205 protein-coding genes, 2 tRNA genes, 2 pseudogenes and 1 riboswitch (2 of these 210 only partly in view) are annotated in these 226,883 nt (G+C 62.7%); of the genes and pseudogenes, 122 read left to right on the top strand and 87 right to left on the bottom strand.

Annotation, left to right across the window (positions count from 1 at the left end):
• Both AB4Z53_RS02220 and AB4Z53_RS02215 read right to left on the bottom strand, forming a co-directional pair.
• Positions 1-280, bottom strand: partial view of an NAD(P)/FAD-dependent oxidoreductase gene (locus AB4Z53_RS02220; RefSeq protein WP_113536390.1) — the start only. It extends 1,007 nt beyond the left edge of the window; the window shows 280 of its 1,287 coding nt (coding positions 1-280); it begins with the start codon at positions 278-280; its stop codon lies beyond the left edge, outside the window.
• Between the two features lie 15 nt (positions 281-295).
• Positions 296-1,732: a glutamine synthetase family protein gene (locus AB4Z53_RS02215; protein WP_113536389.1), complete on the bottom strand. Its 1,437-nt coding sequence runs from the start codon at positions 1,730-1,732 to the stop codon at positions 296-298.
• A 124-nt stretch (positions 1,733-1,856) separates the two neighbouring features.
• Between AB4Z53_RS02215 and AB4Z53_RS02210 the strand changes: the two genes are divergently transcribed.
• From AB4Z53_RS02210 to AB4Z53_RS02200, 3 genes are all read left to right on the top strand, one after another.
• Complete coding sequence (locus tag AB4Z53_RS02210) at positions 1,857-3,041, top strand: NAD(P)/FAD-dependent oxidoreductase (RefSeq protein ID WP_441594444.1); 1,185 nt, start codon at positions 1,857-1,859, stop codon at positions 3,039-3,041.
• 235 nt (positions 3,042-3,276) lie between these two features.
• Positions 3,277-3,423 (top strand): hypothetical protein, encoded by a 147-nt coding sequence (locus tag AB4Z53_RS02205; RefSeq protein ID WP_441594442.1) that lies wholly within the window; start codon positions 3,277-3,279, stop codon positions 3,421-3,423.
• A 354-nt stretch (positions 3,424-3,777) separates the two neighbouring features.
• Entirely contained in the window at positions 3,778-6,300 is a 2,523-nt protein-coding gene (locus AB4Z53_RS02200) for a methyl-accepting chemotaxis protein (RefSeq protein WP_441594440.1), read from the top strand.
• 96 nt (positions 6,301-6,396) lie between these two features.
• Here the strand turns inward: AB4Z53_RS02200 and AB4Z53_RS02195 are convergent, their stop codons facing one another.
• On the bottom strand, positions 6,397-6,663 hold the full coding sequence (locus AB4Z53_RS02195; RefSeq protein ID WP_441594439.1) for a hypothetical protein: 267 nt from the start codon (positions 6,661-6,663) through the stop codon (positions 6,397-6,399).
• Between the two features lie 26 nt (positions 6,664-6,689).
• On the opposite strand from AB4Z53_RS02195, the gene AB4Z53_RS02190 reads away from it, so the two are divergent.
• Complete coding sequence (locus AB4Z53_RS02190; protein WP_441594437.1) at positions 6,690-7,559, top strand: LysR family transcriptional regulator; 870 nt, start codon at positions 6,690-6,692, stop codon at positions 7,557-7,559.
• A gap of 60 nt (positions 7,560-7,619) precedes the next feature.
• On the opposite strand, the gene AB4Z53_RS02185 is transcribed toward AB4Z53_RS02190, so the two are convergent.
• The 3 genes from AB4Z53_RS02185 to aceA all read right to left on the bottom strand — a co-directional run bounded on the left by AB4Z53_RS02185 (position 7,620) and on the right by aceA (position 10,660).
• Entirely contained in the window at positions 7,620-8,729 is a 1,110-nt protein-coding gene (locus tag AB4Z53_RS02185; protein ID WP_441594435.1) for a helix-turn-helix transcriptional regulator, read from the bottom strand.
• 281 nt (positions 8,730-9,010) lie between these two features.
• On the bottom strand, positions 9,011-9,250 hold the full coding sequence (locus AB4Z53_RS02180; protein WP_034800815.1) for an SMc00767 family acetate metabolism repressor: 240 nt from the start codon (positions 9,248-9,250) through the stop codon (positions 9,011-9,013).
• A gap of 120 nt (positions 9,251-9,370) precedes the next feature.
• The gene (gene aceA / locus AB4Z53_RS02175) at positions 9,371-10,660 is read right to left on the bottom strand and encodes an isocitrate lyase (RefSeq protein WP_113536383.1); all 1,290 of its coding nucleotides are present in this window, start codon (positions 10,658-10,660) and stop codon (positions 9,371-9,373) included.
• Positions 10,661-10,888: 228 nt separating this feature from the next.
• Between aceA and AB4Z53_RS02170 the strand changes: the two genes are divergently transcribed.
• Positions 10,889-12,298, top strand: a complete 1,410-nt coding sequence (locus tag AB4Z53_RS02170; protein WP_441594433.1) for a helix-turn-helix domain-containing protein — start codon at positions 10,889-10,891, stop codon at positions 12,296-12,298.
• Here AB4Z53_RS02170 and AB4Z53_RS02165 read toward each other — a convergent pair.
• Together AB4Z53_RS02165 and AB4Z53_RS02160 are read right to left on the bottom strand one after the other, a co-directional pair.
• The gene (locus tag AB4Z53_RS02165; RefSeq protein WP_441594431.1) at positions 12,292-13,275 is read right to left on the bottom strand and encodes a fatty acid desaturase family protein; all 984 of its coding nucleotides are present in this window, start codon (positions 13,273-13,275) and stop codon (positions 12,292-12,294) included. The two genes, AB4Z53_RS02170 and AB4Z53_RS02165, sit on opposite strands and share 7 nt — an antisense overlap.
• Positions 13,276-13,330: 55 nt before the next feature.
• Positions 13,331-13,525 (bottom strand): hypothetical protein, encoded by a 195-nt coding sequence (locus tag AB4Z53_RS02160; protein WP_441594429.1) that lies wholly within the window; start codon positions 13,523-13,525, stop codon positions 13,331-13,333.
• Between the two features lie 82 nt (positions 13,526-13,607).
• Here AB4Z53_RS02160 and AB4Z53_RS02155 point away from each other — a divergent pair, with 82 nt between their 5' ends.
• The 4 genes from AB4Z53_RS02155 (at position 13,608) to AB4Z53_RS02140 (ending at position 17,687) form a co-directional block, all read left to right on the top strand.
• Positions 13,608-14,702, top strand: coding sequence for a polyamine ABC transporter substrate-binding protein (locus AB4Z53_RS02155; RefSeq protein WP_113536380.1), 1,095 nt, complete (start codon positions 13,608-13,610; stop codon positions 14,700-14,702).
• A 104-nt stretch (positions 14,703-14,806) separates the two neighbouring features.
• Positions 14,807-15,949, top strand: coding sequence for an ABC transporter ATP-binding protein (locus AB4Z53_RS02150; RefSeq protein WP_441595219.1), 1,143 nt, complete (start codon positions 14,807-14,809; stop codon positions 15,947-15,949).
• 4 nt (positions 15,950-15,953) lie between these two features.
• A complete protein-coding gene (locus AB4Z53_RS02145; protein WP_441594427.1) occupies positions 15,954-16,865 on the top strand; it encodes an ABC transporter permease subunit in 912 nt (303 codons plus the stop codon).
• Positions 16,866-16,868: 3 nt separating this feature from the next.
• Entirely contained in the window at positions 16,869-17,687 is an 819-nt protein-coding gene (locus tag AB4Z53_RS02140; RefSeq protein WP_291149263.1) for an ABC transporter permease subunit, read from the top strand.
• Between the two features lie 88 nt (positions 17,688-17,775).
• On the opposite strand, the gene AB4Z53_RS02135 is transcribed toward AB4Z53_RS02140, so the two are convergent.
• Positions 17,776-19,599: an AsmA family protein gene (locus AB4Z53_RS02135; protein ID WP_441595218.1), complete on the bottom strand. Its 1,824-nt coding sequence runs from the start codon at positions 19,597-19,599 to the stop codon at positions 17,776-17,778.
• Positions 19,600-19,784: 185 nt separating this feature from the next.
• On the opposite strand from AB4Z53_RS02135, the gene AB4Z53_RS02130 reads away from it, so the two are divergent.
• On the top strand, positions 19,785-21,737 hold the full coding sequence (locus AB4Z53_RS02130) for an acetoacetate--CoA ligase (RefSeq protein ID WP_441594425.1): 1,953 nt from the start codon (positions 19,785-19,787) through the stop codon (positions 21,735-21,737).
• A 299-nt stretch (positions 21,738-22,036) separates the two neighbouring features.
• Here AB4Z53_RS02130 and AB4Z53_RS02125 read toward each other — a convergent pair whose 3' ends face one another.
• On the bottom strand, positions 22,037-23,791 hold the full coding sequence (locus tag AB4Z53_RS02125; protein ID WP_113536375.1) for an ABC transporter permease: 1,755 nt from the start codon (positions 23,789-23,791) through the stop codon (positions 22,037-22,039).
• Positions 23,792-23,810: 19 nt separating this feature from the next.
• The gene (locus AB4Z53_RS02120) at positions 23,811-27,572 is read right to left on the bottom strand and encodes a PAS domain S-box protein (RefSeq protein ID WP_441594422.1); all 3,762 of its coding nucleotides are present in this window, start codon (positions 27,570-27,572) and stop codon (positions 23,811-23,813) included.
• Between the two features lie 230 nt (positions 27,573-27,802).
• Between AB4Z53_RS02120 and AB4Z53_RS02115 the strand changes: the two genes are divergently transcribed.
• Both AB4Z53_RS02115 and AB4Z53_RS02110 read left to right on the top strand, forming a co-directional pair.
• Positions 27,803-28,252 (top strand): phasin, encoded by a 450-nt coding sequence (locus AB4Z53_RS02115; RefSeq protein ID WP_113536373.1) that lies wholly within the window; start codon positions 27,803-27,805, stop codon positions 28,250-28,252.
• 193 nt (positions 28,253-28,445) lie between these two features.
• Positions 28,446-28,522, top strand: a tRNA-His gene (locus AB4Z53_RS02110).
• 65 nt (positions 28,523-28,587) lie between these two features.
• Here the strand turns inward: AB4Z53_RS02110 and AB4Z53_RS02105 are convergent.
• Complete coding sequence (locus AB4Z53_RS02105) at positions 28,588-28,788, bottom strand: hypothetical protein (protein ID WP_441594420.1); 201 nt, start codon at positions 28,786-28,788, stop codon at positions 28,588-28,590.
• A gap of 347 nt (positions 28,789-29,135) precedes the next feature.
• Between AB4Z53_RS02105 and AB4Z53_RS02100 the strand changes: the two genes are divergently transcribed.
• Positions 29,136-30,899 carry an adenylate/guanylate cyclase domain-containing protein gene (locus AB4Z53_RS02100; protein WP_113536371.1) on the top strand — a complete coding sequence of 588 codons (1,764 nt, stop codon included), beginning with the start codon at positions 29,136-29,138 and terminating at the stop codon, positions 30,897-30,899.
• A gap of 24 nt (positions 30,900-30,923) precedes the next feature.
• Here the strand turns inward: AB4Z53_RS02100 and AB4Z53_RS02095 are convergent, their stop codons facing one another.
• Positions 30,924-31,805, bottom strand: a complete 882-nt coding sequence (locus tag AB4Z53_RS02095; protein WP_113536370.1) for a LysR family transcriptional regulator — start codon at positions 31,803-31,805, stop codon at positions 30,924-30,926.
• Positions 31,806-31,933: 128 nt separating this feature from the next.
• Between AB4Z53_RS02095 and AB4Z53_RS02090 the strand changes: the two genes are divergently transcribed.
• The 3 genes and pseudogenes from AB4Z53_RS02090 (at position 31,934) to AB4Z53_RS02080 (ending at position 35,815) form a co-directional block, all read left to right on the top strand.
• Positions 31,934-33,430, top strand: coding sequence for a CoA-acylating methylmalonate-semialdehyde dehydrogenase (locus tag AB4Z53_RS02090; protein ID WP_113536369.1), 1,497 nt, complete (start codon positions 31,934-31,936; stop codon positions 33,428-33,430).
• Between the two features lie 233 nt (positions 33,431-33,663).
• A pseudogene (locus tag AB4Z53_RS02085) lies at positions 33,664-34,770 on the top strand (YjgN family protein).
• Positions 34,760-35,815 carry a M48 family metallopeptidase gene (locus tag AB4Z53_RS02080; protein ID WP_441594418.1) on the top strand — a complete coding sequence of 352 codons (1,056 nt, stop codon included), beginning with the start codon at positions 34,760-34,762 and terminating at the stop codon, positions 35,813-35,815. The pseudogene AB4Z53_RS02085 and the gene AB4Z53_RS02080 overlap by 11 nt, the downstream one beginning before the upstream one ends.
• Positions 35,816-35,903: 88 nt before the next feature.
• Here AB4Z53_RS02080 and AB4Z53_RS02075 read toward each other — a convergent pair whose 3' ends face one another.
• Complete coding sequence (locus AB4Z53_RS02075; RefSeq protein WP_441595217.1) at positions 35,904-36,923, bottom strand: Fe(3+) ABC transporter substrate-binding protein; 1,020 nt, start codon at positions 36,921-36,923, stop codon at positions 35,904-35,906.
• A 213-nt stretch (positions 36,924-37,136) separates the two neighbouring features.
• Here AB4Z53_RS02075 and rirA point away from each other — a divergent pair, with 213 nt between their 5' ends.
• Positions 37,137-37,601 (top strand): iron-responsive transcriptional regulator RirA, encoded by a 465-nt coding sequence (rirA, locus tag AB4Z53_RS02070; RefSeq protein ID WP_113536750.1) that lies wholly within the window; start codon positions 37,137-37,139, stop codon positions 37,599-37,601.
• Between the two features lie 134 nt (positions 37,602-37,735).
• On the opposite strand, the gene AB4Z53_RS02065 is transcribed toward rirA, so the two are convergent.
• Positions 37,736-38,125, bottom strand: a complete 390-nt coding sequence (locus AB4Z53_RS02065) for a response regulator (protein WP_113536365.1) — start codon at positions 38,123-38,125, stop codon at positions 37,736-37,738.
• A gap of 73 nt (positions 38,126-38,198) precedes the next feature.
• Positions 38,199-38,912 carry a helix-turn-helix transcriptional regulator gene (locus tag AB4Z53_RS02060; protein WP_441594415.1) on the bottom strand — a complete coding sequence of 238 codons (714 nt, stop codon included), beginning with the start codon at positions 38,910-38,912 and terminating at the stop codon, positions 38,199-38,201.
• A gap of 650 nt (positions 38,913-39,562) precedes the next feature.
• Between AB4Z53_RS02060 and AB4Z53_RS02055 the strand changes: the two genes are divergently transcribed.
• The 8 genes from AB4Z53_RS02055 (at position 39,563) to AB4Z53_RS02020 (ending at position 47,087) form a co-directional block, all read left to right on the top strand.
• Positions 39,563-41,158, top strand: a complete 1,596-nt coding sequence (locus AB4Z53_RS02055) for an ABC transporter substrate-binding protein (protein WP_441594414.1) — start codon at positions 39,563-39,565, stop codon at positions 41,156-41,158.
• 203 nt (positions 41,159-41,361) lie between these two features.
• Positions 41,362-42,366, top strand: coding sequence for an ABC transporter permease subunit (locus tag AB4Z53_RS02050; protein ID WP_077962292.1), 1,005 nt, complete (start codon positions 41,362-41,364; stop codon positions 42,364-42,366).
• 10 nt (positions 42,367-42,376) lie between these two features.
• Positions 42,377-43,285 (top strand): ABC transporter permease subunit, encoded by a 909-nt coding sequence (locus AB4Z53_RS02045; protein ID WP_113536362.1) that lies wholly within the window; start codon positions 42,377-42,379, stop codon positions 43,283-43,285.
• Positions 43,286-43,287: 2 nt separating this feature from the next.
• A complete protein-coding gene (locus tag AB4Z53_RS02040; protein ID WP_113536361.1) occupies positions 43,288-44,130 on the top strand; it encodes an ABC transporter ATP-binding protein in 843 nt (280 codons plus the stop codon).
• Positions 44,127-44,954, top strand: a complete 828-nt coding sequence (locus AB4Z53_RS02035) for an ABC transporter ATP-binding protein (protein ID WP_113536360.1) — start codon at positions 44,127-44,129, stop codon at positions 44,952-44,954. Before AB4Z53_RS02040 ends, AB4Z53_RS02035 begins: the two co-directional genes overlap by 4 nt.
• Before the next feature lie 172 nt (positions 44,955-45,126).
• Entirely contained in the window at positions 45,127-45,474 is a 348-nt protein-coding gene (locus AB4Z53_RS02030) for a RidA family protein (protein ID WP_060516475.1), read from the top strand.
• 177 nt (positions 45,475-45,651) lie between these two features.
• The gene (locus AB4Z53_RS02025) at positions 45,652-45,822 is read left to right on the top strand and encodes a hypothetical protein (protein WP_223726471.1); all 171 of its coding nucleotides are present in this window, start codon (positions 45,652-45,654) and stop codon (positions 45,820-45,822) included.
• Positions 45,823-45,947: 125 nt separating this feature from the next.
• Positions 45,948-47,087, top strand: a complete 1,140-nt coding sequence (locus AB4Z53_RS02020; RefSeq protein WP_441595216.1) for an AI-2E family transporter — start codon at positions 45,948-45,950, stop codon at positions 47,085-47,087.
• A 17-nt stretch (positions 47,088-47,104) separates the two neighbouring features.
• On the opposite strand, the gene AB4Z53_RS02015 is transcribed toward AB4Z53_RS02020, so the two are convergent.
• The gene (locus tag AB4Z53_RS02015) at positions 47,105-47,902 is read right to left on the bottom strand and encodes a response regulator (protein WP_441594411.1); all 798 of its coding nucleotides are present in this window, start codon (positions 47,900-47,902) and stop codon (positions 47,105-47,107) included.
• 184 nt (positions 47,903-48,086) lie between these two features.
• Here AB4Z53_RS02015 and AB4Z53_RS02010 point away from each other — a divergent pair, with 184 nt between their 5' ends.
• Entirely contained in the window at positions 48,087-48,290 is a 204-nt protein-coding gene (locus tag AB4Z53_RS02010; protein WP_441594409.1) for a NepR family anti-sigma factor, read from the top strand.
• 60 nt (positions 48,291-48,350) lie between these two features.
• On the opposite strand, the gene AB4Z53_RS02005 is transcribed toward AB4Z53_RS02010, so the two are convergent.
• Positions 48,351-48,599: a glycine zipper domain-containing protein gene (locus tag AB4Z53_RS02005; RefSeq protein ID WP_113536355.1), complete on the bottom strand. Its 249-nt coding sequence runs from the start codon at positions 48,597-48,599 to the stop codon at positions 48,351-48,353.
• Positions 48,600-49,097: 498 nt separating this feature from the next.
• Between AB4Z53_RS02005 and AB4Z53_RS02000 the strand changes: the two genes are divergently transcribed.
• Positions 49,098-49,421, top strand: a complete 324-nt coding sequence (locus tag AB4Z53_RS02000; RefSeq protein WP_291149305.1) for a hypothetical protein — start codon at positions 49,098-49,100, stop codon at positions 49,419-49,421.
• A 50-nt stretch (positions 49,422-49,471) separates the two neighbouring features.
• Positions 49,472-49,669: a CsbD family protein gene (locus AB4Z53_RS01995; protein ID WP_057250941.1), complete on the top strand. Its 198-nt coding sequence runs from the start codon at positions 49,472-49,474 to the stop codon at positions 49,667-49,669.
• 132 nt (positions 49,670-49,801) lie between these two features.
• Here the strand turns inward: AB4Z53_RS01995 and AB4Z53_RS01990 are convergent, their stop codons facing one another.
• Positions 49,802-49,993: a hypothetical protein gene (locus tag AB4Z53_RS01990; protein ID WP_291149310.1), complete on the bottom strand. Its 192-nt coding sequence runs from the start codon at positions 49,991-49,993 to the stop codon at positions 49,802-49,804.
• Between the two features lie 233 nt (positions 49,994-50,226).
• Here AB4Z53_RS01990 and AB4Z53_RS01985 point away from each other — a divergent pair, with 233 nt between their 5' ends.
• From AB4Z53_RS01985 to AB4Z53_RS01975, 3 genes are all read left to right on the top strand, one after another.
• Entirely contained in the window at positions 50,227-50,391 is a 165-nt protein-coding gene (locus AB4Z53_RS01985) for a DUF1328 domain-containing protein (RefSeq protein WP_113536352.1), read from the top strand.
• A gap of 152 nt (positions 50,392-50,543) precedes the next feature.
• Positions 50,544-51,047: a TIGR00645 family protein gene (locus tag AB4Z53_RS01980; RefSeq protein WP_113536351.1), complete on the top strand. Its 504-nt coding sequence runs from the start codon at positions 50,544-50,546 to the stop codon at positions 51,045-51,047.
• 64 nt (positions 51,048-51,111) lie between these two features.
• On the top strand, positions 51,112-52,365 hold the full coding sequence (locus AB4Z53_RS01975) for an NAD(P)/FAD-dependent oxidoreductase (RefSeq protein WP_441594405.1): 1,254 nt from the start codon (positions 51,112-51,114) through the stop codon (positions 52,363-52,365).
• Between the two features lie 82 nt (positions 52,366-52,447).
• Here AB4Z53_RS01975 and AB4Z53_RS01970 read toward each other — a convergent pair whose 3' ends face one another.
• Positions 52,448-53,200: an SDR family NAD(P)-dependent oxidoreductase gene (locus tag AB4Z53_RS01970; RefSeq protein ID WP_441594403.1), complete on the bottom strand. Its 753-nt coding sequence runs from the start codon at positions 53,198-53,200 to the stop codon at positions 52,448-52,450.
• A 93-nt stretch (positions 53,201-53,293) separates the two neighbouring features.
• Between AB4Z53_RS01970 and AB4Z53_RS01965 the strand changes: the two genes are divergently transcribed.
• A complete protein-coding gene (locus AB4Z53_RS01965; RefSeq protein WP_113536348.1) occupies positions 53,294-53,911 on the top strand; it encodes a TetR/AcrR family transcriptional regulator in 618 nt (205 codons plus the stop codon).
• A 62-nt stretch (positions 53,912-53,973) separates the two neighbouring features.
• Here the strand turns inward: AB4Z53_RS01965 and AB4Z53_RS01960 are convergent, their stop codons facing one another.
• The gene (locus tag AB4Z53_RS01960) at positions 53,974-54,432 is read right to left on the bottom strand and encodes a hypothetical protein (protein WP_441594401.1); all 459 of its coding nucleotides are present in this window, start codon (positions 54,430-54,432) and stop codon (positions 53,974-53,976) included.
• Between the two features lie 256 nt (positions 54,433-54,688).
• On the opposite strand from AB4Z53_RS01960, the gene AB4Z53_RS01955 reads away from it, so the two are divergent.
• Complete coding sequence (locus tag AB4Z53_RS01955) at positions 54,689-55,828, top strand: fumarylacetoacetate hydrolase family protein (protein ID WP_441594399.1); 1,140 nt, start codon at positions 54,689-54,691, stop codon at positions 55,826-55,828.
• A gap of 16 nt (positions 55,829-55,844) precedes the next feature.
• On the opposite strand, the gene AB4Z53_RS01950 is transcribed toward AB4Z53_RS01955, so the two are convergent.
• Positions 55,845-56,387, bottom strand: coding sequence for a hypothetical protein (locus AB4Z53_RS01950; RefSeq protein WP_441594397.1), 543 nt, complete (start codon positions 56,385-56,387; stop codon positions 55,845-55,847).
• Between AB4Z53_RS01950 and AB4Z53_RS01945 the strand changes: the two genes are divergently transcribed.
• Positions 56,377-56,583 carry a hypothetical protein gene (locus AB4Z53_RS01945; RefSeq protein ID WP_113536345.1) on the top strand — a complete coding sequence of 69 codons (207 nt, stop codon included), beginning with the start codon at positions 56,377-56,379 and terminating at the stop codon, positions 56,581-56,583. The genes AB4Z53_RS01950 and AB4Z53_RS01945 overlap by 11 nt on opposite strands.
• Positions 56,584-56,606: 23 nt before the next feature.
• Here AB4Z53_RS01945 and AB4Z53_RS01940 read toward each other — a convergent pair whose 3' ends face one another.
• Positions 56,607-56,873 carry a hypothetical protein gene (locus AB4Z53_RS01940; protein WP_291149327.1) on the bottom strand — a complete coding sequence of 89 codons (267 nt, stop codon included), beginning with the start codon at positions 56,871-56,873 and terminating at the stop codon, positions 56,607-56,609.
• A 598-nt stretch (positions 56,874-57,471) separates the two neighbouring features.
• Positions 57,472-57,545, bottom strand: a tRNA-Gln gene (locus AB4Z53_RS01935).
• A gap of 370 nt (positions 57,546-57,915) precedes the next feature.
• On the opposite strand from AB4Z53_RS01935, the gene AB4Z53_RS01930 reads away from it, so the two are divergent.
• From AB4Z53_RS01930 to AB4Z53_RS01920, 3 genes are read left to right on the top strand one after another with little or no spacing between them, the layout of a single operon-like run.
• On the top strand, positions 57,916-59,508 hold the full coding sequence (locus tag AB4Z53_RS01930; protein WP_441594394.1) for a Ppx/GppA phosphatase family protein: 1,593 nt from the start codon (positions 57,916-57,918) through the stop codon (positions 59,506-59,508).
• Positions 59,505-60,242, top strand: coding sequence for an RlmE family RNA methyltransferase (locus AB4Z53_RS01925; RefSeq protein ID WP_441594392.1), 738 nt, complete (start codon positions 59,505-59,507; stop codon positions 60,240-60,242). Before AB4Z53_RS01930 ends, AB4Z53_RS01925 begins: the two co-directional genes overlap by 4 nt.
• Before the next feature lies 1 nt (position 60,243).
• Positions 60,244-60,624 (top strand): VOC family protein, encoded by a 381-nt coding sequence (locus AB4Z53_RS01920; RefSeq protein ID WP_291149334.1) that lies wholly within the window; start codon positions 60,244-60,246, stop codon positions 60,622-60,624.
• A 52-nt stretch (positions 60,625-60,676) separates the two neighbouring features.
• Here AB4Z53_RS01920 and AB4Z53_RS01915 read toward each other — a convergent pair whose 3' ends face one another.
• The gene (locus AB4Z53_RS01915; RefSeq protein WP_113536335.1) at positions 60,677-62,086 is read right to left on the bottom strand and encodes a DHA2 family efflux MFS transporter permease subunit; all 1,410 of its coding nucleotides are present in this window, start codon (positions 62,084-62,086) and stop codon (positions 60,677-60,679) included.
• Positions 62,087-62,277: 191 nt separating this feature from the next.
• On the opposite strand from AB4Z53_RS01915, the pseudogene AB4Z53_RS01910 reads away from it, so the two are divergent.
• The 5 genes and pseudogenes from AB4Z53_RS01910 to AB4Z53_RS01890 all read left to right on the top strand — a co-directional run bounded on the left by AB4Z53_RS01910 (position 62,278) and on the right by AB4Z53_RS01890 (position 67,774).
• Positions 62,278-63,269 (top strand): annotated as a pseudogene (locus tag AB4Z53_RS01910) (MBL fold metallo-hydrolase).
• 215 nt (positions 63,270-63,484) lie between these two features.
• Positions 63,485-64,987 (top strand): IMP dehydrogenase, encoded by a 1,503-nt coding sequence (gene guaB, locus AB4Z53_RS01905; RefSeq protein WP_113536334.1) that lies wholly within the window; start codon positions 63,485-63,487, stop codon positions 64,985-64,987.
• Positions 64,988-65,136: 149 nt separating this feature from the next.
• A complete protein-coding gene (locus tag AB4Z53_RS01900; RefSeq protein WP_441594389.1) occupies positions 65,137-65,553 on the top strand; it encodes an MAPEG family protein in 417 nt (138 codons plus the stop codon).
• A gap of 202 nt (positions 65,554-65,755) precedes the next feature.
• Positions 65,756-66,784: an alcohol dehydrogenase AdhP gene (gene adhP / locus AB4Z53_RS01895; protein WP_441594387.1), complete on the top strand. Its 1,029-nt coding sequence runs from the start codon at positions 65,756-65,758 to the stop codon at positions 66,782-66,784.
• A 114-nt stretch (positions 66,785-66,898) separates the two neighbouring features.
• Positions 66,899-67,774: a dienelactone hydrolase family protein gene (locus AB4Z53_RS01890; protein WP_441594385.1), complete on the top strand. Its 876-nt coding sequence runs from the start codon at positions 66,899-66,901 to the stop codon at positions 67,772-67,774.
• A 12-nt stretch (positions 67,775-67,786) separates the two neighbouring features.
• Here the strand turns inward: AB4Z53_RS01890 and AB4Z53_RS01885 are convergent, their stop codons facing one another.
• Positions 67,787-68,698 (bottom strand): hydrogen peroxide-inducible genes activator, encoded by a 912-nt coding sequence (locus AB4Z53_RS01885; protein ID WP_223726540.1) that lies wholly within the window; start codon positions 68,696-68,698, stop codon positions 67,787-67,789.
• A gap of 196 nt (positions 68,699-68,894) precedes the next feature.
• Here AB4Z53_RS01885 and katA point away from each other — a divergent pair, with 196 nt between their 5' ends.
• Positions 68,895-70,379 carry a catalase KatA gene (katA, locus tag AB4Z53_RS01880; RefSeq protein ID WP_441594383.1) on the top strand — a complete coding sequence of 495 codons (1,485 nt, stop codon included), beginning with the start codon at positions 68,895-68,897 and terminating at the stop codon, positions 70,377-70,379.
• An 82-nt stretch (positions 70,380-70,461) separates the two neighbouring features.
• On the opposite strand, the gene AB4Z53_RS01875 is transcribed toward katA, so the two are convergent.
• On the bottom strand, positions 70,462-71,412 hold the full coding sequence (locus AB4Z53_RS01875) for a LysR substrate-binding domain-containing protein (protein WP_043618309.1): 951 nt from the start codon (positions 71,410-71,412) through the stop codon (positions 70,462-70,464).
• Between the two features lie 207 nt (positions 71,413-71,619).
• Here AB4Z53_RS01875 and AB4Z53_RS01870 point away from each other — a divergent pair, with 207 nt between their 5' ends.
• Positions 71,620-71,916 carry a DUF1127 domain-containing protein gene (locus AB4Z53_RS01870; protein WP_113536745.1) on the top strand — a complete coding sequence of 99 codons (297 nt, stop codon included), beginning with the start codon at positions 71,620-71,622 and terminating at the stop codon, positions 71,914-71,916.
• 310 nt (positions 71,917-72,226) lie between these two features.
• On the opposite strand, the gene AB4Z53_RS01865 is transcribed toward AB4Z53_RS01870, so the two are convergent.
• The 6 genes from AB4Z53_RS01865 to AB4Z53_RS01840 all read right to left on the bottom strand — a co-directional run bounded on the left by AB4Z53_RS01865 (position 72,227) and on the right by AB4Z53_RS01840 (position 78,681).
• Positions 72,227-73,057, bottom strand: coding sequence for a DUF937 domain-containing protein (locus AB4Z53_RS01865; RefSeq protein WP_441594380.1), 831 nt, complete (start codon positions 73,055-73,057; stop codon positions 72,227-72,229).
• 112 nt (positions 73,058-73,169) lie between these two features.
• Positions 73,170-74,543 carry a glutamate--cysteine ligase gene (locus AB4Z53_RS01860; protein WP_441594378.1) on the bottom strand — a complete coding sequence of 458 codons (1,374 nt, stop codon included), beginning with the start codon at positions 74,541-74,543 and terminating at the stop codon, positions 73,170-73,172.
• A gap of 245 nt (positions 74,544-74,788) precedes the next feature.
• Entirely contained in the window at positions 74,789-75,526 is a 738-nt protein-coding gene (locus tag AB4Z53_RS01855) for a 16S rRNA (uracil(1498)-N(3))-methyltransferase (protein ID WP_441594376.1), read from the bottom strand.
• An 11-nt stretch (positions 75,527-75,537) separates the two neighbouring features.
• Complete coding sequence (locus AB4Z53_RS01850) at positions 75,538-77,043, bottom strand: inorganic phosphate transporter (protein WP_113536744.1); 1,506 nt, start codon at positions 77,041-77,043, stop codon at positions 75,538-75,540.
• A gap of 136 nt (positions 77,044-77,179) precedes the next feature.
• Complete coding sequence (locus tag AB4Z53_RS01845; protein WP_441594374.1) at positions 77,180-77,686, bottom strand: NUDIX hydrolase; 507 nt, start codon at positions 77,684-77,686, stop codon at positions 77,180-77,182.
• A 206-nt stretch (positions 77,687-77,892) separates the two neighbouring features.
• A complete protein-coding gene (locus AB4Z53_RS01840) occupies positions 77,893-78,681 on the bottom strand; it encodes a FadR/GntR family transcriptional regulator (RefSeq protein WP_113536324.1) in 789 nt (262 codons plus the stop codon).
• Positions 78,682-78,954: 273 nt separating this feature from the next.
• Between AB4Z53_RS01840 and AB4Z53_RS01835 the strand changes: the two genes are divergently transcribed.
• Positions 78,955-80,229: a DUF3422 family protein gene (locus tag AB4Z53_RS01835; protein ID WP_113536323.1), complete on the top strand. Its 1,275-nt coding sequence runs from the start codon at positions 78,955-78,957 to the stop codon at positions 80,227-80,229.
• Positions 80,230-80,368: 139 nt separating this feature from the next.
• Here the strand turns inward: AB4Z53_RS01835 and AB4Z53_RS01830 are convergent, their stop codons facing one another.
• Positions 80,369-81,265 (bottom strand): LysR family transcriptional regulator, encoded by an 897-nt coding sequence (locus AB4Z53_RS01830; protein WP_223726550.1) that lies wholly within the window; start codon positions 81,263-81,265, stop codon positions 80,369-80,371.
• Between the two features lie 105 nt (positions 81,266-81,370).
• Here AB4Z53_RS01830 and AB4Z53_RS01825 point away from each other — a divergent pair, with 105 nt between their 5' ends.
• The 4 genes from AB4Z53_RS01825 (at position 81,371) to glcF (ending at position 85,842) form a co-directional block, all read left to right on the top strand.
• A complete protein-coding gene (locus AB4Z53_RS01825) occupies positions 81,371-82,810 on the top strand; it encodes an FAD-binding oxidoreductase (RefSeq protein ID WP_441594371.1) in 1,440 nt (479 codons plus the stop codon).
• Positions 82,807-84,018: a glycolate oxidase subunit GlcE gene (gene glcE, locus AB4Z53_RS01820; protein WP_441594369.1), complete on the top strand. Its 1,212-nt coding sequence runs from the start codon at positions 82,807-82,809 to the stop codon at positions 84,016-84,018. Before AB4Z53_RS01825 ends, glcE begins: the two co-directional genes overlap by 4 nt.
• 30 nt (positions 84,019-84,048) lie before the next feature.
• Positions 84,049-84,429 (top strand): DUF4870 family protein, encoded by a 381-nt coding sequence (locus AB4Z53_RS01815; protein WP_113536319.1) that lies wholly within the window; start codon positions 84,049-84,051, stop codon positions 84,427-84,429.
• A gap of 117 nt (positions 84,430-84,546) precedes the next feature.
• Positions 84,547-85,842, top strand: coding sequence for a glycolate oxidase subunit GlcF (gene glcF / locus AB4Z53_RS01810; RefSeq protein ID WP_441594367.1), 1,296 nt, complete (start codon positions 84,547-84,549; stop codon positions 85,840-85,842).
• 63 nt (positions 85,843-85,905) lie between these two features.
• Here glcF and AB4Z53_RS01805 read toward each other — a convergent pair whose 3' ends face one another.
• Together AB4Z53_RS01805 and AB4Z53_RS01800 are read right to left on the bottom strand one after the other, a co-directional pair.
• On the bottom strand, positions 85,906-86,601 hold the full coding sequence (locus AB4Z53_RS01805) for a L,D-transpeptidase (protein WP_441594365.1): 696 nt from the start codon (positions 86,599-86,601) through the stop codon (positions 85,906-85,908).
• A gap of 181 nt (positions 86,602-86,782) precedes the next feature.
• On the bottom strand, positions 86,783-87,568 hold the full coding sequence (locus AB4Z53_RS01800; RefSeq protein WP_291149371.1) for a L,D-transpeptidase: 786 nt from the start codon (positions 87,566-87,568) through the stop codon (positions 86,783-86,785).
• A 252-nt stretch (positions 87,569-87,820) separates the two neighbouring features.
• Here AB4Z53_RS01800 and AB4Z53_RS01795 point away from each other — a divergent pair, with 252 nt between their 5' ends.
• A complete protein-coding gene (locus tag AB4Z53_RS01795) occupies positions 87,821-88,465 on the top strand; it encodes a DNA-3-methyladenine glycosylase I (RefSeq protein ID WP_441594363.1) in 645 nt (214 codons plus the stop codon).
• 57 nt (positions 88,466-88,522) lie between these two features.
• Here the strand turns inward: AB4Z53_RS01795 and copM are convergent, their stop codons facing one another.
• Positions 88,523-88,909 carry a CopM family metallochaperone gene (gene copM, locus AB4Z53_RS01790; protein ID WP_441594361.1) on the bottom strand — a complete coding sequence of 129 codons (387 nt, stop codon included), beginning with the start codon at positions 88,907-88,909 and terminating at the stop codon, positions 88,523-88,525.
• 109 nt (positions 88,910-89,018) lie between these two features.
• Entirely contained in the window at positions 89,019-89,447 is a 429-nt protein-coding gene (locus AB4Z53_RS01785; RefSeq protein WP_441595214.1) for a hypothetical protein, read from the bottom strand.
• A 426-nt stretch (positions 89,448-89,873) separates the two neighbouring features.
• Between AB4Z53_RS01785 and hisS the strand changes: the two genes are divergently transcribed.
• The 6 genes from hisS to AB4Z53_RS01755 all read left to right on the top strand — a co-directional run bounded on the left by hisS (position 89,874) and on the right by AB4Z53_RS01755 (position 98,416).
• Positions 89,874-91,385 (top strand): histidine--tRNA ligase, encoded by a 1,512-nt coding sequence (gene hisS / locus AB4Z53_RS01780; protein WP_441594359.1) that lies wholly within the window; start codon positions 89,874-89,876, stop codon positions 91,383-91,385.
• 5 nt (positions 91,386-91,390) lie between these two features.
• The gene (locus tag AB4Z53_RS01775; protein WP_441594357.1) at positions 91,391-92,533 is read left to right on the top strand and encodes an ATP phosphoribosyltransferase regulatory subunit; all 1,143 of its coding nucleotides are present in this window, start codon (positions 91,391-91,393) and stop codon (positions 92,531-92,533) included.
• Positions 92,530-93,225: an ATP phosphoribosyltransferase gene (gene hisG, locus AB4Z53_RS01770; RefSeq protein WP_441594355.1), complete on the top strand. Its 696-nt coding sequence runs from the start codon at positions 92,530-92,532 to the stop codon at positions 93,223-93,225. Before AB4Z53_RS01775 ends, hisG begins: the two co-directional genes overlap by 4 nt.
• Before the next feature lie 156 nt (positions 93,226-93,381).
• Positions 93,382-94,089, top strand: a complete 708-nt coding sequence (locus AB4Z53_RS01765; protein WP_223726561.1) for a glutathione binding-like protein — start codon at positions 93,382-93,384, stop codon at positions 94,087-94,089.
• An 89-nt stretch (positions 94,090-94,178) separates the two neighbouring features.
• Complete coding sequence (locus tag AB4Z53_RS01760; RefSeq protein ID WP_441594353.1) at positions 94,179-95,402, top strand: NAD(P)/FAD-dependent oxidoreductase; 1,224 nt, start codon at positions 94,179-94,181, stop codon at positions 95,400-95,402.
• A gap of 215 nt (positions 95,403-95,617) precedes the next feature.
• Entirely contained in the window at positions 95,618-98,416 is a 2,799-nt protein-coding gene (locus AB4Z53_RS01755; protein ID WP_291162920.1) for a bifunctional diguanylate cyclase/phosphodiesterase, read from the top strand.
• Between the two features lie 107 nt (positions 98,417-98,523).
• Here AB4Z53_RS01755 and AB4Z53_RS01750 read toward each other — a convergent pair whose 3' ends face one another.
• The gene (locus AB4Z53_RS01750; RefSeq protein WP_113536307.1) at positions 98,524-98,973 is read right to left on the bottom strand and encodes a hypothetical protein; all 450 of its coding nucleotides are present in this window, start codon (positions 98,971-98,973) and stop codon (positions 98,524-98,526) included.
• A 58-nt stretch (positions 98,974-99,031) separates the two neighbouring features.
• Here AB4Z53_RS01750 and AB4Z53_RS01745 point away from each other — a divergent pair, with 58 nt between their 5' ends.
• Positions 99,032-99,346, top strand: coding sequence for a hypothetical protein (locus tag AB4Z53_RS01745; RefSeq protein ID WP_441594350.1), 315 nt, complete (start codon positions 99,032-99,034; stop codon positions 99,344-99,346).
• Between the two features lie 152 nt (positions 99,347-99,498).
• Here the strand turns inward: AB4Z53_RS01745 and groL are convergent, their stop codons facing one another.
• Positions 99,499-101,136: a chaperonin GroEL gene (groL, locus tag AB4Z53_RS01740; RefSeq protein WP_113536306.1), complete on the bottom strand. Its 1,638-nt coding sequence runs from the start codon at positions 101,134-101,136 to the stop codon at positions 99,499-99,501.
• Positions 101,137-101,198: 62 nt separating this feature from the next.
• The gene (gene groES, locus AB4Z53_RS01735; protein ID WP_004675403.1) at positions 101,199-101,495 is read right to left on the bottom strand and encodes a co-chaperone GroES; all 297 of its coding nucleotides are present in this window, start codon (positions 101,493-101,495) and stop codon (positions 101,199-101,201) included.
• Positions 101,496-101,928: 433 nt separating this feature from the next.
• Here groES and AB4Z53_RS01730 point away from each other — a divergent pair, with 433 nt between their 5' ends.
• The 5 genes from AB4Z53_RS01730 to AB4Z53_RS01710 all read left to right on the top strand — a co-directional run bounded on the left by AB4Z53_RS01730 (position 101,929) and on the right by AB4Z53_RS01710 (position 108,173).
• On the top strand, positions 101,929-102,777 hold the full coding sequence (locus AB4Z53_RS01730; protein WP_441594348.1) for a TIGR01459 family HAD-type hydrolase: 849 nt from the start codon (positions 101,929-101,931) through the stop codon (positions 102,775-102,777).
• Positions 102,778-102,790: 13 nt separating this feature from the next.
• Complete coding sequence (locus AB4Z53_RS01725; protein ID WP_291163022.1) at positions 102,791-103,777, top strand: bifunctional riboflavin kinase/FAD synthetase; 987 nt, start codon at positions 102,791-102,793, stop codon at positions 103,775-103,777.
• 244 nt (positions 103,778-104,021) lie between these two features.
• The gene (gene ileS / locus AB4Z53_RS01720) at positions 104,022-106,931 is read left to right on the top strand and encodes an isoleucine--tRNA ligase (protein WP_113536742.1); all 2,910 of its coding nucleotides are present in this window, start codon (positions 104,022-104,024) and stop codon (positions 106,929-106,931) included.
• 127 nt (positions 106,932-107,058) lie between these two features.
• Positions 107,059-107,679, top strand: coding sequence for a hypothetical protein (locus AB4Z53_RS01715; protein ID WP_291164630.1), 621 nt, complete (start codon positions 107,059-107,061; stop codon positions 107,677-107,679).
• 14 nt (positions 107,680-107,693) lie between these two features.
• Entirely contained in the window at positions 107,694-108,173 is a 480-nt protein-coding gene (locus AB4Z53_RS01710; RefSeq protein ID WP_113536302.1) for a GNAT family N-acetyltransferase, read from the top strand.
• Positions 108,174-108,224: 51 nt separating this feature from the next.
• Here AB4Z53_RS01710 and AB4Z53_RS01705 read toward each other — a convergent pair whose 3' ends face one another.
• Positions 108,225-108,674, bottom strand: coding sequence for a nucleoside deaminase (locus AB4Z53_RS01705; protein ID WP_441594345.1), 450 nt, complete (start codon positions 108,672-108,674; stop codon positions 108,225-108,227).
• A gap of 73 nt (positions 108,675-108,747) precedes the next feature.
• Between AB4Z53_RS01705 and AB4Z53_RS01700 the strand changes: the two genes are divergently transcribed.
• The 3 genes from AB4Z53_RS01700 to AB4Z53_RS01690 all read left to right on the top strand — a co-directional run bounded on the left by AB4Z53_RS01700 (position 108,748) and on the right by AB4Z53_RS01690 (position 112,389).
• Positions 108,748-110,793, top strand: coding sequence for a pseudouridine synthase (locus AB4Z53_RS01700; protein ID WP_441594343.1), 2,046 nt, complete (start codon positions 108,748-108,750; stop codon positions 110,791-110,793).
• A gap of 6 nt (positions 110,794-110,799) precedes the next feature.
• The gene (gene rsmD / locus AB4Z53_RS01695; RefSeq protein ID WP_113536299.1) at positions 110,800-111,360 is read left to right on the top strand and encodes a 16S rRNA (guanine(966)-N(2))-methyltransferase RsmD; all 561 of its coding nucleotides are present in this window, start codon (positions 110,800-110,802) and stop codon (positions 111,358-111,360) included.
• A gap of 147 nt (positions 111,361-111,507) precedes the next feature.
• A complete protein-coding gene (locus AB4Z53_RS01690; protein ID WP_113536298.1) occupies positions 111,508-112,389 on the top strand; it encodes a patatin-like phospholipase family protein in 882 nt (293 codons plus the stop codon).
• A 42-nt stretch (positions 112,390-112,431) separates the two neighbouring features.
• Here AB4Z53_RS01690 and AB4Z53_RS01685 read toward each other — a convergent pair whose 3' ends face one another.
• On the bottom strand, positions 112,432-114,267 hold the full coding sequence (locus tag AB4Z53_RS01685; RefSeq protein WP_441594341.1) for a monovalent cation:proton antiporter-2 (CPA2) family protein: 1,836 nt from the start codon (positions 114,265-114,267) through the stop codon (positions 112,432-112,434).
• A gap of 148 nt (positions 114,268-114,415) precedes the next feature.
• On the opposite strand from AB4Z53_RS01685, the gene AB4Z53_RS01680 reads away from it, so the two are divergent.
• The 6 genes from AB4Z53_RS01680 to lpxK all read left to right on the top strand — a co-directional run bounded on the left by AB4Z53_RS01680 (position 114,416) and on the right by lpxK (position 120,402).
• Complete coding sequence (locus AB4Z53_RS01680) at positions 114,416-115,762, top strand: TldD/PmbA family protein (protein ID WP_291162914.1); 1,347 nt, start codon at positions 114,416-114,418, stop codon at positions 115,760-115,762.
• A gap of 151 nt (positions 115,763-115,913) precedes the next feature.
• On the top strand, positions 115,914-116,729 hold the full coding sequence (locus tag AB4Z53_RS01675) for a 3'(2'),5'-bisphosphate nucleotidase CysQ (RefSeq protein WP_291162908.1): 816 nt from the start codon (positions 115,914-115,916) through the stop codon (positions 116,727-116,729).
• 59 nt (positions 116,730-116,788) lie between these two features.
• Positions 116,789-117,025, top strand: a complete 237-nt coding sequence (locus tag AB4Z53_RS01670) for a DUF4170 domain-containing protein (RefSeq protein ID WP_113536295.1) — start codon at positions 116,789-116,791, stop codon at positions 117,023-117,025.
• A 91-nt stretch (positions 117,026-117,116) separates the two neighbouring features.
• Positions 117,117-118,430, top strand: coding sequence for a lipid IV(A) 3-deoxy-D-manno-octulosonic acid transferase (gene waaA, locus AB4Z53_RS01665; RefSeq protein ID WP_113536294.1), 1,314 nt, complete (start codon positions 117,117-117,119; stop codon positions 118,428-118,430).
• A gap of 25 nt (positions 118,431-118,455) precedes the next feature.
• Positions 118,456-119,160, top strand: a complete 705-nt coding sequence (locus AB4Z53_RS01660; protein WP_291162901.1) for an HAD family hydrolase — start codon at positions 118,456-118,458, stop codon at positions 119,158-119,160.
• 201 nt (positions 119,161-119,361) lie between these two features.
• Positions 119,362-120,402 (top strand): tetraacyldisaccharide 4'-kinase, encoded by a 1,041-nt coding sequence (gene lpxK, locus AB4Z53_RS01655; protein WP_113536292.1) that lies wholly within the window; start codon positions 119,362-119,364, stop codon positions 120,400-120,402.
• Between the two features lie 39 nt (positions 120,403-120,441).
• Here lpxK and AB4Z53_RS01650 read toward each other — a convergent pair whose 3' ends face one another.
• Both AB4Z53_RS01650 and mutL read right to left on the bottom strand, forming a co-directional pair.
• On the bottom strand, positions 120,442-120,675 hold the full coding sequence (locus AB4Z53_RS01650; protein ID WP_113536291.1) for a DUF2093 domain-containing protein: 234 nt from the start codon (positions 120,673-120,675) through the stop codon (positions 120,442-120,444).
• A gap of 89 nt (positions 120,676-120,764) precedes the next feature.
• Positions 120,765-122,573, bottom strand: a complete 1,809-nt coding sequence (mutL, locus tag AB4Z53_RS01645) for a DNA mismatch repair endonuclease MutL (protein WP_441594337.1) — start codon at positions 122,571-122,573, stop codon at positions 120,765-120,767.
• Between the two features lie 379 nt (positions 122,574-122,952).
• On the opposite strand from mutL, the gene AB4Z53_RS01640 reads away from it, so the two are divergent.
• Positions 122,953-124,677 carry a response regulator gene (locus tag AB4Z53_RS01640; RefSeq protein WP_441594335.1) on the top strand — a complete coding sequence of 575 codons (1,725 nt, stop codon included), beginning with the start codon at positions 122,953-122,955 and terminating at the stop codon, positions 124,675-124,677.
• 308 nt (positions 124,678-124,985) lie between these two features.
• The gene (locus tag AB4Z53_RS01635) at positions 124,986-126,293 is read left to right on the top strand and encodes a putative bifunctional diguanylate cyclase/phosphodiesterase (RefSeq protein WP_223727879.1); all 1,308 of its coding nucleotides are present in this window, start codon (positions 124,986-124,988) and stop codon (positions 126,291-126,293) included.
• 6 nt (positions 126,294-126,299) lie between these two features.
• Here AB4Z53_RS01635 and AB4Z53_RS01630 read toward each other — a convergent pair whose 3' ends face one another.
• The gene (locus AB4Z53_RS01630; RefSeq protein ID WP_113538065.1) at positions 126,300-127,238 is read right to left on the bottom strand and encodes a LysR substrate-binding domain-containing protein; all 939 of its coding nucleotides are present in this window, start codon (positions 127,236-127,238) and stop codon (positions 126,300-126,302) included.
• A gap of 92 nt (positions 127,239-127,330) precedes the next feature.
• Between AB4Z53_RS01630 and AB4Z53_RS01625 the strand changes: the two genes are divergently transcribed.
• A complete protein-coding gene (locus AB4Z53_RS01625) occupies positions 127,331-128,881 on the top strand; it encodes a trimethylamine methyltransferase family protein (protein WP_441594333.1) in 1,551 nt (516 codons plus the stop codon).
• A 172-nt stretch (positions 128,882-129,053) separates the two neighbouring features.
• Here AB4Z53_RS01625 and AB4Z53_RS01620 read toward each other — a convergent pair whose 3' ends face one another.
• Positions 129,054-129,671 (bottom strand): PRC-barrel domain-containing protein, encoded by a 618-nt coding sequence (locus tag AB4Z53_RS01620; RefSeq protein ID WP_291161216.1) that lies wholly within the window; start codon positions 129,669-129,671, stop codon positions 129,054-129,056.
• A 304-nt stretch (positions 129,672-129,975) separates the two neighbouring features.
• On the opposite strand from AB4Z53_RS01620, the gene AB4Z53_RS01615 reads away from it, so the two are divergent.
• On the top strand, positions 129,976-131,139 hold the full coding sequence (locus AB4Z53_RS01615) for a hypothetical protein (RefSeq protein WP_441594331.1): 1,164 nt from the start codon (positions 129,976-129,978) through the stop codon (positions 131,137-131,139).
• A 63-nt stretch (positions 131,140-131,202) separates the two neighbouring features.
• Here the strand turns inward: AB4Z53_RS01615 and AB4Z53_RS01610 are convergent, their stop codons facing one another.
• The 5 genes from AB4Z53_RS01610 to AB4Z53_RS01590 form a co-directional block, all read right to left on the bottom strand.
• A complete protein-coding gene (locus tag AB4Z53_RS01610; RefSeq protein ID WP_034801023.1) occupies positions 131,203-132,927 on the bottom strand; it encodes an IlvD/Edd family dehydratase in 1,725 nt (574 codons plus the stop codon).
• A gap of 82 nt (positions 132,928-133,009) precedes the next feature.
• Positions 133,010-133,894, bottom strand: a complete 885-nt coding sequence (locus tag AB4Z53_RS01605) for an SMP-30/gluconolactonase/LRE family protein (RefSeq protein WP_441594329.1) — start codon at positions 133,892-133,894, stop codon at positions 133,010-133,012.
• Positions 133,894-134,529, bottom strand: coding sequence for a 2-dehydro-3-deoxy-6-phosphogalactonate aldolase (locus tag AB4Z53_RS01600; RefSeq protein ID WP_441594327.1), 636 nt, complete (start codon positions 134,527-134,529; stop codon positions 133,894-133,896). The genes AB4Z53_RS01605 and AB4Z53_RS01600 overlap by 1 nt, the downstream gene beginning before the upstream one ends.
• Before the next feature lie 15 nt (positions 134,530-134,544).
• Positions 134,545-135,465, bottom strand: coding sequence for a 2-dehydro-3-deoxygalactonokinase (locus AB4Z53_RS01595; protein WP_441594326.1), 921 nt, complete (start codon positions 135,463-135,465; stop codon positions 134,545-134,547).
• Entirely contained in the window at positions 135,462-136,232 is a 771-nt protein-coding gene (locus tag AB4Z53_RS01590; protein WP_223726589.1) for an SDR family NAD(P)-dependent oxidoreductase, read from the bottom strand. Before AB4Z53_RS01590 ends, AB4Z53_RS01595 begins: the two co-directional genes overlap by 4 nt.
• A gap of 151 nt (positions 136,233-136,383) precedes the next feature.
• Here AB4Z53_RS01590 and AB4Z53_RS01585 point away from each other — a divergent pair, with 151 nt between their 5' ends.
• The 12 genes from AB4Z53_RS01585 to AB4Z53_RS01530 all read left to right on the top strand — a co-directional run bounded on the left by AB4Z53_RS01585 (position 136,384) and on the right by AB4Z53_RS01530 (position 148,545).
• Positions 136,384-137,199 carry an IclR family transcriptional regulator gene (locus tag AB4Z53_RS01585; protein WP_441594324.1) on the top strand — a complete coding sequence of 272 codons (816 nt, stop codon included), beginning with the start codon at positions 136,384-136,386 and terminating at the stop codon, positions 137,197-137,199.
• Between the two features lie 195 nt (positions 137,200-137,394).
• Entirely contained in the window at positions 137,395-138,135 is a 741-nt protein-coding gene (locus tag AB4Z53_RS01580; protein WP_113538057.1) for a LuxR family transcriptional regulator, read from the top strand.
• 143 nt (positions 138,136-138,278) lie between these two features.
• The gene (locus tag AB4Z53_RS01575) at positions 138,279-139,052 is read left to right on the top strand and encodes a LuxR family transcriptional regulator (RefSeq protein WP_113538056.1); all 774 of its coding nucleotides are present in this window, start codon (positions 138,279-138,281) and stop codon (positions 139,050-139,052) included.
• A gap of 471 nt (positions 139,053-139,523) precedes the next feature.
• Entirely contained in the window at positions 139,524-140,687 is a 1,164-nt protein-coding gene (locus AB4Z53_RS01570; RefSeq protein WP_113538055.1) for an Mrp/NBP35 family ATP-binding protein, read from the top strand.
• Positions 140,688-141,200: 513 nt separating this feature from the next.
• A complete protein-coding gene (locus AB4Z53_RS01565) occupies positions 141,201-142,178 on the top strand; it encodes a magnesium transporter CorA family protein (RefSeq protein WP_291161241.1) in 978 nt (325 codons plus the stop codon).
• A gap of 16 nt (positions 142,179-142,194) precedes the next feature.
• Entirely contained in the window at positions 142,195-144,096 is a 1,902-nt protein-coding gene (locus tag AB4Z53_RS01560) for a potassium transporter Kup (RefSeq protein WP_113538053.1), read from the top strand.
• A gap of 297 nt (positions 144,097-144,393) precedes the next feature.
• Positions 144,394-145,569 carry a cell wall hydrolase gene (locus tag AB4Z53_RS01555; RefSeq protein WP_113538052.1) on the top strand — a complete coding sequence of 392 codons (1,176 nt, stop codon included), beginning with the start codon at positions 144,394-144,396 and terminating at the stop codon, positions 145,567-145,569.
• A gap of 301 nt (positions 145,570-145,870) precedes the next feature.
• Positions 145,871-146,230: an AtpZ/AtpI family protein gene (locus tag AB4Z53_RS01550; protein WP_113538051.1), complete on the top strand. Its 360-nt coding sequence runs from the start codon at positions 145,871-145,873 to the stop codon at positions 146,228-146,230.
• 60 nt (positions 146,231-146,290) lie between these two features.
• Positions 146,291-147,043, top strand: a complete 753-nt coding sequence (locus AB4Z53_RS01545; protein WP_113538050.1) for a F0F1 ATP synthase subunit A — start codon at positions 146,291-146,293, stop codon at positions 147,041-147,043.
• 81 nt (positions 147,044-147,124) lie between these two features.
• Positions 147,125-147,352: a F0F1 ATP synthase subunit C gene (locus tag AB4Z53_RS01540; protein WP_025426100.1), complete on the top strand. Its 228-nt coding sequence runs from the start codon at positions 147,125-147,127 to the stop codon at positions 147,350-147,352.
• 76 nt (positions 147,353-147,428) lie between these two features.
• Positions 147,429-148,046 (top strand): F0F1 ATP synthase subunit B, encoded by a 618-nt coding sequence (locus AB4Z53_RS01535; RefSeq protein WP_113538049.1) that lies wholly within the window; start codon positions 147,429-147,431, stop codon positions 148,044-148,046.
• Between the two features lie 13 nt (positions 148,047-148,059).
• Positions 148,060-148,545: a F0F1 ATP synthase subunit B gene (locus AB4Z53_RS01530; protein WP_113538048.1), complete on the top strand. Its 486-nt coding sequence runs from the start codon at positions 148,060-148,062 to the stop codon at positions 148,543-148,545.
• Between the two features lie 310 nt (positions 148,546-148,855).
• Here the strand turns inward: AB4Z53_RS01530 and AB4Z53_RS01525 are convergent, their stop codons facing one another.
• Both AB4Z53_RS01525 and AB4Z53_RS01520 read right to left on the bottom strand, forming a co-directional pair.
• On the bottom strand, positions 148,856-149,506 hold the full coding sequence (locus tag AB4Z53_RS01525; protein WP_441594318.1) for a ribonuclease HII: 651 nt from the start codon (positions 149,504-149,506) through the stop codon (positions 148,856-148,858).
• A 239-nt stretch (positions 149,507-149,745) separates the two neighbouring features.
• Positions 149,746-150,903: a PA0069 family radical SAM protein gene (locus tag AB4Z53_RS01520; RefSeq protein WP_441594317.1), complete on the bottom strand. Its 1,158-nt coding sequence runs from the start codon at positions 150,901-150,903 to the stop codon at positions 149,746-149,748.
• A 186-nt stretch (positions 150,904-151,089) separates the two neighbouring features.
• Here AB4Z53_RS01520 and AB4Z53_RS01515 point away from each other — a divergent pair, with 186 nt between their 5' ends.
• Positions 151,090-151,620, top strand: a complete 531-nt coding sequence (locus AB4Z53_RS01515) for a glycosyl transferase (RefSeq protein ID WP_441594315.1) — start codon at positions 151,090-151,092, stop codon at positions 151,618-151,620.
• A gap of 291 nt (positions 151,621-151,911) precedes the next feature.
• Here the strand turns inward: AB4Z53_RS01515 and moaB are convergent, their stop codons facing one another.
• From moaB to AB4Z53_RS01495, 4 genes are all read right to left on the bottom strand, one after another.
• The gene (gene moaB / locus AB4Z53_RS01510) at positions 151,912-152,454 is read right to left on the bottom strand and encodes a molybdenum cofactor biosynthesis protein B (protein WP_441594314.1); all 543 of its coding nucleotides are present in this window, start codon (positions 152,452-152,454) and stop codon (positions 151,912-151,914) included.
• A 1-nt stretch (position 152,455) separates the two neighbouring features.
• Positions 152,456-153,370, bottom strand: a complete 915-nt coding sequence (locus AB4Z53_RS01505; protein WP_441594312.1) for a 4-(cytidine 5'-diphospho)-2-C-methyl-D-erythritol kinase — start codon at positions 153,368-153,370, stop codon at positions 152,456-152,458.
• A 7-nt stretch (positions 153,371-153,377) separates the two neighbouring features.
• Positions 153,378-155,213 (bottom strand): tetratricopeptide repeat protein, encoded by a 1,836-nt coding sequence (locus AB4Z53_RS01500; protein ID WP_113538042.1) that lies wholly within the window; start codon positions 155,211-155,213, stop codon positions 153,378-153,380.
• Positions 155,214-155,375: 162 nt separating this feature from the next.
• Complete coding sequence (locus tag AB4Z53_RS01495) at positions 155,376-156,392, bottom strand: polyprenyl synthetase family protein (protein WP_113538041.1); 1,017 nt, start codon at positions 156,390-156,392, stop codon at positions 155,376-155,378.
• Between the two features lie 107 nt (positions 156,393-156,499).
• Here AB4Z53_RS01495 and AB4Z53_RS01490 point away from each other — a divergent pair, with 107 nt between their 5' ends.
• The 6 genes from AB4Z53_RS01490 (at position 156,500) to AB4Z53_RS01465 (ending at position 160,421) form a co-directional block, all read left to right on the top strand.
• Positions 156,500-156,721 (top strand): putative signal transducing protein, encoded by a 222-nt coding sequence (locus AB4Z53_RS01490; RefSeq protein ID WP_113538040.1) that lies wholly within the window; start codon positions 156,500-156,502, stop codon positions 156,719-156,721.
• Positions 156,722-156,761: 40 nt separating this feature from the next.
• A complete protein-coding gene (locus AB4Z53_RS01485) occupies positions 156,762-157,535 on the top strand; it encodes a tRNA1(Val) (adenine(37)-N6)-methyltransferase (protein ID WP_441594309.1) in 774 nt (257 codons plus the stop codon).
• A gap of 150 nt (positions 157,536-157,685) precedes the next feature.
• A complete protein-coding gene (locus AB4Z53_RS01480) occupies positions 157,686-158,552 on the top strand; it encodes a S49 family peptidase (RefSeq protein WP_441594308.1) in 867 nt (288 codons plus the stop codon).
• Between the two features lie 34 nt (positions 158,553-158,586).
• Positions 158,587-158,778 (top strand): hypothetical protein, encoded by a 192-nt coding sequence (locus AB4Z53_RS01475; RefSeq protein WP_057250790.1) that lies wholly within the window; start codon positions 158,587-158,589, stop codon positions 158,776-158,778.
• A 126-nt stretch (positions 158,779-158,904) separates the two neighbouring features.
• Positions 158,905-159,861 (top strand): glycine--tRNA ligase subunit alpha, encoded by a 957-nt coding sequence (locus tag AB4Z53_RS01470; RefSeq protein WP_113538037.1) that lies wholly within the window; start codon positions 158,905-158,907, stop codon positions 159,859-159,861.
• Positions 159,858-160,421, top strand: coding sequence for an AAA family ATPase (locus tag AB4Z53_RS01465; RefSeq protein WP_291148327.1), 564 nt, complete (start codon positions 159,858-159,860; stop codon positions 160,419-160,421). The genes AB4Z53_RS01470 and AB4Z53_RS01465 overlap by 4 nt, the downstream gene beginning before the upstream one ends.
• Here the strand turns inward: AB4Z53_RS01465 and AB4Z53_RS01460 are convergent.
• Entirely contained in the window at positions 160,414-160,611 is a 198-nt protein-coding gene (locus AB4Z53_RS01460; RefSeq protein WP_113538035.1) for a hypothetical protein, read from the bottom strand. The genes AB4Z53_RS01465 and AB4Z53_RS01460 overlap by 8 nt on opposite strands.
• A 247-nt stretch (positions 160,612-160,858) precedes the next feature.
• Here AB4Z53_RS01460 and AB4Z53_RS01455 point away from each other — a divergent pair, with 247 nt between their 5' ends.
• The 6 genes from AB4Z53_RS01455 to AB4Z53_RS01430 all read left to right on the top strand — a co-directional run bounded on the left by AB4Z53_RS01455 (position 160,859) and on the right by AB4Z53_RS01430 (position 168,078).
• Positions 160,859-161,407, top strand: coding sequence for a LemA family protein (locus AB4Z53_RS01455; RefSeq protein WP_441594307.1), 549 nt, complete (start codon positions 160,859-160,861; stop codon positions 161,405-161,407).
• A gap of 79 nt (positions 161,408-161,486) precedes the next feature.
• Positions 161,487-162,758, top strand: a complete 1,272-nt coding sequence (locus AB4Z53_RS01450) for a 3-phosphoshikimate 1-carboxyvinyltransferase (protein ID WP_441594306.1) — start codon at positions 161,487-161,489, stop codon at positions 162,756-162,758.
• Between the two features lie 48 nt (positions 162,759-162,806).
• The gene (locus AB4Z53_RS01445; RefSeq protein ID WP_113538033.1) at positions 162,807-164,747 is read left to right on the top strand and encodes a DUF2207 domain-containing protein; all 1,941 of its coding nucleotides are present in this window, start codon (positions 162,807-162,809) and stop codon (positions 164,745-164,747) included.
• Positions 164,748-164,858: 111 nt separating this feature from the next.
• Positions 164,859-167,024, top strand: a complete 2,166-nt coding sequence (glyS, locus tag AB4Z53_RS01440; protein WP_441594305.1) for a glycine--tRNA ligase subunit beta — start codon at positions 164,859-164,861, stop codon at positions 167,022-167,024.
• A gap of 107 nt (positions 167,025-167,131) precedes the next feature.
• The gene (locus tag AB4Z53_RS01435; protein ID WP_441594304.1) at positions 167,132-167,512 is read left to right on the top strand and encodes a cupin domain-containing protein; all 381 of its coding nucleotides are present in this window, start codon (positions 167,132-167,134) and stop codon (positions 167,510-167,512) included.
• Between the two features lie 65 nt (positions 167,513-167,577).
• Positions 167,578-168,078, top strand: coding sequence for a DUF523 domain-containing protein (locus tag AB4Z53_RS01430; RefSeq protein ID WP_441594303.1), 501 nt, complete (start codon positions 167,578-167,580; stop codon positions 168,076-168,078).
• A gap of 119 nt (positions 168,079-168,197) precedes the next feature.
• Here AB4Z53_RS01430 and AB4Z53_RS01425 read toward each other — a convergent pair whose 3' ends face one another.
• The 5 genes from AB4Z53_RS01425 to AB4Z53_RS01405 form a co-directional block, all read right to left on the bottom strand.
• On the bottom strand, positions 168,198-168,731 hold the full coding sequence (locus AB4Z53_RS01425; RefSeq protein WP_441594302.1) for a plant virulence effector HPE1-like domain-containing protein: 534 nt from the start codon (positions 168,729-168,731) through the stop codon (positions 168,198-168,200).
• Positions 168,732-168,838: 107 nt separating this feature from the next.
• A complete protein-coding gene (purD, locus tag AB4Z53_RS01420; protein WP_441594301.1) occupies positions 168,839-170,110 on the bottom strand; it encodes a phosphoribosylamine--glycine ligase in 1,272 nt (423 codons plus the stop codon).
• A gap of 106 nt (positions 170,111-170,216) precedes the next feature.
• Positions 170,217-172,586 (bottom strand): putative bifunctional diguanylate cyclase/phosphodiesterase, encoded by a 2,370-nt coding sequence (locus AB4Z53_RS01415; protein WP_441594300.1) that lies wholly within the window; start codon positions 172,584-172,586, stop codon positions 170,217-170,219.
• Positions 172,583-173,623 carry an ABC transporter substrate-binding protein gene (locus AB4Z53_RS01410; RefSeq protein ID WP_441594299.1) on the bottom strand — a complete coding sequence of 347 codons (1,041 nt, stop codon included), beginning with the start codon at positions 173,621-173,623 and terminating at the stop codon, positions 172,583-172,585. The genes AB4Z53_RS01415 and AB4Z53_RS01410 overlap by 4 nt, the downstream gene beginning before the upstream one ends.
• Before the next feature lie 187 nt (positions 173,624-173,810).
• Entirely contained in the window at positions 173,811-175,007 is a 1,197-nt protein-coding gene (locus AB4Z53_RS01405) for an MFS transporter (RefSeq protein ID WP_113538025.1), read from the bottom strand.
• A 109-nt stretch (positions 175,008-175,116) separates the two neighbouring features.
• On the opposite strand from AB4Z53_RS01405, the gene AB4Z53_RS01400 reads away from it, so the two are divergent.
• From AB4Z53_RS01400 to ubiA, 3 genes are all read left to right on the top strand, one after another.
• Complete coding sequence (locus tag AB4Z53_RS01400) at positions 175,117-175,932, top strand: AraC family transcriptional regulator (protein WP_441594298.1); 816 nt, start codon at positions 175,117-175,119, stop codon at positions 175,930-175,932.
• A 171-nt stretch (positions 175,933-176,103) separates the two neighbouring features.
• On the top strand, positions 176,104-176,910 hold the full coding sequence (locus AB4Z53_RS01395; RefSeq protein WP_441594297.1) for a MipA/OmpV family protein: 807 nt from the start codon (positions 176,104-176,106) through the stop codon (positions 176,908-176,910).
• Positions 176,911-176,983: 73 nt separating this feature from the next.
• On the top strand, positions 176,984-177,943 hold the full coding sequence (gene ubiA, locus AB4Z53_RS01390) for a 4-hydroxybenzoate octaprenyltransferase (RefSeq protein ID WP_441594296.1): 960 nt from the start codon (positions 176,984-176,986) through the stop codon (positions 177,941-177,943).
• Between the two features lie 399 nt (positions 177,944-178,342).
• On the opposite strand, the gene AB4Z53_RS01385 is transcribed toward ubiA, so the two are convergent.
• Both AB4Z53_RS01385 and AB4Z53_RS01380 read right to left on the bottom strand, forming a co-directional pair.
• Entirely contained in the window at positions 178,343-178,909 is a 567-nt protein-coding gene (locus AB4Z53_RS01385; RefSeq protein ID WP_441594295.1) for a DUF6101 family protein, read from the bottom strand.
• Position 178,910: 1 nt separating this feature from the next.
• A complete protein-coding gene (locus tag AB4Z53_RS01380; RefSeq protein WP_441594294.1) occupies positions 178,911-179,135 on the bottom strand; it encodes a hypothetical protein in 225 nt (74 codons plus the stop codon).
• Positions 179,136-179,245: 110 nt separating this feature from the next.
• Here AB4Z53_RS01380 and AB4Z53_RS01375 point away from each other — a divergent pair, with 110 nt between their 5' ends.
• Complete coding sequence (locus AB4Z53_RS01375) at positions 179,246-181,720, top strand: DUF1217 domain-containing protein (RefSeq protein ID WP_441594293.1); 2,475 nt, start codon at positions 179,246-179,248, stop codon at positions 181,718-181,720.
• Positions 181,721-181,788: 68 nt separating this feature from the next.
• On the opposite strand, the gene AB4Z53_RS01370 is transcribed toward AB4Z53_RS01375, so the two are convergent.
• From AB4Z53_RS01370 to AB4Z53_RS01360, 3 genes are all read right to left on the bottom strand, one after another.
• Positions 181,789-183,222, bottom strand: coding sequence for an FAD-binding oxidoreductase (locus AB4Z53_RS01370; protein WP_441594292.1), 1,434 nt, complete (start codon positions 183,220-183,222; stop codon positions 181,789-181,791).
• A 143-nt stretch (positions 183,223-183,365) separates the two neighbouring features.
• Positions 183,366-184,340 (bottom strand): L-threonylcarbamoyladenylate synthase, encoded by a 975-nt coding sequence (locus AB4Z53_RS01365; RefSeq protein WP_441594291.1) that lies wholly within the window; start codon positions 184,338-184,340, stop codon positions 183,366-183,368.
• Between the two features lie 80 nt (positions 184,341-184,420).
• Positions 184,421-185,020: a DUF6656 family protein gene (locus AB4Z53_RS01360; RefSeq protein WP_441594290.1), complete on the bottom strand. Its 600-nt coding sequence runs from the start codon at positions 185,018-185,020 to the stop codon at positions 184,421-184,423.
• 313 nt (positions 185,021-185,333) lie between these two features.
• Positions 185,334-185,536: riboswitch (cobalamin riboswitch) on the top strand.
• A gap of 104 nt (positions 185,537-185,640) precedes the next feature.
• On the opposite strand from AB4Z53_RS01360, the gene AB4Z53_RS01355 reads away from it, so the two are divergent.
• Complete coding sequence (locus tag AB4Z53_RS01355) at positions 185,641-186,885, top strand: aromatic ring-hydroxylating oxygenase subunit alpha (RefSeq protein ID WP_441594289.1); 1,245 nt, start codon at positions 185,641-185,643, stop codon at positions 186,883-186,885.
• Position 186,886: 1 nt separating this feature from the next.
• Positions 186,887-187,981 carry a hybrid-cluster NAD(P)-dependent oxidoreductase gene (locus tag AB4Z53_RS01350; RefSeq protein ID WP_291148270.1) on the top strand — a complete coding sequence of 365 codons (1,095 nt, stop codon included), beginning with the start codon at positions 186,887-186,889 and terminating at the stop codon, positions 187,979-187,981.
• Between the two features lie 4 nt (positions 187,982-187,985).
• Here AB4Z53_RS01350 and AB4Z53_RS01345 read toward each other — a convergent pair whose 3' ends face one another.
• Positions 187,986-189,137 carry a glycoside hydrolase family 25 protein gene (locus AB4Z53_RS01345; protein ID WP_441594288.1) on the bottom strand — a complete coding sequence of 384 codons (1,152 nt, stop codon included), beginning with the start codon at positions 189,135-189,137 and terminating at the stop codon, positions 187,986-187,988.
• A 409-nt stretch (positions 189,138-189,546) separates the two neighbouring features.
• Here AB4Z53_RS01345 and AB4Z53_RS01340 point away from each other — a divergent pair, with 409 nt between their 5' ends.
• On the top strand, positions 189,547-189,999 hold the full coding sequence (locus tag AB4Z53_RS01340; RefSeq protein ID WP_113538089.1) for a BA14K family protein: 453 nt from the start codon (positions 189,547-189,549) through the stop codon (positions 189,997-189,999).
• Between the two features lie 48 nt (positions 190,000-190,047).
• Here the strand turns inward: AB4Z53_RS01340 and AB4Z53_RS01335 are convergent, their stop codons facing one another.
• The gene (locus tag AB4Z53_RS01335; RefSeq protein ID WP_441594287.1) at positions 190,048-191,037 is read right to left on the bottom strand and encodes a transporter; all 990 of its coding nucleotides are present in this window, start codon (positions 191,035-191,037) and stop codon (positions 190,048-190,050) included.
• A gap of 283 nt (positions 191,038-191,320) precedes the next feature.
• On the opposite strand from AB4Z53_RS01335, the gene AB4Z53_RS01330 reads away from it, so the two are divergent.
• The 3 genes from AB4Z53_RS01330 (at position 191,321) to mcpU (ending at position 196,319) form a co-directional block, all read left to right on the top strand.
• On the top strand, positions 191,321-193,102 hold the full coding sequence (locus tag AB4Z53_RS01330) for an acyl-CoA dehydrogenase (RefSeq protein WP_441594286.1): 1,782 nt from the start codon (positions 191,321-191,323) through the stop codon (positions 193,100-193,102).
• Positions 193,103-193,113: 11 nt separating this feature from the next.
• Positions 193,114-193,866 carry a crotonase/enoyl-CoA hydratase family protein gene (locus tag AB4Z53_RS01325; protein WP_441594285.1) on the top strand — a complete coding sequence of 251 codons (753 nt, stop codon included), beginning with the start codon at positions 193,114-193,116 and terminating at the stop codon, positions 193,864-193,866.
• 365 nt (positions 193,867-194,231) lie between these two features.
• Positions 194,232-196,319, top strand: coding sequence for a methyl-accepting chemotaxis protein McpU (gene mcpU / locus AB4Z53_RS01320; RefSeq protein WP_113538012.1), 2,088 nt, complete (start codon positions 194,232-194,234; stop codon positions 196,317-196,319).
• A 115-nt stretch (positions 196,320-196,434) separates the two neighbouring features.
• Here the strand turns inward: mcpU and AB4Z53_RS01315 are convergent, their stop codons facing one another.
• Together AB4Z53_RS01315 and AB4Z53_RS01310 are read right to left on the bottom strand one after the other, a co-directional pair.
• Positions 196,435-197,685 (bottom strand): class I SAM-dependent RNA methyltransferase, encoded by a 1,251-nt coding sequence (locus AB4Z53_RS01315; protein ID WP_441594284.1) that lies wholly within the window; start codon positions 197,683-197,685, stop codon positions 196,435-196,437.
• On the bottom strand, positions 197,682-198,452 hold the full coding sequence (locus AB4Z53_RS01310) for a TlyA family RNA methyltransferase (protein ID WP_291148248.1): 771 nt from the start codon (positions 198,450-198,452) through the stop codon (positions 197,682-197,684). The genes AB4Z53_RS01315 and AB4Z53_RS01310 overlap by 4 nt, the downstream gene beginning before the upstream one ends.
• Positions 198,453-198,695: 243 nt before the next feature.
• Here AB4Z53_RS01310 and AB4Z53_RS01305 point away from each other — a divergent pair, with 243 nt between their 5' ends.
• The gene (locus AB4Z53_RS01305; RefSeq protein ID WP_441594283.1) at positions 198,696-200,909 is read left to right on the top strand and encodes a methyl-accepting chemotaxis protein; all 2,214 of its coding nucleotides are present in this window, start codon (positions 198,696-198,698) and stop codon (positions 200,907-200,909) included.
• 70 nt (positions 200,910-200,979) lie between these two features.
• On the opposite strand, the gene dxs is transcribed toward AB4Z53_RS01305, so the two are convergent.
• The 5 genes from dxs to AB4Z53_RS01280 form a co-directional block, all read right to left on the bottom strand.
• On the bottom strand, positions 200,980-202,893 hold the full coding sequence (gene dxs, locus AB4Z53_RS01300) for a 1-deoxy-D-xylulose-5-phosphate synthase (protein WP_441595211.1): 1,914 nt from the start codon (positions 202,891-202,893) through the stop codon (positions 200,980-200,982).
• Positions 202,894-203,137: 244 nt separating this feature from the next.
• Positions 203,138-204,061 carry a pirin family protein gene (locus AB4Z53_RS01295; RefSeq protein ID WP_113538008.1) on the bottom strand — a complete coding sequence of 308 codons (924 nt, stop codon included), beginning with the start codon at positions 204,059-204,061 and terminating at the stop codon, positions 203,138-203,140.
• A 164-nt stretch (positions 204,062-204,225) separates the two neighbouring features.
• The gene (locus AB4Z53_RS01290) at positions 204,226-204,477 is read right to left on the bottom strand and encodes an exodeoxyribonuclease VII small subunit (RefSeq protein WP_043619815.1); all 252 of its coding nucleotides are present in this window, start codon (positions 204,475-204,477) and stop codon (positions 204,226-204,228) included.
• Positions 204,478-204,479: 2 nt separating this feature from the next.
• Complete coding sequence (locus tag AB4Z53_RS01285; RefSeq protein ID WP_441594282.1) at positions 204,480-205,409, bottom strand: histone deacetylase family protein; 930 nt, start codon at positions 205,407-205,409, stop codon at positions 204,480-204,482.
• A gap of 62 nt (positions 205,410-205,471) precedes the next feature.
• Positions 205,472-206,443 carry a zinc-dependent alcohol dehydrogenase family protein gene (locus tag AB4Z53_RS01280; RefSeq protein ID WP_441594281.1) on the bottom strand — a complete coding sequence of 324 codons (972 nt, stop codon included), beginning with the start codon at positions 206,441-206,443 and terminating at the stop codon, positions 205,472-205,474.
• A gap of 16 nt (positions 206,444-206,459) precedes the next feature.
• Between AB4Z53_RS01280 and AB4Z53_RS01275 the strand changes: the two genes are divergently transcribed.
• Positions 206,460-206,861: a thioesterase family protein gene (locus AB4Z53_RS01275; RefSeq protein WP_113538005.1), complete on the top strand. Its 402-nt coding sequence runs from the start codon at positions 206,460-206,462 to the stop codon at positions 206,859-206,861.
• A gap of 108 nt (positions 206,862-206,969) precedes the next feature.
• Here the strand turns inward: AB4Z53_RS01275 and AB4Z53_RS01270 are convergent, their stop codons facing one another.
• The 5 genes from AB4Z53_RS01270 to AB4Z53_RS01250 are packed head-to-tail and all read right to left on the bottom strand — an operon-like array spanning position 206,970 to position 211,516.
• Positions 206,970-208,151, bottom strand: coding sequence for a thiolase family protein (locus AB4Z53_RS01270; protein WP_441595209.1), 1,182 nt, complete (start codon positions 208,149-208,151; stop codon positions 206,970-206,972).
• The gene (locus tag AB4Z53_RS01265; RefSeq protein WP_441594280.1) at positions 208,129-209,631 is read right to left on the bottom strand and encodes an AMP-binding protein; all 1,503 of its coding nucleotides are present in this window, start codon (positions 209,629-209,631) and stop codon (positions 208,129-208,131) included. Before AB4Z53_RS01265 ends, AB4Z53_RS01270 begins: the two co-directional genes overlap by 23 nt.
• Positions 209,632-209,635: 4 nt before the next feature.
• Positions 209,636-210,199, bottom strand: a complete 564-nt coding sequence (locus tag AB4Z53_RS01260; protein WP_441594279.1) for a biotin transporter BioY — start codon at positions 210,197-210,199, stop codon at positions 209,636-209,638.
• Between the two features lie 37 nt (positions 210,200-210,236).
• Positions 210,237-210,842, bottom strand: a complete 606-nt coding sequence (locus tag AB4Z53_RS01255; protein WP_441594278.1) for a CbiQ family ECF transporter T component — start codon at positions 210,840-210,842, stop codon at positions 210,237-210,239.
• A complete protein-coding gene (locus AB4Z53_RS01250; protein WP_113538000.1) occupies positions 210,836-211,516 on the bottom strand; it encodes an ABC transporter ATP-binding protein in 681 nt (226 codons plus the stop codon). The genes AB4Z53_RS01255 and AB4Z53_RS01250 overlap by 7 nt, the downstream gene beginning before the upstream one ends.
• A 133-nt stretch (positions 211,517-211,649) precedes the next feature.
• Here AB4Z53_RS01250 and AB4Z53_RS01245 point away from each other — a divergent pair, with 133 nt between their 5' ends.
• Both AB4Z53_RS01245 and tldD read left to right on the top strand, forming a co-directional pair.
• Entirely contained in the window at positions 211,650-212,849 is a 1,200-nt protein-coding gene (locus AB4Z53_RS01245) for a winged helix-turn-helix domain-containing protein (RefSeq protein WP_441594277.1), read from the top strand.
• Positions 212,850-212,921: 72 nt separating this feature from the next.
• Entirely contained in the window at positions 212,922-214,337 is a 1,416-nt protein-coding gene (tldD, locus tag AB4Z53_RS01240; RefSeq protein ID WP_441594276.1) for a metalloprotease TldD, read from the top strand.
• Positions 214,338-214,407: 70 nt separating this feature from the next.
• On the opposite strand, the gene AB4Z53_RS01235 is transcribed toward tldD, so the two are convergent.
• Entirely contained in the window at positions 214,408-215,685 is a 1,278-nt protein-coding gene (locus AB4Z53_RS01235) for a serine hydrolase (RefSeq protein ID WP_441594275.1), read from the bottom strand.
• A gap of 246 nt (positions 215,686-215,931) precedes the next feature.
• Between AB4Z53_RS01235 and AB4Z53_RS01230 the strand changes: the two genes are divergently transcribed.
• A complete protein-coding gene (locus AB4Z53_RS01230) occupies positions 215,932-216,963 on the top strand; it encodes a polysaccharide deacetylase family protein (protein WP_441594274.1) in 1,032 nt (343 codons plus the stop codon).
• 33 nt (positions 216,964-216,996) lie between these two features.
• On the opposite strand, the gene AB4Z53_RS01225 is transcribed toward AB4Z53_RS01230, so the two are convergent.
• Positions 216,997-217,488 (bottom strand): GNAT family N-acetyltransferase, encoded by a 492-nt coding sequence (locus AB4Z53_RS01225; RefSeq protein WP_441594273.1) that lies wholly within the window; start codon positions 217,486-217,488, stop codon positions 216,997-216,999.
• 120 nt (positions 217,489-217,608) lie between these two features.
• Positions 217,609-218,229, bottom strand: coding sequence for a pyridoxamine 5'-phosphate oxidase (pdxH, locus tag AB4Z53_RS01220; RefSeq protein WP_113537994.1), 621 nt, complete (start codon positions 218,227-218,229; stop codon positions 217,609-217,611).
• A 140-nt stretch (positions 218,230-218,369) separates the two neighbouring features.
• Here pdxH and AB4Z53_RS01215 point away from each other — a divergent pair, with 140 nt between their 5' ends.
• The 4 genes from AB4Z53_RS01215 to AB4Z53_RS01200 all read left to right on the top strand — a co-directional run bounded on the left by AB4Z53_RS01215 (position 218,370) and on the right by AB4Z53_RS01200 (position 221,797).
• Positions 218,370-218,822, top strand: coding sequence for an RT0821/Lpp0805 family surface protein (locus tag AB4Z53_RS01215; protein ID WP_113537993.1), 453 nt, complete (start codon positions 218,370-218,372; stop codon positions 218,820-218,822).
• Between the two features lie 208 nt (positions 218,823-219,030).
• On the top strand, positions 219,031-220,137 hold the full coding sequence (locus AB4Z53_RS01210) for a DnaJ C-terminal domain-containing protein (RefSeq protein WP_441594272.1): 1,107 nt from the start codon (positions 219,031-219,033) through the stop codon (positions 220,135-220,137).
• A gap of 209 nt (positions 220,138-220,346) precedes the next feature.
• Positions 220,347-221,165 carry an enoyl-ACP reductase FabI gene (fabI, locus tag AB4Z53_RS01205; protein ID WP_113537991.1) on the top strand — a complete coding sequence of 273 codons (819 nt, stop codon included), beginning with the start codon at positions 220,347-220,349 and terminating at the stop codon, positions 221,163-221,165.
• A gap of 47 nt (positions 221,166-221,212) precedes the next feature.
• The gene (locus tag AB4Z53_RS01200) at positions 221,213-221,797 is read left to right on the top strand and encodes a histidine phosphatase family protein (RefSeq protein WP_113537990.1); all 585 of its coding nucleotides are present in this window, start codon (positions 221,213-221,215) and stop codon (positions 221,795-221,797) included.
• A 95-nt stretch (positions 221,798-221,892) separates the two neighbouring features.
• On the opposite strand, the gene AB4Z53_RS01195 is transcribed toward AB4Z53_RS01200, so the two are convergent.
• The gene (locus AB4Z53_RS01195) at positions 221,893-222,153 is read right to left on the bottom strand and encodes a DUF1344 domain-containing protein (protein WP_113538088.1); all 261 of its coding nucleotides are present in this window, start codon (positions 222,151-222,153) and stop codon (positions 221,893-221,895) included.
• 295 nt (positions 222,154-222,448) lie between these two features.
• Between AB4Z53_RS01195 and AB4Z53_RS01190 the strand changes: the two genes are divergently transcribed.
• The 3 genes from AB4Z53_RS01190 to ribB form a co-directional block, all read left to right on the top strand.
• Entirely contained in the window at positions 222,449-225,622 is a 3,174-nt protein-coding gene (locus AB4Z53_RS01190; protein WP_441594271.1) for a bifunctional diguanylate cyclase/phosphodiesterase, read from the top strand.
• Positions 225,623-225,734: 112 nt separating this feature from the next.
• The gene (aroC, locus tag AB4Z53_RS01185; RefSeq protein ID WP_113537988.1) at positions 225,735-226,832 is read left to right on the top strand and encodes a chorismate synthase; all 1,098 of its coding nucleotides are present in this window, start codon (positions 225,735-225,737) and stop codon (positions 226,830-226,832) included.
• Between the two features lie 45 nt (positions 226,833-226,877).
• Positions 226,878-226,883, top strand: partial view of a 3,4-dihydroxy-2-butanone-4-phosphate synthase gene (gene ribB / locus AB4Z53_RS01180; RefSeq protein ID WP_113537987.1) — the 5' portion only. 1,095 nt of this gene lie beyond the right edge of the window; the window shows 6 of its 1,101 coding nt (coding positions 1-6); the start codon lies at positions 226,878-226,880; the stop codon falls past the right edge of the window.

Genomic DNA, 226,883 nt, shown 5'->3' with positions numbered 1-226,883 from the left:
CGAGGCTTTCTTCCGTCTCGTCCGCCCAGGCGCGTTGCCCGGTGCCGAACTGGCCGCCATTGCGGCCAGAGGCACCGTCGCCGAAGCGGCAGGCGTCGATCAAGGTAACGTCGACGCCCTGCCGTGCCAGGTTCCAGGCAGCCTGTAGCCCCGTATAGCCGCCGCCGATGATCGCGACATTGGCTTTCCGCGATCCCGGCATGGCGGGATATTCCGGCCGATCCGGAACCGTTGCCTCATACCAGGAGTAACCGGGCGAGATCGGGCTTTGCCAGGGCATGGGAAACCTCTGAGGTCAGACGTTGAGAAGCAGGAATTCGCGTTCCCAGGGACTGATGACCTGCATGAAGGTCTCGAACTCGCCACGTTTGACGCCGGCATAGATGGCGATGAACTCCGGGCTCAGCACTTCGGCGAGCGACGGCGCCGATTCCAGGAGCGATACGGCCTCGAGCAGGCCACGGGGCAGGAGGATCTCGCCCTCGTTCGCCGTATCCTCGGTCGGTGCCGTCGGCTCCCGCTGCTCGATGATGCCGAGATAGCCGCAGGCAAGTGAGGCCGCGAGCGCCAGATAGGGGTTTGCGTCCGAGCTCGGCAGCCGGTTCTCGATACGCCGGGCGATCGGCTCCGATACCGGAATGCGGAACGCCGTGGTGCGGTTATCGTAGCCCCAGGCGGTATTCACCGGCGCCGACATGTCGGGCGTGAGCCGGCGATAGGAGTTCACATAGGGGGCCATCATCACGAGCGTGCGCGGCACGTAGTGCTGCATCCCGCCGATGAAGTGGAAGAACTCCTTCGATGCCGAGCCGTCAGGGTTCGAGAACAGGTTGCGGCCTGTGTTGATCTCGACCACCGACTGGTGGATGTGCATCGCCGAACCCGGCTGGCCCTGCATCGGCTTTGCCATGAAGGTGGCATAGATGCCGTGTTTCAGCGCCGCTTCGCGGATCGTCCGCTTGAACAGGAAGACCTGGTCGGCAAGCTCGATCGGGTCGCCGTGGCGAAGGTTGATCTCAAGCTGGGCCGGACCCTCCTCGTGGATCAGCGTGTCGATCTCCAGCCCCTGCTTCTCGGAGAAGTGGTAGATGTCGTCGATCAGTTCGTCGAACTCGTTGATGCCGGCGATCGAATAGCCCTGACCGCCAAGGATGGAGCGGCCGGAACGGCCCTTCGGCGGGTGCAGCGGGTAGTCCGGGTCGTCGTTCTGGGCGACGAGATAGAACTCGATTTCCGGTGCCACCACCGGCTTCCAGCCCTTCTGGCGATAAAGCTCGACCACGCGTTTCAAAACGTTGCGCGGAGTGTAGCTGATCTGTTCGCCCTGCGAACCGACGATGTCGCAGATCACCTGCGCCGTCGGGTCGGTTTCCCAGGGCACGACCGAAAGGGTCGAGAGGTCGGGCACGAGCTTGATGTCGCTGTCACGGGAATCGTAGCGGAACTGCCCGGTTTCATCAGGGTATTCGCCCGAAATCGTGTGGCGGTAGACGGCCGAAGGCAGAGCTAGCGACGTGTTGGACGTGAATTTCGAGGTCGGCATCATCTTGCCGCGCGGAACGCCGGCAAGGTCTGGCGTGATGCATTCGATGTCTTCGATGCCGCGGATCTTGAGCCAGTCCGTGGCTTCCTTCCAGGTGCTCACGCCGCGGAGGGAATGCAGGGCGGGGGGGATTTTCGAGGATTTGCTGGTTTTCGTTGTTTGTTGGGCGGCACTTCTCTTCGAGGGCATAAATCACCGGTTTTGGCTTCGGATGACGCATCATAACCGTAGATTGGCAATTGGCTAGATGGGCTTCGTCATTGACTTTCGTCTCCGCCACCGGGAAGGAAGGACAAAAGAGCTGGGGTGTTTCGTGGCTGACAAGAAGGATGTGGTCATCATCGGCGCCGGTGCCGCGGGCATGATGTGCGCCATTGAGGCGGGTAAGCGTGGGCGCCGTGTGGCTGTGCTCGATCATGCCAAGGCGCCGGGCGAGAAGATCCGCATTTCCGGCGGCGGCCGCTGCAACTTCACCAATATCCATGCGGGGCCGAAGAACTTCCTGTCGGCCAACCCGCATTTCTGCAAGTCGGCGCTGGCGCGTTACACCCCGCGCGATTTTCTCGCACTGATCGAAAAGCACGGCATCGCCTGGCACGAAAAGACGCTTGGCCAGCTCTTCTGCGACCATTCGGCCAAGGACATCATCAAGATGCTGCTTTCTGAAATGCGCGAGGTCCATGCCGAACTGCGGCTGGAAACCTCGATCGAGAGCGTCGAGCGTCACGGTGCGGGCTTCCGGATCATGACCGATGAGGGGCCGATCGATGCGCAGTCGCTCGTCATCGCCAGCGGCGGCAAGTCGATCCCGAAGATGGGTGCGACCGGGCTCGCCTACCGGATCGCCGAGCAGTTCGGTCTGGCCACGGTCGAAACGCGGCCGGGCCTTGTGCCGTTGACGCTTGATCCGGCGCAACTCGAAACGATCGGGGGACTGGCGGGCGTCGCAGCTGATGCCGAAGCCCGGTTCGGCAAGACGGCGTTTCGCGAAGCGGTGCTGATTACCCACCGAGGTCTAAGCGGCCCGGCGATCCTTCAGATCTCCTCCTATTGGCGCGAAGGACAGGAGATCGAGTTGCGGCTGATGCCGGACGTCGACATCGCCGCGATCCTGAAAGAGATCCGTCGCACCCACGGCAAGCAGGCGGCGCAGACGGCGCTTGGTGACATCCTGCCACGCCGGCTCGCACAGTTCTTCGCCGATGGCACGAAGCTCACCGGCCGTCAGCTGGCCGACCTCTCGGACAAGACGCTCAATCAGCTTGCGGCCTCGATCCAGGCCTGGACGATCAAGCCAGCCGGATCGGAGGGCTATCGCACGGCCGAAGTCACGCTCGGCGGCGTCGACACCAATGGGCTCGATTCCAAGACGATGCAGGCGAAGGCGGTGCCGGGCCTCTACTTCATCGGCGAATGCGTCGATGTGACCGGGTGGCTTGGCGGCTACAATTTCCAATGGGCCTGGGCATCGGGCTTTGCTGCCGGGCTGGACGCCTGATCTCCCTGCTTTTGGTGGGTCGCGCTTCAGCAATTGTTAACGGATCTGATCAAACCTTTATTTTCGTCGGCACAGCCGGCGGTTGGTGAGATCGGATTGTCACATAAACGGAAATAACACTGTTTCCTATTTTTTGACTTTCCTCCGCCACGGCATGGCTGCAATATGTGTGTGACTGGCAAGCCGGTTCATCCGGGCCGATGGTTGCTGGTCGATGTGACAAGGACAGGATGCCATGAACGAACCACGCCGCCGTTCCCGCGCCATCGCGATTGCCCGCACCGACGAAAGCCGTCAGCAGAAGGCCGCTGTCACGCGCCTCGCACTGATCGCCTTCTTCGCCGTAGCCGCGCTCGCAACCATTCCGGCCCTTTGGTTCTGATCACCGGCGACCGGCCCTAGCGGCCGGTTCCATGGGGCGCAGCGTAAGCCGCCCCCGCGCCCCTTCGGATTTTCCGCCGCAGGCGATTGCGCTTATATAATTTTTAATCGTTCAAATTGAATAGTACGACGATGTGAGTTTCGTCAGGTTCGCGCTGCCTGGAGGGGTGGCGCGGATCCGCAATGATTGCCGACGGACTTGCGGCGTGCGCCGTATGATTTTCCGAAAAACATCAGCCTGTTTGCGCATCGGGTGGCTCTCGATCGTTCGCGCCTTCACGCCCTGTCGTGGAACGCGCAGACGTCTCGAGCCGTCGGGGGAGGCGAATGCGAGCTGCGAGCCAAGGTGTTTTCAATGTTCATTGATAGAATTCTTGCCCGTTTCAAGATCCAGACGAAGGTGCTCTTTTTCATCCTGCCTTTCGTCGTCAGCATCTGTGCCGTCGGTATCACCGGCCTCTATGCATCCGGCCTGCTTCAGGGCCGCATGGAGATTTCCAACAGCGTGCTGCAGACATTGAGCGGCTTCAAGGATGTCTATGCGGGCATGAACGCCTTCCTGCATTCGACGACCGAGGAAACCAGGCAAGCGGTCCAGTCGAAGATTTCGGCCCAGAAGGATGTGCTTGCCGCGACGGCCGCGCAGGTCGCCGGCCAGAGCGGCCAGGACGAGCTGACGGCCGCAATCGCCGCGACAAACGACATCGAGGCGCGTATTGACGGCCTCTGGAAGCTGCATGTCGGTGAACAGGAGCTGCGCGCCGCGATGGCTGCGAATCTCGACGCACTGCTGATCGAGCGCTCCAAGATCAACGAGGAATCGAACCGGCTGCAATACGCCGTGCGGAAGAACGAAAACGCCGCCAAGACCATGCTGCGCGAAGCCGAGAAGCTGATGCGCGCCAGCCGCTTCTTCAGTGAATTCGGCACCGAAGTCAGCAAGGCGATCACCGTCGACGACAAGCTGAAGGCCGTCAAGGAACGTTTCCCGATGATCGGCCGCACCGAGCGCGACATCTTCCGCCTTTTGCCGAAGGACGAGAAGTCGCTCACCGAAACGATCACCTCGGCCTCGAGCGAGATCGGCTCGCTGCTAAAGGCGCCGGCCGGTCCGGAAACGCTTGCCGGTATCTCCAAGTACGTCGACCGTTTCCGCACCGCGAGCTTCCGCCTGGAGGCAGCATCGGTCGGCAAGATGCGTGATGCGACGCGCATTTTCGCCGAGCTCGACGAGCAGATCGTCACGACGGAATCGGTGTTGACCGCAACCCGCCGGCTCGCCGCGTCGATCACGGACATCCAGATCTCCGCTGCGACCTTCATGGGGCAGACGAACGAAGAGAACCGCCAGAAGCTGCTCGACAAGTCACTTGCCGTTCAGCAGAACATGGCGACGCTGCGTGGCGTTGCCAGCGATGGCGCTTCCTTCGACAAGATTGCCGATACGCTGATGCCGATCCTGACGGCGATGAAGAAGGATGCCGCAGCACTCGTCGAAATCACCGTTAAGCGCACCTCGGACTTCGACGCCGCCGGCCAGTCGATCGACCAGATCTGGGGCGATCTCACCGGCTTTGCCGAGCAGCAGAAGGTGGCTGCGGGAACGGAGCGCCAGGAAGCAAATCAGATCTCGGTCGCTGCAACCGTCGCCGGCGTCGTCATCGCGCTGCTGGCCGGCATTGCGCTGACGCTGACGCTGAAGAAGCCGATCGGCCAGATCACCGCTGCCATGCGTCGCCTCGCAGATGGTCGCCTCGACACCGCAATCGACGGCGATGCCCGTCGCGACGAAATCGGCGACATGGCGCGTGCGCTCGGCGTGTTCAAGGAGAACGCGCTTTCCAAGGTGCGCATCGAGGCCGAGAGCGAAGAGCAGCGGACACGCGCCGATATGGAGCGCAGCCGCAACGACCAGGAAAAGCGCGAACTCGATCGCCAGATCGATCTGGCCGTCAGCGAGCTTGCGGCCGGCCTCGGTCGCCTGGCGCAGGGCGACCTCTCGCGCCAGATCGAGGTTCCCTTCCACGGACGTCTCGAACAGTTGCGCGAAGACTTCAACGGCTCGCTGATCCGCCTGCAGGATACGCTCTCGCAGATCCGTGCCAATGCGCAGGCGATCCAGGAAAGCGGCTCCAGCATGCACCATGCCGCGGACTCGCTGTCGAAGCGGACCGAAGCGCAAGCCGCATCGCTCGAAGAAACCGCCGCCGCCGTCGACCAGATCACCGTGACCGTTCGCTCGTCGGCCGAACGCGCCGGAGAAGCCAACCATGCTGTGATCCAGACGAAGCGCAGCGCCGACAGTTCGGCCACCGTCGTCACCAACGCAATCGCCGCCATGGGACGCATCGAGGACGCCTCGCGCCAGATCGAGCAGATCATCGAGGTGATCGACGACATCGCCTTCCAGACGAACCTCCTGGCGCTGAACGCCGGCATCGAGGCGGCGCGTGCGGGTGAAGCGGGTAAGGGTTTTGCCGTTGTCGCCCAGGAAGTGCGTGAACTGGCACAGCGTTCGGCAGAGGCCGCGCGCGAAATCAAGGGCCTCATCAATAAGTCGACGACCGAGGTCAATGCGGGTTCGCACCTGGTCAAGGAAACGGGCGAAGTGCTGGCATCGATCAGCGCGCAGATCGTCACCGTCAGCCAGCACGTCGAGATGATCGCGACGGCAAGCCGCGATCAGGCCGTGGCCTTGAACGAGGTCAACGGCTCGGTCAACCAGATGGACCAGATGACACAGCAGAACGCATCCATGGTCGAGGAAGCGACGGCGACGAGCCGGTCGCTCGCGCACCAGGCGGACACGCTGATGATGCTTGTCGAGCAGTTCCGCCTGGAGCCGGAAGCAGACGAATACAACTACCGGGCCGCCTGAGGCGACCGGCTATCGAATTCGCTGACGGCGGACGTTCCGTCTTCCGGCGAAGGCACGGCAAACCGGAATCGCCGTGCGACATAACAACGGCAGGGGCTAACATTGCACCGCGTGGCCGCAGGGCTCCGCGGTGCTCTTTTTTTCAGCGCCGACGCGCCTCATGCGTCGCTCTGCGATCCTGGCGGTCAAGGCGTTGAACAGGCGCCGAAAATATCCCGGCGGCTTCGGATCGAAGTCTTCGTCCCAACGCCTGTTTTTCAGGGCCATGTCGGCGATATAGACCATTGCCATCATTTCCATCGTGATGCTCCTCATGTGGTGGGCATCACCTCTTTTATGCATCAAAAGCAGTTTTACATACACCGGATAACGGCCTATGTTTTTCAGCCATGAAAAACCTGGATTGGGATATCTACCGCTGTTTCATGAGCGTGGCGCGCACGGGCGGCTTGACCGGAGCGGCGCAGACGCTCGGCTCGAGCCCGGCCACTGTCGGGCGGCGGATGCTGGAACTCGAGGAGCGGACGGGTCGTGCGCTGTTCCTGCGCAGCCAGACCGGCTACCAGCTCACGGGCGATGGCGAGCTTCTTTTCGAGCAGCTCCAGGAGATGGAAGCCGCCGCGCGCCGGGTCGAGAGCTGGCGGCGCGAGGGTGAAGGCGCGACCGTCCGCATCACCGTCGGTACCTGGATCGCCTGGCTGCTTGCCGAGAACTTCCCGGCGCTCTGCACCGAGAGGGACGGCTTCAGCCTCGCGATAACCGTCGGCGAGACGCGCGCCAGCCTTGCCTATCGCGAGACCGACATCGGCATCCGCGCATTCGAGCCCGAGGAGACCTATCTGGCGGCGAGCCCGGTCGGCGACGTCGCCTATGCCGCCTACCGCCAGAAGAACGCGCCGTCGGCTGTCAGCTCCCGGTGGGTGGCCGTGGGCGAAGAGGAAGCGATTTCGTCCTATCTTCGCTGGCCGCACCAGCAGGCGGATGGCCGGATCGTCGCGACGATCACGCGGCCGCGCTCGCTTTTGGATCTCGCCCGCGCCGGCGCCGGTTGCGCCGTGCTGCCCTGTTTCGTCGGTGATCTCGACCCGATGCTGGAACGGGCCGGTGAGGAGATCCCGGCGCTACGGCACCGGCAATGGATCGTGATGAACAACGAAGACCGGCACCGAAGGGAAATCCGCACGGTGGTCGACCGCATGACGAAGCTGTTGCGCAGCCATGCCGACGTCTTTGCCGGAAAACGACCGCGTCGCGGCTGAACAGGTGTGCAGTCGGCCGGCATCCAGGCCGCGTGATTAGCATTGGATCTGCGCGTTTGCTCAACGCATCAGGAGTTTGACGAGGGCCGCCTGGGAATTGACCCGGGTCTTGGCATAGATGCTTTTCAGCTGGGTGCGGATCGTCTCGTAGCTGACGCCGTTGGCATGCGACATTTCCTTCAGCGTCAGGCCGGCGGCGACGCCGGAGGCGATGCGGATTTCGGCCGGCGTGAGGCCGTAGCTGTCCTTCAGATGGTCGAGGCGTTGGTCGCAAACGAGCGACGTCGCCGGCTCGATCAGCACCGCGACCGTGGGGCCATCCAGAAGTTCGGTAAAGATGTTGGCGCTTCGCCGGACCAGGGTGATCCGGAAAGCGCCATCCTCCGCGGTCGTGACGATGCGAACCTGCGGCTGCGCCGGGGCGCCGACCGGTGAGGCTAGCAGCTCTAGCGCCGCATTGGTTTCCGGTTCGTCCATGAACAGGCGCCCGCTGAGCGTGACGCGAAACGGAGAGCCCTTGGCCGCCATCTGTTCGGCGTTGTCGTTCATCGAACGGATGCGGAGATTGTCGCCGACATAGATGACGCCGACGCCGATCGTATCGAGCAGCGTCCGGCCCTCATGCTGTTCGGCCATCATCAGGTCGCGCCGCCGCAGGAAGTCGAAGGCGCGCTTCAGATGGGGAGCAAGCAGGGTGTATTGATCGGCTGCCTGCTGGTTGACCTGTTCGTCCGTCGACGACGTACAGGTCGATACCAGCAATGTGCGGGTCGGGCTGCGCACGATCGTCACGCCCACGGTGGTCTCGCAGCCGGTCTGGCTCTTCAGCCAATCATTGTAGAACTCGGATTTGATGAGGTCCGTGCGTGAGACGATGTGTTCGCCGGAAAGGCCCCGCCCCACTGGTACGAGCACCGACTTCGGAATCCACGGGTTGATCGCCGCGAAGTGGTTGTTGAACTGGTCGATGGCATCAGGGGTAAAGCCGGAGACGTAGGGCACGCAGGCGGCTGGCGATGTCAGATCGTGGTAGTGCAGCGCCGAGCGCCCGTCTGGCATGGTCGTCGTCAGCCGGTCGAGAAAGTCCTGCCAGCTGCAGTCGCCAAAGGCGGCGCCGTAGATCAGCTCCGTCAGTTCGGCCGTATCGGCAGCTTTCGTCGATCGATACATGCTTGCCCCTAGCTAACATAGGCTAGGCTAATGTAACCCGCTGCAAGCCGACCGATCAACTTGAAATGGCAGTTCAAAGGCAAGCGTTGAATCACGATTCAGTGTTACAACCATGAATGGCCGGCATTCTCGCCGGCCATTCCGATCTCGTGCAACGTCATATCGTCGCTTTGATAGACGTAAAAATCAACCTGAAATTGCTTTCGTCGCTCTCATTGCGGCCAGCGGCTGAAATGAAATTGACGAAAGCAGGGCCATCGCAAGCATCATCGCGATCAGCATCACGGCCGGCCCTGAGTAACGATGACGGGGATCAGAAGATCGCCCCAGTTGCCTTCGCCGCCGTGATGGCGAGCCGAGCGAACGAGCTCGACCGATACGCCGGCGTCGACGGCTTTCATGACGGACTGGTTGAGGCGGTGCAGGTCGTTGGCGACCATGCGGATCGCAGCCTGCTGGTCCGGGGTCATTGCCGAAGACTGCTCCTCGGCCCGTTCCTTGACGCGTGTCTGGACTGTCATTGGACTTCTCCTTGAGGTTCGAGGCTGGAATGGGATGCGGGTTCCGTCCGCATCCCGCCCCAATTTCTGGGGATCGGCAGGAGCGCAGCGGGCAGGGATTGCCGCGCTCCCGCCGGGCTTTCACTCTGCGGCCGGGCGGAACTGATCGTGCTCGGTCGATTCTTTCATGGCGGTCGTCGAGGATTGGCCGCCGGTGATCGCCATCGAAACGGCGTCGAAGTAGCCGGTGCCCACCTCACGCTGGTGCTTGGTGGCGGTGTAGCCGTTGGCCTCGGCTGCGAACTCCGCCTCCTGCAGCTCCGAATAGGCGGCCATCTGCCGCGCCTTGTAGTCGCGCGCCAGCTCGAACATGCCGAAGTTCAGCTGATGGAAGCCGGCAAGCGTGATGAACTGGAACTTGTAGCCCATCGCGCCCAGCTCCCGCTGGAACTTGGCGATCGTTGCGTCGTCGAGGTTCTTCTTCCAATTGAACGACGGCGAGCAGTTGTAGGCGAGCAGCTTGCCCGGATGCACCTTGTGCACGCCCTCGGCAAACTTGCGGGCCTGCACTAGGTCCGGCTTCGATGTTTCGCACCAGATCAGGTCGCAATGGGGCGCATAGGCCACCGCGCGGGCGATGCAGGGCTCGAGCCCGTTCTTCACCTGGTAGAAGCCTTCGACCGTGCGGCCGGCATCGTAATCAACGAAGGGACGGTCGCGCTCATCGATGTCGGAGGTCAAGAGCTTGGCCGCTTCCGCGTCGGTTCGGGCGATGACCAGCGTCGGTGTGCCCATAACGTCGGCAGCGAGCCGCGCCGCATTCAGGTTGCGGATATGGGCCGCCGTCGGGATCAGAACCTTGCCGCCGAGGTGACCGCACTTCTTTTCCGATGCGAGCTGGTCCTCGTAATGGACACCCGCGGCACCCGCTTCGATGAAAGCCTTCATGATCTCGAAGGCATTGAGCGGACCGCCGAAGCCGGCTTCGGCATCGGCGACGATCGGCGCGAACCAAGTGTCGACCGAAAGGCCGTTGCCTTCGGAGGTCTCGATCTGGTCGGCGCGCTGCAGCGTGCGGTTGATGCGCTTGGCAAGCTCGGGTGCGGCATTGGCCGGATAGAGCGACTGGTCCGGATACATGGCCGAAGCGGTGTTGGCGTCGGCAGCAACCTGCCAGCCGGATAGATAGATCGCCTTCAGGCCGGCGCGGACCATCTGCATGGCTTGGTTGCCCGAGAGCGCGCCGAGAGCGTTGACGAAGTCATCCTCGTGAATGAGCTTCCACAAGCGGTTCGCGCCCATTTCGGCCAGCGAATGGCGGATCTCGACCGACCCGCGCAGCCGCTTCACGGCCTCTGCACCATAGGGGCGTTCGATGCCATCGAAGCGGCCATGCGGCGCGCTCGGAACAAGCTTGTAAAAATCAGTCATTACATTCTCCCGTCAAAACCGGGCATCCATTCGACTTTTGTCGTTCGGTGCTTTTCGTTTCGAGTTCATGTGACAGTTTTTACATTGCGCTGCGACATTCGGCTAATGGAAACAGAGAAATGGTGAGACCAAAAGGGTTATCTTGTCTTGCCTTTGACAGAAGTGCGAAGTAAATTTGTAAAAAGTGTAAATCATGCTGTGCGGCAGAGATTGTAAAGGTAATTACAAATGGCCGAAAACAAGATCTTTGCCGGGCCGCGGGTCAGGCGTATCCGCAATGGCCTGTCGCTGACACAGACGGCCATGGCCGATGCGCTCGGGATCTCGCCGTCCTACCTCAATCTGATCGAGCGCAATCAGCGGCCCTTGACGGTGCAGCTGCTTTTGAAACTCGCCTCGGTCTACAAGGTCGATCTCGACGAGTTGCAGGGGGAAACCGGCGGCAGCCTCGCGCAGTTGCGCGAGGTTTTCGCCGATCCGCTTCTCTCGGCGGAGCTGCCGGGAGAGCAGGAACTGATCGAGGTGGCGGAAGCCGCCCCCAATGCCGCCGGCGGTGTCGTCAAGCTCTACCGCGCCTATCGCGAGCAGGCGGCTCGCCTCAAGGACCTCGCCGATCTCCTGGCGGGGCAGGGGCACATGGAGGCGCTTTCGGGCACGCGGCTGCCGATGGACGAGGTGCGCGAGACATTCGAAACCCGGCCCAATCATTTTGCTGCAATCGAGGCGGCAGCAGAAGCCTTCCATGAGGCGCTGTCGCCTGGCGATGACCTTGTGGGCGCTCTGAAGACTTGGTTGAAGAAGGAGCATGGCCTGGTGGTGCGCAGCCTGCCGGTGCATGCGATGCCCAACCTGCGCCGGCGCTTTGACCGCCATTCCATGCGCCTTTTCATCTCCGAACGGCTGTCGCCCTATGACCAGTTGCGCGAGATCGCCATGGAGGCGGTATCGATCGCCTGCCACGACGCGATCATCGCGGAACTCGAGCCCTTGCGTTTCTCGACTGCGGAGGCGCGCCGTATCGCTCGCTTCGAGCTTGCGCGCTATGGCGCGCATGCGCTGATGATGCCCTATGCCGCCTTCCTCGCCGCGGCGCAGCGCGCGAAATATGATGTCGATATGTTGCGCGCCCGCTTTCAGGTCTCCTTCGAGCAGGCCGCCAACCGGCTGACCATGCTGCAGCGCCCCGGAGCGCAGGGCGTGCCGTTCTTCCTGATGGAGATCGACAATGCCGGCCACCGCCTGCGGCGGGCCGGTGCATCAGGCTTCCCGCAGGCGAAATTCGGCGGCGGCTGTCCGAAGCTCAATATCCATGCCGCATTCTCGGTGCCCGGGCAGGTTCTGGTCGATCGTGTCGAAATGCCCGATGGCGCTGCGTTTCTGACGGTGGCACGCACGTTGGACGGCCCACAGGCGGCATTCCAGGAGCGGGTCCGGCGCACGGCCCTGCTTCTCGGTTGCGAAGCATCCTTCGCCGACGAGGTCGTCTACGGTTCGGCGCTGCCGCCTGCGGTCGCAATTGGTGCTGCCTGTCGGCTCTGCGAGCGGCAGGGCTGCCTCGCGCGTGCCGAGCCGCCGGTCACGCGGCCGCTCGGGCTCGATGAGATGGCGACCGGCCTCAGTGTCTTTGATTTTCAGTAGCTGACGGGATGCTGGTTCGGCAGTAACGGTGCGTTCGGCGCGAAGCATTCCGCTGGCAGTCCGGTCGTGTAGCCCCGGGTAATGTGCGCCTTGTCCGCATAGGCCCTGTCGCGCATCAGGATCGCGTGCAATTCGGGCAGATTGTAGAAGGGCACACCGGGATAGAGATGGTGCTCGAGGTGGTAGTTGATGTTGTGGGGGGCAAAGAACAGCTTCTCCCAGGCATGCGGATAGACCGTGCGTGAGCTCGTCAATTCGTCGCTGTAGTCCATGTTGCCGAAGTGTTCGGCGACGCTGCGTATATAGAGAAACAGGCAGAAGAACGTAAGGAACGGCACCACCCAGTAGAGCGCCACTTCCCGCCAGATACCGAGCAGCGTGAAGATCGCCGCCGCGGCCACATAGAAGCCGATGCGCAGCACCTTGTATTGAAGCGTCGAGCGGTCGTTCTTTCCCATGCGCTTGGCCATATGCAGCATGTCGCGCAGCGAGTTGACCGCGACGAGATAGCCAAGCAACTGGGCGACGCCGCGCACAAGCTTCTGCGGGAAGGTGAATTGCGGCATGCCGAGCTTTGCCGTCCAGTCCGGATCCGCGTCGGTATTGGCGTGTTGATGATGGGCGAGATGGTTCTGGCGATAGCCGTCGACGGTCGCAAGCACCGGCCAGGCGAGCAGGAGATCGCTCATCCAGTCGCTGAGTTTACGGTTGCGGATGATGCGATAATGCGCCGCCTCGTGGATCATGCAGCCGAGCGCGTGCATGCGTCCGGCTATCAGCACCACGGCGATCAGGTAGACAAGCGGATTGCCGGCATATTCGCTGACGGCGATTGCCGTTGCAATCATCGCCCAATTGAAAGCGATTGCGCTCAGCGCCTTTCGCGGTTCGAGCACGGAAAGGCGTTTCAATTCCTTGGGGTCGATCCTGCGGCGCCGCCCGCCCATGGCCTTTTCGCCAATGATCTTCTCGCCCATCGCTATATCCGTACCTTGATGCACAACCGGAGCGAAAATCGCACGGCGGTTATGGTTAATCAATTGTAAACGTCGGTCCGTACATGTCGAGCATGGACATGGTTAACTGCGGTGGACGCTGCCGCCCGGTTTGATGAGGGGTGCGGCGCTTCGCCATAAGTACCCGATTTTCCTTGACTTGTGAAAATCGTTGGCCGATGCGACGGCGCCTTTTATTGGCACGAAAGCGCTTGAGGTTATCGAGAAACATGCCTAACCTCGCGGCCTGAGCGAAGCGGATAGACGGTGCCCGGCATGCCGGGCCCGATATGAAAAATCAAAAGGGGAGTTGTATGTCCAAGCTCATCGTCACAACCCTGGCGGCAGCCGTCCTGGCCGGTTCGACCATGCTGGCCTCGGCGCAGGAGCGCGTGGTCAACGTCTACAACTGGTCGGATTACATCGACAGCAGTATTCTGGAAGACTTCACCAAGGAGACGGGCATCAAGGTCGTCTACGACGTCTTCGATTCCAACGAGATCCTGGAGACGAAGCTGCTCGCGGGCGGTTCGGGCTACGACGTCGTCGTGCCGACGGCGACCTTCCTGCAGCGGCAGATCGCTGCCGGCGTGTTCCAGAAGCTCGACAAGTCGAAGCTGCCGAACCTTTCCAATATGTGGGATGTGATCATGGATCGTACGGCCAAGTACGATCCGGGCAACGACTATGCCATCGACTACATGTGGGGCACCACCGGCATCGGCTACAATGTCGACAAGATGAAGGCGATCCTCGGCACCGACGAGAAGCCCAACTGGGACGTCATCTTCAAGCCGGAACTGGCGGCGAAGTTCAAGGATTGCGGCATCCACATCCTCGATTCCCCGACCGACGTCATGCCTTCGGCGCTCGCTTATCTCGGCCTCAACCCGGATAGCCACGAGGCTGCCGATTTGGAAAAGGCGGCTGAGCTGCTGGCGAGCATCCGTCCCTATGTGCGCAAGTTCCATTCCTCGGAATACATCAACGCGCTCGCCAACGGCGACATCTGCCTCGCAATCGGCTTCTCCGGCGACGTCTTCCAGGCCCGCGACCGTGCGGCCGAAGCAAAGGCCGGTGTGACCGTCGACTACGCGATCCCCTCGCAGGGCGCGCAGATGTGGTTCGACATGCTTGCGATCCCTGCTGACGCACCGCACGTCGAGGAAGCCCATGCGTTCCTCAACTACATGATGAAGCCCGAAGTCGTGGCCAAGGCATCGAACTATGTCTTCTATGCTAACGGCAACAAGGCCTCGCAGCAGTTCCTCGACAAGGCCGTTCTGGAAGACAGCGCCATTTATCCGTCGGACGAGGTGATGCAGAAACTGTTCACGGTGACGCCCTTCGAGGCGAAAGAACAGAGGGTATTGACCCGACTCTGGACAAAGGTCGTAACCGGCCAGTAAGAGCGGAAAACGAATTGCCCGGACCTCAAAATCCGGGCAATTTTCTTAAGGGGGCACCGGGGAAAACGAGAGTGCCCATCGGCTGTATCATTCGGGGATAGATGATGAAGTCTCTCGGCAGTATCCGGCGGTCCTTTGCCCCTTGGGCGGATCCCGCTTCCAAGCCATTCATTTCCTTCAAGAACGTGACGAAGCGGTTCGGCGACTTTACCGCCGTCGACGACCTTTCGCTGGACATCTACACGCGCGAGTTCTTTGCGCTTCTCGGCGCCTCGGGCTGCGGAAAATCGACGCTTCTGCGCATGCTCGCCGGCTTCGAGCAGCCAACGTCGGGCGAGATCATTCTCGACGGCCAGAGCCTGGCCGGCATCCCGCCCTACCGGCGGCCCGTCAACATGATGTTCCAGTCCTACGCGCTCTTTCCGCACATGACGGTGGAGAACAACATCGCCTTCGGACTGAAGCAGGACGGTATGCCGAAGGCGGACATCGCAGCGCGTGTGGCGCAGATGCTGAAGCTGGTGAAGCTCGAGAAGTTTGCCCAGCGCAAGCCGCACCAGCTTTCCGGTGGCCAGCGCCAGCGCGTGGCACTCGCCCGCTCGCTTGCCAAGCGGCCGAAGGTGCTGCTCCTCGACGAGCCGCTCGGTGCGCTCGACAAGAAACTGCGCGAGGAAACCCAGTTCGAACTGATGGACCTGCAGCAGGAACTCGGCCTTACCTTCGTGGTCGTCACCCACGACCAGGAGGAGGCGATGACCATGGCCGACCGCATCGCGGTCATGAGCCACGGCAAGGTCATCCAGGTTGCGACCCCGGCCGAGATCTATGAGGCGCCGAATTCCCGTTTCGTTGCGGACTTCATCGGCGACGTCAACATTTTCGAGGGAGCGGTCGCTGGAGCCGAGGGCGGCTATGTCCGCCTTGAAGGCACCAATGGTTTCCCCATCCGCATGGCCTCCCCCGAAACGCCGGCCACAGGCGGCAAGTCGGCCGTTGCTGTCCGTCCGGAAAAAATCCGCGTGGGCCGGCAGCCACCGGCCCACGCGCCCGTGAACACTGTCCAGGGCGAGATCTGGGATATCGGCTATCTCGGCGACATGACGGTCTTCCATGTGCGCCTGAAGGATGGACGCGTGATCAAGGCATCGTCGCTGAATGCGGTGCGCGCGGTTGAGGATCCGCTTGGTTACGACCAGGAAGTGTGGGTTTCCTTCGGCGAAGACGCCGGCGTCGTTCTGAAGGATTGAGACCATGACACGCGTCGCTTCCGCTGTCTTCAGCCGCCTCGTCATCATCATCCCCTATGCCTGGCTGCTGTTTTTCTTCCTCATCCCCTTCTTCATCGTCTTCCGTATATCACTGTCGCAGACGGCAGTGGCGATGCCGCCCTATACGCCGGTCTTCGATCTCTTTGGCGGCCTGTCCGGCATCGTTGAAAAGGCGAGAGAATTCTCGTTCGACAACTATGTCTGGCTGACGGAGGATGTCCTCTACTTCAATGCCTATGTGTCGAGCGTCGTCATTGCGGCGGTTTCGACCGTGCTGACGCTGCTGATCGCCTATCCGGTCGCCTACGGCATGGCGAAGGCGCCGAAGACCATTCGGCCGACGCTCTTGATGCTGGTGATCCTGCCGTTCTGGACGAGCTTCCTGATCCGCGTCTACGCCTGGATTGCGATCCTCAAGCCCGAGGGTCTGCTCAACCAGTTCCTGATGAGCATCAACGTCATCGACCAGCCGCTGATCATCCTCAACACCAATTGGGCGATCTATATCGGCATCGTCTATTCATACCTGCCCTTCATGGTGCTGCCGATCTACTCCTCACTGGAGAAGATGGACCACTCGCTGACCGAAGCGGCGCTCGATCTCGGCTGCACGCCGTTCACCGCCTTCTGGCGGGTCACGTTCCCATTGTCGCTGGCGGGCGTGGTCGCCGGCTGCCTGCTTGTCTTCATTCCTGCGGTCGGCGAGTTCGTCATCCCCGATCTGCTCGGCGGTTCGGAGACGCTGATGATCGGCAAGACGCTTTGGAACGAGTTCAACGCCAACCGCGACTGGCCGGTTTCCTCGGCCGTGGCGACGATCCTGTTGCTGATCCTGGTGCTGCCGATCGTCTATTTCCAGAACGCGCAGGCGAAAGCCGATGGCGAGGGGAGGTAGGTCATGGGCACCTGGTCACGTTTCAACATCGCCTCGATCGTTCTCGGCTTCGGGTTCCTGTACCTGCCGATCGTGCTTCTGATTATCTTCTCCTTCAACGAATCGAAGCTCGTCACGGTCTGGGCCGGCTTTTCGACCAAGTGGTACACGCAACTCTGGCACAATCAGGCGCTGCTCGATGCTGCCTGGGTGACGATCCGCGTCGCGTTGATCTCGGCGACCTGTGCAACCGTGCTTGGAACGCTTGCAGCGATCGCGCTCGTTCGCTACACGCGCTTTCGCGGTCGCATGCTGTTCTCCGGCATGGTCTATGCGCCACTCGTCATGCCCGAGGTGATCACCGGCCTGTCGCTGCTGCTGCTGTTCGTGGCCATCGGTCTCGACCGCGGCTTCTGGACGATCACGCTGGCGCACATCACTTTCACCATGTGCTTCGTTGCCGTGGTCGTGCAGTCGCGGCTCCTGAGCTTCGACCGGTCGATCGAAGAGGCAGCACTCGATCTTGGGGCGACCCCGGTTGCGACCTTCTTCGCGATCACCTTGCCGGTCATTGCGCCGGCGGTGTTTTCCGGCTGGGTGCTGGCCTTCACCTTGTCGCTGGATGATCTCGTGATCTCGAGCTTCACGACCGGACCGGGTGCAACCACGCTGCCTATGAAGATCTACAGTCAGGTGCGGCTTGGCGTGACGCCGGAAATCAACGCGATCTGCACGATCCTGATCGGTGTCGTCGCGATCGGGGTGGTCGTCGCCTCCATCGTCACCAAGCAGCGCGAGGTACAGCGCGAGCGTGACGAACGGGCCGCCTTTGCCCAATCCTGAACCGATGCGGCTCTGCGCCTGGCGGAAGATTGCTTTGCGTTCGTCCTGATTTTCAAGCCAACGGCCGGTGTCCCTGACGCCGGCCGTTTCAGTTGGGTTCGCCGAGCACCGACAGGGGCGAGATCACAGCATTCGGCCAGGAGCCGCCGACGAAGAAGCGCAGCCTCTGTCCGGCATTGAGCGTGTCGATGAAGGTTCCGGCGAGCGCGAGGCTGCCGCTGCGATAGGGAATGACGCCGTTGACCGAAAGGCTGCCGGTCTGGCCGGTGAAGAGCGCCTGGTTCAGGCGCGCCGACCCCTGGCCGAAGCTGGCTTCGATGTCTGCCGTCTGGAAAGAGAAGCTACCATCGCTCGCCTGAGCCAGCGAGAAGAACTCGCCCGCCCTCACCAGGTCCGCGAAGGCGTTTGCGTCAAAGCCGGTGAGGCTGCCGTTGGCAAGCGAAAGCCTGATGCGGCCTGAAGCCTCGGCGGCCTGCTCGGTCCAGAACGGACGATCAGTCACCAGATCGAAATTGACGTTGCCTCGGCCGGTTGGAATCGGTCCGGTAAATCCGAAATCCGCAAGCGCTGCCGCGAGGTCGGCATTCTTCAGCACAAGCTCCAGTTTGCCGCCTTTCGCCAATCCCGCTTCCGAAACGGCGATCCGGCCGCTGAGCCGGCCATTGGCATAGGTGCTGTCGGCAATGTCGATGGAGGCGCGCCCATGGTCGATGATGATGCCGGCGGCCAGATCCACCAGCCGCAACGGACCGACCAGGGCTTCCTGCGCCGACAGGCGGACATCGGCACGCCAGGTCCGCACGAAAACGTCGCGAAGCTGCTTTGCAATGTCGTCGGGTTCCGACGGCAACTGGTCGATGATGGGTTGCAAGCCGTTGAGTGCAATGTGGTCGAAGGCGAGCGTGCCTTCGATCCGAGGCGTGTCGTTCGCAGGCGTCGAGATGTCGAGAACACCGGTCGCGTTGGCGCCGCCCAGGGCCACCTGCAGCTCATCGAATTTCAGCGAGTGGTCACTGGCCGTGACGCTGGCACTGAGGTTGAGGCTGCTGTCCGGCAGGGCAGGGTCGGACTTCCCCTGATACCACGCGACAAGCGTTTGCAAGGACGCGGTCGAAAGCTGGAGCCGGCCCGAATTGATCGGCTTCTGCGACAGGCTGCCAATGCCTTCGAATGAAAGGTTCAGCGGAATAGAGGCAAGCGATGTCCTGAGTGTCGTATCGCGGCCGGCAAGCAGCGCCAGCGGTTCGTTGCAGTCGATCGTCCAGCTCACCAGCTGACCGCCAAGGCTGCCCGAGAGCTGCGCGCTCAGGCGTTCGGAGAAGGACGGCCACTTGACCGTACCGGATATGCCGGAAAATTCATGCGTCCGATTGGTGATGAGGTCGATGACCTGCAGGCGTCCGCTTTCGACCGTGACGTCACCGAAGGGGGTATCGTCGCCGGAGGTCGGCTTCTCCGTTTTATCCAGCCAGCGTGGGCGTTGCCAGTTGAGCGTGCCATCCGTCCGTCTTTCCAGCGTCACGACCGGCTCGATCAGGCGGATGTCCTCGAGCTCCGGGTCGCCATCGATGGCGGAAAGCAGGCTGAAGGAGGCAGTGATGCTGCCGATATGCGCGAGCTTGCGCGCAGTGCCGTCCGCGGTCTCGATCGTCGCCGAACGCAGGGTGAGGGTCGGGTGTGGCCAGAAGCGGATCTCGGGCTTGCCTTCGATGCGAGTTTTCCCGCCGGACCAGGCGTCGAGCATGCGCTCCATCGTCGGACGCACATCGGTGGTCGAAATCAGCAGGGGCAGGGCGGCATTGTAGCCCACGGCAAGCCCGACGCCGAGCGCGGCGGGCCAAAGGAAATGACGGCGCCTCAGCCGCGACCACAGGCGTGCGTCGCGCATCGTATGCAGGAAATTCCGTATCATGTCTGCCTGGTCGCCGTCGCTTGGATCACGCATGTTGGATAGGCCTTCGGTCCTCAGAAATCAAATGCGACAGACAGGAAACAGACAGGTAAATGTCGCCAGCGCGATGCCGATGCGACCGCGGGTGCTGTTTATTTTGCGATGCAGCATGGTATAGAGGGCGTGGAGCAGGAGTGGAGGAAAGCATGCAAGCAGAGCAGCCGTTGTGGGTTCCGAGTCCCGAAATCCGTGAACACAGCCCCATGGCCGAATTCATCGCCTGGTGCAGCGAACGCTTCGGCCTGACCTTTGCGGATTATGACGCGTTGCATGCCTGGTCGGTGGCCGAGCGCGGCGATTTCTGGACTGCTGTCTGGGACCATTGCGGCGTCATCGGCGAACGCGGCGTGACGGCCCTCGTCAACGGCGACCGGATGCTCGACGCGCGCTTCTTCCCCGAAGCAAAACTGAACTTCGCCGAAAACCTGCTTCGCGAAACCGGTAGCGGCGACGCGCTCGTCTTCCGTGGCGAGGACAAGGTCAGCTACCGTTGGTCCTGGGATGACTTGCGCGCCCTGGTCTCGCGCCTGCAGCAGGCGCTGAAGGCGCTGGATATCGGTCCCGGCGACCGTGTCGCGGCAATGATGCCGAACATGCCGGAAACCATCGCGCTGATGCTGGCGACAGCCTCGATCGGAGCGATCTGGTCCTCCTGCTCTCCCGATTTCGGCGAACAGGGGGTTCTCGACCGGTTCGGCCAGATCGCGCCAAAACTCTTCATTGCCTGCGACGGCTACTGGTACAACGGCAAGCGTCAGGACGTCGATGCGAAGGTGGGCGCCGTTTCCAGGGCCCTGTCGGTGCCGGCGCTGATCGTCCCCTATGCCGGCGACAGCGCCGCACTCGCCGCCTCGGTTGAGAACGGCCGGACCCTTGAGGCTTTCATAGCGCCCTTCGCGGCCAAGGCCCTGACCTTCGAACGGCTGCCTTTCAGCCATCCGCTCTACGTGCTGTTTTCATCGGGCACGACGGGCGTTCCCAAGTGTATCGTTCATTCGGCCGGCGGCACCCTGCTGCAGCACCTGAAGGAACACCGTTTCCATTGCGGTCTTCGCCGTGGCGAAAAGCTCTTCTACTTCACCACCTGCGGCTGGATGATGTGGAACTGGCTGGTCTCGGGCCTCGCGGTCGGCGCCACGCTCTGCCTCTTTGACGGCTCGCCTTTCTATCCCGACGGCAACGTGCTCTTCGACTACGCTGCTGCCGAGAAGTTTGCCGTGTTTGGCACGTCGGCCAAGTATATCGATGCGGTCCGCAAGGGTGGCTTCGTGCCGGCGAAAACGCATGACCTCTCGACCCTGCGGCTGCTCACCTCCACCGGTTCGCCCTTGTCGCCGGAAGGTTTCTCCTTCGTCTATGAAGGCATCAAGTCGGACGTCCAGCTCGCTTCGATCTCCGGCGGCACGGATATCGTCTCCTGTTTCGTGCTCGGCAATCCCCTGAAGCCGGTATGGCGCGGCGAGATCCAGGGACCCGGCCTCGGATTGGCGGTCGACGTCTGGAATGATGAGGGGCAGTCCGTGCGCGGTCAAAAGGGCGAGCTCGTCTGCACCAAGGCGTTTCCGTCGATGCCGGTGATGTTCTGGAACGACCCGGACGGCGCCAAGTATCGCGCCGCCTATTTCGAGCGCTTCGACAACGTCTGGTGCCATGGCGACTTTGCCGAATGGACTGAACATGGCGGCATTGTCATTCACGGTCGGTCCGACGCGACGTTGAACCCGGGTGGCGTGCGCATCGGCACCGCCGAGATCTACAATCAGGTCGAGCAGATGGAAGAGGTCGCAGAAGCCCTCTGCATCGGGCAGGATTGGGAAGACGATGTGCGCGTCGTTCTGTTCGTCCGCCTCGCATCGGGCGTCGCACTCACCGATGATCTGACGAAGGCGATCAAGAACCGCATCCGCATCGGCGCGTCGCCGCGCCACGTGCCAGCGAAGGTGATCGCGGTCACCGATATTCCCCGCACCAAGTCGGGCAAGATCGTCGAGCTCGCCGTTCGTGATGTCGTGCACGGCCGTCCGGTGAAGAACAAGGAGGCGCTCGCCAACCCCGAAGCGCTCGACCTTTTTGCCGGGCTCGAGGCCCTTAAGAATTGAGGGCGCGTTAACTTCTTGGCGCTCCCGGAATTAACCAAGCCTTCAGACTTGCTGAAAAATCACTAAAATTGCGGAGTCGCCTGGTAAGGTCTTGTTAAGAATTGGGGGCGCATGGTCATGTCAACTTGAGGCTGGTCGATGTAGTTCGGCGCTTGGCAGCGATGCCGCCGCTGACATGATGTCATCCCTTCTCGAGCACTTGTTGGTTTAGCATTCGACTATCGAGGTGGCCTCCCAGCCACCTTTTTTTTGTGCCGTTGCTGCCGTCGGAAGAGAGCGGAGCAGGCCTCGCCAGTCGATCAGGATCGCCCTTCGAGGGACCGCGAAACGGCGATGACCGGGATCATGCCGGCGATGACGATGATCATCGCGGCAACCGAGGCATCCTCGACCTTCGCCCGCGACGCGTCCTCGTAGACGAGGGTGGCGAGCGTGTTGAAGTTGAAGGGGCGCAGCATGATTGTCGCCGAAAGCTCCTTCATCGTTTCGATGAAGACGAGCAACGCCGCCGTCAGAACGGCGGGACGCATCATTGGCAGGAGCACGGTGCGCAAGGTCTGTCCGCCCGTGCGCCCGAGCGCGCGCGCGGCCATGTCGAGATGCGGAGAGAGCTTCTGGAAGCCGGCTTCGAGCGAGCCTTCCGCCATGGTGAGGAAGCGCACGCTGCAGGCGTAGATGATGGCAAAGCCCGTACCCGTCATCATCAGGCCGGTCGAAATGCCGAAGGTCTCCCGCATGCCGGCGTCGATCGCATTGTCGAGGGCGGCGAGCGGAAAGAGCACGCCGATCGCCAGCACCGTGCCGGGCACACCGTAGCCGAAGGAGGCGAGCCGCCCGGCCGTGTCGGATACCCTGGAATGCCCGGTGCGGGCCGCATAGGCCAGCACGAAGCCGAGCAGCACCGTGACCATCGCCGTCGCACCCGAAACCAGGATGCTGTGGAAGAGCGCGTTCAGAAGACGAGGCTCCAGGAACTGGTCGATTCGCTTCAGGGCAAAGTTCCCGAGGATGAAGAACGGCACCGCAAAACCGGAGAGGACGGGCAGGAGGCAGGCGAACATTGCCGCCCATTTCTTCCACCCGGTGAGCGACAGCCGGACGGCGTCATGCACGGCCGAGGTCGTCTTCTGGCTCGAAAAGCGCTGGCGGCGGCGTGCGGCCCGCTCGATCATCATCAGGCCGATGACGAAGACAAGCATGATGCAGGCGATCTGTGCAGCGCCCGCGAGACTGCCGCGATTGAGCCAGGTATCGAATATCGAGAAGGTCAGCGTCTGCACGCCGAGGAACTCGACGGCGCCGATGTCGTTGAGGGTCTCCATCGCCACCAGCGTCAGACCGATCATGATCGCCGGACGGGCCATCGGAATCTGGATGCGGAAGAACACTTTGAGCGGCCCGGCGCCGAGCGTGCGCGCGACATCTGCAGCCGCCCGTCCCTGCATCAGGAACATCGAGCGGCAGGCGAGGTAGATGTAAGGGTAGAGCACTGAGCTCAGCACCAACACCGCGCCGCCGAGCGAGCGGATATCCGGAAACCAGTAGTCGCGGCTCGTCTTGAAGCCGAAGATGACGCGGATCAGGCTTTGCACCGGTCCGGTAAATGTGAAGAGTTCACCGAAGGCATAGGCCGCAAGATAGGCGGGGATGGCGAGCGGCAGCACCAGCGCAGCGGACAAGAAACGGCGCAGCGGAAACTCGCAACTCGCCACCAGCCAGGCGGTCAGGATGCCGATGATTGCCGTGACGGTACCGGTGAGCGAAACCAGCAGCAGCGTTCGCCCGGTCGCCCGCGGAATGACGTTCTCCATGAGATGCGGCCAGTTGCCGCCCCCGCCTGATACGGCGAGCCACGCGATCGCGATGATCGGCATCAGCACGATTACCGACGTCAGACCGGCCCAGGTCGCCAGGAGTGGATGGGAAAGACCGGTCCCTGCACGTGCAAGACGCCGCTTTGTTCTCTGAGTGGTGGACTGCAATCGATCGATTCCGAAGCGAGACGGCAGGAAAGCCAACCGGCGGCCAGCAAACTGGCCGCCGCAAGTCAACATTTCCTTATAACATCCGGTCTCAGTTCGCCAAGACGCGTTGTGACGGGAAGGAGATTTCCACCAGCGTACCTTCGTTCGGCGCGGAGGTGATCGAGAAGTGCGTCCGGTTCGCTTCCGCCATCGCCTTGGTCAGCGGCAGACCGAGCCCGGTGCCGTCGCCGCGCTTGCGCGCGCCCGTCGTCACCTGCCGGAAAGGCTTCATCGCCTGGTCCAGCTCGCTGCGCGTCATGCCGACGCCGGTGTCGCGGATCCTCAGGATCACGCTGCCGTTCGCCTCGTAGGAGGTCGAGACGACGATTTGCCCGCCCGAGGGCGTGAAGCGGATGGCGTTGGCGAGGATGTTGAGCGCGATCTGCTTGATCGACCGACCATCGGCGACGACGTTCGGCACGGCTGCCGAAAGCGAGGTGCGGATGATGACGCGCTGACTGTTGGCCTGCGGCTGGACGAGGGACACTGCCTCGGAAACCGCATCGTTGATCTCGACTGCGCCGAAATCCAGCTCCATCTCGCCGGCTTCAATCTTCGAGATATCCAGGAGATCGTTGACGATATCAAGCACGTGGCGACCGGAGCGACCGATATCGCCGGCGTATTCGATGTAGCGTGGGTGACCGACCGGACCGAAATGCTCGCTCGCCATCATGTCGGAAAAGCCGATGATGGCGTTCAGCGGCGTGCGAATCTCGTGGCTGACGCGCGCGAGGAACTCGGTCTTGTGGGCGTTTGCCGTCTCCGCTGCGCGCTTGGCGTTGCGGAGTTCTTCCTCCGTCCGCTTCCACTGGGTGATGTCGCGGATCACGGCGCAGAAGCCGTTCGATGCGGAAAGCCTGCCGATGGTCATGAAGAGCGGAATGAAGCCGCCATTGGCTTCTCGCCCGATCACTTCGCGACCGTCGTTCAACACGCTAGCGACGCCGTGGCCGGAAAGGCCGTGCAGGTAGTCGATGACAGCCTTCTGGCTCTCATGGGCAAAGAGCGCCGCAAACGGCTTGCCGCGGATCTCACCCTCGTCATAGTTGAAAAGCGCGCTCGCCGAACGGTTCACCGAGCGGATATCGCCGTCATGGCCGAGAACGACCACGCCATCGGTGGCCGTTTCCAAAATGGACTTGAGTTCGTCGATTTCCGTCTTCAGGCGGTCGACCTGTTCGCCGGCCGCGAGCGCTTCGTCATCCTTGGCCGGTTGGGCGTTTGGTGTGCTTGCCGCGGTCAGTGCCAGCATCAGCGCGCTCTTGCCGTCCCAGCGGATCGAATGCAGGCGGGCGGTGACCGGTCGCAACTGGCCGTCCTTGCGGATCAGCGTCAGCGTGCCGTCGGGCTCGCCGTCGATTGCTTCCTCGCCGTTGGCAAAAAGCGCATCTATACCGCCTTCGTCGGCGAACGCGTCGAGATCGCCATAGGCCGTAAGCCGCAGGAACTCCGGATTGGCGTGCAGCAATTGGTCGCCGCGATGGACGAGCATGCCGATCGGCAGGCTGTCGAGGATCTCGCCGCTGAGACCGATATCGGCCGTTTGCTGCTGGACGTCCCTCTCGCTGGCGTCGCCGGCGTGTGCGTGTGTCTCCGCGTCAGGCTCGGTTTCGCCTTCGCTTGCCTCGACAGGCGCTGCGTCCTCGATCTCCGGCTCACCCAACGGGGGCTGCTGCGAAGCGGTGCCGTCGCTCTCGTTCGGGGGGAGGTGCTCGGCCGTTGTCGCGTTGACTGTTACGGCGCTATCCGGCGCGGCTTCTTCCTCTTCAGCCGGTTTGCCGAAATCGCCAAGTTGCCGGGCGATCTCGCGAAAAGCCGCCTGTTCGCCACGCGTCAGCCCGCTCGATGCGCGGTGCTGCTCCAGTTCGATGACCTTGTCGGAGGTTCTCCTGCCCGGCGTCTCGATGACGCGCAGGGCCGGACGTTCGCCCTGGAAGGAATCCGTGGTGGAGGCGGGCTCTTCGGCAACGCCTTCTTCCGCCGGAAGGTCGGCGGTGGCTTCCGGCACGGATGAGAACAGCGGCAGGTCTTCGGGTTCGGCCGCGTTGCCTTCACCCGCGACAGGCTCCGCCGCGGCTGCCGGCGGCGCTTCTTCCTGCACCTGCGGTTCGTCCGCAACCCGGCTTTCGCCCTCTACCTCCTCGGTCGGACCTTCGCTCTCACCCCGTTGCGGCAATGGGGCGTCCACGGCGTCGTTCGCGAGCGAGTTTGCCGCGGCGCGGGGGCCGAGCGTCAGGCCGTTGGCATTTTCGTCCTCGACGGCATCGGCAAGGCGCACGATGCCGAAACCGCGGAAGCCATCGAATTCGCGCGAGCGGGAATAAGTGGGTAAAGCCGCAAGGTCAACTGGAACCTTGAGGCTAGTGCCTTCAACCGGCCAGAAGATCGTCTTGCCGGACCAGGTGTCGCGACGCTGCAGCAGCGTGCCGATCTTGTGGTCGCGGTCGAGATCGTAGCGCGCCGCAACATCGGTGAAGCTCGCGCCGATCACATCAGCCGCGCGCGGGCCGACCGCGGTCGCGAATTCCTCGGAGATTTCGCTGAAGCGCCCCTCGGCATCGATCTTCCAGACGAAACGCACTGCACGACCGCCGGGCGTGAAGACGAAGTCTGTCTGCTCCGCGAGAGCCGTGTCCTCTTCGCCGATTTCGCTCGTCTCGCCTTCTGCCTGGACCTCCCCTAGGGCCAGGACCTCCGCTGGGGCTTGGGCCTCCTCGTGGACAGCGGCTTGGGCGGCGGTCCCTGTGGTCTCGCCGTTCAGGTTTTCGCCGTCGGCCTTGTCCTCGGACGGCGCAATTATCGCGTCAGCGGTGGTGCTGGACGGCTCGGGCTTGACGACGACGGCCTCTGCAATGCCCGCTTCGTCGGCGACCTCGGCGACCTCGGCGACCTCGGCGACCTCGGCGACCTCGGCGACCTCGGCGACCTCGGCCTGTGGCTCAACGGCCGATGCCTCCGGTTCGTCTGCCGTTTCGTATGGCTCGTCGGGCGCAAGGCTTGCTGCCGGTTCGTCGCCCATCTCGTCAGTTGCCAGTTCGGTGTCGGCCGCGACCTCGCTTTCGTCCGGATGCTGATCCTCGACGGGCGGCAGTACCGGAACCTGCTCGGCAGCAGGAGAATCCTCCTCGGGATCGAGGGTGCCGAGAATGGTCTCGACGGCAAAGAGCAGATGCAGCGACGGGTCATCGGCAATCTTGCCGACGGCTGCCGGCAGATGCCCCTTGCGGGTGGCAACCGGGCGCTTGATCAGCCAGTCGTGATCGCGCGAGACGGCGACGATGAGTTGCTTGCGGGTCTCGTCCGACATGCCAAGGTCGGGGAAGCCCGGTGAATGCGCGACGATGGCGCCTTCGCCATCGAGCACCGCCATGTGAGTGTCGGGACCGTCAAGCCCGGCAATCATGCGCGCGGCCCGATCCTCAATCGAAAGCGGTGCGCCGGCATGCGGCGCGGTAAAGAGCACGGCGTCCTCGTCCGGCCGAACGCGGATCATCTCGACGGCGACATTGAGCGGTGTTCCGCGGAAGCCTGAGTACTTGCGGATCGAAAGCTGGCGGCGATCGCCGACGCGCGCGAGCTGTGCGGCCGCAGCGCGTAGCTGGCGCAGCGAAATATCGTTCTGTTCCGGCCCTGCATCGATGAAGTCATAGATCGACGCGGCGCCGAAGAAAGCGGCGCCCTGATCGTTGGCCCAGAGAATACGTGCGAAATCCCGCGAAAACAGGATCGCCGCATCGCCGCGCGCGAAATGCTCTCGCACCCGTGCATGCACGGCGATATCGATGAAGGGATACTGTCTCGCGGGCATGGACTGGCCTATTGACGGATCACTTACGGGTTAACACTCTATTAATACCCGGCGGACCCGCGAGGGTCCAGCGACGCCCGAAGCTTCGTCACGGCTTTCACCGCGCAAGGTTAATGCTCGGGATTTTTGTGCGCTGCACAATTTTATTGCAATGCACAAGGAACTCGACTATATAGGGCGCATCAAGCAACGGCGCCTCAAAAGAGGGCCTGACACCAAGGAGCGCTTTCATGGCTACCAAGAAGACCGACGACGTATTTTCCCTTTCCTCGTTCGACCCGGCGAAGTTCACCGACAGCTTCCGCGATTTCGCGGAAAAGGGTGCCGTCCAGTCGAAGGAAGCCTATGCCAAGATGAAGACCGCCGCCGAAGAGGCGACGAAGACCGTCGAAGCCACGCTTGAAAGCGCTCAGACCGGCACCGTCGAACTCGGCCTCAAGGCGATCGATGCACTGCGCACCAATGCTGAAAACTCGCTCTCGCACATGGAAGCGCTGCTTGGCGTGAAGTCGCTTTCCGAACTCGTCGAACTGCAGACCGGCTTCATCCGCAAGCAGGCCGAGCTCGCTGTCGAGCAGGCCAAGACGATGCAGGAAGCCACCAAGAAGGTTGCCGAGAACGTCGCAAAGCCGGGCAAGGAAGCTGCCGAAAAGGCAATGTCGTCCTTCAAGAAGGTCTAACTCGACCGATCGCGCCCGCAGGCTGGCGGCGACAGATCGCTGTTGCCCCTGGGACCGACGGGTGCATAGAAATTCAAAAAGACCGGATGGGTTGCCATCCGGTCTTTTTGCGGGATAATCTCAAGTTAAGGCTTGCAAAGCGACGGAAGTCTCCGTATGTGAGCCGCCAAGCGACACACAAGTCGCGAGCAGTGCGGTTGTAGCTCAGTTGGTTAGAGCGCAGGTTTGTGGCACCTGAGGTCGTAGGTTCGATTCCCACCAACCGTACCATTTCTTCCCTATCTCATTGATGTCAGGGCATTTTGCCAAACGTTCGGCGCGAACCACGCGCGCTCTCAAAACAGCTTGGCCATCGCCCTCAACGCCACCGCGTCCTCTACGCCGTTCTGGTAGAGCTCGATCAGCCGCACTGCCAGCGCCGTCGCCTCAGATGAGCGGCGCGGGAGATTTCTCTCGCGTATCGCATCCTTGAAGACGTCTTCGATCTTGATGAATTCACCCGGCAGGATTGGCCGGTCCGTAACAGCGACAAGCATCGTTCCATCCTCCTTCCTCGAATCCGAGTGCGAAGCGTCTGCGGGGCGGGCCATCTGTTGGTTGCGGCCGTCCGCAGTCAACGCACGGGGTTCTCCCATCGAGCAGAAACGCCGAGACACTGCGCTCTGTTCCTGCAGCGCCGATACCCATATCGGGTTATTCGGCTCGGCTGGCAGCCGGACGAGAGCCAGTCCGGTTGCGCGAACTCTCTAAGGTGCGCCGGGGAGGGAACCGCCCATTCTCCTCGGGTGTGAAGACTGCTGCCGGCTGCCTTCAGTCTGAATAGACATCAGGGCCATCCATCGGTAAAATTTCGAGAAGGGATTCTCGGAAGGCGCCGCAATCCATGGCCAACGAATCCATCATGCGCAGGCTCGCCGCCATCCTGGCTGCTGACGTCGTCGGCTACAGCCGGCTGATGGAGCGTGACGAGAAGAATACCTACAGACAGCTTATGGCACGCTGGAAAGAGGTGCTGGAGCCGCTTGTCGCCACCCATCGGGGGCGGGTCTTCAAAACGACGGGCGACGGCGTGCTCGTCGAGTTTTCCAGCGCCGTCAATGCCGTCGAATGTGCCGCAGCACTCCAGCGGGCCATGACGGCTGCAAACAGGGACGTTCCGGCGGAACAGGCGATCGTGCTGCGCGTCGGGGTCAACATGGGCGACATCATGGTCGCCGACAGCGACCTTTATGGCGATGGCGTCAACGTCGCGGCGCGGATCGAAGCGCTCGCCAGACCCGGCGGCGTGGCGATTTCGGACGGGGTGCACGAATATGTGCAGGGCCGCATCGACCTCGATTTCATCGATAGCGGCCACCATGAAGTCAAGAACATCGAACGCCCGGTGCACATCTGGAGCTGGTCGCCGGACGAATATGCAGATGTGCCCGTGAGGGTTGTTCCCGAGGCGCCGCCGCAGATCCCGAGTCGGCCCTCCATCGCCGTGCTGCCGTTCGACAACATGTCCGGCGATCCGGAACAGGGCTACTTTGCCGACGGCATCACCGAGGACATCATCACAGACCTTTCGAAAGTCTCCGGTCTCTTCGTCATCGCCCGCAATTCCTCCTTCGCCTACAAGGGCAAGTCGCCGGATATCCGTCAGGTGAGCCGCGATCTCGGCGTTCGTTACGTGCTTGAAGGCAGCGTGCGCCGCGCCGCCAACCGCATCCGCATCAACGCCCAGATGATTGACGGCACGACGGGCGGCCATCTCTGGGCCGAGCGCTACGACCGCGGCATCGAAGACATCTTCGAAGTTCAGGACGAAGTGACCCGCACCATCGTCACCGCGCTGAAAGTGAAGCTGACGGCCGGCGAGGAAGAGCGACGCGAGAGCCGCAACAAGGTCGATCCGCAAGCCTATGACATGCTCGTGCGGTCGCGACAGGCCATTCTGCGGTTCGAGGCTGCCTCATCTGCCGACGCACGCAACATGCTGCAGCGTGCCATCGCCATCGACCCGGGTTTGGCCGCAGCCTACGCCTCCCTCTCGATCATTGCACTTACGGATTACATCAATCGGTGGAACGGCGGCACCGTCGACAACGTCGCGCGGGCCTTGGAGCTGGCACAGAAGGCCGTCGATATCGATGACAACGAGCCACATGGCTATCACGCGCTCTCGCTCGCGCTCTGCTGGCAGAGGAGTTTCGATGAAGCCGAGCGGGCAGCGCAGCGGGTGATCGAACTCGACCCCAATTCCGCAAGCGGGCACACCGCGCTCGGTACGATCAGGGATTTCCAGGGGCAGTTCGAAGCCGCGCTGCCGTTCTACACCCGGGCCCATAGGCTTGACCCGCAGTTCGACCTTTCGCTGCATTTTCTGGGGCGGACGCTGCTCAATCTCGGCCGGTTCGATGAGGCGGAGATTGCTTTCAAGCGGCGTCTGACGCTGGCGCCGCGATCGGACATGACGCGGTTTTATCTCGCCTGTCTCTATGGTCGAACCGGGCGGCATGAGGATGCGCGACGCTACTGGCACGAGGTATTCGAGGTTAACCCGGATTTCTCGATCGAGCACCTCAAGCGGGCCATGCCCTATCGTGATCCCGGCGTGCTCGGCCGGCTCGCCGATGGTTTGCGGGACGCCGGCATCTCCCTCTAGCCACCAGCTTTCGAAACCTGTCTGTCAGACGAAAATCTGGTGTTCTGCCGTCACCAGTTCCTGCAGGAAGGCAACCACGGTGCGCACGCGAACGAGGTCGCGGGCGCTTTCGTGATAGGTCGTCCAGTAGGCGCGGCGGATGGTCGTCTCCGGGAGGATGCGCTGGAGTTCCGGTGTGTGGCGGGCGATGTAGTTGTGCAGGATGCCGATGCCGGCGCTGGAACGCACCGCTTCCGTCTGCCCGGTGGCGCTGGAGATCTCGAAGGAGGCATCCCAGCTTCGCATGATCTCCGCGGAAAAATTCAGCGACGGGGTGAAGATAAGGTCTTCGACATAGCCGATGCGGCGATGCTCCCTGAGATCGTCGATCGTTTGCGGCGTGCCATGTTTCTCAAGATAGGCCGACGAGGCATAAAGGCCGAGGGTGTAATCGGTAAGCTTCGAGGAGACGAGGCGTCCCTGTTCCGGGCGCTCGATGGTGATCGCGATGTCGGCCTCGCGCTGCGACAGCGAGAAGGAGCGCGGCACCGGCACCAGCTGCAGTTTTAGTTCCGGATAGCGGGCCGTCAGCCGCCCAAGGCGTGGCGCCAGGAAGGAAACACCAAAACCGTCGGGCGCGCCGATGCGGACGGTGCCGGCGATCGCCGTGTCGATCCGGCCGATCTGCGACTGCGCCGCCAGCATCTCGGTCTCCATCCGTTCGGCTGCCGCCAGGAAGATCTCTCCTTCAGCCGTCAATTCGCAGCCGTTCGGCCGGCGCACGAGAAGCCGCGTTTTCAGTGTTTCCTCAAGCGCCGTCACCCGGCGGCTGAGGGTGGCATGGTTGACGCCAAGCCGTTTTGACGCCGCAAGGATCTGTCCGGTGCGCGCCACGGCTAGAAACATTCTGACATCGTCCCAGTTCATAGTGTCGAGACCTCGGTCTGCAGCCGTGGACTTTGATTTTTGCACAACGGTTGCTGAATATCGGAAATTGATTTGTTGAAATCGTAGTGCGATCATGCCGCCACAATCAAGGTCTGGAGGAACCAACCATGTACGAAATCGGTCATTTCATCGATGGCAAGCGCGTTGCCGGCACCAGCGGCCGCGTCAGCAACATCTTCAATCCGGCAACCGGCGAAGTGCAGGGCACGGTAGCGCTCGCCAGCGACGCGGAGCTGGCGGCAGCGGTCGCAAGCGCCAAGGCGGCGCAGCCGAAGTGGGCTGCCACCAACCCGCAGCGCCGCGCTCGCGTCTTCATGAAGTTCGTCGAACTCCTGAACACGCACATGAACGAGCTTGCCGAGATCCTCTCGCGCGAACACGGCAAGACTGTCGAAGACGCCAAGGGTGACCTCGTCCGCGGCCTGGAAGTCTGCGAATTCGTCATCGGCATTCCGCATCTGCAGAAGAGCGAATTCACCGAAGGTGCCGGCCCGGGCATCGACATGTACTCAATCCGCCAGGCCGTCGGCGTCGGCGCGGGCATTACGCCGTTCAACTTCCCGGCGATGATCCCGATGTGGATGTTTGCTCCGGCGATCGCCTGCGGCAACGCCTTCATCCTGAAGCCGTCCGAGCGTGACCCGTCGGTTCCGATCCGCCTCGCTGAACTGATGATCGAAGCCGGCCTGCCGGCCGGCATCCTCAACGTCGTCAACGGCGACAAGGGCGCGGTCGACGCCATCCTCACCCACCCGGATATTGCCGCCGTTTCCTTCGTCGGCTCGACGCCGATCGCCCGCTACGTCTATGGCACGGCGGCGATGAACGGCAAGCGCGCCCAGTGCTTCGGCGGCGCCAAGAACCACATGATCATCATGCCCGACGCCGATCTCGACCAGGCCGCCAACGCGCTGATGGGCGCCGGCTACGGTTCGGCCGGCGAGCGCTGCATGGCGATCTCGGTTGCCGTACCGGTCGGTGAAGAAACGGCCAACCGCCTGATCCAGAAGCTGACCCCGATGGTCGAAAGCCTGCGCATCGGCCCCTACACCGACGAAAAGGCCGACATGGGCCCGGTTGTCACCAAGGAAGCCGAACAGCGCATCCGGAGCCTGATCGACAGTGGTGTCGAGCAGGGCGCGAAACTCGTGGTCGACGGCCGCGATTTCAAGCTCCAGGGCTATGAAAACGGCCACTTCATCGGCGGCTGCCTGTTCGACCATGTCACGCCCGACATGGACATCTACAAGACGGAAATCTTCGGACCGGTTCTCTCGGTCGTTCGCGCCAAGAACTACGAGGAAGCCCTCGACCTGCCGATGAAGCACGAATACGGCAACGGCGTTGCGATCTACACCCGCGACGGCGACGCTGCCCGCGACTTCGCATCGCGCATCAACATCGGCATGGTCGGCGTCAACGTTCCGATCCCGGTTCCGCTCGCCTACCATTCCTTCGGCGGCTGGAAGTCCTCGTCCTTCGGCGATCTCAACCAGCACGGCACGGACTCGATCAAGTTCTGGACCCGTACGAAGACCATCACCGAGCGCTGGCCCTCGGGCATCAAGGACGGTGCCGAGTTCGTCATGCCGACGATGAAGTAACGGGACACGATATCCTCCCGCCTCGGGGCCTCCTTCGGGAGGCCCTTTTTTGTTGCATTCGGCGATACGGCACAACTAATTTGCGAGTCGTGGGCAAGGGTCGTGAATTGACCGCTGCTCCAACGGCAGCTTGGTGGGCGGGGGCGCACCAGACGAATTGTGTTGGATCATGTGCAGCCGGAGTGCCGTTGCGGCGCGGCCGGTGTACGAAGAGTGGTCAGAGGGGGACCATCATGGTCGTGTCTGAAACGACGGCGCTTGAAGCAGCGCCGACGCGCGACGTGTCGATCGACTTTCACCGTTTCTCGTTCATGGGGAGCGGCAAGGAATATTTCGGCATCTGGATCGTCAACGTGTTTTTGACGATCGTCACGGTTGGCATTTATTCCGCCTGGGCGAAGGTTCGGCGCAATAGGTATTTTTACGGAAATACGGTTCTGCTCGGTCGAGCCTTTGAATACCATGCCAAAGGCAAGCAGATCCTGATCGGGCGGGTGATCGTTTTCGGCTATCTGATCCTTTACAATCTCCTGCTGACATTCGTTCCGATCGTCGGCATCGTCCTCTTCGTGCTTTCGCTCTTCTTCGTACCCTGGCTGGCCGCACGCGGATTGCGCTTCAGCGCGCGGGTGACGAGCTAACGCAATGTCCGCTTCGACTTTGTCGGCACGACCGGAGGTGCCTTCAAGGCGTTTATCCTGGGCGGGTTCCTTTCGATTGTCACCTTGGGCTTGCTGACGCCGCTCGCGAGCCGATGGGTCGGGCGGTACGTCGGAACGAACTTGCGCTTTGGCGGCAGGGCCTTTGAGACCAATCCCCCTTTTGGCCCGCTCTATCGCGGCATGTTCCTGGGCGTTGGGCTTGCGCTGGCGCTTGGCCTCCTTGTCATGGCGATTGTGACGGGTACCTTTCGCGCGGCACCGCACCTGTTTGCTTCAGTCTTGGCAGACTCCGGTGACATCCGAATGTGGCAATGGGTAATCGTGGGCGCGGGCTATGTGGGGACGATGTCTTTCTATGCGATCGTCGCATTGTTCTACAGTGCAGCCGTGCACAACGCCGTCTGGGGATCGACGATTTTTGACGGGAAACATCGATTCCTCAGCGGCCTTTCCCGGGGCCGCTACACGTGGATCGCCATTTCGAATTTCGTCGTCACCATCCCGACGCTGGGCCTGCTGCGGCCTTGGGCGGTTGTCCGCATGGCGCGCTACAAATGGACCCTGACGGGCGTGACCGTCTTTGGCGCCGTCGGAACTTTGATGAGCGATATCGAGGCGCAGGCGTCGGCGGTTGGCGCGGAGTTCATGGATTTCGAAGGGTTCGATTTTGGCTTCTAGCAGCATCGAGATCGCCCGTGGCGAGTGGCATCCGGCCGGTTCGAGCCAGTCGGTGCCCTCGCGGCTCTTGGAAGAGGGCGGCAGCCTTAGGGCTGTGGACGACGCGAGCACCGAACTTGCAAGTGGCGCCTTTGCTGCCGTCGATATTTCCGACCGTGTCGGAGCGATTCCACGCCGCGTCGCGTTTGCGGACGGTTCGTTGTTCGAAACGCCGGACAATGAAGCGATCGACAGCTTTCTGAAGCTGAGAGGCAGGGTCGACCACATCCATGAATGGGAACGCTTCCGTCCGCGTCTCATTGCCGTCGTCGCCGCCACCGTGCTTTGCGGCATCGTCATCTACCGCTACGCGGTGCCTGCGCTCGTCGAAGTCGCCGCCCTCGTGACCCCTCCGATCGTGCCGGAGATCATGTCGAAGGGCACGATGGAAACGATGGATCGGACGCTGTTCGACAAGACGCAGCTGGCAATCGAGCGGCAGGACAGGATCCGCGACGGCTTCAGGGCGATTGCCATGCAGTCAAGTCGCGGCGAAGCCGGATATACGCTCAATTTCCGCAAGGGCGGCGTGGTCGGGCCAAATGCGTTCGCGCTTCCGGATGGCACGCTGGTCGTCACCGACGAACTCATCGAGCTTGCCGGCGACGACACCGAGATGATCGTCGGCGTGCTGGCGCACGAGATCGGCCATGTCGAACTCGAGCATAGTCTGCGCCAGATCTATCGGGCGGCCGGCGTTGCCGGTCTCATCATGATGATCGGCGGCGATATCGGTTCGGGTGTCGAGGATGTCCTGGTACAGGGCGCCGGTCTGCTTTCGCTATCCTATTCGCGCGGTGCTGAAAGTGCCGCAGACAGGCACTCGGTCGAGCTGATGCAGACGGCAGGGCGAGACCCGACGGCCGTTGCGCGCTTTTTCGACCTGCTCGAAGACAAGCTCGGCGATCGCGGCAGCACCAACATCCTGTCGACCCATCCCGGTACGCCGGAACGACGCCAGGCGATCCTCGATTACGCTGCGGAGTTGCGCGCCAAGGCGCAGTAACCTCTGGCGCTTGCCGCGCACGCGGCATCTCGAAACGAAAACAGCGGGCCTTGGCCCGCTGTTCCTGTCTTGTGATCCGGCTTGTTGATCAGTCCTGCGGACCGTCGTTGTAGCCGACCTTGTCGACCAGTTCCGAAGCCTTCTTGCGGTTCGCCGCGATATCGGCGAGCGGCAGTTCGTCCGGCTTGATCGTGCCGAAGGACTTCACGACATCGGACGGTTCGGCGCCCGGCAGGACCGGATACTCGAATACCTGCTCGGCGTAGATCTTCTGGGCTTCGCCTTCCGACAGATATTCCATCAGCTTCAGCGCGTTGTCCTTGTTCGGAGCATTCTTGGCGAGCGCCATGCCCGAGATGTTGACGTGCGTGCCGCGATCCTTCGCATTGGGGAAGAGCACCTTGATGGCGGCCGCCCATTCCTTCTGTTCGGGCTCCTTCTCGTTGGTCATCATCAGACCGACATAGTAGGTGTTGCCGAGTGCCAGATCGCATTCGCCGGCGAGGATCGCCTTGGCCTGGTCGCGGTCGCCGCCATCCGGCTTCTTCGCGAGATTGTTCTTGAGGCCCGTCAGCCACTTCTCGGTCTCGGCTTCGCCGTGGTGGGCGATCATCGAGGCGAAGAGGCCGATATTGTAGGAGTGCTGGCCGTCACGCGTGCAGATCTTGCCCTTCCACTTCGGATCGGCAAGTTCCTCATAGGTGATGTCGTCCTGGGCAACGCGCTCCTTGGAAGCATAGACGACGCGACCGCGGGTGGTGAGGCCGAACCAGTTGCCCTCAGGATCGCGGAAATGCGCCGGGATGTCCTTGTTGATCGTCTCGTTGACGACCGGCTGGGTGACGCCCGCATCCTTGGCTTCGGTCAGGCGGCTGATGTCGACGGTCAGGATCACGTCGGCCGGGGAGTTTGCGCCTTCGGCCTGGATGCGTTCCACGAGGCCCTTGTCGAGGAAGAGCACGTTGGTGGTGATGCCGGTTTCCTTGGTGAAGGCGTCGAGCAACGGTTTGATCAGATCGGGCTGCCGATAGGAGTAGATATTGACTTCACCATCTGCCCAGGCGGCGCTCGTCGTAAGCAGGGTTGCCGTCAGGGACAAAACGCCCATCGCTGCTCTTGAAACGGACATCGCTTCCTCCATTTTCTTGTTTGCGTTAAGTTAACAAAATCGCTCATCTTTCTGACCGCAGCGCCGTAAACAGTCAATCGGGAAACGGTTAATGCTCAAGAAGAAGTGATTTTTCGAGCTTTTTGGAATTGTTCCAAACTACGATCCGTCCTATATGATGAACTCGTGAACCTCTCGATGCCGGAGTGAATGATGCGTCTGACGAAGCAAACGAACTACGCGGTTCGCATGTTGATGTACTGCGCCGCCAACGGAGAAAAGCTCAGCCGCATTCCCGAAATCGCCAGGGCCTACGGCGTTTCGGAGTTGTTTCTCTTCAAGATTTTGCAGCCGCTGACCAAGGCTGGCCTGGTCGAAACGGTTCGTGGCCGCAACGGTGGCGTACGTCTCCCGAAGCCGGCATCGGCCATCACGCTGTTTGATGTCGTCAGGGTCACGGAAGACAGCTTCGCGATGGCTGAGTGCTTTGAGGCGGGTGAAATCGATTGTCCGCTCGTCGACAGCTGCGGCTTGAACGCGGCGCTCCGCAAGGCGCTCAACGCCTTCTTCGAAGTGCTTCAAGGCTACACGATCGACGACCTCGTCAAGGCGCGTCCGCAGATCAACTTCCTCCTCGGCCTCGAAGAGACCAAGCGTCCGCAGACGACTGCCGCCTGACAATCCCGGAACGACTGCATGTCCCCTTAAAGCGACCTCGATTTAAGGACAAAGGCATGCCGCAAATCAAAGTGCTACAGCGACTTTTGCGTGTCTGATAAGTCGCGCGGCGCTGTAGCGGAGATCGCTGGGTCTCACGCCTGCGGCAGATATTCCCGCAATATGAAATCGATCGCGGTCGGGTCGATTTCCGCCTTGTCGATACGGAAATCGGCGCCGTATTCCTCCAGATTCTGAAAATAGGGATCGGCCAGCGACCCTGAAATCACCCCGATCGGTCCGATGTAGCCCTGATGCCGGAGCGCCGGTACCGTCTCGCGGAAATCGAGTTGCGGCTGAAGGCGGTTGTCCAGCAGGATCATCGACACCGGCTTGCCCGAGCGCAAGAACGCAAGCGCGCCTTCCATCGTCTGGCAATAGTGCAGCTCGATCTCGACGTTGCTCACCTTGCGGATCAGCGCACGCAGGATCAGGTTCTCCGTCGGATCGTCGTCAACGAGCAGGATGTGAGCTTTTCGCGTCATGACCGATACCCTTGCTGATTTGCAGGCGTCCTGTTCATTGGGCGTGGCATCATGGGATGCCACGCATCGGCTGTCACTGGATGATCTGTTCCCGGATCGCTTTCGCCACCATCTGCGTGCGATTGACGACGTCGAGTTTCTTCAGGATCGTCGCGGTGTGAGAATTCACTGTGTGCTCCGACACGGAAACGATGAGGGCGATCTCGCTTGCCGTCTTGCCGTGCGAGATCCATTTGAGGATTTCGGTCTCGCGCGGCGTCAGGCCCATTCCGGCCTTGTTTGCCAGCGCGATGCGGTGGAAATAGTCGAAGGCTGAGACCGCGTCGTAGGCAACTTCGACATGTTCGGCGCGGCCAATGTCGTCGCCATCGCCGAGAAAGAGCACGGCGTAGCGCGCGCCGGTCGCGGCTGCGTGCACGGGCACGCTGAGAAGCAGATCGAAGCCAAGTTGCACGAGCAAATTCTGGCCGTTGCCGAACCCAGGGTCGTCCGTCCGCCAGACGGAGGAAATCGCCGACCTGTGCAGCGCCTTGTAGAAAAGCGAGTCACCGAAGCGGTGGCGCTTGTCGTATTCCTCGGCAAGCCCCGACGGGAGGTCATGCAGCACCAGACGGGTGGAAAGCATGCAGGCGTCGTTCTCGTTGCCGAGCTGCAGAATGCCGAAATGGCTGAAGCCGAACCGGAGCGCCATGGTGTGGAAGATGCGAAAGAAGTCGACGCGGTTCAGCGCTTTCTCGAGCTCGTCGCGAAGATCGTACCGCCTGTGATTTTCCAGCAAAGCCGCCACGGAATGGCTATCCCCCTGTCGTCGCGCGGCAGTCTATCCGACACACCGGAGCGATCAACCGGCCAAGATCGGCGCCGGCATTGCTGGCAGCAAAGGTCATACCCGTCCCTCGGCGCACCAGCCGGAAGACGGCGAATTGCGAAAGGCGGCTGCCGGTCCCTCCCAAGGACGTCTGGGCACGTCGATTGTCTCCCCCGAATTTTGTATACACTTTATTGCACAATCCCGATGGTGATTTCTACCATAGTATCTTGGGATTGACGGAAACCTGTCGGGGCCGAATCGCGGGGCCCGTGCGGTCAATGTTCACATATTTCTCCAGCCGGTCATTCGCGCTAGAATGTGAACGGGCATCCGGGGCGATCGAAGCCCCGCTGGAGGCACTGACAGGGCGCGTGACAAACCTAGCGGAAGCAGCCGGGAAGGCTTCGTTCGAACCTGTTACGGCGCATTGATTCGTCAGGCAATTCTAAAACAGTGGACAGATATCCCGGCTCTACTTGCGGGTGAATTTTTCGCATAGACAAATTTATGCGGCGACTTATTGCAATGCGACGCCAAATGTCGTTCCATCCGGCCTTGACCGGGGGGCAACGGCATTCCGCGTCAGGAAAACACGAGAACAAAAACAAATCTGGGAAGCAAAGCTCATGAAAAAGCTCACTACTCTCTTTGCAGCGACGGCGCTTGCCACGCTGATGGCCGGCTCTGCTTGGTCGAAGACGTTCGTCTATTGCTCGGAAGGTTCGCCTGAGGGTTTTGACCCGGGCCTGTACACCGCCGGCACGACGTTCGACGCGGCTGCGCACACGGTCTACAACCGCCTGCTCGAGTTCAAGAAGGGCACGACCGAAGTCGAGCCGGGCCTCGCCGAGAGCTGGACCATCTCCGACGACGGTCTTGTGTACACTTTCAAGCTGCGTCCGGGCGTCAAGTTCCAGACGACCGAGTTCTTCACGCCGACCCGCGAGCTCACCGCCGATGACGTGGTGTTCTCTTATGAGCGCCAGCTGAAGGCTGATAACCCGTGGAACAAGTACATCACCGGCACTTCGTGGGAATATGCCGCCGGCATGGGCTTCCCGGAAGTCATCAAGTCGGTCGAGAAGGTTGACGACCTGACGGTCAAGTTCACCCTGACGCGCAAGGAAGCTCCGTTCCTCGCCAACATCGCGATGCCGTTCGCTTCGATCCTGTCGAAGGAATACGCCGACAAGCTGCAGGCCGACGGCAAGATGGAACAGATGAACCAGATGCCGCTCGGCACCGGTCCGTTTGCTTTTGTCGCCTACCAGCAGGACGCGGTCATCCGCTACAAGGCAAACCCGGATTACTGGGGTGGCAAGCAGAAGATCGACGACCTCGTCTTCGCAATCACCACCGACGCTTCGGTCCGCTACCAGAAGCTGCAGGCCGGCGAATGCCACCTGATGCCGTTCCCGAACGCTGCCGACGTCTCGAAGATGAAGGCTGACCCGAACCTGAAGGTCATGGAACAGGCTGGCCTCAACGTCTCCTACCTCGCCTACAACACGACCCAGGCTCCGTTCGACAAGCCGGAAGTGCGCAAGGCGCTGAACAAGGCGATCAACAAGCAGGCAATCGTCGATGCCGTCTTCCAGGGCGCAGCCCAGCCGGCCGTCAATCCGATCCCGCCGACGATGTGGTCCTACAACGACAAGATCGAAGACGACACCTACGAGCCTGAAGTCGCCAAGAAGATGCTTGAAGACGCAGGCGTCAAGGACCTGTCGATGAAGCTCTGGGCAATGCCGGTATCGCGTCCGTACATGCTGAACGCTCGCCGTGCAGCTGAACTGATGCAGTCGGACTTCGCCAAGATCGGCGTCAAGGTCGAGATCGTCTCCTACGAATGGGCCGAATACCTCGACAAGTCCAAGGCCAAGGATCGTGACGGTGCCGTCATCCTCGGCTGGACCGGCGACAACGGCGACCCGGACAACTTCCTCGACACGCTTCTCGGCTGCAACGCTGTCGGCGGCAACAACCGTGCACAGTGGTGCAACCCGGAATTCGACGCTCTCGTGAAGAAGGCGAAGGAAACCTCTGACCCCGCAGAGCGCACCAAGCTCTACGAAGAGGCGCAGGTCGTCTTCAAGCGCGAAGCGCCGTGGGCGACGATCGACCACTCGCTCTCGGTCGTACCGATGCGCAAGAACGTCGAGGGCTTCGTTCAGAGCCCGCTTGGTGATTTTGCCTTCGACGGCGTGGACATCACCGAGTAATTTAGTTAACTGATCCTTAAGGGGGCGTTTGCCGAAGGCAAGCGCCCCTCTTTGCATCCACTATAGCGACCCGAGCTCCATCTGGAGCGCAAAAGGTCGCTGTGGCATTTCGACTTGCTGCACGCTTCGCCGTTGAGTGGGAAAGCATGCAGTGGTGCCAGCGGCGGGATACAATGCCGCGGCAACATGGCGCGGGGTTTAAAATGTTCCGATTTCTCTTGGGGCGACTGGCTGTCCTGATTCCGACTTTCGTCGGGGTCTCCATCATCGCCTTCTCCTTCATTCGCCTTCTTCCGGGCGATCCGGTCGCGCTGCTTTCGGGCGAGCGCGTCATGTCGCCGGAGCGACATGCGGAAATCTCACACGCACTCGGCTTCGACCGGCCGATCGTGGTGCAATACCTCGATTACCTCTGGGGCGTGCTCCATGGTGATTTCGGCACCTCGATCGTGACCAAGAAGCCGGTCATCGACCAGTTCTTCGATCTGTTCCCGGCGACCGTCGAGCTTTCGCTCTGCGCGATCCTGTTTGCGGTCATCCTCGGCATTCCTGCCGGCGTCATCGCTGCGATCAAGCGCGGTTCGGCCGTCGACCAGGCGATGATGGGAACCGCTCTCGTCGGCTTCTCCATGCCGATCTTCTGGTGGGGCCTGCTGCTGATCATGCTGGTTTCCGGCATGCTGCAGTGGACGCCGGTCTCGGGTCGCATCTCGCTGATGTACTTCTTCCCGCCGGTCACGGGCTTCATGCTGGTGGACTCGCTGTTGTCGGGTCAGGCGGGCGCGTTCAAGTCGGCGGTCAGTCACCTGATCCTTCCGACGATCGTTCTCGGCACCATTCCGCTTGCGGTCATCGCGCGCCAGACACGCTCGGCGATGCTGGAAGTCCTCTCCGAAGATTACGTGCGCACGGCACGTGCCAAGGGGCTTTCGACCTTCCGGGTCGTCGGCGTCCATGCGCTGCGCAATGCGATGATCCCGGTGGTCACGACCATCGGCCTGCAGGTGGGTGTCATGCTCGCCGGTGCGATCCTGACCGAAACGATCTTCTCCTGGCCGGGCATCGGCAAGTGGATGGTGGATTCGGTGTCGCGTCGCGACTACGCCGTTATCCAGGGTGGCCTCCTGGTCATCGCCGCGGTGATCATGCTGGTCAACCTGATCGTTGACCTGCTCTACGGTCTCATCAATCCGCGCATCCGGCACTAAGGAGGGCGTCATGTCTCAAGCTGCTGCAACAAGCACCGTTTCGACCGATCCGTCCCGCCGGGCGCGTTTGGCCGAATTCTGGTATTATTTCTCCGAGAACCGCGGCGCCGTCATCGGCCTCGTGTTCTTCCTGCTCCTCGTCCTGCTGGCGATCTTTGCGCCGTGGGTCGCACCCCATGATCCGGTGGCGCAGTACCGTGATGCGGTTCTGGTCCCGCCGATCTGGCAGGAGGGCGGCCGCGCCGGCTTCCTTCTCGGCACCGACGCCGTCGGCCGTGACATGCTGTCCCGCCTGATCTACGGCACGCGCTTCTCGCTGTTCGTCGGTGTCATCGTCACGACCCTGTCGCTCGTCGGCGGCATCGCGCTCGGCGTCATCGCCGGCTACTTCCGTGGCTGGGTCGACACCGTCATCATGCGCGTGATGGACATCATCCTCGCCTTCCCGTCGCTGCTGCTCGCCCTGGTGCTGGTGGCGGTTCTCGGCCCGGGCCTGGTCAACGCCATGATCGCGATCGCGCTCGTCTTCCAGCCGCACTTCGTGCGCCTGACCCGCGCTGCCGTCATGAGCGAAAAGACCCGTGACTACGTCGTCGCCGCCAAGGTTGCCGGTGCCGGCCACGGCCGCCTGATGTTCAAGACGATCCTGCCGAACTGCATGGCGCCGCTGATCGTCCAGGCGACGCTTTCCTTCTCGAGCGCGATCCTCGACGCTGCAGCCCTCGGCTTCCTCGGCATGGGTGCTCAGCCGCCGACACCGGAATGGGGCACGATGCTCGCCGAAGCCCGCGAGTTCATCAGCAGCCATTGGTGGGTGGTCACGCTTCCGGGTATCGCGATCCTGATCACGGTGCTGGCGATCAACCTGATGGGTGATGGCCTGCGCGATGCGCTCGATCCCAAGCTGAAGAGGTCCTGATCATGGCGCTTCTCGAAATCGAAAACCTGGTCGTCGAATTCCAGACGGCCTCCGGTCCCTTCCGTGCCGTCAACGGCGTCTCGATGAAGGTTCACGAAGGCGAGGTTCTGGCAATCGTCGGCGAGAGCGGCTCGGGCAAGTCCGTGTCGATGCTGGCCGCCATGGGCCTTTTGCCCTGGACGGCAAAGGTCACCGCCGACAAGCTCACCTTCAACGGTCGCGACCTGCTTGGCATGTCGGCCAATGAGCGGCGCAAGATCGTCGGCAAGGACATTGCCATGATCTTCCAGGAGCCGATTGCCAGCCTTAACCCGTGTTTCACCGTCGGCTTCCAGATCGAGGAAGTGCTGCGCATCCATATGGGTCTCGACAAGGCCGGTCGCCGCAAGCGCGCGATCGAACTCTTCGAAGCGGTCGGCATCCCGGATCCGGCCGAGCGGCTCAGCCATTTCCCGCACCAGATGTCGGGCGGCCAGTGCCAGCGCGTGATGATCGCGATCGCGATCGCCTGCAATCCGAAGCTTCTCATCGCCGACGAGCCGACCACCGCGCTCGACGTGACGATCCAGAAGCAGATCCTCGACCTGCTGATGAAGCTGCAGGCCGAGCACAAGATGGGCCTGATCATGATCACGCACAACATGGGCGTGGTTGCGGAAACCGCCGACCGGGTGGTCGTGCAGTACAAGGGCCGCAAGATGGAAGAGGCCGACGTGCTGACGCTCTTCGAAAACCCGAAGAGCAACTACACGCGCGCACTTCTGGCGGCCTTGCCTGACAATGCGACCGGCGATCGTCTACCGACGATCTCGGAACTCTTCGTGGACGAAGGAGCGGCCCAATGAGCGTGATCCTCGAAGCGCGCAATCTGGTGCGCGACTACCATATCCCCGGCGGCCTCATGAAGAAGGCGAAGACGGTTCACGCGCTGAAGGGCGTGAGCTTCAGCGTCGAACAGGGCAAGACGCTGGCGATCGTCGGCGAGAGCGGCTGCGGCAAGTCAACCCTTGGCCGTATTCTCACCCTGATCGATCCGGCGACGTCGGGCGATCTTTTGATCGAAGGCAAGAAGATCGACATCGCCAAGGGCGACATGACCTCGGAGATGCGCCGCAAGGTGCAGATCGTCTTCCAGAACCCCTACGGTTCGCTCAATCCGCGCCAGAAGATCGGCGACATCCTGATGGAGCCGTTGGTGATCAACACCAACACGCCGGCCGACGAGCGTCGGGAGCGGGCAATGGCGATGCTGAAGAAGGTCGGTCTCACCGAACTGCACTTCAACCGCTATCCGCACATGTTCTCCGGCGGCCAGCGCCAGCGTATCGCCATTGCGCGCGCGCTGATGCTGAACCCGAAGCTGCTGGTGCTGGACGAGCCGGTATCGGCACTCGACCTGTCGGTTCAGGCACAGGTCTTGAACCTGCTCGCCGACCTGCAGGACGAGTTCAAGCTGACCTACGTCTTCATCAGCCACGACCTCTCGGTCGTGCGCTACATCGCCGACGACGTCATGGTGATGTATTTCGGCGAAGCCGTCGAATATGGCAGCCGCGACGAGGTCTTTGCGGATCCGAAGCACAGCTATACCAAGACGCTGTTTGCGGCGACGCCGCGTGCGGACGTGGAGAGCATCAAGGCCCGCCTCGCCAAGAAGCAGGCGGCCTGATCCCTTCGTCTCTCAAATGAAAAAATGGAAGCCGGGCAGCCACTGCCCGGCTTCTTTGACTTGCGGGCGCGATAGTGTAGAGGTGTCGCGCCGCCTTCACTTCTCGCCTCTGGGCGGCGGGCAGCCGCTTTTTCGGCCGACGACCGTTCGGCCCAACCTCAGGAACACGATCATGGAAATCAAGCGTTTCGAAACCGGCCCCCGTATGAGCCAGGCCGTGGTCTACAACAACACCGTCTACCTCGCCGGCCAGGTCGGCAATGCCGGTGACGATGTCGTGACGCAGACCAAGCAGGCGCTTGCCGAAGTCGACCGTCTGCTGGCGCTCGCAGGCACCGACAAGACCCGCATCCTCTCGGCCACCATCTGGCTCGCCGACATGGCCGACTTCCCGAAGATGAACTCGGTCTGGGACGCCTGGGCACCGCAGGGCCACACCCCGGCCCGCGCCACCGGCGAAGCCAAGCTCGCGACCCCGGAATACCTCGTCGAAGTCATCGTCGTTGCCGCTGCCGCCTAAGGCCTGCGGTACGGGTTTACCCGTCGCTTTCTTTCTGCGCCGCCGGCTCCTGTCCGGCGGCGTTTTTCGTTGTGCTGCAGGAGCGCGCGCGGGAACCAATCGACCAGCCCGCACGTTAATTGTCCGATCCAAGAAACCGGCCGAAAAATCGGGCCAACTCAATTGGGAGGACTGTCTATGCTCTATTGGCTGCCAAGGGTCTGTGTCCTTCTTTTCGCAGTCGTCCTGATCGGCTTCGGTCTCGTTCCGTACACGGCCGCGGGGGTCGCTCATACCTTGCTCGTGATCATACTGGGGCTCGGCCTGCTGTCGCTCACGCTGCACGTCTTTCCGCCCGAACGACATTGATCGAGCATGATCCAAGCGGTGTATCGCATTCGCAACCGGAGCAACCGCCCCGGCGCCCCAATCTCTCGTCCGGAAACGCGGATGCATTTCGAGCTGGCCTGACCGAAGGAAAGCGAGGAGTGATCGTGGACACATTGCGGCGAACCGGTGCCTCCTATGAGAGAAAACGTGCCAGGCGCGTCGTCGAAGAGGAGGCGGCGGTCGCGACCGCGGCGCCGTCGACGGAACCGCGTCGCGACGGTATCGACCTCATGGTCGCCTGGAGCATTATCGGCCTCTTCGTGATAGCGGCGTGCGCCGCGGTCTACGCCATGGAGACGATCCTGCTGCCGATCACGCTCGCGATCGTTGTCGGCATCGTTCTCGGGCGAACGGCCGACGGACTGGCGCGTTACGGCCTTCCTCCGATTTTCGGTGGCCTTCTTCTGGCGATGATTTTTGTCACCGGTCTGTCCTGGCTCGTGGATGCGCTGCTCGGCCCCTTGACGGCGCTTGCCTCCGAGGCTCCGAAGCTTGCCGAAAGCGTCGTTGCACGCGTCATGCCGTTTATCGAGCGGTATGAATGGTTGCGGCTGGCAGTGGCGCGCGGCGTCGGCAACGATGCGATTGCCGAAACCGTCATGAAGAATGCCGGCCCCATGCTCGCCACCACCGCAGCGGGGCTAACGCCGGCCCTCGTGCAGACCCTGATTTTCCTGGCGGCGCTCGGTTTGTTTCTGCTCGGCCGACTGCAACTACGCAAGGCCGTGATTCTCGCTTTCGCCAGTCGTGAGCGGCGGCTGAGCGCCATCCGCATCATGAACGGCATAGAGGATGCGCTCGCGCGTTACTTCTCCATCGCCAGCCTGATCTATCTGGCGCTCGGAACGGTGACCATGATCATTGCGCTCGTGGGCGGTCTTGCCATGCCGCCGCTCTGGGGCCTGTTTGCCTTCGTATCGAGCTTCATTCCCTATCTCGGCGTGACGGTCATGACGCTCAGCCTACTCGTGGCAGGGCTGATGACACATGAGGTCCTGTGGCTGGCATTGGCACCGGCCCTAGCCTTCTTCGTCGTTCACCTTGCGATGGAGAACCTCGCGATTCCAGCCGTCCTCGGCAACGAGCTCGAGGTGAACCCGTTCCTCGTGTTCATTGCCATTGTCTTCTGGACCTGGATGTGGGGCGCGGTCGGCGCCATGCTGGCACTACCGCTCTCGCTCATCGTGCTGGCGATCGTCGAAGAGATCGGCGAGCAGCCACCGGAACGCCAGCTCCCCGGATAGGCAGGTCTAAGGAGAAATCAGCGCCGGGCCGACCGTGCGTGCTCGTCGAAGAACAGGGCCTGGCTGATCAGAGCTTTCACCATGTCGGGATTGAACGGCTTGGTGACGAGAAAGGCTGGTTCCGGCCGCTTGCCGGTGAGCAGCCGTTCAGGGAAGGCGGTGATGAAGATTACCGGCACCGCCGCCTGGGTGAGGATCTCGTTGACGGCATCGATGCCCGAGCTGCCATCGGCAAGCTGGATATCGGCGAGCACCATCTTCGGCGATGTCTTGCGATAGAGATCCAGCGCCTCCGTATGGGTGCGGGCGATACCGGTGACCCGGTGGCCGAGGCTTATCACCATGTCTTCGATGTCGAGCGCGATCAGCGGCTCGTCCTCGATGATCAGAACGTCGGTTGCAACCTGGCGCGAGATATCTTCGGACGCGATCGTCAGCAGCTTCGAGAACTCGCCCTGGCTCAGCCCCATGATCTCCGCTGCATCGGCGATCGAGAAGCCTTCGACGGAAACGAGCAGGAAAGCCTGGCGCGGGGCAGGGGCGATCAGCGAGAGGTTGGCAGCCGCCTGTTGTTCCCAGGCGAAAGGCGAGGCGTTTTCGGTTCGATCGATCGAAATCTTCTCGAACTGCGAGCAGAATAGCTTGTAGAGGCTGATTCGGTCATTCGACGTATCCGGAAAGAGGTTGATGTCTTCGATGAGAGCCTCGAGGACGGCGGCCACATATCCGTCGCCTGCAGCCTGCGAACCGGTGACGGCGCGGGCGTAGCGGCGCAGAAAGGGCAGGTGTGGCGCGATCCGGGTCGAAAGGGACATCAACGACTTCCTTAGGTGCAATACGATTCGTTTGTTTTCTGAGGATAGGGGAGATCCGGCTGAATACGTGAATGGTTTTGAACACGTTTTTCAGCCTAGAGCAAATTCGGCTAACTCGCGATGCGGTCTTCTGTGCGGGTGGGTGGACATCAACGGGAAGACGGCAAGCGGCGGTGGATGCAACATGGATGACGGGATCGAAAGAGGGGATGGGCCGGGCAGGGGATTGGATGCGGTCGCCGAAGGCTCGGATGCCCGTGGGCTGATCGGCGCCAGATTGAAGGCGCTCTACCAGGCCTTGGAACAGGAGCCTGTTCCTGACCTCTTCATCGATCTTCTTGAAAAGCTGGATAAGGCGGAAGCGGCGACGGCTGAGCGCGCGTCCTGAGCTGTGTTAGCTTTAACGAGAGAAACGGGCCTTGGCCCGTTTCTCTCTTGTTCGTGCCGATCAGCAGGCGGCCTCATAGCGGCGACCGTAGCGGTCGCGATAGATGCAGCGGCCCGGCTCGTTGGCGTGGCCGATGAGAGCACCGGCGACACCGCCGATCGCGGCACCCACGGCTGCACCTCTGACATTGCCCGTTGCTGCGCCGCCGATGATGGCGCCACCGGTTGCGCCGATTGCTGCACCCTTTTCTGTTTGCGTGCAGGCGGCGAGCGGGAGAATGAGGCTTGCTACGATCAGTATCTTTTTCATGACGCGTTCCTATCTGAAGGTTGCTCTGTTGAACGTAGAATCGGTTGCTCGAAATTTGATTTGCCGGGACTGATGACGAACAGAATGACGACAATGAGGCATCTGTCGCACCCCGTGCCGCGTCATTGGCCAGCTTTGACTTGCTCGCAATGAGCGAGCTCGGTGTGGTGTGTCCTTGCCTCCCAGCGTATCCTCCATCGCTCCGCCGCAGTCGCAGCACTTGTTATCGTTGCGAAAACGACGACTGCGGCGTTTTGTTCCATAGCCGCCGCTCGGGCATTGCATCTCTCGGCGGCAGTTGTGTTGAATGATCACACCCTGGCGCGGCGGTGACGGCTGCAGCGGGGACGTTCGTCCGCGCCCAAAAGAGTGAATTAGGGCGCAGCGAACGCATTGCCCGGGCAAAAGGTTCCAACAAAAATTTGATCTCGGCCGGCGGAACACGAGGGCATGCGTCTCCGTTTGCCGTTCTCGAGTTTGATGTTGGGGAGCATGCCCATGGAACATATCGCTGCCATCATGGTCCTGGTCGGTTGCATGCAGGCCACAGACGCTTGCCGCGAAGTGCCGGCGCCGACCGAGGCGTTCGAGACCGTCGACGAATGCCGCGAATTGCTTTCGCCGGCGATCGAGGCGACCGCCGGGGCCTTCAAGCACGCCTATGGTGCCTGCGCCGAGGTCGACCCGGCTCTGTTTGTCGAGGACGCGACCATTGAATGGCACGTCACCCCTCCGGGCCGTTTGCAGGTCAAGGTGCAGGCCGACGACGGCAGCTACGCCGTCGCCGCGCGCCACGACGGCGATGCGAACATCCGCAACTGAGTTTACTGACCGCCCGTGTGTGGCGGCCCCACCAACCGAAAGGCAAAACAATGAATTGGGATATCGTCGAAGGCAAATGGCACGAACTGAAAGGCAAGGTCCAGGCGCAATGGGGCAAGCTCACCAATGACGACCTCGACGTCATCGATGGTCGCCGGCAGGAACTCGCTGGCCGTATTCAGGCCCGCTACGGCGTCGCTCGTGACGAAGCTGAGCGTCAGATCGATGAGTGGATGTCGCGGCGCTAGGGAAGCCTGGCAACAGGACAGAGTGTAACGTCCGGCCCGTGCGAAGTGTCGACCAAATAAAGAAGACGTTCGAACAAGAAAAGCCGCCCGGCCTTGGCCGCGGCGGCTTTTCAATTGTTTTGCGGATTTTGGCTATTTCTTCTGTGCCATCTGTTCGCGCCGGCGAAGTTCTTCGAGAAGATACTCGAGTTTCGAGCTCTGGCCCTCGCCATTGTTGACGTAAAGATCGCGCATCGTCTTACCGATGTGAAGATTTCCATCCGGGAGATCCGTTCGCTCCCGGCCCGCCTCAACCGCAGTTTTCCAGATATGTGCTGTCGGCATCTTCATTTCGACCCTGCGTATTCCATGGGGGAAGAACGTCAGAGTATCGCGAAGGTTCCGGGCGTTTCCGGTACAAATCGTCCCGATTCGGGACTCTTTTGTCTATCGTGGCAAATAATTCCTTACCGGTCCGTGGAAATGAAGAATCTCGCCGGTCGCGTCTCATACGCAATTTGGAACAAAGTGATAGTTGTGGCGTTTGCTTTGCAGTAATGCAGGCAAGGAGAATTGCTATGTTATACTATGCGCTTGTCTTCCTCGTTGTGGCAATCATAGCGGGTGTACTTGGCTTTGGCGGCATTGCGGGTACGTCCGCGGGTATCGCCCAGATCCTTTTCTTCCTCTTTCTCGCCTTCCTGGTGATTTCGCTGGTCGCTGGTCTCGTGCGTCGAGGCTGACAGGAGCGGTCGCAAACCTAAATGGTTCGACACGGGCGGCGGCAACGTCGCCCTTCTTGCTTCGGCGCGAGGCGTCGTCTTGCTTGCCCTTGCAGGTCCGCTTGGCTATTGATGCCGAAATCGCAGCTTTTGCCTTGAGGATACCGAACATCATGAAATCGCTGGAACTGCTCGTCGAGCGGATCATCCTCTCCAGCCGCTGGCTCCTCGTCATTTTCTATCTCGGTCTTGTCGCGGCACTTGCGCTTTACGGCGTCTCCTTCATCTACAAGTTCCTGAAAATCGCGAGCATGGTCTTCGTCTACGATGATGCCCAGATGATCCTGGCGATGCTCGGGCTGATTGACGCCGCGCTGGTCGCGAGCCTGATCGTCATGGTGATGATTTCCGGCTACGAGAATTTCGTCAGCCGCTTTGACGAGGGCGATGCCGAGGTGTCGTTCCTTGGCAAGCTCGATGCCGGCAGCCTCAAGATCAAGGTAGCCTCTTCGATCGTCGCCATCTCTTCGATCCATCTGCTGCAGATCTTCCTGAACACGCAGCAATATTCGAGCGAACAATTGATGTGGGCGACGATCATGCATCTCGCCTTCGTCGTCTCCGCCGTACTGCTCGGCTATCTCGAGCAGATCATGAATGCGCTGAAGAAGAAGTGACGTTTGGCGCCGTGGCTTGAGCGAAGCCGCGGCTTGTCTTGATCGGAAAACGGGGCAGCCGCATATGAAGACTGACGTAGTGGTTCTCGGCGCCGGCATCGTCGGCATTTCCACCGCCATCCATCTGGCGCGGCGCGGCAAATCGGTGGTGCTTCTCGACCGCCGCGGCGCCGGTGAGGAAACTTCCTATGGCAACGCCGGTCTGATCCAGCGCGAGGGTGTGTTTCCCTATGGCTTCCCGCATGATTTCGGCGCGCTGTTTCGCTACGCATTGAACAATACCATCGACGCCCACTACCACTTCCGTGCCCTGCCAGGACTGGTGCCGTTCCTGGCGCGCTACTGGTGGCACTCCGGATTTACCCAACACCAGCGCATCGCCCATCTCTATGCGCCGCTGATCGAGCACTCGATCACCGAGCACCAGGACCTGATCGAGGCGTCCGGCGCGGGTGAGTTGATCTGCAAGGACGGCTGGATGAAGGTGTTCCGCACGGAGAAGCAACGGGATGCCGCCTACAAGGAAGCGGAAAAGCTCTCGGCCGGCTTCGGCGTCAACCACCAGAAGCTCTCGACCAGCGAACTGAAGACGATCGAACCGTCGATCCGGGCCGATCTCGTCGGTGGCCTGCGCTGGAGCGACCCCTGGTCGATCCGTGACCCGCACAGCCTCAACAAAGCCTACCTTGCCTATTTCCAGTCGCTCGGCGGACGGTTGGTTTCCGGCGATGCCGCCACGACGGAACATGTGCTCGAAGGTCCCGGCTGGCGCGTCGCCACACCGGAGGGGCCGCTGGAAACCCGTGAGGTCGTCGTGGCGCTCGGTCCCTGGGCCGACACGGTTACCCGCAAGCTCGGCTATCATTTCCCGCTCGCAGTCAAGCGCGGCTACCACATGCATTATGGCATGCAGGAGGGCGCTAAGCTCAACAACTGGGTGCTCGACGCCGAGAGGGGTTACTTCCTGGCGCCGATGCTGCGTGGTGTCCGGCTCACGACCGGTGCCGAATTTGCCTGGCGCGACGCACCGAAGACGCCGGTGCAATTGACGCGAGCCGAGCGGGTGGCGCGTGAGTTCTTCCCGCTTGCCGAACGCCGCGACGAGGAACCGTGGATGGGCGCGCGTCCCTGCACGCCGGACATGATGCCTGTTATCGGCAAGGCGCCGCGCCACGAGGGCCTGTGGCTTGCCTTTGGCCATGCGCATCACGGCATGACGCTCGGTCCGGTGACCGGCCGGGCACTGGCGGAAGCCATGACCGGAGAAAAGACGGTCATCGATATCGCGCCCTATCGCCCCGAGCGCTTCCTGGCCTGAAGCACATGCATCACCTCAAGATCAAGTAGGTGAAAAGGCCGGAAGCATCGTTTCCGGCCGTTTCATTTTCTGGCAGATCGTCTCAGGCGTTGGTGCCGCCATCGATGGTGAACTCGGCGCCGGTGACGCTGCGGCCGTCAGGGCCTACAAGCCAGGCGACCACGCCCGCGACGTCACTTGCCTCGTTGAAGCGTGGGATCGCCATCAGCCCACGCTGCGGACCAGCGTGTTCACCATCGGCAGGGTTCATGTCCGTATCCGTCGAGCCGGGATGGACGACATTCACGGTAATCCCTCTTGGCCCGAGGTCGCGCGCCACCGCCTTTGTAAATCCGATAAGGGCGCTCTTGCTGAGCACATAGAGGCTCATGCCCGGCCAGGGAACGCGGGCGGCGAGGTTGCTGCCGATCGAGACGACGCGTCCGCCCTCTGGCATATGGGCGGCTGCGGCGCGTGTCGCCAGAAACACCGCCTTCACGTTGATGTCGATCGTCCGGTCAAAATCCTCCGCGGTCACCTCCGTCACCGTTCCTGCATCGAACACGCCGGCATTGTTGACGAGGATGTCGATGCGGCCGTGTTTCTCGGCAACCGTGCCGACAGCGACCTCGACCGCGCCCGGGTCGCGGTTGTTCGCCTGGATCGCCAGTGCGCTGCCGCCGGCCTTGGTGATTTCCGCCACCAGCGCCTCGGCCTTCTCCTTGGACTGGCTGTAGGTCACCGCAACGGTTGCGCCTTCATCCGCCAGGCGCCTTGCGATCGCCGCGCCGATGCCGCGGCTGCCGCCCGTTACCAGGGCCACCTTGTTTTTCAAACTCGTCACAGGTCTCTCCATATTTGTAGTGATCGATACATATATGGAGAGACGACTTGCCAGCCGCTGTCAAGCGACTTATGTATTGATCGATACAGAAAGGAAGTTGCCTCCATGTCCCGCGGCCGTCCACGCAATTTTTCCCGAGAGGAGGCGCTCGCGAGCGCCATGCAGCTTTTCTGGGACAAGGGCTACGACAACACGTCGCTGACCGATCTGACCCAGGCGATGGGGTTGAAGCCGCCAAGCCTCTACGCCGCCTTCGGCAGCAAGGCGCAGCTCTTCATCGAGGCGGTCGATCTCTATGGCCGGACAGACGGCGCCGGCATCTGGGATGAGTTGGAAACGATGCCGACTGCCAAGGCAGCGGTACATGACCTCTTGAGACGAACCGCCGACAATTTCACCCGCGGCGGCGAACCGCGCGGCTGCATGGTCGTGCTCTCGGCGCCGCAGATGGCGGGTGGGGATGCGGAGGTCTGCGAGGCGTTAAAGCTGCGCCGGCTTGAGAAGCAGGTCGCGTTGGAGCAGCGCTTCGTGCGCGCTGTTGCGGAGGGCGATCTGCCCGAGGGCACGCCGTGCGCGTCAATCGCGGCCTATGTCGCCTCGCTCCAGCACGGCATGTCGATCGAAGCCCGCGACGGGGCGACGCGAGAAACCTTGCTGGCGATCGCCGACTGCGCCGCCGCCGGCTGGGACGCCATGATCGCGGCATCGATCAAGCGAACCTGAGCGACTGTCTTGACCGCCAAGGGCCAGCGGAAATCCCTCCAGCCATTGGCGTCAGCTAGCCGTTACTGTGCCGGCTGGGTCATGCTGGGCGTGGTACCGGGTGTAGAGTTCGGCGTCGAGCCCTGCGTCTTCGGTGCCGGCTGCGGCGTCGATTCGGGTGCCGGCTGGGTGGTCGTTGCGCCGGAAGGTGCCGCGCTGTTATCCGCAGGAGGCGTTGCCTGGTTCGTCGTGCCCGGTGTCGCGGTACCCGGTGCCGTCGTATCCGGCGTTGCCTGGCCGGTCGCCGGCTGATCCGTTGTCGGCGGCGGCGCTGCGGTATTGGCCGTATCGCGGCTCAGTTCAGCCGGCAACCATGCGATCAGCGCCAGCACCAGGCCGGCGAGCAGGATGATGACGATCGGCCAGTTGCTGCGCGAACGGGCCGGAGGCACATCGCTCATCGGCGTTGGCGTCTGCGGCAGAGGCTGCCCGGTCACGGGATCGATCACCGGCTTGTCCTTGAACTCTTCGTGCTGGTTCATTGCGTTCATCCTTTTCTTGGCGTCCTCCTGGCCTCAGGCGGCTGCTCCTGAACCTTCCCGGGCAGCCGTGGGCAGCGGATTTCGCGCCGTCGCGAAGCGACAAGGGCGCCCGGAGGGCGCGTGACATAACCGTAAACGCGTGAAAATTTGCAATGTTCCGGTCGTTACAACCCAAGGGACGTTTGCGCGCGGCCGTCGGCTTTACAGCCATGGTTTCGGCTGCAAGAAATAGAGCGCGCATGGAGGATGAGGCGGCATGAGCGATACAGCGTTTAGCAAGGGCACTTTTGTCGGCCGCGTCTGGCGCCCCGATCTTGGCGGGCCGTCGCTTGTCACGATCCGCGACGGCGCTCTCGTCGACATCACCTCGAAAGAGACGCCGACCGTGCGCGACCTGCTTGAGCTGCCGGATCCGGTTGCGTATTTGCGCTCCGTGTCCGGCGCGCGTCTCGCCCCGCTTGACGCGTGTATCGAGCAAAAGGCCGGCGCATCGATCCTGCATCTCATCGCGCCCTGCGACCTGCAGGCGGTGAAGGCCTGCGGGGTAACCTTCGCGCGTTCGATGATCGAGCGCGTCATCGAGGAGCGGGCGGCGGGCGATGCGTCCCGGGCCGAAGCGATCCGCAGCCGCGTCACTGCCGTCATCGGCGACAGCCTGCGCAACCTGAAGCCCGGATCTCAAGAAGCAGCCCGCGTCAAGGCAGCGCTCCAGGAGGAGGGCGTGTGGTCGCAATATCTGGAGGTGGGCATCGGCCCGGATGCCGAAGTCTTCACCAAGGCCCAGGTGCTCTCGGCGGTGGGTCCCGGCGCCGATGTCGGCCTGCACCCCGCCTCGCGCTGGAACAATCCGGAGCCGGAGATTGTGCTCGCAGTTTCATCGAGCGGCCAGGTCAAAGGCGCCACCCTCGGCAACGACGTCAACCTGCGCGACATCGAGGGCCGCTCCGCGCTGCTTCTCGGGAAGGCCAAGGACAACAACGCCTCCTGCGCCATCGGCCCCTTCATCCGTCTCCTCGACGAAACCTACACGATCGACAATGTGCGCAAAGCCGAGCTCACCCTGGTCGTCGAAGGCGAGGACGGCTACCGTCTCACGGGCCGGAGTTCGATGACGGAAATCAGCCGCGACCCGCTCGATCTCGTCGCCCAGACCATCGGCCCGCACCACCAATATCCCGATGGCGTGATGCTGTTCATGGGCACGCTCTTTGCCCCTGTCGAAGACCGCGACGAACCGGGGCAGGGCTTTACCCACAGGCTCGGCGACGTGGTGACGATCGCCAACGCCGAACTCGGCCGGTTGACCAACACCGTCAGGCTTTCGACCGAATGCGCGCCCTGGAGCTTCGGCGCGGCGTCGTTGATGCGCAATCTGGCGAGGCGCGGCCTGCTCTAGCGCGGCCAGCGGTCGCCTACGTCATCTTCCGCATGATCCAGAGAGCCCGGCCCGGATGGGCGATGTCGGGCACGATTTGAAGGCGTGCATCGTCTTTCAGTCGTTCCGCTTCTGAGGCGTCGAGGAACAGGACCTGCTGATCGGTCTCGTTCGCATTCGGCGTAATCCACCAGTGCCGATCCTCGCAACAAAGACCGGCTTCCGGGTTTTCCTGGATGTACTCGATCGCATACTCAGCATCCGTCTTTCTGCCAGCATCGAACATGAGCCGTCCTCCGCTTGATCGCTTGGATGGAGCGAGATTATGCGCCTGTTGCCGGACTTTGGGCAGCCAGGAAGCATCGTCCGCACATGAATGGGCCAACAGCGGCCTTTCCATCTGGTCGGCCAGCGCATAGGCTTGCGCGCCTGGGTTGTCTTCCTGTTGCTGGTCCGCGGTATCATACATCGCGGATGAGGCAATTTGGCTGCCTTCCGATGGAATTAGTTGAGGTCTTCTCCTACGAGACCCCGTGATGGAGCGCAGCCCCTTGCCGACCAGATACAGATTGGCGATCATCCTGGCCGTTCTGGTGCTTGTACCGGCGGCGTGGTGGCACCTCGAAAACAATGATCCCTGCACGACGGAAGGCTGCGTGTGGATCGTCGGTTTTGGGTTTTTGGCCGTCAGCGCGGTACTCGGTCTTCTCGCGCTGTATCACGCCCTGACAATCCTCGAAGGGCTTTGGACGTCCTTTCTCCACCGCGATGAATAGGCCTCGTCGCCGCTCCTCGCCCACTAGTGCCGGCTGTTCTCTGACGCAAGCTCCAAAAATCGCCCAACCGACCAGAGGTAATTCACAATCTCCAGCTTCAGGGGATCGGGGTTGCCGTACTTCTCTTGAATGCGGTCAAGCGCCTCGATCGCGCTATCCTGTTCGCCTGCATCCCCAATCACGTAGCTGTCGTGCCCCACGGCGGTGATGTCGCACCCGGATTCAATCACCTCGTCTACGAAGGTGGGAATTTCACTGGGCTCCATATGGCGGCGGATGTTTTCAGTCATGTTAGGTCCTCCTTTGAGGCCGCTAGGCGCAATAGTGCTGGTGTGAGTGCGCGGTAGGGCCCATCTGGGGTGGACCCCAGAGCGTATGGGGCGTGCGCTCTGGGATCACTGGCGCCAATGACGGAAGGCTGTCCGATTCGGGGTTGGCGCTAAGTGAGGATGGCCGGTGAATTGGGCACGAGCAACGCCGCTAGGACCTTTGCGTGAACGCGCCAGACCTAAGTCCGGGTTTTCCACTTTTCTGGTCCACGCAAGGAAACGGCCCCGCCACCACCAGGGCCATGAAAGACTGTGTCGCTCAAACGATGGGCGTCGCAGGATCGCTCGCAAGACGTCGTCTGCCGCGTCGATCAGGGTATCTGTGATGTCAGGTGATACCTTGTCGTGTGCGTGAAGACGCCGTCATCGGTCACGAGGGCTCCGCGCCGGCGGCTGCCCGCAATACCGGCCTGCTCGCGCATTTCGCGGATAGCGTCGACGGGCGGCGCGTCTCAGGAAACCGTTGAAAATCAAGGGGAGCCAGTCGCAATATCACGCACACGGCAAGGCGGAGATCAGCCCGATCCGTTCATTCTTCAATTCTGCGAGATAAAACCGTTGGCTGGGGAACCTGGATTCGAACCAGGACTAACGGAGTCAGAGTCCGCTGGTCTACCGTTAACCTATTCCCCAAGGTCGCTGTCGGGCGCTGCCCGTTGCGTCGGTGTGGCGGGCTTATAAACAAAAGCGCGGCCAATGCAAATACCTTTTGGCAAAAAAATGCGATCTCGATGTGGCAGCCGGATTTTTGCACCGGTTTGCCGGCGTCGACGGTGTGTTTGGTGCCAGGTATCAGCCGCTGAGCGGTGGCGTTGACGTGCAATTGCGGGGGCGCTGATTGCGATCGTTGTCGCTGAGTCGGCCTCAACTGGCCTTAACCCTTGGCAGCACAGTCAAAAACAGTTTGGCGAATGGGGCTTGCGCTGGTACAGTCGCGCCAACGAAAAATCGAGAGAGCGCCTTGAGCGGCCTAACGGCTTGCGCGGCGCCATGGTTGAGACAAGTGAAAGACCCCGATCACGGCGAAAAGCCGTCTGAATCCGGGGCGTCGGCAGCAGGCCGCAGTGATGGATCGAAGCTCGGTCCGCGCAACGGCAAGGGCAAGCGGAAACGACGCAAGTCGTCTGCTTCGCCGTCTGCAATTGCCAGCCAGTCCGGCAGTGCCGGTACGGCAGGGCGTCCCGCAGGAGAGAACGAGGCGGAACCGGCGCGCAAGCGCAAGCGTCGTCGTCGTTCGAAATCAGCAAAACAACAGGCCGCAGTTGCGTCCGCTCAGCAGGGCGATCGCGCGCAACTCATCGAGCCCTCGCTCGGCGAGCGCAAGGGCCACAAGCGCAGCAAGAAGGCACGGCATCGCCGTGGGCTTCAGGGCCGGCCGCTGACGAGCGGCGAGCGCCAGCCGACGCAGCAAAGGGCTGGTGGCGATGGTAGCGGCAGCACACGATCGGGATCTTCCGCCTCCAATGCACAGGCAGGTGCGCAGCATCGGCCAGGCCAGCGCGCCGAACAGCCGCGTGCGCCCTATGTTGCAGCCGGCGAGCCGCCGGCGCCGCTCTATGCGGCGCTCGACCTCGGCACCAACAATTGCCGACTGCTGATTGCGCAGCCGACCCGTCCCGGCCAGTTCCGGGTGGTCGATGCCTTTTCGCGCATCGTTCGCCTGGGCGAGGGGCTGGGCGCTAGCGGCCGGTTGTCGGACGAGGCGATGGAGCGCGCGGTCGAAGCGTTGAAGATTTGCGCCTCTAAGCTCGGCGCCCGTACGATCCGCCGCAGCCGCCTGATCGCGACCGAAGCCGCGCGCGCTGCTGAAAACGGGGAAACCTTCCTTGAGCGGGTGGCGCGGGAAACCGGCCTTGATCTCGAGATCATCAACCGCGAGACGGAGGCACGGCTTGCCGTTTCCGGGTGCTCGTCGCTGGTAGACCGCGAGACGCGCTCGGTCGTTCTGTTCGATATCGGCGGCGGCTCGTCCGAGATCGCCGTCATCCGGATTGGCGATGCCCGGTCGAACCGGCTTGCCAATCACATCACCCACTGGACCTCGCTGCCGGTCGGCGTCGTCACGCTTTCGGAGCGCCATGGCGGCCAGCATGTGACGCCGGCAAGCTTCGAGGCGATGGTGCAGGAAGTGGAGGGCATGCTCGCCCGCTTCGACAGCCCACCGGTCGAAGCGCTGGCAAATGGCGCGTCCGGCAGCGGCTTCCACCTGATCGGCACCTCCGGCACGGTGACGACGCTCGCCGGCGTGCATCTCGACCTGCCGCGCTATGATCGCCGCCGAGTCGATGGGCTGTGGCTCACCGACGACGAGGTCTCTGCCATGCAGGCGCGCCTGCTCTCCTGGGATTTCAATGCGCGCGCCGCCAATCCCTGCATCGGTCCGGATCGCGCCGACCTGGTGCTGGCGGGCTGTGCGATCCTCGAGGCCATCCGCCGCCGCTGGCCGTCGACGCGCATGCGCGTCGCCGATCGCGGCCTGCGCGAAGGCCTGCTCACCGATATGATGGCGGACGACGGCGCCTGGCGCCGGTCGCGGCCGCGCCGCCACCAGCGCGGTTCCAATGCCTCCGGCAGCCACGAAGGAAACAAGCCATGACGAAACCCCCTGTTGGCGGCAACCGTAGCGGCCGCAAGCTTGGCCAGAAGGTCAAGAAGGGCAAGCTCAAGGCATCCTCCCGCCGCTGGCTGGAGCGCCATATCAACGATCCCTATGTGCAGCGAGCCCAGCTCGAGGGTTATCGCGCCCGCGCGGCGTTCAAGCTGCTGGAGATCGACGAGAAGCACAAAATTCTGAGCGGCGCCCGGCGCATCATCGACCTCGGTGCCGCGCCTGGAAGCTGGTCGCAGATTGCCGCCAAGGTCACCAATTCGACCGACACCGATCCGCGCGTTGCGGCGATCGATTTCCTCGAAATGGACCCGATCCCGGGCGTACGTTTTCTGCAGATGGACTTCCTCGACCCTGAAGCACCGGAGAAGCTGAAGGAAGCGATCGGCGGTACACCGGATCTCGTGATTTCGGATATGGCGGCGCCGACGACAGGCCACCGCCAGACCGACCACCTGCGCACCATGCATCTCTGCGAGGTCGCCGCCTATTTCGCCGTCGACGTGCTGGCCGAGGGCGGGCATTTCCTCGCGAAAACCTTCCAGGGCGGCACGGAGCGCGAGCTGCTCAATATGCTCAAGCAGAATTTCCGCCAGGTCATTCATGTGAAGCCGGCCTCGTCGCGGGCCGAATCGGTCGAAATGTTCCTGCTCGCCAAGGGCTTCAAGGGACGTCGGAAGGCCGGTAGCGAGACTGAGACCGAAGACGAGGCGGCCGAATAACATGCTGCTCTACGTGACCGTCGGAACCAACGATCTCGAACGTGCCGGCGCGTTCTATGATGCAGTGCTGCCTGCGCTCGGCTTCCACCGCCAGCGGCAGGACGAGACCGAGATCGGCTATGGCGTTGCCGGCGACCGAATCCGCTTCTGGGTGGTAACACCATTCAACCGCGAACCCGCCACCTACGGCAATGGCGTGAGCATCGCCCTCACGGCCGAGACGCGCGCGGCCGTCGATGCCTTTCACGCGGCAGCCCTTGCCAATGGCGGCACGGACGAGGGCGCGCCGGGACTGCGTCCCTTCCACGCGAACTTCTATGGCACCTGGGTGCGCGATCTCGACGGCAACAAGATCGCTGCCGTCTGCGAGCGCCCGGAGTAAGTTCGCGTCGCCCTCGCGGCCCGGAGGCAGCCACGCCTTTCTCTGAGTTTCCTTACTTCCCCGCGGCCGTTTCGATTTCGCGGGCCGGCAGCCGGTGCCCGGAGACCGAGGCGCCGGCGTTCTTCGCCATGGTCAGGAACGGGATCGCCGCGATCAGGTTGGCGGCGGCGATGATCATGAAGGCAGTGTGGAAATCGTCGAGCTGCAGCGGGCCGCCGCTGAGCTTCGTTTCGATTTCCAGGATCGCGCCGGCAACGGCAACGCCGAGCGCCAGGCTGATCTGCTGCAGTACCGCGCTCATCGAGGTCGCCTTGCTGGCGTCCTCGTCATCGATGTCGGCAAAGGAAAGTGCGTTGACGCTGGTGAAGAAGAAGGAGCGGGCAAAGCCTGCAATCAGCAGGACGGTGATCATCACCAGATAGGGTGTTGCCGGTGTGAAGAAGCCGTTGGCGAAGGTGGTGATCGCGGCGAGGATGGCTGCGAGGATCAGGGTCGTGCGGAAGCCGGCAAAGGCAAGCACCCGCCGCGCATAAAACTTCGTGGTGATGGCCCCAACCGCGCCGATGAAGGTGATGAGGCCCGACTGGAACGGATTGAGCCCGAAGCCCACCTGCAGCATCAAAGGCATCAGGAAGGGCACGGCGCCGACCGAGATGCGAAAGATCGTGCCGCCAATCGAGGCGGCGCGAAACGCGCTGTCCTTGAAGAGCTTGAGATCGAGAACCGGTGCCGGATGGCGGCGAGCATGGCGGATATAGAGCAGAGCCGCGACCACGCCGATCGCCACCGAGGCGATGCCGACGGCAGGCGGCAGGGCCGGTAGGCTGATCACTGACAGGCCGAAGACGATGCCGGATGCGGCAATGCCGCCAAGCACGAAACCGAGCGCATCGACCGGCGGCGGATCGCGCGTTTCCATTTCCGGCAAATAGATGCCCGAGAGGATGTACCCGGCGATGCCGACAGGCACGTTGATCAGGAAGATCCAGTGCCAGGAGAAATAGGTGGTGATGAAGCCGCCGAGCGGCGGTCCGGCGAGCGGCCCGACAAGCGCCGGGATGGTGAGAAGCGCCATCGCCGAGACGAGTTCGCTGCGCGGCGTGCCGCGCACCAGCACCAGGCGGGCGACCGGCGTCATCATCGCCCCGCCCATGCCCTGCAGGAAGCGCGAGAAGACGAAGGCGACAAGGCTGTTGGAGATGGCGCAGAAGATGGAGCCGGCGATGAAGACGAGGATCGCCGCGCGAAAGATCTTCTTGGCGCCGAAGCGGTCCGCCATCCAGCCGCTCAAGGGAATGAAGATCGCCAGTGCCACCATATAGGCCGTCAGCGCCAGCTTGAGGGTAATCGGGCCGACGCCAATGTCGCGCGCGATGGCCGGCAGCGACGTGGCGATTACGGTCGAATCCATCTGCTCCATGAAGAGAGCGACGGCGAGGATCATCGGGACGATACGGTTCATGAAACGGCGCTTCGGAGTCGGTCTGCGATAAGCAGAAGCTAATAATGCCGGTGATGGCTTTTGTCGGGGCGAAACCGGTGATTGCGGATCAAAAGCCTGTGATCCCGGCTGGCCTTTGCTGTCAAGACGCTACTTCTGGCCCAGTTGTCCATGGGGCAACGGGATTCAACAGGGCAACAAGGTGGGAATGGATGATGAGCGAGATGTCGATGAAGCGCAGGACCTTGATGGGGGCGGGAGCATTTGGCGTGCTGGCGGCGCCAACATTGATGACGGGCGTTGCGGTGGCTGAGGAAAAGGCGGAAAGACCGACATGAACGCTAGCCATCCCCCGATCCGATCCCTCAAACTTGGTGCTTTCAAGGTCGTTGTCGTCAATGACGGCACCCGCGTCACCGAGAAACCGCACGAGATCTACGGCACCAACCAGCCGCAGCAGGCGGTCGCGGAACTGCTGCAGCAGAACTTTCTGCCGACGGAGGCGCTGGTCAACAGTTTCTCGCCGGTGCTCGTTGATACCGGAACGAATGTCGTGCTCTTCGATACCGGCATGGGTGAGGGGGGCCGGCAAGCCGGCATGGGCCGCCTCGTCGAAGGCATGCGCGCCGCCGGTTATGCGCCGGAGCAGGTCTCTGTCGTCGTGGTGACCCATATGCATGGCGATCACATCGCCGGCCTCATGGAGGCCGGCAAGCCGGCTTTTGCCAATGCTCGCTACGTGATGGGCGAAGCCGAATACGCCTTCTGGAAGGATCCGGCGCGGGCCGGCACACCGGCGGAAAACGGCCACAAGGCAGTGCTGGAAAAGGTGGTGCCGCTGGCGGAAAAGACCACCTTCATCGGCGATGGCGCGGAGGTGGTCTCCGGCATCTCGGCCGTTGCCGCCTTTGGTCATTCGCCGGGTCATATGGTGTTCCGCCTCGATTCCGACGGCAAGGGCATGATGCTGACGGCCGATACCGCCAACCACTACGTGTTGTCGCTGCAGCGCCCCGATTGGGAAGTGCGCTTCGACATGGACAAGGCGAAGGCGGCCGAGACGCGCCGCAGGGTCTTCGACATGATCGCCAGCGACCGGCTGCCCTTCATTGGCTACCACATGCCGTTCCCCGCCGTCGGTTTCGTCGAGAAACAGGGCGAAGGCTATCGCTTCGTGCCCGTCAGCTATCAGCTCGATATCTGATCGGCAACCAGCCGGTTCAGGGGGCGTATCGCGCGAAAATGCTGCTCTGCAACAAATATCGGCCGAAGGCGGGACATTTCCCGGCTTTGGCTATTTTCATCCTGACATATCCGTGTTACGAGCCCTCGCCAACTTCCAAGACACGCTTTGAAGTCGCCCGGTGGACAAATCGCAGCCCGTCCCCGGGGATTTTCGCTATTTGAAGGGAATTGGCCATGGCGCGCATCATCGAAACGGCAACTGGTCTGGAGGCTTTGACCTTCGACGACGTTCTGCTCCTGCCCGGACATTCCGAAGTCATGCCGGGTCAGACCAACATCGCTACCACCATTGCGCAGGACATCGATCTCAACCTGCCGATCCTGTCTTCGGCCATGGACACGGTGACCGAAGGGCGTCTCGCGATCGCCATGGCTCAGGCCGGCGGCATCGGCGTCATCCACCGTAACCTGACGCCGGCCGAACAGGCCGAAGAGGTCCGTCAGGTCAAGAAGTTCGAAAGCGGCATGGTCGTCAATCCGGTGACGATCGGCCCCGAAGCCAAGCTCGCCGACGCGCTGGGCCTGATGAAGCAGCATGGCATTTCCGGCATCCCGGTCGTCGAAAACGGCGGTGCCGGTGGCCAGAAGCAGGGCCGCCTCGTCGGCATCCTCACCAACCGCGACGTCCGCTTCGCCTCGGATCCGAACCAGAAGATCCACGAGCTGATGACCCATGAGAACCTGGTCACGGTCAAGGAAAGCGTCGACCAGCAGGAAGCCAAGCGCCTGCTGCACGCCCATCGCATCGAAAAGCTGCTCGTCGTCGATGGCGACGGCCGTTGCGTCGGTCTCATCACCGTCAAGGATATCGAGAAAGCGCAGCTGAACCCGAACGCCTCGAAGGATGCCCAGGGTCGCCTTCGCGCCGCCGCCGCCATCTCGGTCGGCGATGACGGCTTTGAGCGTGCCGAGCGTCTGATCGATGCCGGCGTCGACCTGATCGTCGTCGATACTGCTCACGGCCATTCGCAGCGCGTGCTCGATGCCGTCGGTCGCGTCAAGAAACTCTCGAACTCGGTTCGCATCATGGCCGGCAACGTCGCCACCGGCGCAGGTACCAAGGCGCTGATCGATGCCGGTGCGGATGCGGTCAAGGTCGGCATTGGTCCGGGCTCGATCTGCACCACGCGCATCGTCGCCGGCGTCGGCGTGCCGCAGCTCGCTGCGATCATGGGCGCCGTCGAAGCCGCTCAGGCGGCCGGCATTCCCGTCATCGCCGATGGCGGTATCAAGTTCTCGGGCGACCTTGCCAAGGCGATCGCTGCCGGTGCTTCGGCCGTCATGATCGGTTCGCTGCTCGCCGGTACCGATGAAAGCCCGGGCGAGGTGTTCCTCTACCAGGGCCGCTCGTTCAAGGCCTATCGCGGCATGGGTTCCGTCGGCGCCATGGCCCGCGGCTCGGCTGACCGTTACTTCCAGGCGGAAGTGCGTGACACGCTGAAGCTGGTTCCGGAAGGCATCGAAGGCCAGGTTCCCTACAAGGGCCCGGTTGCAGGCGTGCTGCACCAGCTGGCCGGCGGCCTCAAGGCATCCATGGGCTATGTCGGCGGCCCGACGATCAAGGAATACCAGGAGCGCGCCCAGTTCGTGCGCATTTCCGGTGCCGGCCTTCGCGAAAGCCACGCCCATGACGTGACGATCACCCGCGAAAGCCCGAACTATCCCGGCGCGCACTGATCGTGATTGCATTCCAAAGGCGCCGCGTCATCGCGCGGCGCCTTTGGCTTTTCAAAGCAGGTGATTTTCAGCAAGTCTTAGAGAGTTGCAGCGACCCCGAAGCGTCATATAGGACGCGGCGCTGCAAGCATGTTTCAGGGAGTAGGCGTATGACGGGTTTTGAGATTTTCTGGCCGATCGTGGCCCATGTCTTCCTCGTCTTTTGCCTCTACGCACTGCTCTCCTTCCGCCGTGTGAGCCTCGTGCGCGCCGGCAAGGTGCATGCCGCCCAATTTCGCGAGAACCGCGATGAGCCGGGTGAAAGCCTGGTGGTAAAAAACAGCATCGCCAACCAGTTCGAGCTGCCGGTCCTGTTCTACGTCTGCTGCGTACTGCTCTACATCACCGAGGCCGACAACATCGTCTCGCTGGCTCTTGCCTGGCTCTTCGTCGTGCTGCGGTATGTGCACGCCTGCGTGCACGTCACCAGCAACCGCATCCGCTATCGCCGCCCGCTGTTCATGGGGGGCGTCGCGACGCTGTTTGCCATGTGGGTGTGGCTTGCCGTCTGGATGGCGATGAGCTGACCGCGGTCGAAGCGACCTTTTGCCGTTCATCCGAGCACACAGCACCCTGCTGCGTCGCTGACGTGGCTCAGATCTGAGACAGTTTGCGTCTCTGATTTCGCGCCTTGATGTGTATCAAGTACGCGCTGCGGCTTCCGCGTGTAGTCTGGCTGCCGTTGGCGTGACATCGCCGACCTAGGACGACAACGCATCGGAGGACGAGATGACCGCAACGATGAAAGCCGCCGTGGTTCGCGAATTCGGCAAGCCGCTGGGAATCGAGCATGTGCCGATACCGGAGCCAGGCCCCGGCCAGGTGCTGATCAAATACGAGGCGACGGGCGTCTGCCACACGGACCTGCACGCCGCCAACGGCGATTGGCCGGTGAAGCCGAAGCCGCCCTTTATTCCCGGACACGAAGGCGTCGGTTATGTCGCCAAACTCGGCAGCGGTGTAACGCGGCTGAAGGAAGGTGACCGCGTCGGCGTGCCGTGGCTGCACACGGCTTGCGGCGGCTGCACGCCGTGCCGCACCGGCTGGGAAACGCTTTGCGGCAGCCAGCAGAACACGGGCTATTCGGTCAACGGCACCTTTGCCCAATATGGCCTTGCCGATCCGAATTTCGTCGGCCGCCTGCCGGCAAAGCTCGAATTCGGAGCGGCCGCACCGATCCTTTGCGCCGGCGTCACCGTCTACAAGGGTCTGAAGGAAACAGAGGTGCGCCCCGGAGAATGGGCGCTGATCTCCGGCATCGGCGGCCTCGGCCACATGGCGGTGCAATATGCCAAGGCCATGGGCATGCATGTTGCCGCCGTCGATATCTTCCCGGACAAGCTGGAGCTTGCACGAAAGCTCGGCGCCGACGTCGTCGTCGACGCGCGTGACAAGGACGCGGTCGAACAGGTCCAGAAGGCGACCGGCGGTGTGCATGGCGCATTGGTCACGGCGGTGGCCCCCAAGGCGATGGAGCAGGCCTTCAACATGCTGCGCTCCAAGGGCACGATGGCGCTGGTCGGCTTGCCGCCCGGCCAGATGTGCCTGCCGATCTTTGATACCGTGCTGAAGCGCATCACCATCCGTGGTTCGATCGTCGGCACACGCCAGGATCTGGAGGAGTCGCTGGAGTTCGCCGGTGAAGGCAAGGTCGCCTCGCACTTCACCTGGGACAAGATCGAGAACATCAACGCGATCTTCAAGCGCATGGAGGAAGGCAAGATCGACGGCCGCATCGTGCTCGATCTCAACGGCTGACCGTCGTTCACGGCCAGTAACATAAGTTTGTCTGTTCGAGACCGCCCGCCGACCTATGCTGTCGCGGGCGGTTCTGTCTGCCGCCGCGGGACAACGGAACCGAAGGAGCCTGACATGCAGGAACCGACAATCACGCAGGCGATGATCGACGCCTACGACGAATACACGCATCTTACCCTCGATCGTCGTCGCTTCATGGAAAGGCTCACGGGCCTGGCGGGCTCCGCCGCCGCCGCCGCTGCGATCGCCCCGCTGCTTGCCGCCAACGGCGCCAAGGCCGAGATCATTGCCGCCACCGATGCCCGCGTGATGGGCGAGGAAATCTCCTACCCCGGCGCGAGCGGCGACATGAAGGGTTATCTCGTTCGCCCGGCGGAGATCAGCGGCAAGCTGCCTGCCGTCATCGTCATCCACGAGAACCGCGGGCTCAATCCGCATATTCGCGACGTGGCGCGGCGGATGGCGCTCGAAGGTTTCCTAGCGCTCGCACCGGATTTCTTGTCTCCTTCGGGCGGCACGCCGACGGACGAGGACAAGGCGCGTGAGATGATCGGTGCTCTGGATGCGGCGGCAACGACGGCGAATGCCGCGGCAACGGTCAGCTTCCTTGAAGGGCATCAGCAGTCGACCGGCAAGGTTGGCGCCATCGGCTTCTGCTGGGGCGGGGGACTTGTCAATCGGCTCGCTGTCGGTTCCCCGGATCTGAAGGCCGGCGTCGCCTATTATGGAGCGCAGCCGCCGGCGGCCGATGTGCCGAAAATCAAGGCCGCCCTGCTGTTGCATTATGCCGGGCTCGACGAGCGCATCAATGCCGGCATCGACGCTTACCGGAAGGCCCTCAAGGACAATGGCAAGGACGCAACCATCTACGTTTATGACGGAGTCAACCACGCCTTCAACAACGATACCTCGGCCGCGCGCTACGACAAGCCCGCTGCTGATCTTGCCTGGAGCCGGACGGTCGAATTCCTGAAGGCCAAGCTCGCCTGAGCGTGGTTCCGGTCAGGCGGCAGCCGCCTGGAGGATGTCGTCGGCGCAGCCGCTGATCGCCGCTGCGAGCGCTTCCATGTCGCGCTCGCGCGGGCTGCTGCGGCGCCAGACGAGGCCGATCTCGCGCGCCGGCTCGGGTGCAGCGAAGGGCACGATCCGGATCGAGTTGCGCGCCGCCTCGGTCGCGATCGCGATTTCGGGGATCAGCGTCATGCCCATGCCGTTGGCGACCATCTGCAGGAGCGTTGTCATCGAGGTGGCGCCGAACGAGACGAGGCGGCGCTTGCCGGCCGTGCTGCAGACGGCAAGTGCCTGATCGCGCAGGCAATGCCCCTCTTCGAGCAGGAGCAGCTGTTCGACATCCACCTGGTCTTCGGTCAGCGGCGACATCAGGATGTTTCGCTCGTCGTCCGCCATCGCCATGAAGAAACGATCGGAAAAGAGCGGCTTCGTCGAAAGCCCGTCAGTCTCGATCGGCAGTGCGGCAACGACGGCGTCGAGCAGGCCCTCGCCGAGGTCGGCGACCAGTCGCGACGTCACCGACTCTTTCAATTCGATCTCGATCGCCGGATAGACGCGGCGCAAGTGCGGCACCAGTCGCGGCACGAGATAGGGAGCAAGCGTCGGGATGACGCCGATGCGGATACGTCCTTCGAGTGTGCCGGAGCTGGCGCGGGCGCTCTGCTCCAGCATGTCCACTTCCGCGAGGATGGCCCGGGTGCGAGTCAGCACCTCTTCGCCCTTGCGGGTGAGGAAAACGCCGCTGCGGCTGCGCTCCACCAGCTTCACGCCCAGGTGGTTCTCCATTTCCATGATCTGGGCGGAGAGCGCCGGCTGGCTGACGTGGACGAGTTCGGCGGCCTTGCCGAAGTGGCGAGCAGAGGCAAGCGCCTCGAAATAGCGCATCTGTCTGAGTGTAAGCATGATAGGAAAATCCTATCGATTTTTAATTTATATGCAATTGGAGATTATCGAATGCCTGTGGGAAAACCGCCTTGCCAAAGCGTCCGGGCTTTGAGCGTCGCCCAAGTGGCGGCTGGCAGCCGCCCTGGCTGCCGTCGGGCAGGCGGTACAACCCTGCGCGATCTCCCGGGCGCGAACCCTTTGACAGGAGGACGCGATGTCAGATCGACCCATATTGACGACGAGCGCCGGAGCGCCGGTACCGGACAACCAGAATTCGCTGACGGCCGGTCCGCGCGGCGGCGTCATGATGCAGGACTACCAGCTTATCGAGAAGCTGTCGCATCAAAACCGCGAGCGCATTCCCGAGCGCGCCGTGCATGCCAAGGGCTGGGGCGCCTATGGCACCCTGAAGATCACGGGCGATATCTCGAAGTACACCAAGGCCAAGGTTCTGCAGCCGGGCGCTGAAACGCCGATGCTGGCGCGCTTCTCCACGGTTGCGGGTGAACTGGGCGCCGCTGACGCCGAACGCGACGTGCGTGGCTTCGCGCTGAAATTCTATACGCCCGAGGGCAATTGGGACCTCGTCGGCAACAACACGCCGATCTTCTTCATCCGCGATGCCTACAAGTTCCCGGACTTCATCCACACCCAGAAGCGCCATCCGAAAACCAACCTCCGTTCGGCGACCGCCATGTGGGATTTCTGGTCGCTGTCGCCGGAAAGCCTGCACCAGGTCACGATCCTGATGTCCGACCGCGGATGTCCGGTGTCGCCGCTGCACATGAACGGCTACGGCTCCCACACTTTCTCGTTCTGGAACGATGCCGGCGAACGTTATTGGGTGAAGTTCCACTTCAAGACCCAGCACGGCCACAAGTTCTACACCAATGCCGAGGCCGCGGACGTGATCGGCCGGACACGCGAAAGCTACCAGGAAGCGCTCTACGGCGCCATTGAAGAGGGCAACTATCCGCGCTGGACGCTTCAGGTGCAGATCATGCCGGAACTCGAGGCGGACAAGACCCCCTACAATCCCTTCGACGTCACCAAGGTCTGGCCGCATTTGGACTACCCGCCGATCGAGGTGGGCGTTCTGGAGCTCAATCGCAATCCGGAGAACTACTTCGCCGAGATCGAGAACGCCGCCTTCTCGCCGTCCAACATCGTACCCGGCATCGGCTTCTCGCCAGACAAGATGCTGCAGGCGCGCCTGTTCTCCTATGCCGATGCCCACCGCTATCGCCTCGGCACCCACTATGAGCACATCCCGGTCAATCGGCCGAAATGCCCGGTGCACCACTATCACCGCGATGGCCAGATGAACACGTTCGGCGGCATCCAGACCGGCAATCCGGATGCCTATTACGAGCCGAATTCGTTCAATGGCCCGGTCGAGCAACCGTCCGCGATGGAGCCGCCACTGCGCATCAGCGGCGACATGGCGCGCTACGACCACCGCGAAGGCAACGACGACTACAGCCAGCCGCGCGCGCTGTTCAATCTGTTTGATGCCGGCGAGAAGGCGCGGCTGTTTGCAAACATCGCCGCTGCCATGGGTGGCGTGCCTGGGCTGATCGTCGAACGTCAGCTTGCACATTTCAAGCGCGTTCATCCGGATTATGAAGCCGGCGTCCGCGCAGCGCTTCAGGCGGCACATGGCTACGAAGCGGAGACTGTCAACACCGCTGCCGAATAGGCAAGCGAGCGCTCGAATGGCCTCGGAAAAAGAAAAGGCCACGTACCTGTCTGTGCGTGGCCTTTTTGGTTTCTGCCGGCTCTTACCAGCCAGGCAGCATGTGGCTTTGCCTGAGACGCGGATAGCGCGGGAAGCCCTTGATGTCGGCCTCGAGGTCATCATTGGCGCTGATCGGCGTGATGTTGTCGAGGCAGGCGGTGATGTGGTTGCTGATCGCATTCGAAAGCGAGGGCGAGAGGCCTGGACGCTTCATGATGCCGATCTGCACCGGCGCGAGCGCCGGGAAGCCGTCGGCGAGCGTCAGCACCTTCATGCCCGGCCGCAATGCCGATTCCGGCAGGACCGATACCGCCATGCCCGCGAGTACCGCCGCGGCGACGACCGTCGACGACCAGCTGGTGAACAGGATCTGGTACTCCCGCCCGGTCGCATCGAGCGCTGCACAGGCGGCCTGGCGCCACAGACAGTCGCGGCGGCCGACCGCAAGCGGGATCGGTGCGTTCTCGGGCAACGGGTGGTTGATCGAGCTCACCCAGCAAAGCGGCTCGGTCCGCACCACGTCCGACGCGCGGGCACGCGGATTGTGCGTGACGAGCGCGATGTCGAGGTCGCCCTTGGCCATCTTTTCGGCGAGGTCCACGGAGGGCTCGCAGACGATGTAGAGCTCGACATTCGGATGGGTCTTGGCAAAACGCATGATGATCTCGGGCATGTAGCGGTCGGCGTAATCGTCGGGCGTGCCGATGCGCAGCGTTCCTTCGAGGCGGTTGTCGTCGAAGGAGGCAATCGCTTCGTTGTTGAGGCGGATCATCCGGCGGGCGAAATTCAGCAGTCGGTCGCCCTCGACGGTCAGCCGGTTGCCGCGGCCGTCTTTCATGAAGAGTGCTTTGCCGATGCGCTCCTCCAGGCGGCGCATCTGCATCGATACGGCGGATTGGGTCTTGAAGACCCGGTCGGCCGCCTTGGTGAAACTGCCCGTGTCGGCGATCGCGACAAAGGTCTGGAGCTGATCGATATCGAGCGGTGCGGACATGGCCGTGATGCATCCATAAGATTGTTTGATGAATATCATTAAAAACATTCGTTGGACTGATCAATAAGGATTTGCGATCAATCGGGGGCAAATTCATCGATCCCCCGCCGGCAATTTTGCCGGTGATTCCCAAATCTTTTGGCCCGCCCCTGCGTTTGACCTCCCCCGCAGGGGATGGGTCTCTTCGTGCCGAAAAAGGAGACCGTCATGCGCACGACACAGCACGTCCTCGATCTCGACCTCGTTGCAGGGAAGCAGTCCTATGCCCCCCGCACAGTCGGCGTCGTCGCCATGCTGACGTCCGTATGGCGCCAACTGAGAAACCGATACGCGATCAGCCGTCTGAACGACATGGATGACCGTCAGCTCCTGGACATGGGGCTGAAGCGAGAAGATGTGCGCGAGGCGATCACCTCGCCCTTCTTCGAAAATCCGGCCAGTTACCTGACGCGCGCTTCGCGAAACCGTGCGAGCCTCTTCTACAAGGGAACCCGCCACGACTGATTGTCCCCCATGGCGCATCCCGCCGCTTAGGGTGTGTGCCAGTCGAGCATGATCCGTGAAAGCCTGCCGCCGCCGCGGGTCATGCTCAGAATTCCAGAGTTTCGGTGCTGCTGGCCGTATTGTCCGCGCGCTCAAACGTTCCCCGCAGGGTAGAGCCAATAACCCTGCCGCTTGGCCCGGTGCATGACCAAGACATGTACCGGGCCTTTTTCTTTTCAGATGTGTATTCGGAAAGGCGCTCAAGCACTCGACGACGCAGCCACTTGCTGCGTCCGGCGGAGGTATGGAGTGTGTCGAGGGGAAGGGCGTTTCAGCTCTTTGTGCCGGGACCGGTCTTGTAGAGGTCGAACAGCGCCTCGACGTTCTTCTGGTATTCCTTTTGCATCTCCAGCCCGGTGTCGAACATGCTGTTCATCACCTGGGAGAACTGGGCAAGCGCCGGATTGTCGGCTGCCGGCTTCTGTGCGCCGGTGGCGCCCGCCTGCATCATGTCCTGAAACGCCTTGACGAACGGGTTGTCGGCAAAGACGTCGGCTGTCTTCGGCTTCTCTTCCTTCTTCGGGGCCATGCCGAAGAAACCCTGCATCGCCTGGGTGAAGGGATTGTCGAAGGGGTTGGGTTGCGGCTCCGGCTTCTTGGCAAAGCCTGCCGCTTCCATCCACTGCCGCATGGCTGTCGCCATCGGGTTGTTGGCAAAGGCATCGCCCGCGGCGGCGAACTGCCCGGTCGTTTGCTTGAACAGCCCACCCATCAGCGTGTCGGCCATGACCGGCAGCATCTGCTTGTAGATCTCCTGGCTGATGCCGGTGACCTGGGCGGCCTGGGCGGCGATCGCCCGCGACATTTCCTTCGAGCCGAACAACTGTCCGAGCACGCCGTTGCCGTCGACCATGCCTTGCGGTGTGAAGGCCTGGCTCATGTCTTCGAAATATTTGGCATAGTTGCCGCTACCGAGCGCCGTAAGCAGCGCGCCGAAATCATAAGGGTTGGCTGTGTTGCGCTTGAAGGCGGCCGAAAACGCCGGCAACAATGCCGCCGTCGCCTTCGTCATCTGCTCCTGGGCGATGCCGAATTGTTGAGCCATCAGTTCGATGGCTTTGCCATTTTGCGCCTGCGCGAACATGTCAAAAAGCGGTGCCATGCCAGTTCCCCTTCGGCATCTTGAATCGCGCCGCTGCAAACGGCGCATATCCTTGCACTATAACGGGAAATCGGGGTCTGGAAACCGCTTTTTGAAACGTGCTTTGTAAGCCCTAGTACTGGTATTCAGCAAAGACCGGCTCGACCGAGCCGTTCCAGCGGCCGTTGTAGAGCGCCAGCAGATCTTCGGCGAGCGTCGCCTTCTTGGCGAGCACTTCGTCGAGCGGTGCCAGGAACTGGCTTTCGTCGATACCGTCGCCGTTCAGCCGGTTGCGGCGCTTCAGGCCGCCACGCGAAATGGCGATCACCTCGCGGGCAATGTCGTAGAGGTTGCCGCTGCGGAACTTGGTCGCGAGCGCCTGCACGGGCACCGTGTCTCGCATGGCGGTCACTTCCTCAAGGGTCCAGTCGCGCGTCAGGGTCTCGGCGGCATCGAGCGCCTCGCGGTCGTAGAGCAGGCCGACCCAGAAGGCCGGCAGCGCGCAAATCCGCCGCCAGGGGCCGCCGTCGGCGCCGCGCATCTCAAGGAAGCGCTTGAGCCGGACGTCGGGGAACAGCGTCGAAAGATGGTTCGTCCAGTCACCCATGTTCGGCCGCCAGTCGGCGATCTCGCCCTTCAGCGCCCCGCCCATGAACTGGCGGAACGTGACGTGGGTACAGTCGTGATAGTGGCCGTCGCGCACGACGAAATACATCGGTACGTCCAGTGCCCATTCGACATAGTCGGCAAAGCAGAAATTCGGGCCGAAGGCGGACGGCAGCAGGCCGGCGCGCTGGTTGTCGGTATCGCGCCAGATGTCGCCGCGCCAGGAAAGCAGCCCGTTCGGCTTGCCGTCGGTGAACGGCGAACTGGCGAAGAGGGCGGTTGAGAGCGGTTGCAGCTTCAAGGAAACCTGCATCTTGCGGCGCATGTCCTCTTCCGAGGAGAAGTCGAGATTCACCTGGATCGTGCAGGTGCGATACATCATGTCGAGGCCCTTGGTGCCGACCTTGGGCATATAGCGGCTCATGATGCCATAACGCGATTTCGGCATGCGCGGCGTCTCGGCGAAGGTCCACTTCGGGCTGCCACCGATGCCGAGGAAACGGATGCCGAGCGGCTCGGCGACTTCGCGCAGAACCGCGAGGTGCTGGTTCGATTCCTTGCAGGTCTGGTGCAGGTTTTCGAGCGGCGCGCCGGAAAGTTCGAACTGGCCGCCCGGCTCCAGCGAGATCGCGCCATTGCCCGACTGCTCGGCGAGGCCGATGATGTTGCCTTCGTCGATGATCGGTTCCCAGCCGCTCTTGGCGGCCATGCCGTTCAGAAGCGCCTGGATGCTGGCCTCGCCGAAATAGGGGACGGGGCTGTTGTCCGCCTTAAAGAAGGCGAACTTTTCGTGCTCCGTGCCGATCCGGAACCGCTCCTCCGGTTTCGAACCTTCTGCCAGGTAGGCGGTCAGGTCAGCAACAGAGGTTACCGGCGTCTGGTCGGTGGTATCTCGGGCCATGAGCGTCTTCTTTTGTTTGGGCGGCTCCCACTGGATAGCGGGAGTTGATGAAGGCTGCTTGAACCGTAATCAGGTGCGGTGCAAGTCAATTTCTTTCAAGATCTCATCAAAAAAAGTAGGACGATTGCTTGCGCTGGAGCAAGCTCGTTGGAACTGGGTATCGTCGACCCAACTATGCCTTGTTGTCAGAGGTCCGCCCTGTTCTAGAGGAACGAGCGGCAACCGGATTTCCCGGGAGCGACCGGCTATCGCCAGTCGCCGACAGTGGCCTGGATGACCGCCATGGCGGCGACGGCCGCGGTATCAGCCCTTAGAATCCGCGGCCCGAGCGGAATGGCACTCACGAAATCGAGGCTGTGGAGCAGCGTCCGTTCGGCTTCCGAGAACCCGCCCTCCGGGCCGATCAACAGGGCGAGTTTCTTTTCCTTGATGCCGGAAAGGATCGGCAGCGGGTTCTGGCTGTCGCTGCCTTCGTCGCAAAAGATGATGCGGCGGTCGCTGGACCAGGTGGAAAGCACATCCTCAAGCCGACGCGGCTCTTCCACATCGGGAATACCCAGCACGCCACATTGTTCAGCGGCCTCGATGACGTTGGCGCGGACCCGTTCGATGCTGCCGAGCTTGCCCTGCACGTGCTGGGTCATCACCGGCTGCAGCAGGCCTGCACCCATTTCGACGGCCTTCTGCACGAGATAGTCGAGCCGCCCGACCTTGAGCGGTGCAAAGAGATAGACGAGATCGCAGGGTTCCGGCTGTGGGCGGGTCTGCTCGACCGATGTCAGCACCAGACGCTTTTTGCTGGCGAAGGAAAGTTCGGTGCGCCATTCGCCATCGCGTCCGTTGAAGGTGAGGATCGAGGAGCCTTCCTCATAGCGCAGCACATTGACCAGGTAGTTGAACTGTTCCTTCGTCGCCTCCTGGGTGGAGCCGGCGTTAAGAGCGTGCTCGACGAACAGTCGCTGCATGCGAAAATTGGCGCGCATATCGGGTGCTTTCACATGAAAATGCTGGAAAGGATAAAGTAAAGGACGGCCGATAGCGCGGCCGAGGCGGGAACGGTGATGACCCAGGCGGCGACGATCGTGAGGAAATGCGACCGGCGCACGAGGCGGCGGCGCCGGACTTCGGCAAAATTGGTCTCCGCCGAATCCATGAAATCGGTCTGCCCTGTCCGCTGACGGACATATTGCAGACGCCGCTTGGAGTTGCGGATATACCATTCACGGAAGAAGCCGACGCCGAAGACGGCACCGACAGCCGTGTGCGTCGAGCTGATCGGCAATCCGAGCGCCGATGCCAGGAGCACCGTGACGGCGGTGGCAAGCGCCACGCAGAAGGCGCGCATCGGGTTGAGCTTGGTGATTTCCTGGCCGACGACGCGGATGAGCTTCGGGCCATAGAGAAGCAGGCCGATCGAAATGCCGAGGGCGCCGATTGCAAGCTCCCACAAGGGCGCCGGTGATTTCTCCGTCGTGATGACGCCGTCGAGCGCCGAGACGATCGCCGATAGCGGGCCGATCGCGTTCGAGACGTCGTTGGCGCCGTGGGCGAAGGACAGCAGCGCAGCGGCCACGATCAGCGGCAACCGGAAAAGCTTGCGAAGGGACTGGTTGCGGTTGTCCAGTCCCTCAGACTGTTTGTAGATCCACGGCTTGGTCAGAAAATAGACGGCAGTGCCGATGATGACGCCGAGGCCAAGCCCCGTTGGCAGCGAGATTGGCACAACCTGGACCAGGGCGATCTCCGCGAGATATGCGGTGAAGCAGCCCGCGGTGACACTGAGAATGACCGGCATCCATCGCCTTGCGGCGGCGATCTTGTCCTCGCGATAGATGATGAATTCCTTGAGGAAGGCAAGAAAAGCGGCGGCAATTGCGCCGCCAAGCAGTGGCGAGACCGACCAGCTCAAGGTGATGCCGGCAAGGGACCACCATTGGACGCTGGAAAAGCCGGCCGCGGCAATGCCGGCGCCGACGATACCACCGATGATCGAGTGTGTGGTGGATACAGGCGCCCCCGAATAGGTGGCGATATTGATCCAGGCCGCAGCGGAAGCGAGCGCCGACATCATGATCCAGATGATCGCTTGTGGACCGAGTACGTCTTCGCCGTAGACGATGCCTGCTTCGATCGTCAGCGCGACCTCGCGCCCGGCCAGCATTGCGCCGGCGATTTCGAAGATGGCAGCGATGATGAGTGCCGTCGCCATCGACATCGCCTTGGCGCCGACGGCAGCGCCAACGTTGTTGGTCACGTCGTTCGCGCCGATGTTCATGGCCATGTAACCGGCGATGGCAGCGGCAGCGATGATGATTGGCGCAGTCGCGGAACTCGTCACGAAGCTCGCGGCAAAGGCCATGCTCAGAAGCAGAAAGAGACCGGCGAGCGCCGGCGCCGCCAGGCTACGGCGGACATGTCGCGACGCCTCTTCGGCAAGGCTGAGCTTGTCGAGATCTTTGTCGATCGTCTGTTTTGCGAGGCGTATGCGCGGCTGTGCCACTGCCTGGAACTCCATTGTCACCATGGCCACTAAGGCCACTGCAACATGCATTCAAGTGGATTTGATGGACATCGGTGCCGCGCGCGTCGGGAACTCGCGTTCAGGGGCATCGGATGGCCGGGGATGGCCCGAAAGGCTAGCCGTTCGCAGCTTTCGGCATCGGCACAGGCAGCGTCGCCATGCGTTCGCCGAAGGCGAGAATGAGATCCTTCAGCGACGGCTCTGCGACCCGAGAAGCCGCTTCCTTGTAGTCGACCCATTCGAGCTGCCTGCGACCTTCCTCGGGGAAGTGCTTGCAGAGATCGTCGACTTCCAGTGCGTGAACCTGCACCTTGACCGAGATCTTCAGGCCATGGTCCATGCGCTTCTGGTAAAGATAGTAGCCGGCCGTCGCCTTCTGCACCCGCCCCTTGACGCCGGCCTCTTCGTAGGCCTCGCGCTCTGCCACCTCGTGGGCGCGCTTGCCCTGCATTGGCCATCCCTTGGGAATGACCCAGCGACCGGTGTCGCGGCTGGTGATCATCAGGATTTCGAGAGCCTTGGTCTTCTTGCGGATCCGATAGCAGAGCGCGGCGTATTGCATGCGCGCCGGGCGGCGCAACATCAACTGGACATCGGATGCGAGTCTGTTCAAGAGGTTCAAGGTCGTCTGCGCTCCTCTCGGCGAATCAGTGTTTTTGTTTTCTGTCAAAGCCAGTATGGCAGCGTCCTGTTACGTGTAAACGTCGCCGCCGGCGGGCAGCCGGATATGCAGTCAGCTTTCCTCTGTACTGTGGTCCAGATACGACAGCATATGGTGTTTCCACGGCAGTTTATAAAGCGCCGGCAACTCGGCGTTGGTCAGATCCGTCAGCTCGCGCGATCGCGCTGCTGCAGACGCAGGCGGGCGATGCGGTTCCATTCGCCGGTGCGCTCGACTTCGCGCGTTGCGGCAGCGACAAAGTCGATATGGGTCTGCGATGCGGCCTTTGCCTTCGCCGGGTCCCGCGCCATGATCGCGTCGTAGATCGCCTCGTGCTGACCAAGCAGCCGGTCGCGCGCACCGGGCGCATCGAAGACCGAGTTGCGGTGGAAGAAGATGCCCTGTTGGAGCAGCCGATAACAGGCGCGCAGCGTGTGCATCAGGATGATGTTGTGGGCGCTTTCGCCAATTGCCTGGTGCAGCTCGATATCGGCTTCGAGCTCCGCGTCGAAGTCGCCGGCGGCGTGTGCCGTTCGCATGCGCTCGATGATCCTGGTCAGGATGTCCCGGTCGAAATCGGTGGCGCGGCTGGCGGCCAGTTCCGCGGTCAGCCCTTCGAGCTCGCGTCGGTATTCGAGGTAATCCTGCGTCGCCTTGTGATGACGGGCGATGAGATCGATCAGCGGCTTGGAGAAAATCTGCCCGACGACATCGGCGACGAAGGTGCCGCCACCGTGTCGGCTTTCGACGAGGCCGCGCCCTTCCAGTTCCTTGAGCGCCTCGCGCAGGATCGGCCTCGATACGTCGAATCGTTTGGAAAGCTCCCGTTCCCCAGGTAGCCGGTCGCCGTCGCGCAGTACGCCTTCGAGGATCAGCAGCTCGATCTGTTGCACGACTTCGTCCGCCGTGCGGCTGTGGCTGATGCGGGCGAAGAGGTCGATCTGGTCGTCAGTCACGTCTTGGTCTCCCGGATCACGATGATTTCCGGTCGCTTCGGCCAAAAAGATATCGTGATTCTGATAGGTTGGGGCGAAAAGGGGCGGCCAGTCGCGAAGGTTCCCTTGTCCCGCTCTGTGCCGCAATCTAGGCAGCTGGCGCCAAGTGGTCAATTTGCTTGTCCACTTTGGGCAGCTGACAAAAATCAAACTGCGTCAATGCGTCCTTTTTCTTTTGCTCGTTCGATTGATAAGAAAGTCGTGATGAACGCGTGAGGGGGACAAGAGCGCTTCATGGCAAAGGGTAGTTTTGCATTTCCGGTGGCGCCGATGCGCGCCTTGGCGTTGGGCGAGGTTCATTCTCGCCCCTATGCGCTGGTGACCACGCCGCGGGTGATCTTCCAGCTCGCCTTCCTGACGGATGGCGGCTCGATCGTCGATCACGCCGTGTTGTCGGAACTGTCGAGGGCACGGGGGATTGCGCCGCCGGGGCGCGACGCGAACCATCATGCGATGTCCTGGGGGCAGGGGACGTTGCGCTGGGAACGTCACACCGAGTTTTCGACCTACTTCTGGGATGCGCCGCCGCCGGAGCAGTTTGGTGGAGAGGTGCCGATCCATCCCTTCGGCGACGGCTTTTCGCCGCCGGGCTCGCTGATCTCGGGCATCCGCCTGGAAATCCGGCCGGACACGCCCGAAACCCGGGATGCGATCAAGCTCCTCGATCCGACGAGCCTCTGCTACAGCGAAACCAAGAACGGCCAGGCCGTGATCGTCACCGACTTCCGCCAGAACGGTGATGGGCTGACCCAGATCCTGGTGATCGACCGCGGCATGACCGAGGCGGGCACCGGCGCGCTGGTCCAGCGCCTGCTCGATATCGAGACCTACCGCACACTGGCGATGCTGGGCCTGCCGCTCGCCCAGTCGCTGTCGCCGGAGATCCGCCGGACCGAAGATGGTCTGACCGGAATTACCCAGCGCATGAAGGAAAATGTCCGCGAGGAGGCCGACGACATGTTGGCCGAGATCACCCGGCTCGCCGCTGATCTTGAGGCCGGTGCCGCGCTCAGTCTCTATCGCTTCGGCGCGAGCCGCGCCTATTACGGCATCGTGCAGGAGCGCATTCGCACGCTCTCCGAGACACCGCTGCCGGGCTACGAGACCATCGGCACCTTTCTCGAACGACGCCTGGCGCCGGCCATGCGCACCTGTCAGTCGGTCGAGGAGCGCCAGGCCAACCTGTCGCGCAAGCTCGCCCGTGCTACCGCTCTTCTGCGAAGCTGGGTCGATGTCGAACTTGAGCGGCAGAACAGCGCGCTGCTCAACTCTATGGACCGCCGCGCGAAGCTGCAGCTACGCCTGCAGCAGACCGTTGAAGGCCTGTCGGTCGCCGCCATCTCCTACTATGTCGTCGGGTTGTTCGGCTACCTCGCCAAGGCCGTCAGCCACGAACTCCCGATCGATCCGGGCCTGCTGACCGGCCTTGCCGTTCCCGTCGCCGTTGCCGGCGTCTGGCTGATCGTGCGCCGCATCCGCCGACATCACGAGGAAGCGGATCACAAGTAAGCAATTCCAGCAAAAGTGCGCAGCGGTTTTGCGTCCGGAATTGCGGGAAACAAGCAATTCCAGCAAAAGTGCGTAGCGGTTTTGCGTCCGCAATTGCGGGGGGAACAAAGAAGCGGAGGGCTTCCGCGAGGCGGCCCCTCTATTGCTCCCAGTAGGGGATCGGCCCGTAAAGTCCGGCGAGATAGTCGATGAAGAGTCGCACCTTGGCCGGCAGGAACTGGCGGCTCGGATAGACGGCCGAGAGCGTCAGCTGCTTGGAGCCCTCCCACTGCGGCAGCACCTGCATCAACTGGCCGCTGCGTAATTCCGGGCCGATATCCCAGGTGGAGCGGAGCGCAATGCCGGCACCGGCGATGACGGCGGCGCGTACGATTTCCGAGGAGTTGGTGACCAGCGGCCCCTCCGGGTGCCATACCAGGGCACCTTCCGGCCCTTCGAGCTTCCAGTTGTCGTTGTTGTGCGCCGGCAGGCAGAGGTGGTTGGCAAGATCGCCGATCTCCTTCGGCGCGCCGTTGCGAGCGATATAGTCCGGCGAGGCGCAGAGCAGCCGTCGCACGGGAGCGAGTTTCCGTGCGACGAGCGATGAGTCCACCAGTTCGCCGATCCTGACCGCCATGTCGAAGCCATCGGCGACGATATCCGTGAATTCGTCCGTCAGCACGATGTGCAGCTTGAGGTCCGGATGATCCTTCATGAATTTCGTCAGGTGCGGCGCGATGTGCATCCGGCCGAAGGAGGTCGGCGCCGAGATCCGAAGCACGCCGAGCGCATGCGACGAGCGACCGGAGGCATAGGCCTCGGCCTCCTCGATGCCCGAGAGGATGCCGAGCACTCGGTCGTAGAAACCCTGGCCGGCTTCGGTCAGCGAGATCTGCCGTGTCGTGCGCTGCAGCAGCCGTGTGCCCAGCCGATCTTCGAGCCTCTTGATCCGTTTCGAGATGACCGCTGGGGAAAAGCCGAGCACCCGTCCGGCAGCCGACATGCTGCCTGTGGAAACGACCCGTGCAAAAATCTCAAGATCGCCTAAATTTGTCATCAATCGTTGCCATTGTTTCCAAAACGGAAAAGCTCATAGCATTTGCGAGGGTTGTCTCCTAGTGGTAAAGAAAATGAACCAATTGACATGCGGCCGGAGGCATTGATGGCGGAGACGATCGGTTTTCTGCAACCGAAACAGGCTGTTATCGCCCGACGTCGCGAGATTGTCGCCGACCTCGCCGACCTGTTGCCCGAGAACTGTTTGATCAGCGACGAGCGCGGGTTGAAGCCCTTCGAGACCGATGCCTTCATCGCCTATCGTCGCATGCCGCTTGCGGTTGCCTTGCCGGAAACGACCGAGCAGGTCGCCGCTCTTCTCAAATATTGCAGCCGCTATGGCATCCCGGTCGTGCCGCGCGGTGCCGGAACCTCGCTTTCGGGCGGCGCCATCCCGCAGGAGGATGCGGTCGTCATCGGCCTTTCGAAGATGTCGCGCATTCTCGATGTCGATCTCTTCAATCGCACGGCAACCGTCCAGGCGGGCGTTACCAACCTCAACATCTCCGAAGCCGTTTTCGCCGACGGTTTTTTCTATGCGCCCGACCCGAGTTCGCAGCTTGCCTGCACGATCGGCGGCAATATCGGCATGAATTCCGGCGGCGCCCATTGTCTGAAATATGGCGTCACCACCAACAATCTGCTCGGCGTGAAGATGGTGCTGTTCGATGGCACCGTGATCGAGCTCGGCGGCAAGGGGCTGGATGCGGCGGGTTATGATCTGCTCGGCCTCGTCTGCGGCTCCGAGGGACAGCTCGGCATCGTGACCGAGGCGACGGTGCGGCTGATCGCCAAGCCGGAGGGCGCCCGCCCCGTGCTGTTCGGCTTCGCCTCATCGGAAGCGGCCGGTGCCTGCGTCGCCGACGTCATCGGCTCCGGCATCATCCCCGTCGCGATCGAGTTCATGGACAAGCCGGCGATCGAGATCTGCGAAGCCTTTGCCCATGCCGGCTATCCGCTCGACGTCGAAGCGCTGCTGATCGTCGAGGTCGAGGGTTCAGAGCCGGAAATGGACGCGATGCTCGCCAGCATCGTCGCGGTTGCGCGCCGTCATGGGGTCGCGACCATCAAGGAATGCCAGTCGGCGATGGAAGCGGCCGCAATCTGGAAGGGGCGGAAGTCCGCCTTCGGGGCCACCGGTCGTATCGCCGATTACATCTGCATGGACGGTACGGTGCCGCTCAGTCAGCTCTCGCATGTGCTCGCCCGCACCGGCGAGATCGTCGCTGGCTATGGTCTGCGCGTCGCCAATGTCTTCCACGCCGGTGACGGCAACATGCATCCGTTGATCCTCTATAACATCAACGACCCGGAAGACGCGGCGCGTGCCGAGTCCGCCGGCAACGATATCCTCAAGCTCTGTGTCGATGCTGGTGGCTGCCTGACGGGCGAACATGGCGTCGGCATCGAAAAACGAGATCTCATGCTGCACCAGTACAACCAGGTCGACCTCGACCAGCAGATGGCGGCGCGGGCCGCTTTCGATCCGAAATGGATCCTCAATCCGTCCAAGGTCTTCCCGCTCGAAGGACGTCCCGCCGCATGATCGTGCATTTCGAACCGGCAAGCGAAGAGGGGATTGCGACCGTCGTTCGCGCGATGGCGGCCGACAAGGCCTCGCTTGCAGTGATCGGCGGCAACACGCGCTCGGGTCTCGGCAATCCCGTGCGCGCCGACCGTGTGCTGTCGACGCGCCGCCTCTCCGGCATCGTCAGCTACAAGCCAGCCGAGATGACGATCACTGCGCTGTCCGGAACGCCGCTGCGCGAGATCGAAGACGCACTGGGTGAGAACCGGCAGATGCTTGCCTTCGAACCGATGGACCATCGGCCGATCTTCGCCTCGTCCGGAGAGCCGACGATCGGTGGTGTCTTCGCCGCCAACGTCTCCGGTCCCAGGCGTTACGTTTCGGGCGCTGCCCGCGACAGTCTGCTCGGTGTTCGCTTCGTCAACGGTGGGGGCGAGGCGATCAAGGCCGGAGGGCGGGTGATGAAGAACGTCACGGGCCTCGATCTGGTCAAGCTTCTGGCCGGCTCGCACGGCACGCTCGGCATCCTCACCGAAGTCACCTTCCGCGTCCTCCCGTTGCCGCCGGCGTCCCAGACCATTGTGGTGTCCGGGCTCAACGATGCCGAAGCCGCGGCAGTCATGGCCGAGGCGATGGCGCAGACCGTGGAGGTTTCCGGTGCCGCGCATCTGCCCGAGAGCGTGCGTGGACGGTTCCTGGATGGCAGCCTTCCGGATGGTGCGGCCACCGTGCTGCGGCTCGAAGGGCTGGAGGCATCCGTTGCGATCAGGGCTGAAAAGCTGATGAAGGCGGTCGGTCGCTTCGGCGCGGTGACGCGTCTCGATCCAGCGCAAACAGCAAAGCTTTGGACTGAGATCCGCGACGTCAAACCCTATGCCGACGGCAGCAAGAAGCCGCTTTGGCGCGTGTCTGTCGCCCCATCGCTTGGCCATCAGCTGGTGGCCGCACTTCGGCTGCAAACCGGCGTCGATGCCTTCTATGATTGGCAGGGCGGTCTCGTCTGGCTGCGCATGGAGGCAGACCCGGAAGCGGAACTCGTGCGCCGCTACATCAAGGTACTCGGCGGCGGTCACGCGAGCCTCTTCAGGGCGGAAGACGCCTATCGTGCCGCCATTCCGTCGTTTGAACCACAACCCGTAGCCGTGGCACAATTGAGCGAACGCGTTCGCGCGAAGTTCGACCCGCACCGGATCTTCAATCCGGGCCGCATGGCTGCGGTCTCCTGAGGCGCGCGTGATGGAACATGGGAGGAGTTGATGAGCGATAATGGTCCGCAGACGCCGTTTTCCCGCGAGACCGATCGCTGGCTCGAGCCGGGCAAGATCAACGTCCAGGTGATCTATGTCCTTTATCTCGTGGGCTTTGCGGTAGGGATCACCCCGATCATCGGCGTCGTGATGGCCTATCTCAATCGCGGCAAGGGGGCACCCTGGGTCGAGACGCACTATGTCTGGGCAATCCGGACCTTCTGGATCTCGCTGTTGTTCCTGTTGATATCGTTGTTGCTGACGGTGGTGCTGGTCGGCATCCTCGGCTTTATCGCCACCGCCGTCTGGATCGTCGTGCGCTGCGTCGTCGGCCTGCAGCGGGCCGCGCGTCAAGAGCCGATCACCAATCCCGAAGCCTGGATGGTGTAAGCCACGGCGCAAACCCTGAAGCCGGTTCCGGTTGAAGGATGCTGAAATCAGAATGCTGCGGTGACCGAGCACGTCGCAAGGGCGCGGTGCCGCAGAACCGGAGAGTGGAGTTCGCGTTTGCAGACCAATTTTACCCCCGCGCAGCTTGCCGACCCGCATGTGGCCGAATCCGAGGCCATCCTGCGCAAATGCGTACATTGTGGCTTCTGCACCGCGACCTGTCCGACCTATGTCACGCTTGGCGACGAGCTCGATAGTCCGCGCGGGCGCATCTACCTCATCAAGGACATGCTGGAAAACGACAGGGCCGCCGACAAAGAAACGGTCACCCATATCGACCGCTGCCTCTCCTGTCTCGCCTGCACCACCACCTGTCCCTCCGGTGTCGACTACATGCACCTCGTGGACCACGCGCGCGTCCACATCGAGAAAACCTATCGCCGTCCGTTCAAGGACCGGCTGGCGCGTTCCGTGCTGGCGGCCGTGCTGCCCTATCCCCAGCGCTTCCGCCTGTCGTTGAAGGCGGCCGGCCTTGTCCGGCCCTTCGCAGGCTTCATGAAGCGCATGCCGTTGCTGAGGACCTTTGGCATCATGCTCGATCTGGCGCCGAGCGCGGTGCCGCAGCCCTCCCCATCGGCAATTCCCGGCACCAACTCGCCCAAGGGCAAGCGCGTCGGTCGGGTCGCGCTCTTGTCGGGCTGCGCGCAACCGGTGCTGAAGCCGGAGATCAACGAGGCGACGATCAGGCTGTTGACGCGCTTTGGCGTCGAAGTCGTTGTTTCGGCCGGTGAAGGCTGCTGTGGCGCCCTGGTGCACCACATGGGGCGCGAGAACCAGGCACTTGATGCGGCGCGCCGCAACGTCGACGCATGGCTCAAGGTCGCGGACGAAGGTGGGCTCGATGCCATCGTCATCACCGCATCAGGCTGCGGAACGACGATCAAGGACTACGGCCACATGCTGCGGCTCGATCCTCTCTATGCGGAAAAGGCGGCACGGGTCTCGGCTCTGGCCAAGGACATTACCGAGTATCTGTCGACCCTCGACCTGCCTGAGCAGGATGCGCGCGGCATGACGCTCGCCTATCATTCCGCCTGCTCGATGCAGCACGGCCAGAAGATCACTTTTGTGCCGAAGCAGCTTTTGAAGCGCGCCGGTTTCGTCGTCCGCGATCCGGCGGAAGGGCACCTCTGCTGCGGCTCGGCCGGCACCTACAACATCCTGCAGCCGGAAATCTCGGCGAAGCTCAAGGCGCGCAAGGTCAAGAATATCGAGGCGACGAGGCCGGACGCGATCGCAACCGGCAATATCGGCTGCATCACCCAGATCGCCAGCGGCACCAAGATCCCCATCCTTCATACGGTCGAACTGCTCGACTGGGCCTATGGCGGGGCGAAGCCCCAGGGGCTCTGAGGATAAAGAAAAGGCCGGCTCCGCAAGGAGCCGGCCTTCTTAATGGATTGTCTTCGATGGCTATCAGCCGCCAAAGATCTGGCGGAAGATGTCGACGCCGCGATCGTCGAAATAGGTGTCGCCCGGCTTGCTGCCGGGACCGATGACGATGACCTTGGTGCCGACATCGGCGCGATCGTAGAGATGTTCCACGTCTTCGTTCATCATGCGGATGCAGCCCGACGACATGTTCTGGCCGATGGTCCAGGGCTGATTAGTGCCATGGATGCGGAAGATCGTGTCGCGGCCGCCCTTGTAGAGATACATGGCGCGGGCGCCGAGCGGGTTGTCGATGCCGCCTTCCTGGGTGACCGGAAGAATGCGGCCCTTGGCAGCTTCGCGGCGGCGCATTTCCGCCGGTGGCGTCCAGGTCGGCCATTCGGCCTTGCGGCCGACCTTTACCACACCCGACCAGCCGAAGCCGTCGCGGCCGACGCCGATGCCATAGCGCGTCGCGCGGTTCGGACCGTCGATATAGTAGAGATACTTGTTGTTGGTATCGACGATGATCGTGCCGGGAACTTCGTCGGTGCGGAAGCGAACCTTGGTGCGCCAAAATTGTTTTGCCGGCTTCTTCGGGGTGGCCACGAGTACAATGTCAGTGGACTTGACCCTGGTCCCGGTCGTTGGCGCCGGCGTAAAAGCCGAGGCGCTTGCGGCGGCAAGAATAGTACTGGCCGCGATGGCGATCGCGACCATTTTGCTGGCATGACGGTTCATATATGATTCCCTCTAAACCCTCGTTGCAGGCAAGCTATGCAAAATGCCGCGAAGTTCAAGCCTGCGATACAGCCGGCGGACCGCCGGACTTGTATCTGTTCATGTTGCTGTTGCCTGAAAATCACGCATAGGCAACAGCAACACGTGCGAGGGGGAGGAAATATTCTATGCGATGCTCCAATTATATGACGATAACCTTCGTGCCCAATTTCACGCGCTCGTAGAGGTCGACGACGTCTTCGTTGCGCATGCGGATGCAGCCGGAAGAAACGGCATAACCGATGGTCCAGGGCGCATTGGTGCCGTGGATGCGGTAGAGCGTCGAGCCGAGATACATGGCGCGTGCGCCAAGCGGATTTTCAGGGCCGCCGTCCATGCGTGCCGGCAGATAGTGTCCCTTGGCCGCCTCGCGGGAGATCATTTCCTGTGGCGGTGTCCAGCTTGGCCATTCCGCCTTGCGGGTGACCTTGTGCGCGCCCGCCCATTCGAAGCCCGGCTTGCCGACGCCGACACCATAGCGCCGGGCCTCACCGTTGCCGGTGACCAGATAGAGGAAGCGGTTGTTCGTATCGATGACGATCGTGCCCGGCTTTTCCTTGCTCTCATAGGCAACCGTCTGCGGCAGGTACTGCGGGTCGAATTTCGACTTGACCGGGCGCTGGGCGCGTGTGGCGTTCGCCGGCTGGATCAGCGGATTGATGACGCGGCGCTTGGCCTGCGGCTGGGTGACCTGCGGCTGGCCAACCTGTCCCTGATAATACTGTTTTCGGGTGGCGGCCGGAATCTGCTGCCGATACATGACCTGCCGCGTGCGGGTCTGCTGCCCGCCGAGCTGCATCACCCAGGGGGCGGTGAGGTCGGGGCTGACCACAACGGGGGGGCGGTTTTGATACCGGTCCTGCGCCTCGGCCTGGCCGGCGACGAGGGGCAGAACGGAGGCGGCTATAAGAAGGGATTTTTTCAACATCGGACGGACTCGCTACCTTTCGCCGAAATTCATCAAGGGGGCGCAGACAGCCGAAGAACCGGACGCTCGAGCGGGGGTATGCGCCTTGGCAATGGCGCGATCGTGTCACCGGGGGGCCACCGAATGGTAAACGGCGCTTCATTAAAAGGCGAAGGCGCCGATAAAGCTTTGGGTAGGGTTATCCGCCGCTTTAGGAATCTGGTTTGCAAATGGTAAAGGCATGGAAATGACGAGTTTGGAGCGAGGAAAACGATGACGGCCAAGGGCATAGTGATCGGCGAGGACGGACTTCAGCGCTGCGCCTGGCAGGGCAACCTCGACGACTATCGACGCTACCACGACGAGGAATGGGGGCGTCCGGTCACCGACGATCGCCGCCTGTTCGAAAAGATCTGCCTCGAGGGTTTCCAGTCCGGCCTGTCATGGCTGACGATCCTGCGCAAGCGCGAGGCGTTCCGCGCCGCTTTTGCCGGCTTCGATTTCGACGCGGTCTCGATGTTCGACGAAGCGGATATCGAGCGCTGCCTTGCCGATACCGGCATCGTGCGCCACCGTGGCAAGATCGTCTCGACCATCAACAATGCGCGTCGTGCACAGGAGTTGAGGCGGGAATTCGGTTCGCTCGCAGGCTACTTCTGGTCATACGAGCCGCAGGCAGCCGAGCGCCCGCAAGTGGTGACCTACGAGGCGATCGCATCCAATCCGACGACGCCGACCTCGACCCGGATCTCCAAGGATCTGAAGAAACGCGGCTGGACCTTCGTCGGCCCGACGACGATCTACGCCTTCATGCAGGCGATGGGGCTCGTCAACGATCACATCGAAGGCTGCCATTGCCGTGTCGTTGTCGAAGAGATGCGTGGCAAGCTCGCAAGACCGAGCGCTCGGGTGGCTTGAACAAAGTGTCCATCGTCGGTCTGGCGATGGGCGTTTCCCGGCAGCGGAGATTGCGGGTCAGCCGCCGTTCTTCGCTAGCCACTCCTTCATCATCCTTATCTCGCCTTCCTGCGCCTTGATGATCTCTTCCGCCAGTTTGCGGATCGTTTCATCCTTGCCGTATTCGAGCTCGACCTTGGCCATCTCGATGGCGCCCTGGTGGTGAGCGATCATGCCGCGCACGAAGTCGATATCCGCCTTGCCGGTATAGGCGATGTCCATGTCCTTGTGCATGCGGGCGTTGGCTTCGGCAAAGGCCTTGCTTGCGGGCGATGCGTCGCCCGCCGGGCCCGGAGCTTCCGCGGAGCCGTGATGCATGGTGCCGTGGCTCATCTCTTCGGCCATTGCCGGAAAGCCGAGACAGGCGGCAAGCGCGAGGGTTGTCGTCAACGGTTTCAGCGACATGGCGCTTCTTCCTTCTGCAATGGGCAGCCCCCGAGGAGCGTTACCAAGGCGTAATCCTTCGGACTATTTCAATCTAGGGAAGGGGTGCCAGCGGTTTCACGTCTTGCGCTCAAGCGCAGAGCATCACGCGTTCGCGCGGAAAGGCGAAAATACCCTGCAGAACATCCACCCCATCAGGCGCGTCGAGCACGGATTGACCGATGCACAAGAGCTGGGCCGCTTGCGACGTCGGCGCGCGCACCATGGCGGTAAAGCAGAACGACGATGACGAGGCGGTCGCCTGTTCGAGGATGTTGAGCACGGTCGGGCGATCCTTGCGGTCATAAGCGCGTACCAGGTCGATGACACCGCAGGAGGAGGTTGATGTGCCGAGAAGGGCGGCGGTTTGTTGGCCCAGCTGGAAGATGCCGGTCGCGAGATCGCAGCGCCACGCTTCCATGAGGTAGGTTCCCTCGTCGAGCGACCGCATCCAATTGTCATGTGCGGCCAGATGGCCGGGCTGGATAGCTCCGCAGCCAGGTGTCATGAATCTCAGCATGATACCCATTCCTTCTCTTCGCGTCGCGCTCGACACCTCTTTGCATATGGCCATCAGACCCGGGAAGTGGATCGCCGCGACATCTTTGCCGTTGGGATGTTTGCCCGATGCTGTCATGGCATCCGGAAATCATCGGTGCGCACGCGGAGACCGGAAGATAGCCGATCACCACCGTGTTCGGAACGTCGCCGATGGATCGAGCGATAAACTTTTAGTGATTAATTCCGTCTTAATGCGCCTTAGGGTTGAGGTGGCGAGTGACGGTCAGATGATGTCGGGCGACTCGAACTTGGCCCGAAGTCGGACGGCCCGACAAATCGCCTCGTGATCAGCCCGCAGAACGCTTTGCGCGGTCCAAACCCTTGCCGCCCCTGCCTTGATCCGATAGGGAAAGCTCCAAACCCGCTGACAGTCCGGAATGCTCCCATGACCGAGAAACAGAAGAAACCGCAGAAGCTCAAGGCGCGCCTTCCGCGCGGCTTCGTCGATCGCTCCGCCGCCGATATCCGCGCGACCGACGAAATGATCGGCAAGATCCGTGCGGTCTATGAGCATTATGGTTTCGATCCGGTCGAAACGCCGCTGTTTGAATACACCGATGCGCTCGGCAAGTTCCTGCCCGACAGCGATCGGCCGAACGAAGGCGTCTTCTCGCTGACGGATGATGACGACCAGTGGATGTCGCTGCGCTACGACCTGACGGCGCCGCTGGCCCGCCACGTCGCCGAGAACTTCAACGAAATCCAGCTGCCGTTCCGCACCTACCGTGCCGGCTACGTCTTCCGCAACGAGAAGCCGGGCCCGGGTCGCTTCCGCCAGTTCATGCAGTTCGACGCCGATACGGTCGGTGCCGCCGGCGTCCAGGCGGACGCCGAAATGTGCATGATGATGGCCGACACGATGGAAGCGCTCGGCATTGCGCGCGGCGACTACGTGATCCGCGTCAACAACCGCAAGGTGCTCGACGGCGTCATGGAGGCGATCGGCCTTGGCGGCGGCGACAAGGTAAATGCCCGCCTGACGGTGTTGCGCGCCATCGACAAGCTCGACAAGTTCGGCACCGAAGGTGTGCGGCTCCTGCTCGGCGATGGCCGCAAGGATGAAAGCGGCGACTTCACCAAGGGCGCGGGCCTGAGCAGCGAGCAGATCGACAAGGTGCTCTTCTTCGTCGGCATCACGGACTATGCGACAAGCGCTGCCGATCTCGCAGCCCTCGTCGCTGGAACGGCCAAGGGCGGCGAAGGCGTCGAGGAACTGAATACCATCCGCAGCTTGGTCATGAGCGCCGGCTACGAGGCCGACCGCATCAAGATTGATCCTTCGGTCGTGCGCGGTCTCGAATACTACACTGGCCCGGTCTTCGAGGCCGAGTTGCAGTTTGCCGTCACCAACGAGAAGGGCGAGAAGGTTGTCTTCGGTTCGGTCGGCGGCGGCGGCCGTTATGACGGCCTCGTTTCGCGCTTCATGGGCCAGCCGGTGCCGGCGACCGGCTTCTCGATCGGCGTTTCGCGTCTGATGACGGCGCTCAAGAACCTCGGCAAGCTCGGTGCCTCGGAAGTGATCGCTCCGGTCGTCGTCTGCGTCATGGACCGCGACATCGACAGCATGGGCCACTACCAACGCTTCGTGCAGCAGCTGCGCCATGCCGGCATCCGCGCCGAAATGTACCAGGGCAACAAGAAGAACTTCGGCGATCAGCTGAAATATGCCGACCGCCGTGGTTCGCCGCTGGCCATCATCCAGGGTGGCGACGAACGCGCAGCGGGTGTCGTGCAGATCAAGGATCTGATCGAAGGCAAGCGCCTGTCGGGTGAAATCGAGGACAATGCGGCCTGGCGCGAGGCGCGCGTGGCCCAGGTTTCCGTTCCGACGGCCGAACTGGTCGAAAAGGTACGCGAGATGCTGGCGGCCCAGGCCGAGGATCGGGCAAGGGGCTGACGGTCATGGCCCTCATCAATCTGCCTGCTTTCGCCGACGACCTGCTTGCCGATTTTGAAAGCCTCGGCACGCTGCGCGTCGACACACCGGTGATCCAGCCGGCCGAACCTTTCCTCGCCATGGCCGGCGAGGATCTGCGCCGCCGCATCTTCATGACCGAGAGCGAGACCGGCGAAAGCCTGTGCCTGCGTCCGGAATTCACCATTCCCGTCTGCCTTCGCCATATCGAGGCGGTGACCGGCACGCCGAAGCGCTACGCCTATCTCGGCGAAGTCTTCCGCCAGCGCCGTGAAGGCGGAAACGAATTCTACCAGGCCGGCATCGAGGATCTCGGCGATACGGATATCGCTACCGCCGATGCACGCATCGTCGGTGACGCGATGCGCGTCGTTGCCAACCGCTTGCCGGGGCGACGGCTCAACGTGACGCTCGGCGACCAGGCGGTGTTCGAAGCCGTCGTCGGTGCCTGCGGTCTGCCGGCCGGCTGGCAGAAGCGGTTGATCCATGCCTTTGGTGACCAGAAGCACCTGCAGAAACTGCTGACGGAACTCGCGCATCCGCGCACGGTCGGCGTTTTCGGTCCCGAAGTGGTGCGCCTGTCGATGGACGGTCTGCTCGAAGACGAAGCCGGTCTCGTCGCCCACATCGGCGAAACGATGGAAGCAACCGGCTACTCGACCAATGCCAGCCGTTCGCCACAGGACATCGCCCGGCGGCTGAAGGAGAAGATGGAACTGGCGAACACGCGGCTCGACCGCAAGACGCTGGATCAGGTTGGTGCGTTTCTGTCGCTCGACGTGCCGCTCGCCGATGCGCCGGCGGCGCTCTTTGCCTTCGCGCAGAAATCCGGCCTCAAGCTCGATGAGGCGCTCGTCCGCTTCGATGCCCGTGTTGCAGCCCTTTCCAAGGCGGGCGCCGACATCGGCGCGATCCGTTACCGCGCGGCTTTCGGCCGTCCGCTCGACTACTATACCGGTCTCGTCTTCGAAGTGGAGGTCGCCGGCATCCAGGCCGTTCTGGCCGGCGGCGGTCGCTTCGACCGGCTGCTGACGCTGCTTGGCGCCCGCGAACACATTCCCGCCGTCGGCTTCTCGCTCTGGCTCGACCGCATCGAAAAGGCGATTACCTCCCAGGGAGGCGTTCAATGACGATCACCGTCGCGCTGCCGTCCAAGGGGCGGATGAAGGATGACGCCTCGGCGATCTTCGAACGGGCCGGCATGAAGATCGTTGCCGTCGGCAATGACCGCTCCTATCGTGGCCGGGTCGAAGGTTCGGACGATGTGGAGATCGCGTTCCTGTCCGCGTCCGAGATTTCCCGCGAGCTTGGCAATGGCTCGATCGATTTCGGTGTCACCGGGGAGGATCTGGTGCGCGAGGGGCTTGCCAATGCCGATGCCCGCGTCGAGTTCTGCGCCCGTCTCGGTTTCGGTCACGCCGATGTCGTCGTCGCCGTGCCGGAGATCTGGTACGACGTCGATACCATGGCCGACCTTGGTGACGTTGCTGCGGACTTTCGCGCCCGCCACGGCCGCCGCCTCGCGATCGCCACCAAATACTGGCGGCTGACGCAGAACCACTTCTCCGGTAGCCACGGCATCCAGCTCTACCGCATCGTCGAGAGCCTCGGTGCGACCGAAGGCGCGCCGGCGTCCGGCTCCGCCGACATCATCGTCGATATCACCTCGACCGGCTCGACGCTGAAGGCGAACCATCTGAAGATCCTGACGGACGGCGTGATCCTGCGTTCGGAAGCCTGTCTGGTGCGGGCGCGCAAGCCTGCGCACGATGGCGACCCCGTGGTGGCGCGGGTTGTCGCGGCAGTCCGCAGCGTGCTTTGACGCTGCGGCGGGCAGGGGAAGACCCACGACAATCCTGGCGTTCTCAGAGACCTGCAAAAATAAAGTAGGTCCCTCAAAAAGTGAACCCTCCGCTCCTATGTAAGTCGTGCGGACGGCACTGTGCCGTTCCTCGCCCTTCCGTTCCAGGAGACATTCATGGCCGATCTTTCCGCCTTTCCGATCACCAAGCGCTGGCCGGCGAAAAACCCCGATATCATTCAGTTATATTCGCTGCCGACGCCCAATGGCGTGAAGGTCTCGATCGCGCTCGAAGAGTTGGGCCTGCCCTACGAGCCTCACCGGGTCGCCTTCGATGCCAACGAGCAGAAATCGCCGGAATTTCTCTCGCTCAATCCGAATGGCCGCATCCCGGCAATCATCGATCCCAACGGTCCGGAGGGAAAGCCGATCGGTCTCTTCGAGTCCGGCGCGATCCTGATCTATCTGGCGGAAAAGACTGGAAAGCTGCTGCCGGTGGACGCGGCCGGCCGCTATGAGACGATCTCCTGGGTGATGTTCCAGATGGGTGGCATCGGTCCGATGCTTGGTCAGTTCGGCCATTTCTTCAAGTTTGCGGCCGACAAGGTCGCCAACAATTCCTATCCCGTCGAGCGTTACCGTGACGAATCGAAGCGTCTTCTCGGCGTGCTCGAAGCGCGCCTTGAGGGGCGGCAATGGCTGATGGGCGACGAATACACGATTGCCGACATCGCAACGTACCCTTGGGTCGAAGGCGCTCGCAGGTTCTATGGCGGCGCCGACGTCCTGGATTACAAGGCCTTTCCAAACGTGATGGCCTGGGTCGAGCGCGGCCTGTCGCGGCCTGCGGCTCTAAAGGGCATGGAAGTGCCGCGCAAGGAATAGCAATCGTGATGGCCCTGTGCCTGAGTTGACGAAGCTCGGGCGCAAGGCTAGGCCTTGCTGTACAGACGAATAAGAAGCAGGTGGGAAGCGTGACGGGAAGGCTTGTAGTTGTCGGTGGCGGTCAGGCCGCCTTTGCCCTGGTTGCCAAGCTGCGTGCCCTGAAGGACGAGCGGCCGATCACGATCGTCGCCTCGGAAGCGAGCCTGCCCTATCAGCGCCCGCCGCTTTCCAAGAAATACCTTTTGCGTGAGATGAGCCTCGACCGGCTGCTCTATCGTCCGGAGGCCTGGTACGGCGAGCACGATGTTGACGTGCGCCTTGAGACGACGGTAACCGGCCTCGATCGCCCCGGCAAGCGCGTGATGCTCAGCGACGGGACGTCGCTCGACTATGAAGTGCTGGCCTTGGCCACCGGCGCCACGCCGCGCCGGCTGCCCGCCGCAGTTGGTGGGGACCTCGAAGGTGTCTTCGTCGTGCGCGACTTCAAGGACGCGGATCACCTTGCCGAGGAAATGAAGCCCGGCCGGCGCGCCCTTGTCGTCGGTGGTGGCTACATCGGCCTTGAAGCGGCGGCGGTCGCACGAACCTGCGGGCTCGAGGTCACGGTCATCGAGATGGCCGATCGTATCTTGCAGCGCGTCGCCTCGTCGGCAACCTCCGGTCTCGTGCGCGACATTCACCAGTCCCGCGGCGTCGATATCCGCGAGGCCACCGGCCTCAACCGCCTCGTCGGCGAAAATGGCCGGGTGATCGCAGCGGAATTGTCCGACGGATCGACCTTGCCGGTCGATGTCGTCATCGTCGGTATCGGCGTCACCGCCAATGACCGCCTGGCGCATGATGCAGGGCTGGAAACCGCCGGCGGCATCGTCGTCGATGCGTTCGGGCGAACCGCCGACCTAGCGATTTTCGCCATGGGTGATTGTGCCGTGCTTCCCTGGGAAGACCTGCGCATCCGGCTGGAATCGGTGCAGAACGCTGTCGACCAGGCCGAGGCCGTCGCGGCGATCCTCGCCGGCGGCGAACACCCCTATGAGCCGAAGCCCTGGTTCTGGTCCGATCAGTACGACGTCAAGCTGCAGATCGCCGGCTTCGGCCTTGGTCATGACGAAACGATCGTCAGGCCCGGCCAGCGCGAGGGCAGCGTGTCCGTCTGGTATTTCAGGCAGGGACGGCTTGTCGCTGTCGATGCGATCAATGACGCTAAGGCCTATGTGACGGGCAAGAAGCTGCTTGAAACCGGCATCAATCCAGACCGGGCCGTCATTGCCGATCCTCAGTCGGACCTCAAGGCACTGCTCTCCCAGCCCTGAGCGGCAGAACTACGCCTGGCGGCGCTTTCCGCGAACTGCAACTTGCAGGCGTCGCGGTTTCAATTTTCATTAACGACGAAACTACTGATTTGTCTGGCATTTGCGCGCCGGAACCACGGTTTATCATTTCCTTAAATCACGTCGCGCCAACACAGGTCGCTTAACTGGAGGCGAGAGGTCTCGTTTCTCAGCGGTTGTTGATTTAGGCGATTGCGATGTTCAAGGTTCTTACATGCCTCGTGGTGGAACATAATCCGAGGCTGGTCGCGTTGGCGGCGCTCATATGCTTCCTGTCCAGTTATGGCGCGGTGACGCTCTTGCAGCGTGCCCGCGGATCGTCCGGCAAGGCGCGGACGATCTGGGCGGTCGCCGCGGGCATTGCCAGCGGCTTTGGCATCTGGGCCACCCACTTCATCGCCATGCTCGCCTACGACCCTGGTGTTGTGCTCGGCTACCAGATGGACCTGACGGCACTGTCGCTGGCGATTGCCATCGTGCTCACCACGACGGCGCTGCTGATCGCGACTTATGTGCAGGATCGGCTGGCCTGGATTGCCGGTGGCCTGGTTCTCGGCGCCGGCGTTGCCTGCATGCACTTTCTCGGCATGGCGGCACTCGATGTTCCCGGCGACCTGCGTTGGGATGCGACGCTGGTTGCCGCGTCGATCGTTCTCGGCTCGCTGTTCGACATCGGTGCACTGAGGACGATTGCCCGCGTGGGCAAGCCGCTGGAGGCGAAGATCATCGCGACGCTGCTGATGACGCTCGGCATTGTCGCGCTGCATTTCACCGCCATGGGCGCCGTGACGATCGAGGTCGGCCTCGTCATGCCGGTATATGAGGGCATGATCCAGCCCCATCTGCTCGCCTTCGTCATCGCGGGAACAGCATTCTTCCTTCTGTCCCTGGTACTGGTCGCCGCCGGCTTTGCCCATCACGCCGAACTCTCGGCCGCTGCGACCGAACGGGAGTTCACCCGCTTCGTCCGCAGCGTGAAGGACTACGCCATCTACATGCTCGACATCGATGGCCGCGTTGCGAGCTGGAATGCAGGCGCGCAGGCCAACAAGGGCTACACAGCCGACGAGATCATCGGCAAGAACTTCGCCTGCTTCTATTCTGAAGACGATCAGCGCGACGGCCTGCCGCGCCGCGCGCTGGAGGCCGCCGTGGCGGAGGGCAAATATGAGAACGAGGGCTGGCGCTATCGCAAGGACCGGTCGCGGTTCTGGGCCCATGTGGTGATCGATCCGTTCCTTGACGAAGACGGCAGGCACGCCGGGTACATCAAGATCGTCAAGGACATTACCAAGGCGAAAGCCGATGCCGATCGCATCGCCGAGGTCAGCAACAACCTCGACGTCGCGCTCGAGAACATGTCGCAGGGCATCTGCCTGTTTGACAGCGACGACCGGCTGCTGCTGTCGAACCGGCGCTGCCGCGAGATCTTCGGCTTCTCCGAAACGCTTGCCGGCAAGGGGCTGACCTTCCGCGAGATCCTCGATATCGTCTTTGCGCGCAACTACACCGACCCGGTCATCGCACGGGCCAAGGCCGAGGAGCTCTACCAGAAGCATCGGGTCGAAATGGTCGGAAAGGGCGGGGGAGACGTGGTGGAGAAGCTGCCGAACGGCCGCTCGATCCTGACCATACATCGCACCCTCCCGGACGGTGGCTGGGTCAGCACCTATGAAGACATCACCGAGCGCCTCGATACGGAGGAACAGATCACGTTCCTCGCGCGCCATGACAGCCTGACGGGTCTGCCGAACCGGCTGCAGTTCAACAGCTACCTCGAAGAGGAGCTGGATGCGGCGGCCTGGTTCAACCGCAAGGTTGCCGTCATCGGCGTCGACCTCAACAAGTTCAAGGAAGTCAACGACCTGCACGGCCATGCTGCCGGCGACTTCGTGCTGGTGACGATTGCCCAGCGCGTGAAGGGCCTGCTTCTGGAGGGCGAATTCGTGGCACGCCTCGGCGGCGACGAGTTCGCGGCCGTCAAGCGCTTCGAGGAGCTGGCCGAGCTCAACGACTTCCTGCGCCGCATCGAAAAGAGCCTGCATGAAGAAATGCGCTTCGGCGATTTCGAACTGAAGTCCGGCGGCAGCATGGGCGTCGCCATCTACCCGCAGGATGCGGAGACGGCAGATACGCTGATCAACAATGCCGACCTCGCCATGTACCGGGCAAAGGCCGCGCTCAACCAGACTGTCTGCTTCTACGAGGTCTCGATGGACGAAGCTGCCCGCCAGCGGCGTGCGCTTGCCAACGATCTCTGGGATGCCGTCGACAAGAAGCAGCTTGCGCTGCACTACCAGGTGCAGAAGTCGGTCATGACCGGCGCCGTCATCGGCTACGAGGTGCTTTTGCGCTGGCATCACCCCGAGCGCGGAATGGTGCCGCCAAACGAGTTCATTCCGCTTGCGGAGGAATGCGGCGCGATCCTGCCGATCGGTGAATGGGTGCTGCGCGAGGCCTGCCGCGAGGCTGCAGGCTGGGAGAACAATCACAAGATTGCCGTCAACCTGTCACCGGTCCAGCTCGCCAATGGCGATATCGTCAGCCTGGTGCAGGATGTGCTTGCCGAGACCGGGCTCGACCCGAACCGGCTGGAGCTCGAAATCACGGAATCGACGATTATCGACGACAAGGAGCGCGCGCTGCTGACCCTGCGTCAGATCAAGGAACTCGGCGTCACGATCGCGATCGACGATTTCGGCACCGGGTATTCGTCGCTCGAAACGTTGCGGTCGTTCCCCTTCGACAAGATCAAGCTCGACAAGAGCTTCATGTGGGAAGTGGAGGGCAGCCCGCAGGCCAAGGCGATCGTTCGCGCCATCCTGGCGCTCGGGCAGAGCCTGTCCGTGCCGGTTCTCGCCGAGGGCGTCGAGACGCAGAAGCAGCTCGACATCCTGCAGGCGGAGGGCTGTGATGAGGCGCAGGGCTATCTGCTCGGCCGTCCGGCTCCATTGCCGCTCCAGTCTCGCGGCGACGACAAGGCCGCTGCCGCCTGATCCAGGCGGCAGTTGCCAGGGCGCATCTACAGTGACCGCGGGTCACGCGCCACCTCGCGTCATAATTTCGGTTCTTTTTCGAAGGCCTTCGGCGGGCCAGGCTTGCGCTATTGGCGCAACGGCGTCGGGCCGGCGCCTTCCACCAGGAAGCGCGGGAAGAAGAAGACGCCCGTTATCGTGCCGGAATAGCGCTGTTCGAGACCCGAGGATTCGCCGATGCAGAACAGGGGCTGTTTCTGTCCGGCTTCTTCCAGTGCGATCGTCGTCGAAAAGCAGAAGGACGAGCAGCTCGTCGCGGCCTGCTCGAACAGTTCCAGCACGTGGTTGCGGTCGGCTGGGTCATAGCAGCGCACGAAGTTGAGCAGGCCACACTCGCCATCGCGCAGGCCATGGATGGCGGCTGCCTTCTCGCCAAGCCGGAACAGCCCCGTGGACAGGTCGCCCGACCAGCCCTCAGACGCGCAGAACTGCTGCAGGTATTCATGATGCGGGAGGTCGAGGTGCGGCTGTCCCGGGGAGCCAAGAGGAACGGAATTTGCTCTCGTGATCTTAAACACGGTCTACCCCCGCAGAGCTCCTGAACGCCGCTGACGTCTCAGGAAAACACGTCCCAATGTGCAAATCACGCTCACCAACGGCCAATACAAAAGCGCACGCCACGTGCCGTGGGCGTTCCACCACTCGAAAGGTCGCGAGATAGTAATGAAGCTCTCTGACGAAGTGATTTCGCTGGAGACGGCGGCTAAATTTGCGATTAAATACTTATATGCTTATCGTGATTTTCTCGAAGCGATTCCGGATACACGGTTAATACGAAAAAGCTTAAGCGATTGGCCGCCCGCCTTGATCCGCTACCCAGTCTCCCGTGAATCTCCGCTCACTTGGGGCGCTGTTATAGTTCGTTTTTTTTCGACTTCAACGGTTTTTTGAAGTCCGACTACAACCGGTGGATCTTTTCTGCCCGCAGTGCGGTCGGCCGGTTCTTGATCGACCAATGGTATTGATAAAAAACAAGAAAGGCGACCCGAGGGCCGCCTTTCCGATCCGGATGGATCAATGCTGCGATAAGGCGGTTGCCTTGATCACATCATGTCCATGCCACCCATGCCGCCCATGCCGCCCGGCATAGCCGGAGCGTCCTTCTTCGGCAGTTCGGCGATCATGGCTTCCGTCGTGACGAGGAGGCCAGCAACCGAAGCTGCGTCCTGAAGGGCGGTGCGAACGACCTTGACCGGGTCGACGATACCCATGGCGATCATGTCGCCATATTCGCCGGTCTGGGCGTTGTAGCCGTAGTTGTCATCGTTCTTGTCGAGGATCTTGCCGACAACGATCGAAGCTTCATCACCAGCGTTTTCGGCGATCTGGCGGGCCGGAGCCTGCAGAGCGCGGCGAATGATGTTGATGCCGGCTTCCTGGTCGTCGTTGACGCCCTTGACCGTGATCTTGGAGGCCGAACGCAGGAGTGCAGTGCCGCCGCCCGGTACGATGCCTTCCTGAACAGCAGCGCGCGTCGCGTTGAGGGCGTCGTCGATGCGGTCCTTCTTTTCCTTCACTTCGACTTCCGTCGAACCGCCGACGCGGATGACGGCAACGCCGCCAGCGAGCTTGGCAAGACGTTCCTGCAGCTTTTCGCGGTCGTAGTCGGAGGTGGTGTCTTCGATCTGGGCCTTGATCTGGGCAACGCGGCCTTCGATGTCGGCCTTCTGGCCGGCGCCGTCGACGATCGTCGTGTTTTCCTTGGAGATCGAAACCTTCTTCGCACGGCCGAGCATGTCGAGCGTGACGTTTTCGAGCTTGATGCCGAGGTCTTCGGAGATCACGGTGCCGCCCGTCAGGATGGCGATGTCTTCGAGCATGGCCTTGCGGCGATCGCCGAAGCCCGGAGCCTTGACGGCAGCGATCTTGAGGCCACCACGCAGCTTGTTGACGACGAGCGTAGCAAGAGCTTCGCCTTCGACGTCTTCAGCGATGATCAGGAGCGGCTTGCCGGTCTGAACGACAGCTTCGAGAACCGGGAGCATGGCCTGGAGGTTCGAGAGCTTCTTCTCGTGAAGGAGAACGAAGACGTCGTCGAGGTCAGCGACCATCTTTTCCGGGTTGGTGACGAAGTAGGGCGACAGGTAGCCGCGGTCGAACTGCATGCCTTCGACGACTTCGAGTTCGGTTTCGGCGGTCTTGGCTTCTTCAACCGTGATGACGCCTTCGTTGCCGACCTTCTGCATTGCTTCAGCAATGTCGAGGCCGATCTGACGCTCGCCGTTGGCCGAGATCGTGCCGACCTGTGCGACTTCTTCCGACGTGTTGATCTTCTTGGCCTTGGCCTGGAGATCCTTGACGACTTCGGTGACAGCGAGGTCGATACCGCGCTTCAGGTCCATCGGGTTCATGCCGGCAGCAACAGCCTTCGCGCCTTCGCGAACGATCGCCTGGGCAAGAACGGTTGCAGTCGTGGTGCCGTCGCCAGCGATGTCGTTGGTCTTCGAAGCAACTTCGCGGACCATCTGGGCGCCCATGTTTTCGAACTTGTCTTCGAGTTCGATTTCCTTGGCGACCGATACGCCGTCCTTGGTGATGCGCGGAGCGCCGAAGGACTTGTCGATGATGACGTTACGACCCTTCGGGCCGAGCGTGACCTTTACGGCGTCAGCGAGGATGTCGACGCCACGCAGCATCTTTTCGCGCGCGGTGCGGCCGAACTTGATTTCTTTTGCAGCCATTAGAGAAAACTCCCGGGCTCATTGCCCATTGGTTGTCATGAATAGGGGTGGACGCCGGCCGATCAGCCGATGATGCCCATGATGTCGGCTTCCTTCATGATCAGAAGGTCTTCGCCGTTGATCTTGACTTCGGTGCCCGACCACTTGCCGAACAGAACGCGGTCGCCAGCCTTGACGTCGAGGGCAACGACCTTGCCGCTTTCGTCACGGGCGCCCGAACCGACGGCGACGATTTCGCCTTCCTGCGGCTTTTCCTTGGCGGTGTCCGGAATGATGATGCCGCCCTTGGTCTTCTCTTCAGACTCGACGCGGCGAACGACGACGCGGTCGTGCAGCGGGCGGAAGTTGGTGCTTGCCATTAGTCTAATCCCTCGATCAAATGACATTACGGATCGCTGATCGACCCGATGGATGGGTGTTAGCACTCTCATTTATCGAGTGCTAGCGATGCCGAGATAAGCTTGGGTATGGAGTGAGTCAAGGATCGGCGCCTAGATTTTTTGCTGACGGCAGTTGCTCTGGACGGGCACGGCAGGCGCGGGCATAGGCAGACTAGCCCCATTCTTGGCGAAATGTAGGCGATCGCGTCGATGAGCGGCATGGGCGGGATTTTGACGGTTGATAACCGCGAGAAAGTGCTTCTGCGCGGCGGGCCGCATCCGCAGTGCATTTTTCCTGGTTCGCGACACCGCCGGAATCCTTGGGAGGGTGCGCCTTTTTCGGGAGACGAGACTTGTAATCTCCTGCCTTCCTTGCCATGCAAGCCGGAAACCGTGTTTGCAGGAAGCCAGGATGGCCGCAAGGATCAACAGTTTTCGGGAAATCGCAGGGCGTTACGACGTCGTGCTGTGCGATGTCTGGGGTGTTCTTCACAATGGCGTGCAGGCTTTCGCCTCCGCCTGCGAGGCGTTGGCCGAGGCGCGTGCTGCCGGCTTGACGGTGGTGTTGATCACCAACTCGCCGCGCCCGCACCCGAGCGTGAAGGTCCAGATCCGCGGCCTTGGCGTCCCCGATGAAACCTATGACCGGATCGTGACCTCGGGCGATGTGACCCGGGCGCTGATCGCGGCAGCCGACAAGAAGATCTTCTTCATCGGCGCCGAGCGCGACTTGCCGCTGCTCGAGGGCCTCGGAACGCAGATCGTTTCCTCGGAGGATGCCGAGACGGTTGTCTGTGCCGGCTTCTATGACGACGAAACCGAAACGCCCGAGCACTATCGCGCGACGTTGACCGGTCTTGCCAAGCGCAAGATCCCGTTCATCTGCGCCAATCCCGATCTGGTTGTCGAGCGCGGCCACAGGCTGATCCCCTGTGCCGGCGCGATCGCCAAGCTCTATGAAGAGCTGGGGGGCGAGGCCCGCATTGCCGGCAAGCCCTATGTCGCCATCTACCGCGCGGCGCTGACCGAAGCCAAGGCCGTGCGTGGCCCGCTTGACCTGTCGCGTGTGATCGCCGTCGGCGATGGCATGCCGACGGACGTCAAGGGTGCGCAGGATGCCGGCTTCGATCTGCTCTATATCAGTGCTGGTATCCACGCCCAGGAATACATGAACGAAAGCCGCACCGACGAGGCGAAGCTTGCCGCCTTCCTGAAAAAGGAGGGCGCCTCGCCAAAGTACTGGATGCCGCGGCTCGCCTGACGGAAAGACGGAGATGACGGTTTTTCATCGCAACGAGACCCGTGATCCGCTTCCGGAGCACTTGCGCGGCGGCGTCGTCGCGATCGGTAACTTCGATGGCGTTCATCGTGGCCACCAGTCGGTCCTTAATCGGGCGCTGGAAGAGGCGAAGGCGCGCGGTGTGCCGGCACTGGTCCTGACGTTCGAGCCGCATCCGAGAACCGTGTTCCGTCCGGAAACTCCGGTCTTTCGGTTGACGCCGGCGCCGTTGAAGGCGCGCATCCTCGAAGGCATGGGTTTCGGCGCCGTCATCGAGTATCCGTTCGACCGCACCTTCTCGCAGCTCTCCGCATCGGATTTCATTCACCGCATCCTGCTCGAATGGCTGCATGCCTCGCATGTGGTGACCGGCTTCGATTTCCACTTCGGCAAAGGTCGCGAGGGCGGCCCGGCCTTCCTGATGGCCGCCGGTGGCGATAACGGCTTCGGTGTGACCCTCGTCGATGCGTTCCGCGACGAGAATGCATCGGTTATCTCTTCGAGCTACGTCCGCTCGTTGCTCGGCGAAGGCGATGTCTCGCAGGCGGCAGGCATGCTCGGCTACCGCTACCTCGTCGAAGCGGAAGTCATCGGCGGCAAGAAGCTTGGTCGCGAGCTCGGCTTTCCCACCGCCAACATGCGGCTCGCACCCGAGGTGGAGCTCAGGTCCGGCATCTACGCCGTGCGCTTCCGCCGGGCCGACGGTTCGCTCTACGACGGCGTCGCAAGCTTCGGACGCCGCCCGACGGTCGATAGCGACGGCGAGCCCCTGCTCGAAACCTTCGTCTTCGACTTCTCCGGCGATCTCTATGGCGAGATCTGTACCGTCACCTTCTTCGGTCATCTGCGCGACGAGCTGAAGTTCAACGGGCTCGATCCGCTTGTGGCGCAGATCCGTCAGGATGAGGCCGAGGCGCGGGCGCTGATCTCCGGTGTGTCGCCGCTGGGTGATATCGACCGCAAGCTCAACTTCGACCGATAAAAGATTTCGGCGTTGCTGCGGCGGCGGACCTTTTCAAAAGGCCGAAAACGCCTTAAACAACCGGCCACCATGACCCGGCACCGTCGATTGATCATCGATCAGCGAATTATTGGCCCGGCCTTCCGCGCGCTTTAGTCAGCCGGAAGGTCCGGGATTTCGGCGTTTCCGACGCCCCAGTCATCTCTCGATACCGAGCCCATTTCGTATGCGCGAACCTTCGCGCGAAGAAGCGATTGCAAAAACCATGACCGACACCGCTGAAAAGATCGACTACTCCTCGACCCTCTATCTGCCGCAGACGGAGTTTCCGATGCGCGCTGGCCTGCCGCAGAAGGAGCCGGAAACGGTGGCCCGCTGGCAGAAGATGGGCCTCTACAAGAAGCTGCGTGCCTCGGCCGCCGGCCGCGACAAGTTCGTGCTGCATGACGGCCCTCCCTATGCCAACGGCAACATCCATATCGGCCATGCGCTGAACAAGATCCTCAAGGACGTCATCAACCGCTCGTTCCAGATGCGCGGCTTCGACGCCAATTACGTGCCCGGTTGGGACTGCCACGGCCTCCCGATCGAATGGAAGATCGAAGAGAAGTACCGCGAGAAGGGGCAGAACAAGGACGAGGTTCCGGTCAACGAGTTCCGCAGGGAGTGCCGTGACTTTGCCGCCGGCTGGATCCAGATCCAGGCGGAAGAATTCAAGCGCCTCGGCATCGAGGGTGACTTCGACAATCCCTACACCACGATGAACTTCCACGCCGAAGCGCGCATCGCCGGCGAGCTGATGAAGATCGCCAAGCTCGGTCAGCTCTACCGCGGCTCGAAGCCGGTCATGTGGTCTGTCGTCGAGCGCACCGCACTTGCCGAAGCCGAAGTCGAATATGCCGACGTCGAAAGCGACATGATCTGGGTGAAGTTCCCGGTCACCGAAGGTCCTGACGATCTCGCCGGCACCTTCGTCGTGATCTGGACGACCACGCCCTGGACCATCCCCGGCAACCGCGCCATCGCCTTCTCTTCGCGCTATGCCTACGGCCTCTACGAAGTTGCTACCGCCGAGAACGACTTCGGTCCGCAGCCGGGCGAGAAGCTGATCTTCGCCAAGCGTCTGGCAGACGAGTCTGCGGCCAAGGCCAAGCTCACCTTCAATTTCGTCCGCGACATCGAAGGTTCTGAACTGGCGGCCGTTACCTGCGCCCATCCGCTGCACGGTCTCGGCGGCGGCTATGCCTTCAAGGTGCCGTTGCTCGACGGCGACCATGTCACCGACGATGCCGGCACAGGCTTCGTGCACACCGCACCCAGCCACGGCCGCGAAGACTTTGATGCCTGGATGGACAATGCGCGTGCGCTTGAGGCCCGCGGCATCTCGTCGGCAATTCCGTTCACCGTCGACGACGCCGGCTACTTCACCGCCGACGCCCACGGCTTCGGCCCGGACGCCGAAGGTGGCGCCGGCCGCGTCCTCGACGACAAGGGCAAGAAGGGCGACGCCAACGATCGCGTCATCAAGGCGCTGATCGCCCGTCATGCGCTGTTTGCCCGCGGCCGCCTTAAGCACTCCTACCCGCATTCCTGGCGCTCGAAGAAGCCGGTGATCTTCCGCAACACGCCGCAATGGTTCGTCTACATGGACAAGGCCTTCGGCGACGGCACGACGCTGCGTTCGCGCGCGCTTTCGGCAATCGACGACACCCGCTTCGTTCCCGGCGCCGGCCAGAACCGCCTGCGCGCGATGATCGAGGGCCGTCCGGACTGGGTGCTTTCGCGTCAGCGTGCCTGGGGCGTGCCGATCGCCATCTTCGCCGACGACCAGGGCGAGATCCTCATCGACGAGGCCGTCAACGAGCGCATCCTTGAAGCCTTCGAAAAGGAAGGCGCCGACGCCTGGTTCGCCGAAGGCGCCAAGGAGCGTTTCCTCGGCACCGGCCACGACCATGCCAAGTGGCACCAGGTCATGGACATTCTCGACGTGTGGTTCGACAGCGGTTCGACACACACCTTCACGCTTGAGGACCGTCCGGACCTGAAGTGGCCGGCCGACGTCTACCTCGAAGGTTCGGACCAGCATCGCGGCTGGTTCCATTCCTCGCTGCTGGAGGCTTGCGCCACGCGCGGCCGCGCGCCCTACAACGCCGTTGTCACCCATGGCTTCACCATGGATGAGAAGGGCGAGAAGATGTCGAAGTCCAAGGGCAACACCGTCACCCCGCAGGAGGTGATGAAGGATGCCGGCGCCGACATCCTGCGCCTGTGGGTGATGACGACGGACTATTGGGAAGATCAGCGCCTCGGCAAGACGATCATCCAGACCAACATCGACGCCTATCGCAAGCTGCGCAACACCGTCCGCTGGATGCTCGGCACGCTCGCCCACGACAAGGGCGAGGAGATCGCCTACGCCGAGATGCCTGAACTCGAAAAGCTGATGCTGCATCGCCTTGCCGAACTCGATCAGCTCGTACGCGAGGGTTACGATGCGTTCGACTTCAAGAAGATCGCCCGTGCGTTGATCGATTTCTCGAACGTCGAGCTCTCGGCCTTCTACTTCGACGTTCGCAAGGACGCGCTCTACTGCGACGCGCCGTCGAGCCTGCGCCGCCGTGCAGCACTCGCCGTCATCCGCAAGCTCTTCGATTGCCTCGTGCTGTGGCTGGCGCCGATGCTGCCCTTCACCGCGGAAGAAGCCTGGCTGTCGCGCAAGCCCGATGCGGTCTCGGTGCATCTCGAACAGTTCCCGGCGATCCCTGCGGAATGGAAGAACGATGCTCTCGAGGCCAAGTGGGACAAGATCCGTGCGGTCCGCACGGTCGTCACCGGCGCGCTCGAGATCGAACGCAAGGACAAGCGTATCGGCTCGTCGCTGGAAGCGGCACCGGTTGTCCATGTCGCCGATCCGGAGCTCCTGAAGGCGCTGGAAGGTCAGGACTTCGCCGAGATCTGCATCACCTCGGGCATCGTGATCGAAGCCACGGAAGGTCCGGCGGAGGCGTTCCGCCTTGCCGACGTGGCCAAGGTGAGCGTCGTGCCGAAGCTCGCCGAAGGCCAGAAATGCGCCCGTTCCTGGCGGATCACGACGGATGTCGGTTCCGACTCTGTCTACCCCGACGTGTCGGCTCGCGATGCCGCTGCCTTGCGCGAACTTGGTTTCAAGGCTTAACGCATTGTTACCGGATGAATTGCACTCGTTGCGTTCATCCGGTAAAACCTGCCCGAAATTTGGCGGATTTCTCCGCCATGGGCGCTTGAGTGGCCGCGCTGACCGGTGGCCGGCTGGAAGGAATCTCATGGAAATGACGCGAGAGTTGCGAGTGTTTGCCAGCGTGGCCGCTATTCTGACGAGCGGCCTGGTGCTTTCGGGCTGCATCGGCGGCCCGACCTACGGCACGGACAAGACGGCCGGCGAACAGCTCATGGACGACCTCGGCAGCGTCGCAAGCTTTGGCCCGCCGAAGCGTGATCCGGTCAAGTATCAGCCGCGCCCAGGTCTCGTTCTGCCGCCGTCGGCGCAGCAGACGGCTCTCGTCGAACCGCAGAAGTCGCTTGCCAGCCGCGAGTCGAACCCGGAATGGGTCGAGTCTCCGGAAGAGGTTCGCAGCCGTCTGCGTGAAGAGGCCGACGCGAACAAGAACAACCCGAACTACGTTTCCCCGCTCGCCAAGGCCAGCGCCAACGGCCGCCGGCTCTCGGCCAAGGAGCAGCAGGAAGCCTATCGGGCGGCCCGCAAGATCGAGATGGGCGCCTATTCCGACAAGCGCCGCTTCCTGAGCGATCCGCCGCTCGACTACCGTCGTCTGCCGGAGGGAACCGAGACCGATCTCGGCGAGCCGGAGAAGGACAAGGAGCGCCGCCGCAAGAAGGAGGCGCAGATCAAGAACACCGGCTCCAAGTGGTATTGGCCCTTCTAAGCTGCGCATAAGCCATGACAATCAGCATTCGCAACGCTCGCCCGGAAGACGCGGAAACCATCCTGCGTTTCATCACAGAACTTGCCGTCTACGAGAAGGAGCCCGACGCCGTCGAGGCGACGGTCGAGATGTTGCAGGCCTCGCTCTTCGGTCCGGGCGCGATTACTCGCGCCGTGATCTGCGAGAAGGACGGCAAGCCCGCGGGCTTCGCCATGTGGTTCTACAACTATTCGACCTGGCAGGCGCGCAAGGGTCTCTACCTTGAAGACCTTTACGTCACGCCCGATTGCCGCGGCTCCGGTGCCGGCAAGATGCTGCTGAAGCATCTCGCGAAGATTGCCGTCGAGGAAGGCTGCGGCCGCTTCGAATGGAGCGTGCTCGACTGGAACGAGCCTGCGATCCGGGTCTACGAATCGGTCGGTGCAGAACCGATGTCCGAATGGACGCGCTACCGGCTGGCCGGTGCGGCCCTCGAAAACTTCGCTGCCGACTGAGGCAATCTCAAAAGCATCTGAAACGGGATCTCGTTGACGCGAGGATTTGTGTCACCGCTTCCTGGCGAAGAAGTCCCTGAGGATGTCGGCGGCCTCCCGCTCGGCGAGGCCCGAATAGACGTCCGGCACATGATGGCAGGTTGGCGAACCGAAGAAACGAACGCCGCTGTCGACACCGCCGCCCTTGGGGTCATCCGCGCCGTAGTAGAGGCGGCGGATGCGGGCGAAGGAAATCGCCGCCGCGCACATGGTGCAGGGTTCGAGGGTGACGTAGAGATCGGCGCCCGTCAGTCGTTCGTCCCCAAGGACAGCGGAAGCCTCGCGGATGGCGCCGATCTCGGCATGTGCGGTCACGTCGTTGAGTTCGCGGGTGCGATTGCCGGCGCGGGAGATGATCTGGCCATCGAAAACGACCACGGCGCCGATCGGCACTTCGCCGCGTTCTGCCGCTTTCCTGGCCTCCTCGAGGGCCGCATCCATGAAGCGTGTCGTCTCAGCCATCGCTCAAACAATAATTTCTCTTAACCCACGGGCCGCGACCTGATAGGACAGCCGCAAAAGGCAGGCAACACAAATGACATCCAAAGACAAGCCCACACGGCCTGGCGGCAAGTTCGCCGGCCGGGACAAGAAACCGCATTTCGCCGAAAACAAGGCTGGCGCGCCGAAAAAGGCTGCCGGTTCAAAGGCTGGCGCCCCCAAATCCTTCGGATCGAAGGCTTCCGGCCCCAAGGCCGGCGCTTCGCGTCCGGCAAAGGAGCGCCCGAGTGCGGCTGCTCCGGGTGCCGACGAGTCGCAGCGCATCTCCAAGATCCTGGCGCGCGCCGGCGTCGCCTCGCGTCGCGACGTCGAGCGCATGATCATGGAAGGTCGCGTCAAGCTCAACGGCGTCCTTCTCGAAACACCGGTCGTCAACGCGACGCTTGCCGATGCGATCGAGGTCGATGGCCAGCCGATCCGCGGTATCGAGCGCACCCGCCTCTGGCTCTATCACAAGCCGGCCGGCCTGGTGACCACCAATGCCGATCCCGAGGGACGCGCGACCGTATTCGAGAACCTGCCTGACGAATTGCCGCGCGTGTTGTCGATCGGCCGCCTCGACATCAACACCGAGGGCCTGCTGCTCCTCACCAATGACGGGGGCCTTGCCCGCGTGCTCGAACTGCCGTCGACCGGATGGCTGCGCCGCTACCGCGTGCGCGCCCATGGCGAGATCGATCAGGACGCGCTCGACAAACTGAAGGACGGCATCGCCGTCGATGGCGTGCTCTATGGCGCGATCGAAGCGACGCTCGACCGCGTCCAGGGCTCGAACGTGTGGATCACGATGGGGCTTCGCGAAGGCAAGAACCGCGAAATCAAGAACGTGCTCGGGGCGCTTGGTCTCGACGTGAACCGTCTGATCCGCATTTCCTACGGACCGTTCCAGCTCGGCGAACTGCCGGAAGGACATGTCCAGGAAATCCGCGGCCGCACGCTGCGCGATCAGCTTGGACCGCGCCTGATCGAGGATGCCAAGGCCAACTTCGACGCACCGCTCTACAATGATCAGGCGGCAACCGTTGCCGGCGATGGGGCGGACGATGATGCCGGCGATACACGCCGGCCCGAACGTGCCAACCGCTGGGAAAAGCCCGAGGACAAGCGCGAGCGTGCTCTGTCGCGGCTCGACACCCGCCGCGACGATCGTCGCGATGGCGGCCGCAAGGAAGGTCCTCGCGGCAAGGGTGGCCCGCGCGAAGACCGCGACGCCAAGTTTGAGGATCGGCCGAAGCGCGCGCCGGCACAGCGCGCCCGCACGGCCAATGTCTGGATGGCGCCGGGCGCCCGCCCGCTGGCCGAAAAGAAGCCAAAATCCGCCGAGGGCGATGCCACCGAGAAGCCCGCCCGTCGCGAGCGTCCGGACGGCGCGCCGAAGACCAAGCGCTACGGTCGTAGCAAAGATGGCTTCGCGACCAAGACGACAGGCAAGTTCGACCCGGACCGCAAGGGCGGTTCGTCCAGGGACTTCGATCGCCCGGCTTCGGCCGCACCGGTCAAGCGTCGGGACGAAGAGGGCGAATGGATCAGCGCCAGCGAGCCTGCCCGTCGCGGCAAGGACGAGGGTCGTGACGGTGGTTTCGGCCGGCGCAAGGCGGGCGATGCGGGCGACCGCAGGTCGCGCGATCACGGTGACCGTCCTGCGCGCCGCGAAGGTGGTGACCGTCCGGCCCGTTCTGAAGGCGGACCACGCAGCTACTCCGACAAGCCCCGCTTCCCGCGCGCCGACGGTGACCGTCCGCCGCGCCGCGAAGGCGGCGACCGCCCCCGTGGCGAGCGTCCGGCTCGCGCTGACGGCGGTCCGCGCAGCTATTCCGACAAGCCAAGGGCACCGCGCGCCGAGGGCGATCGTCCGCCACGCCGCGAAGGTGGTGACCGTCCGTTCGGCGACAAGCCCCGCGGCAAGTCGTTCGGCGGCAAGCCCTCGGGTGGAAAATCCTTCGGCGAACGCTCCGGTGGCCCGCGTGGCGGCAAGCCCGGCGGCGGCAAGCCCGGTGGTGGACGTCCGGGCGGCGCTGGTCGCCCCGGTGGCGCTGGACGCCCGGCCGGCGGTGGCAAGCCGCGCGGCAGAGGAAACTAAGCGGCCGTGCGCATCGTCGGTGGAGAGTTTCGGGGTCGCAGCCTGGCGACCCCAAAGTCCAGCGATATCCGGCCGACCACGGACCGGACGCGCGAAAGCCTGTTCAACATCCTGAGCCACTCCTACCCGGAAGCGCTCGATGGCACCCGGGTGCTCGATCTTTTCGCGGGCACCGGCGCCGTCGGCTTCGAGGCCCTCTCACGCGGGTGCCGGCAGGCACTCTTCGTCGAGCAGGGCGTCGAGGGCAGGGGGCTCTTGCAGACGAACATCGAGACGCTTGGTCTTCAGGGACGCGCCAAGGTCTTCCGCCGTGACGCGACGAGCCTCGGCGGCGTCGGCACGATGGAGCCGTTTCATCTCGTCTTCGCCGATCCCCCCTATGCAAAGGGTCTCGGCGAGAAGGCATTGGAATCGGCCGCTGTCGGTAACTGGCTCGTCCCCGATGCACTGGTGATCCTCGAAGAACGGGCAGACGTTCAGCCGGCGCCGACCGCCGTGTTCGAAAGTCTCGATGTCCGGGTCTTCGGTGACACGCGCATGCATTTCTACCGCTTCCGCGGTGCCTGACGTCATATTTTCGATTTCCTTGCGACGATAGGCTGTCGCCGAACCATGCAGGTTTCTCTTATCCCGCGCCCGAAGGCGGCCTTCTGCAGAATTTGTCCTTAAACCGATGCCGATTTAAGGAACTATGCCGAAGTGGAGGACATGCCGATGAAGCAGGATCTTTCGATGACGAAGGGGGCGGGGCCGGCCTCCAGCCAGCCGACCGTGGCGCTGGCGCTGGGGGGCGGTGGCGCACGCGGGCTTGCGCACATTCACGTCATCGAGGCGCTGGACGAACTGGGCATTCGCCCGGTGGCGATCGCCGGTTCTTCCATCGGCGCAATCATGGGCGCCGGCATGGCGGCTGGCATGCGCGGCGAAGAGATCAGAGCGCACACGCTCTCGACCGTCGGCCATCGTCGCGAAGTCGTCAACCGGCTCTGGCAGCTGCGGCCGTCGAGCCTCTCCGAGGCCATGGTGAACGGCTTTCGCTTCGGGCAATTCAATGGCGAGCGCGTTCTCAGGGCCTTTTTGCCGAAGGCCATTCCGCCGAAGTTCTCGGACCTCGGCATTCCGCTCAAGGTGGTTGCCACCGACTACTATGGCCAAACCGAACACATCTGTGAAAAGGGTGACCTCTGGCAGGCGCTCGCGGCCTCGGCCGCCTTGCCTGCGATTTTCATCCCGGTCAAGATCGACGGGCGGGTGATGATCGATGGCGGCATCTACAATCCAATTCCCTTCGATCACCTGCGCGGGCTCGCGGATATCGTCATCGCTGTCGATGTCGTCGGCGGTCCGGATGGCGATGGCAAGACGATTCCAAGCCGCATCGACAGCCTTTTCGGCGCGAGCCAGTTGATGATGCAGTCGATCATCGCGATGAAGCTGAAGGAAGGCGCTCCCGACATTCTGTTGCGCCCCGATGTCGGTCGCTACCGGGTGATGGATTTCCTGCGAGCCAAGGACGTGTTGAGCGGAACAGTGGCGATCAAGGACCAGCTGAAACGGGCACTCGACGAGCGGATGCGGGCGCCGAGGTTCAAGTGAACCTCGACGACTGACGGGCCCGCACGGTCGGTGCAAGCGAGGCTATGCGTTCTCGCGCTCGTCCATAGGCAGCCCCGGCAGGACCCTTTCGCCCGTTTCCTGGGAATGATCGACCTCGCGTTTCGGCTTGACCAGCGGTTCCGGACGCACCGGCCTTGAATGCAGCATGTCGCGACCGGCGGTGATGCCTTCGGCCTCCTGCAGCACGAGGCGTGCCTCGTCCCGTTTGCGGATATCGTCCATGATCGCGATCGCGTCGTCGTCACCGACCCCCAACGCCTCCAGTGACTTGCGGCCGAAGAGCAGGCCGGATTCGAAGGTCTCGCGCAACTCGTAGTCGACCCCCTTGGCGCGCAGCTCCAGCGTATGCAGGCGGTCGTAGGAACGGGCGAAAATGCGGGCGTTCGGATATTCCGATTGCACGAGGTCGACGATGTGGTCGGTCGTCTCCTTCTTCTGCGTGCAGACGGCGACGATCTTTGCCCGCTCGATGCCGGCGGCGCGCAACACGTCGAGCCGGTTGCCGTCGCCGAAATAGATGCGGAAACCGAAGGTCGCGGCCTGGCGCACGCGGGCGGCGGAGTGGTCGATGATGGTCACGTCGCGGCCCCCGGCTAGCAGGATCTGCGCGGCAATCTGGCCGAAGCGGGAAAAGCCGATCATCAACACGTCGGCGCCCGCGCCTTCGAAATCTTCGTCGATCTCCTCATCCAGCTCGTCCTGTTCGCGCATCAGCTTCGGTGCCAGCATCGAGGCGAGCGGCGTCAGTGCCATCGATAGCGTCACGATCGCGACAAGCAGCGAGGCGTCCCCGTCGGAGAAGACGCCAGCGGCGGCTGCCGCCGTGAACAGGACGAACCCGAATTCGCCGCCCTGCGGCAGAAGCAGGCTGATGCGCACCGCGTCGTTGTGCTGCGATCCGGTGAGCCGGCAGAGCCAGTAGAGCACCAGGCTCTTCAGCGCCATCAGGAGCGGCACAGCAACGATGATCAGCTGGTAGCGCTCGACAATGACGCCGAGTTCCAGCGACAGGCCGACGGCCATGAAGAACAGCGCCTGCAGGATACCGCGGAACGGCTCGATGTCCGCCTCGAGCTCATGGCGATAAGAGGATTCCGCCAGGAGCACGCCGGCGAGGAAGGCGCCCATGGCCATGGAGAGGCCGGCGAGCTGCATCATGGTCGCGGCGCCCATGACGACGAGCAGGGCGGCGGCGATCATAACGTCGCGGGCGCCCGTACGACCGATGATCTGGAACAGGGGGTTCACGAGGTAGCGCCCGGCCGCAAAGAGGACGACGATCGCCGTGGTGGCGACCGCGAAATCCTCGAGTGGCGTCGTCGTATCCTCGGGCTTCTGTGCAGCCAGGAGCGGGATCAGCGCCAGCAATGGCACGATCGCGAGGTCCTGCAGCAGGAGGATGGAGAAGGATCGTTGCCCGTAACGCGTATTGCGATCGTTGCCTTCGTCGAGGATCTGCATGGCAAAGGCGGTCGACGAGAGGGCGAGGCCGAAGCCGGCGATGATGCTGCCGCCTTGTCCGAGCAATCCGAGGGCATAGATGAGGGAAGAGAGCACGATGCCGGTCAGCACCACCTGTGCGGTGCCGAGACCGAAGATATCGCGCCGCATCTGCCAGAGGCGCGACGGTTTGAGTTCGAGGCCGATGATGAACAGGAGGAACACGACGCCGAGTTCCGAGACGTGCAGGATCTGCTCGCCCTCGGTGATGCTTTGAGCGACCGGACCGATGAGCACACCGGCGCAGAGGTAGCCGAGGATCGTGCCGAGGCCGAGCCGTTTGAAGATTGGTGCGGCCACCACTGCGCCGCCAAGCAGCATCAGTGCTTGAGAATAGATGATCGGTGTCGTTGCCATGCCTGCGGCTTTCACTATTGGGCACCCAGCCCCCGACGAGGAAGCTTTGGAGAGTGTTCATTTGCGGTGTACGGGGCGGGAATCAGGCCGATGCCCTTGATGCCTGCGTCACTGCACAATAAATGGGGCAGGAATGAAAGGCTACATCATGTCCGACACGATCGATTCTGCCGACCTCGAAAAACGCGCCTCCGAACTCGTGGACCTCGCCCGAAAGGCGGGCGCCGATGCGGCCGATGCCGTGGTGGTGCGCGGGCGCTCCCGTTCCGTCTCCGTACGCCTCGGCAAGGTCGAAGCGACGGAGGCCTCTGAAAGTGACGATTTCTCGCTTCGCGTTTTCGTCGGGCGACGCGTTGCCAGCGTTTCGGCCAATCCGGGCTTCGACCTGAAGCTGCTTGCCGAACGCGCTGTCGCCATGGCCAAGGCCTCGCCGGAAGATCCCTTTGCCTCGCTCGCAGATGCGGATCGGCTGGCAAAGTCCTATCCGGATCTTGATCTTTTCGATCCGACCGCGGTTTCCACGGAATCGCTGACGGAAGCCGCACTTGCCGCCGAAGAGGCAGCTCTTGCCGTCTCCGGCGTGACCAATTCCAGCGGTGCCGGAGCCTCGGCCGGCATGGGCGGCCTGGTGCTCGTCACCTCGCATGGCTTCTCGGGCTCCTACATGGCGACACGCTTCGGCTGCTCCGTCAGCGCGATTGCCGGCGAGGGCACGAAGATGGAGCGTGACTACGATTACGACAGTCGCCTCTATGTCGGTGATCTCAGGCCTGCCGAGGAGATCGGCCGCCTTGCCGGCGAGCGTGCTGTGGCGCGCCTCAATCCGCGCCAGGTGCCGACGGCCAAGAACGTCACCGTCGTCTTCGATCCGCGCATGGCCCGCGGTTTCGTCGGCCATCTGGCCGGTGCAATCAACGGTGCGGCCGTCGCCCGCAAGACGAGTTTCCTGCGTGACCGGATGGGTAAGCAGGTGATGAAGGCCGGCCTGTCGGTGACCGACGATCCGCTGATCGTGCGCGGCTCCTCCTCGCGTCCCTTCGACGGCGAAGGCGTCAGCGGTTCGAAGCTCGCGATGGTCGAGGATGGTGTGCTGAACCACTGGTTCCTGTCGACATCCGCGGCCGCTGAGCTCGGCCTTCAGACCAACGGCCGCGGCGTGCGCGGTGGCCCGACGGTCAATCCGGCCTCGACCAATCTGGCACTCGAGCCGGGTTCGATCTCGCGAGAGGATCTGATCCGCGGTGTCGGCAACGGCTTCTACGTCACCGAGCTGATCGGTCAGGGGGTCAACATGGTGACCGGCGAATACAGCCGCGGCGCCTCCGGATTCTGGATCGAGAACGGTGAACTCACATTTGCCGTCTCCGAAGTCACGATTGCGTCCAATCTCAAGGACATGTTCATGGCGCTGACGCCGGCCGACGACATCGATCGCAAGTTCGGCGTCGCGGCGCCGACGCTCGCCATCGAGGGCATGACGCTCGCTGGTCTCTAGAGCAATCCCCGTCTGGGGTTGCGTCATTTCAAATGGCTGGATCAGCTCACCGTTTCGGTGAACTGATCTGAAGGCCGAAGGAAGAGGGGCGCAGCGACCTGCGCCGATCCCGCCCTCGTGTTATAGGAGAGGCGGGCTGACGGGGTTTTGAATGTCTGACACAGCACCAACGGGCGCGGACTGGAAGCCGGATCTTGCGCTGATCCGCGCCGCAGCGGTCGTCGCCGGCGAAACGGCACTCGGCTATTTTCGCAAGGCTCCGGATGTCCGCTGGAAGAACGAGGGCCGCTCGCCGGTCAGCGAAGCGGATCTGGCAGCCAACGATGTGCTGAAGACGCGGCTGCTTGCCGCGAAGCCCGATTACGGCTGGCTGTCGGAAGAGACCGACGACGACTCCAGCCGCCTGACCCGAGAAACGGTCTTCGTTGTCGATCCGATCGACGGCACACGGGCCTTCATCGCCGGCAAGGAGCTTTGGTGCGTCAGCGTTGCCATCGTCCACCGGGGCCAGCCCGTCGCAGGCGTCCTCTACGCTCCGGCGCTCGATGAACTCTTTGAGGCGGTCGCCGACGGTAGCGCATTGAAAAACGGCGCCGTGATCTCGGTGCGTGAATCAAAGCCCGGGGAAACGCTGCATCTGGCCGCCGCCGAAGATACGGTCGGCAAGCTACCGGCCGTCTATCGCAACACCGTCACGCGCGTGCCGCATGTGCCCTCGCTTGCCTATCGGCTGGCCATGGTGGCCGACGGGCGGATCGACGGCACGCTCGTGAAGAAGAATTCCCATGATTGGGATCTGGCTGCGGCGGATCTCATTCTGGCCCGGGCAAACGGCGCACTCGTCGATCTCGACGATCGGCCCCTGTCCTACAACCGCCCCACCGTCGTTCACGGGGTTCTCTGCGCGGCGGCAAAGCCGCTCTTGCCAGGTCTGATCGCCGCATCGCGGTCGATGGAGCCCCATTGACCTTTGGGGCTGAATGCCTCAAATCAACGCCCATACCCAAAAAGAAAAATGGAATTCCGATGGCTCACGAATCCGAGAAGAAACAACGTCTGCACCTCGTCTTTGGCGGTGAACTCACCACGCTGACGGACGTCCATTTCCGCGACCTGGACAAGCTCGATATCGTCGGCATCTACCCGGACTACGAAAGCGCTCTTGTTGCCTGGAAATCCAAGGCGCAGATGACCGTCGATAACGCGCATATGCGTTATTTCATTGTCCACATGCACCGTCTGCTCGATCCGGAAAACGGCTGATGCCGATGAGGTCGGGATGCGCGGCGCATACCCGCATGCCAGTCGCCCCTAAGTTTTTCGCCGCTGAGACGGCTGGGGAAGGTGTCTCGTCATGAGCAGCTTTCGCGCGCGCCTGGCGCTCTCCAGCTATCGCTGGATCGGCTCGGCCATTTATCCCCTGGTTTGGTCCTACCTTGCCATTCGCGCGGCGAAGGGCAAGGAGGATCCGGCGCGCCGTCGCGAGCGCTACGGCCATGCCAGCGCACCGCGGCCGCAGGGCCCGCTCGTCTGGTTTCACGCCGCGAGCGTCGGCGAGACCAATGCGGTCATCCCGTTGATCAAGGAAATCCGCCGGCGTGGCATCAACGTCGTGCTGACGACGGGAACGACGACCTCGGCTCGTGTCGTCGCCCAGCGCCTGGGTACGGGCGTCATCCATCAATATGTGCCGCTCGATTTCAAGCCGGCGGTCAGCCGCTTCCTGAACTATTGGGAGCCGGATCTCGCAATCATCGCCGAGTCCGAAATCTGGCCGATGACGATCCTGGAGCTCGGCCGGCGCCATATTCCCCAGGTTCTGGTGAATGGCCGCCTGTCGGATCGCACCTTCGCGCGCTGGAAGCGACGGCCGGGACTGGCCGATGCGCTGTTCGAGAACCTGGCGCTCGTCATCGCCCAGTCCGATGTCGATGCGGAGCGCTTCCGCACGCTTGGCGCGCTGCCGGTCATGGTCTCCGGCAACCTGAAGGTTGATACCGATGCCCCTCCGCATGATCCGCAAGCGCTTCGCGAGTACGGCCAGCAGATCGGCACGCGCAAGACCTGGGCGGCAATCTCGACTTTCGACGGCGAGGAAAACGCCGCCGGCGTCGTGCATCGTGCACTGAAAGAGCGAACCGGCCTGCTGACGATCATCGTCCCGCGCCATCCCGAGCGCAGCGATGCGATCGAGGCGGCGCTGACGGCCAAGGGCCTGAAGGTTGCGCGCCGCACCCGGCGCGATCCGTTGACGCCGGATGTCGATATCTTCCTCGGCGACACCATCGGTGAAATGGGCCTCTATCTTCGCTTGACCGAAGTCGCCTTTGTCGGCCGCTCGCTCTTTGCCGAAGGCGGACAGAACCCGCTGGAACCGGCGATGCTGGGCTGTGCGATCCTGTCGGGCGGCAATGTCCAGAACTTTCGCGAGACCTATCAGACGCTCGCGAAGAACGGCAGCGCCAAGATCGTGCGCGACGTCGAGATGCTGGCCAAGGGCGTCAACTATCTTCTCGCCAACGACGACATGCGTCGCTCGATGATCGATGCCGGCCTTGAAACCGTGCAAGAGATGCGTGGTGCTCTGTCGGCGACGATGAAGGGGCTAGAGCCCTATATCAATCCGCTCATCGTCAAGGCGCGCCTCAACCCGCCGACCGACAACTGACAGAAGCAGGAGACGATCCCTCATCATGACCGCATCCAAAGCCATCGCCGGTATCCTGTTTGACAAGGATGGAACCCTGCTCGACTACGCAAAGAGCTGGGTGCCGGTGAACTATGAGCTGGCACGGATTGCGGCAAGGGACGATGAGGCATTGGCCCGCACGCTGCTGAAAGCGGGCGGCATGGATGCCGATACCGGGCATGTGCTGCCCGACAGCCTGCTTGCTGCCGGAAACACGGTCGAGATTGCGACCGGCTTCGTTGACGCGGGCGCGCCCTTCACTGTGGCCGAACTGACGGCCCTGCTGGACGGTCTGTTCGCACGCTCGGCGGAATATGCGGTGCCGGTCACCGACCTCGGCACCTTCTTCGCCGGCCTGCATGCCAAGGGCTATCGCCTTGGGGTGGCCTCCAGCGACAACGAAAAATCGATCCGCGAAACCGCGAAGCGCTTCGGCTTCGACGGCTACCTGCATTACGTGGCGGGCTATGACAGCGGCTACGGCGTCAAGCCGGAACCGGGCATGGTGCTCGGCTTTTGTGCCGCCACGGGCCTGGAGCCGCATCAGGTGGTCGTCGTCGGCGACAACAACCACGACATGCACATGGGGCGCAGTGCCGGCGTCGGCATGACGGTCGCAGTACTGACCGGGACCGGTTCGCGCCAGTCGCTCGCCGCAGCTTCAGACCATTGCCTTGCCGACATTACCGAACTCGAGGCTGTCCTCTAGCCGCAAGCCAAGCGAAAGCGTGACGCGGTTGTCCGTGGCAGATCACCCCGCGTTCGGCTCAGACAGCTGCGATCGTATCCATAGCTTGCGTTTTTTCACATTCTGACGTTTTTTGGGCGGCGCGCCGGCTTTTGGCGGCAGGAAAGACATGTGTCCTCCCGGAGCGGCAGGACAACACCGGCTGGGGACTACGGAACGAATATGGTATCGGAAGCGCCGCCATTCTGGTGGACCAAGGCGGATTGGCGGGCTCGTGCACTGTGGCCGCTCTCATGGCTATATGGGCGGATTGCCGGCATGCGCATGGACCGCGCCCAACGTGCCTCGGTTCCCGTACCGGTCATCTGCATCGGCAACTTCACCGTCGGCGGTGCCGGCAAGACGCCGACCGCGATTGCGCTCGCCCGTGTCATTCGTCGGAAAGGGCTGAAGCCCGGGTTCCTGAGCCGCGGCTACGGCGGCTCGCTCGACGTGACGACCGTCGTCGATCCGGAACATCATCGCGCCCGCGACGTCGGCGACGAGCCGCTGCTGCTGGCGCGTGAAGCTCTCACCGTCGTGTGCCGCCGCCGTGTCGATGGCGCCCGCCGCCTGGTCAAGGAAGGCGTCGATATCATCATCATGGATGACGGCTTCCAGAGCGCGCGGCTGGCCTTCGATTTTGCGCTTCTGGTGATCGACTCGCGCCGCGGCATCGGCAACGGCTATCTGGTGCCGGCAGGACCGGTGCGGGCACCGCTGCCCAATCAGCTTCGCCACGCCACGGCGTTGCTGAAGATCGGCGGGGGTACAGAGGCCGATGCCCTGATCCGCCGCGCAGCCCGCGCCGGCAAGCAGATCTACGAGGCCGATGTCGTCAGGCACGACGACGGATCGCTTGAAGGCGTCAAGGTGCTGGCCTGGGCCGGGATCGCCGATCCCGAGAAGTTCTACCGCACGGTGCGTGAGACCGGTGCGGTGGTCGAGGAGACCCGCAGCTTTCCGGATCACCATCATTTCTCCGATGATGAAATCGCCGATCTGCTCGATCGCGCCGCGGCGCTGGGCTGCACGCTGGTTACCACCGCCAAGGACATGGTTCGGCTCGAACCCGGCCATGGTCGGGCCGCTGAGCTGGCCGAGGCCAGCCGGGTGATCGAAATCGACGTGCGCTTCGACGATCCCATGGCACCGTCAAAAATCATCGAGACTGCGCTTGCCGTCGCGCGCGCCCGAAAGCTGCGCGAAGGCGCAGGCAAATAAGGGCTTGGCGGTTCGGGGGTGAGGCCTGCGGGTGTCGCCTTAGCGGCGCTGGTTCGGCAGTGCGCCGGCGCGTTTTTCCGCCTCGAGCGAGGCTTCCGCATCGACATAGGCTTCCTGCCGGGCGACGCTCCAGTAGCGCAACTCATCGACGGGAATGGTCTTGCCGGTCATCGCGCAGATCACATGCGACCCGGCGAGGATGATCTGGAAGTCGCCGTCGAGATAACGGATCTTCGCTTCGCGCGACGTGCTTCCTTCAAACCGGTTCATCATGTTCGTAGCCTATAACGTCCTTGTGGTCTGTTCTCTGGTCTAGCTCGCCATCAGGCAAATTGCCAGCCGCATTTCGCGGCCGGGTCAGATCAGCTTCGGCCGAACAGCCGCTCAATATCGGAAAGCTTGAGCTCGATATAGGTCGGCCGCCCGTGGTTGCATTGGCCTGAGCCGGGCGTTGCCTCCATCTGCCGCAAAAGCGCGTTCATTTCTTCGGTGCGCATGCGCCGGCCGGAGCGAACCGATCCGTGGCAGGCCATCGTCGCTGCAAGATATTCGAGCCGGCTCGTAAGACCGTTTGCCGTGTCCCATTCGGCAAGCTCGTCGGCCAGCTGGCGCACCAGGCCGACGGCATCCATCTCGCCGAGCATCGCCGGTGTCTCGCGCACGGCAATCGCACCCGGTCCGAAGCGCTCGATGGCAAGGCCGAGGCGGGTGAACTCCTCCGCATGCGCCATCAGCCGGTCGCAGTCGTCCTCGGGCAGGTCGACGATCTCCGGGATCAGCAGAGCCTGTGCGGCGACGGGGCGAGAATGTAGCGCCGTGCGCATCGCCTCGAACACCAGCCGCTCATGGGCGGCATGCTGGTCGACGATGACGAGGCCGTCATTTGTCTGGGCGACGATGTAGTTTTCATGGAGTTGTGCCCGCACCGCGCCGAGCGGGAAGGATTGCGGCGCCGGTGCGTCCGGCTGCGATACCGGTGCCTCGCGCTCGATCGGGACGGCCGTGCGTGCCGACGGCGCCGCAAAGGCGGCGAAGCTCGCCTGTGGCGTTTCGTTGAGGCCGCGCAAGATGGCGTCGAATTGCGCCGGGCGGGAGGGGGACGTCTCGGGGGTCCAGGGCTGCGGGCGATAGGATCCGGAGCGGAAGGCCTGCATCATGCCGCGTGCCCCGGTGGTCGCCGCGCGATCGCCGTCGCGTGTCAGTGCCTCGCGGATCGCGCCGATGATCAGCCCGCGGATGAGGCCCGGGTCGCGGAAGCGCACATCGGATTTCGCCGGATGGACGTTTACGTCGACCAGCGCCGGGTCGAGCGTGATCGATAGCACAGCGACCGGATAGCGGCCGCTCGGGATCGTTTCGGAATAGGCGGCCCGGATCGCCGACAACAACAGCTTGTCCTGTACCGGGCGGCCATTGACGAAGACATATTGCTGCAGCGAGTTGCCGCGATTGTATGTCGGCACGCCGGCAAAGCCGGTGAGCCCGACATCCTCGCGCTCGGCATCGATCTCGATCGCATTGTCGCGAAAATCCTTGCCGAGCACCTGGGCCATGCGCGCCAGGCGATCGTCGCCGGTCGCGGGGAATTCCAGCGTTGAGCGGTCGCTGCCGGACAGCACGAAACGGACCGCCGGAAAGGCGATCGCCATACGGCGCACGATCTCGGAGATCGCAGCCGCTTCGGCCTTCTCGGTCTTCATGAATTTCAGCCGCGCCGGTGTTGCGAAGAAGAGGTCGCGTACCTCGACGACCGTGCCGGTATTGGCGGGCGACGGGCGCACCGGATCGGTCTTGCCGCCGGTGACGGCGATGACGGCACCTTCGCTGGCGCCAGCCGTGCGCGTCGTGATCGAGAGGCGGGCGACCGAACCGATCGAAGGCAGCGCCTCGCCACGGAAACCGAGCGTGCGGATGTCGAACAGGCTGTCGTCGAGCTTCGACGTGCAGTGTCTGCGGACGGCCAGTTCGAGATCGTTGGGCGTCATGCCCGAGCCGTTGTCGGTCACCCGCAGCAGCGTCTTACCGCCGCCGGCCGTCGCGATTTYGATGCGTGTGGCGCCGGCGTCGAGTGCGTTCTCGATCAGCTCCTTGGCCGCGCTGGCGGGGCGTTCGATGACTTCGCCGGCGGCGATCTGGTTGATGAGGGTTTCTGAAAGCTGCTTGATGGCCATGTCCCCATTTTCTCGGATTCGCTCGGGAAACGAAAGGGGCAATGGCGCCTCGTCCCCGGTCTGAAATCCCGGCGGCCGTCGATCCTGAAAATTGAGCGGGGGGTTTAATTGCCCCTTAACACTCTGCTGCGATTTTCCACAACAACCTGAATGATCACGGGTTTTGTCTTTTGAGCATTGCGGCGTTGCTGGACGTCGTACTCCCGCCGCTCGAAGAGACGCCTGCCAAGGCCTTCCCAGCATGTCCCGAAATGAAACCGCCGCTGCAGCATCGCGTGTCCGACTGGCGCGTGAACGTCGCTGCAGCACTGTGAATGGCTGCATGTTTCCTCAGATCGGAGACGACTGAAGCATGCGGTAGGCGAGTGAGGACAGCGCAATGAGCGATGTGGCGTCGAACGGCGCGGACATCAACCGGATCATTCTGGAGTCGAGCTGCGACGCGCTCGGCATTGCTGTGCTTGTCTGCGGTCGGGACGACACCATTCTTTTTGCCAGCCGCACGATGCTGCAGTTTTTCCCGGTGCCGTCGGAAATCCTGATGCCCGGCACGCGCCTCAGGGATTTTCTCGGCGCCGTCTATGATACCGGCGTTCGCCCCGGCACGGTTCCGGAGAGCAGCCGCCGCCGCACCAATCGCGAGGACTGGATCGCCGAACACATGGCGCTGCATTGGCGCGAGCGCTACGAGAGCGTCGAGCGCGCCGGCCGTACGCGCTGGGTTTCGATGCGCAAACGCCGGCTGTCGAGCGGTATCGGCATCCTCTCGCTTAGCGACGTTTCCGACCAGAAGAAACGCGACGAGCAGCTTCAGACGGATCTGGAGCGTGTCGAACTGACCGAACAGATCCTCGACGCCCAGCCCAATCCGGTCTGCGTCAAGGATCGCAACCTCAACTATATCGCCGTCAACAAGGCCTTCTGCCTGATCCATGATCTGCAGCAGGATGCGATCCTCGGCCGTTCCGCCTGGGATCTGGTCGAAAGCGAGCTTGCCGAACGTTTCGAACAATCGGACCGGATGGTGCTCGAAACCGGCAAGCCATACTCGCAGGCAGAACATATCGTGCGCGCCGACGGCAGCGACCTCTGGGTGCTCACGCGCAAATACCGCGTCGGCATGCCCGGCCGTCATTTCGTCGTGACCTGCATGAACGACGTGACCGACATCGCCGTCTTGCATCAGAGCAGCGATGAACCTCATGCCGAGGTCGGCCTGCAGATCCGCGACTACAGCATCTTCGCCGCGGCGCAGAATTTCTATGACCCGTTCCGGGCGCTGAACGTCCAGCAGCTCGTGGAAGCGGGATCGATGATCGAGACCTTGCCCGCCCGCGGTCTTCGCGTGCTGATCGCAACGGCCGACCGGGCGATGGAAGATCGGCTGGTCACGCGTCTCCGCGGTTCCGGGCTCGACGCCTGCGCCGTTCGCGATGCCGGTGAACTGCGAGCCTTCGGTCACGCGGTCGAAGATGCCGGCATCAAGCTCGATGTCCTGCTGCTCGACCTGGCATTTTCAGAGAGGCAGCAGGTCGCTTCGACCTGGCGCCATTGCCCGATCCTGCCGCTGTCTCAGCAGCAGGATGGCGCCGCGGTGCTCGCGGAAGTGTTCCGCGCCTGCTCCGAGCGGTCAGCGGCTTCTCCGATGCAGCAGCCGGATTGGTCTCTGTCGTTTGAAGGCGAGGGGATTGCGGCACCGCCGCCGACGCCGCAGGTCGACGTGCTTGTGGCCGAAGACAATCAGATCAACCAGTTCGTGTTCACGCAGATCCTGGAGGGGCTCGGCGTTTCGCATCGGATCGCCGCCAACGGCCGCGAGGCCGTCGAGCTCTGGCACGAGCTGCAACCGGCGCTGGTGCTCATGGATGTCTCGATGCCGATCATGAACGGCTTCGATGCTACGGTCGCCATCAGGACGGCAGAAAACTCCAGGGGACAGAAAACGCCGATCATCGGGGTCACCGCGCAGGCGCTGGATATCGACCTGCAGCAGTGCAAGGCATCGGGTATGGACGACCATATCATGAAGCCCGTGAGCCCGGACATGATCGAGGCGGTGCTCAGGAAATTCATGCCGGCAAAGGCAATGCGAACGGCAGGTTGAAAGAAAGACGTGTCAACTCGCTAGAATTGGGGAGGCTAATGGCAGATCTAGGAGCAGAGCGATATCGGATTGTTAACCGCCGATTGCGATCGTCTGCACCGAATTGCCGTTAAAGTGTAGAGCCCAACCCGAATGCATTGCGCCCATCCCGTTGCTCATGTCCGGACCGTGTCGCAACGACATTGCCGGTTCGCGCCGTGGCGTCGGGTTTTGCCGGCAACGGAGCGTCGCCCGCATTGTCGCGATCATGCTGGGGAGGCGCGGCTATGACGGCTGTTGAGACCCCCTATCACCGCATCGGCCTCGATATGCCCGCCGTGACGGGCAACATCGATCTGTTGACCGGGCTCGGCAATTCCCGCTGCCTGCGCCAGACCGTGCTTGATCTCGCCCGGGAGCGTGCCAGCGATCCTGCGCCCTTCACCATCGGCCTTGCCAACATCGATGGCTTCAAGCCGATCAACGACCTTTTCGGGCCGGCGGCCGGCGACGAGATCCTCTGCCAGGTGGCCTATCGGCTGAAAGCCTGTGCGCCCGAGGGGGCGACGATCACCCGTTCGGATAGCGACGAGTTCGCCTTCGTCCTGCCACTCGTCTTCGAGCGCAAGGGGGCGGAGAAGGTCGGGCAGATGCTGAAGGAGGTGCTGTCTGCGCCCTTCGATCTCGGTGACCGTCATGTCCGTCTGTCCGCGTCCTTCGGTTTCGCCGTCTATCCCTTTGCCGGGGAAGTGTTTGAAGATCTGCTGAAGAGTGCCGATACGGCGCTTTATCGCTCGAAGCGTCGCGGCCGTGGCCAGATCACCGTCTATTCGCAGGAAATCGCCCAGGAGATGAAGCGCGCGACGCAGCTCGAGCAGGCGCTGCGCAATGCCATCATCGCCAACGAGGTCGATGTGCATTTCCAACCGATCGTCGATCTGCGCAACGATGCCGTCGTCGGTTTCGAAGCCTTGGCGCGCTGGTGCGATGCCGATCTCGGTTATGTCTCRCCGGCCGTCTTCGTGCCGCTGGCCGAGGAGCGCGGTTTCATTGAATCTCTGGCGGAAGTGCTGTTGCGCAAGGCGGCGCATGCGGCGCTCTCCTGGCCGAAGGAACTTTTCCTCTCCTTCAATCTCTCCTCGGCGCAGCTCATGGACCCGGCGACCAGCCACCGACTGCTGTCGATCATCCATCAGATCGGTCTCGATCCGCGCCGGTTGGAACTGGAGATCACCGAGACGGCTGTCATGGCCGATGCCGACATCGCCCAGAAGATCGTTTCGGAACTGCGCGCCGCAGGTGTCCGCGTTTCACTCGACGACTTCGGCACCGGGCAGTCGAGCCTGGGGCGGCTGCGCGATTTCTCCTTCGACAAGGTCAAGATCGATCGCGCCTTCGTATCGCGTATTTCGGCCGACCGTGCTTCCGAGCACATCATCAAGGCGATCGTCTCGATGTGCGAGGGTCTCGAACTGGAGGTCGTCGCCGAAGGCATCGAGGATTTCTCCGAGGCCTTGAAGCTGAAGGCCCTCGGCTGCGGCCTCGGGCAAGGCTATTTCTACGGAAAGCCGGCTGATGCCGTGGCGACGATGCGCTATCTTTCCGATCGCTATCGCGACGTCTCGGCCCAGGCCTGAGCCGGTCTATTCACCGGACGCCGACAGCGCCACGCGGTCCCGCCGCCCTTCTTCCAGCAGCCAGTCGCGAACCCTTTTGGCCTGGGCGTTGAGCTCGCGCGACCGTGGCCAGACGACATAGAAGGCAAGGCCGGTCTTGAGCACGTGCCCGGCGACCGGCATCAGGGCGCCGGAGCGGATCTGCGGGTTGATCAGGTGTTCCCAGCCGAGCGCCACGCCTTCGCCCGCAAGCACCGCCTGGATCACCAGGACGTAATCGTTGATGGTCAGGCGGCGGGCCTGCTTCGGATAGGTGAGGCCGGCGCTCGCAAACCACTCGGTCCAGTCGCAGGCGCGTCGCACCGGCTCCTCGAGGTGGATGAGATTGTGGCGCTGCAGATCGGCCGCGGTCTTCGGCAGTCCGTGCTCCTCGATATAGGCGGGCGTCGCGACGGCATTGACCACCTCCTCGGCAAGCAGGGCAGCGTGATAGCGTGGCCAGTGGCTGGGGTCGCCGCCGCGAATGCCGAGCGGAATCGGCTCCTCCTCGAGATCGAGATCGCGCACGGCCGTCTGGATGCGCAGATCGATCTCCGGCAGGTCCTCGCGCATGCGGTTGAGCCGTGGCAGCATCCACATCGAAGCAAAGGCGGTCGAGGCCGCAAGCGTCACGTTGGTTTCGCGGCCCTTGGCGCGGATATCCTCGGCCGATTTCTGGATCCGCGACAGGCCGACGGACACATCCGCATGAAATTTCTCGCCCGCCTCCGTCAGTTCGACCGCCCGATGCACGCGGTGGAAGAGCGGCACGCCCAACTGTTCTTCCAGGCCGCGGATGGCGTAGGAGACTGCAGCCTGGGTCATGCCGAGCTCGTTTGCAGCGCGGGTGAAATTCTGATGGCGGCCGGCCGCCTCGAAAACGATGAGGCTTGCGGCGGAGGGAAGCAGGCGGCGTAGGTTTTCCATAAGTCATGCTTATCGCATGGCTCGAATTTTTCCAGCGTTACAACGGGATTTTTCGCCAATAGCATCATCTCAGGTGATGGGAGGATGCGTGAATGGATACGGCACTGGCAGCAGGCGAGGCGGCACCGAGACGGACGCGGGGTTCAAGGTCGCAACGGCGCGAAGGCGCAGGCCGGAGCCTCGGCGTTCCCTACATCATCAGAAACATCCCGACCTACGACATTCTCGGCGAAGAAAGCCTGCTGCGGATCGAGGCGGTCGCCGATCGTATTCTTGCGGAGGTCGGCATCGAGTTCCGCGACGATCCTGAGGCGCTCGCCCATTGGAAGCGGGCCGGTGCCAGTATCGACGGCGTGCGCGTGACCTTCGAGCCCGGCATGCTCAAGGAAATCGTCGGCTCGGCGCCAAAGCAGTTCACCCAGCACGCCCGCAATCCCGCCCGCAACGTCGAGATCGGCGGCAAAAACGTCGTCTTCTCGCCGGCTTATGGATCCCCCTTCGTCATGGATCTCGACAAGGGCCGGCGCTACGGGACGATCGAGGACTTCCGCAACCTGATCAAGCTGGCGCAGTCGAGCCCGTGGCTGCACCATTCCGGCGGAACGATCTGCGAGCCGGTCGACGTGCCGGTCAACAAGCGCCATCTCGACATGGTTTACAGCCATATCAAATATTCCGACCGTGCCTTCATGGGCTCGATCACGGCGGAAGATCGCGCCGAAGATTCGATCGAGATGGCGCGCATTCTTTTCGGCCGCGATTTCGTCGACAGCAACTGCGTCATCCTCGGCAACGTCAACGTCAACTCGCCGCTGGTCTGGGACGGAACGATGACGAAGTCGTTGCGCGCCTATGCGCGGGCAAACCAGGCGGCGGTCATCGTGCCCTTCATTCTGGGCGGCGCCATGGGGCCGGTCACCAATGCCGGCGCCATCGCCCAGTCCTACGCCGAGACGCTTGCCGGCTGTGCACTGACCCAGCTTGAACGCAAAGGCGCGCCGGTGATCTTCGGTAATTTCCTGTCGTCCATGTCGCTGCGCTCGGGATCACCGACCTTCGGCACACCGGAACCTGCTATCGGCAGCATGGTCGTCGGCCAGCTTGCGCGCCGGCTCGGCCTGCCGCTGCGCTGTGCCGGCAATTTCTCCAATTCGAAGCTGCCGGATGCGCAGGCGATGCAGGAAGGCGCCATGTCGATGCTTTCGGCGGTGCATTGCGGCGCCAACTTCATCCTGCACTCGGCCGGCTTCGTCGATGGACTGCTGGCCATGTCCTACGAGAAGTTCGTCATGGACACGGACTTCTGCGGCGCGCTGCATTCCTATCTCGCCGGCGTCGTCGTCGACGACAACACGCTGGCAATGGACGCCTTCCTGCAGGTAGGTCCCGGCAGCCACTTCCTCGGCTGCGATCACACCATGCGCAACTACCAGGCAGCCTTCTGGGATTCGGCACTCTCCGACAACGAACCGTTCGAAAAGTGGGTCGAAGAGGGTGAGACGGATATGGCAACGCGCGCCAACCGTGCCTGGAAGAAGACGCTTGCCGAATACGAGGCGCCGCCGCTGGATGTGGCGCTCGACGAGGCGCTGATCGATTATGTCACGCGCCGCAAGGAGAGCATGGCGGATGCCTGGTACTGACGAAACCGGTATGCTGGGCCGCTCGCAACACCCATGCCGGCATCTATGGTGCCCTTCGTTGTGGAGTGTTCGCCCGAGCAAGCTCTTTTGAACAGGGACCTTTTTGAACAGGGAAAGAGCGGCGGTGGATACCGCCGCCCTCCTTAGGCGCACTGAAACAGCCTGATACTGACTACTGCTGCGGCTGAGCCGGTGCCGTGCTGGTCGAGGAGGTCGTCGAGGTGTCAACCGGCTGGTTAGCGTTCTGCTCGGCAATCTTCTGCGACTTGGTCTTGAATTCCGGAGCCGCCTTCAGCGTGTCGGCGGTTTCCGTCGTCGTCAGCTTCAGCTTGTCCGTGTTGGGCTGTTCGGCGATCGCAATGCGATCGAACGGAACTGCGACGTCCTTTTCGCCGAGGCCCAGGAAACCACCGACACCAATCACGGCCGCTTCAACGCCGCCATCCTTCTTCATGATCAGGTCGTTGATCTCGCCAATGCTTTCGTCACCGGCATTGTAAACGGTCTGGCCGATATAGGTGCTGGCAGCGATCTGATCGCTTGTCTGCTCGGTCAGATAGGTGGCGTCCGACTGGGCGACATCAGTAGTGGCTTCGCCAGCCGCCGGTGGCGTCGTGGTCTGAGCCTCGTTCGTCGGAGCTGCGGTGCCCGGAGCCGGCTGTGCCGGCTGCATGGTCTGCGTCTGATCGGGCTGCGGCTGCGTCGTATCCTGCGAATAAGCGACCGGGGCGACAGCAAGACCCGCGAAAAGCGCGCCAGCCGCGACGGTTGTTACGAATTTCTTAGTCATGTCAAACTGCCTTTCCTTGACGTTTCCGATCAAGGTACGGGCCTGGCTGCCGTCGCCAGATCCACCGCACCGGTGATATGACGTCAACGCCCAAGCGCCGAAACGGTTCCGGAAAAAAGCAGTCAAAATCTCAATGGATAAGGCTGCGCTTGCGTTCTTCCCCCATGTTCTTTGGAATTGCGCGAGAGGTTACCTGCCATTTTTCAGGGGAATTATTTCTATATTCTGCGTCCATGTATTTTAGAGATTTATAATGAGCTTCTATTCGTTGACGGATTCTTGATTGTTCTTGCAGATACTTGAAGTGACACAGGATATAGAGCAGCGGAGCTGCGTCGTCCTGTCATCCTGGACGACACCCGCCATGTTTCTGCCGCGACGCTTTCTCTCCGTTTCCCTTCTGTCTGTGCTGGCCATGGCCGCTCTCGTTTCGATCGAGCGCAACCTTTTCGGCGCGCGCTACTTCTCCGAACGTGTGCCTCAGGTCCAACCCTATAATCTCTGGCATGGCTGGGTCGCCCTCAGCCTGTCGCTCGCCGCAGTTCCGGGTTTCACCCGCGATGTCTCCAGGCTTGGAGGGCCGGTGCTTCGGCTTGCCTCTCGTCGCGAGCTGTGGATCTGCGTGGCGACATGGGTGTTTGCGACGTTCGTGGCCTTGGTCTTCGTTTTCGACCCGACCGTCTTCAGTGTCCTGGCGCGTGAGGACGGCCTGGTCGAGTGGTCGTCTGCCCTCCTGATCTTTGCCGCCTGCGGGTTCCTTGCGATGGCAGCCATCGGGCAGTTTCGTGCAGCCCTTGCCGGGGCAGAGCGCCTCGCATGGGTCGCCGCCGGCGCTGCGGCGGTTCTTAGCGCCGGCTTCTTCGTGATTGGCATGGAGGAGATATCCTGGATGCAGCGCGTCTTCGGCATCGTCACGCCCGAAGGGCTGTTGGCCGTCAACAAGCAGCAGGAATTGAACCTGCACAACATCGCAACAGGCTTCTCGGAACTGCTTTATTATACCGGCAGCTTTATGCTTCTGACGCTTGCCCCCTTCATTTGGCTCTATCTTCGCAAGGGCGTAAGCCTTGGCCGCCTCGATGCCTTCGCCCCGAGCGTTCTGGTGCTGGTGGCAAGCGCGCCCATGGCCGCGTTCAACAGCGACAACTGGAGCATGCTGCCGACGCAGATGATGGTGATGATGACCGTCATCATGCTGCTGGTAATTGCAGACATCGCATTGAGGGCAGGACAGTGGCGCGAGTTCATCGTGCTGACGGTCGGCGCCGTTCTGATCGTCGCTATCCAGGAACTGTTCATCCTGCAGGCTTCGCTGCTCGTGCGGCTCTGGGATCCGACCGAATACAAGGAGTTCTTCATTGCCCTGGGGCTTGCGATCTACGGCTTTCAGGCCTGGTCGCGTCTGCGTTCGCCCGTCACCGCATCTGCTGCCGCACGCCGCTTCAACTCGTATCCGCTTGGCGGATAAAAATACCCCGCCGGAGTGGCGGGGTATCTGAACAGTTCGACTTGCCGCTGTGACGAATGGTCGTCAGTGGCTTTCGCGCAGGACCTCGCTGCCGCTGCCGCCGACGAGGAAATCCAGGTCCGCACCCTTGTCGGCTTGCAGCACCGTGTCCTGGTAAAGCTTGTAATAGCCGCGGGTCCATTTCTGCGGCGGCGCCTGCCAGGCGGCCATGCGCGTCGCAAACTCTTCCTCGCTGATCATCAGGTTGAGCTCGCCCTTCATCGCGTCGAGGCGGATGCGGTCGCCGGTCTTGACGATGGCGAGCGGCCCGCCGGCATTCGATTCCGGGCTGACATGCAGGACCACGGTGCCGAAGGCGGTGCCGGACATGCGGGCGTCGGAAACGCGCACCATATCGCGCACGCCCTTCTCGACGAGGCGCCGTGGGATTGGCATGTTGCCGACCTCGGCCATGCCCGGATAGCCCTTCGGTCCGCAGCCCTTGAGCACCAGAATGGTGTCCTCCGTCACCGGCAGGTCGGGATCGTCGATTTTCGCCTTCAGTTCCTCGATCGTCTCGAAGACATAGGCCGGGCCTTCGTGAACCAGAAGATGCTCGCTTGCGGCCGACGGCTTGATGACGGCACCGTTCGGGGCAAGGTTGCCCTTGAGCACGCGAATGCCGGCGGCGGCCCGCAGAGGATTGTCGAGCGGGCGGATGACGTCGTCGTTATAGACCTCGGCATCTTCCCAGTATTTGCTGATCGGCACGCCGAAGACCGTCGGCGCGTCGGCATGCAGCAGGTGCTGGATGCGGTTCATCACCGCCGGCAGGCCGCCGGCATAGGCGAGATCTTCGATCAGATACTTGCCGGACGGCATGCAGTTGACGATGCACGGCACCTGGCTGCCGACGCGGTCGAAATCCTCGAGACAGAGATCGACACCGGCGCGGCCGGCGATCGCCAGCATGTGAACGACGGCATTGGTCGAGCCGCCGACGGCGGCGTTGGCAATGATGCCGTTCTCGAAATTCTTCTTGGTCAGCACCTTCGACAGGCGCAGGTCTTCATGCACCATCTCGACGATGCGCTTGCCGGTCATGTGCGACAGCGCCATGCGGCGTGCGTCGACGGCGGGCAGGGCCGCATTGGTCGGCAGCGACAGGCCCATGGCCTCGACGATCGACGCCATGGTGGTGGCGGTGCCCATGGTCATGCAGACGCCCGGCGAGCGCGACATGCCGCTTTCGGCCGCCATGAATTCCTGCATGCTCATATCGCCGGCGCGTACGGCTTCGGAGAACTTCCAGACATCCGTGCCGGAGCCGATGTCCTTGCCCTTCCACTTGCCATTCAGCATCGGGCCGGAGGAGACGACGATCGTCGGCAGGTCGACGGAAGCAGCGCCCATCAACTGGCCGGGTGTGGTCTTGTCGCAGCCACCGAGCAGCACCACGCCGTCGATGCCATAGGCGCGGATCGCCTCTTCGACGTCCATGGCGAGCAGATTGCGGAACAGCATCGCGGTCGGACGCATCTGCGTCTCACCGAGCGAGGACACCGGGAACTCGACCGGAAAGCCGCCGGCCTCCCAGACGCCACGCTTCACTCCCTCTGCCAGAATGCGAAGGTGGCTGTTGCAGGGCGTCAGTTCGGACCAGGTGTTGCAGATACCGATGATCGGGCGACCGTCGAAAACGTGGTCTGGAAATCCCTGGTTCTTCATCCAGGAGCGATGGATAAACCCATCCTTGTCGGTGCCGCCGTACCAGTGACGGCTGCGCAGTTCTTTCTTCTTGTCGCTCATGCGAGCTTCCTCCTCACCATGCGATGAAACGCGTGGCTGAATTGTATGACTTTTTATTGACGCTTCGCCAAGCCGTTTCCGCTCAGAGACGGAAAGACGGTTCAAACCGGCCCTTGACGCTGATCCCGAGATCGAAGGTCTTGCCGGCATGCGGATCGGCCGCACGCGTTGCTTCGTCCATGTCCTGCCAGGCCGATGTCACCAGCATGCGGTCGGCCTTCGCCCCGATGAAGGCGGTGCAGCTCGGCTGGCCCGTCGGGACTGCATAACGCGCGATGCGCGCGCCGTCGGGCCGGTAGACATCGACCGTGCTGCTGCCCCAGCGGGCGTTCCAGATCAGGCCGTCGGCGTCGCACACCGAGCCGTCGATGCCGCCGGCTTCGCCGCTGCCGTCGACAAGCAGAGTGGGTTCGCCCGTCGGCAGGCCCGTCTCGGCATCGATTTCGACGCGCATCAGGTGGTTGATGTCGGTATCGACGAAATAGGCGACCGTCCCATCCGGCGAAAAGCAGATGCTGTTCGGAATGGTGACCCTGTCATAGAGCTTCGTCACCTTGGTGCCGGCGACGTGGTAGATCGCGCCGGAGCCCTTTTCGGCGCTGCGGCCCATGGTGCCGATCCACAGCGAGCCGGATGCATGGACCCGGCCGTCGTTCGAGCGATTGATAGGCTTGTCCTCAAGCGTGGTGAGCAGGCTGAAGGCACCGGTTTGTGTGTCCCGAATAAACAGCCCCTGGTCGGAGGCAATCAGTTGCCGGGCCGGATCGATGACGGCGAGCACGCTGCCGAGGAAGGGCAGGGCATGCACGGTCTTGCGCCCGCTTTCCAGGTGCAACTCATGCAGTTCCTGACCCTTGATGTTGAACCACCAGGCGGTGCCGGTCGCCGGATCATAGGTCGGGCCTTCGCCGAGGATCGACGTCGCTTCGCAGAGAATGCTGCCGGCAAAGGGAATGTTGTCGCTCATCACTGTGCTCCGTAGACGGCGTCGTAGGCCTTGATGGTGGCAACGGCGCGCTCGCGGACTTCAGCCGCGCTCATGCCGGGCTTGTAGAGGCTGGAGCCGAGACCGAAGCTGCGGATGCCGGCCTTGGCGTAGTCGCCGAAGTTCGCGTCCGAAACACCGCCGACGGCAGCGATCTCAAGCTCTGGCGGCAGGATCGTGCGGATCGCGATGATGCCCGATGGGCCGAGCACACTTGCCGGGAAGAACTTGAGGCCGGTCGCGCCGGCGGCCGCGGCCGAAAGCGCCTCGGTCGGGGTGAGCACGCCGGGCATGGTCACCATGCCCTTCTTTGCCGCGAGCGAGATGACCGCCGGCTCGACATTCGGGCTCACCATCAAGCGACCGCCGACATCGGCCAACTGCTCCACCTGCGCCTTCGTCAGCACCGTGCCGGCGCCGATCAGGCAATTCTCCGGCGCCATCTTCACGGCCGTCTCGATCGAGCGGAACGGATCAGGCGAATTCAGCGGGATCTCGATCGCAGTAAAGCCGGTCTCGATCAACGCCCCGACGACGCCTTCGGTCTCCTCTGGCTTGAGGCCACGCAGGATCGCGATCAGCGGATATTTCATCGACGGAAAGGGAATGCGGGTCATGTGCTTGTCTTTCGTTCAGAGAGGCCAGATCGCCTGGGCGGCGGTCGAAAGGCCGGAGCGGACGGCGGTGTCGGCGTCGACCACCTGAAGCGGGCAATCGAGGCTTTCGAGCGCGGCTTGATAAAGTGTGCCGAGAGAGCCGGAGGCGACGAGGCAGATGCTGTCGATCGTCTTGGCCGAAGCCAGCGCCCCGGCGATCTCAAGGCCGATCAAGGTGCCCGAGAGCAACGCCTTGGCGTCGGTCGCACTGGCGCCGTGCAGCAATTGCCCGGCGCGCGCGCCGAAGAGCAGGCTGGTTCCCAAGGCGGGATTGGTGCGTGCCTCGGCCACTGCCGCCGCAAAGGCGGGATGTTCGCCGGAAAACGCATGTGCGTCCGCGATCGAGTGGCTGAGGATCGAATGCTTCGAGATCACGTCGAACAGTTCGCCGGTCATGAAGGTGGAGAAGCCACTGACGGCACCGTCTTCGAGGCGAACCCACTTGCTGTGCGTTCCCGGCATGCAGACGAGGTGCCGGCCGCGGCCAAGTTCCCCGGCGGCGCCGAGCAGTTGCGTTTCTTCGCCGCGCATCACGTCCGGGTGCCGCCGGTCGCGCTGTGCGAGACCCGGCAGGATGCGAATGTCACGGTCGAGGTCCGGGACGGCCACGGCATGAGAGGCGATGGCCGCGAGTGCCGCCGGGGTATCGAGATAACCGGCCTCGACCCAGCCTTGCTTGGCGCCGGCCATGCCACAGATGATCGCCGGCAGATGGCTGGGCGCGTCGACGGCGTCGAGGTGCTTTTCCAGGATCGTATGAAAACCGGTTTTGCTGGCGGTCGTCATGCCTTCGCCGCTGCGGCGTTCGGCAAGCACGGAGCCGTCCTCGCCGATGATCCACAGCCGAAAGCTCGTCGTTCCCCAGTCCACTGCGGCATAATAGGCTGCCGTCATCAAAGTGCGCCTCCATCGATGATCATTGTTTGCGCGGTCATGCCTGCGGAGCAGTCCGACGCGAGGTAAAGGCAGGGCCCGACGAGATCGTCGGCAGTCAGGCTGCGTTTCAGGCACTGCCTTTCCTGCATCTTGGCGATTGCATCGTCGCTGAGCCAGAGCCGTTTCTGCCGTTCGGTGACGATCATGCCGGGCAGGATCGCGTTGACGCGGATATTGTCGGGACCGAGCCTGCCGGCGAGCGACTTGGTCAGGCCGACGATGCCGGCCTTCGCCGTGGCATAGGCCGGGATTTCGCCCATGTTGAGCAGGAAGGCGATCGAGGAGAAATTGATAATCGAGCCGCTGCCCGCTTGCCGCATGTGCGGCGCGACCGCCTGGCTCATGAAGAACAGGTGTCTGAGATTGACTGCCTGGCTCTCGTCCCAGGTTTCTTCGCTCACGACCTCCAACGCCTGGCGATCGTCGCGCGCCGCATTGTTGACAAGCACATGGATCGCACCGAGCGCTGCGGCCGCCGTTTCCGCAGCGTTCCGCACCACGTCGATGTCGCGCAGGTCGCCGGGAATGAAATGCGGCTTGTAGCCGGTTTGATCGTCAAGCCGCTCGCAGAGATCGGCGCCCGCCCGCTCGTCGATATCGACGAAGGCGACCCGCGCGCCCTGGCGCACGAAGCCTTCGACGAGGGCGGCGCCGATCCCCGAGCCGCCGCCTGTAATCAGCACGCCGCGGCCGGTGAGATCGTGAAATTGTACCTTGGGCGCCGGCATGTCCCGCATTCCCTCGTGAAAGCCGTTTCAGGATGTAATTTGTTCCATTATTTGGAACTCGATTTTAATATGTGGAATTATCGGGTCGAAGCGGCTATCTTGTCAAGATCAGGCGCGACGGCGAAAGCCACTTGAAGACAAGCGAACGGCGATGACGAGCGAGATGATAGCGACGGACGAGGGGCGCGGCGAGGCCGGCACGGGCACGCTCGGCAAGGCAATCGCCGTGTTGGAAGCCGTGGTCACCGCAGATGGCCCGCAGCGCTTTACAGATATTCTTGCCCGGTCCGGTCAACCGCGGGGCACGTTGCATCGCCTGCTTAGCCACCTTGTCGAAGAGGGCTTGTTGATCCAGCGTCGCGATCTTTCCTACGAGCCCGGCCTTCGGCTGCTGACGCTGGCCTATCGCTCCTGGTCTGCCAATCGCTTTCGTGACGTTGCCGAACCGCACCTGCAGCGTCTGCACGAATTGACCGGTGAGACCGTGCATCTCGGTATCCTGCGCGAAACGGAGATCGTCTATGTCGACAAGGTCGAGAGCCGCCAGACGGTGCGCATGAGCTCGCAGATCGGCAAGGCGTCGCCGGCCTATTGCACCGGCATCGGCAAGGCGGCGTTGTCGCTGCTTGCGCCGCCGGAACTGGAGCACGTGCTGGCCAGAACCGCGTTTCACCCTTTCACCCGGCACACGCATCGTTCGGCGGCGACCCTGCGCGCGGAAGTCGAAGAGATCAGGCGCGATGGTCATGCCTTCGATCGCGAAGAGCACGAAGCGGAGATCCGTTGCGTGGCTGCGCCCATTGCTATCCCCGGTAGCGAGCTTGCGGCCGGAATCTCGGTGACGGGGCCGGCCTACAGGGTCAGCATGGAGCAATTGGTGGCCTGGGCAGCGCCTGTGCGTGAGGCGGCTCGGGCGATCGCCGAGGAGGCCGCGATCCGGCTCGGCCCCGGGCGCGGTGGACCTTGAATTCACTTTACGGTAAATTAGAAACATCGACTGGACGTGACGCGTCAAGATCGATAGCTTTTAATATATCAGACTCAGGTTCGTGGATGGTCTTAGTCTGGTTTGGTTTTGGTATTTGCAAAATTTTTGGCGTAATCTTCATGCGGCGTCAGCGGCCGGCCCTTCTGCGGTGCCGGATGTGGAGAAGGGCGGAAGATGATCGATTTCAGTGCGAATTTGTCGTCGTTGAAGCTTCCTGATGGGCGGAGCATCAGGGGGCCGATCTGTTGCGAAGAAGACTTTCGACGAGTAATCGCCCAGGTGGCGGATGCTTACGGTTTCCGCGGCTTTCTGGTGCTTGCTGTTCCGGACACGGGTTGCAATAGCCTGTCGGCCAACGCGCTCGTGACCAATTACCCGACTGCGTTCCTGCAGGGCTATGACAGCGCCGGCCTGATCAATGGCAGTCCGGTGATCCAGCGCCTGCGCCGCAGCACCATTCCCTTCACCTATGACGCGCATCAGCTGGCGCGTCGCCGGTCGGACGGCAAGGGCGATGCGGCCATTTGTGTCTTTGAGCAGGCAAACATGCCGCGCGGCCTCTATCTGCCGGTGCATGATGCAAGCGGTCACCGCGCAGCCATCGCCTTTGGTGGCGATCGCCCGGTCGTCTCCAACGACGAGCTGCAGGAGCTCAATCTGTGGGCCGGGCTGCTTTATAGCAAGTACATGGAAGTCCGCGAGCGTGACCGGCGTGGGGCGGGCAGCCTTTCGCGCCGCGAGGTGGAGTGCCTGCGTTGGGCGGCTGCCGGTAAGACCACCAGCGAGATGGCGAAAATCCTCACGTTGTCCGAATATACGGTCAACCACTACCTCAACCGCGCGACACGCAAGCTGGACTCTGTCAATCGGGTTCAGACGGTCGCCAAGGCCGTGCGCGCCGGTCTCATCAATTGATGACCGGTGCCGGCCGCGCCTGAAGCGGGCAGCCCTGCCTGTGCTTCGCGATGGAAATACACAGACTTTTGGGCCGAGTGGGCCGGGAATCTCGATCATCTGTTGGCATTGGCAGGCCGCTCGGTCTATTTGATACTTAATGAATGCCATGGAACGCGCGAATGCAGGATACGATGACGGCCGGGATGACTGACGCAGATCTGCCCCGGGGCGGCGATTTCGCGTCCGAAATCGCAAAGCTTGAGACCCAGTTCGATATCATCCGCTATATGCGGCGGATGACGCAGGTCTTCGGTTTCAAGACCTTTCTGATCTGCTCGATCCCTTCGATCGACGTGGAACGTCTGGCCGCGAGCACCGTCATCTCCAACATGCCGGCCGAACTGCTGAACAAGTATGACAGCCTTTCGATGCTGCGCTTCAGCACCGGTGTGCGCCGCCTGCGCGAGACGACGACACCGTTCCAGGTAACGCTCGAAGCCTGGGAAGATGAGGGCGGCAAGCCGGATACGGCCGCAGAATACATCGCGATGCTGCGCGAAAACGGCATCTTCCAGGCAAGCTACTTCCCCGTTCATGATGCCGAGGGCGGCCGCGGCGCGGTCATCCTCATGGGCCCGCTGGTCGAGTTGCCGATGACGGTGACCATGGAACTGCAGATGATTGCAATCCATGTCTACAATCGTCTCGCCGAAATCGGTTCGGTATGGAAGAGCAGTGGCGCAACGCTTTCGGAGCGCGAGATCCAGTGCCTGAGCTGGACGGCGGCCGGAAAGACCAGTGCCGAAATCGCCGGCATCCTCGGGCTCTCCGAACACACGGTCAATCACTACCTAAACCACGTGACCAAGAAGCTCGACGCCGTGAACCGCACGCAGGCGGTCGTAAAGGCGATGAAGAAGGGCTACATCAGTTAGCCCTCACGGCCTCGAAGGGCCGAACCTCCTTCCTGCACGCGCTTCTGTCTGCGCTGTGATTGCGAAGCCTGTCGCGCTCGTCGCGCCCGCGCTCCCTCCGGACCGAAATCGCCACTGCCGAGCCGATTTGCTCCATGATTGGACGATTTGCAGACGGCTGCTCAGAAACTGGGCAGATGCTCCCGTGCAATTCTACACCCAGAAATCGACTATCCGGTTGAAAATAATTGATATTCTGACAGAACTTGAATCTGGCACGCATCCTGCATTTCAAGTGACATGTCCAGAGGGGACTAAAATAAGGACAGCGCCCACGAAGGTCGCGACCAAAAGGGCCACTGCCCGCTTCACGGTGATCCCGGATGTACGGACACCGAAGCGGGTGGTGGCCCTTCCTTTTTCCGATATGTCGCATTGGCGAAGCGCCCCGCCTCGACTATCTAAGGGATAACAAAAGAATGAGAGGGCGCGATGCCGGAAGTCACGAAAGAAGTGGTCCTTGAGAAGCTGCGTACGGTGCGTGGCCCGGGCATGGAAGGCAACATCGTCGATCTCGGGCTTGTGTCTGATGTCTTCATCTCCGATGGCAAGGCGTATTTCTCGATTACGGTGCCGGCGGACCGCGCCAAGGAGCTGGAACCGATGCGGGCCGCAGCCGAGCGCGTCGTGCGGGATATCCCGGGCATCACGGCCGCCATGGTTGCGCTGACCGCCGACCGCAAAGCGGCGCCTGCAGGGGCCCCGGTGCAACGTCCACAGCCGTCAGCAGCGCCGCATGCCGGCCATTCCCATGCACCGCGTCCCGCCGGTGGACCGCCCGCCAAGGCCGGGATTCCGGGTGTCGGTGCCATCATCGCCGTCGCCTCCGGCAAGGGCGGCGTCGGCAAGTCGACGACCTCGGTCAATCTGGCTCTGGCGCTGAAGGCCAACGGCCTGAAGGTCGGCCTGCTCGATGCCGATATTTACGGCCCCTCGATGCCGCGCCTTCTGAAGATTTCCGGACGGCCGCAACAGATCGAAGGGCGCCTCATCCGCCCGATGGAAAATTACGGCCTCAAGGTCATGTCCATGGGCTTCCTCGTCGATGAAGAAGTGGCGATGATCTGGCGCGGACCGATGATCCAGTCCGCCTTGCTGCAGATGCTGCGCGAAGTCGCCTGGGGCGATCTCGACGTTCTGGTGGTCGACATGCCGCCCGGTACCGGTGACGCCCAACTCACCATGGCACAGCAGGTGCCGCTTGCCGGTGCCGTCATCGTCTCGACGCCGCAGGATCTGGCGCTGATCGATGCTCGCAAGGGCCTTGCCATGTTCCGCAAGGTGGAGGTCCCGGTTCTCGGCATCGTCGAGAACATGAGCTACTTCGTCGCGCCCGACACCGGCAAACGCTACGATATCTTTGGCCACGGCGGTGCCCGCAAGGAGGCCGAGCGCATCGGTGTTCCGTTCCTCGGCGAAGTGCCGCTGACCATGGGTATTCGCGAGACGTCGGACGCCGGCACGCCGCTGGTTGCATCCGACCCGACCGGCGAGGTCGCACGTGTCTATCGCGATATCGCGACAAAGGTCTGGGAACAGGTATCGGCCACGCAGCAGGACAAGAGCCGCGCCGCGCCGACCATCGTCTTCGAATGATCGTCTCCGGGGCTAATTCTTTCCGAGCGGGTTCAAGGTGCTACGGCGAATTTGCGCGTCAGGCATGACGCGATGCGGGGGCACCGAATCGTTTTGCCCTTGATTCGATTTTGCTTTAAGCAAACATGCGGTAGGGTGGAGCCGGCATGGCGGCACCCGCCCGCGCGCTGGATTGCAAGGGGGCATTGATTTTGCGTTTGCGTTGCGCCATATGCCTTGCCGCACTTGCGAAGGTGCCCAACTTGACGCCCTCTCGCCGGAGATTTTGGCCTCCCGCGATGACTGAGTTGTAGACTTTGTCCTGACTGGCGGAACGTTCGATCCGATGGATCTCTATTGTGGGTATTTTGTGGCGCACGACCTTTCGCCTTCGCTGTCCGGCACACGGCATCGTTCCTTAAGTCGCGATCGATTTGAGGGCAAAGTTATGCAGCAGCTTCACGTTTCACAGCGGTCTTTGCGCGACTTGGCAGACGCACGGCGCAGCAGGCTTCGTTTGACGAGGACGGTCGCATGATCACCGGCTATTGCGCCGATGGGACTGCCGTCGTTCTGACGCCGGCCGAACCGCCCGAAAACCTGCGTCGCGATGTTATCTGGCTGGATCTGGTCGAGCCCACCAAGGCGGAAGACCTGATGATGGAGAAGCTTCTCGGCATTTCCATCCCGACCCGCGACGATCTGAAGGACATTGAACCTTCGAGCCGCCTCTATGTCGAAGAGAATGCCGTGTTCATGACGGCGTCGTTGGTATTCCGTTCGGATACGGAAATGCCTGGCCTGACAGATGTCGGCTTCATCCTCTCCGGCGGCCGGCTCGTGACCATTCGCTATGCCGAGCCCCGGTCCTTCACGCTTTTCAGGACGTCCATGCATCGCTTCCCGGGTGGTTGCCGCGACGGTGCGGTTGTGCTCACCCGGCTGCTGGAAACGATCGCCGACCGGACCGCCGAAATTCTCGAGCAGGCGGTCACGAAGATTGACGATCTGTCGATTGACGTCTTCAGCGACAAGGCGGCAGGCAAGCGCCGGCCGCCGCACTATCTCGAAGCGCGACTGCGCGACGTCGCCGGTCACCACCGCCTGGTCGCCAAGACGCGGGACAGTCTTGCATCGCTGTCTCGCCTGCTGACCTTCGTCTATACCGTTCCCGTTGTGCAGGAAGACAAGGAAACGCGCGAACTCTGCCGCTCGATCTCGCGCGATATCCAGTCCTTGTCCGAACATGCGAGTTTCATTTCCGGCAACATCACCTTCCTGCTCGATGCGTCGCTGGGCCTGATCAACGTCGAGCAGAACGCCATCATCAAGATTTTCTCGATCGCGTCGGTCGTCCTGTTGCCGCCGACCCTGATCGCCTCCGTCTATGGCATGAACTTCCGCGTCATGCCCGAACTGGAATGGTACTTCGGTTATCCCTGGGCGCTTGCGGCTATGGTGATTTCGGCTGTCATCCCCTTTTTCTTTTTCCGCTGGAAAGGCTGGCTTTGAACGCCAGTAGGTTTGCATGACCCAATCGCATGCCCCTTCCACCCAGGAGCCGAAGGACCTGCGCCGTCTGCTGGTCCTCGGGCTCGGTTCGATCGGTGTCGTCTATGGCGATATCGGAACCAGCCCGCTCTATGCCTTTCGTGAAGCGTTGCGCCCGGTCTCCCATGACGGCGTGACCGACGCGGAAATCATCGGCCTGATCTCGCTGATGATCTGGACGCTGACGATCATCGTCACGATCAAGTACGTTTTGTTCCTGCTGCGCGCCGACAACCAGGGGGAGGGTGGTACGCTGTCGCTGCTCGCCCTTCTGATGAAGTCGGCCAACGGGCACGCGTCGATCCTCTTTTTCATGGGGATTGCAGGTGCTGCGCTCTTCATCGGCGACGCGATGATTACTCCGGCCCTTTCCGTTCTTTCGGCCGTCGAAGGTCTGAAGCTGGTGACGCCGGCGCTATCGGAATATGTGGTGCCGATCGCCGTGGTGATCCTGCTCATGCTCTTTGCGGTGCAGTCGAAGGGAACGGCGGCGGTCTCGAATTTCTTCGGTCCGATCACGCTTGTCTGGTTCCTGGTGATGGGCGGCATCGGTCTCGTCCACATCTCCGACGACTTCTCGATCTTCAAGGCGTTCAATCCGCTCTATGCCGTGAGCTTCATGCTCAGCGAAGGTTATGTCGGCATCATCGTGCTCGGCGCCGTGTTCCTGACGGTGACGGGGGCTGAAGCGCTCTACGCCGACCTCGGGCATTTCGGGCGCCGCCCGATCCAATGGGCCTGGTTTCTGATCGTCTTTCCGGCGCTGACCCTCAACTATCTCGGCCAGGGTGCCTTCGTGTTGAAGAACCCGGAAGCCATGTCCGACCCATTCTTCCTGATGTTCCCGAAATGGGCGCTGCTGCCGGTCGTCATCCTGGCGACTGCGGCCACCATCATTGCCAGCCAGGCGGTGATAACCGGGGCTTTCTCACTGACGCGACAGGCGATCCACCTCGGCTTCCTGCCGCGCATGGCGATCTTCCATACGTCTGAAACCCACACCGGCCAGATCTACCTGCCGAACGTCAATACGCTTCTGATGTTCGGCGTCATGGCGCTCGTCTTCGTCTTCGGGTCGTCGGAATCTCTTGCTACCGCCTACGGCATCTCAGTCACCGGTGCGATGGTGGTGACGACGGTGCTTTCCTTCGAGTTCCTTCGCACGCGTTGGAACTGGTCGGGTATCTGGGCAGCGGCCGTGCTGCTGCCGCTGTTTGCGCTGGAGTTCATCTTCCTCGGCGCCAACATGCTGAAGATCCATGACGGTGGCTACGTGCCGGTGTTGATCGCCGCCACCTTCATCATCATCATGTGGACTTGGCGGCGCGGAACCGAAATCCTGCACGCCAAGACGCGCCACATCGACATTCCGTTGGCGAGCTTCATCAAGTCGATCGAACGCAAGAGCGAGCATGCGCCGGTGGCCGTGCCCGGCACGGCCGTGTTTCTGACCAGCGATCCCGAGTCCACTCCGGCGGCGCTGCTGCACAACATCAAGCACAACCACGTGCTGCACAATCAGAACTTCATTCTGACGATCCGCACCGCCAACACGCCGAAGGTGCCGAAATCCGAGCGGGTAAGCATGCAGCCGCTCTCGGACCGCTTCACGCTGCTCGAGATGCGCTTTGGCTTCATGGAAACCCAGAACGTCTCGCAGGCGCTCGGTCTCTTCCGCAAGTCAGGGCTGAAGTTCGACATCATGTCGACCTCCTTCTATCTCGGTCGCCGGAAGCTGGTGCCCGACGCCGAATCCGGCATGCCGCACTGGCAGGACCGGCTCTTCATCGCGCTCGCCAATGCCGCGATCGACCCGTCCGACTACTTCCGTCTGCCGACCAACCGGGTCGTAGAGCTCGGTTCGCACGTCATTATTTGATCGTCTTGCCCGCCTGTCCGGTGCGCCGGGCAGGGGCCTCGCGTCCGCGAAGAGAAATACGGAGCCGTTCCCGGTCGGAAACGGCTCCGTTTGCTTGTGGTGCCCCTGTCTTTCAGCGCCACCGCATTAACCAAACATCAAGGTTAATGCTTCATTTTCAAGGCTCGAACGAAGCGGCTCCGGCGGGGTGTCCGGCCGCCTCATTGTCTTAGCTTCCCGTGCGGAATCTCCGACGCTGGTCTCCGGCTGGCGCGGGCGAAGCCGTGCCGTTCGTCAAGCGTTGCGTGGAGTCGGTTGATGCGTAAGAGTCGGAACCTGCGTCAAAAGTCTCGCCTGAACGTGTCTGCGTGGATGGCGCCTGCAATCATCGGCCTCGCGCTCTATCTCGGCTTCCCCTCCGTTGCAGCCTATGCGGACCTGGCAACCTTCCTCTCCGGCATCAATCGCGGCGGCGAACGCTGGCGCATGTATATGACGCCGTCACCGGCAGGCTCGATCCACGAAGTCGAGATGGTTTTTGCCGATCCGATCACGACCGGTGCGCTTGATGGCGGCGCCGGCATCAACATGCCCGACGGCAGCCGCGTCGCACTCACCTCGGAGACCAAGCACTCCGGTACGCCCGACGAGGAACGCGTCAATCGCCGCGCCAAGAAGGGGCGCATCGTCGCTGTCACGCCGGTGACGCCGCCGAAGGATTTTACCGCCGGCTCCATCCTGCAGCGCACGAGCTCTTTGACGGAGCCGCGCTTCGAGGAGGGCGAGAAGATGGTCTTCGCCAAGTCGCGTATCAAGGGTAAGGAGATCGAGATCGCCACGGCCTTCTATAGAAAGAAGCCGCCAAAGGTGGATCCCGGTGTTTCGCCGATGCTGGCCAAGCTCGTGACGAACAACAAGCCCGACATTCTTGCGACTGCTTACGTCCGGCCCGAGCCGGACTATGCGCGTGAATCGCCCTTCGATTCGATCCTGCGCGAAGACGAGAATGCCGGCCGCTTCATTCCCGAGATCGCACCGGACGATCATGCCTGGGCAGCAACCGTGCTGCCGCCGGCCGTTTTCAGCAAGGAAGAACAGACCTGCCTTGCGGAAGGCATCTACTTCGAAGCGCGCAGCGAGTCGCTCAAGGGCCAGGCGGCGGTGGCGCAGGTGATTCTCAATCGCGTCCGCAATCCGACCTATCCGAAAACCATCTGCGGCGTCGTCTATCAGAACAAGACTTGGCGCAACCGCTGCCAGTTTTCATTTGCCTGCGACATGATCCGCGACCTGATCTATTCCCGCTCGCATTGGAAGACGGCCAAGGACGTGGCGATGGCGGTCACGGCGGGCAAGATCTGGCTGCCGGAAGTGGGGTCGGCCACGCACTACCATGCCACCTACGTCAATCCGCCGTGGGCGAAGACGATGAAGCGGGTCGGCAAGATCGGCATGCACATCTTCTACCGCACCTATGGCGGCGGCTGGAGCTGATCGGCTTCTGACGCGATTTCGCCGTCTTTGGCTTCCGGGCATCGAGCGCAGATTCCTGCACGCCGAGTGCGCGATTCCCGCCTCCAACCTTGCCGAGGATCGCGTGGTAAGCGCCTAACCATTTGAATTATCGTGATAATATTGTCCACGGTGAAGCGGCCTGCATGCCTTGACTATGCGGGTGCCTAAAACTATGTTGCGCGCGACTTCAAATGGGGCCGAAACGTGGCTTGAACGCTGGCCTATTGTATGACCGAAATCGCGGTCCAAGACCCGATGAGGACGGCAAGGGAGTAGCCACGTGGCGGAGAAACCTGAAGAAAGTCTGGAAGCGCGGCTGAAGCAGCTCGGCGAGAAGATTGAGGCCAAGAAGCCTCATGCGCCTGATGCAGTGGAGGCCCGTGCCGCCGAAAGCCGCAAGGGCTATGCGGCGGCGATGAAGCTCTCGAGCGAATTCATCGCCGCGATCGTTGTCGGGGCGTTTCTGGGCTATCTTTTGGACCACTTTGCGGGTACAGGGCCGTGGGGCATGATCGTCTTCCTGCTTCTTGGCTTCTGCGCTGGCGTGCTGAATGTGCTGCGCTCGGCCGGTATGGTGGCAACACCGGAAGCCGGAAGAGGCGGCCCTAGGAATGACAAGAAGGACGGAGACGCCCGCTGAGGCGTTGCCCCGAAGAAAACGGTTTCCGCTCTTGGGCGGGCAGAACGAAAGAGAAGCGCGGTGTCAAACGATCCGACCCACCAGTTCCTGGTCAATAAGATTGTCCCGATCGAGATTGGCGGACTTGACTTTTCCTTCACCAATGCGTCGCTGTTCATGGTTGCGACCGTCGGTGCCGCCGCAGGCTTCCTTTATCTGACGACGTCGCAGCGCGGTCTCATCCCGACCCGCATGCAGTCGGTTTCGGAAATGTCCTACGAATTCATCGCCTCGATGCTGCGCGAAGGCGCTGGCAGCGGCGGCATGAAGTTTTTCCCGATGGTGTTCTCGCTGTTCATGTTCATCCTGACGGCGAACCTGCTCGGCATGATGCCCTATTTCTTCACGGTCACCAGCCAGATCATCGTCACGTTCGCTCTGGCGCTGTTCGTTATCGGCACCGTTATTCTCTATGGTTTCTACAAGCACGGTTTCGGCTTCCTGAAGCTTTTCGTGCCGCATGGCGTACCCGGCGTGCTTCTGCCGCTCGTTGTCGCCATCGAAATCATCTCGTTCCTTTCCCGCCCCATCAGCCTTTCGGTCCGCCTCTTCGCCAACATGCTGGCCGGCCACATCACGCTGAAGGTTTTCGCAGGCTTCGTCACCTCGCTCAGCGCCCTCGGCGCGCTCGGCATCGGTGGCGCCATCCTGCCGCTCATCATGACCGTCGCCATTACCGGTCTTGAATTCCTCGTCTGCTTCCTCCAGGCCTATGTCTTTGCGGTACTGACCTGCATGTACCTCAACGACGCTGTCCATCCCGGAAGCCACTAAGGAATACAGTCGCTTGCTTTCGGCCGGCCCTCCGCCGGAAGCGCAATCCTAAGCCGCAACACCATTCGAAGGAGTTCAATCATGGAAGCGGAAGCAGCAAAGTACATCGGCGCAGGTCTGGCTTGCCTCGGCATGGCCGGCACGGCTCTCGGCCTCGGCAACATCTTCGGCAGCTACCTCTCTGGCGCACTGCGCAACCCGTCGGCTGCTGACGGCCAGTTCGGCCGCCTCGTATTCGGCTTCGCCGTTACGGAAGCTCTGGGCATCTTCTCGCTGCTCGTAGCCCTGCTCCTCCTCTTCGCCGTCTAATACCGGCTGGAGTTTCGGCCGCGGCCCGTCAAAAGGCCGCGGCCGCGCATATTCTTGAGTGCACCTGGAGGTGAGCATGTTTGTGACCGCGGCGTATGCCCAGCAGTCAACCACCACTGAAGGCGCCGAAGCACACGATGCCGCTGCGGCCGGTGAGGTGCACACCGAAACGGGTGTGGCCCACGAAGGCGAGGCTGGTTCCGGCGTGTTCCCGCCCTTCGATTCGACCCATTTCGCATCGCAGCTGCTCTGGCTCGCGATCACGTTCGGCCTCTTCTATCTTCTGATGTCGAAGGTCATCATTCCGCGGATCGGCGGAATTCTTGAAACCCGTCACGATCGGATCGCTCAGGATCTCGATGAAGCGTCCCGCCTCAAGGGCGAAGCAGACGCCGCCATCGCTTCCTACGAGCAGGACCTGGCAACGGCCAAGTCCAAGGGTCACAAGATTGCTGACGACGCTCGCGAATCGGCAAAGGCCAAGGCCAATGCAGACCGCACGGCCGTCGAAGCCGATCTCGCCAAGAAGATTTCGGCCGCGGAAGACCGCATCGCCGACATCAAGGCAAAGGCACTGGCCGACGTCGGTGCCATCGCCGAGGAAACCGCGACCGCTGTCGTTCAGCAGCTGATCGGTGGAACCGTCACCAAGGCCGAGATCACCGCTGCCGTCAAGGCATCGGCTGGCAACTGAGGAGCACTGAGCCATGCATCTTGATGCAACTTTCTATGCCTTCGTTGGCCTGATCCTGTTCTTCGTCCTGATCGCCTATCTCAAGGTTCCGGGCATGATCGGCAAGGCGCTCGACGCCCGCGCCGAAAAGATCGGTAACGAGCTGACTGAAGCAAAGCGCCTGCGCGAAGAAGCACAGAGCCTTGTTGCCGAGTACCAGCGCAAGCGTAAGGATGCTGAAGCGGAAGCTGCCGGTATCGTCGCTGCCGCTCAGCGCGAAGCCGAAATGCTGACGGCGGAAGCCAAGCAGAAGACCGAGGAATACGTTGCGCGTCGCACGGCTCTCTCGGAGCAGAAGATCAAGCAGGCTGAAAGCGACGCGATCAACGCCGTCCGTTCCGCTGCTGTCGATCTGGCGATTGCCGCTGCCGAGAAGGTCGTTGCCGCCAAGGCGGACGCCGGCGCACAGAGTGACCTGTTCAAGAAGGCGCTTGGCGAAGTCAAGGCACGCCTGAACTAAGCCGCCAGGACATTCCCGATTGAAAGAGCCCCGCCTTGTGCGGGGCTTTTTGTTTGTACCATGCGCCGAGTGACGCCTTTCCAAGCGTGTGGTGGTCGAGCCCGGGTGGGCCTATGCCGGCAGTCGCGCTGCTGCCTGCCCGAGACACAGCCGGACGGCCGGGATGTCGTCGGCGCTTCCAGCCCGGTATCGTGTCCGATGGCGCGACTGTTGGCCGCGTAGGCGCGGTGAAGGTGCGTCGAGGTCAGCCATCCGCGCGTTTCGGAACCGGGCGCGTCGGGTTGATCGTCTATTGAGGATGGGGCAGGCGCTAGTCGTCTTTCCGCAACGGCCGGAAGCTCATGCGGTGAAGAGCGCAGGGGCCTTGGGCTTCAATGGCGCGGCGATGGGTCACGGTCGCATAGCCGGCATGGAGCGCGAAGCCGTAACCGGGATGGGCGAGATCGGCGCGGGCCATCATGCGATCCCGGGTAACCTTGGCGACAATCGAAGCAGCGGCGATCGACAACGACCGCGCGTCACCTTTCACGACAGCTTTGGCGTGGCATGAAAGTCCGGGCGGCACGTCACGGCCGTCGACGAGCACGAAGCGGGCGGACGAGGTGAGGCCCGCCACCGCGCGCCGCATCGCTTCCAGACTTGCCTTGCGGATGTCGGTGGCATCTATCGTGCCGGCGGAAGCTGAGGCGATCGATACCTCCGATGTCGCGAGAATTGCTTCGAACAGCCTCTCGCGTGCCTGGGCGCTGAGCTTCTTGCTGTCGTCGAGGCCTTCGGGAATGGCGTCGGGATCCAGGATGACTGCGGCTGCTACGACCGGCCCTGCGAGCGGGCCGCGGCCAGCTTCATCGGCGCCGGCGACAGGCCAGAAACCGTCCCCCTTCGCCGAGAGTTCAAAACTGAAATCGGGTGCTTCGATGATATCGGGAAAAAGGGGAGAATCGGACGACCTGCGAGACATGAGTCTAATTCGCATGATCGACCGATTCTCTTCAAGCCCCCAGGTCCGAGTGCGGCGGCGGACGGGGGGATGGCCGATGCCCCAGGCGGGGGCAGGGCATCGGAACTGCTTTGTGACCTCTGGGCGCTGGCACCGCTTGCTGAGGGGAATTGGCGGCGGTATCCCATCTCCCGGCATCGTCAGCGCGCAGCATCGGTCACGAACCCGGAATGGCTCTGCGCCGGCCACCGGGAAAATCGTCAAAGAAGCGAGAGTTGCACCCCCGTTCCCAGCGGCGGCACGAAGAGGTCGTCGCGAAGCTGCCGGCGTGTCGGGTTGAAGCCAAGGCGCTTTGTGGCGAGATCGAAGCGGCGGCCGATCTGCCAGGCATAGGGACCGGCGCCTTTCATGCGCTTGCCGAATTCAGCGTCGTAGTCCTTGCCGCCCCGCATGGAGCGGATGAGTGACATGACATGGCGGTAGCGGTCCGGATAGTTGCGCAGCAGCCAGTCACGAAACAGCGGGCTAACTTCCAGCGGCAGCCGCAAAAGAACGTAACTCGCTTCGGTTGCCCCAGCTGTCCTGGCCGCTTCGAGCACTCGCTCGATCTCATGGTCGTTGAGCGCGGGGATGATGGGCGAGACGAGAACGCCGGCGGGGATGCCCGCCTCGGCGAGGGCGCGAATCGCCTCCAGGCGCTTGGGAGGCGTCGCAGCGCGCGGCTCCATCGTTCGTGCCAGTTTGCGATCGAGCGTCGTGACCGAGATGCCGACCCGGACCAGCCCCTTTTCGGCCATCGGCACGAGAATGTCGATGTCGCGGGTCACCATCGCCGATTTCGTGACGATCATGACCGGATGATTGGCCTCGCTGAGTACTTCCAGGATCTGGCGCATGATGCGCCATTCCTTTTCGATCGGCTGATAGGGATCCGTGTTGGTACCAATGGCGATTGGCCTGACCTTGTAATCCGGCCGCGCCAGTTCGCGCTCCAGAAGCCGCGCAGCATCCGGTTTGGCAAAGAGCTTGGCTTCGAAATCCAGGCCTGCCGAGAGGCCCATGAAGGCATGCGTCGGACGGGCGAAGCAATAGATGCAGCCGTGCTCGCATCCGCGATAGGGGTTGATCGAACGATCGAAGGAGATATCGGGAGAATCGTTCCGCGTGATCACCGTCCGCGGCTTCTCGACCTGCACTTCGGTCTTGAACGGTGGCAGGTCCTCCAGGCTTTCCCAGCCGTCGTCGAAGCTTTCCCGCGCCTGTGGCTCGAAGCGGCCTGACATGTTGAGCCCGGCACCGCGCCCGCGGCGACGGTCGATGTCGATCCGCAATCCGGTTGCGCTCATCATCGCGTCGGCGACATCTGCCGTATTGGCGGGTGCGAGCGCACCCTGCCTGATCTGAGACAGCTCGGTCATTGGAATCTCCCCGGAACCAGATTTCTGATCCCGTTTTGTTCTGACTATTTTCCTATCGCGAAAACAAGAACAATTCAAGAACAAAAAAGCAGAAGGTTTTGGTGTGGATCCAAGATGCCTCCCAGCAAGCTGCCTCCGCCGGTCTGCGGATGTAGCAATTGTAAGGGTGATGCGGTAGGACGGGCTATGCTGACGATTATCATGGAAACACGGGACAACGAAGCCGAACTGGTGCAGACGCTCTCGGTGCTCGTTGCCGGCGCCGTGGAGGGCCTCGTCAGCGACGTGATCATCCTCGATCATGGCTCAAGGGATGGTTCGTCGCGCGTGGCCGAGGCGGCCGGTTGCCGCTTTTGCCTCGATTGGGATCTCGGCGATGTCGTGCGCTCCGCACGCGGCGAATGGCTGATGTTGCTCGAGCCCGGCGCGCGCCCGATCGGTCGCTGGATCGACGAGCTTGCCGAATACGTCTCGCTGAACAGGACGCCCGCGCGGTTCTCCGATTCCCGAATGCATCGCAAGCCGTTTTTCAGCCGTATGGTCCGGCGAAAGAAGCCGCTGGAAGCGGGTTTCCTGATGAACAAGAACGATGCCCTGGCGGCGGCGGCGGGCAACCGTTGCCTCGGCGACATGACGAACGTCCGGGCCGTTCGCAAGCTCTCCACCGAGCTCGTTCCGGCCTGGGTTGCCGTCGAAAGCAGACGGGCGCGCCCTTGAACTCCACGCACTAAAAAGGTGCCAGTCCAGGGGACGGCACCTCTAGGTGTCTCTCAAATGACCTTGTCTGATAAAGTTCTTGCCGGGCAGCATTCTGGCTGCACGTCGTATCCCCTTGTTCTCCCCGCCCGGGGATATTGGCGGGGAGGCGTTCATACAGCCCGAAGAAAAGGTGCGGCGGCCGATTTCGCTTGGCTGATGATCGGACGCTAACGACAGGAAAAATGGCTGTCAGTTACAAAGGTAACAGACGCACCCGAAGAGCGATGGTTGCGCGTGGCGGGTTCTGGCTCAGCCGCGTTTCAGGTGCTCGTCGAGCCGGGGCATGATCTCGACGAAATTGCAGGGCATGTGCCGGTAGTCGAGCTGCTGCTTCAAGATGCCGTCCCAGGCGTCCCGGCAGGCCCCTGGCGATCCCGGCAGAACGAAGATGAAGGTGGCGTTGGCGACCCCGCCGGTCGCGCGCGACTGGATGGTCGAGGTGCCGATCTTTTCGTAGGAAATCCGGTGGAACACTTCGGAGAAGCCGTCCATGCGTTTTTCGAACAGCGGCTCCAGCGCCTCCGGCGTCACATCCCGGCCGGTGAAACCCGTGCCGCCGGTCGTGATCACCACGTCGATCGTCGGCTCCAGCGTCCAGGCCTTTACCTGGTCGTAAATCTTCGCCCGATCATCCGGCACGATCGCGCGAGCTTCGAGGCGATGACCGGCGTCGCGCACCCGCGCTTCCAGCGTGTCGCCCGATTTGTCGTCTGCGAGCGTGCGCGTATCGGACACGGTGAGAACAGCAATTCCGATGGGAATGAAGGGACGTTTTTCGTCGATGCCGGCCATTCTATTTGCCTCTTCCTGTCGTGTTGCAGGCGAGAACGTACCAGCCGGGTTGCGCCTCCGAAAGAGTGCGCGCTGTCGCAGCCGCATGCGCACCGTTGTCGAAAATGCCGAAGCAGGTCGCGCCTGAGCCTGACATCCGCACCAGCGTCGCGCCTGCTTCCGTCAGCACTTGGCAGACATCGCTTACCACCGGCTGCAACTGCTGCGCCGGCGGCTGCAGATCGTTGCGCATTGCCGCCATGGCCGCCAGCCATGCGTCGATCGTTCCAAGGTTCTGCGGCAGAACGAGCGGTGGATTGGTCTTGTTTGAAAGCGTCCGGAAGACCACAGGCGTCGAAACGGCAACGAGCGGATTGACGAGCACGAGGGACAGGGATGGAAGGTGGGCGAGCGGCGTGATCTCCTCGCCGATGCCCTTCGCCACGAGGGGCATGCCGGCAAGACACATCGGCACGTCGGCGCCCAGCGCCAATGCCATCTCGTCGAGGCGAGAAGGTTCGATCGTGGCGCCCCAAAGTTCGAGAAGCCCGAGCAGCGTGGCCGCCGCGTCCGCAGATCCGCCACCGATACCGGAGGCGAGGGGCAAGTTCTTTTCGAGATGCAGGTGAACAGGGCCAGCGGTGGCGGGATCGCGCGCGCGCAGTTCCGCACGCAGGAGGTCCCGCGCCTTTAGCACCAGATTGCCGCCCTCAGCGCTGGCATCCATGGGCAGTTCGGCAGCAAAAGGCCCCGAAACGGTGAAGAGATCGGTGTTTGCTGTTGCAAGGCCGATGCGGTCGCCGCGATCGGCGAAGGTGACGAGGCTTTCTAGAAGATGGTGGCCGTCGGCCCGCTGGCCGACGACATGGAGCGCCAAGTTGATCTTTGCGGGCGCCGCGCGTGTCAGCGTGAAGCCCGCAATGCCGTCCTCGGTCATGGATCGATCAGGACTTCTTGTCCGGCGCCGGCGCTTCCGGGGTCACTTTCTTCGGCGCGGTTTCCTTGGCGTCGGCAGAGGCAGGGACCTCTTCCTTCAGCGGCGGCAGGCCGTTTTCGATCTTCGCCTTGATCTTCGGAATCTCGGCTTCCTCGGGCTTCAGCTCAAGCGTCTGCGTCCACTGGAACACGGCTTCGAGCTTGCGTCCGACGCGCCAGTAGGCGTCGCCGAGGTGATCGTTGATGGTCGGGTCGCCAGCCATCAGTTCAGCCGCCTTTTCCAGTTCCACCACCGCATCGTCGAAGCGGTTCATGCGGAAATAGGCCCAGCCGAGCGAATCGACGATGTAGCCGTCATCCGGTTTCAGCTCGACCGCCTTGCGGATCATCTCGAGGCCTTGGTCGAGATTGATGTTCATGTCGACCCAGGAATAGCCGAGATAGTTCAGAACCTGCGGTTGGTCCGGATTGAGCTCCAGCGCCTTCTTGAAGTTCGGTTCGGCCTTGTCCCAGAGCTTCTGGCGCTCGTAGGCGATACCGCGCTGGAAGAAGACGGTCCAGTCGGTACGCTTCGGCACCGACCCGATCTGTTCGACAGCCTTGTCGTAGAGCGCTCCCATCTCCTTGTAGTCCTTGGCATCGGAAAGCACGCTGCCATAGGCGAGATAGTTGCGGATGTTCTTCGGGTCGACGTCGATCAGCGCCTTCAGATGCTGCTTCGCCTCGTCGACCTTGCCGATGCTGGCGAGGCTCAGGCCGAGCTGCAGCTCCGAAACGCGCCGCATCGGCGAGTTTTCCGGGATAGCCTTGTAGAGTTCGATTGCCTCGTTCGGCTTCTTCAGGTTCTCGGCGATACCGCCGAGCATCACCAGGATGTCGGCGCTGTCGGGGTCGAGCCGGCGTGCGGTCTGCAGATAGAGCGAAACGATATCTTCGGCGCCGTCGCGGTTGAGGGCAGCGCCAATCGAGAAGAGCACGGCTGCAGCACCCTGGCTGGCGTTCTTGACCTGCTGTTCCTGCGGAACACCATTCTCGATATCGGTCCTCAGCGCCTGAAGCGGCGTGTAGTTGTTGACCATGTTCTCGCCGACCGCGACGGTGTCGAGCGCCTTCTGCTTGTTGCCTTCGCGTGCCTCGAACCGGGCGAGCGCTTCGACCGCACGCATGAAGGTATCAGGCGCAGCGCTTCCGCCTTCGCGATCGAGAATGGCGTCGTTGAGCCTGGTCCGGGCTGTCTGCTTGTCGCCGGCGGCAACTGCGATCGCGCCTGCATGATAATTCTTGAACACGCGGAACCAGTCGGGACCTTGGAGGCCGTTGATCTCTGCCAGCGCTTCCTTCGGTTTGCCCTGACCGAACTTCGCCCAGGCGGAAAGCAGTCCGTTCATCAGCCGGTCGAGATCGTTCGGGCCCTGGTAGTTCAGGAGCTTCTGCGCATTGCGATACTCGCGCTTGCGGATCGCTTCGATCGCGCGGATCACGGTGGTGATGCGCTCGACGGCCGGGTCGGACTTGAGCTGCTCGGCAATCTGCGCGCCCTCGTCGAACTGGCCAGCCATCAGCAGCGTGATCATCAGCCGCTGCTTGACGTCGTTGTTGTTCGGTTCGAACTGCAGTGCGATCCGGTAGAGCTGGGTGGCCGATGCGAAGTCGCGGTCCGTATCGGCGGTGCGAGCTGCAAGGAAGGCGCCGGCGAAGGTGTTCACCGACTTGATGTCGAAGGGCTCGCTTTCCTCGACGGGGGCGGCCTTGTCTTCCGCGAAGGCCTGGTGGCTGCCGCTGACTGCGGCGAGAGCCAACAGTGCTGCGCCGCTGAGGAGGCGGAGGATCGTCATTTGCCGCATGTCAAACCTTTCGTGCCGATTGCTCGGCCAATCGCACCACTGAGGGTTGTTTTCGGAGTCAGCCACATATAGCCCAGCACAACTCTTGAGGAACAGAATGGCTTTTTTGGCGCAACGCGGCAAGAAATTCCTGTTGTTTGTCTTGGCTCTGCCGAAGCCTCGTCAGCTTACCCGATCGATGCAGAAGTCGATGACTTCGGTGAGCGCCGATTTCCAGGGTGACGCCGGCAGCGGTGCCAGCGCATCGCGGGCAATCGTGCCGTAGTGCTGGGCGCGGGCGATGGTATCGCTGAGGCCCCCATAGCGCTTGATCAGCCCGAGCGCCTTGTCGAGATTGGCATCGCTGCTGTCGCCGCCTTCGATCGCCTCGCGCCAGAAGGCTCGATCTTCGGCCGTTCCGCGGCGGTAGGACAGGATGACCGGAAGCGTGATCTTTCCTTCGCGGAAGTCATCGCCGACGTTCTTGCCGAGGTCGCTCGACGATCCACCATAGTCGAGCACGTCATCGACGAGCTGGAAGGCGAGGCCGAGGTTCATGCCATAGGATTTCAGCGCGTTGCGGTCGGATTTGCTGGTCTGGGCGACGATCGGCCCGACTTCGGCGGCAGCGGCAAACAGGGCGGCGGTCTTCGCACGGATGACCTGGAGATAATCGTCCTCGGTCGTCTCCATGTTCTTGGCGACGGAAAGCTGCAGAACTTCGCCTTCGGCAATGACGGAAGCGGCGGTCGAAAGTACGTCGAGCGCGTCGAGCGAGCCGACGTCGACCATCATGCGGAAGGCCTGGCCGAGCAGGAAGTCGCCGACCAGAACGCTCGCCTGGTTGCCCCAGATCGTGCGGGCGGTGGACTTGCCGCGGCGAAGGTCGCTTTCGTCGACGACATCGTCGTGAAGCAGCGTCGCCGTGTGCATGAATTCGACGCTGGTTGCGAGCTTGACATGGGCGTCGCCCTCGTAGCCGAACATCGCTGCGGAAGCGAGCGTCAGCATCGGGCGCAGCCGCTTGCCGCCGGAAGAAATCAGGTGGTTGGCGACCTCGGGAATCATCTGAACGTCGGAGCCGGCCTTCGACAGGATGAGCTGGTTGACGCGCTCCATGTCCGGCGCAGTCAGGTCGACGAGCGGCTTAACGGACGCCTGTTTGTTTTTGCTGTCTTCCAGCGGTATCACTACGCCCACACCGGGACTCCTGTTTTCATTGTCGCTTTCGACAATAGGAAGGGGTGCCACGTGCGGCAAGAGGCGAATTGTCCCGCTTGCTGAAATAGGACAGGAAAAACCGCCGGATGAAGGAATTGATCCGTACCAACGATGCCGTCGTGCTCTCCTTTGCCGAGAGCCTGATGAAGGACGCCGGCATTGCAAGCCTCATCGCCGATCAGGGGATGAGCATTCTGGAGGGCTCGCTCGGCCTGCTGCCCCGCCGTTTTCTGGTCGCGGACGAGGACGCGGATGCCGCGCGGCGGATCCTGATCGACGCCGGGCTCGAGGCGGAGTTGCGGCCGTGAGGGTGCCGTGCAAGCCGGTGATGCCGCAGGGGCGCGCGTAATGGCTTCTGCCGCAACTGAAACCGTCGATGCGTTCCATCGCGGCAAGTTCCATGTCGTCCAGCCGTTGGGGCAGGGGCATCGCTCCGGCATGGACGCAATGATCCTGGCATCGCTCGTTTCCTCGGATCACCCCTGCCGGGTCGCCGATCTCGGCGCCGGGGCAGGTGCCGCCGGCATGGCCGTCGCGTCCCGGATGGAGGGCGCGGAAGTGGTGCTGGTGGAGCGCTCGCCTGTCATGGCGGAATACGCCCGCCGCAGCCTGGAGCTCGCCGAAAACGCGCGCTTTGCGTCGCGGGTCTCGGTGCTGGAGGCGGACGTATCGCTTGCCGGCAAGGCGCGTGTCGCTGCGGGCCTGGCGGATGACAGTTTCGATCACGTGATCATGAACCCGCCCTTCAACGATGCGTCCGACCGCAAGACGCCAGACAGTCTCAAGGCCGAGGCCCATGCGATGAGCGACGGGCTCTTCGAGGTCTGGGTGAAGACGGCGGGCGCGATCATGAAGCCGGGCGGACAGTTGTCGCTGATCGCCCGGCCGGAATCGATCGCCGAGATCATCGCCGCCTGCGGCCGTCGCTTCGGCGGTATCGAGATCACCGCCCTTCATCCGCGCGTCGGCGAAAATGCCGTGCGCATTCTGGTGACCGCGATCAAGCAGAGCCGCAAGCGGCTGGTCTTCCGCGCGCCGCTCGTCATGCACGAGGAGGGGCATCGCTTCGCCGATCATGTCGACGATCTCAACAACGGCCGCGCCGCCTACCACCGCCGATGATTTACCGTATGCGGCATTGCGTTTGTCGCGGCAGTGCATACATGCCATGGATGGGCCAATACATTTGGCATCGGAGCGGTATTCAGGAAGAATGTTGCGTGGTTTTCGCCCGCATCCCGCTCCAACGTGACCCAGTAAGCAGGAGTTGAAATGAAGGCGTTCCTGAGACGGTTGTTGCCGAGGCGATTTCGCAAGGAAGGCGTGACGATCCCCGTCGTCCGGCTTCACGGCGCAATCATGGCCGGCGGCGGGCAATTCCGGCCCGCGCTCAACCTGGCAACGGCAGCACCGCTTCTGGAAAAGGCCTTCGCAATCAAGGAAGCGCCCGCTGTCGCAATCTCGGTCAATTCGCCCGGCGGCTCCCCGGTGCAGTCGCGCCTGATCTATCAGCGCATCCGCGACCTCGCCCAGGAGAAGAAGAAGCGTGTGCTGATCTTCGTCGAGGATGTCGCAGCGTCTGGCGGCTACATGATCGCGCTTGCCGGCGATGAGATCATCGCCGATCCGACGTCGATCGTCGGCTCAATCGGCGTCGTCTCCGGCGGCTTCGGCTTTCCGGAACTGCTGAAGAAGATCGGCGTCGAACGACGCGTCTATACCGCCGGTGAAAACAAGGTGATGCTCGATCCGTTCCAGCCGGAAAAGGAAAACGACATCGCCTTTCTGAAGAACCTTCAGCTCGATATCCACGATACCTTCATCCAGATGGTGAAGGCGCGTCGCGGGCAGTTGCTCGCCGACGATCCGGATATCTTCTCCGGCCTTTTCTGGACCGGCCGGCGTGGGCTGGAGCTCGGTATCATCGATGGTCTCGGCGACCTGCGCGGCGAGGTGAAGAAGCGCTATGGCGACAAGGCGCGGCTCGAACTCATCCAGCCGGTGCGCAGCCTTTTCGGCCGCCGGCAGACCGGCGCGGCCGTTGCCGGCGCCATTGTCGAGCCCTTGGCGGCATCGGCCGCCGCGGGTCTTGCCGAAGCAATCGAGGAAAGGGCATTGTGGGCGCGGTTCGGGCTTTGAGCCCTGACCTGCGTGAGATGTCCTTGGAGGAACAATGCCGCAACTCATCCTGCTCCTGATTGCAGGTTTCGTCTTCTGGCTCGGCTATCGCAAGTTCGTGGCCGATGCACAAAAACTGACACGCCAACGCGAACAGACCCGCCGCGAAGAGCGGACCGGGGCGCAGGGCACGCTGGTCCAGGATCCGGAAACCGGTGAGTACAGGCTGAAACGCGACGACGAGTAGCGGGATCAATGAGGACGGAGGCTCCGGCGCGTCTAATTGGCAGGCCGGCGCTGTAGTTGCTTGACCCCTGTCATCAGGCGTGGCACCTGTCCGGCACATTTTTTAGAAGAAATCCGGACGCGATCCATGACCACTCTGCCTGATCATATGAACCCGAAGCGCTCGTTTCAGGCTCTGATCCTGACACTGCACAACTACTGGGCCGACAAGGGTTGCGCTGTGCTGCAGCCCTACGACATGGAAGTGGGCGCCGGTACCTTCCATCCGGCAACGACCCTGCGTGCGCTCGGGCCTCGTCCGTGGCGGGCCGCCTATGTGCAGCCGTCGCGCCGCCCGACCGATGGCCGCTACGGCGAAAACCCGAACCGACTGCAGCACTACTACCAGTACCAGGTGCTGCTTAAGCCGAACCCGTCCAACCTGCAGGAGCTCTATCTCGGCTCGCTGGAGGCGATCGGCCTCGACCCGCTGCTGCACGACATTCGTTTTGTCGAGGACGACTGGGAGAGCCCGACGCTCGGCGCCTGGGGTCTTGGCTGGGAGTGCTGGTGCGATGGCATGGAAGTGTCGCAGTTCACCTATTTCCAGCAGGTTTGCGGCATCGAGTGCTCGCCGGTTTCCGGTGAGCTGACCTACGGTCTCGAGCGTCTCGCCATGTATGTGCAGGGCGTCGACAACGTCTACGACCTGAACTTCAACGGCCGCGAGGGTGCCGAGAAGATCAGCTACGGCGACGTCTTCCTGCAGGCCGAGCAGGAGTATTCGCGCTACAATTTCGAATATGCCAACACCGCCATGCTGCATCAGCATTTCATCGATGCGGAGGCCGAGTGCCAGGCGTTGCTCGCCGCCGGCGCGCCCGGCGATCACAGCAACAACCACCTGCACAAATGCGTCTTCCCGGCCTATGACCAGTGCATCAAGGCGAGCCACGTGTTCAACCTGCTCGATGCCCGCGGCGTGATCTCGGTCACGGAGCGCCAGAGCTACATCCTGCGGGTGCGCACGCTGGCCAAGGCCTGCGGCGAAGCCTTCCTCTTGACCGACGCCGGCGGCGCGAATTTCAACCGGGACGCCGCTTGACCCAGGAGCCTGCCGGCCTCGTCGTTCACATCAACGGCTGGCCGGGAACCGGTAAGCTCACGATCGCGCGCCATCTGGCTGAAAGACTGGGCGCGCGCCTCGCCGACAACCACACGCTGATCAATCCAGCCGAGGCGCTGTTTTCGCGTGGCACGCCCCTCTATCGTTCGCTGCGTGCGGCCATCCGCGAAAGTGTGTTCGAACACATCGCCAAGGCGCCGGCCGAGCAATCCTTCGTCTTTACCGATGCGCTGTCGGATGATGCCGCCGATAGCCGCGCCTTCGAAGACTATGCTGCACTCGCGCAAAGACGGGGCGCGCGCTTCGTCGCGGTCGTCATCGATTGCGGTCTTGAGGAAAACTTGAAGCGGCTAACGCGGGCGGGCAGAGCCAAGCAGCACAAGTTGACCGATCCCGAAGTGCTCCTCGGATTGCGGCGTGCTCACAGGCTGCTGCGGGGCAAAGGCGACCAGTTGGTCGAGATCGACGTGACGGTGCTCGGCGCCGACGAAGCGGCGGAAGCGATCGCGGCTGCGATCGCCGGTCCCGTTGTCAGATGACCCGAGCTGCGTTGACGTCGTTCTTGCAGAACGGCTTCAAGGTGGGGTAGGCGCCGGTATAGACTTGGCCGGAATAGGTCTGCAAGGCGCGGCGAACACCGGTCGGCCGTTCGGCTGAGGCGACGCTCGCATAGGCAACGAAGAGCGCCGTAAAGGCGGTCACGTTGATGAGGGTTGCGAGCGTTTTCATGGGCTTCACTTCGGTTTCGGGTTGTTCGTTGGGGGGACTATCGCCCATCGACCGCCCGGTCGCCGTTACCATTGGAACAGGAATCGAGATGTTTCGGCGTGAGGACGCATTGCTGCGGTGAACAGTGTGTTCACGCTGCGAATGGCAATTGGGGAGGAGTGCGTTTCTCGGCCCGAGTGCTGCAGAAAGCGCTATGAAGCTGAGACGCGGATGCTAATCTCTGCGCGAATTCTTTGGAGGGTGCCCTATGATCGGTCTGGCAATTGCCGTCGTCGTGATCCTGTATCTGGTTTTCGTCTATAACGGTCTCGTCAAGGCGCGGCAGATCGCCGAGGAGGCGTGGTCGGGCATCGATGTGCAGTTGAAGCGCCGTGCCGATCTCATTCCCAACCTCATCGAGACGGTGAAGGGCTATGCCGCGCACGAGAAATCGACGCTGGAAGAGGTAATTGCCATGCGCAACCGCGCCCAGGCGGTGCCATCGGGCGACGTCGAGGGGCGGGCCCAGGCCGAGGGCGCGCTTTCCCGGGCGCTCGGCAAGCTGTTCGCGCTGGCCGAAGCCTATCCGGACCTGAAGGCCAACGAAAACTTTGCCGAGCTGCAGCGCTCGTTGGAGACGATCGAGGGCGAGATCCAGATGTCGCGCCGCTACTACAACGGTGCGGCCCGCGACCTCAACGTCAAGGTCGAGAGCTTCCCTTCGAACCTCATCGCCAACGCCTTCCGCTTCGTCAAGGCCGGCTATTTCGAGATCACCAACGAAGCCGATCGCGCGGTACCGCAGGTCAAGTTCTGACCATATTCAATCGATCGCCAAACACATTCCGGCCGCGGGCTCCCATCGCGGCTCAATTCGCATCAAGAGATCCCATTCGATGACCACCGACAGCATGAAGAAACTGACCATCCTTCCAACTGACCATCCGCTGCGCGGCCATGTGCGCCCGCCGGGTTCGAAGTCGATCACCAACCGGGCGCTGCTTCTGGCTGGCCTTGCAAAGGGCACGAGCCGGCTGACGGGTGCGCTGAAAAGCGACGACACTCGCTACATGGCGGATGCGCTACGGGCGATGGGCGTCGAAATCAGCGAGCCTGATGATACGACGTTTGTCGTCACCGGCACGGGCAAGCTCAACCCGCCGGCAGCGCCGCTTTTCCTCGGCAATGCGGGCACCGCCACGCGCTTCCTGACCGCCGCGGCAGCGCTCGTTGATGGCACGGTCATCGTCGACGGCGATCAGCACATGCGCAAGCGCCCGATCAAGCCGCTTGTCGAAGCGCTCGGCGCTCTCGGCGTCGAGGTCACCTCCGAAACCGGCTGCCCACCAGTCACCGTCAAGGGCACCGGTGGCTTCCCGGCCGGGCGCGTCGTCATCGATGCCGGCCTCTCCAGCCAGTACGTTTCGGCCCTGCTGATGGCGGCACCGGGCGCCAAGGGGCCGGTCAGCATCGAGCTTGCCGGCGACGAGATCGGCGCACGCGGTTACATCGACCTGACGGTCGCCGCCATGCGCGCCTTCGGCGCCGAAGTCGAGCAGGTGAGCCCGTCCGTCTGGCAAGTCGCGCCAACGGGTTACCGGGCCGCCGACTACGTTATCGAGCCGGACGCTTCGGCCGCCACCTATCTCTGGGCGGCGGAAGTCCTGACGGGTGGCGCCATCGATCTCGGTGTCCCGGCGACGGCCTTTTCGCAACCGGATGCGCGCGCCCATGCGGTGATCTCAAGCTTCCCGAACTTGCCCGCCGTCATCGATGGTTCGCAGATGCAGGACGCGATCCCGACGATCGCCGTGCTTGCGGCCTTCAACAAGACCCCCGTGCGCTTCGTCGGCCTCGCAAACCTTCGCGTCAAGGAATGTGACCGTGTGCGCGCGCTGTCGCTCGGCCTGACGGCGATCCGGCCCGGCCTGGCGCACGAGGAGGGTGACGATCTGATTGTCTCCTCCGATCCCACGCTCGCCGGCCAGACCTTGCCCGCCTCGATCGATACCTTCGCCGACCACCGCATCGCCATGAGCTTCGCGCTTGCCGGCCTGAAGATCCACGGCATCACGATCGAGGACCCCGGCTGCGTCGCCAAGACCTATCCGGCCTATTGGGACGCGCTCGCCTCGCTTGGTGTCGAATTCACCGGCGATCGGCCCTAACGCCCGGCGTTGTGCCTTGAAAGTCAACGACAGGAAAGCTTGATCCGCATGGCCCGTCTCGCAGCCGCATTCGCCGTTCTGGTTCTTTTGCTGGCAACGGCGGGCATCGGGCGGGCGGAGGAGGTCTTCTCAGCCTACCGCTCCGTGATCGATCTCGCCAAGGACGGCACGATGACCGTCACTGAGACGATCACGGCGACTGTCGAGGGCGACAAGATCCGCCGCGGCATCTATCGCGACCTGCCGTTGACCTTCACCGATGCGAAGGGCAAGCGCAGCAAGGTCGATTTCAAGCTGCTGTCGGTGGAGCGCGACGGCGACGAGGAACCCTACCGCACGGAATCGATCAGCGGCGGCATCCGCATCTACACCGGTTCGGCCGAGGTGTTTCTGGAGCCGGGCGAGCATACCTTCCAGTTCACCTATGAGACCGGCCGTCAGATCCGCTTCTTCGACGATCACGACGAGCTCTACTGGAACGTGACCGGTACCGAGTGGGACTTCCCGATCGACGAGGCGAGTGCGACGGTGACCTTGCCCGAGGGTGTGAAGGCCGAAGCGTTCGATTTCTTCACCGGCGGCTACGGCGCAACCGGCAAGGACGCTCGCGCATCCAGGGATGGCGGCGAGATCTTCTTCGCCACCACGCGCCGTCTCGACCCGCGCGAAGGGCTGACGATCGCCATCAAGATGCCGAAGGGCAGCATCGAGAGGCCCTCTTCTAGCCAGGAGAACGCCTGGTGGCTGCGCGATCACCTTGCGCTCGTCATCGCCGGCGCCGGGCTCGCGGTCGTCCTTCTCTATTATAGCCAAGCCTGGCTCAGGGTCGGGCGTGACCCGGACCGCGGCGTCATGGTGCCGCGCTGGGACCCGCCGGAGGGGATTTCACCGGCGCTGGTCAATTACATCGACAACAGGGGTTTTTCCGGTGAGGGCTGGACCGCGCTGTCGGCGGCGGCGCTCAATCTTGCGGTCAAGGGCCACGTGGTTCTCGAAGACCTCAAGAACGCCATCGTCATTGCCGCGACCGGCAAGAAAGGCGATGAAAAACTGCCGACCGGCGAGGCGGCCGTGATGAAGGCGGTCAATGCCGCAGGCGGCAAGCTGACCATCGACCGCGCCCACGGCACGCGGGTGCAGACGACCGGCGCGGATTTTCGCAATGCCATGGAACGCGAGCATCGCGGCAAATATTATCTGTCGAATACCGGCTATGTGGTTGCCGGCGTCATCCTGTCGGTGTTGGCCGTCGCAGCCGTCTTCTTCTTCGGCGACCTCAGCGAGGACAGCCTGCCGCTGGTGATCGTTCCCGTTTTCATTGCTTTCTTCGTATCGATCCTCGCCGTCTCCTTTGGCAAGTCGCTTCGGCGCGAGAAGAGCCTGATGAGCCGGATCATGTCGATCGTGGTCGTGGCCTTCATCGGCTTCGTCACGTTCACGATCTTTTCGGCGATCCTGGCCGCGGTCTTCTATTCCGCGGCTGAGACCGACGAATTGCCGTTGCTGTTCGTCATTGGCGCCATCGTTCTCGTGAATGTGCTGTTCTTCTTCCTGATGGGCGCACCGACGCCGCTTGGCACGCGGATGATGGATGGCATCGATGGGCTGCGGCAATACATGACGCTCGCCGAAAAGGACCGGATGAACATGCAAGGGGCGCCCGAGATGTCACCCCGGCATTTTGAGACGCTGCTCCCCTATGCCGTGGCGCTCGGCGTCGAAAAGCCCTGGACCGAGACCTTCGATCGCTGGATGCTTGCCGCTGCGGCAGGCGCTGCTGCGGCGGCGGCCTATCAGCCGAGCTGGTATCACGGCGACAATTTCGGCTCGAGCACCTTCGGCGACCGCATCGGCGGCTTTGCCGGCTCGATGGCGGACACGATGACGTCGTCCCTGCCGCCTCCACCCAAATCGTCATCGTCAGGCTTCTCGTCCGGTGGCGGTTTTTCCGGCGGCGGCGGCGGCGGTGGTGGTGGCGGTGGCTGGTAACCGCCCGCGCATGCGCGCTGAGACAGCCAAATTCATCGACGGGCTTGGTGACATTCTTGCCAGAGATTGCTAAGTCCGCCGCAACCGTCCGGAACAGAAAAAGTCACGCCTATGCCCGATCTTCTTATCGAACTCCGCTCCGAGGAAATTCCTGCCCGCCTGCAGCGCAAGGCGGCCGGCGACCTCAAGAAGCTGCTGACCGATGCTCTGGTCGAAGCGGGCCTCACCTACGAGGGTGCGCGCGAATACTGGACGCCGCGCCGGTTGACGCTCGATATCCGTGGCCTCAACGCCCGCTCGGCCGATATCCGCGAAGAGCGCAAGGGCCCGCGCACCGACGCCAACGAAAAGGCGATCGAAGGCTTTCTGCGCGGCGCCGGCCTCTCCTCGATCAGCGAGGCGCATGTCCACAGCGACCCGAAGAAGGGCGATTTCTACGTCGCCCACATCGTCAAGCCGGGTCGTGCCGCCGAAGAGATCATCGCCGAGGCGATGCCGGGCATCATTCGCAATTTCCCCTGGCCGAAGCCGATGCGCTCCGGCGTCGCCTCGGCAAAGCCCGGTGCGCTTCGCTGGGTCCGCCCGCTGCAGTCGATCGTCTGCACCTTCGGTTCGGAAACCGAGGAAACCCACGTAATCGCGTTTGAGGTCGACGGTATCGTCGCCTCGAACGTCACCTATGGTCACCGCTTCCACGCGCCGGAAGCAATCACCGTTCGCCGCTTTGCCGACTACGCCGAGAAGCTGGAAAAGGCGAAGGTCGTTCTCGACGGCGAGCGCCGCAAGGAAATGATCCTTGCCGATGCGCGCAACGTGGCCTTCGCCAATGGCCTGGAGCTCGTCGAAGACGAAGGCCTGCTCGAAGAGGTCTCGGGCCTCGTCGAATGGCCGCAGGTGCTGATGGGCAGCTTCGAGGAGGCCTATCTCGAAATCCCCTCGGAAATCATCCGGCTGACCATCAAGACCAACCAGAAGTGCTTCGTCACCCGCGCGCCGGGTGCCGAAACGCTCTCCAACAAGTTTATCCTCGTTTCGAACATCGAGGCCAAGGACGGCGGCAAGGAGATCGTCCACGGCAACGGCAAGGTCGTGCGCGCTCGCCTTTCGGATGCGGCGCATTTCTGGCATCGCGACCAGGGCAACCTGCCGGATCTCGAAACGCTGGAAGCGTCCGCGAAGAGGTTCAGCCTGGATCTCAAGAAGCCGCTCGACCAACGCATGGCCAAGCTCGACGCGCTGAACGTTACCTTCCACGCCAAGCTCGGCACCCAGGGCGAACGCGTCGCCCGCATCCGGGCGCTGGCCGCTGAACTCGCCAAGGTCACCGGCGCCGACCAGAGGCTCGTCGATCGCGCCGTTGTGCTCGCGAAGGCGGACCTGCGCACCGAAGCTGTCGGCGAATTCCCCGAGCTTCAGGGCATCATGGGCCACAAATACGCGCTGCTTCAGGGCGAAGAGCAGTCGGTCTCCGACGCGCTCGAGGATCACTACAAGCCGCAAGGTCCGTCCGACCGCGTGCCGACCGAACCGGTCGCAGTGACGGTCGCGCTTGCCGACAAGCTCGACACGCTCGTTGGCTTCTGGGCGATCGACGAAAAGCCGACCGGCTCCAAGGATCCCTATGCGCTGCGCCGCGCGGCACTCGGCGTCATCCGTCTGATCCTGGAAGGCAAGGCGCGTCTGGCGTTGCTGCCGGCTTTTGAAACGGCACTCGTCGCGCTTCGTGCGCAGAAGCCGGCGCTTGCGGATGATGTTTCCGCCGATCTGCTCTCCTTCTTCCACGATCGCCTCAAGGTCTACCTGCGCGATCTCGGCGCCCGTCATGACCTGATCGACGCCGTGCTGACGTCGGATTCGGACGACCTGCTGATGATCGCCCGCCGCGTCGAGGCACTCACGGCCTTCATCACCGACGAAGAGGGCAGGAACCTGCTCGCCGGCACCAAGCGTGCGACGCAGATCCTGGCGGCCGAGGAAAAGAAGGGCACGACCGTCGCCGACGCCGTCGACGCCGGCCTCTTCCGTCTCGATGCCGAAAAGGCCCTGCACCAGGCCGTCGAAGCCGGCTCCGGCGAAGCGCGCGCGGCGATTGCCAAGGAAGATTTCCGCTCGGCGATGGAAGCACTGGCAAAGCTGCGCCAGCCGGTCGACCAGTTCTTTAACGACGTGCTCGTCAATGACGACGATGCGGCGATCCGCGGCAACCGCCTGGCGCTGCTCGGCCTCATCCGCTCGGCCACTGGCACGGTCGCGGACTTCTCGAAGATCGCCGGCTAGGCGGGGCCCGCCACCGGTCCGCCGGCGGGTCTCCTCGCACAAACGTTCAAGCGGGTTGGCCCCGGGCGTCCTATATCCTGTCTCCATCATCCAGATGGAGACAGCCGATGAACATCGCGACGAAAACCTACAAGCCGATCAATTTCACGGAGAAGCTCTCGCTCTTTAGCGATCAATGGCAGCCGCGCGTCATTGCCGAACTCAATGACTACCAGTTCAAGATCGTGCGCATCGAAGGCGATTTCATCTGGCATGATCATGAAGATACCGACGAGGCCTTCATCGTGCTCGAAGGCACATTGCGCATCGATTTCCGCGATGGCGCGGTGACGCTTGGCCCGGGAGAAATGTACGTCGTGCCAAAAGGTGTAGAGCACAAGCCCTATGCCGAGCGCGAGGTGAAGATGCTGCTGATCGAGCCGCGCGGCACACTCAACACCGGTCATGAGGGCGGGGAGCGTACAGCCGCGAGCGACCGTTGGATCTGACACTGCGGGACGCTGGTGCTTGGATCACGCTTGATGGATGAGGGAACCTCAGAGTAGAGGAAGACATGTCCGAAAAGATCCTCGTCAGCGCCTGTCTCATGGGCCACGCCGTTCGTTATGATGGCCAGTCGAAGCCGCTCGTTCATCCGGCGATCGATCGCTGGCGCGCCGAAGGCCGCCTTGTGACCATCTGTCCGGAAATGTCGGCCGGCATGCCGGTGCCGCGCCCGCCGGCCGAAATCGCCGCCGGTGCCGCCGGCAAGGACGTTCTGGCAGGCGGCGCAAGGGTGGTGGAGATCAACGGCCGCGACGTCACCGAAGGTTTCGTGCGGGCAGCCGAAAACGCGCTTTCGCTGGCGAAGGAGAGCGGCTGTCGCTTCGCGCTGCTGATTGATGGCAGCCCGTCCTGCGGATCCAGCTTCGTCTATGACGGCAGTTTCTCCGGCGCACGCCATCCGGGTGAAGGCGTAACCGCAGCCTTGCTCGCCGGCAACGGCATCGAAGTCTACTCGGACAGGCAAATCGACGCGCTGGTCGCGCGGATCGAAGAATTGGAAGGCCCCTAAAAGAAGATTGCGCCCCTGCTTCTCTCAGGGGCGCAATCTCTCGCTCTTGCAGCGATACGCCCGTCAGCCTTGCAAGCAGGGGACGGCTGAGCGGGGCAGGGAACTTTCCCGATAGGAGATCAGTCTAGCCGAAGTTCGAGGGAGGACGGATCAAAATGCCGTGAGGTGGTGTCGGCGTCTGGTGTGGAGGCGGCCTGGCCCGCCATGGAAGCGCCGATCGGCGTGACGGCGGCGGTCTTTGCCGTCCGGTCGATAGCGATCAGCTTTGCGTCGTCGGCGACCGCGTTCTGGTCGTTTGCATTCGTCGAGACGATGACCGTCGGAGAGGCATCGCTCTCGGCGGCGGCAGCCTTGACGATCTCCTGCGAAGGCTTGCTGACGAAGACGACCGGCGAGCCACCGAGCCAGGCTTCGGTGCGCACCATCTTCATCTCGCCGTTGATCTTCTTGAGCTCGATCGTTTCGTCGCCCGCCGCAATCGTCGGTACGACATAGGTCACCTTCTTCTTCGATTGCAGCGGCGGGCATGCGGCGCAAGAGACCGTGGCGACACTGGCATTGTCGGTCGTGCCGGAAGCGACCGCCTCGATCGAGGATGCCGCTGCGTTGCCGGCGGCAAGCCCGAGGGCGGTGGTGATCAGCAACAGGCGCATACGCTTTCTCCCGCAATTGTTAGCGGCGAGAATATGCGCTCTCCCTTACTTTCCCGTCAGGAGAATTGGTAAAAATAGAATGATCCGGGGAAGAGTTGCGCTTCGGATCACGCCTTTTCGCGGGCAACGGCGCGCCAGCCGATATCGTGGCGGTAGAAGCCGTTTTCCCAGGAAACCGCCGCGACCGCCGCATAGGCCCCGTCCTTCGCCGCGCCGGCGCTTTCACCCGTTGCGGTGATGTTGAGCACGCGGCCGCCGGTTGCGACCAGGGCGCCGTCCTTCATCGCTGTGCCGGCATGGAACACCTTGGTTGTAGCCGAGGCCGCAGGAAGGGCGTCGATCGGGGTGTTCTTGGCGTAGCTGCCCGGATAACCCTTGGAGGCCATGACGACGGTGAGTGCCGTTTCGTCGCGCCATTCCGCGGTCATGCCGGCTAGCGTGCCGGTCGCGGCGGCGTAAAGCAGCGGCAGCAGGTCGCTCTTCATCCGCATCATCAGCACCTGGCATTCCGGGTCGCCGAAGCGGACGTTGTATTCGATGAGTTCGGGTCCCTTGGCGGTGATCATCAGACCGGCAAAGAACACGCCGGAGAAGGGGTGGCCGCTTTCCGCCATGCCGCGCATCGTCGGCTCGATGATTTCCTTCATCGTCCGTTCGATCATTTCGGTGGTCATGACCGGGGCTGGAGAGTAGGCGCCCATTCCGCCGGTGTTCGGTCCGGTATCGCCGTCGCCGACGCGCTTGTGATCCTGGGCAGAGGCCAGCGCCAGCGCCGTCTTGCCGTCGCAGAGACAGAAGAAGCTTGCTTCCTCGCCATCGAGATAGGCTTCCACCACCACTTCGGCGCCGGCGGCACCAAAGGCGCCGGCAAAACAATCGTCGACGGCAGCAAGCGCCACGTCGAGCGCCATGGCGACGGTCACACCCTTGCCGGCAGCCAGGCCGTCGGCCTTGATGACGATCGGCGCACCCTGTTCGCGCACATAGGCCTTCGCGGTCTCGGCATCGGTGAAGCGGCCATAGGCGCCGGTCGGGATGTCGTAGCGGGCGCAGAGATCCTTGGTGAAGCCCTTGGAACCTTCAAGCTGGGCGGCGGCGGCAGAAGGGCCGAAGACGGCGATGCCGGCTGCGCGCAGCACGTCGGCGAGACCGGCAACCAGTGGACCCTCAGGTCCGACCACGACGAAATCGATCGCTTCCTTGCGGCAGAAGTCGGTGACGGCCGCGTGGTCCTCTGCGTCGAGGGCGACGATGACAGCTTCTTCGGCGATGCCGGGATTGCCCGGTGCCGCATAGAGCTTCGTCAGTTTGGGAGACTGCGCAATCTTCCATGCCAGGGCGTGCTCGCGCCCACCCGATCCGATCAGAAGAACCTTCATTGCAGCCCCCGATATCCTGAAATTGCTGCGCTGCGGTTAGGACGGCAGGGCGGCAAGGTCAAGGGAAAACGGGAATGGGGCGGCGATTCCCCGCAGTTGCTGCCGTTCAGGCGATCGCCTGTCGGCTTTGGAGGTCGTCCCGCGCTTCGTCTCGCGCGTATCGAGCGGTGCGTGTAAGCGCCCAGATTGCGAGGTCTTCGATCGGCAACGGCTTGCTGATGAGATAGCCCTGGAACAGGTCGCAGCCGGCAGCCGTCAGCATGGAAAGCTTCTCCGGCGTGTCGATGCCTTCGCCGACGACCGCAACGTCCTTGGCGTGGCAAAGGGCGATCAGCGCCTTGAGCACCGGCAGCGACTGCGATGCGGTAAGGTTCGACACCAGCGCCCGGTCGAGTTTGATCGTGTCTGCCGTGTATTCGATGATCTGCTGCACGGAGGTGTAGCCTGCGCCGAAATCGTCGATCGAAAGGCGGAAACCCTTTTGCCGCAGGGCATCGATGTTGCGGCGAAGCTGATCGCTGAACTTCACGGCGAAGGTTTCGGTCAGTTCGATTTCGATCGAGCTCGCCTCGAGGCCATGCCGCTCCAGGCACTCGGCGAAATGGTCGGCAATCGCCTTGGAATGCAGTTCGGCCGAAGAAATGTTGATCGCCAGCACCGTTTCCGGACCGAAGAGCGCCTTGAGCTGCCCGCAATCGGACATCGCCTTGTTGATCACCCACCAGTCGATCTTGGTGAAGAGGCCGGAGCTTTCGGCAATTGGCACGAATTCGTCCGGGGTAACGTTGCCGAGGACCGGCGAGTACCAACGCAAGAGCGCCTCGCAGCCGGTGACGCGGCCTTCGGTGTCGACCATCGGCATGTAGACGAGATGGAACTGCTCGTCCGGATCGAGGGAGCGCAGCTCGTCCTGGATCTGGCGCAGCCGCGTGCGCTTGTCGTGAAGCGCGCGCGAGAAGCGGGCGGAACGGTTCTTGCCGCTGGTCTTTGCCTGATACATAGCCGCATCGGCGTTGGAAATCAGCTCGGCAAGGTTGGTGGCATCGTCGGGGCAGATCGCCGCTCCGATGCTCGCCGTCACCGGATAGCGCTTGTCGGACACCTCGAAGCCGTCTTCGAACAGTCCGAGAATGGCGGCGGAGATTTCACGGACCGTTCCGTCGCCGGGTCGAGACCGCACGAACACGGCGAATTCGTCGCCGGAGAGGCGTGCCAGAATGGCCGGCTTCTGGCCGCGCCGCTCGGTGATCGCGTCGACACGCTCGCCGATGCGAACGGCCAGTGTCTTCAGCAGTTCGTCGCCGATCTCGTGTCCGTGCTTGTCGTTGACGAATTTGAAGTTGTCGATGTCGATGAACAGCAGGCTGCACTTCTCGCCGGCGGCGATCGCCTCGCGCACGGCGCCGGCGGCAAGCGCGTTGAAATGGCCACGGTTGCTGATCCCGGTCAAAGTGTCGGTCCAGGAACTGCGTTGCACGAGTTTCAACGACTGCACCGACTGCCGATGCAGTTCGCGGATATTTTCCGTGAGGCGCCCGATCTCGCCCTTTTCCTCCATGTCGCGGATCTCGTCGCGCGCGCCAACCATCACCGCCATCACATTGGCGTCGAGCGCGGCGATCGGGTCGGTGATGAAGCGGCGGATCAGCACGATGATCAGCCAGATCGAGAACAGGCTCATGGCGACGGCGCCGAGCGCCAGCAGGAACTTCTGCCGGGCCATGAGTGCATCGAAATGCTCGGTCGAAACCGTGAGCGTCGCATAGAGCGAGGGCCCGAGATGGACACTCGCCGAAAGATCATCGGTGATCGCCAGCGGCCAGGGCTGCAACATGATGTCGGAGCCGTATTCCTTCTTCAGGGCCCGCTGCATGTCGAGGAAGCGGTCCGGCTGGATCGCGACCTGCACGAGCAGGGCGCTCGACTTCTTGCTCGGCAGCGGTCGGGTAAAGGCCACCGGATCGAGGAAGAAGGAATAGACGATGCGTGGTCTTTGTCCCGCTTCGTAGAGATAGGTCCAGTCGACGAGCTTGTCTTCGCGGATCAGGCGGCGGGCAAGGTTGAGCTGGGCCTCATCGATCTGGGCGAAGGGGTCCCAGCTGTTCTCGAAATAATAGTCCGTCTTCAGATCGGAGTTCAGCAGCGCCAGCGAGACGTAGCCCGTCGGGTCGTCGAGCAATGACTTCAGGCTTTCCTGCAGCCTGACACCAAGGGCATTGGCGCGGTAGTCCTCATCCGTTTCGGACACATACTGGCGCAGCGAATTGCCGTTCAGGAGCGCATTGAGGAAACCCTTGCTGCGGCCGATTTCGTTCTGGAAGACGGCGGCGGCATGTTCGAGGCGTTGCGACAGCTTGGCGTGCTCGAGCGCGCGAATGGAACGGCTCTGTGTGACGTGGACCGAGACTGCTGCCAGCAGGTAGCCAGCGAGAACGACGGGAAAGATCAGGATGAGCGCGCGTTTGCCGAGGTTCACTGGAAGTTCGCCAATGTGCTGATGATGCGCCGGCGCAATTGCACCGACTCTGTGGACAGTTCCTGTTGATACTGGCTCTTGGCCAGGATGTCGGGTGAGGGGTAGATCGCGGGGTCGGTGCGGACTTCTTCCGGCAGGAGCTTATAGGCTGCCCGGCTTGCCGTCGGCATGTTGAGCGCCAGCGCGTTGGCGGCAGCACTGCCGGGCGAGCCGAGATAGTCGAGCAGCGCCAGCGCCCGGTCCTTGTTCGGGGAATTCGCGACCACGGACATGCAGTCGAGCCAGGAAAGCGTGCCTTCCTTGGGAACGGCGTAGCGCCAGGCGCCGGGCGTGCCGGCCTTGTCGTTCAGCACGTGCTGATCGCCGCTGTAGCCGAGCGCCATGTAGATGTCCTTGCTGACCGTCGGGTTCTGGATCGCGCTGATGATATATTCATAGGTCAGCACCGAAGGCGCCTGCTCTTTCATCAGGCTAAAGGCGGCCTTCAGCGTCGCGCTGTCGTTGGTGTTGATCGACTGGCCAAGCAGCATCAGAGGTGCGACGAAGGCTTCGTTGTGGTCGTCGTACATGGCGACATGCTTGGCGAGTGCCGCGTCTGGACGCATGAGATCCTGCCAGGAGGTCGGCGTCGTCGATACGACGTCCGACCGGTAGAGAATGCCCATCGTGCCCCAGAGATAGGGCAAGCCTCGGTTTGAGCAGCGGTTGCGCCAGGTTTCGTCATAGTCCCGGAGCGAGGCGACGTTGGTCTCGTCGAGCTTTTCGAGCACGCCCTTTCGGCCGAAGAGGGCAGCGCTGTTTTCGCCGGTTACCACCAGGTCGACGCGGCTGTTCGGATCGGCCAGCACCTCATCGCGGGTGTCGCCGCTGTCGTAATAGACCTGGTGCACCGCGACGCCTGTTATTGACGTCCAGCGCTCGAGGATCTTCTGGTCGATATAGGATTCCCAGATCAGCAGGTTCAGGGTTTCGGCCTTTACCGCCGTCGCAAGAAGCAACGTCGCCAGAAAGGCCGGAATCGCCGTTCGCCCCTGCATTGTATACCCCTGCCCAAGCCCGTCGGACGACCGTAGCGCGCAAAAATTGATGAATGATTACGTAGGGCTGCGACGAGTAGCAGGGGTCTCGCGTGCTGTTTGCGGCGCAAACGAAAACCGGGCGCCGCATGACGGCGCCCGGTGAAAAATGACGTGATAACGGAAAGCGATTTCGGGGCGACGAGCCTTATCTCGCGGGGATCTTCGGCAGCAGGATCGTGAGGATGCCGAGCAGCGGAAGATAGGAGCAGATGGTGTAGACGAATTCGATGCCCTGCCGGTCGGCGAAGATGCCGAGCACGGCCGCGCCCATGCCGCCGAAGCCGAAGGCGAAGCCGAAGAAGACGCCGGCGATCAGCCCCACGCGCCCAGGCACCAACTCCTGGGCAAAGACGACGATCGCCGAGAAGGCAGAGGAGAAGATCAGGCCAATGATGACGGAGAGAACTCCGGTCCAGAAGAGGTTCGCATAGGGCAGCAGCAAGGCGAAGGGGATGACGCCGAGGATCGAGAACCAGATGACGAAGCGGGCGCCGTAGCGATCGCCGATCGGGCCGCCGAGGAAGGTTCCGGCCGCCGCCGCGCCGAGGAACAGGAACAGCATCAGCTGAGCCTGCTGTACGTCGATGCCGAACTTCTCGATGACGAAGAAGGTGAAGTAGCTGGAGATGCTCGCCATGTAGACGTTCTTCGTGGCTGTCAGCAGCACAAGCACGGCAACCGCCCACATCACCCGACCCTTCGGCAGGGGGAGGGCACGGCTCGGTGCCGCCCGGCTCATCGTCGTGCGGCGGTGGCGGACATACCAGGTGCTGACCCAGGAGAGCACGAAGAAGCCGATGATCGCGACGATCGAGAACCAGCTGAGGCTTCCCTGACCGAAAGGAATGACGATGAAGGCGGCAAGCAGCGGACCCATGGCGCTGCCGGCATTGCCGCCCACCTGGAACAGCGACTGCGCCAGACCGTGGCGACCGCCGGAGGCGAGGCGGGCGATGCGGGAGGATTCCGGATGGAAAATGGCCGAACCGACACCGATCAGGCTCGCTGCGACCAGGAGCACCCAGAAATCATGCGCATTCGCGAGCAGGATCAGGCCGCTGCAGGTGGAAAGCATGGCGAGCGGCAGGGAATAGGGCAGGGCCCAGCGATCGGTGATGATGCCGACAGCCGGCTGCAGCATCGACGCCGTCAGCTGGAAGGTAAAGGTCAGGAGGCCGATCTGCACGAAGTCGAGTGAATAGTTCGCCTTGAGCAGCGGGTAGAGCGCCGTCAGCAGCGACTGCATGATGTCGTTCAGCATATGGCAGAAACTGACGGCCAGGATGACGGAGAAAGCCGTCTTCTCCGGGGAGATCCCGGAAGTTGAAGTCACGGTAGACATGGGTGATTCCTTGCCGTCTCGAAGGTTGTATGCGGCGTGGGCTATCTGTACTGAGGTTGCGGTTGGCCTGCTTTTGTGATCTGGTCGATTTCTTTCGTGAGTGGGCCAAATGCCGATCCGCCGATTTCCCCTGCCGCAGCTTCCCGATGACGACCACTTCCGGAACCTCGACTGGGTCGAGACGGGAAACGCCCCGGTGCTGGCGCTTGGGCGAGACTACAGCGCTGGCCTCCTGGTTCCTTTTCACAGCCATACGCGCACGCAGCTCTGGTGGGCACGCGGCGGCGTGGTGCTGATGCGCACCGAACGCGGGCGGTGGATGGTCCCGCCCGGCCACGCCCTGTTGATCCCGGCCGGCATGGAGCACTCGGCCGAAATGATCAGCGACGTGCGCATGCACTCGATCTATTTCGCGCCGGACCTTTTGCGTGCCGAGCGGCCGATGGTCATGGAAATCAATCCGCTTGCCGGAAGCCTCGTCGATGCGCTTGTCAGCGTCGAGAACGAGGCGATGTCGGAGCGGCGTGAACAACTGGTCACGGATCTCTTGCTCGAGGAAATCGGACGGTTGCAGGAGCGCCCGCTCGGCCTACCGTTCCCGCGCGACGAGAAGCTTGCGGCCCTCTGCCGGCAGTTCCTGCAGGCGCCGTCGGCGGCATCGAGCATCGACCAGTGGGCAGATCGGATGGGCCTCAGCCGGCGATCGTTCACCCGGTTCTTTCGCAAGGAGACGGGTGTCAGCTTCGTCACCTGGCGGCAGCAGGCCTGCATTTTTGCGTCGCTGCCGCTCCTGGCCGATGGCGAGCCGATCACCAATGTCGCGCTCGACGCCGGCTATGAGAACGTCGCGGCCTTCACCACCATGTTCCGCCGCATGCTCGGCAGCCCGCCGAGTGTCTATCTCAAGACCTATCTCGGCCAGTGATCCACGTCGGCCGGCCGGGTATGGCGAAAAAAGGCTGAATTGACCTGGTTAACGGAATCGTAGGAACAAGCCGCAATAAGTCGCCCTGTGCCATTCCAGCCCATCTCCCTCCCTCGGTCTGCCGGCACGGTCAAACTTCGCCCCGGCGAATGATTCTTCCGGAGTTGTTTCTTGCGTATCCGTTATCTCGCTTTCCTTTCTGGAACCCTTTTGTTGTCGGCGAATGCCGCCTCTGCCGGTGACGGCCAATATTTCTGGTCCGGTGACTGGTATCTGAAGGTCGGCGCCACCGGCTTTTATGGACCGAAGTACGAAGGCGCCTCCAAGCGCATGTTCCAGGCAGCCCCCCTGATCTCCCTCGGAAAGGCCGGCAGCACCGTCCGCTTTTCCTCGCGTAACGACAACATGTCCTATGCGCTGGTCGACCAGGGAAGCTTCCGTGCCGGTCTCGTCGGCAAGCTGATCTTCGAGCGCGACTCCGGCACATCCCGGGACCTCAAGGGTCTGGATCCGGTCAAGTTCGGCGGTGAAGTCGGCGGCTTTGCTGAAGTCTACCCGACGGACTGGCTGCGCGTTCGCGCCGAAGTGCGCCAGGGCATTCGCAGCCACCATGGTGTCGTTGCCGACGTCGCGGCTGACGCTTTCACCGATGTCAGCAGCAATGTCCGCATTTCCGGCGGCCCGCGCCTGAGTGCGGCCACGAGCGGCTACTACTCGGCCTATTATGGCGTCAATGATCGCGAGTCGGCCGCGTCTGGGCTCAACACCTACAGCCCGCATGGCGGCGTCGGTTCCGCCGGCGTCGGTGCCGCGATCACCTGGCAGGCAACCGAAAAGCTTGAGACGAGTGCCTATGCCGAGTACCGGCGCCTGCTTGGACCGGCTGCCGATTCCAGCCTCGTTCAGGAGCGCGGCAGCCGCAACCAGGTGCTCGTCGGCCTGTCGGCAAGCTACCGCTTCGACTTCACTCTTCCCTGATCGGGTGCTTGGTGCCAAGGTCTGCGGCGATCTCGCCGCTTGACCGGCCGGATGCGCGGCGTCAAACAGGGACATGAACACGATCTCTGCCGATTCCGGCCGCGTCCAGGACGCACCGTCGAACAACTGGGTCTATCGCGTGCTGCCGCGTGCGCTCTGGCCCTACGCGCAGCTTGCCCGTTGGGATCGCCCGATCGGCTGGCAATTGCTGCTGTTGCCCTGCCTCTGGTCCGCGGCCCTGGCCGCGGGCGCAGCCGCAGGCACCGATCAGTTCTCGTTCGGCCGCTTCCTGTTCCACTGCCTCCTGTTCACCGCCGGTGCGATCGCCATGCGCGGTGCCGGCTGCACCTACAACGACATCGTCGACCATGACATTGACATGGAAGTTGCCCGCACCCGCTCGCGGCCACTGCCGTCGGGACGCGTCTCGCGGTTCCAGGCCAAGGTGTTCATGGTGCTGCAGGCACTCGTCGGTCTCCTCGTGCTGCTGCAGTTCAACACCTTCTCGATCGTGCTCGGCATCCTGTCGCTGGCGATCGTGGCGATCTATCCCTTCGCCAAGCGGTTTACCGACTGGCCGCAATTCTTCCTTGGCCTTGCCTTCTCCTGGGGTGCGCTGATGGGCTGGGCGGCCGAGTTCGGTACGCTGTCGCTGGCCGCCGTGCTGCTCTACGGTGCGGCGATCGCCTGGACGATTGGTTACGACACGATCTACGCCTATCAGGACCGGGAGGACGACGAGTTGATCGGCGTGCGCTCGACGGCGCGTCGGTTCGGGGAAAATCCACGGCCGTGGCTGATCGGCCTCTATGGCATCGCGACGCTGCTGTTGCTGCTGTCCTTCGTGGCTGCCGGTGCCGGCGCCGTCGCCTATATCGGACTTTTGATCGCGGCAGCGATGCTGACCTACCAGATCCTGGTCCTGAATATCCACGATCCGGCGCAGTGCCTGGCGCTGTTCAAGTTCAACGGCGTGGTCGGCCTGATCATCTTTGTCGGCCTGGTGCTGGCGTTTCTCGTTCGCCTGATATGAAAAATCCTCCGTCGCGGCGGAGGATCTCGTCTTCATGCATTCGGTCCGTCCCGCTCCTGGCGGGTCGGGAAAGCCTCAGGCCCAGCTGATGTCGCGGGCGGCCTTGCGCTTCTTCGCTTCGTGACGCGCACGGAAGCTGGACAGAATGACGGCAACGGCGGCGGCGATATGCTTGCGCATCGGGTTTCTCCTTCTTTCGTGTTCTTGGCTATGAACGCGATATGGCACGAAGAAGGCGGCCGAGCTGTTTCCGTGGGAACATCGCAAACGATCCCGGAAAATCTGTGCTGTGGCTTGTCGGCCGCAGCGTTACCCCCAAGAACCGGCGGACGGAGATCGAACGACAACAGCCGGCCGCAGGGAACGGCCGGCTGCTGCGCTGGAGGCACTGCTGCGGAATTAGCTGCGGGCGATGATCTCGCGCCCGTCGATCTTCATGTGAACGCCAAGCGTGCCGGTGGAGCGGCGCACGAGGAAGCGCGGCCGACGCTCTGCGAAGAAGGAGTGGCGGCGCCGCGGCTTGACCGGTGCGGTGCGCACGTCGCCGAGATGCTCTTCAAGCGGCCTTGCGACACCGTCGGCTTCGACCATCAGCATCGGAATGCGATAGGCCTCCGCCCAGGCGCGCCAGTCGGCGGCGATGTCGGACAGGTCGTGTGCGACGAGCAGCGGAACGCACAGGTCCGGGTCGTCGTGATGAAGTTCCAGCGTCACTGTCACGTCTCCGTCGCCGTGATCGATCGCGCGAGCCGCGACCCCTTTGAATGCCCGCGCCGGCAATGCGATCGAAAGCGGCAGGCCGCTCGATGGTAGCATCTTGCGCAGAACTGCGCCACGCTCGTCCAGGCTGATCGTGACATTACCCGTGTGACCGCGCAAAGCGTAGCTTGCCTGCTGTGGAAAGCGCTTCGGATCAAGACGGAGCGTGTTTTCGACCCAAGCGGGTTGAGAGAGTGTGTTGCGCATTTCAATCGCCCTTGTTTTTCCTTGAGAGCCGGTTTCCGGTCTTCTCGTCGGGACTTTTTCGTCCTCTATGGGCTGGAGAATAGGCGCCCCCCTTTCCGAACGGCTTAAGAATCGCGGTTAAGAAAACTTTGCGTTTTTCGATGGTTAGCAAAAGCCGACCGCTCAGGGTTTCCGTTTCGTCAACGGCGTCGGCGGTGTTGTTCCGATCGGGCGCAACAGGCAGCATGCCGGCCGCCGGCGAAAAGCCACACACAAGCCAGTGCTGCAATCATGACGCGTCAGAATTCTGTTTCGGGGTTGGATCGGCCGCCCCATGGGTAACCGACGGGGCCAGGCATGGTATCGACCTATCTCGACTACAGTCGCATCACGCGTGATTTGCGCAGCAGCCTCAATCGCGTTGCCCAGCAGCCGCAGATCGCGCGCGAAGCCGAGTACTATCGGGAAAACATCGGCAGCGTGAAATCCGTCGATGAGTTCCTCGACGACTATCGGCTCTACTCCTACGCGATGAAGGCGCATGGCCTGGAGGACATGACCTACGCCAAGGCCTTCATGCGCAAGGTCCTGGAGAGCGACCTCAAGGACGACAACAGTTTCGCCAACCGTCTCACGGATGAACGCTACCGCAATTTCGCGCAGGCCTTCAATTTCAGTTCCGCCACTGCGGTGGCCCAAACCAACGCACAGCAGGACGCGCTGATCGGCCTCTACAACGACCGCATCACGAATCTCGATACAGTCATGCGGCAGGAGATGGCCTATTTTGGCGCGGCCATGGATCTGGTGACCGACGTCGACCAGTTTCTGGGCAACGAAAAGCTGCGCTCCTTTGCCTTCACCGTGTTCGGACTGGACCCCAAGACCTTTTCGTACACCGAAGTTCGCAATGCATTGACCAGCGATCCCGCGACCTTGACCGCCAACCAGACGGCAGCCAAGACGCGGTTGACCGAAGCGAGCAAGCAATTGACGGATCTCGGGGCACGCGACACGGCGCTGGCCCAGATCACCAGCCTGACAGCCCAACTGGCCGCCGCACCCGATGCGGACAAGCCTGCCATCCAGACGAAGATCGATGAGCAAAACGCGATCGTCAGCGACCTCGATGCGCGGCTGCCGCCGCGCGACCAGGCGCCGGCGCTGAAGGCGCAGCTGTCGCTGGAGGTGAACACGCTTGCCAGACAGATCAGCGGTCTCGATGTCTATATCCAGCTCGCCTCGACGTTCAATTTCAATGCCGACGGCAGCGTGCCGGCCGGCGAGAAGGCGATCAGCGACGAAAAGAAGACGCTGCTCAACGAGGCCTATGTCTTCCAGCGGCCTGGCGCCACGCCGTCGGGCGGCACACGGCTGACCGGCGCTGGCGCGCTGCTCAACAAGGAATATTACGAGCAGAAGATCGGCAGCATTACCAAGGTGTCGGACCTGATTGCCGACAACCGCCTGCTCAACTACGTCATCACTGCCTTCGGCTTGCCGTCCGCGACGACGATGCCGTCCACGGTCGAAAACATCCTCACCAGCGACATCAACGACCCGGAGAGCTACGTCAACAAATATGGCGGCGAATACAACGCCGCCTACAAGAGGATGCTCGCCGCCTTCAACTTCCAGACTGACGGGACACTGCAGGCGGGCAAGACCGCGCAGGATGCGGCCCAGATGAAGACGACGTCCGACGAGTACATGGTGCGCTATAACGACAAGAGCGACGCCGAAGACGAAGCTCTGGTCAAGCGCTTCAAGCTGCTGATCGGCACGATGAAATCGGTCGACGACCTGCTTGCCAACAATGACATGAAGAAATTCATGCTGCGCGCTTTCGGCCTCGAAAATGAGGATCTGAGCACGCGAACGCTGAAGCGGATTCTGACCAGCGATCTCAATGACCCCAAGAGCTATGCCAACACCCTGCGCGACGAGCGCTACGTCAAACTCGTAAAGGCGTTCAACTTCAACCCGGACGGCACGCTTGGCGCACCGAAGCTGGCGCAGGGCGAAGCCGACATCATGAACACGGCCAAGGCATATGTGATTGCCAAGTCGCGTTTCGGCACGGATGAAGAAAAGAAGGTCGCCAAGGAGAAGGCGCAGGAGGAAGCCAAGTACTACACCGCCGAGATCGAAAAGGTGGAGACGCTCGACGCCTTCCTCGCCAACCGGCGTCTGGTTGATTTCGTTCTCGTCGGCGCCGGCATCGATCCGGAAACGGTCAAGACCGAATACCTCAGGGACATGTTCACGTCCAATCTCGACGATCCCAAGAGCTTCATCAATACCGACCCGAACGGGCTGAAATACCGCGAGATCGTCGCCTCCTTCAATTTCGACCAGGAGGGGAAGATCATCAGGGGTGAGGCGGGCCAGATCCAGACTCGGCGGGGACTTGTCACCACAATCGACCTCTATCTCAATCAGTCGCTTGAGGAGACGGAAGGCGCAGACAACGGCGGCGTCCGACTTGCGCTCTATTTCAAGCGCAAGGCCCCCGAGATCAACACCGCTTACGACATCCTGGCCGAGACCGCCCTGTTCCAGGTTATCAAGACGGCCTACAGCATGCCGGAGGGTCTGCAGAACGCCAAGATCGAGGCGCAGGCCGCCTATATCGAGCGTGTCGTCGACATCAAGGATCTGCAGGACCCGGAAAAGCTCGAGAAGCTCCTGCAGCGGTTCACGGCGCTTTATGACGTCGAAAACAACACGGACGTATCACCGGGGTTGGCAATCCTCAGCGGAAGCGGTGGAGGCGGTGTCAGCGCCGAGACACTCCTGTCCCTTTCACAGCTGCGCGCGGGCGGACGCTGACGCTACCCAACCTGAACGTATGAGCCGCTGCGGAAGGGGCGCGGGCCGCCGGCAGAGGCGCGCCCGCTTCAACGGTCTGCGCGCAGCACCTTGTCCGGATTCATGACGCCTGCAGGATCGAACGCGTGTTTGATCCGTTGCATCAGTTCGATCTCGATCGGCGGACGGATCTCGGCAAGCTCGTCGCGCTTCAACTGGCCAATGCCGTGTTCGGCCGAGATCGAGCCGTTGTATTTCAGAACGATGCCGTGGACGATGGCGTTGATCTCGCGCCAGCGGTCGAGGAATGCCTGCTTGTCGGCGCCGACCGGCTGCGAGATGTTGTAGTGGATGTTGCCGTCGCCCATGTGGCCGAAGGAGCAGATGCGCGCTCCCGGGATCGCCTTCATGACTGCGGCGTCCGCTTCCTCCATGAAGGCGGGAATGCTGGAAACGGGCACCGAAACATCGTGCTTGATCGAGCCGCCCTCGGGCTTCTGCGCCGGCGACATGCTTTCGCGCATATGCCACAGCACCTTCGCCTGCGCCTCATTGGCGGCAATCACGGCGTTTTCGACAAGACCGGCGGCAAGGCCCTGTTCAAGGAGATCGTTGACCATGCGCTCGGCGCTTTCGGCCGAATCTGCGGTCGAGATATCGATCAGCGCGTACCAGGGATGGACGGTTTCCATCGGGTCACGAACACCGGGAATGTGTTTCGTGGTGAATTCCACGCCGAGGCGCGGCATCAGCTCGAAGCCGGTCAGCGCCGGTCCGCAAAGACTGGAGGCCTTGTCGAAGAGGGTGAGCGCGTGCTCGACGCTGCCCACGCCGGCGAAAGCGACCTGGTGTCCGAGCGGCTTCGGGAACAGCTTGAGCACCGCACCGGTGATGACGCCGAGCGTGCCCTCCGCGCCAATGAAGAGGTCGCGCAGGTCGTAGCCGGTATTATCCTTCTTCAGCCGGCGCAGACCATCCCAGATCTCGCCGGTTGGCAGGACGACTTCGAGGCCGAGGCAAAGCTGGCGCATGTTGCCATAGGCGAGCACGGCGGTGCCGCCGGCATTGGTGGAGAGATTGCCGCCGATCCGGGCGGAGCCTTCCGATCCGAGCGACAGCGGGAACAGGCGATTGTGATCGTCCGCCGCCTTCTGGATGTCTGCGAGAATGCAGCCGGCATCCGCAACGATCACGTTGCCGACCGGATCGATGTCGCGAATCCGGTTCAGCCGTTCGAGCGAAAGCACGATGTCCGCCTTGCCTTCCCGGGGGATCTGCCCGGCGACGTGGCCGGTGTTACCGCCCTGCGGCACGATCGCCGTGCGGGTCGCGCTGGCGAGTTTCATGATACGTGAGACCTCGTCGACCGAGCCGGGACGCAGCACCATCGGCGTCGTGCCGCGATAAAGCCCCCGGGATTCGACAAGATAGCGCGCCTTGTCCGCTTCCGCGATAAGTGCATTGGCGCTGCCGACGATCTCGACGAAGGAGGCGATGAGTTCGGGAGAGGGAAGCGTCGTCATGGGTCAGCCTTCGCATTGCGCTTGCGCGCGCTATCGGATCGGTCGATCTGAAGACGCGATCCTCGGTTGGTATCGCCTGCGATCATAACCGCAATCGCAGCCGCTCGCTGAGGGTGGGTGCGGAGGCGATGCCGCCCGCAATCTTACCCTCGTGGTGCCGCCGCCCGTTGCAGCCGGTCGATGATCGCTTCTCCCAATCCTTCCGAAGGGATCGGGCCGAAGGCGATCGTCTGAGCGCCGCTGGCGTCGGCCCGCTTCATATAGTCGAAAAGATTGGCGGCCGCTTCGCGCAGATTTCCGGTCGGGCTGAGATCGAGAACGACAGCCGCCTGTTCTTCGCCGAGGACCCGGCCGCCGCCGAAACGGATCAGGGCCTCGCCCGCCCGCACATCGGTGGCTTCCAGCCTGACGGCAGCACCCGGCGCATAATGCGAGGCCAGCATCCCTGGAGCCTCGATCGTCGCACCCGCGGTTTCCGCCCTGATCACCGGGCGGTCGAGCAGGCGCTCGATCTCGGCGGCATCGAGGCCACCCGGCCGGAGAAGCCGGATCTCGTCGCCATCGACCTTGATGATCGTTGACTCGAGCCCGATTTGCGCCGGACCGGCATCGAGGATCAGTTTCAGCTTTTCTCCGAGATCGGCATCGACATGGTCCGCACTGGTCGGGCTGATCTTGCCCGAGGTATTGGCACTCGGTGCGGCCAGAGGTCGTCCGAAGCGGGCGATCACCCGGCGCGAAAAGCCGTCGGGCATGCGAATGCCAAGCGTGTCCAGGCCGGCCGAGGCGAGGGCGTGCACGGTACTCTTGGGCCGCTGCGGCAGGATCAGCGTCAGGGGGCCGGGCCAGAACGCTTCCGCCAGGCGTCGGGACAGGGGATCGAAGCGCACATGGGCCTCGGCCATTGCCATGTCGGAAACATGCGAGATCAGCGGATTGAAGCGCGGCCGGCCTTTCATCTCGTAGATGCGGCTGATCGCATCGGGATTGGTGGCATCGGCGGCAAGGCCGTAGACGGTTTCGGTCGGGATGGCGACCGGTTCGCCCTCGGCGAGAACGGCGCAGGCGCGATCGATCGCGCGGTCCGGTTCCTTATCCGTGTCGATGATCTCTGCCATGCCGTTTCCTTTCCGACGCTTCCTTAACGGACGCGCCGGGAAAACAGAACGATTTTCTTTGCAGGGAGCGGGCTGCTGGCTCAGAGGCTGCGAATGATCCGGCGCAGTGCGTCGTCACGGGCACCCAGCATCAGCACGTTCTTGAGAGCGACCTTTGGGTTGTCGGTGCGGAAGAGAAGCCCGTTGTCGCGGACGTTGCGATTGATGACCATCTGTCCGTCTTCGGCGTTCGGTTCGATCGCGACGGCAAAGTACATGCGGGAATAGCCGGCCCGGATGCGGTCGAAGAAATGCGTCTCGTCACCAAGGTCGCTGAAAAAATTGGCGAAATAGAACGACCAGGTGATGTCCTTGGAAGGTGTGACCGCCGTCCGCGCGGCCGTCACGTGGCAATAGCCGAGGTGCGGCTTGCCAACGAGCGTGCGGTGGAAGATGAGCTTGGGAAACTGGATCGAGGCATGAAAGCCGTTGATCCGCCTGTGCGTCGTGTCCCCGGCGGTCGAAAGCTTCTTGCCGGTTCGGTCAGCGACTTCCTCATAGCTCAGGTAGCGTCGCTCGCTCGGCATCCATTGCCGGCGGTTGATCCGGCCGGTGCGCAGAAACTCGGTGTGAACTGCCGTCTTCGGCATGATCGCCGGCGGCTTCTCGGCCGCTGCGTCGTAATATCTGAGCTTTGCCATGATTGTCAGCGCGCCATCTGCCTGCCGGACATCTTCGTCCGCCGGCGAGACTAGCGGCTTATGGTTAATGAAGAATTTCCTTTCGCTAGCGGGACATGGCCCCTGACATCAATGGGAATGTCGCAAACGGGCGAAATCTTCCCGCGCCTGCGCCATATCGGTCGCAAAAGACGGCATATGCCTATTTTTTGATCTATCTATATGTTTATAAAGTGAAAAAGTTTCGTATCCGCTTGCGGACGACGGTTTCAGACGTGTCGTCATTCTGGAATTCGATGTCGCTATCCGGCGCCTGCCAAGACGGTTTCCGCGATTACATATCCTTACTCAGGGTGTCGTCTTCCAGAAGGGAAGGCGAAGAATTGGGAAGCCGGTCAAATCCCGGCGCTGCCCCCGCAACGGTGGTGGAGCGAAAGCCTCGGCGAAGGCCACTGGACGGTTCGTCCGGGAAGGCGCCGGGCTGGTCCGCAAGGACGGCTCCTGAGCCCGGAAACCAGCCTTGACACACATAACCGTAACGGGTTGCGGCGGGCAGCCGGATCGGAGCCGAGAACGTGTGGGCGCATGCCCGTGCGGGTTCCTGTCCTGCCTCTCCGAAACATGGCGCATGAGGACAGGACATGGATACCAAGACCGATATGCTTCGCAAGCTGAAGGGCCGGCGTGACGGCTACAGCCTCGATCGGGCCTTCTACATCGACCCCGACTACTACCGGCAGGATCTGGAAAACATCTGGTACAAGGACTGGTTGTTCATCGGCCATGACTGCGAAATTCCGCGAGCCGGCAACTACTTCACTGTCCAGGTCGGCGACTATCCGGTTGTTGTTACCCGCGATCGCCAGGGCACGATCCGTGCGCTGCACAATTCCTGCCGGCATCGCGGTTCCCGCGTCTGCACGCAAGCAAAGGGCTCCTCGGCAAAGCTCGTCTGTCCCTATCACCAGTGGACCTACGAACTCGACGGCTCGCTGCTCTTCGCACGCCAGATGGGCGAGGATTTCGACAAGGCGGCCCACAGCCTGAAGCCGATCCATTGCGAAACGGTCGGCGGCTACATCTTCATCAACCTGTCGGAGACGCCGGCCGATTTTGCGGCCTTCCGCGAACTCGCCACGCCCTATCTCGCGCCGCACCGGCTGGGAGAGACCAAGGTCGCCTTCGAAAGCACGATCATCGAAAAGGGCAACTGGAAGCTCGTCTGGGAAAACAATCGCGAGTGCTATCACTGCGCCGCCAATCATCCGGAGCTCTGCCGCACCTATCCGGAGGCGCCGACTGCGACCGGGGTACAGGGCGCCAAGGATGATCCGGTGATTGCCGCCCATTGGGCGAAGTGCGAGGCCGAGGGCCTGCCGAGCGAATTCCGGATGTCGCCGACCGGCCAGTTCCGCGCCGCGCGCATGCCGCTGGTCGACAATGCCGAAAGCTACACCATGTCCGGTGCGGCCGCCGTTAAAAGGGCGCTGTCGGCCGATGTCGGGCAGAAGCAGATCGGCACGCTTCTGATGTTCCATTACCCCACCACCTGGAACCATGTGCTTTCCGACCATGCCATCACCTTCCGTGTTCTGCCGCTCGGGCCGGAACTCACGCAGGTGACGACCAAATGGCTGGTCAACAAGGACGCGGTCGAGGGCGTCGACTATACGCTCGATGACCTGACCCATGTCTGGACCGAGACCAACGACCAGGATCGCCAGATCGTAGAAGAAAACGCCTTCGGCATCCGCTCGCCGGCCTATGAACCAGGCCCCTATTCACCGGACCATGAAGGCGGCGTGATGCAGTTTGTCGAATGGTACTGCAAGTTTATGGAGCAGCGCCTTGCAGGCGATGCGGCTCCGCTGTCAAAGGTCGCCTGACATGCAGATGGCATCCTCCTTCCACCATTTCGACGAGCTGCATGTCTGGATCGACCGGCAGCAGATGCTCGAATGCACCTCGGCGGTCGTTGAAACCGCCGATGTCATGACCTTCACCTTTCGCGCCGAAAAGCCGGCCTGGTTTCGCTACCTGCCCGGCCAGTTCGTCACCCTGGAACTGCCGGTCGCCGACGAACCGGTCATGCGCACCTATACGCTGTCGTCCACACCATCGAGGCCGTTGTCGATTGCGGTGACGGTCAAGGCACAGGCCGACAGCATCGGCACGCGCTGGATGTTCGACCATCTGAAGCCTGGCGTGAAACTGAGAGCCTTCGGGCCGCTCGGCGACTTCAGCTTCGTCCGCCATCCCGGTGAAAAGTACCTGTTTATCTCCGCGGGGTCCGGCATCACGCCGATGATGTCGATGACACGCTGGATGGCGGATTGCGTACCGGAGACGGACGTCACCTTCATCTCCTGCGCGCGCCGGCCGGACGACCTCCTGTTCCGTTCCGAGCTGGAGGTGCTGGCGACGCAGATGTCCGGGTTGAGCCTCGGCTTTATCGTCGAGGGCCACGAAGCGCGCCACGGCTGGCACGGGCTGCGCGGCCGCATCGATGGCGCCAAGCTGCCGCTGCTTGCGCCGGATTTCATGGAGCGCACCGTCTTCTGCTGCGGTCCGGAACCGTTCATGCGCGGCGTGCGCGAGATGCTGAAGGCGGCAGGCTTCGACATGGGCCGCTACCACGAGGAGAGCTTCCAGCCTGCGGCCGCACCGGCGGCGGAGGAGATCGCTGTGCGCGCCGGCGTGGTGGGCGACAGCGAGGTCGCTGCCGCCAAGGTCGCTTTCACCATGAGCGGCAAGGAGGTCGAGGCGAAGCCAGGTCAGACGATCCTGCAGACGGCGCGTGCCAATGGTGTGCGGATCGGTGCTGCCTGCGAGGGCGGCATCTGCGGCACCTGCCGGGTGATGAAGGTCGCGGGTGACGTCGAGATGAACCACAATGGCGGCATTCTCGATGACGAGATCGACGAGGGTTACATCCTCGCCTGCTGCTCGCGGCCCCTGGGGGATGTCCAGATCGAAGCCTAAAGGATCAGGGCGTGTTGCAGGGCGGCGGCTGGACGGTCGCGGGCCCTGCGCCGCCGGTAGCGGCCGATGGCTTGGAGCATCCGCCCTGTGCGGCGTCATCGGCTGCGACGGCTACCTGCATGGCGCGTTCGTGGCGAGCGAAGTCGATGGAGCCGGTCACCAGCATGTCGACGCCGCTGCCGGCCCCGCTTGAGGCACCGGCACGGCTGATGAGCAGCGGCTCGCTAAACGTTGCGGTCGCCCGTGCAAACGCGTGCGCGCCCGTTCCCTGCTCGGCTTGGGCGATAATGGTAAGCGGCAACGGCTTTTCAGCCAGCAATGCGCCCTGCGCCCAGATCGCCTTTAGCGCCTGCGGCGACATCGCCGCGACGTTCACGTCGATGTCGTCGAGAGTTCCGGGCACGCGGTAGGGACAGCGCCGCTTGCCGCAATTGATGCCGGAGGAAAACTGCCACAGCGCGTAGCTGTCCCAATTGCCCATCGGGAAGACCTGGCGGATATCCGGCTTGTAGCGGGCGTACCAAAGCGGCAGGCGCGACAGCAGCCGGTATTTGGCACGGTGCGCAGCGATATATTTGGCGGTGATGTGATTGGTGTAGAGGATCGGGTAGCGCCCCGTCCGGGTCTTGATATGGCCGGCGAAGATGGCGGCATCTTCGAGCGACATGTATTTTTCCGGATCGATGCCTTCGAGATCGAGCACCATCAGTTCGTCGTCGCGCGGATCGGCGTAGTCAAGGAAATGGTTCGCCTGGTCCACGGGATTGCCGGGACGGGCGAGATGGTAAGCACCCCATAGCAGCCCGTGCGTGCGGGCGATCATGCGCCGCGTCTGGTAGAGTTCGCGGCTGACGGCGTATTTGCGCCACATGGTCTTGCAGTGGTTGAAGGTGTCGCCGTTGTGATCGCCGGTGCAGGAGAAGCTTTCGGGCAGGCCGTCGGAGGCCTTGGCGATGAAGCCGGAGATGCGCTTGTCGGCAAGCATCGTTTCCCAATCGATGCTGTTCATCTCATAGGCGTCGACGATGATGGCGTTGGACTTGGTCTTCCAGGGCTCCAGTTCACCGGCGCGTGCGATCGTCGCCGCGAATGCCAGACCTAGGAAGGTCGCGAGGCGCAGAATCATCCCTGTGGTGGAGATATACCGCTTTGCCATTCTCTGAGATTGCCGACAGTATCGTTAATGCATCGTAAATCCCAGCCCCCGACCCGGACTGTGCTGGAGCGGCGCGCGAATGTATACCGACCTCCGGCTGTATGTGAGCAATGTCTTTCATAATTTGATATGTCGCCACGGTGCCGTGACCAGCCCCATGCCGCTGAACGAAATGCACGGAAGTCGGCACAGGCACGCGTCTGTCGCTATGCGGCGGCACCAGCCGCGATGCCTGAAGATGGAACAAAACCGGTGGCTTATGCGTTGCTGGTCGGTTTCAGGTTTCCCGGCTGAGGGTCATCCCCGGTTCTGCAGCGACCCGGGTGAAATCATGCAGAGGCTGAAGTTCCCGTGGTTGCGCGATTCTTTTCGCAGCCTGCGGAGCGTGGATACGGTTATGGAGGTTTTGATGAAGGCTTTGCTGAAGACCGGGAAGAGCCGGTGGTTTTCTTCGATCATTGCCGCGGCAGTCCTGATGACATCCGCGGCCCCGTCACAGGCGTTCATGCCGACGCCGCCGCGCGTCGAACAGCAGAATGACGCGACGAATGTTCAGTATCGCCGGCCGGGCTATGAGCGCCGCGGCAATTATTATTATTACAATGGCTACCGCGGTTATCGCTACGAGCGCCCTGGCTATCGTTACTACAATGGTTGGTGGTACCCGATGGCTGCCTTCGGTGCCGGTGTGATCATCGGCGGGGCGATCGCACAGCCGCCCCGTTACACGCGTCCCGCGCCCGGTTACGGCAATCGCCATGTGCAGTGGTGCTATGACCGCTACCGCTCCTACAGGGCCTACGACAATACCTATCAGCCCTATGGCGGCCCGCGCCGCCAGTGCTACTCGCCCTATAGCTAAGCGGTAGGGCAGGGCCGGGGCTTCCGCTTCCGGCCCGCTCTCAAGGGCTCAGAGAATCCCGATCCGCCGCAGGATCCACCAGGCAAAAGCCATGGAAAGCGCGATGAACAGCGCCGCATAGAGCGTGCCGCTGCCATCGGAGAACGGGAGCGCGCCCGTGTTCATGCCGAAGAAGCCGGTAACGAGCGTCGGCGGCAGCAGGAAGGCGGTCATCAGCGACAGGATGTAGAGGTGGCGGTTGGTCTCCGAGGAGATCTTGCTGTCGATTTCTTCGTGCAGCAGTCGCGCCCGTTCCTGTAGCGCGAAGACGTCGCGGTCGACCGTCTCGAGCCGGTCGGAAAGCCGTTCCGCAACGTCGATGAAGCCAGGCGGAACCTCGTCTTCATCCGAGGCGGCAGCCCGTCTCAGCAGCGCGAGGATCGTGCGCAGATGCCGGTGAAGCCGCACCACCGTGCGGCGGAGCGGCGCAAGCCCCGGCTGCTGGCGATGTCCGGCCTCGCCATAGACATGATCCTCGATGACGTTCAGTTCTTCGGTCAATTCCAGAACCAGCGAGATCAGCGTGCGCTGGAACTCGATCACGATCATCTCGAAGAGGTCGATCGACCTTGCGCACTTGGCGCTCTTTTCCACCGCCGCCTTGACGCGGTCGATGCTGCGCAACGGATGCAGGCGCGTGGTGATGATGATCCGGTCGCTGACGGCGAAATGCAGCCAGCCGATCGTCTTGGTCACCGCGTCGAAGGTGCGCTCGAAGTCGACGAGCGTGCCGTGTACGATATCATCCGAAACCGTGATCGCTGCTTGCGTATCGTGGCTGGTCAGCGTGGTGACCGCGAGCGGCGGCAGGTTTCCGATCCGTTCGATCAGCGCAGGTGTGCGTGCGTCGGAGAGCGCCAGATGAACCCAGACCCATCCTTCGCCCTTAAGCAGGCTGTCGATAGAGGCGTCGGTGGCGATGCGCTGGCAGCGGCTCTCGCCGGGCAGGAAACGATAGGCCCAGACGATACCGGGTATTTCGGGGGAAATCAGGTTCATCGGTACGCCTTGGCAGGGGCCTGCCACATGGTTTCTCAAACCGCTGCCGGTATGAGGGAAAGAACATGCAGCCGTTCAACGTGCTGCGGCGACCTCAGTGCACTCCATAAGGACGCGCGGCGCCGTATGTCTTGGCTTCTATGCGCCGTTGATGACAGTTTTGTTACGCGTCGCGACGTCGCGACGGAGCGCGGCAAATGACGTTGACGTTTACGTAAAAATCAATAGTGTTCGGCGCAACGAGGATGCGCCCAGCGCAACCTGGCCATCTGGGAGGATCACCATGTACAAGGCACCCGTCGACGAGATCGCGTTTACGCTGAAACACGTGGCAGGCATGGGCGAGGCACTGCAGACCGGCGCGCTCGGCGACCTTGGCGAAGATCTGGTCGATGCCATCCTGTCGGAAGCGGGCCGGTTCGCGACAGAGGAGGTTGCTCCCCTCGGCGATATCGGCGACCGGCAAGGCTCGCGTCTGGTTGAAGGCAAGGTCGAGACGCCGGACGGCTGGCGTGATCTCTATCACAGCTGGATCGCCGGCGGCTGGAATGGGCTGACGGCGCCGGAAGAATTCGGCGGCCAGAACCTGCCGCACATGCTGCACGTCGCCGCCATGGAGATGTGGAACGCCGGCTCCATGGCCTTCGCGCTTGGGCCGACGCTCACCATGGGCGCGATCGAAGCGCTGGAGAAACACGGCTCCGATGAGCTCAAGGCCACCTACCTGCCGAAGATGGTCTCGGGCGAATGGACCGGCACCATGAACCTGACCGAGCCGCATGCCGGGTCCGATCTCGGCGTCTTGAAAACTCGCGCCGAGCGCCGGGACGACGGCACCTACCGCATCTTCGGCCAGAAGATCTTCATCACCTGGGGCGAGCACGACTTCACCGACAACATCGTCCACCTCGTGCTGGCGCGGCTTCCTGACGCGCCTGCAGGTACCAGGGGCATCTCGCTCTTCCTGGTGCCGAAATTCCTGGTCAACACGGATGGTTCGCTCGGCGAGCGCAACGATCTCTTCTGCCATTCGCTCGAACACAAGCTCGGCATCCATGGCTCGCCAACCTGCACGATGATCTACGGCGACGGCAAGTTCGGCGCCGAGAAGGGCGCGATCGGCTATCTTATCGGCGAGGAGAACCGTGGCCTTGTCTGCATGTTCACGATGATGAACAACGCTCGCCTTGCCGTCGGCATGCAGGGCGTTGCCATCGCCGACGCCGCCACGCAAAAGGCGATCGCCTTCGCCAAGGAACGCACCCAGGGCAAGGCGCCCGGCTGGACCGGTCAGGGCATGAGCCCGATCATCGAGCACCCCGACGTCGCCCGCATGCTTCTGACGATGAAGGCGCTGACGCAAGGCTCGCGCGCTATTTCCTACGCCTGCGCCCACGCCGTCGACATGGGGCACGCGGCACAAGGCGAGAAGGCGAAGTTCTGGCAGGAACGCTCCAGCCTGCTGACCCCGATCGCCAAATCCTTCTCGACCGATGCCGGCGTCGATGTGGCTTCGCTGGGCATCCAGGTCCACGGCGGCATGGGCTTCATCGAAGAAACGGGTGCTGCCCGCTACCTGCGCGATGCTCGCATCGCCCCGATCTACGAAGGCACCAACGGCATCCAGGCGATTGATCTCGTCACCCGCAAGCTGCCGCTGTCTGACGGCGGCCACGTGCGCGATTTCATCGACGAACTGCGCGAAATAGCCTCGGCCGTGCGCGCCTCGAACCGCAACGGCTTCGGCGAGACGGCCGAGCGGCTCGATGCGGCGCTGGACGATCTTTCGGCCGCGACCGAGTGGCTGATCGCGGCAGTTGCCGGCGGCAAGCTAGCTGAAGCGCTGGCCGGTGCCACCGCCTATCAGCGCCTCTTCGGACTGGCGCTGACCGGCGCCTATCTGGCCAAGGGTGGCCTGGCTGAAGTGGCCGACGGCAAGGAAGACCAGCGCATCGCGCTTTCCCGCTTCACCGCGGAAAACCTGCTGGCGGAGACTGCGGCGCTTAAGGATCGTGTCGTCAACGGCGCCGATAGCCTAGCCCTCGCGCGCTCTGTTCTGGCTTGAGAGGAGCTATCATGACCGACCACGTGCTCACCGAGCGGCCGGAAGCGTATCCCGGCGTCCAGGTGATCCGCTTCAACCGCCCGGAAAAGAAAAACGCCATCACCCGCGACATGTACGCGAAGATGACCAATGCGCTGACGGTCGCTTCAAGCGACCCGGCCGTGCGCGCCACTGCCTTTCTGGGTACGGACGGCTGCTTCTCCGCCGGTAACGACATGGCCGATTTCCTTGCCTTTGCCATGGGCGGCTCCATGGGCATGGAAGTAATCGAGTTCCTGAAGGCGCTTGCGACCGCCACCAAGCCGGTCGTGTCGGGCGTCGATGGTCTGGCGATCGGCATCGGTACCACTATCCATCTCCATTGCGACCTGACGATCTCGTCCGAGCGGTCGCTGTTCAAGACCCCCTTCGTCGATCTGGCACTGGTACCGGAAGCGGCTTCGAGCCTGATCGCGCCGCGCATCATGGGCCACCAGCGGGCCTTCGCGCTGCTTGCCGCCGGCGAACCGCTGACCGCCCGCCAGGCCGTGGATGCGGGGCTGATCTGGAAGATCGTCGCGCAGGATGCGGTGGAAGAAGAAACCCTGGCGCTTGCCGCACGTCTTGCCAAGAAGCCGCCGGAGGCGCTTCGCATCGCCCGCGATCTCGTTCGCGGCGACCGGAGCGACGTACTGGCGCGGATCGACGAGGAAGCGAAACACTTTGCCGCGCAGTTGAAAAGTGCTGAAGCGCGGGCCGTCTTCGAGGCTTTCATGCGCCGCTAGACAGCCTGCAGGCCTGTGACTGAGCGATAAACGGGTGCCGCTGCGCATCCGTTTTTTTTGCGTTCGGGGCGGCGTTCTACCCACCGCAACGTAAAGATCGCGTTGCCGCTGGCATCGCGAACTTGCATAGATCAATTTTAATTTGTTCTTAAATAGCGATCGCTAGCGTGCGGCGCGATAGGCCTATCCTCTTTTCGGATGGCCCCGGCCGCATGAAGCATGGCTGGCCCCGCCTTCTGGCATGTTCAACGTTTTCCCGTCAGCGTCAGCGCTCCGTCCTTCCGGCGGACGAAGGATGCTGCGCGAAAATCATCGAGAGCTCATGTCCGGCGGCAGGTAGCGCCGGCATCCATTGGGAGCCCATCTTGTCCAAGCGATCGAACCTCATGACGCGGATTCTCGTTGCCGCGTCCTGTGTTGTCGTCGGCGCCTTTGCCGGCTTTTCCGTTTACATCGACACGCTGCAGCGTAGCACCACGACCAAGGCCGTCGAGGAGAACATTGCCTCCTCCGGCACGCAGGCAGCGCAGAGCGTCGCCAAGTGGCTGAATGGCCGCGTCACGCTGACGGCGATGGTGGCCGATGCCACCGGCAGCGTCGCGGACGACGGCGCCATCCAGCCGATCCTGAAGAACGACGTACTGACCAGCGAATTCATGTCGACCTATGTCGGCAACGAAAGCGGCAAGTTCATCACCTGGCCGGACAATCCGATGCCGGCCGGCTACGATCCGCGCCAGCGTCCCTGGTACCAGCAGGCCGTGAAGGCCGATGCGCGCGTGCTGACCGAACCCTATGTCGACGCTTCCACGGGCGCGCTGATCATCAGCGCCGCTGTTCCGGTCAAGCGTGACGGCAAGCTCTATGGCGTTGCCGCCAGCGACTTCTCGCTCGATACGCTGGTCTCGATGATCAAGGGCGTCGATGTCGGCGGCGAAGGCTTTGCCTTCCTCGCCAGCAAGGACGGCCAGATCCTCGTCCATCCGGACGCCAAGCTCGTTACCAAGTCGCTCGCCGACGCCTTTCCGATCGACACGCCGGCGATCGGATCCGGCATCATGAACACCGAGCTCGACGGCAAGCCGATGCTGGTGAGCTTCGTTCCGGTTCAGGGCCTGCCGTCGGTCGAGTGGTATGTCGGCTTCGTCATCGATGCCGATGCCGCCTATTCCGCCATCGACCAGTTCCGGATTGCTGCCACCATCGCCACGATCCTTGCGGTCGGCGTCATGCTCGTCTTCCTCGCGACGTTCCTCAATCGCCTCGTCATCCGTCCGGTGACGGACATGACCGGCGCGATGGAAAAGCTTGCCGCCGGCAACCACAACGTCGAGATCCCCGGCGAAGAACGCCGCGACCAGATCGGCTCGATGGCTGCCGCCGTTGCCGTCTTCAAGGCGAATGCCGTCGAGCGCGCGCGCCTCGAAAGCGAAGCGGATGCGAACCGCTCGCTGTCGGAGCGCGAGCGTCTGGAGCGTCAGGCCCGCGATGCGCGGGATGCGGCCGAAGTGCAGCAGGCCGTCGATGGCCTGGCGACCGGCCTTGGCCGTCTGGCTGAAGGCGATCTCGCCTACCGCATCGACAACCCCTTCGCTGACCGCCTCGACCGTCTGCGCGCCGACTTCAACAACTCTGTTGCGAAGCTTCACGACACGCTTTGCGCCGTCGGCGCCAACGCCCGCGGCATCGATGCCGGCGCGACCGAGATCCGCTCGGCGGCTGACGATCTCGCCCGCCGCACGGAGCAGCAGGCAGCTTCTGTCGAAGAAACCGCCGCAGCGCTCGAAGAGATCACGACGACGGTCAAGGACTCGGCTCGCCGGGCCGAGGAAGTCGGTGCGCTCGTTGCCCGCACCCGCGCCGGTGCCGAGAAGTCCGGTGAGGTCGTCGCCAACGCCGTCGAGGCAATGCATGCCATCGAAAAGTCCTCGGGTGAAATCTCCAACATCATCGGCGTCATCGACGACATCGCCTTCCAGACGAACCTGCTTGCGCTGAACGCCGGCGTCGAGGCGGCACGCGCCGGTGAGGCCGGCAAGGGCTTTGCCGTCGTCGCCCAGGAAGTGCGGGAGCTTGCGCAGCGCTCGGCGAATGCCGCCAAGGAGATCAAGGCGCTGATCACCACCTCGGGCAACCAGGTGCGCAACGGCGTGACCCTGGTTGGCGATACCGGCAAGGCGCTGGAAACGATCGTCGCCGAAGTCCAGGAGATTAACAAACACGTGAGCGCGATCGTGACCGCAACACGCGAACAGTCGACCGGTCTTCAGGAGATCAACACCGCCGTCAACACCATGGACCAGGGCACACAGCAGAATGCGGCGATGGTGGAAGAGCAGACGGCGGCGAGCCATGGCCTCGCGTCCGAGGCTGCCTCGCTCAACGCGTTGCTTGCCCAGTTCAATCTTGGTGACGCTCGGATGGCCGGTGGTGGCCGTCGTCGTGCGGCTTGAGTGCGCGCGGATCGACAGAATGCTGTAGCAACAAGGCGGTAAGCCGCTGTCGTGAATCTGTATGGCAAGTGCTTGAAGCCTGAGATGATAGAGGCCCGGGAAACCGGGCCTTTTCTCATTTTTCCAGCGTCGCCACCGCCTCGACATGCGCGGACCAGAGGAACTGGTCGATCGGCGTCACCGAGGTGATGCGATAACCGGCGGCGGTCAGGATCGAAAGGTCACGCGCCAGCGTCACCGGATTGCAGGACACGGCCACGACCTTCTTGACGCCGGAGCGGGCAATCTCGTGGCACTGCGCCTCGGCGCCGGCCCGCGGCGGATCGAAGACGATCGCGTCGTAGACCTTGAGTTCCTGCGCCATGACCGGGCGGCGGAAGAGGTCGCGCTTTTCGACCGTGACCGGCTTCAGCCCCTGCGTATTGCGGGCGGCAAAATCCAGCGCCTTCAGGGCCTTGTCTTCGCCTTCGACCGCATGGACGCGCGCCTTGCGGGCGATCCGCAGTGCAAAGGTGCCGCAACCGGCAAAGAGATCGGCGACGCGCTTCGCCTTGCCGAGATGATCGAGCACCAGTTTGGCCATTGCTTCTTCGGCCTGTGCCGTTGCCTGGGTGAAGCTTCCCGGCGGCGGTGACACGGCGACGCCGCCGAAATCGATGACGGGCTTCACTGGCTCGACGATGATCTCGCCATTGAGGCTGACGCGAGCGATGCCGCGCTCGCCAAGGACGGCCTCCACGGTGCGGCGGCGCTCGCCGTCGTCGAGCTTCTTGATGCCTTCGATGGAAAGGTCGAGGCCCGCGCGCGTTTCGAGCACGGTGATGCGGAAGGGCTCGGCGTTGACCGCCATGGCCGCGCCGATCTTCGCGATGATCGCGAGCTTCGAGACGATACCCGGGCTCGCGATCGGACATTCTGTTATCGCGACGATGTGGTGGCTTTCCGCCTGGTTGAAGCCGAGAAGCAGTTCCTTCTCGGTCTTTCGCGCCGTGAAGACCGCGCGCCGGCGTTGGCCGGGCTCGGCGGTGATGAGCGGCGCCACCTCGGGCTTCAGCCCCTTCGACTTCAGGGCGGTGATCACCAGATCGCGCTTGAAGCCGTGATAGAGCGTGTCCGAGGCGTGCTGCATCGTGCAGCCACCGCAGGTGCCGTTGACACCATCCGGCCCGAAGTGACGACAGTGCGGATCGACGCGCTCTGCGGAAGGCTCTCTCAGCGAGATCAGCGTGCCGTGCGATTTGTTGACAGCGAGTGCTACGCTCTCACCGGGCAGGGTGAAGGGCGCAAAGATCGGTCCATCAGGGCCTTCGGCGATGCCGTCGCCCTGGGCGCCGAGCCGCTTAATGGTGACGGTTTCCGTGCTCATGGCTTCTTGCCTGCGAGCAGGAACTCGACATTGCCGTCGCCGCCGGCAATGGGGGAGGGGATGAGGCCGAGGCTCTGCCAGCCCATATCTTCGACGAGCCAGCGCTCGAGTTCGGCTGCGACCGCCGGTGCGCTGTCGGGATCCTTGAGCAGACCCGCCTTGCTGATCGCGTCGCGTCCGGCTTCAAACTGCGGCTTCACCAGGAGGATGCAGTGTGCGCCGGGAAGCGCCATATCGAGCGCCGGGGGCAGCGCCAGCTTCAGCGAGATGAACGAAACGTCGGAGACGACGAAGGTGACGTCGCGGTCGTCGATATCCTCCTCTGTCATCGCGCGGGCATTGAGGCCCTCGATGCTGGTGACGCGTTCGTCACCCTCGATGCGCGGATGGATCTGGCCATGGCCGACGTCGATCGCGACCACGTGCTCGGCTCCGCGCTTCAACAGCACCTCGGTGAAGCCGCCGGTCGAGGCGCCGATATCGAGACAGCTTTCGCCTGCGGGGTCGAGCCCGAAATGATCGAGCGCCGCGACCAGCTTCAGCGCGGCGCGCGAGACATAGTCCTGCGCCGGATCATCGATGGTGATCGTGACGGTCTCGGCAAACATGGACGCTGCCTTGGTGACCGTGCGGCCGTCGACCTTGACGGTCCCGCGCTGGATGGCGTCACGCGCGCGGGCACGACTGGCGACCAGTCCTGTGTTGAGCAGCAACTGGTCCAGGCGCACCCGGTTCTTGTGTTCTTCGTTCTGGCGATCTTCTGACATGTGTTTCTCATGGCGACTTGCCGCCCCGATGGCAAGCCCCCGAGCGTCGAGCAACGACACGTCCTCGGCTCAACAGTTAGGAAACCCTAAAAAATAATTGAATATTCATCTATCCTTAAATGGTGGATGCGAATTTGCCGGCGATGTCGCACCTGCATGATGCAGGCACTCCGCCTCAAACCGGACCTCCCGACAAAACCCGATCTTCCTCACCTGACGCCCTTTGGCGCAAGGAGTTGCCGCATGCCGCGTTTTCACCTCAAGCTTTCCCATCGCATCGGCCTACTCGTGCCGATCGCCGTCGCCGGAATTCTCGCGATCGTCGCGATTTTCGTCGTCGAGAAGGACATAGAGGAGGACTACCGCCAACAGGTGGCGGTTCAACGCGATGCCGAGCATGCCTTGCTGACACTGGAGGTGCAGTTCCTGCAGACCCGTCGTGCAGAGAAGGATTTCCTGCTGCGCAAGGAAGACCAATATGCTGCGACCCATACGGAAACGGCCGCAAAAGCTGAGGAGACGATGGCCGCGCTCAGCAAGCTGCTCGGCAGCGCCTCTACGCGTGGGCAGTTGCAGGCGATCTCCGAGGGTTACGACGGATACCTGAAGGCCTTTTCGGCCGTTGTTGTCGCCAACCGGACGCTCGGCCTCGATCCGGAAAGCGGCAAGGAAGGCGCGATGCGCACCGCCGTGCACGCGATCGAAGAGCTTTTGAAATCGGTAAAGGACAAGGGCCTTCAGGCGAGCATGCTGATGATGCGCCGCCATGAGAAGGACTTCATCATGCGGCGCGACCACAAATACGTGGAAAAGCATGCTGGCGAAGTGAAGAACTTTGCCGCAACGCCGGCCGAAGCCTTCGGCGGCGCCGATGTGCAGGACAAGGTACTGGCGGCGCTCAAGGACTATGCCACCGCCTTCAACGACTATGCGGCGCTCGCCGAAAACGAGACCGAACTGCGCGCCACCATGTCGAAGGCCTTCGCCGCCGTCGAACCGGAATTCGAGCAGGTGGCCGGCGCAATCGAGACGGAAAAGGCCAAGGCCGAAACCGAGAGCGTCTCGACGCAGCAATCGATCGAGACGATCGCGCTCGCGGCAATTGTCGCGGCGATCGCGGTGATCGCGGCGACGGTGTTCCTTGTCGGACGCACCATTTCGCGGCCGATCGTTGCCACGACCCGCTCCATGACCCGCCTTGCCGAGGGCGACGTTACGTCTTCGATCCCCTATGCCGGCCGCAAGGACGAGATCGGCGAGATGGCCGGTGCGGTTGAAGTCTTCCGCCAGGCGGCGATCGCCAACCGTAGGCTGGAAGCGGAAGCCGCGGAAAACCGCACTCGCGCCGAAGCCGAACGCATCCGCCTGCAGGAGGAAGCGGAAGCTGCCGCCCAGGCACGTCTGCTGCAGGCGACGTCGGGCCTCGCCAGCGGTCTGCGCCGCCTTGCAGCCGGTGACCTCGCCTTCCAGCTCAATGAGCCTTTCGCAGCGGATTTCGAGCAGTTGCGTCATGATTTGAACAGCGCCGTCGCCCAGCTCGGCGATGCCCTGGCGGCGGTCGCCGATTCCAGCCGCTCGATCGACGGCGGCTCGCGCGAGATCAGCGAAAGCGCCGACGACCTGTCGCGTCGCACGGAGCAGCAGGCGGCAGCTCTGGAAGAGACCGCAGCGGCACTCGACGAGATCACCGCCAATGTCACGAACTCGACGAAGCGGGCGGAGGAAGCACGGCACGTCGCGGCCGAAGCCAACGCCAGCGCTGCAAGATCCGGCAGCGTCGTTGCCGATGCGGTTGAGGCCATGCGCCGGATCGAACATTCCTCCGGCCAGATCTCCAACATCATCGGCGTCATCGACGAGATCGCCTTCCAGACGAACCTTTTGGCGCTCAACGCCGGCGTCGAAGCGGCGCGGGCGGGTGATGCCGGCAAGGGCTTTGCCGTTGTGGCGCAGGAGGTGCGCGAGCTTGCCCAGCGCTCGGCGCAGGCCGCCAAGGAAATCAAGGAACTGATCCGCAATTCGTCCGTCGAGGTCGAAGGCGGGGTCCGGCTGGTTCGCGATACCGGTGCGGCGCTCCAGGCGATCGACGATCATGTCGCGACGATCAACGAACATATGAGCGCGATCGCCGTCTCGGCGCGCGAACAGTCGGTGGGTCTCGGCGAGGTCAACACCGCGGTCAACCAGATGGACCAGGTGACCCAGAAAAATGCGGCCATGGTCGAGGAGGCCAATGCCGCGAGCGCACAGCTTGCCAATGAAGCCGTCCGCCTTCGCGAACTGATCACCCGCTTTACGCTTCCCGGTCAGGCGCGTACCGCATCGACCGCCGATCTGCGCACCGCCGCGCGCGCCATGGCGGCACCGGCAGCCACGCCGGCGCAGCGTTTGACACCCGCCCGCCCAATGTCACGCGGCAACGTCGCGGTGGCGCAGGACGACTGGCAGGAATTCTGATCAATAGATCCAGAAAACAAGAACCCCGGCGATGAGCCGAGGTTTTTGTTTGATGCTGTGCGAGGATCAATCAGCCGGCAGCGCCGATACCGATATCCTGCTTCTGGCCGAGCGCCTTGAAAACGGTCGAGACGATGCCGGCGCGGTCGAGACCGGCGGCGGCATACATCGCCTCAGGCTTGGCCTGCTCCATCCAGACGTCGGGCATGACCATCGGCCGGACTTTCAGGCCGCCATCGAGCAGGCCGTCTTCGGCGAGGAACTGCAGCACGTGGCTGGCAAAGCCGCCGACCGCACCTTCCTCAATGGTGATCAGCACCTCGTGGTTGCGGGCAAGCTGGCGGATGAGGTCATGGTCCAGCGGCTTGGCAAAACGGGCATCGGCGACCGTGGTCGAAAGACCGGCGGCATCGAGATCTTCTGCAGCCAGCAGACAGTCGGCGAGGCGGGTGCCGAAGGAAAGCAGCGCCACCTTCGACCCCTGCTTGACGACGCGGCCCTTGCCGATCTCAAGGATCTGGCCGCGCTCGGGCATTTCGACGCCCACACCTTCGCCGCGCGGGTAACGGAACGAGATCGGGCCGCCGTCATAGGCGGCTGCGGTGCGCACCATGTGCTTCAGTTCCGCCTCGTCGGCCGCGGCCATCACCACGAAGCCTGGAAGGGTCGCCAGATAGGTCGTGTCGAACGAGCCCGCATGGGTCGGGCCGTCGGCACCGACGAAACCGGCGCGGTCGATCGGGAAGCGCACCGGCAGGCCCTGGATCGCCACGTCGTGCACCACCTGGTCGTAGCCGCGTTGCAGGAAGGTCGAATAGAGCGCCGCGAATGGCTTGTAGCCTTCGGCGGCAAGGCCGGCGGCAAAGGTGACCGCGTGCTGCTCGGCAATGCCGACATCGAAGCAGCGTGAGGGATGAACCTTGGCGAACTTGTCGAGACCGGTGCCCGAGGGCATGGCGGCGGTGACGGCGACGATCTTGTCATCGAAGCCGGCTTCCTGCGTCAGCGCATCGGCAAAGACCGAGGTATAGGCCGGCGCATTCGGCTTGGCGTTTGCCTGGGCGCCGGTGATGACGTCGAACTTGTTGACGCCGTGGTACTTGTCGGCGGCAGCTTCCGCCGGCGGATAGCCCTTGCCCTTTTGTGTCACCACATGGATCAGCACCGGACCCTTGGCATTGTCGCGCACGTTGCGCAGCACCGGCAGCAGATGGTCGAACGAATGCCCGTCGATCGGGCCGATATGGTAGAAGCCCATCTCTTCGAACAGCGTGCCGCCGGTGACGTAGCCGCGGGCATGCTCGACCGCACGGGTGATCGCCCGGTCGACAGTCTTGCCGAGATAGGCCGTCAGTTTCTTGCCGACTTCGCGGATGCCCATATAGGTGCGGCCGGAGGCAAGGCGCGCGAGATAGGCGCTCATCGCGCCGGTCGGCGGCGCAATCGACATGTCGTTGTCGTTGAGGATGACGATCAGGCGCGCATCGAGCGCGCCGGCATTGTTCAGTGCCTCATAGGCCATGCCGGCCGAAAGCGCACCGTCGCCGATGACGGCAATGACGTTGCGGTTCTTGCCGTCGAGGTCGGCGGCGACCGCCATGCCGAGGCCGGCGGAAATCGATGTCGAGGAGTGCGCGGCACCGAAGGGGTCGTATTCGCTCTCGGCGCGGCGGGTGAAGCCCGAGAGGCCGCCTTCCTGGCGCAGCGTCCGGATGCGATCGCGGCGGCCGGTCAGGATCTTGTGCGGATAGCACTGGTGGCCGACGTCGAAGATCAGCCGATCATGCGGTGTGTTGAAGACCTTGTGGATTGCGATCGTCAGCTCGACGACGCCAAGGCCCGCGCCAAGGTGCCCGCCGGTGCGCGATACCGCGTCGATCATTTCTGCCCGGACTTCTCCGGCAAGCTGCGGCAAATCCTTGTCGTCGACCTTCTTCAGATCGTCGGGAAAGGTCACCTTGTCGAGCAAGGGAGTAGCCGGCATCGGATTGGTTGGCAGTTGTGTCACGCTGCATGCCTCATGCGCGCCGTGGGATCAGGCGCGCGATAGTTGGTGGTACCGTCGAAGCGGCTCTTTAGACGCAATCGTTGCTGAATGCAAAATTAGGCGTTCCTGCGTCGTCAACCAAGAGACTAGCGCATGATTCTGTGAATCGAAATCGATTCAAGCGCCATGAGGCAATGTTGCGCGGTTTTCCGCACCCAGCCTGTGCCACTTTAGGTCGCGGTCAGCCCTCGGGCAGCGGAACGAATTCCTCTTCGTCTCCGGGCACGATGTCGAAGCGGCCGGTGCGCCACTCTTCCTTGGCTTTCTCGATGCGCTCTTTCGAAGACGAAACGAAATTCCACCAGATGTGGCGGGAAGACCCGAGTGCGGCACCGCCAAAGAGCATGACGTGACAGCCCTGAGGTCCTGCCGTCACCGTAATCTCGTCGCCCGGACGGAAGACAAGCAGCTGGTTGTCGGCAAAATGGTCGCCGGCGATGATCGCCTCACCGGAGAGGATGTAGAGCGCGCGTTCTTCCCATTGCGCCGCGAAAGGCGCGCTCTTGCCCGGCGCTATGTTGAGGTCGACATAGATCGTGTCGGTGAAAACCGAGACTGGCGATTTCGCGCCTTCGAAACTCCCGATCACCACCCGCGCCTTGATGCCGTCGTCGCTCATATGCGGCAGCATCTGCTCTTCGGTATGGCTGAAGATCGGGTCGATTTCTTCCTTGTGGTCGGGCAACGCCAGCCAGGTTTGCAGGCCCGAGATCGAGCGCGCATGGCCGCGCTGGTTTTCCGGCGAGCGTTCGGAATGCACGATGCCGCGTCCGGCGGTCATCAGGTTCACGTCGCCGGGGCGGATGACCATCTCGGTGCCCAGGCTGTCGCGATGCTTGATCTCGCCGTCGAAGAGATAGGTGACGGTCGAAAGGCCGATATGCGGATGCGGACGCACGTCGATCGCCTCGCCGGCGCGAAGAAGCGCAGGCCCCATGCGATCGAAGAAGATGAACGGTCCCACCAGGCGCCGTTTTGCCGACGGCAGGGCGCGGCGAACCTGCAGCCCGCCGATATCGCTGGTGCGCGGAACGATCAGATGTTCGATGGCGTCGCAGGCGGGCTTGTCGCCGGCAAGCGGATCGGGGCCTGGGAAGAAGGACATGCGCGTGCTCCCGTTTTTGCTGTCGCATCAAGTACTAACGCCTATGACGTCAGGCGGGTAGGGGCGAAGCAAGGACGCAGTGTTTCCGCGCAGCGATCAATCCGATCTTGGCAATTCCGGGAGAAGCGTGAGGCGGTTTTCCGTCCGGAATTGCGACGAAACGATCAATCGGCGTCGAGTGGCTCCACGCCCTGCGGCTTGCCGGCGCGGTCGAGGCGGATTTTTTCGATGCGGTCCTCGGCGGCCTTCAGCAGTGCCTCGCAATGCTTCTTCAGAGCTTCGCCGCGCTCGTAGATCTCGATCGACTTGTCGAGGGCGACGTCGCCGCGCTCCAGCGCCGAAACGATCCGCTCCAGTTCCTCGACGGCCTGCTCGAAGGAGAGGGCGGAAACGTCCGGTTGCGTGGTGGTGTTCATGGTTACCCTCTCATCAGTCTCAAGATGTGCAGACCGGCCGATTCGGCCAGGCCCTGAAGGTCATAGCCGCCTTCGAGCAGACTGACCATGCGGTTGCCGGCGCTGCGATCGGCGATCTCGTGCAGGCGGCCGGTCGCCCAGTCGAAATCCTCGGCGACGAGGTTGATCTGCGCCAGCGGGTCGCGGTGATGCGCATCGAAGCCGGCGGAGATCAGGATGAAGTCCGGCCGGAAATTGGTGAGCGCCGAAAGCACGCGGCTGCGGAACGCCTCGCGAAAATGCTCACTGCCCATGTTCGGCGACAGTGGCGCGTTGACGATGTTGCCCTTGATGCCCGTCTCGTCCTTGGCGCCGGTGCCGGGATAGAGCGGCATCTGGTGCGTCGAGCAGAAAAGCACCGATGGATCGTTCCAGAAGATGTCCTGCGTACCGTTGCCGTGGTGCACGTCCCAGTCGACGATCGCGACGCGCTCGGCCCCATGGACCTTCTGGGCATATCGGGCGGCGATCGCCACCGTGTTGAAAAGACAGAAGCCCATCGCCCTGTTCTTTTCGGCGTGGTGTCCCGGCGGCCGCGCAGCAACGAAGGCGTTGTCGGTCTCGCCGGTAAAGACGGCATCGACGGCCGCAACCGCGCCGCCTATGCCCGTCAGCGCGGCTTCCAGGCTCAACGGGCTTGCATAGGTATCCGCCTCTAAATGATTGAGGCCTTCCTCCGGAATGGCGCGTTTGACCTCACGCAAGTGTTCTTCAGGGTGTGCGAGCAGCACGAGATCTTCGCTCGCCTTCTTCGCCTCGATCCGCTTGAGGTCGGCGAAGTTCGGATGTTCGAGCGCGAGGTTCAGCGCCTTCAGCCGGTCCGGCCGTTCAGGATGCCCCTCCGGAACCTCGTGTTCCAGAAAGACCGGATTTTCATAGAGGAACGTGGTCATGCCCGGAACCTAGTGCGCCCACCCCGCAAGGTCCATGGTGACGCAGCCGAAAGACAGATTTTTCAACAGCGCGGATCGATGAGCAGCTTGCCGTCGCGGCCCGGATCCGCCTGATGGGCAAGCGCCGCGTCGAGTCGGCTCAACGGATAGATCTCAGCGATGCGGCTGGAAAAAAGGCCGGTTCGCAGACCTTCGAAACTTTTCGCAAAGGCCGCTTCTATCGCTGGCCGCCGGGCCGAATGCACCCAGGTCCGTAGCCACAGGAAGGAAAAGCGGATATCCGGCCGCGCCTGGATCGCCGCCTGCGGCACCGGAACGCCGCTGAGCGCGCCATACTGGATGAAGGCGCCGCCCGGGGCGAGTGCGTGCTGGATGAGATCGCCGGCCAAGGCGCCGCCAACCGCATCGATGATTGCGTCGAGGCGAAGCTGTGGCACGTGGCTCTCGCCGCCGAGCACGATGCGGCCAGGAACCTCGGTTGCCAGCCGCTCGGCGCTGCGCTCGCTGCGGACGATGCCGGTGGCATCGGCTCCTTCGCCGGCAAGCAGCTTCATCAGCATGCCGCCGATCGCCGATCCGGCCGCCGTAACGCCGATGCGGCGACCATCGAGTGAACCGAAATGCGCACGCAGCGCCTCGATCAGTTGCAGCGCCGTCAGCGGATTGACGTAGCAGGTCGCTGCATCGGTCTCGCTGATGTCCTCGGGCAGGTCGAAGCACCATTCGGCCGGCCTGATCAGATACTCCTGCCACAGACCACTGGCGCCGATCGGGATCACCCGGTCGCCGACTTTCAGCGTCGTGACGCTGGCGCCAATGCGCGTCACCGTCCCGAAGCCCTCGAAGCCCGGCACGAAGGGGAGAGTGGTGCGGGCGCTATATGCGCCAGTCACGGGGATGAGATCGGACGGATTGATGGCGGCGAGCGACACTGCCACCTCGACTTCGCCCGCCGCAGGTGCCACGCGTTCGGCGTCGACGAGCGCAATCACTTGCCGGGGATCGCCGAACTGGCTAACGAGGGTGGAGCGCATCGTCAGGGAGCCTCGCATGGACGGCAGGGAGCTGGAGAACGTCACGGAAATCCGTATTCCGTTTCGCGATATAGACATGCACGGCCACATGCACAATGCCGCCTATTATGCCCACGCGGAAGCCGCCCTTTCCAGTCTCTGGCGCCATCGCCCGCATGTGGTGAACGAGCCAAGCTATCTCGTGCGCCGCTCGGCCTGCGTCTATCATCGGGGTTTGCGCTACGACGAGCCGGCCCGTTTCACCGCCAACGTGGCGAAGGTCGGCGGCAGCTCGATCAGCTTTGTTGTCAAGGTTGAGGCGCGCGGACAACTCGCGGCGGAGGTCGAGGTTGTCTGGGTCGCGGTCGATCCGCAACGGCACACACCGCTACCGCTGCCGACGGCAACGCGCGAGTGGCTGGCGGCCTACGCCGTTTAACCAAAGCAATTCCAGGAAAAGTGCGAAGCGGTTTTCCGTCCGGAATTGCGGACTAAGAGACCAATTCCAGGAAAAGTGCGAAGCGGTTTCGTCCTGAGTTGGGCGTTCTTAAACCGCGCGAAACAAGGCGACGATGCCCATGCCGCCGCCGACGCCCATCATTGCCAGCCCTTCCGTGCCCTTCGGCGATGTCTGCATCTGCGAGAAGAGCCGGACGGTAAGGATCGCCCCCGAGGCGCCATAAGGATGGCCGAGCGCGATAGCGCCACCGTCGAGATTGACCCTCTCCGCCGGGATATCGAGCTGTTCGAGGCTTCCGAGCACCTGGGAGGCGAAGGCCTCGTTGAATTCGATAAAATTGGTCTTTGCCGGATCGAGCGCGGGTTGTCGCGCTTTCAGCTTCTGCATCGCCGGAACAGGGCCGAGCCCGAGCAGGTTGGGATCGACGCCCGCCGTCGCCGCATCGACGAATTCGAGCGCGAAGGGAACGCCAAGTCGGCGCGCTTCGGCAAGGCTCGTGACCAGTACCATAGCCGCGCCGTCGTTGATCGGGCAGGCATTACCGGCGGTCACCGTCCCACCCTCGACGAAGACCGGCTTCAGCCGCTGCAGGGTTTCTATCGAAGCATTGGCGCGCGGGCACTCGTCGTTCGATACCGAGCCTGCCGCCGTTTCGATCGCCACGATTTCGCGGGTGAAACGGCCGGCAAGGGCCGCCTCGACCGCGCGTCGATGGCTTTGTAGCGCAAAGACGTCTTGCCGTTCGCGGGAGATCCCGCAGGCGGCCGCGACGTTTTCGGCGGCCACACCCATGTCCGGATCGCCGATCTCGTCCGGCGCCATGCGCGCCCGTTTGACCGGTGCCAGTTCGCCGCCGCGCTCCAGCGGCGGCCTCAGGCGGATATGCGCGCGGCTGGCGCTCTCGGTGCCGCCGGCCAGATAGAAGCGGCCGGCACCCGCCTGGATCATTCGTGCGGCAAGCGTGATCGCCTCCAACCCCGATCCGCACTGGCGGTCGACAGTGACGCCCGGTGTCGAGACCGGCAGGCCGCCTTCGAGGGCTGCGAGCCGGGCGAGGTTGCCGGCGCTGTTGGCGGCATTTCCAAGGATGACATCGTCGATGTCGGTCGCTTTCAGACCGGTATCGCGGAGAATGCGGGCGATCAACGGTGCTGCCAGCCGCGACGGCTCGATATCGCGAAGCGCGCCGTTGACGCGGCCGATCGGCGTCCGGAGCGCGGCGATGATCACCGGTATGCGTGCGGGGTCAGTCGATGAGTTCGAGAGCATCGTTTCCATCCGCGATCCATTGCCTGAGCGTGCCCGCCGCCACCTTGCCCGACTGCGTCATCGGCATATTCCGGCAAAGCCAGATGCGACGGGGATGCTTGTAGCGCGGCAGATGGGCGGCGAGATGACGGTCAAGCGCTTCTCTATCAAATATACCGCCCTCCGGCTCGATGACGGCGACGAGTTCGCTGCCGAGATCCGGGTGATCGAGCCCGAGGACAAGCGCTGCGTGAACGCCGGCATCTCCGATGAGCACCGCTTCCACCTCCTGGGGGTAGATGTTGTTGCCGCCCGATAGCACCATGCCGCCGGCGCGGCCGAGAAGGTGCAATGTCCCGTCTTCACCGAGGAAGCCGAGGTCACCGACGGTCGCAAGCGACCCAAGGCGGCGAAAGCCGGCGCCGTCGGCGTCGCCGACATAACCGTCGGAGATGAGGGCGCTGTCGACGAAGATCGTACCCGTCTCGCCCGCCGGTATTTCACCCCCTTTGTMATTGCGAATGCTGAGCATGATGCCGGGAAAGGCGCGGCCGACGGCGGTGGCCGAAGCGGTGTCGCCCTCGGTCGCAACACTGATGAAGCCCAGCTCCGAGGCGCCGTAATATTCGATGATATTTGCTTTCGGACAGGCGAGCGCGGCGCTGGCACGATCACTCGCCGACAGCTTGGCGCCGGCGACCGTGATCTGGGTGACCGATACCTGTGATCTGTCCGTCGCTGCCACGCAGAGCCGCCGCAGCATCGTCGGCACCAGCACCAGACGCCGGACTTTTTCCGCCTCGATGATGGAAACCGCCCGGGTCGCTTCGAAATGCGCGGCCCCGATGAACTGAGCACCGGCGACAAGGGTTTCGGCAAGCGCATAGAGTGTCAGCCCGTGCGCGAGCGGACCGGGGGCAAAGGTCAGGGTATTGCGGTCGATGCCGAAGAAGTGCTCGCCGATCGCCAGACTCCTTCGCCACGAGCCGCGATCGCGGACGATCGCTTTGGGCGTTCCTGTCGTGCCCGACGTGAACACGATCAGAAAGGGCTCGCTGTCTTTGCCGACCGCGAGCGGCTCTCGTTCCATGCCATTGGTCTCGCGGAAGGTTCGCGTCTTGCCGCTTGCCGGGGCAAGGAGCGACAAGGCGGCGCCATCGGCGACGATGATGAGATCGGGAGACAGGCGATCGCGCATGGCTTGGCGCGCCGCTTCCGGCAGATGCGGGTCGATCAGTGCGACGCAGTTGCCGCCGCTGGTGGCGGCGAGAAAGGCGGCTGCGAAGAGCGGGTGATTGCCGGCCTCCAGCACAATCAGGCGGGTGCGGTCGCCCAGCACGCTACGGCGTTCGGCAATCCCAACCAGATCGTCGAAAGCTTCGGCAAGTGCGCCGGCGATGCAAGCGAGTTCGCCGAAAGTGAAAACCCGGCCCTCGATTTGGAAGGCCGGGGCATGCGGACGGTCTTCCGCGTGGCGATTGATCGCGGCGGCAAACGGCATCGGCTCAGGTGCGAGCCGGCAGCAGCGGATAGCCGGCGTAGACGGCACGCGCGGCGAGCGTCGCGATTGCAGCCTTCAAGAGGTCGCCCGGGATGAAAGCGAGCGAGCCGGTGGCAACCGCCAGCAGCGGCGTGCCGGTGACGACCGAGACCCAGGGCATGCCGATCGCATAGAGCACGGCGATGCCGCCGAGGACGGACGCCAGGAAGAAGCCGATGAACTGGCGCGTTTCGGCGTGGCCTTCGCGCACGGTGCGCTCGGCGATGAGACCGGTAACGAAAGCGGCGACAACCCAGCCGACGATGAAGCCGCCGGAAGGGCCGGCGATGACCGCAAGGCCGCCGCGGCCGCCCGAAAGTACCGGCAGGCCGATCGCGACCAGAAGCAGGAACAGCAGGAAGGCAAGCGCCCCACGCTTGGCGCCGAGAATACAGCCGGCGAGCATCACGCCCATGGACTGCGCGGTGATCGGCACCGGAATGAAGCCGAGCGTGATCGGCGGGATGAGGCCGAGCACGACGACGATCGCGGCGAAGAGGGCGATGAGGACGAGGTCTCTGGTGTTCATGCGGATCCGGTTCCCTTATGTATTAGTAGGCGCGAATTTATTGGCGGCGAAATCCGCGCGCGTCAATCGCAGCGGCAATCGTATCGGCGTCCTTGAGCGTCAGGATGATCAGCGGCCCGATGATCGTCAACGGTCTGACGGGTATCCCGCGGGCGCGATGGGCCTCGCGGATCGCCTCGTAGCGCGCAAAGATATCCGGGACGAAGCGCAGCACGAGCCCGAGCGCCAGGCTGACGTCGGCTGCCCGCACCAGGCCGAGGCGCTCGAGCGGGGTCAGCAGGATGGTGATCTCATCCATGAAGGCGCTGATCGTCGTCGTCGCCGTCACTGCGGCTGCAAGCAACACCAGCGCCATCAGCCGTAATGTCAAAGTCGCGACCTCGGCAACGGACAGATAAAAAAGATTGACGGCGGCCAGAAAGAAAATCGTCAGGAACACGAAGCCGACACGCTTGAGCGCGTCCTTCGGCGACAGCCCGACGGACAGATAGAGGCCGGCGGCGATGATGAAGGCGATCGTCTGAAGGGCGAGCGAGGAGCTGAGGAAGAGGCCGATGCTCAGCACCAGCAGCGCGACAAGCTTCGCCCGCACGGGCAGCCGGTGCAGCAGGCTTTTGCCCTCGATATACAGGCTCGTCAGCATCCGGCGATCTCGTGATAGTGGCGGATGGTCTCGCCTGGATTGCCGTCGGCGGTAAGTCGGCCCTCGTGGAAAAGCAGCAGCCGGTCGACATTTTCGACGAGCCCGAGATCGTGGGTGATCACCACCGTATCTTCCGGCAGGCCATCGATCGCGGCGGCGACACGGCGGCGGTTTCTGAGGTCGAGCTGGTTCGTCGGCTCGTCGAGGATCAGGATCTTCGGATCGGTGACGACGACGCTTGCCATGGCGACGAGTTGCGTCTCGCCGCCCGAAAGCTCGTGCACGCGCCGACGCGCCAGATGCTCGATGCCGAAGCGTGACAACGCGCCTTGCATGCGGCGGTCGATCTCCTCGCGGGAGAGCCCGCGGTTCTTCAGTCCGAAGGCTATATCCTCGGCGACGATAGGCATGATCAGCTGGTGCTGTGGGTTTTGGAAGATGAAGCCGGCTTCGGAAAGCACGGCACGATCATCCGTGACCGTATCGAGCCCATTGACCCTTACGCTGCCGGAGGAGGGCTTGACCAGGCCGTTGATCAGCCGGGCAAAAGTGGTCTTGCCGGAACCGTTGAGCCCGATGATGCCGATGCGCTTTTCGGCAAGCGTGAGCGTCAGGGGCTGCAATGCCACTCGCTCGCCGAAGCGGACCGCGCAATCGGTAAAGCGGATGTCCATCCCGTTCCTCGCTGTCTCCGGCTCGCGCCGTTTTCGGGTTGCTCTATAGGCCAAGTCCGCCAACAAGGGCAATGCGGGTGATCTTCCGGATCCCGCGTTTGAATTATGGGAATAAAAGCCTATTCTTGTTGCCATGACGATTCGCCTTTCCAACAGCGACGCCCGTCGCATCTTCCTCGCCAAGCAGGGCCTTTCCGGCGCGCCGAACCGTGTGCTCGGCAAGGAGGGCCTGCTGAAGCTCATCCACGACATCGGCTTCGTGCAGGTGGACAGCATCGCCACCGTCGAGCGCGCCCATCACCAGATCCTGTTTGCCCGCAACCAGACCTATCGTCGGGAGCATTTGACGGCGTTGCTGGAAGACGATCGCGATCTGTTCGAACATTGGACGCACGACGCCTCGATCATTCCGAGCAGTTTTTTCCGCTACTGGAAGCATCGCTTCAAATGGGAAGGCGAGACGATCGTCGAGCGCTGGCAGAAATGGCGCGGCGAAGGTTTTGAGAAGGGCTGCGACGACACCTATGCCCGGATCGCCGAGGGTGGCCCGGTGCTGGCCCGCGATCTGAAGGAAGCCGAGCACGAATCCGGTGGCTGGTGGAATTGGCATCCCTCCAAGACCGCGCTCGAAGTGCTCTGGCGCACGGGCAAGCTCGCGATCGCGAGGCGCGAGAATTTCCAGAAGGTCTATGACCTGACCCAGCGGGTGATCCCGCCGCATCATCAGGACGGCGACGTCAGCCACCAGGAATTCATCGACTGGGCCTGCCGCAGCGCGCTTGAGCGCCTGGGCTTTGCCACCCACGGCGAGATCGCCGCCTTCTGGGATCTTGTCTCCCCGGATGAAGCGAAGACCTGGGTCGCCGAGCATCGCGATGAACTCGTTGAGGTGCAGATCGAGGCGATCGATGGCGGCCGCCCGCGCGCCGCCTTCGCCTTCACCGGTTTTCCGGAAACGCTGGGCGATATACCCGAGCCTCCCGGTCGCGTCCGAGTGCTCAGCCCCTTCGACCCGCTGCTGCGCGACCGCAACCGCACAGAAAGGCTCTTCGGCTTCTTCTATCGCATTGAGATCTTCGTGCCCGAAGCCAAGCGCGAATATGGCTACTACGTTTTCCCGCTGATCGAGGGTGACCGGCTGATCGGTCGCATCGACATGAAGGCGGACCGCAAGCGCGGCAGCCTTGATGTCCGCAAGCTCTGGCTCGAAAAGGGCGTCCGCGCCTCGGCAGGGCGCCTGGAGCGCATCGATGCGGAGCTTGAGCGGGTCGCCCGGTTCGCCGGCGTCGAACGGGTCGAGCGCCTCGAAGGCTGGAACCCGTCATTCACATGATATTTTCCTTGGCTTGAACCCGCGGCCTTCCTAAATGGAGGCAATAGATTTCTCGATGCGGGAGCGCAGCACATGAACACCGATCTGATGAGCCTCTTCGATGCCGACGAGGCAACGATCCGCAAGGTTCTCTCGGAAACGCTCGCCGGTGCCGACGACGGCGAACTGTTCCTCGAACATGCCCGGGCGGAGGTGCTGTCCTTCGACAATGGCCGTCTCAAGGGCGGCAGCTTCAACACCGACCAGGGCTTCGGTCTTCGCGCCGTTGCCGGCGAGGCGGTCGGCTATGCCCATTCCGGCGAGCTTTCGCTGTCTGCACTGCGCCGGGCCTCCGACGCGGTGGCACAGGTGACGCGCGGCTACGCCGGCTCCTATGCCGCCGCCCCGCAGCGCACCAACAAGAAACTCTACGGCGACGAGAACCCGATCGGCGAGCCGAGCTTCGAGGCGAAGGTTGCCCTGCTGCAGGAGATCGACGCCTATCTGCGCGCCAAGGACCCGAAGGTCCGCCAGGTCACTGCGTCGATCGCCGCCAGCTGGCAGGTCGTCGATATCCTGCGCGCCGACGGCCATCGTGTGCATGACGTCAGGCCGATGACGCGCATCAACATCTCGGTCGTAACCGGCGATGGCGATCGCCAGGAAAGCGGCTCCTTCGGCACTGGTGGGCGCCGTGGTTTCGGCGATTTCGTCACCGAGGAGAACTGGAAGATGGGCGCCGACGAGGCGCTGCGTCAGGCACTGGTCAATCTCGAAGCCATCGATGCGCCGGCCGGCACCATGGACGTGGTGCTCGCCTCCGGCTGGCCGGGCGTCATGCTGCATGAGGCGGTCGGCCATGGCCTCGAAGGCGACTTCAACCGCAAGAAGACTTCGGCCTTTGCCGGCCTTTTGGGTGAGCAGGTGGCTGCCAAGGGCGTCACCGTCGTCGACGACGGCACCATTGAGGCACGCCGCGGTTCGATCTCGATCGACGACGAGGGCACGCCGTCCGGCTACAACGTGCTGATCGAGGACGGCAAGCTTGTCGGCTACATGCAGGACCGCCAGAACGCCCGCCTGATGGGCATGCAGCCCACCGGCAACGGCCGTCGCCAGGGCTACGCCCATGTGCCGATGCCGCGCATGACCAACACCTACATGCTCTCGGGCGACAGGACGCCGGACGAAATCATCGCCTCGGTGAAAAAGGGCATCTATGCCGTTTCCTTCGGCGGTGGCCAGGTGGACATCACCTCCGGCAAGTTCGTCTTCGGCTGCACCGAGGCTTATCTGATCGAAAACGGCAAGATCGGCGCGCCGGTCAAGGGCGCCATGCTGATCGGCAATGGCCCGGATGCGATGAAGCGGGTGACCATGGTCGGCAACGACACCAAGCTCGACACCGGCATCGGCAATTGCGGCAAGGCCGGCCAGTGGGTGCCGGTCGGCGTCGGCCAGCCGCACCTGCGCATGGACCAGATCACGGTCGGCGGCACCCAGGCGTAGCTTCGAGAGCGCTTGGCTTCACCGACGGTTCCGTCGCCTTGGGCGGAACTGCCTAAATCGCGCCGCTGCCTCAGCCGCGTGATGGCAGCATCATGCAATCATAGGAACGCTGCTTGAGCGCATCGCAGGCGGCCGCTGCTGCGTCGCGGCTTGAAAAGCCGACAAAGCGGGCGCGGTACACCGCATTGGCGCCTTTGCCGACAGCTTCCGTGTAGGGTGTGGCCCCTGCGAGCGGCACACCGGCTTCCGAGCGTGCCTGGGCGAGCAGCATGCGTGCGGCCTCCGCTGACGGTGCCGCCGAAATCTGGATCTGCCAGCCGCCGGTCGCAGCCGGAACCGCAGCCGTCGTTTCGATCTCGGCAACCTCGGTCGGGCGTTCAGCAGGGATGGCGGTCGTGGCGGTTGCCGCAATCAGGGCCGCAACGGAATCCTGCTTGGCCCGCTGCGGCGCGGTGTAGGGCATAGGAACGTCCGATGTGCTGGCCGCTGCGACCTCGACCGGCGCTTCAACCACTTTGCCGCCACGCGTCGACGCCACGAGTTGCCGGCCGCCCTTGGCCGCCTTTCCGACATGGCGATCGAGAAGTGCAGCCATCTTGGCATCGCGGCTGCGTGCCGTCTTGCCGCCGAGCACGACGCCGACCACCCGGCGATTGCCGTCCTTGACGGCGCTGACGAGGTTGAAGCCGGAGGCGTTCGTATAGCCGGTCTTGATGCCGTCCATGCCCTCGTAGCGATACATCAGATTGTTGTGGCCACGGACCTTGCGGCCGCGGAAATTGAAGCTCTCGGTCGCAAAGAGCTGATACTCGCGCGGGAAGTCGCGCATCAGCGCGACAGCGAGCGTCGCCATTTCGCGCGCCGTCGTCACCTGCTGGCTCGCCGGCAAGCCCGAGGCATTGATGAACACGGTCTTGTTCATGCCGAGTTGACGCGCCTTGGCTGTCATCATCCGGGCAAAATTCGCTTCCGAGCCTCCGAGCTTTTCTGCCATGGCTGCGGCCGCATCGTTGCCCGAGCGCACGATCATCCCCATTACCGCTTCGCGGACCGTGATCGTCATGCCCGACTTGAGGCCGAGGCGCATCGGCGGTTTTGCTGCCGCCGCCTTCGACACCTTGATCTTGCTGTCCCAGGAGAGTTCGCCGCGCTTGAGCGCCTCGAAGGCCATGTAGACGGTCATCATCTTGGTCAGCGAAGCCGGGTGATTGAGGACATCGGGGTTTTCTGCCGAGAGAACCTTGCCGGTGCGTGCGTCGAGAACCAGGGAGGCGGTTCCGGCGATGGCGGTTGCAGACCCAAGGGCGAGAGCAAAGGTCGCCAGCAGGAGGCAGCGCAAGGTCTTCATGTTGGTCCCCGTCAAAGAGCGCCTTTGGACAGGCGCGAAGCTGTTTCGTTTTGTGACAAGATCCGTGGCTTTGCTGCAACTTTAGGGCGGAATGTAACATTCCTACGCTGTTTTCCGGGTTGTGGTAAATGGCTGATGAACATCCTTCCGTTCAACAAGGTTTAACGCCCTCGCCGTTAACTTTCCAGACTGTTAGGCCGCGCTGGCACCATGCGGGGCCAGATTTTGGGGGCGACCATCAAGGGCATGATCACGACAATTGTTCGCCGCGCCGCAATTGCCGGCGGGCTGGAAGTCGCCGGGGGCTTGAGCCGCACCGGGCTGATGGCCGGCGCGCGCGGGCAGGGGGCGATCTTTACGCTGCACCATGTCCGGCCGAAGCTTGCCCGTGCCTTCGATCCCAACGCCCATCTGGAGATCACGCCGGATTTTCTCGACGTCGCGCTACGGACGCTGAAGCACGACGGCTATCGCTTTGTCCCGCTCGAACACTTGTCGGAGGCCTTGGCCGCCGAAGGTGGACCGGTCGCCTGCTTTACCCTCGATGACGGCTACCGGAACAATCTGGAGCACGCTTTGCCGGTGTTCGCACGTCATCAAGCGCCTTTCACCGTCTTCGTCACCGGCGGGTTCGTTGATCGTACTCACACGCTCTGGTGGGAAACGCTCGCCGACATACTGGCGACGAACGAGACGCTGCGCTTCGACTTCGGCCAAGGCGTCGAGACGCTGCCGACGCAAGCGGCAGCGGAAAAGCAGGTCGCCTTCAGTCGCGTCGCGGCCTTCATTCACGGCCGTGATGAAGCGGCGGCGATTGCTTCACTCAATGCTGCGGCGATCGCGCACGGTGTCGATCCGCTGGCGATCACCGAACGATTGATTTTGGATCAGGCAGGGTTGCGGCAGCTGATCGAAAGCCCGCTGGCAGGCCTAGGCGCGCACACGATCAGCCATCGTTCTGTCTCGCGCCTGAGCGGCGACGACGCAAGGAGAGAGATCGCCCAGTCGGCGGAGCGCGTCGAGGCGGTTGCCGGCCGCCGGCCGCCGGCCTTCGCCTATCCCTATGGCGACGCACCCGCGGTCTCGGCGCGCGATCATCAGATCGTCGCCGATCTGGGTTTCACCCTGGCCGTCACTACCCAACCCGGCACGCTCACCGCTCGTGCGCAATCCAGCCCTTATGCCCTGCCGCGCATTTCATTGAACGGCCATTTCCAGCGCGCCCGCTACGTTTCGGCTCTGGCCTCCGGCATTCCGTTCCGCCTGGCCGCCGGTTAGAAAAGGTGACTTGGGCAGCCGAGTGCTTCGGCGTCAATTGAAGGCAAAAGCCATGAGGATGCTGTCCTGGTAAACACCATCGTGTTTCCAGTCGCGGACACGACGGCCTTCGATCTGGAAGCCAAACTGCGCGTAAAGCGCCCGGGCTGCAGCATTCTCATGAAGGACGGAAAGCTCGATGCGTTCCAGCCCTCGCTCGCGAGCGCGTTGCATCGCCAGTTGCAGGAGCCGGCTGCCGATTCCCTTCCCACGATAGATACCGAGGAGCCCCATGCCCAAGGTCCCGACGTGCGCGCGAACGGGTGAGGCATCCAGCCGGATATCGCACCAGCCGACCACGTGATCGTCGACCGCGACGATCTGGGGCGCCCGGGCGCGACACAGGTCGCTCATGTATGTGGCAAAGCCGTCGAAGGGTGGTGCGCTCAGCCGTGAAAGCCAGCGGCTTTCCTGGGCGACCTCGTCGAGGCAGCGGTGACAGCCGGCTATATCGTCGAGCGTCGCGTCACGAACATCGATCGTCATCAAAAGGCACCCGACGAAAACGCCCGGAGGGGCCGGGCAAAGGGCAAATCTGCCCGGCCACCTGAGCGGCCGAGCGTCGTCGTTGCATCTGGCGTCTCTCTTGCGAGAGACAGGCAGGCCTCAGGGGTACATTCGCACCTTTTCCCATCCGCCTTCAGGCGTCGCCCGACGGAACTCCATCCGGTCATGCAGCCGGAATGGACGGTCGTGCCAGAACTCGATCGAGGTCGGGAGGATACGGAAACCCGACCAGTGGCTCGGACGCGGGATCTCGCCGAGCGCGTGGCGGGCCGTGTATTCGGCGACTGCCTTTTCCAGAGCGAACCGGCCCTCGAGCGGGCGCGACTGCTTCGAGGCCCAGGCGCCGATGCGGCTGCCGCGGGGGCGGCTCTTGAAATACTCGTCCGCCTCTTCGTCGGTCACGATCTCGACCGGCCCGCGCACACGCACTTGCCGCCGGAGCGATTTCCAGTGAAAGCACATCGCCGCCTTGCGGGCGCCAAGGATTTCCTGGCCCTTCTGGCTTTCGAAATTCGTGTAGAAAACGAAGCCGCGTTCGTCGAAGCCCTTGAGCAGCACCATGCGGACATTCGGCAGTCCGTCGCTGTCGACGGTGGCAAGTGCAACGGCATTCGGGTCGTTGATCTCGCTGCCTTCCGCGTCCTTCAGCCATGCGCCAAACAGGGAAAAGGGCTCATTTGATTCGGTGAAGTCACCGCTTGTTAACTCATTCGCCGCCATTATTGCGTTCCAATGCCGTGATGTCTGGCGCGGAAATACTTCGGGATGAACCCGATCGGTGTTTCCGCATCGAAAATGTCGGAGCCTGTATGTTGACCACTCGAGCAACGTGCGGCTCCAGCGAGTCTGACAGGATTGCCGTGCAAGACATAGCAAAGTGGATCGACGCCAAGAAGGGGTTTTCCTTCGCCTTGCTGCGTAGCGCGGCAATTTGCCTGCCGGTCCTGGCGCTTTCCGGCTGCATGGGCGCGGGTCTCGATCTCTTTGGCAGTGGCGTCGACCGTACCGTCTCGACCGGCACCGTTCCTCTCGCCAAAACCTCCGATGGCCTCTCCGATGCGGTCATGGTCCGCAATGCCGTAACTTCGGCCGAACTCGGCAGCGGCTCTATCAATCCGATCCCCTGGGCCAATGCGACTTCGGGCAGTGCCGGTGTCATCAGCAGCATTCAGGAAGACCGCGCGAGCGGTATGCTCTGCCGCCGTTTCACCACGACGCGCCATTCCTACGAGGGCATTGCAAAGTTCGACGGCAACACCTGCCAGGGTGGTGATGGCGCCTGGTATCTGACCAGCTTCGGCCCGCGCGCCTGAAGCGGGGCTTGGAAATCGGCGATTAACCACAAATCCCTAAAAGTGCGCGTGATCGCCCGCAGGTCTCATTCCAGCGCCGCGCGCACGGTCGCGGCTAACCACTATTTAGCAAGTTCTTTGGATCATCGGTGCTCAGTGGACGGGCGACAATGACGCCTTCAATCGGGGCATAAGGCGGGCGTCAGGGAGAGGCCGCCGATCAGAGAAGATGGTAGAAGCCATGCGTGATCCCTATGCGATCCTCGGTGTCCGGCGCAATGCCGGGCCGGACGAAATCAAGGCGGCCTGGCGTTCGCTGGCAAAGGCCGTGCATCCTGACCACAACCAGGACGACCCGACCGCCGCTGAGCGCTTTGCCGAGGCGGGCAAGGCCTACGAGCTTCTGCGCGATCCGAAGCTTAGAAGCCGCTACGACTATGCGCGCCGCGAGGCCGAGCTTCGTCGCATGGAGGCGATGAAGGCGAAGATGCGCGGCAATGCGCAAGAGGAGGCGCCTGTCGATGCGGAGACGGCCGAAGACGCCATCTCGCAGATCTTTGGCGCCGAGGCGCGTGCCAGGTCGGCCCGGCCATCGCCGAAGCCGTCGTCGAACCCATCGCCCAAGCCCGCGCCGAAACCGGCAGCCGCAAAGGAGCCGGAACGGCCGGCTCAAGCTGCCGACGCAAAGCCGGAACCTGTGGCCGAAGCACAGCAGGAAGCTACCGCCAGGACGGAAACGCCGCTGATGCAACGCGCCGCAGCACCCGCAGCCGAACTCGTCGCAGCCATCGTCCGGCGCATCCGGGGTCGCGCGGCAAAAACTGCAGAGAAGGTGCCTGATCTTGCCGTCGATCTCACTGTCAGCATCGAGGATCTGATCAATCGCCAGCGCTTGACGATCGAGCTTCCGGATGGCGAGAGTCTGAAGGTTCAAATTCCACCGGGTGCCGTCGACGGACAGACCATTCGCCTTGCGGAACAGGGCTATCGCGTCACCGGCATGAGCCGCGGCGATGTCGTCGTCACGCTCCGGGTCGATCAGGGCGGCGCCTTCCGCACCCGCGGCCTCGATCTGCTCACGACCTTGCCGATCGATCTGCAGGGGGCTGTCCTCGGCTGCGAGGAGCGCCTCGAAACGCCGGTTGGCCCGGTCACCGTCGTCGTGCCGGCCTGGTCCGGATCCGACAAGGTCATCCGCCTCACCGGCCAGGGCCTGCCGGGAACCTACGGTACCCACGGCGATCTCCTGGTGGAGCTGCGGCTGGTCCTGAAAGACGCGCCGGATGAGAAAGTGACCGATCTGATGAAGTCGCAGCGCGACGGACTCTATCTGTGACGGTCCATTTGTGACAGTTCGCTGACACTTTGAACCAATATTACGGGGACTAACAGTTCCTGATCTCAGGCGCGCTTGAACCACCCCTGCCACTATGCCATAGGCAATTCTCGACAATTTGCCGCACCCGTTTCGGTGGGGTGTCTATGACATTTGTGAACTTTGGCACCGGCGCCGGCCGTTGCTGGAAATAGTATTGGGGACTTACCATGGCTCAGGCATCCGGTCTGATGAAGGGCAAGCGCGGCGTCATCATGGGCGTTGCAAACAACCGTTCCATCGCATGGGGCATTGCCAAGGCCATCCACGCGCAGGGTGGTGAAGTCGCGTTGACCTATCAGGGCGATGCGCTGAAGAAGCGCGTCGAGCCGCTGCTCGCCGAAATCGACGGCTTCATGGCCGGCCATTGCGACGTCAGCGACGAAGCCAGCATTGATGCCGTCTTCGATACGCTCGAAAAGCACTGGGGCAAGATCGACTTCGTCGTGCACGCCATCGGTTTCTCCGACAAGGACGAACTCACCGGCCGCTACGTCGATACTTCGCCCGAGAACTTCGCCAAGACGATGCAGATCTCGGTCTACTCGTTCACCTCGGTTGCCCGTCGCGCTGAAAAGCTGATGACCGATGGTGGCTCGATGCTGACCCTGACCTACTACGGCGCCGAAAAGGTCATGCCGAACTACAACGTCATGGGTGTCGCCAAGGCTGCGCTTGAAGCCAGCGTGAAGTACCTCGCGGTCGACCTCGGCCCGAAGAACATCCGCGTCAACGCGATTTCCGCCGGCCCGATCAAGACGCTGGCTGCCTCCGGCATCGGCGACTTCCGCTATATCCTCAAGTGGAACGAATACAACGCACCGCTGCGCCGTACCGTGACGATCGAGGAAGTCGGCGACGTCGGCCTCTACATGCTCTCCGACCTGTCGCGTTCGGTCACCGGTGAAGTCCACCACGCCGATAGCGGCTACCATGTCGTCGGCATGAAGGCTGTGGACGCGCCCGATATCTCCGTCATCAAGGACTGATCGAACCTCCGCTACCGGTTCGACGGCCTGCTGCCCGGAGGCATGTTGTGCTGATCTATGTGATCCGTCACGGACAGACCGACTGGAATGCCGAAAGCCGGCTCCAGGGGCAGAAGGACATCCCGCTCAATGATTTCGGTCGCCAGCAGGCGACCGGCAACGGTGTTGCGCTCGCCGGCATTCTCGGCGCAGACGCCGCGCATTTCGATTTCGTCGCAAGTCCGCTTGGCCGCACGCGCGAGACCATGGAGCTCTTGAGGCTGGCGATGGGGCTCGAACCCACCGCCTACCGGACCGACGAACGGCTGAAGGAGGTTTCCTTCGGCGACTGGGAAGGGCACACTCTTCCCGAGCTCAAACGCTCGGCGCCGCAAAGGATCGCCGAACGGCGTGCGGTGAAATGGGACTTTATCCCGCCGGGACCTGACGCCGAGAGTTACGAAATCCTGTCCTGGCGTGTTGCCGCCTGGCTGAAGGACGTAGCGAAGCCGACCGTCTGCGTCAGCCACGGCGGCGTCATCCGATCGCTTTTCAAGCTGTTTGGAGAGATGGAGGCTGAGGAGGCGGCGTCTGCGGCGATCCCGCAGGATCGTCTTCTGCGCATTTCCGGCGGTACTATCGGCTGGATCTGACGGCCGGAACGGTATCCGCCCCAAAAGCAATGCCAGGAAAAGTGCGAAACGCCTTTGCGTTCGGTATTGCGTAAGCCGAGGGGCGGGCCGCTTATTTACTGTACGATTTCGAGGTCGTTGATGACCCGCTTGCCATCGACTTCCGTGTAGAAGACCAGAACCTTCACGCCCGCCTTCAAGCCCTCGAAGTTGAATTCTTCGGGTGCCTGGTAGCTCTTGCCGTCATCGAGTTGGAGGCTGAGGCGTTCGGTGTCGACACCCGTAATGGTAGCTTCCACGTCAGCGCTTTCCGCAAGAGCGGACAAAGGCGAAAGCAAGCCAGCGGTGGCCATGAGCGCGGCAATGACAAAACGCATCTTTCTTGCCCTCTTCAACGATTCTGCGAACATTCTTGTCATCACCCTTGGCCCCCGATTGTGGCAAAAATTGCCTTGTAACTTGGCTTTTGGCCGTCAGGCCCCGGTTTTTTGGTGACCTATCCGACGCCGAAAGACTGGACGGCGACGTCGTTTTTTTCAAGCGGGGGAACGCCGAAGTGGGGGACGCGGAATGCCGATTTCCCCATGAATCATGGGGTTTTCCAAGGATTTGTGACGAAAGCCAATCTTAAGACTCGCTCGCTACCTTTGGTTGGGGATCGAGGGGAAAAGATTGAAGATCATCGACGTTCTGCGCCAGCGCATTCGGGCGGCAGCCAGATTTGCGAAACCGTCGCTCATACCAGCGGCGATCGCCGGCCTCGTCGTGTTTGCCGGCGGCTATATCTATGAGCGGCAGAATCTCGAAAACTTCCAGAACGACCTCCGGATCGACGTCGAGAACGAACTGAACCTCATCGCCAATCGGTTGCAATCGGAGGTCAACACCAACATTGCGGCGCTGAACGGATTCGCCAACAGTATCGGCGTGCACCCGGCGATGACGGCTGACGATTTTACCGTCATGGCAACGAAGCTTCTTCTGCAGAACCCACAGATGGTTCGCGCTTCGGCGGCGCCTGCCGGCGTGGTATGGATCGCCTTTCCGCGTGAAAGCCAGCAATGGTTCGTCGGCACCGATTTCAACAGGTTCGGCGCGACGAGGCACGCCATCGAGCGTGCATCGTCGACGGTGAGGCCGGTGATGATCGGCCCCATTCGCCTGCCGAGTGGCCGCAACGGCTTCGAGCTTTTCCTGCCGGTCTTCTCCAAGATCCAGGGGCGGATGGAGCGCTGGGGCTACGTCGAGGCCATCATTGACGAGAATGCGCTTTACCGCGCCGCGCGCCTTTTGGAGGCAGGCACCGAAGCGCCGGAACTGACGAAGGATCATCGCCACGTCGACGTCCACCTCGCGATCAGGGACATCTCCGAAGAGGAGCGGATCCAGGATGCGTTCTTCGGCGAGGACGCGCTCTTTCGCAAGGCGCCGGTGACACGCCGGCTGGATCTGGCGGGCGGCGCATGGGAACTCGCGGCCATGCCGGTTGGCGGCTGGGAACAGCTGCCCGCAAACATCGAGAGCATTCGCCTCGCGATCGCCGCCGCTGTCGCCATCGTGGTGATCCCGATCCTTTTGACCGGCGGGCTCTTCAACGAGCGACAACGCAATATTGCGAAGCTGAAAGCGCGGGAAGGGGAGGTGATGACGCTGTCTCATCGGCTGAACCTCGCGCTCGACGCATCTAAGATCGGCATCTGGGAGATCGACGTCGAAACGCAGCAGCGCTCGTGGGACGATCGCATGTTCCACCTGCATGGGCTCGAGGCTCACCTGGAGGAACCGACCTACGAAGAGTGGCGTGCGACCGTTCATCCCGATGACATAGGCATCGCCGCCAACGCGCTGTTCCGCAGCCTGGACGATGGACTGGAATACCGCTCGCAATATCGGGTCGTCCTGCCAGGCGGCGCCGTGCGCCACATCCGCAACGTAGGATCGAGCCATCGCGGCGCCGACGGTCGCGCAAAGGTGACCGGCATCAGCTGGGATGTCACCGACGATGTCATGAAGACCGAGCGACTGACGGCGGCCAAGGCACAAGTCGACCAGCAGAACCTCGAGCTTGAGCAGGCGCTGAAGGGTCTTTACGAGCGTGAGCAGGACCTCGAACTGCTCTCGCGCCGCCTTGACCTGGCGCTCGATTCCTATCGCTGCGGTATGTGGGAGGCGGACCTCGACAACGACGTCGCCTATTGGGACGAGCGCATGCACCAGCTTTACGGTCTGGTCTACTCGGATGGAGCCACGAACGAAGAAATCTGGCTCACAACGCTTCATCCCGATGACCGTTCGCCAGCGCTGGACGCGGTCAACCGCGCCATTGCAGCGGACGAGACCTACGTACACCAGGCACGTGTGGTTCTGCCCGCCGGCGGCGTCCGCCACATCCGCTCTGTCGGCAAGCTGCACGTGGCGCCGGATGGTGCCCGCAAGTTCGTCGGCATGGCGCTCGATGTCACCGAAGACGTGCTCATGACCGAGCAGTTGCGGGCGGCCAAAGCCATGGCGGACGCGAAGAACGCCGAGCTGGAACAGGCGCGGGTGCGAATCGAACACAACGCCCTGCACGATCCCCTCACCGGTCTCGGAAACCGCCGCATGCTTGACAAGGCGTTGGAGCGGCTGGCGAGGGCCGGCGATCACGAGGATATCGCCATCCTCCACATCGATCTCGACCGATTCAAGCAGATCAATGACACGCTCGGCCACGCAGCCGGCGACGCGATGCTGATCCACGCTTCCGAAATCCTCCGGGCAAATACGTCGCCGGGTGATATCATCGCCCGCATCGGCGGCGACGAGTTCGTGGTCGCCGTCACCGGTGCGCCGGGCGAGGGGGCGCTGGCGGCGCGCTGCGACCGGATCATCGCCGCTATGCGTCAGCCGGTCGACTACAACGGCTTTCCCTGCCGCTTCGGGGTCAGCATCGGCGTTGCCGTCGGCCGTGGCGCAGAGATCGACGCGCGCAAGTTGCTTATCAATGCCGATATCGCGCTCTATCGCGCCAAGGAGGCAGGCCGCAACCGCTATCAGTTCTTCACCCAGGTGCTGCAGGCCGAAGTGGTGACCGCCAAGCGGATCGCCGACGAGATCCTCGAGGGCATCGAGAGGGACGAGTTCGAGCCCTGGTATCAGCCGCAGTTCGATGCGACGACGCTTGCGCTCTGCGGGGTGGAGGCGCTGGTACGCTGGAACCATCCGCGTGAAGGCGTCCTCACGCCGGATCGCTTCCTTGGCATTGCCGAGGAGTTGAATGTTACGGCCGCGCTCGATCGGCTCGTGCTCGAGAAGTCGCTGATCGACCACATGCGCTGGGCGGCCGCTGGCCTAAAGGTCCCCAAGATCTCGGTCAATGTTTCGGCGAAACGGCTTCAGGACGACGACCTGTTGCCCTCGCTCGAGGGCTTGAGCATCGCGCCCGGCCAGATCTGTTTCGAACTGGTGGAGTCGATCTTCCTCGACGAGAGCGACGATATCGTCGCCACCAACATCGAGGGCATCAAGAAGCTCGGCATCGATATCGAACTCGACGATTTCGGCACCGGCCATACCTCGATCGTCAGCCTGCTGAAGATCAAGCCGAAACGGCTGAAGATCGACCGCCAGCTCGTCGTTCCGGTGCTGAGCGCCCGGCGCGAGCAGGCGCTGGTACGCTCGATCATCGAGATCGCCCGCTCGCTGAACATCGAGACCGTGGCCGAAGGCGTCGAGACGATGGCGCATGCGGAGATGCTCGGCATCCTCGGCTGCGACGTCCTGCAGGGCTATGCCTTCTCCCGGCCGTTGAGCGCGGAGAAGTTTCTCGCCTTTGCGACCGATCGCGGCCTGCGCCTGGCATCGTGACGAAGCGACGGCGGCAGGCGCAAAAGTCTTTCCCCGTCCCCGGCTTTCCACTAAGAGAGGGCATCCGCGTACGAAACGTACGACATTGCTTGCTTAAGGTCCGGTAGCCTTCATGTCGCATAACACTTTCGGTCATCTCTTCCGCGTCACCACCTGGGGCGAAAGCCACGGGCCGGCGCTTGGCTGCGTGGTGGACGGTTGCCCGCCCGGCCTTCGCTTCACCCTTGCCGAACTCCAGGCCTGGCTCGACAAGCGCAAGCCCGGACAGTCGCGTTTCGTGACGCAGCGCCGCGAGGACGATCTCGTCAAGGTCCTTTCGGGCGTGATGTTCGACGAGGACGGCGAGACGATGATCTCGACCGGCACGCCGATCTCCATGCTGATCGAGAACACCGACCAGCGCTCGAAGGACTATTCCGAGATCGCCAAGCGTTACCGCCCGGGTCACGCCGACTACACTTACGATCTGAAATACGGCATTCGCGACTATCGCGGCGGCGGACGTTCGTCGGCGCGCGAGACTGCCGCGCGCGTTGCCGCCGGCGGCATTGCCCGCAAGGTCGTTCCGGGCCTTGTGGTGCGCGGGGCGCTCGTCCAGATCGGCAAGCACAAGATCAACCGGGCCAACTGGGATTGGGCCGAGGTCAACAACAATCCCTTCTTCGCTCCGGATCCGGAGATCGTGCCGGTGTGGGAAGAATATCTCGACGGCATCCGCAAGGCAGGCTCTTCGGTCGGCGCGGTGGTCGAAGTGGTCGCCGAGGGCGTGCCCGCCGGCATCGGCGCGCCGATCTATGCCAAGCTCGATCAGGACATCGCCTCCAACCTGATGTCGATCAACGCCGTCAAGGGCGTCGAGATCGGCAACGGCTTCGGCGCGGCCGAGATCACCGGCGAGGAGAATGCCGACGAGATGCGCATCGGCGCCGACGGCAAGCCAGTCTTCCTCTCCAATCACGCTGGCGGTATTCTCGGTGGCATCGCCACCGGCGAGCCGGTGATCGCGCGTTTCGCCATCAAGCCGACCTCGTCGATCCTCACCGAGCGCCGCTCGGTCGACAGCGACGGAAACGAAGTCGATGTCCGCACCAAGGGCCGCCACGACCCCTGTGTCGGCATCCGCGCGGTGCCGATCGGCGAAGCGATGCTTGCCTGCACCATCGCCGATCACTACCTGCGTGACCGCGGCCAGACCGGCCGTCTCAAGTAATTTGGGTCCGAGCAATTCGGCCTAGCGCAAATCGGGAAGAGCACCATGTCC

It is taken from the genome of Ensifer sp. 2TAB8 (assembly GCF_052115125.1).
GTDB lineage: Bacteria > Pseudomonadota > Alphaproteobacteria > Rhizobiales > Rhizobiaceae > Ensifer.
This window is presented reverse-complemented; position numbering and strand designations above follow the sequence as displayed.

Excerpts from the sequence above, each read along its gene's own strand:
- AB4Z53_RS01975 (WP_441594405.1), top strand. The coding sequence starts at position 51,112 with ATGAAGACTGACGTAGTGGTTCTCGGCGCCGGCATCGTCGGCATTTCC.
- AB4Z53_RS02055 (WP_441594414.1), top strand. The coding sequence starts at position 39,563 with ATGAAAAAGCTCACTACTCTCTTTGCAGCGACGGCGCTTGCCACGCTG.
- AB4Z53_RS02065 (WP_113536365.1), bottom strand. The coding sequence starts at position 38,125 with ATGACGCGAAAAGCTCACATCCTGCTCGTTGACGACGATCCGACGGAG.
- AB4Z53_RS02190 (WP_441594437.1), top strand. The coding sequence starts at position 6,690 with ATGAAAAACCTGGATTGGGATATCTACCGCTGTTTCATGAGCGTGGCG.
- AB4Z53_RS01275 (WP_113538005.1), top strand. The coding sequence starts at position 206,460 with ATGGACGGCAGGGAGCTGGAGAACGTCACGGAAATCCGTATTCCGTTT.
- AB4Z53_RS01680 (WP_291162914.1), top strand. The coding sequence starts at position 114,416 with ATGTCCGACACGATCGATTCTGCCGACCTCGAAAAACGCGCCTCCGAA.
- adhP (WP_441594387.1), top strand. The coding sequence starts at position 65,756 with ATGACCGCAACGATGAAAGCCGCCGTGGTTCGCGAATTCGGCAAGCCG.
- AB4Z53_RS01315 (WP_441594284.1), bottom strand. The coding sequence starts at position 197,685 with ATGAGCACGGAAACCGTCACCATTAAGCGGCTCGGCGCCCAGGGCGAC.
- AB4Z53_RS01480 (WP_441594308.1), top strand. The coding sequence starts at position 157,686 with ATGAAGGCGTTCCTGAGACGGTTGTTGCCGAGGCGATTTCGCAAGGAA.
- AB4Z53_RS02050 (WP_077962292.1), top strand. The coding sequence starts at position 41,362 with ATGTTCCGATTTCTCTTGGGGCGACTGGCTGTCCTGATTCCGACTTTC.
- katA (WP_441594383.1), top strand. The coding sequence starts at position 68,895 with ATGTCAGATCGACCCATATTGACGACGAGCGCCGGAGCGCCGGTACCG.
- AB4Z53_RS01460 (WP_113538035.1), bottom strand. The coding sequence starts at position 160,611 with ATGAAAACGCTCGCAACCCTCATCAACGTGACCGCCTTTACGGCGCTC.
- AB4Z53_RS01470 (WP_113538037.1), top strand. The coding sequence starts at position 158,905 with ATGACCACTCTGCCTGATCATATGAACCCGAAGCGCTCGTTTCAGGCT.
- AB4Z53_RS01575 (WP_113538056.1), top strand. The coding sequence starts at position 138,279 with ATGCCATGGAACGCGCGAATGCAGGATACGATGACGGCCGGGATGACT.
- AB4Z53_RS01475 (WP_057250790.1), top strand. The coding sequence starts at position 158,587 with ATGCCGCAACTCATCCTGCTCCTGATTGCAGGTTTCGTCTTCTGGCTC.
- AB4Z53_RS01285 (WP_441594282.1), bottom strand. The coding sequence starts at position 205,409 with ATGACCACGTTCCTCTATGAAAATCCGGTCTTTCTGGAACACGAGGTT.
- AB4Z53_RS02025 (WP_223726471.1), top strand. The coding sequence starts at position 45,652 with ATGCTCTATTGGCTGCCAAGGGTCTGTGTCCTTCTTTTCGCAGTCGTC.
- AB4Z53_RS01580 (WP_113538057.1), top strand. The coding sequence starts at position 137,395 with ATGATCGATTTCAGTGCGAATTTGTCGTCGTTGAAGCTTCCTGATGGG.
- aroC (WP_113537988.1), top strand. The coding sequence starts at position 225,735 with ATGTCGCATAACACTTTCGGTCATCTCTTCCGCGTCACCACCTGGGGC.
- AB4Z53_RS02005 (WP_113536355.1), bottom strand. The coding sequence starts at position 48,599 with ATGAAAAAGATACTGATCGTAGCAAGCCTCATTCTCCCGCTCGCCGCC.
- AB4Z53_RS01230 (WP_441594274.1), top strand. The coding sequence starts at position 215,932 with ATGATCACGACAATTGTTCGCCGCGCCGCAATTGCCGGCGGGCTGGAA.
- guaB (WP_113536334.1), top strand. The coding sequence starts at position 63,485 with ATGGCGCGCATCATCGAAACGGCAACTGGTCTGGAGGCTTTGACCTTC.
- AB4Z53_RS01535 (WP_113538049.1), top strand. The coding sequence starts at position 147,429 with ATGTTTGTGACCGCGGCGTATGCCCAGCAGTCAACCACCACTGAAGGC.
- AB4Z53_RS01660 (WP_291162901.1), top strand. The coding sequence starts at position 118,456 with ATGACCGCATCCAAAGCCATCGCCGGTATCCTGTTTGACAAGGATGGA.
- AB4Z53_RS01865 (WP_441594380.1), bottom strand. The coding sequence starts at position 73,057 with ATGGCACCGCTTTTTGACATGTTCGCGCAGGCGCAAAATGGCAAAGCC.
- AB4Z53_RS01675 (WP_291162908.1), top strand. The coding sequence starts at position 115,914 with ATGTCTGACACAGCACCAACGGGCGCGGACTGGAAGCCGGATCTTGCG.
- AB4Z53_RS01410 (WP_441594299.1), bottom strand. The coding sequence starts at position 173,623 with ATGCAGGGGCGAACGGCGATTCCGGCCTTTCTGGCGACGTTGCTTCTT.
- AB4Z53_RS02000 (WP_291149305.1), top strand. The coding sequence starts at position 49,098 with ATGGAACATATCGCTGCCATCATGGTCCTGGTCGGTTGCATGCAGGCC.
- AB4Z53_RS02125 (WP_113536375.1), bottom strand. The coding sequence starts at position 23,791 with ATGTTGACTTGCGGCGGCCAGTTTGCTGGCCGCCGGTTGGCTTTCCTG.
- AB4Z53_RS01800 (WP_291149371.1), bottom strand. The coding sequence starts at position 87,568 with ATGTTGAAAAAATCCCTTCTTATAGCCGCCTCCGTTCTGCCCCTCGTC.
- AB4Z53_RS01375 (WP_441594293.1), top strand. The coding sequence starts at position 179,246 with ATGGTATCGACCTATCTCGACTACAGTCGCATCACGCGTGATTTGCGC.
- aceA (WP_113536383.1), bottom strand. The coding sequence starts at position 10,660 with ATGACTGATTTTTACAAGCTTGTTCCGAGCGCGCCGCATGGCCGCTTC.
- purD (WP_441594301.1), bottom strand. The coding sequence starts at position 170,110 with ATGAAGGTTCTTCTGATCGGATCGGGTGGGCGCGAGCACGCCCTGGCA.
- AB4Z53_RS01355 (WP_441594289.1), top strand. The coding sequence starts at position 185,641 with ATGGATACCAAGACCGATATGCTTCGCAAGCTGAAGGGCCGGCGTGAC.
- AB4Z53_RS01530 (WP_113538048.1), top strand. The coding sequence starts at position 148,060 with ATGCATCTTGATGCAACTTTCTATGCCTTCGTTGGCCTGATCCTGTTC.
- AB4Z53_RS01370 (WP_441594292.1), bottom strand. The coding sequence starts at position 183,222 with ATGACGACGCTTCCCTCTCCCGAACTCATCGCCTCCTTCGTCGAGATC.
- AB4Z53_RS02075 (WP_441595217.1), bottom strand. The coding sequence starts at position 36,923 with ATGGGCGTTTTGTCCCTGACGGCAACCCTGCTTACGACGAGCGCCGCC.
- AB4Z53_RS02165 (WP_441594431.1), bottom strand. The coding sequence starts at position 13,275 with ATGGGCGAGAAGATCATTGGCGAAAAGGCCATGGGCGGGCGGCGCCGC.
- AB4Z53_RS01270 (WP_441595209.1), bottom strand. The coding sequence starts at position 208,151 with ATGCTCTCGAACTCATCGACTGACCCCGCACGCATACCGGTGATCATC.
- AB4Z53_RS02145 (WP_441594427.1), top strand. The coding sequence starts at position 15,954 with ATGACACGCGTCGCTTCCGCTGTCTTCAGCCGCCTCGTCATCATCATC.
- AB4Z53_RS01525 (WP_441594318.1), bottom strand. The coding sequence starts at position 149,506 with ATGTCTCGCAGGTCGTCCGATTCTCCCCTTTTTCCCGATATCATCGAA.
- AB4Z53_RS02010 (WP_441594409.1), top strand. The coding sequence starts at position 48,087 with ATGGATGACGGGATCGAAAGAGGGGATGGGCCGGGCAGGGGATTGGAT.
- AB4Z53_RS02205 (WP_441594442.1), top strand. The coding sequence starts at position 3,277 with ATGAACGAACCACGCCGCCGTTCCCGCGCCATCGCGATTGCCCGCACC.
- AB4Z53_RS01490 (WP_113538040.1), top strand. The coding sequence starts at position 156,500 with ATGAAGGAATTGATCCGTACCAACGATGCCGTCGTGCTCTCCTTTGCC.
- AB4Z53_RS01400 (WP_441594298.1), top strand. The coding sequence starts at position 175,117 with ATGCCGATCCGCCGATTTCCCCTGCCGCAGCTTCCCGATGACGACCAC.
- AB4Z53_RS01365 (WP_441594291.1), bottom strand. The coding sequence starts at position 184,340 with ATGGCAGAGATCATCGACACGGATAAGGAACCGGACCGCGCGATCGAT.
- AB4Z53_RS01605 (WP_441594329.1), bottom strand. The coding sequence starts at position 133,894 with ATGAGCGACAACATTCCCTTTGCCGGCAGCATTCTCTGCGAAGCGACG.
- AB4Z53_RS01305 (WP_441594283.1), top strand. The coding sequence starts at position 198,696 with ATGCCGCGTTTTCACCTCAAGCTTTCCCATCGCATCGGCCTACTCGTG.
- AB4Z53_RS01830 (WP_223726550.1), bottom strand. The coding sequence starts at position 81,265 with ATGACAAATTTAGGCGATCTTGAGATTTTTGCACGGGTCGTTTCCACA.
- hisS (WP_441594359.1), top strand. The coding sequence starts at position 89,874 with ATGACCGAGAAACAGAAGAAACCGCAGAAGCTCAAGGCGCGCCTTCCG.
- AB4Z53_RS01690 (WP_113536298.1), top strand. The coding sequence starts at position 111,508 with ATGAAGCAGGATCTTTCGATGACGAAGGGGGCGGGGCCGGCCTCCAGC.
- AB4Z53_RS01785 (WP_441595214.1), bottom strand. The coding sequence starts at position 89,447 with ATGCTGAGATTCATGACACCTGGCTGCGGAGCTATCCAGCCCGGCCAT.
- AB4Z53_RS01625 (WP_441594333.1), top strand. The coding sequence starts at position 127,331 with ATGGATACGGCACTGGCAGCAGGCGAGGCGGCACCGAGACGGACGCGG.
- AB4Z53_RS01350 (WP_291148270.1), top strand. The coding sequence starts at position 186,887 with ATGCAGATGGCATCCTCCTTCCACCATTTCGACGAGCTGCATGTCTGG.
- AB4Z53_RS01955 (WP_441594399.1), top strand. The coding sequence starts at position 54,689 with ATGAGCGATACAGCGTTTAGCAAGGGCACTTTTGTCGGCCGCGTCTGG.
- AB4Z53_RS01775 (WP_441594357.1), top strand. The coding sequence starts at position 91,391 with ATGGCCCTCATCAATCTGCCTGCTTTCGCCGACGACCTGCTTGCCGAT.
- AB4Z53_RS01980 (WP_113536351.1), top strand. The coding sequence starts at position 50,544 with ATGAAATCGCTGGAACTGCTCGTCGAGCGGATCATCCTCTCCAGCCGC.
- AB4Z53_RS01700 (WP_441594343.1), top strand. The coding sequence starts at position 108,748 with ATGACATCCAAAGACAAGCCCACACGGCCTGGCGGCAAGTTCGCCGGC.
- AB4Z53_RS02040 (WP_113536361.1), top strand. The coding sequence starts at position 43,288 with ATGGCGCTTCTCGAAATCGAAAACCTGGTCGTCGAATTCCAGACGGCC.
- ubiA (WP_441594296.1), top strand. The coding sequence starts at position 176,984 with ATGAACACGATCTCTGCCGATTCCGGCCGCGTCCAGGACGCACCGTCG.
- ileS (WP_113536742.1), top strand. The coding sequence starts at position 104,022 with ATGACCGACACCGCTGAAAAGATCGACTACTCCTCGACCCTCTATCTG.
- AB4Z53_RS01505 (WP_441594312.1), bottom strand. The coding sequence starts at position 153,370 with ATGACCGAGGACGGCATTGCGGGCTTCACGCTGACACGCGCGGCGCCC.
- AB4Z53_RS01235 (WP_441594275.1), bottom strand. The coding sequence starts at position 215,685 with ATGAAGACCTTGCGCTGCCTCCTGCTGGCGACCTTTGCTCTCGCCCTT.
- AB4Z53_RS01985 (WP_113536352.1), top strand. The coding sequence starts at position 50,227 with ATGTTATACTATGCGCTTGTCTTCCTCGTTGTGGCAATCATAGCGGGT.
- AB4Z53_RS01435 (WP_441594304.1), top strand. The coding sequence starts at position 167,132 with ATGAACATCGCGACGAAAACCTACAAGCCGATCAATTTCACGGAGAAG.
- AB4Z53_RS02090 (WP_113536369.1), top strand. The coding sequence starts at position 31,934 with ATGTACGAAATCGGTCATTTCATCGATGGCAAGCGCGTTGCCGGCACC.
- AB4Z53_RS01920 (WP_291149334.1), top strand. The coding sequence starts at position 60,244 with ATGCTGCTCTACGTGACCGTCGGAACCAACGATCTCGAACGTGCCGGC.
- AB4Z53_RS02215 (WP_113536389.1), bottom strand. The coding sequence starts at position 1,732 with ATGCCCTCGAAGAGAAGTGCCGCCCAACAAACAACGAAAACCAGCAAA.
- AB4Z53_RS01385 (WP_441594295.1), bottom strand. The coding sequence starts at position 178,909 with ATGCGCAACACACTCTCTCAACCCGCTTGGGTCGAAAACACGCTCCGT.
- AB4Z53_RS01875 (WP_043618309.1), bottom strand. The coding sequence starts at position 71,412 with ATGTCCGCACCGCTCGATATCGATCAGCTCCAGACCTTTGTCGCGATC.
- AB4Z53_RS01585 (WP_441594324.1), top strand. The coding sequence starts at position 136,384 with ATGACGAGCGAGATGATAGCGACGGACGAGGGGCGCGGCGAGGCCGGC.
- AB4Z53_RS01515 (WP_441594315.1), top strand. The coding sequence starts at position 151,090 with ATGCTGACGATTATCATGGAAACACGGGACAACGAAGCCGAACTGGTG.
- AB4Z53_RS01570 (WP_113538055.1), top strand. The coding sequence starts at position 139,524 with ATGCCGGAAGTCACGAAAGAAGTGGTCCTTGAGAAGCTGCGTACGGTG.
- AB4Z53_RS01815 (WP_113536319.1), top strand. The coding sequence starts at position 84,049 with ATGAGCGATAATGGTCCGCAGACGCCGTTTTCCCGCGAGACCGATCGC.
- lpxK (WP_113536292.1), top strand. The coding sequence starts at position 119,362 with ATGGTATCGGAAGCGCCGCCATTCTGGTGGACCAAGGCGGATTGGCGG.
- AB4Z53_RS01345 (WP_441594288.1), bottom strand. The coding sequence starts at position 189,137 with ATGGCAAAGCGGTATATCTCCACCACAGGGATGATTCTGCGCCTCGCG.
- dxs (WP_441595211.1), bottom strand. The coding sequence starts at position 202,893 with ATGCCGGCTACTCCCTTGCTCGACAAGGTGACCTTTCCCGACGATCTG.
- AB4Z53_RS01795 (WP_441594363.1), top strand. The coding sequence starts at position 87,821 with ATGACGGCCAAGGGCATAGTGATCGGCGAGGACGGACTTCAGCGCTGC.
- glcE (WP_441594369.1), top strand. The coding sequence starts at position 82,807 with ATGATCGTGCATTTCGAACCGGCAAGCGAAGAGGGGATTGCGACCGTC.
- AB4Z53_RS01900 (WP_441594389.1), top strand. The coding sequence starts at position 65,137 with ATGACGGGTTTTGAGATTTTCTGGCCGATCGTGGCCCATGTCTTCCTC.
- AB4Z53_RS02155 (WP_113536380.1), top strand. The coding sequence starts at position 13,608 with ATGTCCAAGCTCATCGTCACAACCCTGGCGGCAGCCGTCCTGGCCGGT.
- AB4Z53_RS01835 (WP_113536323.1), top strand. The coding sequence starts at position 78,955 with ATGGCAAAGGGTAGTTTTGCATTTCCGGTGGCGCCGATGCGCGCCTTG.
- AB4Z53_RS01650 (WP_113536291.1), bottom strand. The coding sequence starts at position 120,675 with ATGATGAACCGGTTTGAAGGAAGCACGTCGCGCGAAGCGAAGATCCGT.
- AB4Z53_RS01560 (WP_113538053.1), top strand. The coding sequence starts at position 142,195 with ATGACCCAATCGCATGCCCCTTCCACCCAGGAGCCGAAGGACCTGCGC.
- AB4Z53_RS01295 (WP_113538008.1), bottom strand. The coding sequence starts at position 204,061 with ATGTCCTTCTTCCCAGGCCCCGATCCGCTTGCCGGCGACAAGCCCGCC.
- AB4Z53_RS01805 (WP_441594365.1), bottom strand. The coding sequence starts at position 86,601 with ATGAACCGTCATGCCAGCAAAATGGTCGCGATCGCCATCGCGGCCAGT.
- AB4Z53_RS02135 (WP_441595218.1), bottom strand. The coding sequence starts at position 19,599 with ATGATACGGAATTTCCTGCATACGATGCGCGACGCACGCCTGTGGTCG.
- AB4Z53_RS02185 (WP_441594435.1), bottom strand. The coding sequence starts at position 8,729 with ATGTATCGATCGACGAAAGCTGCCGATACGGCCGAACTGACGGAGCTG.
- AB4Z53_RS01520 (WP_441594317.1), bottom strand. The coding sequence starts at position 150,903 with ATGACCGAGCTGTCTCAGATCAGGCAGGGTGCGCTCGCACCCGCCAAT.
- AB4Z53_RS02140 (WP_291149263.1), top strand. The coding sequence starts at position 16,869 with ATGGGCACCTGGTCACGTTTCAACATCGCCTCGATCGTTCTCGGCTTC.
- AB4Z53_RS01755 (WP_291162920.1), top strand. The coding sequence starts at position 95,618 with ATGTTCAAGGTTCTTACATGCCTCGTGGTGGAACATAATCCGAGGCTG.
- AB4Z53_RS02115 (WP_113536373.1), top strand. The coding sequence starts at position 27,803 with ATGGCTACCAAGAAGACCGACGACGTATTTTCCCTTTCCTCGTTCGAC.
- copM (WP_441594361.1), bottom strand. The coding sequence starts at position 88,909 with ATGTCGCTGAAACCGTTGACGACAACCCTCGCGCTTGCCGCCTGTCTC.
- AB4Z53_RS01710 (WP_113536302.1), top strand. The coding sequence starts at position 107,694 with ATGACAATCAGCATTCGCAACGCTCGCCCGGAAGACGCGGAAACCATC.
- AB4Z53_RS01245 (WP_441594277.1), top strand. The coding sequence starts at position 211,650 with ATGACGATTCGCCTTTCCAACAGCGACGCCCGTCGCATCTTCCTCGCC.
- AB4Z53_RS01565 (WP_291161241.1), top strand. The coding sequence starts at position 141,201 with ATGATCACCGGCTATTGCGCCGATGGGACTGCCGTCGTTCTGACGCCG.
- AB4Z53_RS02030 (WP_060516475.1), top strand. The coding sequence starts at position 45,127 with ATGGAAATCAAGCGTTTCGAAACCGGCCCCCGTATGAGCCAGGCCGTG.
- AB4Z53_RS01425 (WP_441594302.1), bottom strand. The coding sequence starts at position 168,731 with ATGCGCCTGTTGCTGATCACCACCGCCCTCGGGCTTGCCGCCGGCAAC.
- tldD (WP_441594276.1), top strand. The coding sequence starts at position 212,922 with ATGAACACCGATCTGATGAGCCTCTTCGATGCCGACGAGGCAACGATC.
- AB4Z53_RS01260 (WP_441594279.1), bottom strand. The coding sequence starts at position 210,199 with ATGAACACCAGAGACCTCGTCCTCATCGCCCTCTTCGCCGCGATCGTC.
- AB4Z53_RS02105 (WP_441594420.1), bottom strand. The coding sequence starts at position 28,788 with ATGCTTGTCGCTGTTACGGACCGGCCAATCCTGCCGGGTGAATTCATC.
- waaA (WP_113536294.1), top strand. The coding sequence starts at position 117,117 with ATGAGCAGCTTTCGCGCGCGCCTGGCGCTCTCCAGCTATCGCTGGATC.
- AB4Z53_RS02170 (WP_441594433.1), top strand. The coding sequence starts at position 10,889 with ATGGCCGAAAACAAGATCTTTGCCGGGCCGCGGGTCAGGCGTATCCGC.
- AB4Z53_RS01855 (WP_441594376.1), bottom strand. The coding sequence starts at position 75,526 with ATGCGCGCCAATTTTCGCATGCAGCGACTGTTCGTCGAGCACGCTCTT.
- AB4Z53_RS01860 (WP_441594378.1), bottom strand. The coding sequence starts at position 74,543 with ATGGCCCGAGATACCACCGACCAGACGCCGGTAACCTCTGTTGCTGAC.
- pdxH (WP_113537994.1), bottom strand. The coding sequence starts at position 218,229 with ATGGCGGCGAATGAGTTAACAAGCGGTGACTTCACCGAATCAAATGAG.
- AB4Z53_RS01210 (WP_441594272.1), top strand. The coding sequence starts at position 219,031 with ATGGTAGAAGCCATGCGTGATCCCTATGCGATCCTCGGTGTCCGGCGC.
- AB4Z53_RS01590 (WP_223726589.1), bottom strand. The coding sequence starts at position 136,232 with ATGCCGGCGCCCAAGGTACAATTTCACGATCTCACCGGCCGCGGCGTG.
- AB4Z53_RS01330 (WP_441594286.1), top strand. The coding sequence starts at position 191,321 with ATGTACAAGGCACCCGTCGACGAGATCGCGTTTACGCTGAAACACGTG.
- AB4Z53_RS01195 (WP_113538088.1), bottom strand. The coding sequence starts at position 222,153 with ATGCGTTTTGTCATTGCCGCGCTCATGGCCACCGCTGGCTTGCTTTCG.
- AB4Z53_RS01705 (WP_441594345.1), bottom strand. The coding sequence starts at position 108,674 with ATGGCTGAGACGACACGCTTCATGGATGCGGCCCTCGAGGAGGCCAGG.
- AB4Z53_RS01340 (WP_113538089.1), top strand. The coding sequence starts at position 189,547 with ATGAAGGCTTTGCTGAAGACCGGGAAGAGCCGGTGGTTTTCTTCGATC.
- AB4Z53_RS01255 (WP_441594278.1), bottom strand. The coding sequence starts at position 210,842 with ATGCTGACGAGCCTGTATATCGAGGGCAAAAGCCTGCTGCACCGGCTG.
- AB4Z53_RS01990 (WP_291149310.1), bottom strand. The coding sequence starts at position 49,993 with ATGCCGACAGCACATATCTGGAAAACTGCGGTTGAGGCGGGCCGGGAG.
- AB4Z53_RS01925 (WP_441594392.1), top strand. The coding sequence starts at position 59,505 with ATGACGAAACCCCCTGTTGGCGGCAACCGTAGCGGCCGCAAGCTTGGC.
- AB4Z53_RS01360 (WP_441594290.1), bottom strand. The coding sequence starts at position 185,020 with ATGGCAAAGCTCAGATATTACGACGCAGCGGCCGAGAAGCCGCCGGCG.
- AB4Z53_RS01765 (WP_223726561.1), top strand. The coding sequence starts at position 93,382 with ATGGCCGATCTTTCCGCCTTTCCGATCACCAAGCGCTGGCCGGCGAAA.
- AB4Z53_RS01310 (WP_291148248.1), bottom strand. The coding sequence starts at position 198,452 with ATGTCAGAAGATCGCCAGAACGAAGAACACAAGAACCGGGTGCGCCTG.
- AB4Z53_RS01280 (WP_441594281.1), bottom strand. The coding sequence starts at position 206,443 with ATGCGCTCCACCCTCGTTAGCCAGTTCGGCGATCCCCGGCAAGTGATT.
- glyS (WP_441594305.1), top strand. The coding sequence starts at position 164,859 with ATGCCCGATCTTCTTATCGAACTCCGCTCCGAGGAAATTCCTGCCCGC.
- AB4Z53_RS01250 (WP_113538000.1), bottom strand. The coding sequence starts at position 211,516 with ATGGACATCCGCTTTACCGATTGCGCGGTCCGCTTCGGCGAGCGAGTG.
- AB4Z53_RS02100 (WP_113536371.1), top strand. The coding sequence starts at position 29,136 with ATGGCCAACGAATCCATCATGCGCAGGCTCGCCGCCATCCTGGCTGCT.
- AB4Z53_RS02095 (WP_113536370.1), bottom strand. The coding sequence starts at position 31,805 with ATGAACTGGGACGATGTCAGAATGTTTCTAGCCGTGGCGCGCACCGGA.
- AB4Z53_RS01325 (WP_441594285.1), top strand. The coding sequence starts at position 193,114 with ATGACCGACCACGTGCTCACCGAGCGGCCGGAAGCGTATCCCGGCGTC.
- AB4Z53_RS01685 (WP_441594341.1), bottom strand. The coding sequence starts at position 114,267 with ATGGCAACGACACCGATCATCTATTCTCAAGCACTGATGCTGCTTGGC.
- AB4Z53_RS01610 (WP_034801023.1), bottom strand. The coding sequence starts at position 132,927 with ATGAGCGACAAGAAGAAAGAACTGCGCAGCCGTCACTGGTACGGCGGC.
- AB4Z53_RS02015 (WP_441594411.1), bottom strand. The coding sequence starts at position 47,902 with ATGTCCCTTTCGACCCGGATCGCGCCACACCTGCCCTTTCTGCGCCGC.
- AB4Z53_RS01455 (WP_441594307.1), top strand. The coding sequence starts at position 160,859 with ATGATCGGTCTGGCAATTGCCGTCGTCGTGATCCTGTATCTGGTTTTC.
- AB4Z53_RS01890 (WP_441594385.1), top strand. The coding sequence starts at position 66,899 with ATGCAGGAACCGACAATCACGCAGGCGATGATCGACGCCTACGACGAA.
- AB4Z53_RS01715 (WP_291164630.1), top strand. The coding sequence starts at position 107,059 with ATGGAAATGACGCGAGAGTTGCGAGTGTTTGCCAGCGTGGCCGCTATT.
- AB4Z53_RS01995 (WP_057250941.1), top strand. The coding sequence starts at position 49,472 with ATGAATTGGGATATCGTCGAAGGCAAATGGCACGAACTGAAAGGCAAG.
- AB4Z53_RS01730 (WP_441594348.1), top strand. The coding sequence starts at position 101,929 with ATGGCCGCAAGGATCAACAGTTTTCGGGAAATCGCAGGGCGTTACGAC.
- AB4Z53_RS01405 (WP_113538025.1), bottom strand. The coding sequence starts at position 175,007 with ATGTCTACCGTGACTTCAACTTCCGGGATCTCCCCGGAGAAGACGGCT.
- AB4Z53_RS02200 (WP_441594440.1), top strand. The coding sequence starts at position 3,778 with ATGTTCATTGATAGAATTCTTGCCCGTTTCAAGATCCAGACGAAGGTG.
- AB4Z53_RS01500 (WP_113538042.1), bottom strand. The coding sequence starts at position 155,213 with ATGCGGCAAATGACGATCCTCCGCCTCCTCAGCGGCGCAGCACTGTTG.
- AB4Z53_RS02150 (WP_441595219.1), top strand. The coding sequence starts at position 14,807 with ATGAAGTCTCTCGGCAGTATCCGGCGGTCCTTTGCCCCTTGGGCGGAT.
- moaB (WP_441594314.1), bottom strand. The coding sequence starts at position 152,454 with ATGGCCGGCATCGACGAAAAACGTCCCTTCATTCCCATCGGAATTGCT.
- AB4Z53_RS01335 (WP_441594287.1), bottom strand. The coding sequence starts at position 191,037 with ATGAACCTGATTTCCCCCGAAATACCCGGTATCGTCTGGGCCTATCGT.
- AB4Z53_RS01485 (WP_441594309.1), top strand. The coding sequence starts at position 156,762 with ATGGCTTCTGCCGCAACTGAAACCGTCGATGCGTTCCATCGCGGCAAG.
- AB4Z53_RS02035 (WP_113536360.1), top strand. The coding sequence starts at position 44,127 with ATGAGCGTGATCCTCGAAGCGCGCAATCTGGTGCGCGACTACCATATC.
- AB4Z53_RS01640 (WP_441594335.1), top strand. The coding sequence starts at position 122,953 with ATGAGCGATGTGGCGTCGAACGGCGCGGACATCAACCGGATCATTCTG.
- AB4Z53_RS01950 (WP_441594397.1), bottom strand. The coding sequence starts at position 56,387 with ATGATCGCCAATCTGTATCTGGTCGGCAAGGGGCTGCGCTCCATCACG.
- rirA (WP_113536750.1), top strand. The coding sequence starts at position 37,137 with ATGCGTCTGACGAAGCAAACGAACTACGCGGTTCGCATGTTGATGTAC.
- AB4Z53_RS02045 (WP_113536362.1), top strand. The coding sequence starts at position 42,377 with ATGTCTCAAGCTGCTGCAACAAGCACCGTTTCGACCGATCCGTCCCGC.
- AB4Z53_RS01540 (WP_025426100.1), top strand. The coding sequence starts at position 147,125 with ATGGAAGCGGAAGCAGCAAAGTACATCGGCGCAGGTCTGGCTTGCCTC.
- AB4Z53_RS01940 (WP_291149327.1), bottom strand. The coding sequence starts at position 56,873 with ATGACTGAAAACATCCGCCGCCATATGGAGCCCAGTGAAATTCCCACC.
- AB4Z53_RS01555 (WP_113538052.1), top strand. The coding sequence starts at position 144,394 with ATGCGTAAGAGTCGGAACCTGCGTCAAAAGTCTCGCCTGAACGTGTCT.
- AB4Z53_RS01430 (WP_441594303.1), top strand. The coding sequence starts at position 167,578 with ATGTCCGAAAAGATCCTCGTCAGCGCCTGTCTCATGGGCCACGCCGTT.
- fabI (WP_113537991.1), top strand. The coding sequence starts at position 220,347 with ATGGCTCAGGCATCCGGTCTGATGAAGGGCAAGCGCGGCGTCATCATG.
- AB4Z53_RS01290 (WP_043619815.1), bottom strand. The coding sequence starts at position 204,477 with ATGAACACCACCACGCAACCGGACGTTTCCGCCCTCTCCTTCGAGCAG.
- AB4Z53_RS01670 (WP_113536295.1), top strand. The coding sequence starts at position 116,789 with ATGGCTCACGAATCCGAGAAGAAACAACGTCTGCACCTCGTCTTTGGC.
- AB4Z53_RS01870 (WP_113536745.1), top strand. The coding sequence starts at position 71,620 with ATGCGCACGACACAGCACGTCCTCGATCTCGACCTCGTTGCAGGGAAG.
- groL (WP_113536306.1), bottom strand. The coding sequence starts at position 101,136 with ATGGCTGCAAAAGAAATCAAGTTCGGCCGCACCGCGCGCGAAAAGATG.
- AB4Z53_RS01885 (WP_223726540.1), bottom strand. The coding sequence starts at position 68,698 with ATGCTTACACTCAGACAGATGCGCTATTTCGAGGCGCTTGCCTCTGCT.
- AB4Z53_RS02120 (WP_441594422.1), bottom strand. The coding sequence starts at position 27,572 with ATGCCCGCGAGACAGTATCCCTTCATCGATATCGCCGTGCATGCACGG.
- AB4Z53_RS01960 (WP_441594401.1), bottom strand. The coding sequence starts at position 54,432 with ATGAACCAGCACGAAGAGTTCAAGGACAAGCCGGTGATCGATCCCGTG.
- AB4Z53_RS01725 (WP_291163022.1), top strand. The coding sequence starts at position 102,791 with ATGACGGTTTTTCATCGCAACGAGACCCGTGATCCGCTTCCGGAGCAC.
- AB4Z53_RS01225 (WP_441594273.1), bottom strand. The coding sequence starts at position 217,488 with ATGACGATCGATGTTCGTGACGCGACGCTCGACGATATAGCCGGCTGT.
- AB4Z53_RS01450 (WP_441594306.1), top strand. The coding sequence starts at position 161,487 with ATGACCACCGACAGCATGAAGAAACTGACCATCCTTCCAACTGACCAT.
- AB4Z53_RS01970 (WP_441594403.1), bottom strand. The coding sequence starts at position 53,200 with ATGGAGAGACCTGTGACGAGTTTGAAAAACAAGGTGGCCCTGGTAACG.
- groES (WP_004675403.1), bottom strand. The coding sequence starts at position 101,495 with ATGGCAAGCACCAACTTCCGCCCGCTGCACGACCGCGTCGTCGTTCGC.
- AB4Z53_RS02180 (WP_034800815.1), bottom strand. The coding sequence starts at position 9,250 with ATGACAGTCCAGACACGCGTCAAGGAACGGGCCGAGGAGCAGTCTTCG.
- AB4Z53_RS01915 (WP_113536335.1), bottom strand. The coding sequence starts at position 62,086 with ATGAACCGTATCGTCCCGATGATCCTCGCCGTCGCTCTCTTCATGGAG.
- AB4Z53_RS01620 (WP_291161216.1), bottom strand. The coding sequence starts at position 129,671 with ATGACTAAGAAATTCGTAACAACCGTCGCGGCTGGCGCGCTTTTCGCG.
- AB4Z53_RS02130 (WP_441594425.1), top strand. The coding sequence starts at position 19,785 with ATGCAAGCAGAGCAGCCGTTGTGGGTTCCGAGTCCCGAAATCCGTGAA.
- AB4Z53_RS01445 (WP_113538033.1), top strand. The coding sequence starts at position 162,807 with ATGGCCCGTCTCGCAGCCGCATTCGCCGTTCTGGTTCTTTTGCTGGCA.
- AB4Z53_RS01380 (WP_441594294.1), bottom strand. The coding sequence starts at position 179,135 with ATGCTGCCTGTTGCGCCCGATCGGAACAACACCGCCGACGCCGTTGAC.
- AB4Z53_RS01630 (WP_113538065.1), bottom strand. The coding sequence starts at position 127,238 with ATGGAAAACCTACGCCGCCTGCTTCCCTCCGCCGCAAGCCTCATCGTT.
- AB4Z53_RS01965 (WP_113536348.1), top strand. The coding sequence starts at position 53,294 with ATGTCCCGCGGCCGTCCACGCAATTTTTCCCGAGAGGAGGCGCTCGCG.
- AB4Z53_RS02160 (WP_441594429.1), bottom strand. The coding sequence starts at position 13,525 with ATGTTTCTCGATAACCTCAAGCGCTTTCGTGCCAATAAAAGGCGCCGT.
- AB4Z53_RS01600 (WP_441594327.1), bottom strand. The coding sequence starts at position 134,529 with ATGACCCGCATTCCCTTTCCGTCGATGAAATATCCGCTGATCGCGATC.
- AB4Z53_RS01825 (WP_441594371.1), top strand. The coding sequence starts at position 81,371 with ATGGCGGAGACGATCGGTTTTCTGCAACCGAAACAGGCTGTTATCGCC.
- hisG (WP_441594355.1), top strand. The coding sequence starts at position 92,530 with ATGACGATCACCGTCGCGCTGCCGTCCAAGGGGCGGATGAAGGATGAC.